Raw genomic sequence first — 180,998 nt, 5'->3', positions numbered from 1 at the left:
GCGCCACGCCAATATCGTGGCCTGTGCGCTGGCCAACAAGCTGGCGCGGGTCGTGTGGGCGATTCTCGCCAAAGGCGGCGAGTATCGCCCCAGCCCCACGCCTTGAATTGAAACAAAACCGCCGGGAAGACCCCGGCGGTGAATGAAAGCCTGCTTTTGCGACGACAGACACTGATGACGACAACCGGCCCACGGCCTGACGGACAACCTGGTACAAAAGACAGTCTTCGAGACTGAGCCATTTTTTAGGACCATCAGGAGCGGCTCACATCATGGATCGGGCATAGCTGCCCATCAGGAATCCGGATAGATTAGAGCAAGCCTTCCCTGTCATTGTTCATCACGATTCTGTCCTTGCAAAGTTCAGGCTGACCATAGATTTTTGAACCTACCCCTTTTACAGCGCGGCGAGCAGCTTGCCGTGCACACCGCCAAAGCCGCCGTTGCTCATCACCAGCACATGGTCGCCGGCTCGCGCGTCGCGCGCGACGGCCGCGACCAGCGCGTCAAGCTCGCCGTGGCACTCGGCGCGCTCGCCCAAGGGCGCGAGCGCGGCGGCGGCGTCCCAGCCCAGGCCGCCGTCGAAGCAGTACACATGGTCGGCGTCCGTAAGCGATGCGGCGAGCGCGTCCTTCATGGTACCGAGCTTCATGGTGTTCGAGCGCGGCTCGAGCACGGCGAGGATGCGCGCGTCGCCCACGCGCGCGCGCAAGCCGGCGACGGTGGTCGCGATCGCCGTCGGGTGGTGCGCGAAGTCGTCGTACACGGTCACCCCGTTTGCCACGCCCTTCACTTCCATGCGCCGCTTGACGTTGGCGAAGCGGGACAGCGCGTCGATGGCGATGGCCGGCGCGACGCCGACGTGGCGCGCGGCAGCGATCGCCGCCAGGGCGTTCAGCCGGTTGTGTTCACCCAACAGGTCCCAGCACACCCGGCCCTGCTTTTCATTATCCAGCCACACGTCGAAGTGGCCGGCCGCGTCCGCCTCGCCGGCACGCCAGCCGGCGTCGACGCCGCCAAAACCCTCAACCGGCGTCCAGCAGCCGCGTGCGAGCACGCGGTCGAGCGCTGCCTCGCGCGCGTTGGCGACGACCAGACCCGTGCCGGGTACGGTGCGCACCAGGTGGTGGAACTGGGTCTCGATCGCGGCCAGGTCGGCGAAGATGTCGGCATGGTCGAATTCGAGGTTGTTCAGCACGCAGGTGCGCGGCCGGTAGTGGACGAACTTCGAGCGCTTGTCGAAGAAGGCGGTGTCGTACTCGTCCGCCTCGATCACGAAGAAGGGGCTCTGGCTTGCCGCGTCCTGCGCGGGCGCACCGGGCAGGCGCGCCGACACCCCGAAGTTCTCGGGGATGCCGCCGATCAGAAAGCCCGGCGCGAGGCCGGCGTCCTCGAGCACCCAGGCCAGCATCGAGCTGGTGGTAGTCTTGCCGTGGGTACCGGCCACCGCCAGCACCCAGCGACCCTGCAGCACATGCTCGGACAGCCACTGCGGGCCGGACACGTAAGGCAGTCCGCGGTCGAGGATTTCCTCCATCAGCGGGTTGCCGCGCGAGACGACGTTGCCGATCACGTAGAGGTCGGGCGAGAGCGTGACTTGCGCGGCGTCGAAGCCCTGGATCAGCTCGATGCCCATCGCTTCGAGCTGGGTGCTCATCGGCGGGTAGACGTTGGCGTCGCAACCGGTCACCCGGTGCCCCGCCTCTTTGGCGATCGCGGCGATGCCGCCCATGAAAGTGCCGCAGATGCCGAGGATGTGGATATGCATGGATAGTCTTGCGGAAGTTCGATAAGACAAAGGCCCGCCGGCAGGCGGGCCTTGGATGACAGCCTTACAGGCCGTACGGGTGTTGCAGGACGATGGTTTCCTCGCGGTCCGGGCCGGTCGACACGATGGCCACCGGCGCGCCGCACACTTCGGCGATGCGGTTGAGGTAGGCCTTGGCGTTGGCCGGCAGCGCGTCCCAGGTCTTGGTGCCGAAGGTCGATTCGGTCCAGCCCGGCATCGTCTCGTACACCGGCACGCACTTCTCGACCGCGTCGGAGCCGAACGGCAGGATGTCGACCTGCTCGCCGTCGAGCATGTAGCCGACGCACAGCTTGATCTCTTCGAGGCCGTCCATCACGTCGAGCTTGGTCACGCACAGGCCGGACACGCCGTTGATCTGGATCGAGCGCTTGAGCGCGGCGGCGTCGAACCAGCCGCAGCGGCGCGGACGGCCGGTCACCGAGCCGAACTCGTTGCCGCGCTTGGCGAGGAATTCGCCGATCTCGTTTTCCTGCTCGGTCGGGAACGGGCCGGAACCGACGCGGGTGGTGTAACCCTTCACGATGCCCAGCACGTAGTTGAGCATCTGCGGCGCGACACCCGCGCCCGGCGACGCAGCACCGGCGACGCAGTTGGACGAGGTGACGAAGGGGTAGGTGCCGTGGTCGATGTCGAGCAGGGTGCCCTGCGCGCCTTCGAACAGAAGCGGCACGCCGGCCTTGTCCATGTCGTACAGCGTGCGCGACACGTCGGCCACCATCGGGCGGATGCGCTCGGCGAGCTTGACGACCTGCGCGAGGATCTCGTCGTAGCTGACCGGGTCGGCCTTGTGCAGCTGGGTGAGCTGGAAGTTGTAGTAGTCGACGTTCTCGCGCAACTTGGCCGCGAAGCGTTCCATGTCGAACAGGTCGATCACCTTCAGCGCGCGGCGGGCAACCTTGTCCTCGTAGGCCGGGCCGATGCCGCGGCCGGTGGTGCCGATCTTGCCGGCGCCCTTGGACAGTTCGCGCGCCTGGTCGAGCGCCACGTGGTAGGGCAGGATCAGCGGGCAGCCTTCGGCGATCTTCAGGCGGCGTTCAACGTCGACACCGGCGGCGATCAGCTCGTCGATTTCCTTGAGCAGCGCCTCGGGCGACAGCACCACGCCGTTGCCGATGAAGCATTCGACGCCTTCGCGCAGGATGCCGGACGGGATCAGGCGCAGGATGGTCTTCTTGCCGCCGACCACCAGGGTGTGGCCTGCGTTGTGGCCGCCCTGGAAGCGCACGACCGCGCGCGCGTGGTCGGTCAGCCAGTCGACGATCTTGCCCTTGCCTTCGTCACCCCACTGGGTGCCGATCACGACTACATTCTTGGACATGAGAGGGACCTCTTTTCTCGGTCTAAATCCGGATTCATTGAAACGGGACGACCCGCCACGCGCCGGCCTCGGCGACCAGTTCACGGTCGCAGCCAAGCGCCTCGGCGGATTCGCCCAGGTAATCGAGCACGACGACTTCGCCATGCCCACGCAAACGTTCGATCTCGCCCTTCGCGTCCGGCAGCAGGCGCTGCGCGACGCGGATGCCGCGGGTGGCCTCGCGCTCGGGCAGGATGCGGATCAGGTCGCGCAAGTCGAGGCTGAAGCCGGTCGCCGGCCGGGCACGCCCGAAGCGGCGGCCGACATTGTCGTAGCGGCCGCCGCGGGCGATCGCGTCCGACCAGCCCGGTGCGTACGCGGTGAACACCAGCCCGGTGTGGTAGAACCCGCTGCGCAACTCGGCAAGATCGAAGCATAGCTCGACCTCGCCGCCCACAGCGCGGGCGATCGCGCCCAGCTGCATCAGCGCAAGCTCGATCTCCGGCAGCGACGGCAGGCGGGTGCGCGCGGCCTCGAGCACGCGTGCCGGGCCGTACAACTCGGGCAGCGCGGCAAACGCCGAACGGTAAGGCTCGGCGACGTCCGTGCACAGCGCACGGATGCCCGACGCGTCCTTCGCCTGCAAGGCGTCAAACAGCGCCTGTGCAAGCGGTGCATCGAGACCGGCCGCCTGCACGAGGCCGCGGAAGATCCCGATATGGCCGACGTCCAGCCGCAGGCCCTCGACGCCTGCGCCGCGAAGCGAGGCGAGCATCAGGCCGATGATCTCGAGGTCGGCCTCGATGCCGGCGTAGCCGTACAGCTCGGCGCCGACCTGCAAGGGTTCGCGCGAACTCATCAGCCCGGCCGGGCGCGCGTGCACCACGCTGCCGGCGTAGCACAGGCGGGTGACGCCGGTACGCTCAGCGAGCAGGTGCGCGTCGATGCGCGCGACCTGCGGCGTGATGTCGGCACGCAAACCGAGCTGGCGGCCGGACAGGTGATCGTCCAGCTTGAACGTCTTGAGCGCGAGCGCGCTGTCGTCGGCCGAGACCAAAGCCTCGACGTACTCGATCAGCGGCGGCGACACCAGCTCGTAGCCGGCGGTGCGGAAACGCTCGAGCATCGCAGCCTTGGCGCTTTCCACCTGGCGCGCGGTCGCCGGCAGGATGTCGGCGATGTGTTCGGGTAACAACCAGTTACGCATAGGGTTCACTACACAATAAAAGGCGGGACGCGCATCCCGCCTTGGCTTCGTCAAACCGGCCGCTTGCGCGGCCGGTGCCGTTTCTCCTCTTGCGACTACTTGTTGCCGCCTGCCCCCTGCGGGTTCTTGAAGTACTTGAAGAACGCCGAATCGGGTTGCAGGACGAGCACGTCGCTCTTGTTCTTGAACGAGTCCTTGTACGCCTGCATGCTGCGCCAGAACGAATAGAACTCGGGGTTGCGGCCGAACGCCTCGGCGTACACCGCCGCGGCCTTCGCGTCGCCCTCGCCCTTGATGCGCTGCGCTTCCTTGTACGCCTGCGACAGGATCACTTCCTTCTGGCGGTCGGCGTCGGCGCGGATGCGCTCGGACTCGGCGGCGCCTTCGCTGCGCAACTGGTTGGCGACGGTAGCGCGCTCCGAGCGCATGCGCTCGTAGACCGAAGTGCTGATTTTATCCGGAAAATCGACACGCTTTAAGCGCACGTCGACAATTTCGACGCCCATCTTGCGCGCCTCAGCGTCGGCGCGCTTCTGCACGATAGCCATCACCTGCTCGCGCTTGCCCGAAATCACGTCGGCGACGTCCTTCTGGCCGAACTCGGCGCGCAGGCCGTCGTTGATGATCTGCTTGAGGCGCGACACTGCAGCCATCTCGTTGCCGCCGACGCTCTTGTAGAACTGCTCGACGTTGACGATGCGCCACTTCACGTAGCTGTCGACCAGCACGTTCTTCTTCTCGCGGGTGTTGAAGAGCTCCGGCGCCTCGGCGTCGATGGTCTGCACGCGCCGGTCGTAGTAACGGACGTTCTGCAGGAACGGCACCTTGAACTGGATGCCAGGCTTGGTGATCACGCGGACCACTTCACCAAACTGGAAGACCATCGCGTACTGGCGCTGGTCGACGGTGAACATCGACATCGACAGCAAGAGCAGGGCGACGACCATGGCGACCAGGGTCGGGATCAGCTTGTCCATGGTTTACTCCTGGTTGTTGTTGTCGGAACGGCCGTTGCGGCCGGAAACGTCGCGACCGCCGCGCACCGGAGCGGCAGGCGCAGCCTCGGCTTCCGGCTGCACACGGGCACTCTGCGCGGGAGCGGCAGCCGGCGCGGCAGCCGGCGACGCCTGCTGCATCAGCTTGTCCAGCGGCAGGTAGAGCAGGTTGCTGCCGGCCTTCTGGTCGACCATCACCTTGGACGAGCTGTCCATCACCTGCTGCATCATGTCGTAGTACATGCGCTCGCGGGTGACCTTGGGCGCCTTCTGGTATTCGGTGAGCACCGACTTGAAGCGCGCGGCTTCACCCTCGGCGTTGTCGACCACACGCTGGCGGTAACCCTCGGCCTCTTCGGTCAGGCGCGCGGCCAGACCCTGCGCCTTCGGGATCACCCCGTTGGCGTAGGCACGGCCCTCGTTGCGCAGCTTTTCCTTGTCCTGGCCGGCCTTCACCGCGTCGTCGAACGCGGCGCTGACCGCCTCGGGCGGCTGCACGTCGTTGATGTTGACCTTGGCGATGCGAATGCCGAGCTTGTAGCGGTCGACGATCTGCTGGATCAGCGACTGGGTCTCGGCGGCGATCTGCGCGCGGCCTTCGTTGAGCACGAAGTCGACCTTGTTGCGGCCGACCACTTCGCGGATCGCGGTCTCGGTCGCCTGCTTGACGATGTCCTTGGCGTCGCGGTCGCTCGCCGCGTTGACGAACAGGAAGTCCTTGGCGTCCTTGATGTCGTACTGCACCGACAGCTGCACGTCGATGATGTTCTGGTCGTCAGTCAGCATCAGCGACTCTTCGAGCACGCGGTTCTTCGCGTTGCCGCGGTAGCCGACTTCGATGCTGCGTACTTCGGTCAGGTTGACGATCTCGACCTTCTCGAACGGGTACGGCAGGTGCCAGCCCAGGCCCGGGCCGGTGGTGCGGTCGTAGCTGCCAAGGCGCAGCACCACGCCCTCTTCGCGGGCGTCGACCACGTAAAAACCGCTGGCCAGCCACAGCGCGGCCAGCACACCGACGATGGCGACGGCGCCGCCACGGAACGCGCGCGGTCCCGGAAAGGCCGAGCCGCCGGACTCGGGCGGCGTGCCCTGCGGCGGTTTGGCGCCGAGCAATCGGGAGAGCCGCTGGTTCAGTCGGCGGAAAACTTCGTCAAGATCCGGCGGGCCATCGTTGCCCCCACGGCCCCGGTTCGGGTCAAATTGAGTCATCGGGCTCTGTTTCTTCTCTAGAAATTTCGGACGGCGGCGTGGCCGCAACCAATGTGGCAATCGCTTCGCGCAGGAGTTCCAGCCCCTCGCCCTTGAGGGCGGAGATTCTGACCGATACCGGCCGGTCGCTATCATCGTACTCGATTGCCGGCGCCAAGCCACGCAAATCCGTCTTGTTCCATACGATCAGCTGCGGGATGCCGTCCGCGCCGATCTCGGCGAGCACGCCATTGACCGCCTCGATCTGCTGCTCGCGCATGTCGCTGGCCGAATCGACCACGTGCAGCAGCAGGTCGGCCTGTACCGTTTCTTCCAGCGTCGCGCGGAACGCGGCGACCAGGGTGTGCGGCAGGTCGCGGATGAAGCCCACGGTGTCCGACAGCACAATCGAACACTCGGTGTTCAGGTAGAGCTTGCGGCTGGTGGTATCCAGCGTCGCGAACAGCTGGTTCGCCGCGTAAGCGCCGGCCTTGGTCATCGCGTTAAAGAGCGTCGACTTGCCGGCGTTGGTGTAGCCGACGATGGACACCGAAGCGAGGCCGGCACGCACGCGGCCGCGCCTTTGCGTGGTGCGCTGCTTCTGCACCTGCGCGAGGCGGCTCTTCAGCAATTTCACGCGGTTGCCGAGCAGCCGGCGGTCGGTCTCCAGCTGCGTCTCGCCCGGGCCGCGCAGGCCGATGCCGCCCTTCTGCCGCTCAAGGTGGGTCCAGCCGCGCACCAGGCGCGTCGCCAGGTGCGAGAGCTGCGCGAGCTCGACCTGCAGCTTGCCCTCGTGGCTGCGCGCACGCTGCGCGAAGATGTCGAGGATCAGGCTGGAGCGGTCGATCACCCGGCACTGGATCGCGCGCTCGAGGTTGCGCTCCTGCGCGGGCGAGAGCTGGTGGTTGAAGATCACCACGTCGGCGCCGGCGCCACGCACCATCGCCGCGAGTTCCTCGACCTTGCCCTTGCCAGCGAACAGCGCAGGGTCCGGCCGGCTGCGCTTGCCGCCCAGCACCCCCAGCACGGTCACGCCCGCGCTGGTGACAAGGTCGGTGCATTCCTGCACGCCTTCCTGATAGTCGGCTTCGCCAAAGTCCAGGCACACCAGGATGGCCCGGTTGCCCTGATCGGGACGGTCAAACACGCATCAAAATCCGTCAGACAAAAAAAGAGAGAGGCTGGTGGCCCCGCACGGGGTCGCCAGCCTGCGGATGCCCGGCGTTACGCTCAGGCGTCGGACTGCGCCTCGCCCTTGGCCGGCGCCTCGTGCGGGATGCTGACCGCGCGGGCCGGCACCACGGTCGAGATCGCGTGCTTGTACACCATCTGGGTCACGGTGTTCTTCAGCAGCACCACGTACTGGTCGAAGGATTCGATCTGGCCCTGCAGCTTGATGCCGTTCACCAGATAGATCGAGACCGGAACATGTTCCTTGCGCAGGATGTTCAGGAACGGGTCTTGTAGCATTTGCCCTTTGGCGCTCATGTTTTTCTTCTCCAAACTTCGTTAAGTGTCGCCACTCGAGGTGGACGTTCCGGTGCCAAAATACTTTTTAGCAGAAAAAATACCGTCGTACTATCTTTTGCCCTTGCCGCGCGGCGCCGGCTTGCCGCGCCCGCCCGCAGCGGGTTTCCCGCCGGTGGACGGCTTGGCCGCCGGTTTGACCGGCTTGGGGGTCACGCGGCCATCGGCGACGGCGCGCGCCTTTTCCTTGGCCTCGATGCGCGCCTTGAGCTGCGCCTTGCTGGCCGCCCGGTGCTTGAGCAGACCTGGTTTCGCGCCCTTCTCTTCGGTCTCGAAGGGGTTGGTGCTGGACTTGTATTGTACCCTGAGCGGCGTGCCCTGCAGCTGGAAAGCCTTGCGGAACAGGCCTTCGAGGTAGCGGGTGTAGCTATCCGGCACATTTTCCAGCGAATTGCCGTGGATCACGATGATCGGTGGGTTCATGCCGCCCTGGTGCGCGTAACGCAACTTGGGGCGGGTCAGGCCGACGCGCGGCGGCGCCTGGCGTTCGGTCGCCAGTTGCAGGATGCGGGTCAGCTTGGGCGTGGAGAGCTTGATCATCGCCGCGTGGTACGCCGCGTCGATCGACTTGAACAGCTCGCCGACCCCCTTGCCCTCGAGCGCGGAGATGTAGTGGAAGCGCGCGAAGTCGAGAAAGCCCAGCTTGCGCGCGACGTCGCGGTGGATGCGCTCGCGCTGCTCGCCGTCGAGGTGGTCCCACTTGTTGACGGCGACCACCAGCGCGCGGCCAGCCTCCAGCGCGAAGCCGGCGATGGTCGCGTCCTGCTCGGAGATATCCTGCTGCGCGTCGAGTACCAGCACGGCGACGTTGGCGTCCTCGATCGCCTGCATGGTCTTGATCACCGAGAACTTCTCGACCGTCTCGTTGACCTTGCCGCGGCGGCGCACGCCGGCGGTATCGATGATGGTGTACGCCTTCTCGTCGCGCTCGAAGTCGATGTAGATGCTGTCGCGGGTGGTGCCGGCCTGGTCGAAGGCAATCACGCGCTCCTCGCCGAGAATGGCGTTGACCAGCGTCGACTTGCCGACGTTGGGGCGGCCGATCACCGCGAATTTCGGGTGGCGCTTGCTCTCCTCGTCGACCTCGTCCGGGAACGGCTCGAGGATGGTCTCGATCAGCTCGCGCACGCCGTCGCCGTGCGAGGCGGACACCGGCCACGGCTCGCCCAGCGCGAGTTCGTGGAACTCGGCGGCAGCCATCCCCGGGCTCATGCCCTCGGCCTTGTTGACCGCGAGGTAGACCGGCTGGCGGCTCTGGCGCAGGCGGTTGGCGATCAGCTTGTCCTGCGGCGTGACGCCGTTGCGTCCGTCGACCAGAAAGACGATCGCGTCGGCCTCGTCGACGGCCTGCAGGGTCTGGCGCGCCATTTCCCACAGGATGCCGTCGTCGACCACCGGCTCGAAACCGCCGGTGTCGATCACCAGATAGGGCTTGCTGCCGACCCGGCCGTGACCGTAGTGACGGTCGCGCGTCAGGCCCGGCTGGTCGGCGACCAGTGCGTCGCGCGAGCGCGTCAGGCGGTTGAACAGGGTCGACTTGCCCACGTTGGGGCGGCCTACCAGAGCGATTGTCGGTTTCATGTTGCCTTAAATCTTCAGTTCAGCGCAGAGAGCTTGCCGTTGCGGCCCTGCACGAAGGCAGCGTCGCCCAGCACCAGCGGCTGGCTGAGGGTTCCTTCGGCCCCGGTGCGCGCGCGGCCGACGATACGGCCGTCTTCGGGTGCCAACAGATGGGCAACCCCTTCGGCGTCGAGCACCAGGATGTCTTTGCCGAGGCGGACCGGTCCGGTCACGCCGCGGTACTTCAGTGCGTCGTTCTTCCACAGGTTGCGGCCGGTCTCGGCGTCGAACGCCCACACCGCACCGTCGTCGGCGGTCACGAACACCTTGTTGCCGTCCAGGGCGAGGCCGCGGCTGCTGCCGACCTCGCGCGCCCAGATCAGGTTGCCGCCGCGCGCGTCGAAACAGGCGACGCGGCCCTGATAGGCGACCGCGCACACGCGGCGGCCGTCGAACTGGGGCTGGCTGACCACGTCGGTCACCCGCTCGAGCTCACTCGCGCCGCGCGGCGTGGCGACCGTCGCCTGCCACAGCGGCACGCCGCTCTTCAGGTTGTAGACGGCGAGCTTGCCGCCGGCCTCCCCGCTGATCAGCACGTCGTCGCCGACCGCCAGCATCACCGGCGTGGTCGGCTGCACCATCAGCGACGGCGGCGCCTGCCACTGCGTCCACAGCGAACGGCCGTCTTCGGCTGCGTAGGCGGTGATCCGCCCGTCGCCGCTGCGCACGACGACCATGTCGCCGGACGCCAGCGGCGGCTCGGCCATCAGGCTGGTCAGCCGCTGGCGCCAGCGCACCCTGCCTGCCGGGTCGACAGCCAGCACTTCGCCAGCCGCGTTACCCGCGTAGTAGCCACGCGTGTCGGCGCCAACGCCGGCGACGAGGCTTTCGCCCTTCAGGCGAAGGCCCTGCAGACGCTTGCCGCTGGCCGCGTCGTAAACCTCGATGGTGTCGCCGTTGCCGGCGACCGCGAGCTTGCCGTCGAGAAAGGCCGGACGGAACAGGCCCTGCCCGGCGGACTCGACGCCCTGCTGCCAGCGCACGTTCAGCGCACGGCTCGCGTCGACGCGTTCAAGCGGCGTCGGTTGGTTGGCGCTCGAACCTTCAAACCAGCTGGCGCAGCCGGTGACGAGGGTGGCGATGGCCGCGGCAATCAGCGTCTGGCGTTTCATGGGTCAGCTCCCGATAGCGTCGATCTTGGCCTGCACGAAGTCGCGCATCGGCTCTTCCGGCGCCAGCTTGGCGAGCGCCGACTTGTAAGCGGCGGCGGCGCCCTTGGCGTCGCCCTTGGCGAACAGGATGTCGCCCTTCATGTCGAGGAAGAAGCCGTCGAAGGCGGCCGGGTGTTCGGCCGACACCTCCTTCAGCGCACCGTCGTACTGCTTCTGGTCGAGCAGCACGGCCGCCTGGCGCAGACGGGCGACGGCGACCACATCGGCTTCTTTCGCGTTGGCGATCACCCAGGCGAGTTCTTCGCCGGCGAGTTTGTAGTCGTTCTTGTCGAAGGCGACGCGGGCGGTCATCAGCGCGGCGCGCGGCGCGTAGCTGGTCGACGCGTAGTCGCGGCGCAGTTCGGCGCTGATCGCCTTGATCTGTTTGAGATCGCCGCCCGGCAGCGCCGTTTCCAGCTTGGCGAACACCGCCGACGCCTTCTCGGCCTGCTCGGCACGATACAAGTGCCAGCCCTTCATGCCCAGGTAGCCGAGGCAGGCAATCACGACCAGCGCCGCGATCCAGCGCCCCCAGCCGCGCCAGAAGCCCTTGAGTTCTTCGATCTGTTCCTGTTCCTGCAAGTCGAACGCCATGCGTCCCCCTCCTTAGTTTTTCAGGCGCTGGACGGCTGCGGACGCCTCATCCAGCGTGACGGTTGCCTGTGCCTCGTCGGCGCGCAGCGGCTTGACCACCACGGCACCGGCCTGCATCTCGTTCTCGCCGACGATCAGCGCGCACAAGGCGCCGGAGGCGTCGGCCTTCTTCATCTGCGACTTGAAGCTGCCCTCGCCCAGGTGCTGGGTCACCGACAGCCCGGCCGCGCGCAGCCGGCTCGCCAGGCGCATCGCGTACAGCGACGCGCCCTCGCCCTGCTGGACGATGTAGACGTCGCAACCCGGCGCCGCGGGCAGCAGGTCCTTCGCCTCGAGCAACAACAGCACGCGCTCCATGCCCATGCCGAAGCCGATGCCCGGCGCGCTCTTGCCGCCCAACTGCTCGATCAGCCCGTCGTAACGGCCGCCCGCGCATACCGTGCCCTGCGCGCCCAGCTCGGTGGTCACCCACTCGAACACCGAGTGGTTGTAGTAGTCGAGGCCGCGCACCAGACGCGGGTTTTCGACGAATTCGACGCCGAGCGCGGCGATCATCGCCTTCCAGCCCTCGTAGTGCGCACGCGATTCGTCGCCCAGGTAGTCGATCAGGCGGGGCGCCCGGTTCGCCATTTCCTGCAGCGCAGGGTTCTTGGTGTCGAGCACGCGCAGCGGATTGCTATACAGGCGGCGGCGGCCGTCCTCGTCGAGGATGTCGACATGCTGCTCAAGGTAGGCGATCAGCGCCTCGCGGTGCGCGGCGCGCTCGGCCGGGTTGCCCAGCGTGTTGATTTCCAGCTTCACGCTGTCGGCGAGGCCCAACCGGCGCCACAAATCTGCCGTCATCACGATGATCTCGGCGTCGATGTCCGGCCCGGCAAAGCCGAGCGCCTCGATGCCGATCTGGTGGAACTGGCGGTAGCGGCCCTTCTGCGGACGCTCGTGGCGGAACATCGCGCCCTGGTACCACAGCTTCTGCGTCGCGTTGTACAACAGGTTGTGCTCGACGACCGCGCGCAGGGTGCCGGCGGTGCCTTCCGGGCGCAGCGTCAGGCTGTCGCCGTTCAGCGAGTCGGTGAAGGTGTACATCTCCTTCTCGACGATGTCGGTCACCTCGCCGATCGAGCGCACGAACAGCGGGGTCGGCTCGACAACAGGCGTACGGATGTTGCGGTAGCCGTAATCGGCCAGCAGGCGCTGCATGACGCCCTCGAAGTACGCCCACTGGTGCGACGCCTGCGGCAGCACGTCGTTCATGCCGCGGATCGCCTGGATTTTCTGAGACATGGTGCTTTCTTCTTCTGATACGTGTGTGCGCGAACCTGACGGATCAGGCCGTGCGGATGGGAATCACCCTGGGCGCGGCCTCGCGCCGCTTGGCGCCACCCTCGCTGTAACGGCTGGTGACGTAGTCGTCGACCAGCGCCTTGAATTCCTCGGCGATGCGCTCGCCCTTGAGCGTCACCGCGCGTTCGCCGTCGACATACACCGGCGCGACCGGCACCTCACCGGTGCCCGGCAGCGAAATGCCGATGTCGGCCAGCTTGCTCTCGCCGGGCCCGTTGACCACGCAGCCCATCACCGCGACCTGCATGGACTCGACGCCGGGGTACTTGAGGCGCCACACCGGCATCTGCTCGCGCAGATAGGTCTGGATGCTGTCGGCCAGCTCCTGGAAGAAGGTGCTGGTGGTGCGCCCGCAACCCGGACACGCGGTCACCAGCGGGGTAAAGCTTCTGAGCCCCATCGTCTGCAACAGTTCCTGGCCGACGATCACTTCGCGGGTGCGCGACTCGCCCGGTTGCGGCGTCAGCGAGATGCGCACGGTGTCGCCGATGCCCTCCTGCAGCAATACCGCGAGCGCAGCGCTCGAGGCGACGATGCCCTTCGAGCCCATGCCGGCCTCGGTCAGGCCAAGGTGCAGCGGGTAGTCGCAACGGCCGGCCAGGTCGCGGTAGACCGCGATCAGGTCCTGCACATGGCTGACCTTGCACGAGAGGATGATCTGGTCGGGCGACAGGCCAAGCTCGACCGCCTTGGCCGCGCTCTCCAGCGCGGAGACCACCAGCGCCTCGCGCATCACCGCGTCGGCCGGCCACGGCGCCGCACGCCGCGCGTTCTCGTCCATCAGCCGGTTGGCGAGCGTCTGGTCGAGGCTGCCCCAGTTCACGCCGATGCGCACGGCCTTGCCCAGCTCAGCTGCGGTGCGCACCATGAAGGCGAACTTCTCGTCACCGCGCGCGCCCTTGCCGACGTTGCCCGGGTTGATCCGGTACTTGGCCAGCGCGCGCGCGCAGTCCGGGTAGTCTTTCAGCAGTCGGTCGCCGTTGAAGTGGAAGTCGCCGACCAGCGGCACGTCGCAGCCCATGTCGTCGAGCCGCTTTCGGATCTCGGCGACCGCAGCGGCGGCTTCGGGGCTGTTGACGGTGATGCGCACCACTTCAGATCCGGCGCGGGAAAGCTCGAACACCTGCGCCGCGGTCGCTGCCGCGTCGGCGGTGTCGGTGTTGGTCATCGACTGCACGAGCACCGGCCAGTCGGAGCCGACCATCACGTGGCCGATACGGATCTGGCGGGTCTGCCGGCGGGGAATCGGGGAAATCGACATCGCCACCTCAGTCCAGGTTGAGCGTCGCGGTCGAGCCGCGGATCTTGCCGCTCAAGTCGACCGGCTGGCCGTTATGGAAGACCTGCACCTTGGACGCATTGCCGATGCGCACGCGGTAGGGCGGCGTGCCGCTGACCGACTTTTGCTCGCCCGCCTTGAGCGTGCCGAACACCAGCTTCTGACCCTTGGCGTCGGTCACCGAAACCCATGCGTCCTCGCTGGCGGCCAGACGCAGCGCACCGGCCACGGCCGCAGCGGGCGCGCTGGCGGCCGCCGGCGCCGCGGCCGGCATGGCCGCCTGCGTGTCGGCGCTGTCGGCCGGCGGTTGCGTAGCCTCGCCTTGCGCGCCCGACGACGCCTGCGCCGCGATGGCGTCCTGCGCCGGTGCGGAGGCCATCGCTTCGTCCGGCGACTCGACGATGCCGGACGGCGCGGAGGCGACCATCGGCGCAAGCGTCTCGTCCGCCGCGTCGTCGCCACCGGCGCCCGCGAACCACCACGCGCTGCCGGCCAGCACGCCGACCAGCAAGGCACCGCCGATCCAGCGGCCCGCGCCGGAGCGCGACACGTTTTCCCGGCTTGAATCGGCCTCGCGCACGATCGCGTTCTCGGCCGGTTGCGGCGGGAAGGCCTGGTCAAGCGCATGCATCAGCGGTGCGGGATCGATCTCGAGGAAGCGCGCGTAGTTGCGAACGAAGCCGCGCACGAAGGTCGCGCCGGGCAAGGCGGCGAAATCGTCGCGCTCGATCGCTTCGAGCTGGCGCACCGAGAGTTTCAGACGCTCGGCGACATCACCGAGCCCCAGTTGCCGCGCCTCGCGCGCCGCACGCAATTGCGCGCCGACGCCCGGGCCTCCCCCTTTTTCGACTGCGTCCATCTGACTAGCTTCCACTCAGGTATTGTTGGGTCTCGACCGAATCCGGATACGTCGCCAAGAGGCGCTCACCCAGCCTGCGCACGGCGGCCGTGTCGCCCTGTAGCTTGGCCAGGCGCACCCCCAGCCATAAATCGGCAGCGTCCTCGCGGGGCAACTGCGCCGAGAGCCGCTGGTAATAAAAGGCCGCCAGCTTGCCGTTGCCGCGGGTAATCTGCAGCTCGGTCATCGCACGCAGAGCGGCCGCGTCCTTGCCGTCGGCGCGCAGCACCTCGAGCAAATCGCGGTTGGCGCCATCGTAGTCGCCGGCCTTGCCGCGGCACAGGCCGCGGTTGAGCGTCGCCGTCATCGGCTTGTCGTACAGCGGGTCGGACAGCGCGCGCGAGAAGTACTCGAGCGACGCGGCTGCCTGGCCGCGGCTGCACAGGAACCAGCCGTAGTTGTTGTTCACTTCGGGGTTGCTGCGGTCGACCGATAGCGCGCGGCGGAAGGCCGATTCGGCGTCCTTGTCCATGCCCAGTTGCATCAGCACCAGCGCGCGCACCATATGCCCGCTCTGGTAGCCGCTGTCGGCGTCGACCGACGCGTTGGCCGCGTCGAGCGCCGCGCGCATATTGCCGTAGCGCATGTACTCGATCGCCAGTTGCGCCTGCGTCTGCGCGAATTCGCGCGACGACGCGGCCCATGCCGGCAGCGCCAGCATGCCCAGCAGCAGCGTAACGATCAGGCCGCGCGCACGCGCGAGTCTCATTCCTTGCCTTCCTCGACGATTTGCATCCACTTGGCCTGGCGACGCGTCTTGTCCTGCACCTGACCGGCCAGCTGCCCGCACGCGGCGTCGATGTCGTCGCCACGGGTCTTGCGCACCGTCACCACGAAGCCGGCTTCCTGCAGAAGTTCGCGGAAGGTGCGGATCGCGTTGTTGCTCGACCGCGCGTAGCCCGAATGGGGGAAGGGATTGAACGGGATCAGGTTGAACTTGCACGGCACGTCACGTACCAGTTCGATCAACTGCCTTGCATGTTCCGGTCTGTCATTGACGCCGTCAAGCATCACGTACTCGAAGGTCACGAAGTCGCGCGGCGCCTTCTCGAGGTAGCGGCGGCACGCGGCCATCAGTTCTGCGAGCGGGTATTTCTTGTTGATCGGCACGATCACGTCGCGGATCGCGTCGTTCGGCGCGTGCAGCGAAACGGCCAGCGCGACCGGGCAATCCTCGCGCAGCCTGTCCATCTGCGGCACGAGGCCGGAGGTGGAGACCGTCACCCGGCGTCGGCTCAGGCCGTAGCCGTGGTCGTCGAGCATGATGGACAGCGCCGAAACCACGTTGTCGTAGTTGGCCAGCGGCTCGCCCATTCCCATCATCACCACGTTGGAGATCACGCGCTCGTTCTTCGGCGTCACGCCGAGCGCCTTGTTCGCCCACCACAGCTGGCCGATGATCTCGGCGGTGCTGAGGTTGCGGTTGAAGCCCTGGCGGCCGGTCGAGCAGAAGGTGCACTCGAGCGCGCAGCCGACCTGGGAAGACACGCACAAGGTGCCGCGGTCGTCTTCGGGAATGAAGACGGTCTCGACCCCGTTGCCGGTGCCGACGTCGAGCAGCCACTTGCGGGTACCATCCCCGGATGCCTGCCCCGTCATCAACTCGGGCACGCGCACCTCGGCCGTCTCGATGAGCTTGGCGCGCAGGCTCTTGGCGAGGTCGGTCATCGCGTCGAAGTCGTTTTCACCCATCTGGTGCATCCAGCGCATCACTTGCTTGGCACGAAACGGCTTTTCGCCCATCTCGGCAAAGTGCTGGGTCAGTGCAGGCAGGTTGAAGTCGAGCAGGTTGGTTTTCATCGGGAGCATCTCGCAAAAACGGCAGCTGCCCGCACGGGAGCAGCCGCCGTCCGTTACATCATTCGCTTAGCGCGGGCAGATTTCGGTCGCCGCGAAGAAGTAGGCGATTTCGATCGCTGCGTTCTCCAGGCTGTCCGAACCGTGCACGGCGTTGGCGTCGATCGACTCGGCGAAGTCGGCGCGGATGGTGCCGGCGTCGGCTTTCTTCGGGTCGGTCGCGCCCATCAGTTCGCGGTTCTTCAGGACGGCGTTTTCGCCTTCCAGAGCCTGGATCATCACCGGGCCGGAGGTCATGAACGCGACCAGGTCGCCGAAGAACGGACGGTCCTTGTGCACGGCGTAGAAGCCTTCGGCTTCGGCGCGCGACAGGTGCTTCATCTTGGCGGCGATGACTTTCAGGCCGTTCGACTCGAAGCGGTCGTAGATCTTGCCGATCACGTTTTTAGCGACTGCATCGGGCTTGACGATGGACAGAGTACGTTCGATTGCCATATAAATCTCCTAATTACGAATACAGATGCTTAATAGCTGTTGGCCAGCCGGCACCGGTTGCACAGAAAGCGTCTTTCCGAAGAACCCGGTATTTTACCAGCCTTCTCAAGCCTTTGCTGTAGAGATTGACAAGGACACGATGACGAGCCAGCCCGACAAGCCGCAAGCCCCCACCCCGCAACCCGGCGGCGAACGCAGCATGAAAAAGCGCATCGCGATCGCCGCCGCGCTGGCGCTGGCCGCACTGGCCAGCATCCCGTTGCTCGAACGTAAGCCCGCCGCCCCCGGCGAAGAACAGGCTGCCAGCGGCCGCCTGAGCGGCCCGCTGCCGGTCGCCTCCGAGCCGCTGCCGGCTCCCGCGCTCAGCGCGTCCGCCCCGCTCGTTGCCAGCACTCCCTCGCCCGGCCTGCCGGTCGGCCCGGCCACCGAGTCAACCCCCGGCCTTGCATCGACGCCGACGCTGATGGTCGAGGCCGTCGTGCCGCAGGCCAAGGCGGTGACAAGCCGCTCCGCCGAAACGCAGGCACCGGCCACCACACAACGCACGGCCGCCGCCAGCGCCGCGCCGCAAGCGGCCAAGACGGCTGCCACGCCGCGCGCCGACACCACAGCTCAGGGCCAGGTCACCCCGCCCGCTGCCAGCCGCCCGCAGGGCAGCTCCTTCGGCTACAGCGTGCAGCTTGGCCTGTTCTCCAATATCGGCAACGCCGAGAAGCTGGTCGAAGAGCTCAAAGCCAAGGGCATCGCTGCCAAGAGCGAGACGCGCATCCAGTTGGGGCCGTTCACGACCCGCGCCGAGGCCGAAGACGCGATGGCGCGCCTCAAAGCGCTCGGCTACACCCCGCTGTTGATCCCGCTCGGCCAGTAAGCCTCCCCGAGTTCAGGTCTCGACCACGCCGGCGAGCGTCGGCTCGACCACCTGGTGCGCCAATGCAAGATAGGTCTGCGACTGCATCTCGGTGAGGCGGCTCGCCGTACGGAAGAACTCGCCCGATTGCACGCCCTCGGTGTAGATCTGTTCGGCCGGCACCGCGCTGCTGGCAACCAGCTTGACGCGGTGGTCGTACAACACGTCGACCAGCCAGGTGAAACGGCGCGCCTCGGACGACTGCGCGGCGGTCAGCCTGGGGATATCCGACAGGAACAGCGTGTGGTAGGCCTGCGCGAGTTCGAGGTAGTCGGTCTGCGCGCGCGGCCCGCCGCACAGCGTCGCGAAATCGAACCACACCACCCCCGGCGCGCGGCGCACCGTACGCACGCGCCGCCCCAGGATCTCGATCTGCCGACCGGTCTCACCCGCCGTACCGGCGATCCGCTCGAACATCTCGGCCAGGTGCGCGTCGGTCGCCGCGTCGTGCGGTACCACGAACAGCGGCTCGCGGGTCAGCTCGCGCAGGCGGTAGTCGTTGCCGCCGTCGACGTTGAGCACCTCGAGCTGCCGCTTGATGAGTTCTATGGTCGGCAGGAAGTTCTGCCGCTGCAGCCCATTGGGGTACAGCCCGTCCGGCTGGTAATTCGAAGTCATCACGAACACCACCCCGCGCGCGAACAGGGCGTCGAGCAGCCGCCCCAGCATCATCGCGTCGGCGATATCGCTGACGTGGAACTCGTCGAAGCACAACAGCCGCGTCGAACGGGCGATACGGTCAGCCAGCGCGAGCAGCGGATCCTTTTCGCCGGCGAGCTTCTTCAGTTCGCGGTGCACGTCGGCCATGAAGTGGTGGAAATGCACGCGCTTCTTGCGCCGGTACGGCACGCACTCGTAGAACGCGTCCATCAGGAAGCTCTTGCCACGGCCGACCCCACCCCACATATAGAGTCCACGCGGCACCTCAGGCTTGAACAGCGAGCGGCCGAGGAAACGGTTGCGCCGCGACTTGAAGTCGACCAGCTGCTGCCAGAGCGCGTCGAGCCGCGCAATCGCCGCGGCCTGCGCCGCGTCGCGCACGAAGCCCTTGTGCGCAAGCGCGGCCTCGTACCAGGCAAGCGGCCGCTCGTTGCCGGCTGCGGGGGAAAACTGGTGCTGGGACATGGGCACTCCTCAGGCGAACAGGCCGGTCGACAGGTAGCGGTCGCCGCGGTCACAGACGATGGACACGATCACCGCGTTCTCGAGCGTCTCGTTCAGCCTGAGCGCGACCGCGAGCGCGCCGCCGGACGAAGGCCCGGCAAGGATACCCTCCTCGCGCGCGAGGCGCCGCGCCATCGCCTCGGCGTCGGCCTGCGACACCAGCTCGAGGCGGTCGATCTTGCCGTAGTCGCAGATCGCCGGCAGGTAGGCGTCCTCCCACTTGCGAATGCCCGGGATCTGGCTGCCGGCTTGCGGCTGCACGCCGACAATCTGAACGGCCGGGTTTTGCGCCTTGAGGTAGGCACCGACCCCCATCACCGTGCCGGTGGTCCCCATGCTGGAGACAAAATGGGTGACGGCACCCCCGGTACCGGCCCAGATCTCGGGACCGGTACCCTCGAAGTGCGCGAGCGGGTTGTCCGGGTTGGCAAACTGGTCGAGGATGCGGCCAACGCCTGCCGCCTGCAAACGTCTCGCCTCGTCAATAGCGCCGGGCATCGACGCGTCCTTGGGCGTCAACACCACCTCGGCGCCGTACGCGCGCATGGTCTGCACTCGCTCGGCGCTCGAGTTCTCCGGCATCACCAGCACCAGCCGGTAGCCCATCATCGTCGCGGCCATCGCAAGGCCGATGCCGGTGTTGCCGCTGGTCGGCTCGATCAGCGTGTCGCCCGGACGGATGTCGCCGCGCGCCTCGGCATGGCGGATCATCGACAGGGCGGGACGATCCTTGACCGAGCCGCCGGGGTTGCTGCCTTCAAGCTTGACCAGCACGACGTTGCTGGTCTCACCCGGCAGCCGTTTGAGGCGCACCAGCGGCGTGTTGCCGACATAGTCTTCGAGGTAATGGTAGGAGGGCACGGGAGAAGCCTTGCTGTCGCGAAGCGGCCATTATACCGGCGTCAAATCGCGCGCGCAGGGCTTGCCCACGCGATACCGCCTGGGCGGCTTACGCGCGCCGGATCAATTTCGTTCAATACGCCATCGGGCAGCGACGCCAGCATGGAGACCCCACCCCAATCTGGAGTCCACCATGAGTCTTGCACTGGTTTTGCCGATGTCCGCCTTCGCCCTGGCCGCCTCGATTTCCCTGGGCCCGGTCAATATGGTCTGCCTGGGCAGCGGCGCCCGCTACGGCGTGCGCGCGAGCCTGGCCTTTGTCAGCGGCGCGACCGCCGGCTTCATCCTGCTGTTTATCGCAGCGGACTCGGTCTGGCCGCCATGCTGCACACGCTGCCCGCGCTCGCCGGCGCCCTCAAATGGGGAGGTATCGCCTTCTTGCTGTACCTGAGCGCTAGGCTGGCGCTCGATGACGGCACAGTCTCGGTCGAAGCGGCCGCCTCGCCTCCCGGCTTCGTGGCAGGCGCGCTGATGCAGTGGCTGAACCCGAAGGCGTGGCTGGCCGCCCTCTCCGGCATCAGCGCGTACACCTCGGCAGCCAGCCACGGCGAGCTGACGCTGTTTACTGCGCTGTACGCGCCGATCTGCTGGCTGTCGCTGGCCTGCTGGTGCTACGGCGGCGCCTTCCTTGGCCGCCAGTTCGGACGCGCGGCCAACCTGCGCCGGCTGAACCGGACGCTCGCCGCCCTGCTCGCCAGCAGTTGCGCCTTCCTGCTATTCGCGTGACGCACGCCGGTACTGGCGGGGCGTACTCGCCAGCAGCCGCTTGAACACGCGCTGGAAGTGCGCTTGGTCGGCAAAGCCGCTCGCCAGCGCGGCCTCTGCGATCGTCTGCCCCTGTCGCAGCGCACGCTGGGCGTACTGCACGCGACGGTTCAGCAAATACGCATGCGGGGGCAGGCCGAAGTGCCGCTTGAAGCTGCGCACCAGGTGCTCAGGGCTGACCCGGGCGCGGCGGCTCAATTGCGACAACGGATGCGCACTGGTGCACTCTGCGTCGAGGTAGCCGGCCACCTCGCCCAGCGCGGCGGGCACGCATACGAGGTCTTCTGCCTCGGCCAGTAAGGGCAACAGCCTGGTGAGAAAGCCCTGCAGCGCCGCGCCCTTGGCGTCGCTCCCCAGCGACGCCATCGAGCAGGGATTCGACCAGAGAGACAAACTCGGCAAACACTTCGGCGTGGCTCAGCGTATCCGGCTTGAGCGCCCGCCACTGCGGTGCCGGCGTGAGGCCCAGCGCGTGGCGCTGGCCAGCCAGCCACGCCGCATCGACGTAAAGCATCAGGTAGGACCACGGCTCGCCGTCAATCGGGTTACACGCGTGCACCTCATCCGGGTTGATCTGCACCAGCTCACCTGCCGCCACCCGGTACGCGCGCTCGCCGCACAGGAAAGTGCTTTGGCCGCCGGTGATGGCTCCCATCGACCATTCGCGATGGCTGTGCGGCGCGTAACAGACGGTGCGGCCATCGTCGACCTTGCGCACTTCAACATGCGGCAAGGCGGCATCCCGCCAGAAAATGGGTGCAGCCATGCCAGGCCCTCCATCACGAATCATCCAGCCGGCCGCCCCTTGCCGCCAAGCCCAGAGGACACTGTAATGCCTCGCCGCGGCCAAAGCAGCACGGACAAGCGCGCCTCGTGGCGGCAGCACGACAACCCGCACGCAAAAAAAACCCGCCGGCAGCGGCGGGTTCGGGGGACGGCGCGGATGGCGCTCAGCGGCTCATCAGCCAGTCGACGTAGCGCGAGACGCCCTCTTCGACCGTCGACATCGGCGCGGTGTAGCCGGCTTCGCGCAGGCGGGTGATGTCGGCCTGCGTGAAGCTCTGGTACTTGCCCTTGAGCGCGTCCGGGAAGTCGATGTACTCGAGGATGCCCTGCCCGACCAGCTCGGCGAGCGACAGCGCGTCCTTGCCCTCGTGACGGCGGCAGGCGTTGACGGTGGCGACCGCGACGTCGTTGAACGGCTGCGCGCGGCCCGAGCCCAGGTTGAAGATGCCGCTCTTGTCCGGGTTGTCGAGAAAATGCAGGTTGACCGCGACCACATCGTCGACCGACACGAAGTCGCGGCTTTGCATGCCGTTCTCCCAACCGTCGTAGCCGCCGAACAGCTTGACCTTGCCGGTCTCGCGGTACTGGTTGAAGTTGTGGAAGGCAACCGACGCCATCCGCCCCTTGTGCTGCTCGCGCGGGCCGTACACGTTGAAGTAACGGAAACCCGCCACCTGCGCGGTCAGCCCCTCGGCCATGCGCTGGCGCAGCACCTGGTCGAACAGGAACTTGGAGTAGCCGTAGACGTTGAGCGGGCCTTCACAGGCGCGCTCCTCGCGGAACACCGTGCCCTTGCCGTAGGTCGCGGCGCTCGACGCGTACAGGAAGGGGATCTCCTCGGACTGGCAGAACTCGAACAACTCCTGCGTGTAGTGGTAGTTGTTCTCCATCATGTACTTGCCGTCGTGGTTCATGGTGTCCGAACACGCGCCCTGGTGCAGCACGGCGTCGATCTCGCCGTCAAAGGCACCGTCGCCGATCAGCGAGATGAAGTCGCGCTTGTCGAGGTAGTCCTCGATCTCGCAGTCGACCAGGTTCAGGAACTTCTCGCCCTTCTCCAGGTTGTCGACGGCGAGGACGTCGGTGCGTCCGCGCGCGTTGAGCGCCTTGACGAGGTTGGAGCCGATAAAGCCGGCAGCGCCGGTGACGACGATGGTCATCTCTGTCTTCCTTGTCGCGCCTTACAGCGCAAAGAGTTCATCCTGGCGGCACACCGCGGTGCCGAGCTTGGCCACGACGATGCCGGCGGCCGCGTTGGCGAGCGTCATCGCCTGCGCCAGCGGCAGCGACGCCGCCAGCGAAAGGCCCAGCGTCGCGATCACCGTGTCGCCGGCGCCGGACACATCGTAGACTTCGCGCGCGAGCGTCGCCTGGTTGAGCGCGCCCGCGTCGGTAAACAGCGTCATCCCCTCTTCCGAACGGGTGACCAGCAGCGCGTCGAGCGCGAGCTTGCTGCGCAAGGCCTCGGCCTTGGCGCTCAGCTCGGCCTCGTCGGCCCAGCGCCCGGCCACCTGGCGGAACTCGCTGCGGTTGGGGGTGAGCAGCGTCGCGCCGGCGTACCTGGCGTAGTCGTCGCCCTTGGGGTCGACCAAGACCGGTTTGCCGGCGGCGCGGGCAAGGGTAACCATCGCCGCGACGTGGGCGAGGCCGCCCTTGCCGTAGTCGGACAGGATCACCGCGTCGTGCGCAGGCAAGAGCGCGGAAAATTCGTCCAGCTTGTCGGCCAGGATCTCGCGGCTGGGGGTGTCCTCGAAGTCGAGGCGGATCAGCTGCTGCTGGCGGGCGACCACCCTCAACTTGATGGTCGTCGCGATCGACGCGTCACGCTTGAGCGAGGTGGCCACACCCGCGTCGGCCATCAGTCGCTCGAGCGCGCCGGCCGCCTCGTCGTCACCGACCACCGACAACAAGGTCGCCTGGCCACCCAGGCTCGCGATATTGCGCGCGACGTTGGCCGCGCCGCCGGCGCGCTCTTCCATCTTCTCGATGCGCGCGACCGGCACCGGTGCCTCCGGCGAGATGCGCGTCGCATCACCAAACCAGTAGCGGTCGAGCATCACGTCGCCGACCACCAGCACGCGCGCACCGGCCAGACGCTTGGCAAGCGGTGCCGCTTCCAGCCCCATCGATTCGAGCAGCGCCATATCAGCCGACCTTCAAAGCGGACAGTTCGGCGTTGATCGCCGTGAGCACGGCGAGCGGGTCGGCCGCGCGGGTGATCGGACGGCCGATCACCAGGTAGTCGGCGCCCGCTTCGACAGCGGCGCTCGGCGTCATCACCCGGCGCTGGTCGTCGGCCACCGCGTCGGCCAGACGAATGCCCGGCGTCACCAGCTTGAAACCCTCGCCCAGCGCAGCACGCAATCGCGTGGCCTCCTGCGCCGACGACACCACGCCATCCAGGCCGCTGTCGCGGGCGAGCGTCGCCAGGCGCAGCACCTGCTCGTCCGGCGGGACGGTCACGCCGATTTCGGCAAGATCCGCCGCTTCCATGCTGGTGAGCACGGTCACGCCGATCAACAGCGGGCGCTGGCTGTAGGGCGCGACCGCCTCGGCCGCCGCAGCCATCATGCGCCGGCCGCCGGAAGCGTGGACGTCGACCATCCACACGCCCAGCTCGGCTGCCATCTTGCAGGCGTGGGCGACGGTGTTCGGGATATCGTGGAACTTCAGGTCGAGGAAGACCTGGAAGCCGCGCGCGACCAGCGCCTCGACCAGGCTGCGGCCAGAGGCGGTAAAGAGTTCCTTGCCGACCTTGACCCGACATTGGGCAGGGTCCAGGCGGGCGGTAAAGGCAAGCGCGGCGTCCGCGCGCTCGAAATCGAGCGCGACGATCACCGGCGAAGTGGGCACGCCTGCGGGCGCGCCGATCAGTGGATTCATCATCAATCTTCCTGGTAGGACTTGGGCCCGGGTCAGCCTTCGCTGCGGTTGGGCGTGAAACTCTCCCACTCGCCGCACGCCGGGCAATGCCAGAAGAACGCGCGCGAGCGGAAATTGCAGCGGCGGCAGCGGTGCTGGGTCAGCCGCTGCGCGTACTTGAGCACCAGCGAGCGCACCAGTTCGGCGTCGGAACGGCCTTCCGGCGTGACGAGTTCGCCGATCTGCGCCTCGATCAGGCGGTAGGCGCCGGCGAGGCTGGGCCGCGCGTGCACCGAGTCGCGGGTGACGGAGAGCGCGCGTGCGCTGCCCTCGTAAGTGGCGACCTTCTCGTAGAGGATCTCGGACAGTTCGAGCTGCGGGAAAGCCTGGCTGTAGCCGCGCAAGAGGGCGATCCCCTCGGCGGGCTTGCCGAGCTTCTCGTACGCGTCGAACAGGCGTTCGGCCGCCATCGACAGGTACTCGTAATTCTGCTTCTCGATCTGCTGCCATGCGGCAATGGCGGCGGGGTAGTTCTCGGCGGCAAACTCGATGTCGCCGGCGATCAGGCTCGCGCGCACGCATTTCCGGTTGGCGGCAAACGCTTCGGCGACGTATTCGCGCGCCTTGCCTAGCTCGCTGCGGTAGAGCTCGGCCTGCGCAAGCTCGCAGTAGAACTGCGCGACCTCGTGCTGGAACGAATGCGCGTCGCCGCGCAACTCGCGCGCGGTGCCGATCGCTTTGAGCCAGTCGCGGTCCTGCTGGTAGATGTCGAGCAGTTGGCGGCGCGCCTTGCGCCCCATATTGCCGGCCAACAGCCCGAGCAGGATCTCCTCGGCGCGGTCGACCAGCCCCGCCCGGTAAAAGTCCTGCGCGAGCTCGAAGCTCACCTGCTCGCGGCCTTCCGGCGCAAGGTCGGGCGACTCGAGCATGCCCTGGTGCAGGCGGATCGCGCGGTCGTTCTCGCCGCGCTTGCGGTAGAGCTTGCCCAGCGTCAGCGCAAGTTCGCTTGCCTGCGGCTGCTGGCGGGCCACTTCGGACAGCGACTGCGCGGCGACGTCGGTCTTGTCGTCGACCAGCGCGTCCAGCCCCTTGAAGATACCCGCCGGCAGCGCCTTGGCCTGCTTGAGGACGGTACCCATGTCGACGCGCGCAGCCAGCCAGCCCAGCGCGAAGAACGCCGGGAACAACAACAACCACCAAAGATCGAGTTCCAAGAAAAACCCCGGTCAGTCAAAAAGACGCCTCAGTCCGCCAGCGCGTCGCTGGGGTCGGCGTCGACGCGCCCGGCAGGCCGGGTACGCAGCTCTTTTTTCAGCTGCGACAGCTCGCGGCGGACGCGCAGATAGTAGGAAAAGGTCGAAAGCAGGCCGATGGCCGCGCCGGCGACGAAGAAGATCAGCAGGAACAGGATCAGCGGCGCCTGGAACGCGTGTCCGAAGAACAGCTTGAACTCCACAATGGCGCTGTTCTGCACGGTGACGGCAACCAGCACCAGCAGCAGGACGACTTCGAGCAGACGGACGATATAGCGCATGGTGCCCTCTCGCGACGGTTCAAGGCCCGAAGTTTAAACGAAACGGCGGCGAGCGCCCACGGCGGGCAACAAAAAACGCTGCCCGGATGGACAGCGTCTTGTTTGATAAGCGACCGAACGGCTCAGTCCCCACTGGGGACAAGGTCGACCCGCTCGCGCAATTCCTTGCCTGCCTTGAAATGAGGCACGTATTTCTCAGGAACGGCGACGCTGGTGCCCGACTTCGGGTTGCGGCCGATCCGCGGCGGACGGTAGTTCAAATCGAAACTGCCGAAACCGCGGATTTCGATCCGCTGTCCCTGTGCCAGGCTGCCGGCCATCGCATCCAGAATGGTTTTGACGGCCAGCTCAGCGTCTTTGGCGACCAACTGAGGATAACGTTCGGACAGCTTCGCAATCAGCTCAGACTTGGTCATGGCGCAACTTATTCGTTGTTGCCGCCCGACAGCTTCGCCTTGAGCAGCGCGCCCAGGCTGGTGGTGCCGGCGCTGACGTTGGCGTCGGAAGCGGTGCTCAGGCTGCGCATTGCTGCGGTTTCCTCAGCGGCGTCCTTGGCCTTGATCGACAGGCTGATCGAACGGGACTTGCGGTCCACGCCGATGATCAGCGCTTCGACTTCGTCACCTTCCTTCATCACGGTGCGCATGTCTTCGACACGGTCACGCGAAACTTCGGAAGCGCGCAGGTAGCCTTCGACTTCGTTGTCCAGGGCAATCACGGCACCCTTGGCGTCGATGGTCTTGACGGTACCCTTGACCAGGGCGCCCTTGTCGTTCATCGCGACGAAGTTGTTGAACGGATCGCCTTCCAGCTGCTTGATGCCCAGCGAGATGCGTTCCTTCTCGACGTCGATCGACAGGACAACTGCCTCGACCTCGTCACCCTTCTTGAACTTGCGCACAGCTTCTTCGCTGGCTTCGGTCCAGGACAGGTCGGACAGGTGAACCAGACCGTCGATGCCGCCCGGCAGGCCGACAAACACGCCGAAGTCGGTGATCGACTTGATGGCGCCGCTGATCTTGTCGCCCTTCTTGTAGTTCTGCTCGAACTCTTCCCACGGGTTGGCCATGCACTGCTTCATGCCCAGCGAGATGCGGCGGCGGTCTTCGTCGATCTCGAGGATCATGACTTCGACTTCGTCGCCCACCTGAACCACCTTGGACGGGTGAACGTTCTTGTTGGTCCAGTCCATCTCGGACACGTGTACCAAGCCTTCGATACCCTGTTCGATCTCGACGAACGCGCCGTAGTCGGTCAGGTTGGTCACCTTGCCGAACAGGCGGGTACCGGACGGGTAGCGACGCGACAGGCCGACCCACGGATCTTCGCCCAGCTGCTTGAGGCCCAGCGAGACGCGGTTCTTTTCCTGGTCGAACTTGAGGACCTTGGCTTCGACTTCGTCGCCAACGGCCAGCACCTCGGACGGGTGCTTGACGCGGCGCCATGCCAGGTCGGTGATGTGCAGCAGGCCGTCGATGCCGCCCAGGTCAACGAACGCACCGTAGTCGGTGATGTTCTTGACGATGCCCTTGACCACGACGCCTTCGCGCAGGGTTTCCAGCAGCGCCTTGCGCTCTTCGCCCAGGGTCTCTTCCAGCACGGCGCGGCGCGAAACAACGACGTTGTTGCGCTTGCGGTCGAGCTTGATGACCTTGAATTCGACTTGCTTGCCTTCGTACGGGGTGGTGTCCTTGACCGGACGCACGTCGACGAGGGAACCCGGCAGGAAGGCGCGGATGCCGTTGACCATCACGGTCAGACCACCCTTCACCTTGCCGCTGATCACGCCGGACAGGATCTTGCCGGCTTCCAGGGCTTCTTCCAGCTCGATCCAGGCGGCCAGGCGCTTGGCCTTCTCGCGGGACAGCTTGGTTTCGCCGAAACCGTTTTCGATAGCGTCGATCGCGACGGTCACGAAGTCACCGATCTTGACTTCGACTTCGCCGTTATCGTTCTTGAATTCTTCGACCGGAACCAGGGACTCGGACTTGAGGCCGGCGTTCACGGTTACAAAGTTGGAATCAATGCCGACGACTTCAGCAGTGATCACTTCGCCAACGCGCATTTCCTGGAGCGCCAGGGATTCTTCGAACAGTTGGGCAAAGTTCATTTCGAGGGTAGTCATGTAAGAATACTCACACGTGCATGCCTTGCGGCATGCGGGGTTAGGGTTGATCAAAAACGCCCGGCAGCGCCGGACGGGTCCTGCAAAAAATCAATGGCCGGAGGCCGAGGCTTCCCGGTACCACGCGAGCACGGATTCGACCGCCTGTTCGACAGTCATGTCGCTGGTATCGAGGAGTCGGGCATCCGGCTCCTGCCGCAGGGGCGCCACGGTGCGGGCCGCGTCACGCGCGTCACGCTCGTGGATGTCCTGCAGAATCCGCGGGAGGTTAGCAGAATCTCCCTTGCTTATCAACTGTTTATAGCGGCGGTCGGCACGCACGTCGGCGCCCGCGGTCAGGAACACCTTGAGCGTCGCGTCGGGGAAAACCACCGAACCCATGTCACGTCCGTCTGTGACAAGACCCGGCGCCTGACGGTACGCGCGCTGGCGCTCGAGCAGCGCGGCGCGCACCGCCGGCAAGGCGGCGATCGCCGAGGCGCCCATGCCGATCTCTTCGCTGCGGATCTCGGCTTCGACGAACTCGCCCGCCAGGAACACCGCGTCGTCGCGGAACTCGGCCGGCAGCGCGCGCGCGAGCGCGGCGACGGCTTCCTCGTCGTTCCAGCTGACGCTGCTGCGTTTCGCGTGCAGCGCGGTCAGCCGGTAGAGCGCGCCCGAGTCGAGGTAGGCAAAGCCCAGCAGCCGGGCGACGCGGGCAGCGACGGTGCCCTTGCCGGAGGCAGAAGGGCCGTCGATGGTGATGACAGCAATCGTCATGTCGTTTAATTTCTTTCCTGCGGCCGCGCGCGTGCAACGCCCGGCCAGACTTAACCGAAAGCGCGGATTCTAGCCCAGCGCCGACCCGTAAAGCCACATTTTCCAGATAGCTCAGGCAGTTAAGGTGCCGGGCTGCCCCAACGACCAAGGCCAACCATGGAACAACTCGCCCTGCCCCCCTCCACCCGCGCCAGCGGCTGCCTCCCCCTGCCCGGCTCGAAAAGCATCTCCAACCGCACCTTGCTGCTCGCGGCATTGTCAGCCGGCGACACCCGCGTCTGCGGCCTGTTGGACGCCGACGACGTCAGCCGCATGCTCGAGGCACTCAAGACGCTCGGGGTAGGCGTGCGCCGCGAGGGCGACAGCCGCGACTTCGTGGTGAGCGGGTCGGGCGGGCGCTTTCCCGCGCGCGAAGCCGACCTGTTCCTCGGTAACGCCGGCACCGCCTTCCGCCCGCTGACCGCTGCGCTCGCGCTGATGGACGGCCACTACCGCCTGTCCGGCGTGCCGCGCATGCACGAACGTCCGATCGGCGACCTGGTTGACGCGCTCGCCGGTGCCGGCGCGGCGATCCGCTACGAGGGCGTGCCCGGCTACCCGCCCTTGTCGATCGCGCCGGCCACCGTCAAGACCGGGGCGGTGATCCCGATCCGCGGCAACGTCTCCAGCCAGTTCCTGACCGCCTTGCTGATGGCGCTGCCCCTGACCGGGCAGGCGGCGACCGTCGAGGTGGTCGGCGAGCTGATCTCCAAGCCGTATATCGAGATCACGCTCAAGCTGATGGCGCGCTTTGGCGTGACCGTCAGCCGCGACGGCTGGCAGCGCTTCCATATCGCCGCCGGCCAAATCTACAAGAGCCCCGGCGTGATCCACGTCGAGGGCGACGCCTCCAGCGCGTCGTACTTCCTCGCCGCCGGCGCCATTGCCGGCGGGCCGGTGCGCGTGGAAGGAGTCGGCCAGGGCAGCATCCAGGGCGACGTGCGCTTTGCCGAAGTGCTCGAGGCAATGGGTGCGACCATCCGCATGGGCGAGAACTGGATCGAGGCCGAGGCGAACGGGCCGCTGACCGCCATCGACGTCGACCTCAACCATATCCCGGACGCGGCGATGACCATCGCGCTGGCGGCGCTGGCCGCCAAAGGCACGACCACCCTCCGCAATATCGAGAGCTGGCGCGTCAAGGAGACCGACCGCTTAAGCGCGATGGCGACCGAGCTGCGCAAGGTCGGCGCAACGGTCGAGGAAGGCCGGGACTATATCCGCGTCACCCCGCCCGCGACGCTGACGCCGAACGCCGTGATCGACACCTACGACGACCATCGCATGGCGATGTGCTTCTCGCTGGTCTCGCTGCTGGGCACGCCCATCGTCATCAACGACCCCGCCTGCGTCGGCAAGACCTTCCCCGGCTACTTCGACGCGCTTGCCAAGCTTACCCAGAAGGCGGGCACGCCCGCGCGATGAGCGACTTCTTCGGCAAGCGGCGCGCCCTGATGCGCGAGGCGGGCGACCCGATCCCGGCGCACCCTCTGCACGACCCAGCGGCACTCGCGCAATGGGAGGCCATGCTCGCCGAGGAGCTTGGCGAGTTTTCCCGAGCGCTCGCCGCGTACCGCGGGGTCGATACCCGCGACGCCGACGCGCTCTTGCAGGCGCAAGCCGGGCTGTGCGCGGAAGGCGTCGACGTGCTCAACGTCGTCTCCGGCCTGCTGATCGCGCAGGGGCTGCCGCTGGAGGCGATGTTCGACGCGATCCACGCGGCCAACCTCGCCAAGTGCGCAGCAGGACGCAACGCGCAGGGCAAGCTCGTCAAACCGGCACACTGGCAGGAGGCCGACAAGGCCGGCGTGATCCGTGCCAGCCTCGCAAAAAGCTGAAACGAAACGGTGGGCGGGCTGCTTTACTGGTAAGGCTAATTGGATAAAACAGGAAAGCACGCCATGCTCTTCAATAGCCGCCGCAGCTACGGGACCGTCGCCCGCGCCTTTCACTGGCTGACTTTCGCCGCCCTCTTGGTCGTCCTCGCGATGACGCAGGTGCGCGAACTCTTCGACAAGCAATCCGAGGCGCGCGTCGAGATCTGGCAGTGGCACATCAGCTTCGGCATTCTGGTCTTCCTGCTGACCGTGCCGCGGCTCGTGTGGCGGCTAGGCAGCCGCCTACCCGAAACCAGCCCGCCGCCCAAGAAGCTCGACATGCTGCTCGCGCACGTCACCCACTGGACGCTGTACGCGCTGTTGCTGATCACACCGCTGTTCGGGCTGTGGTCGCTGCAGGCGGGCGACGCGACCGTGCACTTCTTCGGCCTGTCGCTGCCGCAACTCTTTGGCGTCGACGACGCGCTGTCGCACAAGCTGAAGGAAATTCACGGCACGCTGGGTGGCACCGTGTTCTGGCTGGCCGTGCTGCATATCGCCGCTGCGCTGTGGCACCACTGGCGGTTGCACGACGACACGCTGACCCGCATGGCCGGGCGCGAACGGCCCGACTGACTACTGGCCGCGCAAGAAACGCTGGTACCAGCGGTTGCGCGCGTCGCGCGCCCGCTCGAAGGTGTGCTGCATCGCCTCGCCGTCGGCCTCGGCCAACTGGCTGCGCAAGCGGTTGAGCCCAGCCATGTAGTCGTCGAGTTCACCGAGCAGGGCGTCGCGGTTGGCCAGCGCGATGTCGCGCCACATCTCCGGGTGCGAGCCCGCGATGCGGGTGAAGTCGCGAAAGCCGGTCGCCGCGAAGTCGAAGCGGCGCTCGGCGTCCGCCCGCGCAACAATCCTCTCCACATACGCGAACGCCAACAGGTGCGGCAAGTGGCTCACGCTGGCGAACACGCTGTCGTGCTCGTGCGCGGCCATCTCGTGTACGTCGGCGCCGCAGGCCTGCCACAGCGCGCGCACCGTAGCCACCGCGTCGTCGTCGGATTCCGGCAAGGGGGTGAGCACCACGCGCCGCCCTTCGTACAGGCCGAACTGCGCGGCGGCGGCGCCGGAGAGGTCGGAACCGGCGATCGGGTGCGCCGGCACGCAACGCGCCAGATGCTCAGGCAGGTGCTCGCGCATCAACAGCGCGACGTCGCCCTTGGTGCTGCCCGCGTCGGTGACGATGGTATGTGCGGGAAGCTTAGGCGCCATCGCGCCGAACAAGGCACCCATCTGCCCGACCGGCGTTGCAAGCAGCACCATATCCGCCCGCGCACAGGCGGCCCCCAGCTCGGTGCTGACCTCGTCGACCACCCCCAGTTCGAGCGCGCGCTGCATGTTGGCGAGCGAGCGGCCGACACCGATCACGTGGCGCACGCGGCCGGCGCGCCGCAACGCCAGCGCAAACGATCCGCCGATCAGCCCGACGCCGACCACCACCAGCGTGTCGATGCTTGCCTGCACTGCCACCCTCCCCTTACCCTGAACCCGGCCCATCCGGCCGGCACGAGGCAACATGATAAGCGAATTACTGGAGCAAGACAGCAAGGCGAGCCTGTACGTGTACTACCGGCCGCCGGTGCCATCGACCGCGCTGGCGCACGAGGTGCGCGCGCTGCAGGCTGTGCTCGCCAAGCAACACAGCGTGCGCGTGCAATTGCTCGCGAGGCACGATGCCAAGGGCGAAACCTGGATGGAAGTCTACGAGGGACTCTCCGACCCGCGCGCGTTCGACGCTGCGCTGGCCGAGGCATTGGAGGAAGCCAAGCTTGCCGGGCGGCTGGGCGCGCGCCACCACGAGTGGTTCGCGCCCTACCCCGGCTCAGGCTGAGGCAAGCGCCGCCTGCGCACGGCGGGCCAACGGGAAGGCCTGCCAGCACCGCTCGTCGAGGCGGACGACCGGCCACACGCCGGCCAGCGAGTTGACGAGCCATACCTCGTCCGCGGCCAGCACATCGTCGGGACTCAGCCGCACCTCCTCCAGCACGAGGCCCTGCGTCGGTAGCCAGTCGGCGAGCCACGCGCGCAGCGCGCCGCTGACCCCGCATGCATCGAGCACGGGCGTCAGCACCCGCCCCCCCGACACCAGCACCAGGTTCATCATCGTCCCCTCGACCACCCAGCCTTCGCTGTCGAGCAGCAACCCCTCGCGGATGTCGGGGTCGGACCACTCCGAGCGTGCGAACACGTTCTCCAGCCGGTTCAGGTGCTTGGCGCCGGCCAAGCGTGGCTGGCGCGCGAGCCTGAGCGCACACCAGCGCGCGCGCACCCCGTCGGCGGCGAGTTCCGCCGGGTAGCCAGCCCACGGCGACGCGGTGACGACCAGCGTCGGCGTGACATCCAGAGCCATCGCGTAGCCGCGCGCGCCTACGCCGCGGGTCAGCGTGAGCTTGGCCACCGCGCGCGGCAAGCCCTCCGCCGCGTGCGCAAGTTCGGCCAGCATCAGGCCTTCGTCCGGCAATGGCAGCGCAAGCTGTGCACAGTCGGCCGCGAAGCGCTGCCAGTGCCAGCGCCACAAGCGCGGCACGCCGTCCAGAAGCTCGACGGTACGGAAGATGCCGTCGCCGTAGGCAAGGCCGCGGTCGGCGACGGCTATCGTGTCGGCCGCGCGGCCGTTGACACGCACCGCCATCAGGCGAGCGCCACACCCAGCGCGCGCAGCAGGCCGCGCGCCTTGTGGCGGGTCTCCTCCAGTTCGCGCGCCGGGTCGGAGTCGGCGACGATGCCGCCGCCCGCCCGGAAGCGCAGCGTCTGCCCCTGCTGCATGATGGTGCGGATCAGAATGTTGAAGTCCATGGTGCCGTCCCGGTTTATGTAGCCGAGGCTGCCGGTGTACGCACGCCGCGCGTCACGCTCGAGCTCGCGGATGATCTGCATGGTACGCACCTTGGGGCAGCCGGTGATGGTGCCGCCGGGGAACAGCGCGCGCAGCACGTCGGCCGGGTGGACGCCCGCGCGCAGCCGTCCGCGCACGGTCGACTCGATATGGTGGACGTAGGCGTAGCTCGCCACCGCCATCAGTTCGCTCACCTCGACCGTCCCCGGCTCGCAGACGCGGCCCAGGTCGTTGCGTTCGAGGTCGACCAGCATCACGTGCTCGGCGCGCTCCTTGGTGCTCGCGATCAGCCGCGCCTTCAGCGCGGCGTCCTCCGCCGCGTCGGCGGCGCGCGGGTGGGTGCCGGCGATCGGGCGGGTGTTGATCCAGCCGTCGCGTACTTCTACTAGGCGCTCGGGCGACGAGCTGACGATCTGCGCGTCGCCCAGGTCCATCAGCGCCGAAAAAGGCGCCGGGTTGGCGCGGCGCAGCGCGGCAAACACGTCGGACGGGCGTACGTCGCCCGCCAGTTCCGCCCGCCAGCCGCGCGAGATATTGACCTGGAACACGTCGCCTTCACGGATGTAGTCCTTGATACGCACCACCGCGTCGGTGTAACGGCTCGGCTCGTCTTCGAGTAGGGCCTGAAGCGTCACCGGCCGCGCGTCGAACGCGCCGCCCGTAGCCAGCAACTCGGCGAGCGCGTCCAGTTGCGCGTCGGTCTCGGCGAACAGCCACGCCTCGCCGCTGGCGCGGTTTACCTCGATGGCCGCCGGCACCCGCATAAGCGCCCCCAGCGGGAAGTCGTCGGGCAGCGCCGGCGCGACCTTGGGCTCGAACTCGGTCAGCAGCTCATAACCCAGGTAGGCGACCCAGCCGCCGCCGAACGGCAGGCCAGCCTCCGGTGCCGGCCCCGTGCACGAAAGCGCGCGCAGGTCGCTGACGAAGGCAGCACCATCGGGCGCACCGTAGACTCGGCGCTCTTCAGGCAGGGCGAACAGGAGGTCCCAACCCGCATCGGCGGATGACTGCAACAAGGCGGGAAAACGGGCGGGGTCGGACGCCTGCAGCGCGATCAGGTCGGGCGCGGCAGGCAGCAGGTGGACGGGCATGGCGGCATGGAACCGGACAAAAGAAAACCGCCGCGAGTGTATCGCAGCGGTTTGTGTCGTCAAGCCTCGCCGGTTCAGATCTTGCGGAACACCAGCGTACCGTTGGTGCCGCCGAAGCCGAAGGAGTTGGAGATCGCGACGTCGATCTTCATCTCGCGCGCGGTGTTGGCGACGTAGTCGAGGTCGCAACCGCCTTCGATGTCCTGCTCGAACAGGTTGATGGTCGGCGGCGATACCTGGTGGTGAATCGCCAGCACCGAATACAGCGCCTCGACGCCGCCGGCGCCGCCCAGCAGGTGGCCGGTCATCGACTTGGTCGAGTTGACCACCAGTTTCCTGGCGTGCTCGCCGAAGGCGATCTTCAGCGCGTTGGTCTCGTTGGCGTCGCCCAGCGGGGTCGACGTGCCGTGCGCGTTGACGTAGTCCACTTCGTCCGCGTTGATGCGCGCGTCGCGCAGCGCGTTGGCCACGCCGCGGGCCGGGCCCTCGGCGTTTGGCGCGGTGATGTGGTGCGCGTCCGAGCTCATGCCGAAACCGGCGAGTTCCGCGTAGATGGTCGCGCCGCGCTTGACGGCGTGTTCGTATTCCTCGAGCACCAGCACGCCGGCGCCCTCGCCCATCACGAAGCCGTCGCGGCCCTTGTCCCACGGCCGCGAGGCGGTCGCCGGGTCGTCGTTGCGGGTCGATAGCGCCTTCATCGCGGCGAAGCCGCCGATGCCCAGTCGGGCGATCGCGCATTCGGCGCCGCCGGCAACCATCACGTCGGCGTCACCGTACTGGATCACCCGCGCGGCGTCGCCGATGCAGTGCGCGCCGGTGGTGCACGCGGAGACGATGCCGTAGCTCGGCCCCTGGTAACCCTTCATGATCGACACGTGGCCGGCGATCATGTTGATCAGCGAACCCGGGATGAAGAACGGGCCGATCTTGCGCGGGCCGCCTTCCTGCAGCGCGACGCCGGTGTCCTCGATCAGCGGCAGGCCGCCGATGCCGGAACCGATGTTGACGCCGACCCGCGTCTTGTCGAGGCCGGCGACGTCGTCAAGTCCCGCGTCGGCGATCGCCTGCAAGGCGGCGACGACGCCGTAGTGGATGAAGCTGTCCATCCGGCGCGCTTCCTTGGCCGGGATGAACTGCGTCACGTCGAAATCGCGGACTTCGCCGGCGATCTGGCAGGCGAGGTCGGACGCGTCGAAACGGGTGATGCGGGAGATGCCGCTCTTGCCGGCCAGGAGATTGGCCCAGCCGCTGGCGACATCGTTGCCGACCGGGGCGACATGCCCGAGGCCGGTGACTACGACTCTGCGTTTTGACACAGGTGTCTCCATGATTCTGAAGGAAGGGCCGCTCAGCGCGCGGCCGTGTTGCCGCCCGGCGGTCAAACACGCGTTTGGACGGCAGAAACTGAAAGACCTCTGCGACACGGACAAGCCGCACCGGCAGAGGCCTCGGTAATCCGGGAAGCGGGGATTACTTGTTCAGGTGGGCGTTGACGTAGTCGATCGCCTGCTGAACGGTGGTGATCTTCTCGGCATCTTCGTCCGGAATCTCGCACTCGAATTCTTCTTCGAGGGCCATCACCAGTTCCACGGTGTCAAGGGAGTCAGCGCCCAGGTCGTCGACGAAGGAAGACTCGGTCTTCACTTCGGCTTCGTTCACGCCCAGTTGCTCAGCGACGATCTTCTTGACGCGCGCTTCGATATTTTCCATTTGTAACCCTTCGCCTTTCTGTTTCGGGATAACCAAACCCGAGCATTCTACAAAAAAAAATTAGAGTAGCCCAACTAAAAATTTTGCCGGCCGTGACAACGGCATTAGGGCATGAGCATACCACCGTTGACGTTCAGGGTCTGGCCGGTAATATACGCCGCCTTGTCGGACGCCAGGAAGGCGACCGCGTCGGCGATATCCTGCGCCGCGCCCAGGCGGCCCAGCGCGATCTGGCCGACCAGCGCGTCGCGCTGCGCCTCGGGCAGCGCACGCGTCATGTCGGTGTCGATAAAGCCCGGCGCCACGCAGTTGACGGTGATGCCGCGGCTGCCGACCTCGCGCGCCATTGACTTGGTAAAGCCGATGATGCCCGCCTTGGCGGCCGCGTAGTTGGCCTGGCCCGCGTTCCCCATCACGCCGACCACCGACGCGATGTTGACGATGCGGCCGGCGCGCGCCTTCATCATGCCGCGCAGCACCGCCTTGGACGCCTTGAACACCGACCTGAGGTTGGTGTCCATGATCGCGTCCCAGTCCTCGTCCTTCATCCGCATCAACAGGCCGTCGCGGGTGATGCCCGCGTTGTTGACGAGGATGGCGACCGGGCCGTGCTGCTTCTCGATCGCTTCGATCAGGTTCTCGATCGCGTTGTCGGCGGTGACGTTCAGCTCCATGCCGAAGCCGCCCAGCGGCGCCAGGCGCTCGCTGATCGCGACCGCGCCAGCTTCGCTGGTCGCGGTGCCGATCACCGTCGCGCCCTCGCGCGCCAGCGTGTCGGCGATGGCGGCGCCGATGCCGCGCGAAGCGCCGGTCACCAGCGCAATCTTGCCTTGCAAGCTCATGTCTCTCTCCTGTCGAATCAGACGAGTTCGGCGCGCGCGGCTTCCAGCGCGGCACGGTCGGTCAGCGCGAGGCAGCGCACCGACGCGTCGATGCGCTTGCCAAGACCCGCGAGCACCTTGCCCGGGCCGCACTCGGCCATCAGCGGCAGGCCGTCGGCGGCGAGCTTCTGCACCGTCTCGGTCCAGCGCACCGGGCTGAAGAGCTGGCGGGTCAGCGCGTCGCGGATCGCGGCCGGATCGCTGTACGCGGCGACGTCGGCGTTGTGCAGCACCGGGATGGCCGGCGGGTTGATATGCACGGCGTCCAGCGCGGCGGCGAGCTTGTCAGCGGCCGGGCGCATCAGTGCGCAGTGCGAAGGCACCGACACCGGCAGCGGCAGCGCGCGCTTGGCGCCCCTGTCCTTGCACAGCGCCATCGCGCGTTCGACCGCGGCCTTGTTGCCGGCGATCACCACCTGGCCCGGCGAATTGAAGTTGACCGGCTCGACCACCTCGCCGGCGGCCGCCTCCATGCACGCGGCGCGGATGTCCTCGTCGGACAGGCCGAGGATCGCGGCCATCGCGCCGACACCGGCCGGCACCGCGTCCTGCATCGCCTCGGCACGCACGCGCACCAGGCGGACCGCCTCGGCGAACGGCAAGGCCCCCGCGCACACCAGCGCGGTGTACTCGCCCAGGCTATGGCCGGCGACCGCGGCCGGCTGCACGCCGCCCAGTTCCTGCCACGCAAGATAGGTGGCGACGCCGGCGGCCAGCATGATCGGCTGGGTGTTGACGGTCGCGTTGATCGCGTCGGCGGATTCCGCGTCAAGCATCGCCCACAGGTCGGTGCCCAGCGCCTCGGATGCCTCGTCGAAGGTGTGGCGGACGACCGGCAGGCCGTCGAAACCGTTCATCATGCCCAGGCTCTGCGAGCCCTGGCCGGGAAACACGAATGCAAAAGCCACAGCTATACCCCCTTGATAAAGTCTGTCGCAGGCTTCAGAAAGTCAGCAGCACGGCGCCCCACGCGAAACCGCCGCCGATGCCCTCGAGCATCACGGTCTGGCCGCGCTGGATGCGCCCGTCGCGCACCGCGGTGTCGAGCGCGAGCGGGATTGACGCGGCCGAGGTGTTGCCCTGCTCGGGCAGGGTAACGATCACCCTTTCCATCGGCAGCTTCAGGTGCTTGGCGGTCGACTCGATGATGCGCAGGTTGGCCTGGTGCGGCACCAGCCAGTCGACCTCGCCCTTGTCGACGCCGGCTTCGGCCAGCGTCTGGGTGGCGATGTCGGCCAGCGCCTTCACGGCGAACTTGAACACGGCCGGGCCGTCCATGAACAGGTAGGGAATGCCCTGGATCTTGCCGCCGGAAATCTGCGCCGGCGTGTTCAGGATGTCCTTGTAGCGGCCGTCGGCGGCGAGCTTGGCGTGGCGGATGCCCGGGGTGTCGGACGCGCCGAGCACCACCGCGCCGGCGCCGTCGCCGAACAGCACGCAGGTGCGCCGGTCGTCCCAGTCGAGGATGCGGGTGAGCACCTCGGCACCGACGATCAACGCCTTCTTCGCCATGCCGCTGCGGATATACGCGTCGGCGGTGACGAGGCCGTACATGAAGCCCGCGCACACCGCCTGCACGTCGAACGCCGGGCAGCCGTGCACGCCGAGCTTCTCCTGCAGCAGGCAGGCGGTGCTTGGGAACACCATGTCAGGTGTGGTGGTAGCGACGATGATCAGATCGATCTCGCCGGCTTCGACCCCGGCGTTGTCAAGCGCGGCGCGGGCCGCTTCGAGCGCGAGGTCGCTGGTTTTCTGGTCGGGTGCGGCGACGCGACGCTCGCGGATACCGGTGCGGGAGACGATCCATTCGTCGGACGTCTCCACCTGTTCCGCCAGCATCGCATTGGTCAGCACCTTGGACGGCAGGTAGCTGCCGGTGCCGAGAATGCGGGAAAAAGTCATAGGGTTTCGGGCGTCGTGCTCGGTTCGACCGCGGCGCGCTGTATTTTTTCTAGTTGCAGCGCGACCTGGTCGGCGATGTGACCAATCACGTTGGAGTCGACTTCCTCGCAAGCCTGCTCCAGCGCGAAACGGAATCCCAGCGCGTCGGTGCCGCCGTGGCTCTTGACGACGATGCCGCGCAGCCCCAACAGGCTCGCGCCGTTATAGCGGCGGGTGTCGACCCGCGCCTTGAAGTGCCTGAGCACCGGCAGCGCGGCGAGCGCACAGAGGCGGGTCCACCAGGTACGGGTGAACTCCTCGCGCAGGAATACGGAAACCATGTGCGCCAGCCCCTCGGAAGTCTTGAGCGCCACGTTTCCGGTAAAGCCGTCGCAGACGACGACATCGACGGTACCCCGGTAGATGTCGTCACCTTCGATATTGCCGTAGAAGTTGAGCGCCGAGCCGCGCAGCAGCTCGCCTGCCTGCTTGACGGTCTCGTTGCCCTTGATGTCTTCGCTGCCGATATTGAGCAGGCCGACGGTCGGGCGTTCGCGCCGCGTCAGGCTGCCGACCAGCTCGGCACCCATGATGCCGAACTGCAACAGCTGCTCGGGGGTGCAGTCGACGTTGGCGCCCAGGTCGAGCACGCAGCTCGTCCCCTTCACGGTCGGCATCAGCTTGGCGATCGCGGGCCGGTCGATACCGGGCAGCGTCTTGAGGACGAAACGGGCGGTGGCCATCAGGGCGCCGGTGTTGCCGGCGGAGACGCAGGCTTGCGCCCGGCCTTCCTTGACCTGGTTGATCGCCACCCGCATCGACGAATCCTTCTTATTCTTGAGGGCCAGCTGCGGCGGCTCGTCCATGCCGACCACCTGGGTCGCATGTACAAGCTCGATGCGCGCGCGCGCGTCGGCACTCAAGGCGGACAGCCTGGCTTCGATGGCCGGCAGGTCCCCTACGAGGATCAGTCTGTGTTCGGGATGGTCTTGAAGAAACCGGATGGACGCGGGGATGGTGACGTCGAGACCGACATCGCCACCCATCGCGTCCACCGCTACGGTGATACTCATCAGCGTCTTCGGTAGTTGGCTACCTTGTTGGTATGGCAGGAAGGGAAAGCTTGGCGGACGATTACTCGCCCTTGGCCTTCACAACCTGACGGCCGCGGTAGAAGCCGTTCGGGCTGATGTGGTGACGCAGATGACGCTCGCCGGTGGTCGGCTCGACAGCCAGTGCCGGAGCGGTCAGGAAGTCGTGTGCGCGGTGCATGCCACGCTTGGACGGGGATTTTTTGTTCTGCTGAACGGCCATGATTGACTCCTAAAAAATTCAACTAATCGGGCTTGCGCTGCTTAAGTTGGGCGAGCACGGCAAACGGGTTGGGTTTGTCCGACTTGACCTTCTCCAGCAGTTCGCCGCCGCAGGCATCGTGCCTGGGCGACAAAGGCAGGCCCATGATGATCTCGTCTTCGACCATCGCCATCACGTCGAGCATCTCTTCGGCCATCACGGCGTCGAGTGTCTCGTCGGTTTCGCACGCCGCGGCCAGCTTCTCCTCGTTCCAGAAGAAAGTCAGCACGGCGTCGCTCTCAACCTGCAGCGGCATCGGCTCGAGGCAACGCTGGCAGACGACGTTGACCGTCGTCTCCACCGTCAGCCTCAGCGACGGGCGGCGCAGGCTGTCGACGAAACCCTCGGCCGAGAAACTGACCTCGCCGGAAGCGTCGGCCAGGTTCTCCAGCACGCGTCCGTCAAGCTCGGCGATCGGGCGGCGACCGTTTAACGTCCGGCCTTCGCGGCAGAACGCATTCGGATCGATCAAAATAGGGTTGGACATAAACGCAGGATGATATAATCGCGGCCCCGGATTTGTCAAAGCAATCAAGCGATAACATGCAGCCTGCCATCGTCCTCGCCTCGACCTCGCGCTTTCGCCGCGAAATCGTCGAACGGCTCGGCCTGAACCTGATTTGCGCGGCGCCCGTCTGCGACGAGACGCCGCTGGAAAACGAGCACGCCGCCGACACCGCGCGCCGCCTCGCGCGCACCAAGGCCGAATCGCTCGGCGCCAGCCACCCCGACGCACTGATCATCGGCGGCGACCAGGTCGCGCTCTTGGACGGCCGGCAGCTTGGCAAACCCAAGGACTTCGAGGACGCGGTCGCCATGCTGCGCGCGACCGCCGGGCGCACGCTGGAATTTCACACCGCGATCGCGCTCTACAACCCGCGAAGCGCGCGCGTACAGGAACACACCGACCTCACCCGCGTCACCATGCGCGATCTTGGCGAGGCGGCGATCCGCAACTACCTCAAACGCGAACCGGACGCGCTTTACTGCGCGGGCGCGGCGATGAGCGAAGGCCTGGGCGGCGCCCTGATCGCGCGCATCGAGTCGACCGACCCCAACGCGCTGATCGGCGTGCCGCTCTTTGCGCTCACCGACATGTTGATGAACGAAGGCGTGGAGATCCTGTGATGGCCGGCACCCTCTATCTGATCCCGACCCCGCTGGGCGACGAAAACACCGCGTGGCTGCCCGAGCCTGAGCGCGCGCGCGTCACCCACCTCACCCATTTCGTCGTCGAGGCGGAGAAGACCGCGCGCCGCCACCTGAAGGCGCTGGGCGTGACCACGCCGATCCGCGAGCTTACCCTTGCCACGCTCAACGAGCACACCGCGCCCGGCGAAGTCGCCGCGCTGCTCGAGCCACTATTGGCCGGCCACGACGTCGGTCTGGTGTCTGAAGCCGGCACGCCGGCGGTGGCCGACCCCGGCGCCGCGCTGGTCGCGCTCGCGCACGCGCGCGGCGTGCGCGTCGAGCCGCTGATCGGCCCCTCGTCCATCCTGCTCGCGCTAATGGCGTCCGGCGCCAACGGCCAGCGCTTCGCGTTCGCGGGCTACCTGCCGGTCGACACGACCGAGCGCGGCGCGGCAATCCGCGCGCTCGAGGCGCGCTCGCGCCAGTTCGACGAGACGCAGGTGTTCATCGAGACGCCGTACCGCAACAACGCGCTACTCGAACAACTGCGCCAGACGCTGTCTCCCGCCACCCGCCTCGCCGTCGCCTGCGACCTCACCCTGCCGACGCAGACCATCGTCAGCCACCCCGTCAAGAATTGGCCGGCCGAAGCGCCCAACCTGCACAAGCGCCCGGCGATCTTCGTCGTCTACGCCGGCGGCTGACCTTGCCGCGCGCGCGGCTGCGGGCGCATAGTGGGGCGCCCGCAACCCGTGCCCCACTCCGATGCGCCCGCCCATCATCGTTTCGCTGCTCGACACCGACCTCTACAAGTTCACCATGCTGCAGGCGGTGCTGCACCACTTCCCCGCCGCGCACGGCGAGTACGCGCTGATCTGCCGCAAGGCGCCCACCCGGCCGCTCGCGCGCCTGCGCGACGCGCTCGAGGCCGAACTCGACGCGCTGTGCCGGCTGCGCTTTAGCGCGGACGAGCTCGCCTACCTGCGTTCGCTGCGCTACATCAAGCCCGACTTCGTCGACTATCTCGAACTTTTCCACCTGCAGCGCCGCTTCGTGCGGGTCTCGACCGATGGCGACACGCTGAAGTTGGAGATCGCCGGGCCGATGATCCAGGCGATGTTCTTCGAGATCTTCGTGCTCGCCATCGTGAATGAGCTGTATTTCCGCGAGGACGATGGCCCGGAGGTACGCGCCGAGGGGCGGCGCAGGCTTTCTCACAAGGTCTCGCAGCTGCGCGCCTTTATCGACGGGGGCGGCGTCGAAGACGGCTACCCCTTGCTGCTGTCCGACTTCGGCACCCGCCGCCGCTTCGCGCGCGACTGGCAGCACGAGGTGGTGGCCACGCTCGCACACCAACTGCCCGAGGCGTTTCGCGGCACCAGCAACGTCGCGCTCGCCCGCGAACTCGGGCTGACGCCGATCGGTACCATGGCGCACGAATTCATGCAGGCCTTCCAGGCGCTGGGCGTGCGCCTGCGCGACTTCCAGAAGGCGGCGCTGGAGACCTGGGTGCAGGAATACCGGGGGGACTTGGGCATCGCGCTGACCGACGTGGTCGGCATGGACGCCTTTCTTACCGACTTCGACCTCTACTTCGCCAAGCTGTTCGACGGCCTGCGCCACGACAGCGGCGACCCGTTTGCCTGGGGCGAGAAGGCGATCGCGCATTACCAATCGCTGAAAATAGACCCGCGCGGCAAGATGCTGGTCTTCAGCGACGCGCTCGACACCGGCAAGGTGCTCGCGCTGTACCGCTACTTCGCCGGCCGCGCGCAGACGAGCTTCGGCGTCGGCACCCACCTGAGCAACGACCTGGGGCTGACGCCGCTCTCCATCGTGCTCAAGCTCACTCGTTGCAACGGCCAACCGGTCGCCAAGCTCTCCGACAGCCCGGGCAAGACCCTGCCGGTCGACCCGACCTTCCTCGCCTACCTGCGTCAGGTGTTTGCCGTCCCCGCCTGATCCGCCAACAGTGCCGTTAGCCTGTCGCGCTGCGCGGCGTCCGGCGCGGATGCCAACGCAAGCGTCAGCCGCCCCAGCGTGCGGTAGGCCACCGCGTCCTCCCCCGCGAGCACCGCCAGATGCCGCGCGACGGTGCCATCATCCCCGCGCGCGATCGGCCCGGTCAGCGCCGCCACAGGCCCCAGCGCTCGCGCGTTGTCCAGCGTCTGCTGCATCAGCGAGCCGACCAGCCGCGCGGCGGCACCTGCGTCGACGCCGCCCTCTGCAGCGACACGGGTCGCCAGGTCCAGCAGCGAGACCAGATAATTGGACGCGACCGACAGCGCCGCGTGGTACGCCGCCTTGCCGCCGGGCGCGAGCGCGAACGGCTCGCCGCCGACCGCGCGCGCAAAGGCGTAAAGCGGCGCTTGCGCCGCCGCATCGCCCTCGAACGCGCACAGCGTACCGGCGAAGCGCTCTCGCGCGCGTGCCGGGTCGGCAAAGGAAAACGCCGGGTGCAGGCTCGCACAGTGCACGCCCTGCGCCGCCAATGGTGCGAGCAGGCTCGCCTCGCCCGCGCCGCTGGCGTGAAAGGCGACTGCCCCCGCCGGCAGCACGCCGGCCGCCGCCAGTTGCGCAGCCACCGGCGCGATCGCGGCGTCGGGCACCGCGATCAGCGTCAGCGCGGCCGGCGGCAGCGCGGCAAGCTCGCACAGCGGCACGCCGTCGCCGATCAGCGCGACGGCGGCTTCGGCGTGCGCCCGCTCGCGGCACAGCACCGCGCCGACGCGGTAGCGGCCCGAGGCATGCGCGAGCGCGCCGAGCGTCGTGCCCAGCCGGCCGCCGCCGACGATATTCAGGGTTGCTTTCATCGTTGTCTTTCCGGACGTTGACGCCCCCAAGTAAGGACATCATCATTGTCTGGCCACCTCAGGAGAGACGCCATGACTAAATGGATCATCGCCACCGCGCTCGGCCTTGCGCTGCTATACCTGATCGCGCTCTACAACGGCCTGGTGCGCCTGCGCCACGAGGTCAAAAAGAGCTGGGCGAACATCGACGTGCTGCTCAAACAGCGCCACGACGAACTGCCCAAGCTGGTCGCCGTCTGCCAGCAGTACGCGCGCTTCGAGCAGGACACGCTGACCCGGGTGATGGAAGCCAGGAGCGCGGTCCGCGATGCGCGCGCCAAGAACGACGTCCCCCGCATCGGCGCGCTCGAGGAGCAGCTACGCGGCCTGCTCGCACAAGTCTGGGCAGTCGCCGAAGCCTACCCCGAACTCTCCGCCGACGCGCGCTTCGGCGAACTCTCGGCGCGCATCAGCCGCCTGGAGGACGCGATCGCCGACAGGCGCGAACTCTACAACGAGGCGGTCAACAACCTCAACGTGCGCATCGAGACCTTCCCCGACACCCTCATCGCGCAGGCGTTGGGCTTCACCCCCGCGCCGCCGCTGACCTTCGCCGCGCGCGAGAAGGCCGATGTCGATATTGCCGCCCTTTTCCAGCGTTAAGCTGCCCGGCGGCCACGACGCGCTCGCGCACCGTTATGCGAGCCTCGCCGCCTACCCCGTGCTGCTGTACGGTGCGTGGCGGCTGCCCTTCCTGCCACCCGCCCTGTGGCAAGCCGCCTGTGCGCTGTTCGCCCTCTTTTATTGGCAATGGGCGTACCGCCGCTACCGCGCCGTCGCCGATACGCCAACCGCGCGCGCCGCGAGCGTGGCGCTCGGCTACTGCGAACTCTACGGCACCGCGCGCGCCCACCCGCGCGCGCCGCTGACCTCGGCCATCAGCGGCCGCCCCTGCCTGTGGTTCGGCTACCGGCGCGTCTGGCAAGGGCCGGGCCGGCGCCCGCTGACCGGCCACGCAGACCAAGGCACCACTTCGGCCGAGAGTTTTTTGCTCGTCGGCGAGGACGGCGGCGAGGTGGTGATCGAGCCCGAGCGCGCCGAGGTTCGCGCGCGCCACCGGCGAAGCTGGGTGGAAGACGGCTGGCGCATCGACGAGACCTGGATCGCCGACGGCGACCCGCTCTACGCACTGGGCGAAGTGTCGGCCATCGGCGGCGCGCCGACCCGCGCCGAGCGCGACGCCGACTTCAAGGCCGCGCTGGAGGCGCTCAAGCGCGACCCGGCAGCACTCGCGCGTTTCGACGCCGACGGCAACCGCGAGCTGGACCTTACCGAATGGGACGCCGCGCGCGACGCGGTCGCCCGCGACGTCGACCGCCAGCACCGCGAACTCGCGGCAATCCCGGTCAGCCTGCACCTGGCCGCCCCCGCCGACGGCCGGCCGTTCATCGTCGCCGCACTCAGCCCGCAAGACGCCGCACGCGGCTACCGCCGCCTCGCCTGGCTGCACGCGAGCCTGGGCCTCGCCACGCTGGCGGCGCTGCCGCTGCTCGCCGGCGCTTCCTTATAACGGTTTACGCCGGCCACAGCAGCGCCTGGCCTTTGCATGCGGCGCGCCAATCGCCGATGATGACAAAAAATTCTACAGACGGAGAAAACCATGAAGATTGAAACGATTGCCGTCCACGGCGGCTACAGCCCGGACCCGACCACCAAGGCCGTCGCCGTGCCGCTGTACCAGACCGTCAGCTACGCGTTCGACGACACCCAGCACGGCGCCGACCTGTTCGACCTCAAGGTGCAGGGCAATATCTACACCCGCATCATGAACCCGACCACCGACGTGCTGGAAAAGCGCGTCGCCGCGCTGGAAGGCGGCATCGGCGCGCTGGCGGTCGCCTCGGGCATGGCGGCGATCAGCTACGCGATCCAGACCATCGCCGAGGCTGGCGACAACATCATCGCCACCAGCACGCTGTACGGCGGCACCTACAACCTGTTCGCGCACACCTTCCCGCAACTGGGCATCGAGGTGCGCTTCGTCGACTACCGCGACCCGGCCGCGATCGGCGCACTGGTCGACGCGCGCACCAAGGCGGTGTTCTGCGAATCCATCGGCAACCCGCTGGGCAACGTGGTCGACTTCGCCGCGTTTGCAGGTGAAGCACACCGGCACGGCCTGCCGCTGATCGTCGACAACACCGTGCCCTCTCCATATCTGTGCCGCCCGTTCGAGCACGGCGCCGACATCGTCGTGCACTCGCTCACCAAATACCTGGGCGGGCACGGCACCAGCATTGGCGGCATCATCGTCGACTCCGGCAAGTTCCCGTGGGGCGAGCATGCCGAGCGCTTCGTGCGCCTGAACACGCCGGACGTCAGCTACCACGGCGTCAACTACGTCGAGGCGCTGGGCGCCGCCGCCTATATCGCCCGCGCGCGCGTGGTGCCGCTCAGGAACATGGGCGCGGCGATCTCGCCGTTCAACGCGCGCGAGATCCTCACCGGCATCGAGACGCTGGCGCTGCGCATGGACCGCATCTGCGACAACGCAGGCAAAGTTGCCCGCCACCTCGCCAGCCACCCCAAGGTCGACTGGGTCGAGTACGCGGCGCTGGAAGGCAACCCGTCGAAGGCGCTCATCGACCGCTATATGGGCGGACGCGCGTCGGGCATCCTGTCGTTCGGTGTGAAGGGCGGCGTCGAGGCCGGCGCGCGCTTTATCGACGCACTGAACCTGGTCACCCGCCTCGTCAACATCGGCGACGCCAAGAGCCTGGCCTGCCACCCAGCGAGCACCACCCACCGCCAGCTCTCCGAACAGGAACAGCGCAAGGCCGGTGTACGCCCCGAGATGGTGCGCCTGTCGATCGGCATCGAGCATATCGACGACATCCTCACCGACATCGAGCAGGCGCTCGCCGCAGCCTAAGCGTCCGTCCTGCCCCGCCCGCCACCGGCCGCCTGTGCGGCCGGTTTTTTTGCGCTTGCCGCAGCCGCCCACAAGTAGACAGCGATTGATCAACATCAAAAACAAATCCCGGTCGTTTTACATTGACAGCACATGCTCCTAGAATACTTGGCAACGGATACGTACTGCGTGCGTCCTTCCGTTGTTTCGAGGTTAGGTTTTTGCGGCCCGTCCCGTCAGGACGGGCTCTTTTTTGCCCGAAAATCGGCATTTAACTGCCCAGTCAGCCAGCCAACTGGCAAACAAGCCGCAAAAAACAACAGCCCGGCACGGTTTTTCGCCCCGCCACCACAAATCCCGCACACGCAGCGCAAACCACTGATTTACCGGTGAATTTAATGGTTTACTTATCTTGACGCACGCATAAACGGCGAGCAGGCGCGCTCAATGTGTAGGAAAAAAGCAACAGTATGCTTTCGATGTGTTGCATCACGCACAACTTCGCGTTTAGCATTCGCTCACAAACTTTTCTTCACACACCAAGGAAGAGCATCATGAAAAAGACCCTGATCGCTGCGCTGATCGCCGGTATCCCGGCTGTTGCAGCTGCTGACGTGACCATCTACGGCGCCATCAAAGGCGGCGTTGAATCGATCGACACCGCTGGCCAACGTGCGACCAACATCGAAGACGTGGGCTCCCGCATCGGTTTCAAGGGTGCTGAAGACCTGGGCAACGGCCTGAAGGCAATCTGGCAGGTTGAGACCGGCGTTGCCATCGACAACAGCGCCAACAGCGGCAACTGGGCTTCCCGCCAGTCCTTCGTCGGCGTCACCTCCGAGTTCGGCACCCTGCGTCTGGGTAACCTGTCCAACTTCGGCGACTCCGACATGGGCACCGTTGACCCGTACGAGTACAACAGCGACGCGCTGGGTCTGGGCATCTACACCCGCGGCAACACCCGCGTGAAGAACGCTGTCCGCTACGACAGCCCGGAATACGCAGGCTTCAAGGCCGCCTTCCTGTACGGCACCGAAGAAGACAAGCGCGAAAAGACCGATTTCGTTGTTGATCCGGATACCGGCATCGCCAAAGAAGGTCAGAACAAAGACCGCGAAACCTACAACCTGGGTCTGGGCTACAACTACGGCCCGATGTTCGCCAAGTACGCGTACACCTACCGTACCAAGCTGAACAGCTCGGTTGAAGGTAAGTTCGAAGACGGCAAACAGCACCAACTGGAAGTGGGCTACGAAGCCAACAACCTGTTCGTGGCAGCCGGCTACCGCCTGAACAAGGGTGACTTCGACCAGACCTTCGCAGCAAGCTTCGTCGACGCAGCTGACCTGACTGCCAAGACCGGCGAATTCGAATCCAGCGAGTACGCGCTGACCGCGACCTACACTATCGGCAACTTCATGCCGAAGGTTTCCTTCGTGCAAGGTACCGACGTCAAGGTAGGCGGCAGCAAGCTGAGCGACAGCGGCTACCAGCAGTTCGTGGTCGGCACCGACTACGCGCTGTCCAAGCGCACCGTCCTGAGCGCCCAGTACGGCCACATCAAGCTGGACGACAACCTGGCCAAGGCATTCGGCGACGACAAGATCGACGCTTTCGGTGCCTACGTGGTCCACAAGTTCTAAGCCTCGCGCTTCTGAACGAAAAAACCGGCGCCTCGCGCCGGTTTTTTCATGCCTGCCAAAACCGCAGGCAAAAAAACGCCCCGGCCTGTAGCCGGGGCGGTCAACACCCGTGTCGTACCTGCAAGCTTCCCTGCAGCGTGGCCCCCCGTCGCGTCCCGAACGCTGAGGGTACCAGATCTGTCCGACGCGAAGCTTGACGAGCGCCCTTGCAAAGCCCCTCGGTGTCTTCCTCGCGCGGCCCGAATCAAACAGACGTTTGAATGTTAGGCGCGGCGCACGCCCACGGCAAGCAAACCATGCATTTTGCAAGAGAAGGTGACGGTTTTACGCCACACCCGCGCACGGTGTTAAAATTGCCGCTCGCCGTACTTGCCGGACAATCCGACATTCTCCCGCCATGACTTTCAAAGCCAACGACTCGCTGACCGAACAGATCGCCGCCCACCTGGGCGAACACATCATCCGCGGCACGCTCGCACCGAACGCCCGCATCCAGGAATTGCGTATCGCCGCCGAACTGTCGGTGAGCCGCAGCTCGGTGCGCGAGGCGCTGCTAATTCTCGAGCGCCGCCAGCTGATCCGCATCTATCCGCGCCGCGGCGCGGTGGTCGAGAGCATGAACGCCGACGACGTGCGCGCCTTCCTCGAGCTGTGGTTTTTGCTGCTGGAGCAGGCGATGAAGAGCGTAGCCGCGCGCTGGCAGCACGACGATCTGGCGCCGCTGTTCGAATGCGAGGCGCAACTGGCGATCGACCGCCGGCAGGACGATATCGCCGCCTTCTACGCGACCAGCTTCGAGTTTCTCGGCGCACTGTACGCACGCTGCGGCAACCGCTACCTGCAGGCGACGCTGGAAGAGATGCAGCCGCTGACCCGCCGCTGCCTGTACGCGATCTTCCGCGCCGGCCAGCCGCAGCTCGCGCGCGCGCAAGCCTTCATCGCCGACGCGGTCTCTGCCATCGTCGCCCGCGACGGCGAACGCATCGGCGCACTCAGCCGCGCGCTGCACGACACCTACAGCCAGGTGATCGTCGAGGCGACCCGCGCACTGTCGGCAGCCGAGAAGGTTTAAGCGCCGGCCAAGAAAAAACGGCCGGGAAAGCCGTGCACCTACGGTACGCGTGGCCTTCCCGGCCGTTGCGTGCTTGACGCCTAGCACCGGCGCGTGAGCGTGCGGTAGCACCACGTTAGGCCGTCGTCGCGACGGTGCGCCTCGCGCGCGGTCTCCTGCCAGGTGCCGTCGTCCCACGCCGGGAAATGCGCGTCGCCGGCAACCTCAAGGTCGATCTCGGTCAGCTCCAGCCGGTCGGCAAGCGGCAGGGCCTGCGCGAACAGCTCGCCCCCGCCGATCACGCAGACCTCGTCCACATCCCCCACCAGCGCGAGCGCGTCTGCCAGCGAATGCACGGCCTCGGCGCCGTCCGCCTGCCACGCAGGGTTGCGGGTGACGACGATATTGCGCCGGCCCGGCAGCGGGCGGCCGATCGAATCCCAGGTCTTGCGCCCCATGATGATGGGCTTGCCCAGCGTCACCGCCTTGAAGTGCTTGAGGTCTTCCGGCAAATGCCACGGCAGCGCGTTGTCCTTGCCGATCACCCGCCCCCTGGCCATCGCCACCACCAGCGTCAGCACCGGCTTCATACCGCCACCTGCGCCTTGATATGCGGGTGCGCCTGGTAGCCTTCCAGCGTGAAGTCCTCGAACTTGAAGCCGAAGATGTCGGTGACCGCCGGGTTGAGTTTCATCGTCGGTAGCGGGTACGGCTCGCGCGCGAGCTGCTCGCGCGCCTGCTCCAGATGGTTGCTGTAAAGATGCGCGTCGCCCAGCGTGTGCACGAAGTCGCCCGCCTTCAAGCCGCACACCTGCGCGACCATCATGGTAAGCAAGGCGTAGCTGGCGATATTGAACGGTACGCCCAGGAAGATGTCGGCCGAGCGCTGGTAGAGCTGGCAAGAGAGGCGCCCGTTCGATACGTAGAACTGGAACAGGCTGTGGCACGGCGGCAAGGCCATCTCGTCGACCAAGGCCGGGTTCCACGCCGAGACGATCAGCCGGCGCGAGTCCGGCGTGCGCTTGATCATCTCGATCACGTTGGCGATCTGGTCGACCTTGCCGCCGTTTGGCGCCGGCCACGAGCGCCACTGGTAGCCGTACACCGGGCCCAGGTCGCCGTTTTCGTCCGCCCATTCGTCCCAGATGCGCACGCCGTTTTCCTTCAGGTAACGGATATTGGTGTCGCCGGACAGGAACCACAACAGTTCGTGGATGATGGACTTGAGGTGCAGCTTCTTGGTGGTCACCAGCGGGAAGCCGTCCTCGAGGTTGAAGCGCATCTGGTAGCCGAACACCGAGCGGGTGCCGGTACCGGTGCGGTCGGTCTTGATATCGCCGTGCTCGAGCACGTGGCGCATCAGGTCGAGGTATTGTTTCATCTTCTTGCAGCCAAGTTTAATCGCGCAAGTGTAACGCAGCACAGGCAAACGCCCAATCGCCGGGCGTTGGCCCCGTCGCCGGCACGCTCCGCCCAGCGGCCTGTTTTTCAACAAAAAAGCCTCAAAACACCTCTGCTTTGATACCGGGTTCTTGCGCCTAACTGGTAAGATGGCGGGTTAATCGACCACCCTGAAACCGCGCGCCCATGGCTGAAGATTCCGACCTCGAACGCACAGAGCCCGCCTCCGAGCGGCGACTGTCGCAGGCGCGCGAGGAAGGCAACGTCCCCCGCTCTCGGGAGCTGGCGACCTTCGCGGTGACCATGACCGGCGTCGGCCTGCTGATCGCGCTGGGGCCGGGCTTCTACCGCGACGTCTCGGCGATCAGCAAGCGGCTGCTCGGCTTCGATGCGCAGTCGCTGAAGACGCCCGAACTCGCCGTCGAGGCGTTTCGCGCGGCGGCGCTCGACACCCTGTGGATGCTGCTGCCTTTCTTGGGCGCGCTCGCCGTCGTCGCGCTGTTCACGCCCTTGCTGATCGGCGGCTGGAACCTGTCGGCCAAGGCGATCGAGCCCAAGTTCTCCAAGCTCAACCCGGCCTCCGGCCTCAAGCGCATGGTGTCGGTGCAGGCGCTGGCCGAGGGCGGCAAGGCGGTGATGAAGAGCGCGCTGATCGGCGGCGTCGCCACCTGGGTGATCTGGAGCGAACGCGCCGAGCTGACCTCGCTCGCGACGATGCCGCTGGAACTAGGGCTCGCGCGGATGATGGAGCTGGTCGGCCACACCCTGCTGATCGTCGCCGGCGCCCTGCTCTTTTTGGTCGCGGTCGACGTGCCGCTGCAGCTGTGGCAGTACCACAAGAAGCTGAGGATGACCAAGGAAGAGGTCAAGCAGGAGCACAAGGAGCAGCAGGGCTCGCCCGAGGTGAAAGGCCGCATCCGCCAGCTGCAGCGCGAGGCCGCGCGCAAGCGGATGATGCAGGAGGTGCCGCACGCCAACGTGATCGTCACCAACCCGACCCACTACGCGGTCGCGCTCAAGTACAGCGACGGCATGCGCGCGCCGCAGGTAGTCGCCAAGGGCACGCTCAAGCTTGCCGAAAGGATCCTCGAGGCCGGCCGCGAACACAAGGTCGCCAGCATGCGCGCGCCGGCCTTCGCGCGCGCCTTGTATTTCCACGCGGAACTGGGCGAAGACATCCCGCCCAAGCTGTTTGACGCGGCAGCGCAGGTGCTCGCCTACATCTACCAGCTGCGCGTGTACGAACAGAACGGCGGCCTCGCCCCGGTCTACCCGGACGCGCTCGAGGTGCCGCCCGAGCTCGACCCGCAATCGAAGAAGACGGCCGCCGGCCGCAACCAATGAAACACTGAATGAAGCAGATCCTAGGCATCCTCAAGACGCTCAACCTGTCCGGACTGGCCGGGCCGGTGCTCATCATCCTGATCCTCGCGATGATGGTGCTGCCGCTGCCGCCGCTGGTGCTCGACGCGTTCTTCACCTTCAACATCGCGATGTCGATCATCGTGCTCTTGGTCGGCATCAACACCCGCCATCCGCTGGAATTCTCGGCGTTCCCGGCGGTGCTGCTGGTCACGACGCTGTTGCGCCTGTCGCTGAACGTCGCCTCCAGCCGGGTGATCCTGATGGAAGGCCACACCGGTCCGGACGCGGCGGGCAAGGTGATCGAATCGTTCGCGCACTTTTTGATCGGCGAGAACGTCGCCATCGGCATCATCGTGTTCATCATCCTCACCATCATCAACTTCATGGTGATCACCAAGGGTGCCGGCCGCATCGCCGAGGTGTCGGCCCGCTTCACGCTGGACGCGATGCCCGGCAAGCAGATGGCGATCGACGCCGACCTCAACGCCGGCCTGATCGGCGAGGACGAGGCGCGCAAGCGCCGCCAGATGATCACCGAGGAAGCCAACTTCTTCGGCGCGATGGACGGTGCATCCAAGTTCGTGCGCGGCGACGCGATGGCCGGCATCATGATCATCGTGATCAACATCGTCGGCGGCCTGATCGTCGGCATGGCACAACACGACCTGCCGGCGGGCGAGGCCGCCAGGACCTACACCCTGTTGACCATCGGCGACGGCCTGGTCGCGCAGATCCCGGCGCTGATCATCTCGACCGCCGCCGGCATCGTGGTTGCCCGCGTCGGCACCGACAAGGACCTGTCCGAGCAGTTCCTGGGCCAGCTGTTCGCCAACCCGCAGGTGCTCTACATCACCGCCGCGGTGATCGGGCTGATCGGGCTGATCCCCAACATGCCGCATATCGCCTTCCTGACCATCGCCGCGTCGCTCGCCGCGCTCGCCTGGTGGCAGGAGAAGCGCGGCCGCGAAACGGCGCAGGCCGAACTGGCGGGCGCAGGCGCCGGCGTGCTGCCGGGCGCACCCATGCCCGAGCAGCCGGCGGCCGAGGTGAGCTGGAACGACGTGCAGTCGGTCGACATGCTGGGGCTGGAGGTCGGCTACCGGCTGATCCCGCTGGTCGACCGCGACCAGGACGGCGAGCTGCTCAGGCGCATCCGCGGCATCCGCAAGAAGATCGCGCAGGAAGTTGGCTTCCTGGTACCACCGGTGCATATCCGCGACAACCTGGAGATCCGCCCCAACGCCTACCGCATCCTGCTCAAGGGCGTCGAGATCGGCAACGGCGACGCGTACGCCGGGCAGTTCCTGGCGATCAACCCCGGCCAGGTCGACGGCGAGGTGCCGGGCACGCCGACCACCGACCCGACCTTCGGCCTGCCGGCACTGTGGATCGCCGCCGACCGCCGCGAAGAGGCGCAGAGCCTGGGCTACACGGTGGTCGACGCGAGCACCGTGGTCGCCACCCATATCTCCAACCTGCTGCAGACGCACGCGGCCGAGCTGCTCGGCCGCGAGGAAGTGCAGGCGCTGATCGAACACCAGGCGAAGGAGTCGCCCAAGCTGATCGAGGACCTGGTGCCCAAGGTGGTGCCGGTGGGCACCTTGCAGAAGGTGCTGCAGCAACTCTTGGTCGACGGCGTCGGCATCCGCGACTTCCGCACCATCCTCGAGACGCTGGCCGACCATGTGCCGGTCACCCAGGACATCGACGAGCTGACCTCGGCGGTGCGCACCGCGCTGTCGCGCGCCATCGTCCAGCAGCTCTTCCCGGGCGAGAACGAACTACCGCTGATGACGCTCGACCCGCAGCTCGAGGGCATCCTGATGCAGGCGGTGCAGTCCAAGGCGGGCGGCGGCCTCGAACCCGGCCTCGCCGAGAACCTGCTGGCCAACGCGGTGCGCGAGACCGAGGCCGTCGAGGCGCAGGGCATCAACCCGGTGCTGCTGACGCCGCCCGCGCTGCGCGCGCTGATCGCGCGCTTCATGCGCCGAGCGCTGCCCCAGCTTCGAGTCATTTCGCACAACGAAATCCCCGACAGCAAAACCATCCGTATAATTGCCGTGATCGGCGGCGGCAAGGGATAAGGACGAACTGACAGATGGTGGTGAGAAAGTTTTACGGCAAAACCACGCGCGACGCGCTGCGCCAGGTCCGCGAGGAGCTGGGCGCCGACGCGCTGATCCTGTCCAACCGCCCGACCGCGGGCGGCGGGGTGGAGATCATGGCCGTCGCCGACGCCGACGTGGCCGCGCTGTCCGATACGCTCGCCCCCACCTCCAGCCGCCACCGCCCGCGCAACGTGCCGGCCACGCCGAGCACGCCGCCGGGCGCAGGCGGCGCCACCGCGCGCGCGCTGGCGCGCAGCTACGCGATGCCGGTCGAGCCGTTACAGGAGCCGCCGCCGGCGCCCCCCCTCCCCCGCGTGATGCCCGCCGCGGCCGCTCCGGCCACGCCGGCGCCGTTCGAGCCGCTGGCGCGGCCTGAACCTGCGTTCGCCGCAGTGCCCGAAGCCGCGCCCCCGACGGCCCCGGCCCCCAAACCGGCAGCACAGGCGGCCGCCGCGCCGCGCGCGCCGGCGAGCGTCGAGGTCGACGGCGCGGTCGCCGAGGACATCCGCCATATCGGCGAAGAAATCCGCGCGCTCAAGCACCTGCTGCAAAACCAGCTGGCGACCTTCGCGTGGGCGGAAATGGAAGGGCAGACGCCCAACCGCGCCGAGCTGTTCCGCACCCTGTTGGGCGCGGGGTTCAGCCCGGCGCTGATCCGCCAGCTCACGCAGAAGCTGCCGGCACACTACGACAGCGAGACGGCGCTCAAATGGGCGGCGTCCGCGCTCAGGCACAACCTCAAGTGCATGGACCCGGCCGACGACCTGGTCGCCAAGGGTGGCATCTTCGCGCTGGTCGGCCCAACCGGCGTCGGCAAGACCACTACCGTCGCCAAGCTCGCCGCGCGCGCGACGCTGCGCTACGGCGCGCAGCAGGTCGCGCTGATCACCACCGACAGCTACCGGATCGGCGCGCAGGACCAGTTGCGCATCTACGGCAAGATCCTCGGCGTGCCGGTGTTCTCGGTGCAGAACGAGGGCGATTTGCAGCTGACGCTGGCCGACCTCGCCGACCGCCGCGTGGTGCTGATCGACACCGTCGGCATGAGCCAGCGCGACCAGCGCGTGCTCGCGCAGACCCGCATGTTCGCCGCCAGCAACCGGCCGGTGCACCGCCTGCTGCTGCTCGCCGCCAATGCCGACGGGCGCACGCTGGAAGACGTGGTGCGCCACTTCAAGAGCAATGATCTCGCCGGCTGCGTACTCTCCAAGATGGACGAGTCGGTGCAACTGGGGGCCGGCCTCGACGTGATCATCCGCAACCGGCTGACCCTGCAGTACGTGACCAACGGCCAGCGCGTGCCGGAAGACCTGCACGTGGCGAGCGCCGACGTGCTGGTCGAGCGCGCGCTCGCCTCGGCCAGCGTGGCCACCCCGTTCCGGCCAACCGCCGAAGAGGCCGCGATCGCAGGCGCGAGCTACGGCCAGGGGTAACGCGGATGACCGACCAGGCCGCCAGCCTGCGCCAGCTCGCCCGCCCCGACACGGGCGTGCTGCCGCCGATGTTCGCACTGACAGGCGCCCGCCGCAGCGGCGTCTCCTCGCTGTGCGCGGGCCTGGCTGCCGCCGCCGCGCTTGCCGGGCAACGCCCGCTCTTGCTCGACCACCAGAACGGGCAGACCCTGTCGCGGCTGGCCGGGGTGCCGGCGTCGGCGACGCTGGGCGGCCTGCGCGTGAGCCGTGGCGGGCTGACCGACCTGATGGTCGCCTCGCGCCACGACGTGACGCTGGTCAACCTCGCCGCGTCGCCAGACGAGCGCTCGCGTCTGTCCGAAAGGATCTGGCAGCGGCTGGGCAGCGAATTCTCGGCGCTGGAAAAGGACTGCGGCGTCACGCTGATCGACGCGCCGGACCCGGCGCTCGACCCGGTGCCGCTCTTGATCGCCGACAACCTGGTGCTGGTGATCACCCCGCAGCCGGAAGCGATCATGCGCGGCTACGCGTGCATGAAACGGCTGGCGACTGACTTTGGCCGGCGCCGCTTCAACGTGCTGGTCAACCGCGTCGCGAGCCAGGACGAGGCGCACGCGGCGTTCGGCCGCCTCTCCTCGGTCGCAGGCGACTACCTCGGGGTGTCGATGCGCTGGGTCGGCTTCGTGCCGGAGGACGCCGCGGTACGCAAGAGCGAGGCGCTGCGCCGGCCGGTCGTCGAGGCCTTTCCCGCCAGCGAGGCGGCACAGGCCTTCGCCCAGCTCGCGGCGATGCTGCCCTTGTGGCACGCGCCGGACAGCGGGCACACGCGGACAAGTTATCTGGAACAATTGCACGAGACGGGCAAGGCACTCGCCGTCCCGACGGAACGATAAGATGGTGTCGGCTTCGAACATTCACCGCGCGTACGCGCAGGCAGCCCGCGGGGACAAGCCGGACGTCACGCAGTACGCGCACCTGGTGCGCCGCATCGCCGGCATGCTGGCGGCGCGGCTGCCCGCGTCGGTCGACATCGACGATTTGATCCAGGTCGGCATGATCGGCCTGATCGAGGCGGCCCAGCAGTACGACCCGACGCAGGGCGCGCAATTCGAGACTTTCGCCGGCACCCGCGTCAAGGGCGCGATGCTCGACGAATTGCGCCGCATCGACTGGATGCCGCGCCAGCTGCGCCGCAACTCGCGCTTGATCGAGGACGCGATCGTGCGCGCGACGCGGGAACTTGCCCGCGAGCCGACCGAGGCAGAAATCGCCGAAGAGCTGGGCGTCTCCCTCGCCGACTACCAGGCGATGCTGACCGACTGCAGGGGCGTGCGCCTCGTCTACTTCGAGGACTTCCACGACCAGGAGGGCGAGTCGCTCGAAGACGCGGTCGCGGCGGTCCCTGACCGGGACACGCCCGACCCGCACGCGACGCTCGCCGATACGCGCTTCAGGCAGGCGCTGGTGCACGCGATCGGCGAGTTGCCGGAGCGCGAGGCGCTGATGATGAGCCTCTACTACGAGCAGGAACTCAACCTCAAGGAAATCGGCGCGGTGCTCGGCGTATCCGAGTCGCGCGTCAGCCAGCTGCACTCGCAGGCGGTCGGCCGCCTGCGAGGCCGCCTGCGCAGCTGGCTGTAGACAAGGGATACACGTGGACAAACTGAGCATCATCGCGATCATCGGCGGCCTGACCGCCATCCTGGCCGGGCAGGCGCTGGAGGGAGGGCATCTGGCCTCGCTGTTGCAGCTGACCGCATTCCTGATCGTGATCGGCGGCACCGCCAGCGCGGTGATGCTGCAAAGCACGCCGCGCCAGTTCGTCGGCGGGCTGCGCCTGCTGAAATGGGTGTTCAACCCGCCCGAATTCGGCCACGAGAAGATGATCGCCGAGGTGGTGCGCTGGAGCCAGCACGCGCGCAAGGGCGGCCTGCTCGCGCTCGAACCCTTCGTCGCCCAGCAGCACGACCCGTTCGCGCGCAAGGCGCTGCAGATGCTGATCGACGGCGCGCCGCCGGAGACGCTGCGCTCGGTGCTCGAAGTCGAGGTCGACATGGCCGAGCACGCCCGGCGCCAATGCGCGCGCATCTGGGAGTCGGCCGGCGGCTACGCGCCGACCCTCGGCATCCTGGGCGCGGTGCTCGGCCTGATCCACGTGATGGAGAACCTGTCCGACCCGAGCAAGCTCGGTTCGGGCATCGCGGTCGCCTTTGTCGCGACCATCTACGGCGTCGGCTCGGCCAACCTGTTTTTCCTGCCGGTCGCCGGCAAGCTCAAGCATCTGATCGCCGCCGAGGTCGCCCTCAAGGAACTGGTGATCGAGGGTGTCAGCGCGATCGCCGGCGGCGAGAACCCGCGCATCGTCGAGGCCCGCCTGCGCGGCTTCCTCGCCATCCACTAGCCTTCCTGCAGCGTCACCCCGTCCGGCAGCTTGCGCAAGGCACTGCGCAGCAGCCGGTACACGCCCATCTCGAAGTCGGCGCCGCCCGCCAGACGCCCGTCCCCCGCGTGGCTGCCCAGATAGCACCAGCGCTCGAACACATGCACGCGCTGCTCACCGCTGATCGGGTGCCGCTCCACCAGCGACACCGGCCCGGCGTAGGGCCAGCGCTCGACCCCGACGCCGGATAGTGCCGCATGCAGGCGCGCGTTGTGCGCGGCCATGCTCTCCTCGCCGACGCAGGCGCCCAGGCACGGCCGGTGGCGCCGCTTGCCGCAGCCCTTGTCCGCGGCTCGCGCGCCCCTGGCCGGCAGCAGCAGGGTCGGGCATAGCCGCTCCTTGGCGATCAGCTGCGCAAGGGCGTGCTGCGCCTCGCGCGCGCCGCGGAACACGCCGAAGGCGTTGTCCGGCAAGGCGCCGGCACAAGGCACGACCCGCACCCGCCACCGGCCATCCTCGCCATCCGTGTCGAGCGCGAGCGTGCACGGCGTCTCCTCGAGGCGGGACGCCGGGTTGTAGCGAGGGCGGTAGCGCGCGAGCCACAGCTTTTCCATCAGCTGCGCGCCGAATTCGCCGACGCTTTCCTCGAAACGCACGTCGCCCAGCTTCTCGCCGATGCGCGGTTGCGCGCGGGTGGTCCCCGCCTGCTCGAAATGCGCGAAGACCCGCCGCCGCAGGTTGTCGGTGCGGGCAACGTAAAGCGGCTCGCCCGAGCTGGACATCAACAGGTATACCCCGGGCAGGTCGGGCAGCGCGTCGGCGGTGGCCTCGGCCAGGCCCGCAGGTGCGCCAGGCTCGGCGATCAGCGCGCGGGAGGCCTCGTCGAAGGCGTCGCCGTGCTCGGCGTGCGCCGAGCAGAGGAAACGGTACACAGCCTCGGCGTCGGCCAGCGCGCGGTGGCGTTCGGCCATCGCGATGCCGTGCCGCGCGACGATCGCGTCGAGGTTGTGCTTGTAGTGTTCGGGGTAGAGCTTGCGCGAGAGCTGGACGGTGCACAGGGTATCCGCGCGCAGCGGCAGCCCCGCGCGGCGCAGCGCGTTCTTCAGCACGCAGTAGTCGAAACGCGCGTTGTGCGCGATGAGCAGCCGGCCGGCGAGCATCCGCTTGATCTCTGCCGCGATCGCCTCGAAAGGCGGCGCGTCGGCGACCATCTCGTCGCGGATGCCGGTCAACTCGGCGATCGCCGGCGGGATCGGCCGCCCCGGGTTGACCAGCGTCTGGTAGCGTTCGACACGGTCGCCGTCGACCAGCACGACGCCGACCTCGGTGATCCTGTCGTGCACGAGGTGTCCGCCGGTCGTCTCCAGGTCGACGATGGCCAGCGCTTGTCCTGACAGCATGGATTACGGCCCAAATCAGATGAAAAAGGCGCGTCCACCGGCAGGTGAACGCGCAACAAACGCAGGCATTCTATAACGAAAACCAAAAAATCGCAGGAAGGGGGGTTGACGCCCCTACTCGGCTTGCGTATAGTTCGCAGCTCTCGACGGGCAGCAAGCCTGAAGGGATAAAGCAGCAAAAACCGCACCCGTAGCTCAGTTGGATAGAGTATTTGGCTACGAACCAAAGGGTCGGGCGTTCGAATCGCTCCGGGTGCACCAGTTTGAAGTCCCTATAGTTTAGCGGTTAGAACACTGCCCTTTCACGGCGGCGGCCGGGGTTCGATTCCCCGTGGGGACGCCAGGTTACAAGTAGTAGAAGTTTTGCACCCGTAGCTCAGTTGGATAGAGTATCTGGCTACGAACCAGAGGGTCGGGCGTTCGAATCGCTCCGGGTGCACCAGTTTGAAGTCCCTATAGTTTAGCGGTTAGAACACTGCCCTTTCACGGCGGCGGCCGGGGTTCGATTCCCCGTGGGGACGCCAGGATACAGCCACTTCATGCGAAGTGGCTTTTCTGTTTTCAGCCCCTTTACCCGCGCACGGGCTTGTAGCACCATCGCGCATCCTCTCCGTATACCGTATCCAGATGACCACGCCCTCCCCGCTGTGGCCTGAATTTATCAAGGCCGTCCGTCACGAAGTCATTCCCGCGCTCGGCTGCACCGAGCCGATCTCGCTGGCACTCGCCTCGGCGATCGCCCGCCGCGAACTGGGCCGCGCACCCGAGCGCATCGAAGGCCGCGTCTCGGCCAACCTGATGAAGAACGGCATGGGCGTCACCGTGCCGGGCACCGGCATGCAGGGCCTGCCGGTTGCCGCGGCGGCCGGCGCGATCGCCGGCGACGCCGAAGCCGGCCTCGAGGTGCTGAAGAACCTGAAGAGCGCCGACGTCGCCGCCGCGCGCGCGATGCTTGACGCGGGGCGGGTGAGCGTCGGCATCGCCGACGTGCCGAACGTGCTCTACAGCGAGGCGACGCTGCACGCGGGGGGTGATCAGGTGACCGTCGCCATCGCCGACGCGCACACCCGCGTCGTGCGCATCGAGAAGAACGGCGAAGTGCTGTTCGCGGCAGACGAGGACACCCGAGAGGCGAGCGCGCCGTACAGCCTTGACAGCGCCGACATGCTCGCGGTGTACGAATTCGCGACCGGCGCGCCTGCCGAACAGCTCTCGTTCATCCTCGAGGCGGCACGGCTCAACGGCGCGCTGTCGGTCGAGGGGATGAGCGGCGACTACGGGCTGCACATCGGCGCGACCATCCAGCGCCAGATCGCGCAGGGTCTGCTCTCGCGCGGCCTGCTCACCGAAATCCTGATGCGCACCAGCGCGGCGTCCGACGCGCGCATGGGCGGCGCGACGCTGCCGGCGATGAGCAACTCCGGCTCTGGCAACCAGGGCATCGCGGCGACGCTGCCGGTGATGGTGGTCGCCGAGCATGTCGGCGCCAACGACGAGAAGCTCGCGCGTGCGCTGATGCTCTCCCACCTGACCGCGATCTACATCCACGACAAGCTGCCGCCGCTCTCCGCGCTGTGCGCGGTGACCACCGCGTCGATGGGCGCCGCCGCCGGCATGGCATGGCTGCTCGGCGGCCGTTTCGAGCAGGTCGGCATGGCCGTGTGCAGCATGATCGGCGACGTCGCCGGCATGATCTGCGACGGCGCGTCCAACAGTTGCGCGATGAAGGTGTCGACCTCGGCGTCGTCCGCCTACAAGGCGGTACTGATGGCGCTGGACGACAGCCGGGTGACCGGCCACGAAGGCATCGTCGCCCACGACGTCGACGAGTCGATCGCCAACCTGTGCGCGCTGGCGCGCGGGTCGATGCGCGAGACCGACCGCCAGATCATCGAGATCATGGTCGAGAAGAGCCGCCGCTAAGCCACCGTCAGGCAAACGAAAGGCCGGCCCGCTTGCGCGGGGCCGGCCTTTTTCACGCAGCGAGGCGACGCAGCTCAGACGCGGTAGCTGGCACCCGTCATCACCTTGGACGACAGTTTCATCAGTGCACGCACCGGCAGCGGTAGGCGCGCGGCGCCCATCTCGTGCGCCATGTCGGCGTGCTTCAGTTCGTCGTCGCGCATCTGCTCGACGATCGCCCGGCTTCTGGCATCCTGCTCCGGCAGGCTCGTCAGGTGACTATCCAGGTGCGCACCGACCTGGTGCTCGGTCTCCTCCAGGAAGCCGAGGTTCCACTTGTCACCGAGCAAACCTGCCCCCACGCCGATCGCCAGCGAGCCCGCGTACCACAGCGGGTTGAACACGCTGGGGCGGCCGCCCAGTTCGCGGATGCGCGCCTCGGTCCACGCCAGGTGCTCGACCTCCTCCTGCGCCGCGCCCTTCAGCGCCTCGCGCGCCTCCACGGTCCTCGCGGTCAGCGCCTGCCCCTGGTAGAGCGCCTGTGCGCACACCTCGCCGCAGTGGTTGACCCGCATCAGGCCGAGCGCGTGGCGGCGCTCGGCGTCGCTCATCTCGCACTCCTCGATATGCGCGTCCGGGTGCGGCCGACCACTCATGGCCGGTGCGGCCAGCGTGCGCAGGCCCTTGTCGAACTCGATGATCAGCTTGTCGAGCATCCTGAAACCCTGTTGCATTATCGTAACGACATGATTATACCCCGACCTACCCTGCGCCAGAGGCTGCGCTATAATCGCTCACCTGATTTTTACCCGTGCCTGACCCATAAAAAGGACCACACAATGAACATCAATGCGATTTCCGCCGGCAAGGACATGCCGAACGACTTCAACGTCGTGATCGAGATCTCGGCCAACGGCGCGCCGATCAAGTACGAACTGGACAAGGACTCCGGCGCGATCTTCGTCGACCGCTTCATGGGCACCTCGATGTTCTACCCGGCCAACTACGGCTTCGTGCCGCAGACCCTGTCGCTGGACGGAGACCCGGTGGACGTGCTGGTGGTTACCCCGTTCCCGCTGCCGCCGGGCGTCGTCGTGCGTTGCCGCGCGCTGGGCATGATCAAGATGGAAGACGAGTCGGGCATCGACGCCAAGCTGGTCGCCGTGCCGGTCGAGAAGCTGTGCACCATGTACAGCGCGATCCAGAAGCTGGAAGACCTGCCGGAACTGCTGCGCAACCAGATGGTGCACTTCTTCGAACACTACAAGGACCTGGAAAAGGGCAAGTGGGTCAAGGTGCAGGGCTGGGGCACGCTGGAAGACGCCAAGGCCGAACTGGTCGACGGCATCGAGCGCCACAAGCAGCAGGGCTGATCCCGCTGCCGCGTCAGGAAGGCCGCCCGCTGTGGCGGCCTTTTTGTTGGGCGCGGGCGGCTTTCCCCTAGTGCGCCCGTGCGCCGCACATGAAACAATCGGCTAGGCACGAGGCACGCAACAGACGGGATACAGGTGGACATCGAGGCATACGGTACGGGCGCAACCCTGACGGCAGTCTGCACAAGACTGGCGGCGGCGGGGCACGCGCTGACGCGCCGCGACGGCCCAGACGCACTCGTCTGCGGGCGCTGGCAGCTCGACCTGTCCGCGCCCACGCCGCAAGCCGCGCAGGCGCTCGCCGCCTTTCACGGCGGCCGCTACGCAGACCTCGCCGCACACTGGCTGCCCGCAGGCGAACGGCTGGGCTTTGCCGTCTACGCCGGCGGTGCAGCAGACGAGGCCTGCGCCGTCGCCGACGCGCTCGCGCCCCTGCCCGGTGCCTGGCTTGACTGCGGCCCGGCAGGCAGCGCGACCTTCAGCTGGCAGTGCGTGGAGGCGCTGCGTTACGCGCAACACCTGGGCTTGCTGCACGAAGCGCTACCCGACACAACCGAATGGCTGCGCCGTCAGCAGCAACTGCTGGCTCGGCTGGACGAGCTGGCCGGCCGCTACCTCGCCTGCCACCCGGCGCTGACCACCACCACACCCGCCTTCCCCCCCGCCGGCCACCCGCATTTCGCGCAGGCGCTGGCACGATGGCTCAACCATGTGCTCGCGCTGCGCAGCGCCTGGCAGCACCTGCTCGAACAGCCTGCCCCATGAGAAAAGGCGCCCCGCGGGGCGCCTTGCGTGCAGTTCAGAGCTGTGATCAGGCAGCCGGCGACGCTTTCTTGGCGGTACGGCTCACAGCGGCGCCGGTGTTCTTGGCGGCGTTGGTCGCGGCGTTGACGCTCGCCTCGGCGAACTCGGAGCCCATTTTCTTGGCGGTCTTGGAGACGTTGTCGATCGCGGCGTTGGTGGTCGACAGCAGGGTCTTCAACGCGTTGACCGCGACGTCGGAGCCGGCCGGCGCGTTCTTGCCCAGCTTGTCCAGCGACGCCATCACCGTCTTGTTCGACTCGGCCATCTGCTCTTCAAAGAAGGACACCAGTTCGTTCTGGGTTTCGACGCACGCGTCGTACAGGCTGCGCGCGGCGGCCAAGCCCTGATCGATCGACGGCTGCGCCTGGGCGGCCTGGAATTCGGCCAGCGCCTTCGGGTCCTTGATCTCGGACAGGGACTTCACGGCCTGCGCGTTGTCGGCGAGCAGCTTGCGCGACAGTTCCAGCTGCAGGTTGGTCATGCGCTCGGCGCCGGCCAGCACGATGGTCGACAGGCGCAGCGCCTTGTCGAGGTTGGCCTGGCCGAGTGCGGCAAAATCTTGCTGTTGGGTGAACATCGGAGACTCCTTTTTCGAAAACTGCGCGATACGTACGGATATGTGGGCGTGTCGGCAGCCAACGCTTCTTTGCTGCACTGCACAAACCAAATGTTAGTGAGACGTTCCCCTAGCGTCAACCCGTTAATGTATAAGCATAAAGATTCATCGTGCCGCGCGGCATTTACGCCACAGTCGACTATTGCCAACAGTGCCAGATGCGGTAGGGCTGGCCGTTCCTGCATTGAAAGCCACCCGGCAAACAATTACACTCGGTCAATTGAATTACGCTATACGGCGGCCCCCCGAATGAACCCTGCGGCGTCCCCTTTTGAAATCAAATCGGCCAGCCTCGACCTGCTGGCGCTGATGCTGCACAACAGCGATCTTGACGCCTTCGAACGCGCGCTGGGCGAACGCTTCGGCAACCGTTTCGCCGACGGCGACGAAGCCTTCGTCCTCGACCTGAACGGCCTGCCCGACCCCGCCGCACTCGACCTTGACGCCCTGCTCGCCAAGAGCCGCGCGCGCGGCGTGCGCGTCGTCGCCCTGCGCCACGACAACGGCGCGTACGGCGAACTTGCGCGCGCGCACGGGCTCGGTTTCGCCGGCGCCGGCAGCGCCACGACACGCGCAGCCGTACAGGCGCCGCCCGCCGAGCTGGCCGCGCCCGCCCTGCCGGCGGCACCCAGCGTCGGCATGGTCATCGACAAGCCGGTGCGCGCCGGCCAGCAGATCTACGCCAGGGGCACCGACCTTGTCGTGCTGGCCATGGTCAGCGCAGGCGCCGAGGTGATCGCCGACGGCAATATCCACGTTTACGCGCCGCTGCGCGGCCGCGCGCTGGCCGGCGCGCGCGGCAACCAGGATGCACGCATCTTCGTGCAGGCGATGGAGGCCGAGCTGGTCTCGATCGCCGGCGTCTACCGCACCATCGAACAGTCGTTGCCCGCGGCGATCCAGGGGCAGCGCGCGCAGGTTTATCTCGAAAACGACAAGCTGGTCATCGCCGCGCTAGGCGGCTGACCGCGAACCTCCTACAGGAATACGAACGTGGCAAAGATTATCGTGGTGACCTCGGGCAAAGGCGGTGTCGGCAAGACCACCACCAGCGCCAGTTTCGCTTCCGGCCTCGCACTGCGCGGCCACAAGACCGCCGTGATCGACTTCGACGTCGGCCTGCGCAACCTTGACCTGATCATGGGCTGCGAGCGCCGGGTCGTGTACGACCTGATCAACGTCGTCAACAACGAGGCGACGCTGAACCAGGCGCTGATCAAGGACAAGCACTGCGATAACCTGTACGTGCTGCCGGCGTCGCAGACCCGCGACAAGGACGCGCTGTCCGAAGACGGCGTCGAGCGCGTGCTGAACGAACTGGACGGCATGGGCTTCGAGTACATCGTGTGCGACTCGCCGGCCGGCATCGAGCGCGGCGCGCTGATGGCGCTCTACTTCGCCGACGAGGCGCTGATCGTCACCAACCCGGAAGTCTCCTCGGTGCGCGACTCCGACCGCATCCTCGGCATCCTGTCGTCCAAGTCGCGCCGAGCCATCGAGGGCAAGGAGCCGGTCAAGGAGCACCTCCTGATCACCCGCTACTCGCCTGCCCGCGTCGACAAGGGCGAGATGCTGTCGGTCGACGACGTCAAGGAGATCCTGCGCGTCAAGCTGATCGGCGTGGTTCCGGAATCGCAGGCGATCCTGCAGGCGTCCAACTCCGGCACGCCGGCGATCCACATGAAGGGCTCCGACGCGGCCGAGGCGTACGAGGACATCGTCGCCCGCTTCCTCGGCGAAGACAAACCGATGCGTTTCCTGGAGGCTCCCAAGGTCAGCCTGCTCAAACGCCTGTTCGGGAGCTGAACATGTCCCTGATCGATATGATTTTCGGCAAGCGCCAGAAGTCGGCGTCCATCGCCCGCGAACGCCTGCAGATCATCCTCGCCCACGAGCGCGGCGGCCGTAACGGCACGCCCGACTACCTACCCGCGCTGCAGCGCGAGCTGATGGAAGTCATCTCCAAATACGTCGCCGTCAACCAGGACGACATCAAGGTCCAGCTCGAGCGCCAGGACAACTTCGAGGTCCTCGAAGTGAACATCGTGCTGCCCGAGCAGAACCGCTAGCCCCAGGCGCCGGCCCCATGGCCGGCGGCCGACCTTCCGGCCCGCCACGGGCCGGCTACGCATCATGACGCTGACCGAACTTCGCTATATCGTGGCCGTCGCGCGCGAGCGCCATTTCGGCCGAGCCGCCCAGTCCTGCTTCGTCAGCCAGCCCACGCTGTCGATCGCAATCAAGAAACTCGAAGACGAGCTCTCCGTCACCCTGTTCGAGCGCGGCGGCCCCGAGGTCGCCGTCACCGAGATCGGCGAGCGCATCGTCGACCAGGCGCGTCGCGTGCTCGAGGAGGTCGACACCATCAAGCACCTGGCCGGCGAGCACCAGAACGAGCTGTCCGGGCCTTTGCGCCTCGGGGTCATCTTCACGATCAGCCCCTACCTCTTGCCGCGGCTGATCCCGGCGCTGCGCATCCTCGCGCCCGACATGCCGCTGATCCTCGAAGAGAACTACACCGCGCGGCTGTCCGAGATGCTCAAGCGCGGCGAGGTCGACGCCATCATCGTTGCCGACCCGTTCGACGAGCCCGGCACGCAGGCGTGGCCGCTGTACGACGAACCCTTCGTGGTCGCCACCCCCAAGGGGCACCTCTGGGAGAAGCGCGACAGCATCGACTCGGACGCGCTGTCGCACGAAAGCGTGCTGCTGCTCACCCAGGGCAACTGCTTCCGCGACCAGGTACTGCAAAGCTGCAGCGAACTGGCGGCCCGCCAGGGACAGGGCAACGGCCTCGCCGGCATGCTGCAGGGCAGCTCGCTCAACACGATCCGTCACATGGTCGCCAGCGGCATGGGCGTCACCGTGTTGCCGGCCACCTCGGTCTCCCCCGCCGACGAGGGCCTGCTCTCCATCATCCCCTTCACGCCGCCTGCGCCGACCCGCCGCGTGCTCTTGGTCGCACGGCGCCAGTTCTTCCGCAAGAAGGCGATCGCGGTGCTGCAACAGGCGGTATTCCGCTGCGGCCTGCCCGGCGTGACCATGCTGGAAGCCAGCCCCTAGCGCGGTACGGCGCCGGTAAAATTCACTTAACATGAATGTTCTATGCTAATCGGGTGACAACAACAATCACCACGAGGATAGAACATGGATCGCAGGGGTTTTCTAAGGCTGGGCGGCTTTGTCGGCGTATCGACCGCCTCCATGATGTTGGGCGGCTGCCTGGGAGGCGGCGGCACGGCGGATGACGGCAAGCCGGTCGATTTTGCGCAGGGCGTCGCCTCAGGCGACCCGCGGCCGGACAGCGTGATGCTGTGGACACGCGCCAGCCGGCGCGACGGGCTGCCGGCGAAGCTGACCCTGCAGTTCTCCGACCGCGAGGACTTTTCCAGGCTGCTGGTTTCCACCCCCATCGACGCGCTGCCGCAGTGGGACTACACCGTGCGCCACAAGGTGCAGGGCCTCGCGCCGGCCACCACCTACTTCTACCGCTTCGTCGCGGGCAACCGCACCAGCCCGACCGGGCGGACCCGCACCGCGCCGGCGGCAGACGCCTCCCCCGCCCAGCTTAAGTTTGCCTTCCTGTCCTGCCAGGACTGGAGTGTCAACCACTGGGCCGCCTTCGAAGAGCTGGCCAAGGAAGAGCTCGACTTTATCGTCCATCTGGGCGACTACATCTACGAGACGGTCGGCGCCGGCTTTCAAACGGGCAAGGTCGAAGCCGCGCACGGCAAGATCACGCTGCCGGACGGCACGCAGCGCGAGGACGGCGCCCGCTACGCGACCACGCTCGCCGACTACCGCACCCTCTACCAGACCTACCGCTCGGATCCGCGCATCCAGGCCCTGCACGCCCGCTGCCCGATGATCGCGGTGTGGGACGACCACGAGTTCTCTGACGACTGCTGGCAGGACAGCCAGACCTACGCACTGGCCGACGAGGGCCGCCGCCAGACGCAAAGGCGGCGCAACGCGAATCAGGCCTGGTTCGAATACATGCCGGCCGACGTCAACTTCGACGCGGCCAGCCCCGCCTTCGACAATATCCGCATCTACCGCGACTTCCGCTTCGGCAAGCTGGCAAGCCTGGTGATGACCGACCAGCGCCTGTACCGCGCCGACCACGTGATCCCCGAGGCGGCCGCCAAGGGCGAGGTCGGCTCGCGCTATTTCGTCCCGCAGACGGTGCTTGCCGGCGCCGAGGCGCTGAAGATGCAGGAAGCTGCAAGGCAAGGGCTGAACCCGCTGACACCGGTCTCCGTGCTCGGCAACGCCCAGCGCGCGTGGTGGCAGGACAGGATGAAGGCGGCGGACACCACCTGGAAGCTGTGGGGCAACGAAGTGTCGCTGCTGAGGATGCAGGTCGACGGCGTCGCCGTGGTGACCGGCCTCGCCTTGCAGGCCTTCGCCGCCAACCCGCAGGTGCCCGACGCGCTCAAAAGCCAGGCCGCGCTGACCGCGCTACAAACGGCACTCTACGCCGACCTCAAGACAGCCGGCCCCAAGGGCACACTGGCACTTACTAAGGTCGATGCCGCCCTGCAAGGGTTCGGCATCACCGACGCCGCCACCCGTGCCCAGTTGACCGGAAGCCTGCAGGCCGGCGTCACGCCGTACCAGGCGTTCCTGCAGACCTTCCTGCTCAACGCCGACCAGTGGGATGGCTACAACGCCGAGCGCAAGGCGCTGCTCGCCCATTTGCAGGCGAACAACATCGGCAACGTGGTCGCGCTGACCGGCGACATCCACGCCTTCTTCGCGGGGCCGGTCATGGCCGACTACGACGCGGCGAACCCGGCGCCGGTGATGGTCGACCTGGTCACCGCCGGCGTGTCCAGCAACTCGCTGTTCAGCTACTTCAAGGCGGTCGTCGATGAAGACCCGCAGTTCGCCTCGCTCAAGCCACTGATCTACCAGACCGACAGCAGCGGGCAGACGCTCAACACCTTCAACGGCACGCTCAGGCAGTTCAACCCCTGGCTGCGCCACGCGGACACCGACGCGCAGGGCTACGCGCTGGTCACCCTCGACTCGGCCAAACTCAGCTGCGAGTTCCGCAAGGTCAAGCCGCTATCGGGTGGGGTCGCCCCGGCGCAACCGGCCACCGCCAGCCGCAAGACGGTGACCGTGCGCGCCGGCAGCAGCGAGGTGGCCGTCGGCGGCTAAGGCAAGGCTCCCGCCCGCGCGGGTTCGCGGCAGTCTAGCCGCGGACCAGCGCGGCGAGCCGCGCGATGCCCTCTTCGATTCGTTCGGGTGCGGTGTGGCTGAAGTTCAGGCGCAAGTGGCCGATGCCGTCTTCCGGGTTCGGGTAGAACGGCTCACCCGGCATGAAGGCGACGTTGTGCTCGAGCGCCCGCGGCAACAGCTTGCGGGTGTCCTGCGGCGTCTTCAGCGTCAGCCAGAAAAAGAGGCCGCCCTTGGGCAGCTGCCAGTCGGCCAGGTCGGCAAAGTGGCGCGCGAGCGCGTCCTGCATCGCGTCGCGGCCGGCACGGTAGGTCGCGCGCAGCTTGTCGATATGCGCGGCGTAACCCGGATCGTTCAGCGCGCGCGCGACGTACCACTGGCCGATGCGGTTGGTATGCAGGTCGGCCGCCTGCTTGAGCTTGACGAGGTAAGGGTAGAGGTCGGGCGACGCGATCAGGTAGCCTTCGCGCAAGCCGGGCACCAGCGTCTTCGAGAACGAGCCGGCGTAGATGAACGACACCTTCTTCAGGTGGGACACCAAAGGCGCCGGCGCTTCGCCGTCGTAGGAGAGCGCACGGTAGGGGTCGTCCTCGAACACCGGCACGCCGGCGGTGTCGAGCACCTCGGCCAGGCGCTTGCGGTTGGCCTCGTCGTAGCAGGCGCCGGACGGGTTCTGGAAACTGGGGATCAGGTAGCTGAACGCCGGGCGCACACGGTCGATCGCCGCGCCGAACTCACCCGCGTCCAGCGAGCCGTCGGCGTGCTGCGGCACCGCATGGATCTCGGCGCCAAACAGCTTGAGCACCTGCAGCGCGGCAAGGTAGGTCGGCCCCTCGGTCAGCACCGGCGTACCCGGGTCGACGAACAGCTTGGCGGCCAGGTCGAGCGCCTGCTGCGAGCCGGAGAGCACCAGCACCTGGTCGGCGCTGCACGCGATCCCCATCCGGTTTGCCTCGCGCGCGATCGCCTCGCGCAGTTCGGGTTCGCCCTCGGTGGTGCCGTACTGCGCGAGCGACTGCGGCACACTGCCCAGGTCGAGCTCGGGCAGGCACTGCGACGCCGGCAGGCCGCCGGCAAAGGAGATGACTTCGGGACGCTGGGCGGCGGCGAGGATCTCGCGGATCAGCGAACCGGACAGGCGTTGGATGCGCTCGGAAAACATGCGGGCCTCTTGCTGGTTGCGGTCATTAATGTCAATATTTTTGACCAATTTACCGAGCCAGCAAGACAACGTCAATATGGAAAACCCCGACCCGCTGTCCGCGCTGCGCCCCGCGATGGCAGGCTTCTTCCACGCCTACCAGGCCTTCACCGCCGGCGCCGACCGCATGCTCGCCGAACGCGGGCTCGCCCGCGTGCACCACCGCATCCTGTTCTTCGTCGCCTACCAGCCGGGCTTAAGCGTCGGCGCCCTGCTCGCCCTGCTCGGCGTCAGCAAGCAGGCGCTCAACCTGCCGCTGCGCCAGCTCACCCAGGCCGGGCTTGTCGAGGCGACGCCGGCCACGCACGACAGGAGGGTGAAGTCGCTGCAGCTGACCGACGCAGGTCGCGCGCTGGAGGCCGCGCTGTGCGCCGAGCAGCAGCGCCTGCTGGGCGCGGCCGCCGCCAGCATGGGCGAGGACGACGCCCGGCGCTGGCAGGCGTTCAACCGCGCGCTCGCCGGCGCACGCGAAAACTGACTCAGTCCAGCCGCTCGTAGCGCACGGCGAGCACCTCGATCTCCTCGTCGCCGTCCGGCCCGCGAAAATACACGGTGTCGCCCTCGCGGGCCTTGATCAGCGTGCGCGCGATCGGCGAGATCCAGCTGATCCGCCCGCGAGTCAGGTCGATCTCGTCGACGCCGACGATGGACAGGGTCTGCTCGGCGCCGTCGCCGCGCAGGATCTCGACGGTCGCCGAGAAGAAGATCTGGTCGGTCGCCTCGCGCAATTCGGGGTCAACCACCTCGGCCGCTTCCAAGCGCCGGGTCAGGAAGCGGATGCGGCGGTCGATCTCGCGCAGGCGGCGCTTGCCGTACAGGTAGTCGCCGTTCTCCGAACGGTCACCGTTGCTGGCCGCCCAGTTCACCACCTGCACCACCTCCGGCCGCTCGCGGTTCACCAGCTGGTAGAGCTCGTCCTTCAGCCGCTGCCAGCCCTGCGGCGTGATGTAGTTCTTGCCGGAAGACGGCAAGCGCTGCTCGGCGGGCAGGTCATCTTCCTGCTCGTCGTCCTGCTCGCGGGTAAATGCCTTGTTCATGCACTGCTCCCGTAAAAAAGCCCGCCGGCGGATGCCGGCGGGCCGTATGGCAATTCAGGTTCAGCCGCGGCGGACCTGGCCGGTCGAAGTCAGACCCGCCCACTTCATCACGGCGGCCACTTCGGCCTCGTTCAGTTCGTAGAACTGGCCGCGCTTGAGGCGGCCGGGCAGGCCGATATTGCCGAAGCGGATGCGGATCAGGCGGCTGACGGTCAGCCCGAAGTGCTCGAACATGCGGCGCACTTCGCGGTTACGGCCTTCCTTGATCACCACGTTGACCCACTTGTTGGCCTTGTCGTCGTCGACGCCGCCGCTCTGGTAGACGCGCAGGAACTGCGCCGGACCGTCCTCGAGTTGAACCCCGGCGACCATCTCCTTCATGATCTCCGGTGTCAGCTCGCCCAGCACGCGCACCGAGTACTCGCGCTCCATCTCGAAGCTCGGGTGCATCATGCGGTTGGCCAGCTCGCCGCTGGTGGTCATCAGCAAGAGGCCCGAGGTGTTGATGTCCAGACGGCCGATCGCCACCCAGCGGCTGCTCTTGGCCTGCGGCAGACGGTCAAATACCGTCACGCGGCCTTCCGGGTCGGCGCGCGAAACGATCTCGCCTTCCTGCTTGTGGTACATGATGATACGCGGCAGGCGGTCGGCCCACTTGAGCTTGACCGGGTGCCCCTTGACCATCACGCGGTCCTGCGGGCCGACGCGGTCGCCCAGTTCGGCGACCTTGCCGTTGACGGTGATCAGGCCGGCCTCGATCAGTTCTTCGACTTCGCGGCGGCTGCCGGCGCCCGACGCTGCCAGCGCCTTTTGCAGGCGGACCGGTTCGAGCTGGTCGAGGTCGACGCGGGTCTCGCGCAGGCGCTGCGACTTGTCGAGGATCTTGCTGCTGGGCGCGCGCACCTGCAGCTTCTTGGCCTTGATGACCTTGGGCGAGCCGCCCTGGCGGCGCTCGTCGCGGTTGGCGTAGGTCTTGCCCTCGCCGAAGCGCGGCTGCTCGCCACGGCCGCCTTCGCTACGGCCGTACGGCTTGTTCTCGCCGAAACGCGGCTTGTCGCTACGAGCACCTTCGCTGCGGCCGTAGGGTTTGTTCTCGCCGAAGCGGCGGTTGTCGTCACGTCCGCCTTCGCTGCGGCCGTACGGCTTGTTCTCGCCAAAGCGCGGCTTGTCGCTACGAGCGCCTTCGCTGCGGCCGTAGGGCTTGTTCTCGCCGAAACGCGGCTTGTCGTCACGTCCGCCTTCGCTGCGGCCGTACGGCTTGTTCTCGCCGAAACGCGGCTTGTCGCTACGAGCACCTTCGCTGCGGCCGTAGGGTTTGTTCTCGCCGAAACGGCGGTTGTCGTCACGTCCGCCTTCGCTGCGGCCGTACGGCTTGTTCTCGCCGAAACGCGGCTTGTCGCTACGAGCACCTTCGCTGCGGCCGTAGGGCTTGTTCTCGCCGAAACGGCGGTTGTCGTCACGTCCGCCTTCGCTGCGGCCGTACGGCTTGTTCTCGCCAAAGCGCGGCTTGTCGCTACGAGCGCCTTCGCTGCGGCCGTAGGGTTTGTTCTCGCCGAAACGGCGGTTGTCGTCACGGCCATGCGGCTTGTTGCCGGCGAAGCGGCGGTCGCCGTCGCCCGCTGGGTTACGGGGCTGGATGAAATCGCCCTTGTGGTTCTGCGAGGCCGTCTGGCGGCCACGGCTTTGCGCCAGCGGCTGGCGCGAATGGTTGCGTTGTCCTTTAGACATGCTTTTTCCTAATCAGTCAGGTTTTCCGCCTCATCAGCGAGGGGGAGCGCACCGGTGTCGCCATCTTCGGCGATCACCAGGCTGCCCAGCTCGGCCAGCGGCGGCAGGTCGCGCAACGACTGGAAGCCCAGATCGTCGAGAAACTTGCGCGTCGTGGCGTAAAGACCGGGCCTTCCGGGCACGTCCTTGTGCCCGATCACTTCGATCCAGCCCCGCTCGAGCAGGGTCTGCATCACGCCGGTCGATACCGAAACCCCGCGGATCGCTTCGATGTCGCCGCGGGTCACCGGTTGTTTGTAGGCGATGATCGCCAGCGTTTCCATCACCGCGCGCGAGTAGCGCGGCGGCTTCTCCGGGTTGAGCCGGGCAAGGTAAGGCGTGAATTCGGCACGCGCGCGAAAGCGCCAGCCGGAAGACAGCCGCACCAGCTCGACGCCGCGTCCGCGCCATGCCCCTTGCAGCTCGTCCAGCATCTCGTTGATCTGGGCCGCCCCCACCTCGTCGCCGAACAGGCGCTTGAGCGCGCCGACCGACAGCGGCTCGTGCGCGGTCAGCAAGGCTGTCTCGAGCACGGTCTGCAGGTAGTCGAGGTCGAGGACGGTGGACATCGGGTCGGGGAGAAGCGCGGGAAGCAGCGGATTTTACACGTCTTTTTACCGGAAGTCGCGCCGATTATACGGGGATGCCCCTATGTAAACCGGCCCGCACGCGCTCCTTGCGCGGCAGGCGCCGTCGGCTAAGGTGAACGCATTGCCGCGCGCGCTTCAAGCTGGGATACGACCATGCGCCTTCACCCCGTCCTGACTGGCTCCCTGCTGCTGGCCGCGCACGCTTACGCGCAGGAAGCATCCCCGTTTGCCCCGCCCAGTGCCGAGCACTTCATGAGCTCGGCCGTGATCGCCGACGGCGACAACCCGCTGACCGACCCGGCACGTGCGCTCGCATTGTCGGCCCCCGCCTCCGGCAGCACCCCCGTGCTCGCGGCGCCACTGGCGAGCCTGCAGGCGGACAAGCTTCAGGGCGACGAGACAGAACGGCAGTGGTTCGCGCTGGAAGACGGCAGGGTGCGCCCGCGCCTCAACCTCTATCAAGACAAGTCGACCCGCTTGTCGCTGAGCATGAACACCAAGGGCGGCGAGGTCGGCGTCAGGCTGCGCCTGCGCCACCGCTGGTAGGCAACAGGGCGATGCGCACGTAGATCGTCGCGTAGGGCGCGTCTTGGGTGATCTTGACCATCCCCTCCTTGGCGAGCTCCAGAAGCGCGATGAAGTTGACGACCAGGTAGGCGACGCCCTCGAGCGGGTCGAACAGCGTCTCGAACGCGACGAAGTCGCGCCCTTCGAGCTGGCGCAAAAGGTAGGACATCTGCGCGCGCACCGACAGCTCTTCCCGCTCGACCTGGTGGTGGCGCTGGTTGCGCGCCCGCGAGAGGATGGCCAGCCACGCCTGGCGCAAGTCGGCCGCGACGACCTCGGGCAAGCGTTCCTCGGCGCCCTGCTCGATCAGCACCGCCAGCCACGCGAAGTCGCGGTCGGCCTGCGGCAGCTTGTCCAGCGCCAGCGCGGCGAGCTTCATCTGCTCGTACTCGATGAGACGGCGCGCGAGCTCGGCGCGCGGGTCTTCCGGCTCGCCGTCCTCGCCCTCAACCTGGCGCGGCAGCAGCAGGCGCGACTTGATCTCGATCAGCAAGGCCGCCATCAGCAGGTATTCGGCCGCCAGTTCGAGCCGCTCGCGCCGCATGCTGTCGATGTACCCCATGTACTGCGCGGTGATCTCGGCCATCGGGATGTTCAGCACGTCGAGGTTCTGCCGGCGGATCAGGTAGAGCAGCAAGTCGAGCGGCCCCTCGAAGCTCTCGAGAATCACCCTCAGCGCGTCCGGCGGGATGAACAGGTCCTGCGGCGCCTCCAGGAGCGGCTGGCCGAACACGTGCGCCAGCGGCACGCCGCCGGGCAAGGTGTCGGGTTCGAGGGTGAAGTCGGGTTCGGCCATCGCTTTCATTCACAAACAAAACCCCGCCGTGCGGCGGGGCGTGGGTACGGAGACGGGGACGCGGCTCAATAGCCGAGGCCCATCGCCTCGCGCACGTCCTTCATGGTGTCGTTCGCGATCTTGCGCGCGCGCTCGCAGCCGTCGGCGACGATCGCCTTGACCAGGGTCGGGTCGTCCAGGTACTTCTGCGCGCGCTCGAACATCGGCTGCTGTTCGCGCAGCACGCCGTCGATCACCGGCTGCTTGCAGTCGAGGCAGCCGATGCCGGCGCTGGTGCAACCCTTGACCACCCACTCGCGGGTCGGCTCGTCCGAGTACACCTGGTGCAGCTGCCATACCGGGCACTTGGCCGGGTCGCCCGCGTCGGTACGGCGCACGCGCGCAGGATCGGTCGGCATCGCGCGCACCTTCTTGGCCACCGACTCCGGCGCCTCCCTGAGCGCGATGGTGTTGCCGTAGGACTTGGACATCTTGTTGCCGTCGAGCCCGGGCATGCGGCTCGCAGCGGTCAAGAGCGCGTCCGGCTCGGGCAGGATCACCCGGCCCTTGTTCTCGAGGAAGGCGAACAGGCGCTCGCGGTCGCCGATCGACAGGTTCTGCGCGTCCTGCAGCAGGGCATGCGCCGCCTCGACCGCCGCCTCGTCGCCCTCCTGCTGGAAGCGCGTCTTCAGCTCGGTGTAGAGCTTGCCCTTCTTGCCGCCGAGCTTCTTCACCGCGGCGAGCGCCTTCTCCTCGAAGCCGGGCTCACGGCCGTACAGGTGGTTGAAGCGGCGCGCCATCTCGCGGGTCAGCTCGATATGCGGCACCTGGTCCTCGCCGACCGGCACCTGGTTGGCCTTGTAGACGAGGATGTCGGCCGCCTGCAACAGCGGGTAGCCGAGGAAGCCGTAGGTGGTCAAATCCTTGTGGCTGAGCTTCTCGATCTGGTCCTTGTAGGTCGGCACCCGCTCGAGCCAGCCCAGCGGGCAGACCATCGACAGCGCAAGGTGCAGCTCGGCGTGCTCGGGTACCTTGGACTGGATGAAGATGGTCGCCTGCGCCGGGTCGACGCCGGCAGCCAGCCAGTCGATCACCATGTCCCACAGACTCTGCTCGATCACCGCGACGTCGTCGTAGTTGGTGGTCAGCGCGTGCCAGTCGGCGACCATGAACAAGCACTCGTGCTCGCTCTGCAACTGGACCCAGTTCTTGATCACGCCATGGTAGTGGCCGAGGTGAAGCTTTCCGGTCGGGCGCATGCCCGAAAGGATGCGGTCTGCAAACATGATTTTCCCAGCTAGTGAAATTACAGAATCAGTCGAAGCAAATCATACACGATATTCATGAAGGGCCTGAGGATGGGGCTGAGCAGGCCGGTGAACACCAGCGCGAGCAGGATCCACATCCCGTAGGGTTCGATGCGCGAGTACTTGTACGCCATGCCGGGCGGCAGGAAGCTCTCGACGATGCGCCCGCCGTCCAGCGGCAGCAGCGGCATCAGGTTGAGCACCATCAGCACCACGTTGATGTTGATGCCGGCCTGGCTCATCAGCAGCAGCGGCTCGCTGTACGCGGTGTCGGTACTGATCGCCAGCTTGAAGAGCAGCACCCACAGCACCGCCTGCGCGAAGTTGGACAGAGGCCCTGCCGCGGCCACCCAGCGCATGCCGCGCCTGACCGGCTTGAGGTTGCCGAAGTTGACCGGCACCGGCTTGGCCCAGCCGAAGATGAAGCCGCCCAAGATCATGCCGAGCAAGGGCAGCGCGATCGTACCCAAGGGGTCGATGTGCTTGATCGGGTTGAGCGTCATCCGCCCCAGCATGTAGGCGGTGGCATCACCAAAGCGCTTGGCGACGTAGGCGTGCGCGGCCTCGTGCAGCGTGATCGCCAGGATCACCGGCAGCGCGTAGATCGCGATCTTCTGGATCAGTTCGTCCATTCCTTACCCCTTGTTTCGAGTGTCTCGAGATGGGCGGTGGTCCGCCCTTGTGTTCAGTCGCGCGCGAAGCCGAACAGCACCGGGTCGCCCTTGCCGGCGCGCACCAGCGAGATGCCGTCGGTCATGTCGATCACCGTGGTCGGCTCGGTGCCGCACCAGCCGCCGTCGATCACCAGGTCGACCGCGTTCTCCAGCCGTTCGCGGATCTCGTACGGGTCGTACAAGGGCTCGTCGTCGCCCGGCAGCATCAGCGTGCACGACAGGATGGGCTCGTGCAGTTCCTCGAGCAGCGCGAGCGCGACCTTGTGGTCGGGCACGCGCAGGCCGATGGTCGAACGCTTCGGGTGCAGCAGCCGGCGCGGCACCTCGCGCGTCGCCTCCAGGATGAAGGTGTAGCTGCCCGGCGTCGCGCTCTTGAGCTGGCGGTACTGCGCGTTGTCGACCCGCGCGTAGTTGGCGAGTTCGGACAGGTCGGCACACACCAGCGTCAGGTGGTGCTTGAGGTCGATGCGGCGGATCTCGAGGATGCGCTCCATCGCCTTCTTATTGCCCAGCTGGCAGCCCAGCGCGTAGCAGGAGTCGGTCGGGTAGACGACCACGCCGCCGCCCTGGATGATCTTGACCGCCTCGCGGATCAGCCTCGCCTGCGGGTTGTCCGGGTGAATCACGAAAAACTGTGCCATATCAAGCTCCTTGCGCCGCCGTAAGCCAGCCGCGCGCGAGCCAGAGCGGGCGGGCCAGCGGCGGCAAGTCGGCGGTCAGGCCAACGTCGCGTCCGCCCTCGCCCGGCGCGTGAAAATCGCTGCCGCTACTCGCGTAGAGGCCGAAGCGGTCGGCCAGCAGCGCGTATTTGTGCATGTCGTCGAGGCTGTGGCTGCCGCTGCCGACCTCGATCGCCTCGCCGCCGGCCTCGATGAAGTCACCCACCAGCCGCTCGGTCAGCGTGCGGCCGAAATCGTAACGCCCCGGGTGTGCGATCACCGCGGTGCCGCCGGCGGCGCGGATCCAGCCGACCGCGTCGGCCAGAGTCGCCCACTCGTGCGGCACGTAGCCGGTCTTGCCCTCCGCCAGATACTTCCGGAATACGGTACGCACATCTTTTATATAGCCGGCATTGACCATATAGCGGGCGAAATGGGTGCGGCCGACCATCTCCGGGTTGTCCGCCAGCGCGAGCGCCCCCTCGAACGCGCCTTCGATGCCGGCGCGCGCCAGCTCGTCGCCCATCGCGCGCGCGCGGTCGATACGCCCGTCGCGCACCGACTTGAGCCCGGCGAGCAGCAGCGGATGGTCCGGGTCTACCCCCAACCCGACGATATGCACGGTGCGCCGCGACCAGGTCACCGATACCTCGACGCCGCCGACCAGCGCGACGCCCGCCTCGCGTGCGGCACGGGCCGCCTCGGCAAAGCCGGCCGTGGTGTCGTGGTCGGTCAGCGCGAGCAGTCGCGCGCCGCGCGCGGCAGCGCGCGCGATGACCTCGGCTGGTGGCAAGGCACCGTCCGACGCGGTCGAGTGAAAGTGCAGGTCGATTTCAGCCACCTAGCAGCTCCTGTTCAGCCTGCCATAGCGCCAGCGCCCGCCGGTACTCGGCAAGCTCGCCCTGGTAGACGTCCCACACGCAAGGCTCGCAGCCGCTACCGCAGCACGCGCCCTCCGCCGGCGGCTCGGGCGCGACGGGCGGCTCGGCGGCGGCCAAGGGCGACCAGGGCTCAGTCATCGGCGGCGACCACGCGGATCTCGAAGCCCTCACCGCTGACGGTCTGCCCCGGGCGGATCTTGCAGGTCTTGCGCAGCTCGACTGCGCCGTCGACGCAAACCAGCCCCTCGGCGACCATCTGCTTGCCCATGCCGCCCGAGTCGGCGACGCCGGCGACCTTCAACAGGTCGCACAGCGCGATGAATTCGCGCTCGATGGCTACGGTTTCGTTCATTCTTCACATCCTTGCTGGACGGCCGTGTGTACAGGCTGTGGAAAACAGCGGCAAGTACTTCACGGCACACAGGTTTTGTTCGTTGCCCGTTTTTTAGGCAGGCCTCACCCGCTTATCCCCACACCGGCTGGACAGCGCTGTGCACCACCTGTGCACAAGCGACGCAAGCCGCTGTTCCGGCGAAGCTTTCAGCCAGCTGCACAAGAAACAGGCAACAGCGGTGCCAGCGCATCCCACGCGCACGCGACGCGCGCCTCGCCGTCTCCCACTACCTCGGCCACCGGACAGCCCTCCATCGCGGCGAGCGCCTGCCGGTAGCGCCCGAACAGCGCGTCCCGCGCGTAGGGGTGCGAGCGCAGCGGGTCGTGTTGCCACGGAATGTCGGGCCTCGCAAGCAGGGTCAGCGCGTAGCCGCGATGGTCGAGCTCGGCCAACGGCGCGGGCACCTGGCCGAAACCGACCTCGGCCCAGATCCGGCAAGTGAGCGCCGTGCTGTCGCACAACACCACGTCGCCCGACGCCGCCGCCTCGCGCGCCATCTGCCCTTCGGCGATCGCCATCACATCGGCCAGGGTCGGCCGGTAGGCGCGCTGCGCGTAATACTCGCGCGCGTACTCGTCGACCAGCGCAACCTGCAGCCCGATTCCACGCAGGCGCACGGCCAGCGCCGCGGCCAGCGTGCTCTTGCCGCAAGACTCCGGGCCGACGATGGCGATCTTCAGGGGATAGACAGCAGACATCGTGCGGCGGGCACAAACGGTAATCGCCCATTATATACGGCAGCCGGCGTGTTTCTCACAAACGCCGGGGAGATCGTTGTTGAGAGGCTGTGGACAAGAACGACAAGCCACTGAAATCAAAAAGCAAAAACCGGCCGCCCAAAAAACAGGCAGCCGGTAATTTTGCCCACAACGGGACTGGACAGCGGTGTGGGCACGCTGTGGACAGGCGCGCCAAGCACCTGTTCCGGCAGGGAAAAGCCGGAACTGCCCGTTAATTAGGCAACGGTAAGCTCGCCGGCGATATTGGCGGTCAGGTAGGCGCGCGCCTCTGTCGCATCCAGGCCCAGCGCACCCAGCAAGGTCAGCTTGGCCAACGCCGCCTCCGGCGTCATGTCGGCACCGGGCAAGGCGCCGGCCCGCGCCAGTGGCTGGCTGGCCGCGTACGCGCCGACCTCGACCGCGCCGCGCACGACCTGGGTCAGGTTGAGCACCGGCACCCCGCGCGCGGTCGCGGCGGCGACACCATCGAGCAAGGCCGGGTCGGCCGGCGCGTTGCCGTTGCCGTAGGAGAGCAGGACGGCGGCGTCGACGTCATCTTCGTGCAGCATGCGCCCGAACAGCGCGGCCGACGCACCGGGCATCAGCAGCATCGGCAGCACTCGCCGCGCGGGGTCGGGCAAGGCCGGCGCGAACGGTTGTGTCGCCCGGCGCCAGTGTTCGCGCCGCCAGTCGACATTGATGCCGAAACGCGCCAGGTGCGGCGCGTTCGGGCTGTCGAAACCGGCGAACGACGCCGCGTCGACCTTGCGTGCGCGGCAGCCGCGCAGCAGCAGGCGGTCAAACGCGAGTGCGACCTCGTGCAGGTCGCCCTGGCACGCCGCCTCGAACGCGTCGGCCAGGTTGCTCCAGCCGTCGCTGCGCGGATGGACCAGCGGTAGTTGCGAGCCGGTGACCACCACCGGCTTGGCGAGGCCCCGCAGCGCGAAGGCGAGCATGCTCGCGGTGTACGCCATGGTGTCGGTACCGTGGATCACCACGAAGCCGTCGAAATGTTCGTATTCGGCGGCGATGTCTGCGCACAGCGTGCGCATGTCGGCAAGCGTGATCGCCGACGAGTCGATCAGCGGCGCGTACTCGCGCAGTTCGAAGTCGAGAGCCGGGCCGCGGAAGCGCTCGAGCAGGCGGGGCAGCAACCCGGGCACCGGCGCGAGGCCATCCGGGGTCTCGTCCATGCCGATGGTGCCACCGGTGTACAGCACGAGCAGACGTTTTTGCATGCTTGTTGTCTCCAGGAATTCACGCCGTCGATGTTAAGACAAAAGGGACGCCCCATGCGGGACGCCCCTTGTCCTTGCGTGCCAAAGCGTAGGCCTTGGCCGCCAGCCTTACAGGTTGTTGTAGACGAGGATCACGCCGACCAGCGCCGGGGCGACGAAGCAGCTGATCGCCTTCATCGCCGGCATCCACACGATGCGCTCGCCACGGTCGCCGCCCAGTTGCGCGTGGATCTCCGGCCAGATCTTCCAGCCGGCCAGGATCGCCAGCAGCACACCGCCCAGCGGCATCAGGATGTTGGACGTCGTGTAGTCGAGCAGGTCGAACACGCCCTTGCCGAACAGGGTGTAGCCGCTCCACTCGCCCAGCGACAAGGACGCTGGCACGCCGAGCACGAACATCAGCGACGCCATCGACAGCGCGGCCGGCACCCGCTTCATGTGGAATTCGTCGATCATGAAGCTGGTCACCACCTCCATCAGCGAGACGGCCGAGGTCAGCGCGGCGACCATCAAGAGGATGAAGAACACCACCGCGAACAGCTGGCCGCCGACCATCTTGGCAAACACCGCCGGCATGGTGATGAAGGTCAGGCCCGGGCCGGCGGCCGGGTCGAAGCCGAAGGCGAACACCGCCGGCAGCACCATCAGGCCCGCCAGGATGCACACGCCGGTGGTCAGCGACACCACCCACAGCGCCGAAGAAGGAATGGAGGTGTCCTTGCTGACGTAGGAGCCGTAGGCGACCATCGCGCCCATGCCCAGCGACAGCGAGAAGAAGGCCAGCCCCAGCGCGTCGATCACCGTCTTGCCGGTCACCTTGGAAAAATCGGGGTTCAGGAAGTAGGCAACACCGTCGAGCGCGCCGGGCAGGAACAGGCCGCGCACGATCAGCACCAGCATCATCACGAACAGCGCCGGCATCAGGAACTTGGACAGGTTCTCGATACCCTTTTGCACGCCGCCCAACACCACGCCCACGGTCAGCGCCATGAAGAGCGCGTGGTAGACCAGGGGCTGCACCGGGTCGGACACGAAGCTGCCGAACACGCTGCCCAGGTGCTTGGCGTCCGCCGAGATCACCTCGCCGGTCACCGACTTGATGATGTAGGCGATCGTCCAGCCGCCGACCACGCTATAGAAGGACATGATCAGGAAACCGACCAGTACGCCCATATAGCCGACCCATACCCATCTCTTGCCACCCATCTTGCGGTAGGCGCCGACCGCCCCGCTCTGAGCGGCACGTCCCAGCGCCATTTCGGCCATCATCATCGCGATGCCGAGGGTGAACACGAAGCCAATAAAGATCAGCAAAAATGCGCCGCCGCCGTTTTGCGACGCGACGTAGGGAAACTTCCAGATGGCGCCAAGGCCGACGGCCGAGCCGGCGGCGGCGAGAATGAACCCGAGACGGGAACCCCATTGAGATCTTGCCATGTTGTTATCCTGATTCCATTGATGCGACAGCACGCGGCAACACGCCGCGCAGGCCGAAACACGCGGCCTACAGCAGAAAGTGCCCACCAACAGACGGATCACGCCTCAAAACGGGTCACTACTTGAAATGGTCGCCAAGCGGCGTCCGGATCGGAAAGACCGGCGGCAGGTTGGAGCCGGTCTCGGCGCACGGCCGAGGGGTGGTGGCCGGCGCTGCCGATTGCATACAATATGCTTTAACAACAAATTATCCATTCACCCGGGCATCGTCAATAGTATTTGGCACAAATAATCCATTATGAGTGGTTAATTGCTTGCAAATGCCATCGTCAGCAACTTGTGTATTATTTAATGCCAATTGAGACGCCGATCGAGGCAACTTACCCATCCGGTTGCCATCAGGCGGTAGCTTGCATATAATGGCCAGCTCTCACCGCGGGTGTAGCTCAATGGTAGAGCAGAAGCTTCCCAAGCTTACGACGAGGGTTCGATTCCCTTCACCCGCTCCAGCACCTTCGCACCATTCCTGACCGACTCAGCATGAAGTTGAATTCTGGCCGGTTCTGGCTCAAGACCTCCGTATTTACCCTGCTCGGCGCCGCCACCCTGCTGCTCGCCCTGGCCGCGCTCTATTTCGTGCGCTTCGACGCGGCCGCAGTCAGGCACGCCGTCGAACACTCTTTCGCCGCGCGCGGCCTGCGCGCACAAGTCTCCGGCAGCATCCGCCCGCAGCTGTGGGGGCGTCCCGGTGTCGAAATCAGCGACCTGCGCGTCTACACCCCAGGGGCCGCCACCCCGGCGCTGACGCTCGCATCGCTCAGGGCCGACCTTGCCTGGCTGCCGCTCTTGGCCGGCGAACACGAACTCACCCGCCTTGCGCTGACCGGTTTGAATACCCGCCTCGAGCGTGACGCCGACGGCCGGCTCAACCTGGAGGGGCTGCTGCAGCCGCAAGCAGACTCGCCGCTAAAAAACGGCCTGGACAGCGTTTCGATACAGGATGCCAGCATCAGCTACCGCGACGCCGGCGACGCCCGGGCCTACACCCTCGACAACGCGGAACTCTCGCTGAGCGACATGCGCGGGGACGCCAAGCTGCAACTGGGCGGGCGCCTCAACGACGGCAAGCGCACCCTCACCCTCAGGCTGGACGTCCCTTACCGGCTGGACGGCCGGCACCTGCGCGTCAGGGCCCTGTCGCTGGACGCGCAATTCGCCAACCGGCGACAGGATGCCGGCCTGCTGACCGTGCGCGGCGACCTAGACGTCGACCTCGAACAGGGCGTCGTCAGCGCCGACAGGGTGCGCCTGGGCTACCAGCTCAAGCAACCCAAGCTTCAGGTGGACGCGAGCATCCCGCACGCGACGCTGAGCCTCGCCCAGATGACGGTACCGACCCTCGCCGTTGAAGGGTCGCTGCAACTGGCGCAGGCCGAACACCGCTTCAAGGGCAGCCTCGAAGCCCTCAAGCTGACCGAAGCCGGCCTATACGCCGACCATAGCCGCGTGGAACTCGTCACCCGCCGTGGCGAACACACCGTCACCGCGACGGTCAGCGCCCCCGTGCAGCTGGTTGCGCTGGAGCGTCTGCAGATGGCGCCGCTAATGCTGGAGACCCGGCTGACGACACCGGTTCTGCCGCGCGGCCAACTGGCTGCCCGCCTGCAAGGCGCGCTCGACGGCTCGGTCAGCGAAGGGCGCTTCAACCTGCGCGCGGCCGGCCGCCTGGACGGCACGCCGCTGACGCTGACGGTCGAGCAGACCGGCCTGTTCCCGCCGCAGCACAAGGCGACGCTGGCGCTCGACAAGCTCGACCTCAACCGCTACCTGCCCGAGCCCAAGCCCGAGCAGGCGGTTGCCCTCCTGCAGGACAAGACCCCGCTCAAGCTCGACTGGATGGACTTCCTGCACCTGCGCAGCAAGGTCGACATCGGCGAACTCAACATGGGGCGCTTCCGGGTGCGCGACGTGCACGCCGACGTCAGCGCCGATGGCAAACGCTTCGCCGTCGACAACCTGTCCGCCCGCATCTACCAAGGCTCGCTCAGCGGCAGCGCCGAGCTGGTCCGCGACAAGGTCGTGCGGCTGACGGTGCGCCAGAAGCTCGACGGCATGCATATCCGCCCGCTTCTGACCGACCTCTTCAGCTTCAGCCGCGTCGACGGCCAAGGCAGCGCCGAAGTCGATATCGTCGCGCGCGGCAACTCGCTGGCCGCCCTGCGCGAGTCGCTGACCGGGCATAGCCGCGTCCGCCTCTCGCAAGGCGCGCTGACCGGCATCGACCTGGTCGCCGCCCTGAAGAACCTGCCGGCCGAGCTGAAGGACTGGGGGCAGACCCCGTTCGAGGGAAACAGCCAGCAAAAGACGACCTTCCAGTCGCTGTCGGCCAGCTTCGACCTCGAAGAAGGGGTCGCGCGCAACCAGGACCTCAGGCTGCACTCGCAACTGGTGAACGTCGCCGGCAGCGGCAAGGTCGACCTCAAGGAGAGCATCATCGACTACGCGCTGAACGTGAAGGCGAACCCGCGCTCCTTCGAGCGCCTCTCCAAGGTCAACGTCCCGCTGAAGATCACCGGGCAGATCAACGCGCCGACCTACGCGCTCGACTTCAACGAGATGGTCAAGGGCAAGACGACGCCGGGCGAGAAGCAGCAGGCACTCAAGCAGGAACTGACCCGGCAGATCACCACCATCCTGCCCTGAACCGGCTCAGTCGCCCTGCAGCAGGCGCTGCTCGGCCAGCGCCAGCTGCTCGTTCCGGCCGAGCAGCACGATCACGTCGTTTTCCTCGAGCACGAAGTCCTCGCTAAGGTCGTGCCGCTTGAACTGCCGCCGGCGTACGGTCTTGACCTCGACCCCCAGCCCGGCCAGCCCGGTTTCGCCGATGCGCTTGCCCACCGCGTACGCGTCCGCCGTCAGACGCACGCTCTCCAGCCGCATGCCCTCCTCGCCGGCGGGCTCGTCGCCCAGGCCGCGGAAGAAACCGCGGAACAGGCTGTAGCGCGCCTCGCGCGCGGTGCGGATGCGGCGCAGCACGCGGCTCATCGGCAGGCCCATCACCATCAGCGCCTGCGAAGCCAGCATCAGGCTGCCCTCCATCACCTCGGACACCACCTCGTCGGCGCCCGCCTCGCGCAGGCGCTCGATATCGCTGTCGTCCGAGGTACGCACGATCACCGGCAGGTTGGGCTTGAGCTGCTGCACGGTCTCGATGATGCGCTCGGCAACGTGGGTGTCGGCGAAGGTGATCACCACCACCCGCGCGCGCTGGATGCCCGCCGCGTTCAGCACTTCCTTCTTCGACGCGTCACCGAACACCACCGGGTCGCCGGCCTCGCTCGCCTCGCGCACCCGCTCGGGGTCGAGGTCGAGCGCGAAGAACGGCACCTCCTCGGCGTCAAACAGGCGGGCAAGCGCTTGGCCGCTGCGCCCGTAGCCGCACACCAGCACATGCTCGGACTTGCTCATGCTCTGCACCAAAATCTGGTGCAGGTCGAGCGACGCCATCATCCAGTCGTTGCGGATCAGGCGACGGGTGATCGCGTCGGCGTACTGGATCAGGAAGGGCGCGAGCAGCATGGACAGGATGATCGCCGCCAGCGCCGCCTGCACCGACGCGAGCGGCACCAGCGCGAGGTTGGCGGCCAGCGTCAACAGCACGAAGCCGAATTCGCCACCCTGCGCCAGCGCGAGCGCCCCCTTGAGCGAGTCGCCCGGGCGGTGGCCGAACGCGCGCGCGATGCCGAACACCACCGCAAGCTTCAGGGGCACCAGCAAGGCGAGCATCGCCAGCACGTCGCCCCAGCGTTCGGTGAGCACGCTGATCTCGAGCTTCATGCCGACGGTGACGAAGAAGAAGCCGAGCAGGATGTCGCGGAACGGGCGGATATCCTCCTCGACCTGGAAGCGGTACTCGGTCTCGGAGATCAGCATGCCGGCGACAAACGCGCCCAGCGCCAGCGACAGGCCGGAGAGCTCGGTGAGCCAGGCGATGCCCAGCGTCACCAGCAGCACGTTGATCATGAAAAGCTCGCTCGAGCGCTGGCGTGCGACCAGGTGGAACCACGGGCGCACCAGGCGCTGGCCGACGAAGAAGAGCACCGCCATCACCACGACGACCTTGACGCCGGCGAGCGCAAGGTCGGTCACCAGCGACGCCGAGTCGCCGGCGAACGCCGGCAACAGGATCAACAGCGGCACCACGGCCAGGTCCTGGAACAGCAGCACGCCGATCGCCAGCTGGCCGTGCGGCTTGGCCAGTTCCAGACGCTCGGTCAACAGCTTGCTGACGATCGCGGTCGACGAGAGCGCCAGCGCGCCGCCGATCGCGAAGCCGGCCAGCGCGTTGCCGGACAACGCCCATACGCCGGCCATGATCAGCAGCAAGGTGAGCGCGACCTGCGCGAAGCCGACGCCGAACACCAGGCTGCGCATCGCCCTCAGTTTGGGCAGGGAGAATTCGAGGCCGATCGAGAACATCATGAACACGATGCCGATCTCGCCGAGGAAATGCGTCTGTTCGCCTTCGGGAACCAGCGAGAGCACGCTGGGGCCGGCGATGAAGCCGACCACCAGGTAGCCCAGCATCGGCGGCACGCGCAAGGTGCGGCACAGGGTGACGGAGAGGACGGCGCACAACAGGACGAGGACGATAGGAGCCAGCGAATGCACGGTTGTCGGAATTCCCACGTTGTAGGTCGATAAGGCGGCAGCCGGCGTCACGCGTGCGACGGACAGCCGCCCACCGCGTTCACCGCATGCTAGAGAGCAGGATTTTAACTGATATACTCGCCCTCCATGGAACAACAGATCGCCCAACACCGGCTGGACCTCGCACGCGAAGTGCTGAAGGTCGAAGCCGACGCCATCGGACGCCTCGCCTCCCGCCTGGGTTCGGCCTTCGTCGCCGCCATCGATACCCTTCTTGCATGCCGCGGCCGCGTCGTGGTCACCGGCATCGGCAAGAGCGGCCATATCGCGCGCAAGATCGCCGCGACCATGGCCAGCACCGGCACGCCCGCCTTCTTCGTCCACCCCGCCGAAGCCGCCCACGGCGACCTGGGCATGATCGCCGAGAGCGACGTGCTGATCGCGCTGTCGAATTCCGGCGAGAGCGACGAGGTGATCGCGCTGCTGCCCGCGCTCAAGCGCAAGGGCATCCGCCTGATCGCGATGACCGGCCGCGTGGACTCGACGCTCGCGCGCGAGGCCGACATCCACCTGGACGCCAGCGTCGAGCGCGAGGCCTGCCCGCTGGGCCTGGCCCCGACGGCGAGCACCACCACCGCGCTGGCGCTAGGCGACGCGCTGGCGGTCACCCTGCTCGACGCGCGCGGCTTCGGCAAGGAAGACTTCGCGCTGTCCCACCCCGGCGGCAGCCTCGGCCGCCGCCTCTTGGTGCACGTGCGCGACGTGATGCACACCGGCGAGGCGCTGCCGCAGGTCGCCTGCGGCACCCCGCTCAAGGGCGCGCTGCTCGAGATTTCGCAAAAGGGCTTGGGCATGACCGCGGTGGTCGGAGCCGACGGCCGCCTGGCCGGCCTCTATACCGACGGCGACCTTCGGCGCACGCTGGACGGCACCGACTCGCTCGCCGGCATGCTGATCGACGACGTGATGACCCGCGCGCCGCGCACCATCGGCCCCGACAAACTGGCGGCCGAAGCGGTCCAGCTGATGCAAAGGCACAAGATCAACGGCCTGATCGTCGTGGACGCGGACGGCCGCCCACAAGGCGCGCTCAATATGCACGACCTGATGCGCGCAGGCGTGGTGTAAGGGAGGCGACAATGCAGACCATCCACGAACTGGCCCGCCAGGTCCGCATGCTGGTGATGGACGTCGACGGCGTGCTCACCGACGGCAAGCTCTACTACAACGCGCACGGCGAGGAAACCAAGGCGTTCTACGTGCAGGACGGCCTCGGCCTCAAGCTGCTGCAGGGCACTGGCGTCAGGCTCGCGATCATTTCCGGCCGCGCCGACCGCTGCGTCGAACACCGTGCCCGCGCGCTGGGCATCGACTACTACTTCGCCGGGATCAAGGACAAGGCTGACGCGCTCGCCGCGCTCGCCGAGCAAAGCGGCATCGCGCCCTCGGCGTGCGCCTTCGTCGGCGACGACCTGATCGACCTGCCCGCGCTCAGGCGGGTCGGCCTGCCGATCGCGGTGCCGGCGGCAAGCCCGCTCGTCCAGCAGCATGTGCGCTACGTCACCGGTGCGCCCGGCGGCGCCGGCGCCCTGCGCGAAGTGTGCGAGCTGATCATGCAGGCGCAGGGCAGCTGGGACGCGGCGATCGGGAAGTACCTCGCATGAAGCGCTTTCCCCGCCTGTTCCCGCTATTGCTGGTACTGCTGCTCTCGCTGCTGACCATCGTGCTCGACCGCGTCACCCGCGAGAAGAACACCGCGACCGAAGTCGACGCGAGCCAGCCCGAGTACACGGTGGAGAACTTCACCGCGACCCGCTTCAACGAAGCGGGCCTGCTGCAGGACAGGCTGACCGCGAAGAAGATGTGGCAATACCCGAAGTCGAAGGAGATCGACTTTGACGCGCCCAGGCTCACCAGCTACAAGAACGGGCAGGTCAACTACACCGTCGACGGCGAGGTCGGCCGCTACAACAGCGCCAGCCGGAAGGTCTGGTTCGACCGCCGCGTCGAAATGAACGACCCGGGCCGCGCGGGTGCGCAGCCCGTCCGGCTGGAGACCCGGGCAATGACCGTCGACCTGGCCACCTCGGTCGCGCGCGGGCCGGCACCGGTCACCGTCTGGCAGGGCGACTCCGTGCTGCGCGCCACCGGCTTTGTGTACGAACAGCCCAAGGGCGTCGTCTCCCTGCTGTCGAACGTCAGGATCCACTATGTGCAACCTTAAATCTTTCGCCGCCACCGCCCTGCTCGTCGCGCTCGCGGGCGCCGTCCACGCCGAGAAGGCGGACAGCACGAAGCCGATCGAGCTGTCCGCCGACCGCGGCACGCTCGACCAGAACAGCGGCGTCACCACCTGGGACGGCAACGTCGTCGTCAACCAGGGCACCTTGCAGCTGAAGGCCGACCATGTGGTCGTCACCCGCAACGCGGCCGGCGAGCAGACACTTCTCGCGACCGGCAAGCCGGCGACCTTCCGCCAGAAGGTCGAGGGCAAGAACGAATACATCAAGGGCCGCGGCAACCGCATCGACTACGACAGCAAGACCGGCGTCGCCGTGCTCACCGGCAACGCCTTCGTCGAGCGCGGCCAGGACTCGGTCGCCGGCGCGGTGATCACCTACAACACCGAGACCGAGCTCTACCAGGTCTCCGGCGGCAACCCCAAGGTCACCGGCGGCGCCGGCGGCCGGGTAACGGTCATCCTGCAGCCCAAGACCGAGGACAAGAAATGAGCGACAGCCGCCTGACCGTCCGCAACCTGAAGAAGACCTTCAAGAAGCGCACCGTCGTCAAGGACGTGTCGCTAGAGATCGCCAGCGGCGAGGTGATCGGCCTGCTCGGCCCCAACGGCGCGGGCAAGACCACCAGCTTCTACATGATCGTCGGGCTGATCGCCGCCGAGGCCGGCCGCATCGAGCTGGACGGCACCGAGATCACCCACCTGCCCATCCACAAGCGCGCGCGCATGGGGCTGGGCTACCTGCCGCAGGAAGCGTCGATCTTCCGCAAGATGACGGTCGCCGAGAACATCCGTGCCGTGCTCGAGATCTCCGGCCTCAAGGGTGAGGAGATGGAGGGCGAACTCGCGCTCCTGATGGACGACCTCAATATCGCGCACCTGGCGGACACCAACGCGATGGCGCTCTCCGGCGGCGAGCGGCGCCGTGCCGAGATCGCGCGCGCGCTGGCCAGCCGGCCGCGCTTCGTGCTGCTCGACGAGCCGTTTGCCGGCGTCGACCCGATCGCGGTGATCGACATCCAGAAGATCATCGCCTTCCTCAAGGAACGCGGCATCGGCGTGCTGATCACCGACCACAACGTGCGCGAGACGCTGCGCATCTGCGACCGCGCCTACATCATCAGCGACGGCAAGGTGCTCGCGTCCGGCCTGCCGGACGAGCTGGTCGGCAACGAGCAGGTCCGCCGCGTCTATCTGGGCGAACACTTCCACCTCTAAAGAGCAGGGCCGCGATGAAACAGTCCCTGCAACTGAAGGTCAGCCAGCAGCTGACGCTGACCCCGCAACTACAGCAGTCGATCAAGCTCTTGCAGATGTCTACGCTCGAGCTGGGCACCGAAATCGAGCGCTACCTCGCCGAAAACCCGCTGCTCGAGCGGCAGGACGACGCCGAGCCCTTCGAGGCGCCGCAGGAAGCCGCCGCGCGCGAAGAGGAAGGTGCCTCCCGCGCCGACGAGGGCGAGCGTGCGCAAGAGGCCGCCGAGAGCTGGGGCAGCGGCAGCGCGCGCGCCGACGGCGACGAATTCGACCCGCTGCTCAATATCGCCGAGAAGCCGTCGCTGCGCGCCCACCTTGCCGCGCAACTGGGCGAGCTCTCGCTGAGCGCGCGCGAGCGCGCGCTGCTGATCGTGCTGATCGAGGAGACCGACGACGACGGCTACCTGGCGGACGACAACGAGGCGATCGCCGCCTCCCTGCCCGCCGAACTCGAGGTCGACGCCGACGAGATCGGCTACCTGCGCCGCCTGCTGCAGCAGCTGGAACCGGCCGGCATCGGCTGCCGCTCGCTGGAAGACTTCCTGCAACTGCAGCTGTCGGCGCTGCCCGCATCCCCCGCCGCCTCGCTCGCCGCGCGCATCGTCGGCGGCCACCTCGCCCTCCTGGGCAACCGCGACTACGGCAAGCTCAAGCGGCTGCTTGCCGTGGACGAGGCGCAGATCCGCGACGCGCAGGCGCTGATCGGCCGGCTGCGCCCGCGCCCGGCCGGCGGCTTCGACGACGACGATACCCGCTATGTCGCGCCCGACGTGCTGGTGAGCAAGGTGCGCGGCCGCTGGCTCGCGCGGCTGAACGCACAAGTGCAGCCTAAACTGCGCGTAAACAGCGTGTACGCGAATCTCTTGCAGCAACAAAGGGATAGCGCGGGCGCGCTCGGCGGCCAATTGCAGGAGGCGCGCTGGCTGGTCAAAAACCTCCAGCAGAGGTTTGACACCATCCTGAAAGTGTCAGAAGCTATCGTCGACAGGCAACAAAAGTTCTTTGAACACGGTGAAGTAGCGATGCGGCCCCTGATCCTCAGGGATATCGCCGACGAGCTCGGACTGCACGAGTCGACCATCTCGCGGGTGACCACGCAGAAGTACCTCTTGTGCAGCCGCGGGCTGTTCGAGCTGAAGTACTTCTTCGGCAGCTCGCTGGAAACCGGCGACGGCGGCGAATGCTCGGCCACCTCGATCAAGGCGCACATGAAACGCCTGATCGACGGTGAAGACCCGAAGAAACCGCTGTCCGACAGCGCGCTGGCCGAGGCGCTTTCCGGGCTCGGCATCCAGGTCGCACGCCGCACCGTCGCCAAGTACCGCGAAGCGATGCAGGTCGCTCCGGCCAGCCAGCGCAAGACGCTGTAGCCGGATTGCCATACGGAATTTTTACCGGTCGGGCCCGCGCCCGGCCAACCACAGAAGGAGTTGGGTTATGAACCTCAAGATCACCGGTCTCCACCTCGAAGTCACCCCTGCCCTGCGCGACTACGTCGAAGAAAAACTCGGCCGCGTGGTACGCCATGTGGACAACGTGATTGACACTTCTGTCACCCTGTCCGTCGACAAGCTGGTCCAGAAAGCCGAAGTCAACGTACACCTCGCCGGCAAGGACATCCACGTCGAAGCGACCGCCTCCGACATGTACGCCGCGATCGACGCGCTGATCGACAAGCTCGACCGCCAGGTGCTCAAGCACAAGGAAAAGCTGTCCGAACACCGCGCCGCAGCGCCGCAGCCGGCCGCCGAAGAATAAGCGCCTGCCGCGCCAAGACAACGGGAACCCGCGGGTTCCCGTTTTTCATGCACGCGAATGGACTATTGATAAAGACGGTGCCAGCGTAGAATACGCGTGCACAACAACCAGCCCGAATACCTATGTCCCTGATCGGCAAGATTCTGACCCGTGAGCATGTACTGGTCGACCTCGACGTTGCCAGCAAGAAACGGATCTTCGAGCAGGTCGGCCTGATCGCCGAGAACACCTGCAACGTCGCCCGCAGCGAAGTTTTCGACAGCCTGTTCGCCCGCGAGAAACTGGGCTCGACCGGGCTCGGTCAGGGCGTCGCCATCCCGCACGGGCGCGCGCGCGGGCTGAAGGAGGCGATGGGCGTCTTCATCCGCCTCAAGCAAGCCATCCCGTTCGACGCGCCCGACGGCAAGCCGGTGCGCCTCTTGTTCGCGCTGCTGGTGCCCGAGCAGGCGACCGACCTGCACCTGCAGGTACTCTCCGAGCTTGCACAGCTCTTCTCCAGCCGCGCGCTACGCGACGCGCTGGAAACGGCCGCCGACGCCGACGAGATCTACCGGCTCTTGACCGAGCGGTGCGAGCATGCCTAGCGTCAGCGTCCGCAAGCTCTACCAGGACAACCAGCAGAAACTCAGCCTGACCTGGGTCGCCGGCCGCGGCGGCTCGGACAACCTGATCGGCAACGACGACCAGCGCCCGACGCTGTCGCTGGTCGGTCACCTGAACTTCATCCACCCCAACCGCGTGCAGGTGCTGGGTCTCGCCGAGGTCGACTACCTGAACCGGCTCGAGCGCTCGGCCGCGCGCACCGCGCTCGACCAGCTCTTTCACAAGACGATGTCGGTGGTCATCGTTGCCAACGGCCAGGCCGTGCCGGCGCTGCTGCGCGACTACTGCCACACGCACAACGTCCCGCTGATGACCACGCCGCTGGAGAGCCCGTACCTGATGGACGTGCTGCGCATCTACCTTGCGCGCGCGCTCGCGGTGTCGACAGTGCTGCACGGCGTGTTCCTCGACGTGCTCGAGATCGGCGTGCTGATCATGGGCGACTCGGCGATGGGCAAGAGCGAACTCGCGCTCGAACTGATCTCGCGCGGGCACGGCCTCGTCGCCGACGACGCGGTCGAGCTCTACCGCATCGGTCCGGACACGCTGGAAGGGCGTTGCCCGCCGCTGTTGCGCGACTTCCTCGAGGTGCGGGGCCTGGGCATCCTCAACGTGCGCACGGTGTTCGGCGAAACCGCGGTGCGCCCGAAGAAGGTGCTCAAGCTGATCATTCATCTCATCAAGGCAAACGACCAGGCGATGCAGGCGCTCGACCGGCTGAACATCCAGTCCGAGACGCAGGACATCCTCGGCGTCACCGTGCGCAAGGTCATCCTGCCGGTCGCCGCCGGCCGCAACCTGGCGGTACTGGTCGAGGCCGCGGTGCGCAACTACATCCTGCAACTGCGCGGCATCGACAGCACGCGCGAGTTCGTCGAACGGCACACCAACTTCCTGCGGGAACAGGAAAATGCAGCTGATCTTGATTAGCGGGCTATCCGGCTCGGGCAAGTCGGTCGCGCTCAGGAGCCTGGAAGACGCCGGCTTCTTCTGCGTCGACAACCTGCCGGCGACCATGCTCGCTGACGCGCTGACCATCTACCAGGCCGACGGCTACCAGAAGGTCGCCATCAGCGTCGACACCCGCAGCCGCGCGACGCTGGATCGGCTGCCCGCCGAGATCGGCCGCCTGCGCTCGGCCGGGCTCGACGTGCGGCTGTTCTTCTTCGAGGCCAAGCAGGAAACACTGGTCAAACGTTTCTCGGAGACCCGCCGCGCGCACCCGCTCTCCGGGCTGGGCCTGACGCTGGCCGAATGCATCGAGCTCGAACGCGAGCTGTTGGCCGCCATCGGAGAGCTGGGGCTGCGCATCGACACCTCCGACATGGCCGCGAGCAACCTCAGGCAATGGGTACGCCAGCTCGCTGGCTGCGACGGCGGACAGCTGACGCTGATGTTCGAGTCGTTCGGCTTCAAGCACGGCGTGCCGCTGGACGCCGACTTCGTGTTCGACGTGCGCTGCCTGCCCAACCCGCACTACGTGGCGGAACTGAGGCCGCTGACCGGCCGCGACCAGCCGGTGATCGACTTCTTCGCGCATGAAGCGCAGGTCGCCGCCATGATCGCCGACATCCGCGCCTTTATCGAAAAGTGGCTGCCCGAATTCGTCCGCGAGAACCGCAGCTACCTGAGCGTCGCCATCGGCTGCACCGGCGGCCAGCACCGTTCGGTCTACATCGCGGAGCATCTCGCACGCGACTTCGGGGCCGAGCAGCAGGTGCTGCTGCGCCACCGCCAGTTGCAAAGGACGACATGCGACTGATCCGGCCGGGGGATGTCGCCGTCTTCACGCTGGCCGCACTGACGTGCGGCCTTGTCGTGTGGGCATGCTGGACGCAATCGCCGGCGCGCACGCTGTCGATCCGCCAGGGCGGCGCGCTGTGGCGCGAAGTCAGCCTGCTGCACAACGCTCGCTACCATGTCGCAGGCCCGCTGGGCGACACCGTGGTGCGCGTCGAGGACGGCCGTGCCCGCATCGAATCCGACCCCAGCCCGCGCCAGTACTGCGTGGGCCAGGGCTGGCTCGAGCACGCCGGGCAAAGCGCCATCTGCCTGCCCAACGCGACCAGCATCACGCTGGAGGGCGCGCGCGCGTATGACAGCCTCAGCTTCTGAACGGCTGACGCTGGTGGCCCGCCCGCTGGACAGGCAGGTCGCGTCGCTGTCCGCCCTCGCCATCGTGCTCGCGCTCGTCGACGCCGCACTGCCCACCCCGCTGCCCGGTGTCAAACCCGGGCTCGCCAATATCGTCACCCTGCTCGCACTGTACCGGCTGGGCTTTGCCGCCGCAGTCTGGGTCAGCCTGCTCAGGGTGCTCGGCGCCGCCTTGCTGATGGGCAGCATGCTGACGCCGGGCTTCTTCCTGAGCCTCGCCGGCGCGCTCTCGAGCCTCATGCTCCTCGCACCGGCGAGCCGCCTGTCGCGCCGGCTGTTCGGCCCCGTCAGCCTCAGCCTGATCGCCGCCTACGGCCATATCGGCGGCCAGTTGCTGCTCGCCCGGCTGTGGCTGATCCCGTCCGATGGCATACTCTACTTCGTGCCGGCGTTCGCGCTCGCCGCGCTCATCACCGGCACCGTCAACGGACTCTTGGCCGCCCGCCTGCTGCGGCGCTGGCCGTCCTCCAAGCACTGAGGTTTTGTCATGCCCACCCCACACACCGTCACTGTCGCGCTGACCGGCGCCTCCGGCCTGCCGTACGGCCTCGCGCTGATCCGCGCGCTCGTCGCCGCGCGCGTGCGCGTCTGGGTACTTGCCTCGCAGGCCGCTCAGGTGGTCGCGCGCGAGGAGACCGACTTCGCGCTGCCCGCCGCGCCCGACGCGCTGACCCGATACCTCACAGAGATGAGCGGCGCCGAAGAAGGCCAGCTGCGCGCGTTCGGGCGCGAGGCCTGGCACGCACCGGTCGCCTCCGGCTCCAACCCGGCCGACGCGATGGTGGTCTGCCCGTGCTCGATGGGGACGCTCGCCGCGATCGCGCAGGGCATGAGCGACAACCTGATCGAACGCGCCGCCGACGTCGCGATCAAGGAGCAGAAGAAGCTGGTGCTGGTGCCGCGCGAGACGCCGCTCTCGGCCATTCATCTCGAGAACATGCTCAAGCTTGCCCGGCTGGGCGTGGTGATCCTGCCGCCCGCGCCCGGTTTTTACACGCGTCCGCAAAGCGTCGACGACATGGTCGACTTCGTCGTCGCGCGCATCCTCGACCAGATCGGCGTGCCGAACACGCTGGTGCCGCGCTGGGGCGAGACGCGATGAACCCGGCGATCCAGTCCCTCGCCGCGCAGCGGGCGCTGGAAGCGGCCGCCGCCGCCCAGGGCATGGGCCTGATGCGCCGCGCCGCGTGCGCGGCGGCCGACAAGGTGCGCGCCCTGCTCCCTGAGCCTGCGCCCGTCACCGTGCTCGCCGGCCCCGGCAACAACGGCGGCGACGCGCTGCACCTGGCGTGCGAGCTTGTCCGTGCGGGCTACCCGGTCACCGTGGTCAGCCCTGCGCCGCAACAGGGCGACGAGGCCGTCGCCGCGCGCGCGCGCTGGGACGAGATCTCCGGCCACACCGACCGCGAACTTCCTGCCGCCGCCGGCGCGCTGGTCGTCGACGGGCTGTTCGGCATCGGCCTTGCGCGCGCGCCATCAGCGCCGTGGGACGCGCTGATCCGCGCGGTCAACGCAAGTGACGTGCCGGTGCTCGCGCTCGACGCCCCGAGCGGGCTGGATGCGACGCGCGGTACCGCGCCGGGCGAGGCGATCCGCGCCAGGCATACGCTCACCTTCCTGTGTCTCAAGGCAGGCCTTCTCACCGGCGACGGGCCGGGGCTCACCGGCGCACTGGAGGTCGCGCCGCTCGATGTGCCGCCGGCGATGTGGCCCGAGGCCGAGGGCGAACTCAACCGCCCGCTGCTCGCGCCGCTCGCGCGCAAGGCCAACAGCCACAAGGGCAGCTATGGTACCGTCTGCGTGGTCGGCGGCTCGCCGGGCATGCTGGGCGCGGCGCTGCTCGCCGGACGTGCCGCGTTGTCGTTGGGCGCAGGCAAGGTGCATCTGGCCACGCTGGACGCCCGCCTCGCCGTCGATCCTTGCCACCCCGAGCTGATGATCGCACCGCATACGCCAACGCTGCCCACCCACGAGGTGTGCGCCATCGGGCCGGGGCTGGGCCAGAGCGGAGACGCGCGCGCCGCGCTCGCCGCGGCGCTCGCGGGTGACGTGTCGCTCGTCGTCGACGCCGACGCGCTGAACCTGGTCGCCGCCGACCCCGTGCTTGCTGAACGGCTGGCCAGACGGCAGGCGCCGGCGGTGCTGACCCCGCACCCGGCCGAGGCCGCCCGCCTGCTGGGCCTCTCCACCGCCGAGGTGCAGGCCGACCGCGTCGGCGCCGCGCGCGCGCTTGCCCGCCGTTTCGGGCAGACCGTGGTGCTCAAGGGCGCCGGCACGCTGATCGCGCGCGCCGACGGCTTTTACCGCGTCAACGCCAGCGGCAATGCCGCGCTTGCCGCCGCCGGCCAAGGCGACGTACTGTCGGGCGCGATCGCCGCGCTGATCGCGCAGCACCTGCCGCCGTTTGACGCCGCCTGCCTCGGGGTTTACCTGCACGGACTGACCGGCGACCTGTACCGCGCCCGCCAGGGCTACATGCTGGGACTCGCCGCCTCGCAAAGCGCCGCGGATCTTACCGACATCGCCAACGCCCTGCTCCTGATCCACGAAAGGAATACCGTTTGACCCGCCAGACCCGTGCCACCTTGCTGGGGCTTTGCGCCGTCCTCGCCTGGTCGACCGTCGCCTCCGCCTTCAAGCTGAGCCTCGAACATCTGAGCCCGGCGCAACTCGTGCTGTACGCCAGCGCGGCCAGCCTTGCCTCGCTGATGGCCATTCTCGCCTGGCAGAAAAGGCTGGGGGAATTCCTGCCGGCCTTGCGCCTGCAGTGGCGCCGCTCGCTATTGCTAGGTGCGGTCAACCCCTTCGCCTACTACCTGATCCTGTTCCAGGCGTACGCGCTGTTGCCCGCGCAGGAGGCGCAGGCGATCAACTACACCTGGGCGCTGACGATGACGCTGTTGTCGGTACCGCTGTTGGGGCAAACGCTGAGACGGCAGGACCTGGCCGCCGCGCTGACCTGCTATCTGGGCGTGCTGGTGATCGGCACGCGGGGCGAGTTGCTGTCGCTGTCGTTCTCCAACGCGGAGGGAGTGCTATGGGCGCTGGCGTCGACGCTGTTGTGGGCGAGCTACTGGATTTTCAGCACGCGCGACGCGCGCGAACCGGTGCTGGGGCTCGCGCTGAACTTCACGCTCGCGCTGCCGCTCGCGCTGCTGTGGTGCGCGCTGCAAGGCGAGCTGACCCCGATCGCCTGGCAGGGGCTCGCCGGCGCGGCCTACGTCGGCGCGGTCGAGATGGGTTTCACCTTCGTGCTGTGGCTCAGCGCGATGAAGCTGACCGCCAGCACCGCGCGCATCGCCAACCTGATCTTCCTGTCGCCCATCGTGTCGCTGTGGCTGATCCACCTGATCGTCGGCGAACCCATCCTCGCCTCGACGCTGGCCGGCCTCGCGCTGATCCTGGGCGGCCTCCTGCTGCAGAAACTCTTTCCCGGCCGCGCCTGAACGGGCGCCGCAAGGCTACTGTGGCCCCCCACAGGGGGCCAGCGTAGCGGGCATTCAGAAGCTGGTCTTCTCCTGCTCGGCGGCGGCCAGGTCGGCGGCCATCTTCTCGCGCAGCGCGCGGAAGAAGTCGTGCAGGCGGGCGACGGCCGGCGAGAGCTGGCCGAGCAACTCTTCCCTTTGCGCATCGCTGACGGTGGTGCGCAGCGCCGGGTCGGCCTCGCGCTCCATCGCCAGCGTCATGATCGGCGCGAGTGCGGCGCCCGCGTCCGCGTTATCGAAGGCCAGTTGCCAGTCGGCCGGCTGCAAGGCCATCCCCCGCTCGAAACCTTCGGCCCAGTCGTTGCCGGACACGCGTCCCGCGTCATCCGCGTCCAGCCACGGGTAGTAATCCTCGCCGGCGAGCAGGGTCGCCGAAACTTCGTGCCAGTGCCCGTTGACGAGGCGCATGAATTCGTCAAATGCCTTGGGGCCGGGGAAGGCCGTGTCGTCGTCCCAGGCTCGCCCCAGGATCTGCGGCAGGCACTCGGCCGCGCGGATCACCTCGGGGCCGGCCACCAGCGCGGCAAAAAAGCCGTCCAGCGTCTCCAGCTTCATCGCCCCCTGCCCGGCCAGGCCCGAAAGCGTCTGGCCCAACTTTTGGTAATCGGCGTCGCTCATCGCGGTTTCGTTCATCGCACACTCCATCGGTCGGTATCCCGCGCATTATCCGGCAGCCGACTCGGTACGCCCAGCGCCATGCACAAAAACCACTATCATTGACATGGGCATAACTATAAAATCCTAGCCATAAACAATAGCACTCAATGACCCAGCGCTAGCCATGAAACCCCGCCTCACGCCTACCGGCCAGGAAGTCAGCTTCCCCGCCGACGAATTGATCGTCAGCAAGACCGACCTCTCCGGCCGCATCACCTACGTCAACCGCGTGTTCATGCGGGTCTGCAATTACCCTGAAGAAGCGTTGCTCGGCGTACAGCACAATATCGTCCGCCACCCGGACATGCCGCGCGGCGCGTTCCGGCTGATGTGGGACGCACTGAAGGGCGGCCGCGAGTTCTTCGGCATCGTCAAGAACATGACCGCCGACGGACACCACTACTGGGTGTTCGCCAACGTCACCATCGACCGCAGGCAAGGCCAGCCGGTCGGCTATTTCTCGGTGCGGCGGCAGGCGCCGGCGCAGGCGATTACGGTTGTCGAGCCACTCTACCGGCAAATGCTGGATATCGAGCGCGCCACATCCGCCGCCGACGCGCCCGCCGCGTCGCTTGCCTGGCTCGAAGGGCAGCTTGCCGGGCTTGGCGTCAACTACGAGACCTTTGTGCTCGACCTCTACAACCGCCATAACCACGCACAGGGAAGCTACCGATGAGCCGCCCGCAGACCGAACAATTGCTGCGCTCGACCAGCCAGGTAAGCCGGCGCACCCCCTTTCTCGAGCACAAGTTCTCGGCGGCCTGCGTGGTCTTCGTGACGATGGTGCTGGTACTGGCCGTACACAGCATCATTCAGCGCGGCGTCGGCATTGCCAACATCCTGGTGCCACTGCTGGCGGTCGTCTTCGCCGTGTATGCCTGGCGCCAGCAGCAACGCCCGCTCGCGGTGCTCGCCGAGATCGACCGCGTCCTGCAAAAGGCCGCTCACGGCGAAACCCACGTCCGCATCACGAATACCAAGGGCCTCGGCGAAATCGGCAAGGTCGCGTGGAGCCTGAACGAGTTGCTCGACGTGCTCGAAGCGCACTCGAAGGAGATCGCCACCTGTTTCGAACGGGCAAGCCAGGGCGACTACAGCCGGCGCGCGCTCACCGACGGCATGCCCGGCGAATTCGCGCTGTCGATGCACAGCGTCAACGTCGCGATGAAGGCGATGCAGGAAGCGGCCGAATTCGACGCGAAGAACCGCCTGTCCAGCCAGTTGCACACGCTCAACACCGGCAACCTGTTGCGCAACCTCAAGGGCAACCAGCAGGACCTGTTGCGCGCCAGCGCCGAGATGAACAGCGTACTGTCGGTCGCAGAAGGCAACCGCGACGGTGCGCAGGCAAGCCGGCAAGCCGTCGAGGATCTGGACGGCGAGTTCGACGAGATCAACCGCCGGATGCAGCAGCTCTCGCAAAGCGCGCGCGAACTGGGCGACGCCAGCGGCAGCATCGTCGGCGCGGTGCGCCTGATCACCGAAATCACCGAACAGACCAACCTGCTCGCGCTGAACGCCGCGATCGAGGCGGCGCGCGCCGGCGAAGTCGGCCGCGGCTTCGCGGTGGTGGCCGACGAAGTGCGCAAGCTGGCCGACCGCACACACAGCGCGACCCGCGAGATCGGTTCCATCGTCGAGCGCCTGAGCCAGCGTGTCGAGGCGATGGTCGAACAGACGCAGGCGACGGTCAGCCAGAGCGCGTCGGCCAGCCAGCGGGTCGCCGGTTTCAGGGCCGAATTCGACGAGGTGGCCGCAGCCGCGCAATCGACCATCGACAGCCTGTCGCGCGCGAAAGACACCGCGTTCTCGTCGCTGGTCAAGCTCGACCATATCATCTACATGCAGAACAGCTATATCGGACTCGAGCAGGGCGGCACCGGCGCCCAGGCGGACGAGACCGACGTCCCGCACGACGAATGCAGGCTCGGGCGCTGGTACCACGGAGGGGAAGGACGTGCCCGCTACGCGCAGCGGCCGGGCTTCGCCGAACTGGAGAAACCGCATGCCCGGGTCCACGACCATGTGCGCGCGGCGATGCGGGCGGTCAAGGGAGACTGGCTGCGCGACAGGACGGTGCTGGAGGAGGTGGTCGGCCATATGCGCGAGGCCGAGCACGCGAGCGCCGACGTGACCGCGGCGATCGGCCGCGTCTTCGAGCCGGTGCCCGCCTCCGGCCAGCCGGGCCGCGCAACCGTCTGAGCGGCTACTCGTGCGAAAGCACTTCGGCACCGACCCCGTGCCTGCGCAGCACCCTGCGCAGCAGGTCGAGGGATTCTAGCTGGATCTGCCTGACCCGTTCGCGGGTCAGGCCCAGTTCGCCGGCCAAGTCTTCCAGCGTACGGACCTCGCGGTCGTTCAGGCCGTAGCGGTGCTCGATGATCAGCCGCTGCTTGGGCGAAAGCTCTGAGAGCCAGCCCTCCAGGTGGATCTCCATCCGCTTCAGGTGCAGCGCCGTCTCGGGCATCACCTGCCGCTCGTCGGCGATCGCGTCGCCGACCGTCAACATAGGGTCTTCCGCCAGCGGCGCGTCGAGTGACGCCGCCCGCTCGTTCAACTGCAAGAGTTCGCGCACCTCGGCGACCGGCGCCCCCGCTTCTGCGGCGATCTCGTCGGCCGTAGGCTCGCAGCCATGCAGTGCCTCGAGCCGGCGGCGGATCCGCAGGTAGACGTTCAGCTGCTTGATCACATGCACCGGCAGGCGGATAGTGCGCGACTGGTTCATGATCGCGCGCTCGATGTTCTGGCGGATCCACCAGGTCGCGTAGGTCGAGAAACGGAAGCCGCGGCCGGGGTCGAACTTGTCGAGCGCGTGCATCAAGCCCAGGTTGCCCTCCTCGATCAGGTCGAGCATGGGCAGGCCGCGGTTGACGTAGCGCTTGGCGATATTGACGACCAGCCTCAGGTTGCGCGACACCATTTCCTGGCGGGCGTCGAAGTCGCCGGCCACCGCACGCTCCGCCAGCGCCCGCTCCTCGGCCGGCTTGAGCAGGCTCTGCCGGCCGATGTCGTTGAGATAGACCTGGGTGATGTCGGTCGACTCTTCCGGTGGCTCGACCGTTTCTGCCGCGGCGGCCTCGGTTCCCTCCTCCTCGCGCAGCGCCTCGGCCGCCTCGAACTCGTAGCCGTCGTCAGACTGGGCGTCTGCTGTCAGGTCGGAAAGACTCATTCTTCCTCCTTGCGAAAGCGGCTGGCCTGCCTGGGCAAGCGGGTGGCATGTCTTCAATTGATAGGAGAAAACCTCCGGATATTCAAAAAAATTAATGACGTGCATATATCTGGCGACCGGTAGGCGGAAAAAAACCCGGCTCGGGAAGCCGGGTTTGCGCAAGGAACGCGGGCTTTACGGCACAGGGGCCAGCACCCGGCTCCCCGAGCACAGCAGCCGGGCGCAGTCCTCGGCCGGCAGCGGTTTCGAGCAGAAATAGCCCTGGACCGTGTCGCAGCCTTCGGCAGCCAGCAGCGCCCATTGCGCGCGCGTCTCCACGCCCTCGGCGACGACCCGCATATTGAGGCTGGCCGCCATGCTGATGACGGTGCGGGTAATCGCCGCGTCGTCGGCGTCGTGCGGCAAGTCCTTGATGAAGGATCGGTCGATCTTCAGCGTGCCGGCCTTCAGCCGCTTGAGGTAGGCCAAACTGGAGTAACCGGTACCGAAGTCGTCGATCGACAGGCTCACGCCCAGCGCATGGATCGCCTCGAGCAGCGCCGTCGTCTGCGGCACGTCTTCCATGATCAGGCTCTCGGTCACCTCGAGGTCCAGCCACTCGGCGTCCAGTCGGTAACGCTCCAGCACTTCGGCGATGGAGTCGACCAGATCGGGCTGCCTGAACTGCAGCGCGGACAGGTTGACGCCGACCCGCACCAACGGCAGCCCCTCATCGCGCCAGCGCGCCAGTTGCGCGCACGCCTCGTCCAGCACCCAGCCGCCGATCCCGACGATCAGCCCGCTGTCCTCGGCGACGTCGATGAACTGCAGCGGGCCGAGCAGGCCGCGTTCCGGGTGCTGCCAGCGCACGAGGGCCTCGACGCCGACGATGCGCCCGCTCTTCATGTCGACCTGCGGCTGGTAGTGCAGCACGAACTCGCCGGATGCGAGCGCATGCCGCAACTGCGCCTCCACCTGCAGCCTCTCGCGTGCACGCGCGTTCAGGTCGGCAGTGTAGAAACGGACCTGACCGCGGCCGCTGCCCTTGGCGTGGTACATGGCCGCATCGGCGTTGCGCACCAGCGTGTCAAAATCCTGTCCGTCCTGCGGGTACAGGCTGATGCCGATACTGGCCGACGCCTGCACCGGATGGCCGTCGATCTCGACCGGGGACGCCAGCGCCTGCTGGATCCGGCAGGCGGCGCCCAGCGCGTCGTCGGCAGAGGCGAGCCTAGGCAGCAGCACGATGAATTCGTCGCCGCCCTGCCGCCCGACAATCTGGCCGGCGTCGAGCACGGCGGCCAGACGGTCGGCGGCGACACGAAGCAGCATGTCGCCAGCCTGATGCCCCAGCGACTCGTTGACCGTCTTGAAGCGGTCCAGGTCGAGCAGCAGCAGCGCCGCGCAACCCGCGCCCTCCTGCTGGATGACGAGCGAAGAGCGCTCCTGCAACTGGGTACGGTTGGGCAGGCCGGTCAGCGCGTCGAAATGCGCGAGGTAATCGATGCGCTCGTCGGCGGCGCGCCGCTCGCTCTCGTCGCTGCAGACGGCGACAAAATGGCTGAGCTCGCCGCCCTCGTCGTGCACGGCGTTGATCACCAGCCATTGCGGATAGATCTCTCCGCTACGCCGGCGGTTGCTCAGTTCGCCCTGCCACTGGCCTTCGCTCAGCAATTGCTGCCACATCTGCCGGTAGAAGGCGGCGTCCTGCAAGCCGGATGAGAACATCGCCGGCGTGCGGCCGACCATTTCCTGCTCGCTGTAGCCGCTGATGCGGGTGAGCGCCCGGTTGGCGCTGCGGATCACCCCGGCAGCGTCGGTAATCAGGATGCCTTCGGCGGTATTGTCGAACACCTTGCCCGCCAGTTGCAGGCGGGCCTTCGCTTCGCGCTGGCTGGAGATGTCGCGCACCATCCGCCACACGCCTGTCGTCCCGCTGCTGTCGTCCCTGGTCGCGACCGCCTTCACGCTGACCGGGAAGTGCCGGCCCAGGCGGTCGACGTACTCGGTCTCGTATTCGTCGCAGTAACCGCGCGTCCACACTTCTTCGTGCAGTCGCCGCTCCTCATCCGTCCTCGCGCCCTCGGCCAGCAGCGGCCAGAACCCGAGCCGGCGCAACTGCTCGGCCGAATAGCCGGTCATCGCGAGGAACGCCGGGTTCGCGTCGATCACCTGGGCGTTCGCGTCGCAGATCAGGATGCCGTCGAGGCTGGAATGGAATAACTCGCGGTATTTGCCCTCGGAGCGGCGCAAGGCCTCCTCGACCTCGCGCCGGTGGCGGATATCCTCCTGCAGGGCGCGGGTCTTGTCGCCCAGTTCGGCCAGAAGCCTGCGCAACTCGCTGCGTGCCCATTCCAGGTGGCGGCCGACCGCACCCAGTTCGTCCGGCCTGCGCCACTCGAAGGCCTGCTCCAGACGCAGCGCGGCCAGTTCGCCTGCCTGCGCCGAGAGCTGCTGCATCGGCCGCAGGAAGCGCGAGTTAAGGATGGCCATGATCAGCACGATGGAAAGTACGAGCTGCGCAAGCACGATCAGCAGCAGCGACACCAGCTGCCGCTCCAGCGTCTCGTCCAGGTGGCGGGTGTCAAAGGCGATGCGTACCACGCCGATGGTCTCGCCGCGGTGCACGACGGGCCGCTCGAATACCGCGCCCGGGTGCGCCTGCGGGGTTTCACGCTGAGAGGACAGGAAAGGGGCACCGCTGAGCGTGTCGTAGACCTGCACCGACAGCACCCGCTTGTCGTCCATCACCGACTCGAGCAAGGGGGAGCCCGACTGGCGGTTCAGGTTCCACAGCGGCTCCTGCATGCCAAACGACACGATTTCCAGCATGCGCTGCTGCTCGTGGCCGAAGCGCTCGACCAACTGGTCGCGCTGCACGCGGTAGCCGAACACGCTGGCGAGCAGCGCGGGGATCAGCAGGCCGACGACGACAGCCAGCAAAAACAGCTGGCGCAGGCTCAACCGCGACAGGATGGAATTCTCGGTGGACGGCACGGGAAGTGGCAAACGTTCAAGCCTCAACGGGTCATCAATGCGCGCGCGGCGCACGCGGCACCGCCGACGGGGAATCCGGCGCCTCGGGTTGCCGAAGCGCGCCCCCCCTCCTACAATCGCCCCAACTTTGCAAATTAGGTGAACATCATGGCTGACCACGGCTTCGACCTGCTGATCTCGGCCCGCTGGATGATCCCCGTCGAGAACGACGGAGAGATTCTGGAGGATTATTCCGTCGCCATCAATAACGGTGAAATTATTTCCTTATTAAATCCCACCGAGTCAGCCGCGGTAAACGCTGAAAAAAGGGTCCGCCTGGACCACCATGTGCTGATGCCGGGCCTCGTCAACCTGCACGGCCACAGCGCGATGACCCTGCTGCGCGGCCTCGCCGACGACAAGGCGCTGATGGACTGGCTGCAGAACCATATCTGGCCGGCCGAGGCCGCGCATGTCGCCGACGATTTCGTGTTCGACGGTGCGCTGCTCGCCATGGCGGAAATGATCCGTGGCGGCACGACCACCATCAACGACATGTACTTCTACCACGGCGCCATGGCACGCGCGGGCCTCGCCTCGGGCATGCGTACCTTCGTCGGTGCGACCGTCCTCGAGTTCCCGACCAACTACGCGCAGAACGCCGACGAGTACCTGAGCCGCGCACTGGAAGAGCGGCGCGAATTCCTCGGCGAGGAGCTGGTGACCTTCACGCTGGCGCCGCACGCCCCGTACACGGTGTCCGACGACACCTTCCGCAAGGTGGTGACGCTGGCCGAAGAGCAGGACATGCTGATCCACTGCCATATCCACGAGACGGCCGGCGAAGTCGAAGACGCCCGGCGCGAGCAGCACCAGCGCCCGCTCGCCCGCCTCAAGGCGCTCGGCCTGCTGTCGCCGCGCCTGATCGCCGCGCACATGGTGCACCTGGATAAGGACGAGATCGAACTGGCCGCCCGCCACGGGGTGTCGGTCGCGCACAACCCGACCTCGAACATGAAGCTCGCCTCCGGCATCGCGCCGGTACCGGCCCTGCTGGCCGCCGGCGTCAACGTCGGCATCGGCACCGACGGCGCCGCGTCGAACAACAAGCTTGACATGCTCGCCGAACTGCGCCAGGCCGCGCTGCTGGCCAAGGTCGGCACGCTGGACCCGACCGCGGTGCCGGCGGCGACCGCGCTGAAGATGGCGACGCTGGGCGGCGCGCGCGCGCTGGGCATCGGCGACAAGGTCGGCAGCATCCGCGCGGGCAAGGATGCCGACCTGATCGCGATCGACCTCGAAGCAGTCGAAACCTCGCCGGCATTCGACCCGATCTCGCACGTGGTCTACGCGGCCGGCCGCGAACAGGTCAGCCATGTCTGGGTCAAGGGACGACCGTTGATGCGGGCACGCACCCTCACCACGCTGGATACCGGTGCGCTGCTCGAAAATGCGGCGCGCTGGCGCGAACGGATACTTGGCAAGGGGAAAACGGCATGACCGACAACGTCGACGCGCAGGAACTGGAGAAATTCAGCCAGCTCGCGCACAAATGGTGGGACAAGGACAGCGAATTCAAGCCGCTGCACGCGATCAACCCGGCCAGGCTCGCCTTCGTCGAGCGGCTGTGCGGCGGCCTTGCCGGCAAGCAGGTGCTTGACGTCGGCTGCGGCGGCGGCATCCTTGCCGAGAGCATGGCATCCGCCGGTGCTACCGTCACCGGCATTGACCTGGCCAAGAAGTCGCTGAAGGTCGCCCAGTTGCACAGCCTGGACAGCGGCGTCGCCGTCGACTACCGCTGCATCTCGGCCGAGGCACTCGCGGCGGAGGCGCCCGCCTCGTTCGACGTGGTCACCTGCATGGAAATGCTCGAACACGTCCCGAGCCCGCACAGCATCGTGCAAAGCTGCGCGGCGCTGGTCAAACCGGGTGGCCTGGTGGTGTTCTCGACGCTCAACCGCAACCTCAAGTCCTACCTGCTCGCCGTGGTCGGTGCCGAATATGTGCTGGGACTGCTCGGGCGCGGCACGCACGACTACGCGCGCTTTTTGAAGCCGTCCGAACTGTCGCGCATGGCGCGCGACTGCCGCTTGCAGACCCTTGACGTGAGGGGGATGCAATACAACCCGCTCACCGGCGCCTGCACGCTGTCGGATGACACCGACGTCAACTACCTGATCGCCTGCCGCCGCGCCGGGTGAACGGCGCCCCGCCAGACGAAAAAAGACCGCGCAAGGCGCGGTCTTTTTCATGGCAAGCACAGCCGGTCAAGCCAGGGGCGCCGCGATCGGCACCTCGTACACCGGGTTGGCGGTGTCCGCGCCCTTGCGCGCGATGCGCGCGAGCTCCTGGTGCAGGATGGACTGCAGCCACTGCTCGCGCAGCGGCATCGGGTCGATACCGCCGGCGCTGTTGGCAAGCGCACCGTACAGCGACATGCCGTGGTAGGTGGTCGCCATCGTCAGCGTCATCGCGACGAATTCGCTGTTGCCCGCGTAAGCCGGGAAGTAGGTCCCCAGCAAGGCGATGAAGCGGTCGCGCTGGTGCAAGGCGTCCTCAGCGAGCAAGTTCGCGAGCTCGGGCTGGGTACGCGCGGCCATCATCAGCTCCATCAGCACCACGTAGTAGCGCTCGGCGACCATCGCCCGCAGCATGCACAACAGCTTGTCTTCGTCGGACGTCTGTGCGGGCAGCGCGGCGAGGTCGGCGGCGGCACGGTCGAACAACAGGTCGACCGTGCGGCTGTGCACCAGCTTCATCAGCTCGTTCTTGGTCGCGAAATGGCGGAACAGCGCGCCCTGCGACATTTCTGCACGCTGGCAGATGATCTGCACGCTGGCGCCCTGGTAGCCCAGTTCGTTGATGCAGTCGATAGCCGACGCGACGAGCTTGCCGATGGTGCCCTCGCGGCGCATTTGTTGGGTTCTTCTGGTTTGGGTCATGGTCTTCACTCTGCGTGAGCGGGATCGCGGCGGCGATCATAGCAGAAAATTCCATTTAGGTATCAACAGGCAACGAGCACATGCTCTCGCTATCGACCACCCGGGCGTTTTCCGCGTACGCGATGCACACCACAAAAAAACAAACATCAATAAAAACATCAGGTTAGCAATTCAGGCGATGCTTTCCACCCCCTGCCGCCTGTTGCAAAAAGGCAAAGGCATTCTCTCTAATATGCACCAGACTGCCTGTCGTCAAGCTCGCCGGCCAGCGCTACCGCATGCGGTGCCAGCCGCATGCGCCAAGAGTACGCGGCACAAAAAAAACCCGCAAGCATTAGCTTGCGGGTACTCGCTACAAATTAAATGCATGCCGCTTAGGCGTAACTATCCGTCGACGGGCAACTGCACACCAGATTGCGGTCGCCGTACACGTCGTCGATGCGGTTGACCGCCGGCCAGAACTTGTTGTCCAGCACGTAGGCCAGCGGGAAGAATGCCTGTTCGCGGCTGTACGGGCGCTGCCAGTCGGCGGCGATATCGGCCTTGCCGTGCGGCGCGTTGACCAGCGGGTTGTTGTCCGCCGGCCATACGCCGTCCTCCACTGCCTGCACCTCGGCGCGGATGGCGATCATCGCGTCGATGAAGCGGTCGAGCTCGGCCCTGTTCTCGCTCTCGGTCGGCTCGATCATCAGCGTGCCCGCCACCGGGAAGCTCATCGTCGGCGCGTGGAAGCCGTAGTCCATCAGGCGCTTGGCGATGTCGACCTCGGTCACGCCGGAGGCCGCCTTCAGGGGGCGCAGGTCGATGATGCACTCGTGCGCGACGCGGCCGTTCTTGCCGGTGTAGAGCACCGGGTAATGCGCCGAGAGGCGGTCGGCGACGTAGTTCGCGTTCAGGAGCGCGTGTTCGGTCGCCAGGCGCAGGCCGTGGCCGCCCATCATCGTGATGTACATCCACGAGATCGGCAGGATGGACGCCGAGCCGAACGGAGCGGCCGACACCGCGCCCTGCCCCGGCACCGCGCCGGGCACGGCGCTGACCACATGGTCCGCCATGAAGGGGGCCAGGTGCGTCTTCATGCCGATCGGCCCCATGCCCGGGCCGCCGCCGCCGTGCGGGATGCAGAAGGTCTTGTGCAGGTTCATGTGCAGCACGTCGGCGCCGATGTCGGCCGGGCGCATCAGGCCGACCTGTGCGTTCATGTTCGCGCCGTCCATATAGACCTGGCCGCCGAAGCCGTGGATAAGCGCGCAGATGTCGATGATCGCCTCTTCGTACACGCCGTGGGTCGACGGATAGGTGATCATCAGCGCGCCCAGCTTGTCGGCGTGCTGCTCAGCCTTCGCGCGCAGGTCGGACAGGTCGACGTTGCCCAGCTCGTCACACTTCACCACCACCACCTGCATGCCGAGCATCTGCGCGGTCGCCGGGTTGGTGCCGTGGGCAGACTGCGGGATCAGGCACACGTCGCGGTGCGCGTCGCCCCGGCTCGCGTGGTAGCGGCGGATCGCCAACAGGCCCGCGTATTCGCCGGACGCGCCGGAGTTCGGCTGCATCGAGATCGCGTCAAAGCCGGTGATCGCCTTGAGCTGGTCAGCCAGGCCCTCGATCATCTCGAGGTAGCCCGCCGCCTGCTCGCGCGGGCAGAACGGGTGCAGTTCGGCAAACTCGGGCCAGGTGACCGGGATCATCTCGGCGACCGCGTTCAGCTTCATCGTGCAGCTGCCCAGCGAGATCATCGAGTGGTTGAGCGCGAGGTCGCGGTTTTCCAGGCGCTTCAGGTAGCGCAGCATGCCGTGCTCGGTGTGGTACTGCTTGAACACCGGATGCGCAAGGATGGCCGACTCGCGCGTGAGAGCCGCCGGCAGCGCGTCGGCCGCCTCGGCGTCGAGCACGGCAAGGTCGGGGCGTACGCCGGTGAAGCACTCGATCAGGAAGGCGAGGTCATCCGCGCTCGCCTGCTCGTGGAAGGCGACCGCGAGCGCGTCCTGCCCGATGCGGCGCAGGTTGTAGCCCGCGGCCAGCGCCCGCGCGTAGACGGCGTCGGCATGGCCGTCCATCGCAACGTGGACGGTATCGAAGAAACGCTCGTGCACGAGCTTGCCGCCCGCGGCCTTCACCGCGTGGGCGAACATCGCCGCCAGCCGGTGGATACGGCGGGCGATGCGCGCGAGGCCTGCCGGTCCGTGGTAGACGGCGTACATGCCGGCGATGTTGGCCAGCAGCACTTGCGAGGTGCAGATATTCGAGTTCGCCTTCTCGCGGCGGATATGCTGCTCGCGGGTCTGCAGCGCCATGCGCAGCGCGGTCTTGCCGCGCGCGTCGACCGACACGCCGATGATGCGGCCCGGCGCCGCGCGCTTCATGTTCTCGCGGAACGCGAAATAGGCCGCGTGCGGGCCGCCGAAGCCCATCGGCACGCCAAAGCGCTGGGTCGAACCCACCGCGACGTCGGCGCCCAGCTCGCCCGGCGACTTGAGCAACACCAGCGCCATGATGTCGGCGGCCACCGCAACCACCGCGCCCTTGGCCTTGGCCGCGGCGATCGGCGAAGCCAGATCGATCAGGTCGCCCTCTTCACCCGGGTACTGGAACAGTGCGCCGAAGTGTTCGGCCACACCCGCCGCCTCCGGCTGGCCGACCACCAGCTCGAAGCCAAAGTACTCGGCACGGGTGCGCATCACGTCCAGCGTCTGCGGCAGCACGCGGCAGTCGACGAAGAAGGTGTTCGACTTGGACTTCGACACCCGGCGCGCCATCGCCATCGCCTCGGCGGCGGCGGTCGCCTCGTCGAGCAGGGACGCGTTGGCCATCGGCAGCCCGGTCAGGTCGATCACCATCTGCTGGTAATTGAGCAGCGCCTCGAGGCGGCCCTGCGCGATCTCCGCCTGATACGGCGTGTACGCGGTGTACCAGCCCGGATTTTCCAGCACGTTGCGCAGGATCACGTTGGGCAGCAGGGTCGGATGGTAGCCCAGTCCGATAAAGGACTTGGCGACGGTATTCTTGGTGGCCACCTTCTTGAGGGCGGTCAGCGCCTCGACTTCGCTTACCGCGCCGGGCAGCGCGAGCGGGCCGTTCAGGCGGATCGCGGCGGGGACGGTCTGGCTGATCAGTTCATCGAGGCTCGCAACGCCCAGTTGCGCACACATGGCGGCGCGGTCGGCGTCGTCCGGCCCGATATGGCGGCCGATGAATTCTTCGTGGTTATAGAGTTGTTCGAGCGACATCTGGCGTGGCTCCGGCAAGAATCGGATGGGACGGCAAAAAAATGCCCCGGCCCAAAGGCCGGGGCTTGCGCGGATCAGGCGCCGATCTCGGCGGCGTAGGCCGCGGCGTCGAGCAGGCTGTCCAGGTCGGCAGCGTTGGCCGGGCGGATGCGGAAGAACCAGCCTTCGCCGTACGGCTCGCTGTTGGCAAGTTCCGGCGTGCCTTCCAGCGCCTCGTTCACCGCCAGCACTTCGCCCGCGATCGGCGCGTACACGTCGGAAGCGGCCTTGACCGACTCGACCACGCCGGCCTGCTCTTCGGCCGCCAGTTGCGCGCCGACTTTCGGCAGTTCGACAAACACGATGTCGCCCAGCAGTTCCTGCGCGTGCTCGGTGATGCCGACCGTCACGCTACCGTCGGCTTCCAGGCGCAGCCACTCGTGGCTGGTGACATACTTCAGTTCGGCGGGGATATTGCTCATTTCATTTCTCCATGTAGACAGATTGAAGCCGCGGGTCTCAGGCCCGTGCCCTTACTCGAATACTTTCTTGCCGCCGCGCACGAACGGCAGCTTGACGACGCGCACCGGAGTCAGCGTGCCGCGCAGGTCGACCGTGGCGCTCTCGCCGGTCGCAAAGGGCACGCGTGCGATCGCGATCGAATGGCCGAGGGTCGGCGAGAAGGTCCCGCTGGTAATCACGCCTTCGCCGACACCCTCGACGACGACGCGCTGGCCTTCGCGCAGCACGCCGCGCCCCTCGAGCACCAGCCCGACCTGCCGCATGGCGACGCCGGCAGCGAGCTTGGCTTCCAGCGCCTGGCGGCCGATAAAGTCGCGCCCGTCCTTCATCGCCAGCGTCCAGCCCATGCCGGCTTCGAGCGGGCTGACCGTCTCGTCCATGTCGTGGCCGTACAGATTCATGCCGGCTTCGAGGCGCAGCGTGTCGCGCGCGCCCAGGCCGATCGGCTCGACGCCCAGCGCCAACAGTTCACGGAAGAAGGCTGCGGCATCGCCTGCCGGCAGCATGATCTCGACGCCGTCTTCGCCGGTGTAACCGGTACGCGCGACGAACCACGCGTCGAACGGCAGCCCCTGGAACACCTTGAGCGAACGGATGGCGTCGGCCCACTGCGGACGCGCGGCGCACACCCGCTCGACGGCGGCCGGCCCCTGCACGGCGAGCATCGCCAGGTCCTTGCGCGGGGTCAGCGTCACGGCAAAGCCTTCGGCCTGCCTAGTCATCCATGCGAGATCCTTGTCGGTGGTGCCGGCGTTGACGACCATGCGGTAGCCGTCGTCCGCCAGGTAGACGATCAGGTCGTCGACCACGCCGCCATCCTCGTTGAGCATGCCGGAGTACAGCGCCTTGCCGGTGAAACCGAGCTTGGCGACGTCGTTAGCGATCAGCTTCTGCAGCCAGGCCTTGGCGTCGGCACCGGTGATGTCGACCACGGTCATGTGCGAGACGTCGAACACGCCGGCGCCGGTACGCACGGTGTTGTGTTCCTTCAGCTGGGAGCCGTAATGGATGGGCATCTCCCAACCGGCGAAATCGACCATCTTCGCGCCGGCGGCCAGATGTTCTTCGTAGAGGGGGGTACGGCGGGCTGCACTCATGAGGCGTCCTTGCAAAGGGGAAATAGCGTCCATAGACACCCCTCTGTCCGGTCACCTGAGATTTTCCGGCGAAGCGTGTCTCGCCGTTAGCCCCTTCGGTGGGTGCCGCGTACGGGCACCGCTCTCCAGAGTTGGCGGGCCGTTGCCGGCCCGATGATGCAGTCCTTTTGCCTGAGCGATTGTGCGGGTGCGCTTGCGCCTTCGGCGGCGGCGCCTGGCGCCGCTCTCTCCTGCATGATGCGCGGATTATCGTTGCAGATCGGGTAAAAAGGCAAGGACGCCCGCGCAGGCATCGTGATCCCCGCGCGGGCGTCCCGTCAAAGGCTCAGTACCACTCGATGCCGTTGACCTCGGTGGTCACCACCGTGCCGGCCTCGCCCTTGACGATCTTCTCGATGTCCTCGAGCGCGCCGATCACCGCGCGCTTGCCGGTCATGCGGGCGAACTCGCACGCGGCCTCGACTTTCGGCCCCATCGAGCCGGCCGCAAAACCGAGCTTGTCCATCTCGTCCGGGTGTGCGCGCTTGATCGCCTTGGCGTCCGGCGTGCCCCAGCCGACGAACACGGTCGGCACGTCGGTCGCGATCACGAAGTAGTCGGCGTCGATCTCGCGGGCGAGCAGGCAGGAGGCGAGGTCCTTGTCGATCACCGCCTCGACGCCGACCAGCGTCTTGCCGCTCTCGTCGTACATGGTCGGGATGCCGCCGCCGCCGGCGGCGATCACCACCACGCCCTTCTCGATCAGCCACTTGATCGGGCGCATCTCGAAGATGCGCTTCGGCTTCGGGCTGGGCACCACGCGGCGGTAGTACTCGCCGTCGGCCTTGACCGTCCACCCCATCTGCTTGGCCATGCCCTCGGCTTCTTCCTTCGAGTACACCGGGCCGACGAACTTGGTCGGGTTGGCAAAGGCCGGGTCTTTCGGATCGACCTCGGTCTGGGTCAGGATGGTCGCGATCGGCACCTCGAACGGCAGTTCGTTGCCGAGCTCCTGCTCGACCATATAGCCGATCATGCCCTCGGTCTGCGCGCCGAGCACGTCGAGCGGATAAGGCGTCACCGACTTGTCGACGTGGCGCGCGTACGCGTCGTTCTGCAGCCCAAGCAGGCCGACTTGCGGGCCGTTGCCGTGGCACATCACCAGGTTGTGCCCGAGGCGGGTCACCGCGGCCAGTTGCTTGGCGGCGATCTTCACGTTGTTGCGCTGGTTTTCCGCGGTCATGGCCTCGCCACGACGTTGCAGGGCGTTGCCGCCCAAAGCGACGACTACTCGCATGATGCTTCCTTTCCTTGCGCCGCCGGTGACGGCGCCCATGGAACAAAGCCGGCCCGTCCACGGGCCGGCTCCACACCTATACACAGGATTAAACGGACGCCCGCTCAGTCGCCGATCGTCGCCACCATGATGGCCTTGATCGTATGCATGCGGTTTTCCGCCTGCTCGAAAGCGATACACGCCGAGCCTTCGAACACCTCGTCGCTGACCTCGATGCCGTCGGCGAACTGCGGGTACTGCGCGGCGATCTGCTTGCCGACCTTGGTCTTCGAGTTGTGGAACGCCGGCAGGCAGTGCATGAACTTCACGTTCGGGTTGCCGGACGCGGCCATCAGTTTGGCGTCTACGCGGAACGGGGTCAGCAACTTGATGCGCTCGCCCCAGCTTTCGATCGGCTCGCCCATCGACACCCACACGTCGGTGTGGATGAAGTCGACCCCCTTGACCGCGACTGCCGGATCTTCGGTCACCGTCAGGCGTGCACCGGTGCTCTTGCAGATTTCCTGGCAATGCTTGACCAGTTCGGGGTCCGGCGACAAGCCGGCCGGCCCGCCGATGCGTACGTCCATCCCCAACAGGCAGCCGATCACCATCAGCGAGTGGCCCATATTGTTGCGGGCATCACCGACGTAGGCGTAGGCGATCTGGCTCATCGGCTTGTCGCAGTTCTCGGTCATGGTCAACACGTCGCACAGCATCTGCGTCGGGTGCCAGGCGTCGGTCAGACCGTTGTAGACCGGCACGCTCGAGTACTTGGCCAGTTCCTCGACGTCCTCCTGCGCGAAGCCGCGGAACTCGATGCCGTCGTAGAAGCGGCTGAGCACGCGCGCGGTGTCGGCGATGCTCTCCTTGTGGCCCAGCTGCGAGCTGGACGGGTCGATATAGGTGACGTGCGCGCCCTGGTCGTGCGCGGCGACCTCGAACGAGCAGCGGGTACGCGTCGAGGTCTTCTCGAAGATCAGCGCGATGTTCTTGCCCTTCATCCGCTGCACCTCGTTGCCGCCGTATTTGGCGCGCTTGAGGTCACGCGACAGGTCGAGCAGGTAACGCAGTTCGCGCGGGGTGAAATCGAGTTCTTTCAGGAAGTGACGACCTTTGAGATTGAAAGCCATGTTGTTTGCTCCATCGGTAAGGGTACAACCACATGTCCTGCCCGCGGCTGCGGGCAGGACTTCCATGCAGGGGAAAGGACAGGAAATTACGGATTGATCGGGTCGCGGATGATCGGGCAGGTCATACAGTGGCCGCCGCCGCGGCCGCGGCCAAGCTCACCGGCCGGGATCTCGATGACGTCGACACCGGCGTCGCGCATCAGCTTGTTGGTGTAGGTATTGCGGTCGTAGGCGACCACCACGCTGCGGTCGAGCGCGACGACGTTGTTGCCGTCGTCCCACTGTTCGCGCTCGCGCTGGAACGCGTCGCCGCCGGTTTCGAGCACGCGCAGCTTGGGCAGGCCCAGCGCGTGCGCGACGACCTGCAGGAAGGGCTGGTCGTGGCGTTCGAAGCGCAGCTTGCCGTCGTCGCCCTTGGTGATCGTCGTGCACACGATCTCGTCGACTACGTCGGGGAAGACGGAGACGAAGTCGTAGTCGAGGAAGGAGAATACGGTGTCGAGGTGCATCGCGCCGCGGCTCTTCGCCATCTGGCAGGCGATGACGCTGGTCGGGCCGTCAGGCTCGTTCAGCGCGTGCAGGGCCACCTGCACCACCGATTGCGGTGTGGTGCGCTCGCCCATGCCGATCAGCACGGCGCCGTTGCCGATCGGCATCACGTCGCCGCCTTCCAGCGTCGCCGGGCCGTGATCGACGTCGCTGTTGCCCCACCACGAGCGCACCTTGCCGGCAAAGAACGGGTGGTAGTTGTAGATGGCCTCCATCAGCAGGGTTTCCTGCCGACGCGCCGGCCAGTACATCGGGTTGTAGGTGACACCGCCGTAGATCCAGCACGACGGGTCGCGCTGGAACAGGATGTTCGGCACCGGCAGGGTCACGAAGTCGGAAGTGTCGAGGTAGCCGCCGAACAGGCCCTTGGCGTCGAACGGCAGTTCGAACTTGGCGATCCCGCCCAACAGGTGCTCGGCCAGTTGCTTGGACGGCATCTCGTCGAGCCATGCGCGCAGGTCGGTGAGCATGCCGACGCCGACCGTGTTCGGGCGGATCTTGCGGTCAAGGATCCACTCGCGGCCCAGCTTGTCGTCCAGCACCGTCGCCAGCAGATCATGGACCTCGAGCACTTCGACGCCACGGCCGCGCATCTGCGCGGTGAAATAGTCGTGATCCTGCTGGGCACGCTCGACCCAGATCACGTCGTCAAACAACAGGTCGTGGCAGTTGCCGGGAGTGAGACGCTTGTGGGGCAAGCCGGGGCGGCAAACCATTACGGTCCGCAGTTTGCCGCACTCGGAGTGAACACCGAATTGGGTCATGATCTTCCCTTTCATCAATATGGGTGGAGACCGGAAAGATCGACCGTCTTTGCCGGCTACCGCCTTGGTTATAGCAAAGCGGTTGCCGTTGCCAGTTGAATTTACTGAGCCGTTTCGGTGCGCTCCTTCAGCTGCCAGATGTAGACCGGCAGGCCCAGCAACAACAGCACCATGCCCCACATCACGACTTCGGCGCCGGCGCCGTAGATCGCCCACAGCGAGTACACGAAGCCGACCGTCACCATCGCAATCGGCGCGACCCAGTCCTTGCGGGTGAACTCGCTTCTTCGCTGCAGCATCACCGCGAGCAGCGCCATCGCGCAGAACGCGTAGGGCAGCACCGTGGTTGCCGACGCGAGCAGGATGATGAATTCGAAGATCTTCACGCCGCCTTCGCCGCCTGCGTACTTGAACACCAGCAGGATGGTCACCAGCAGGCTGGAGAGGATCAGCGCGAAGCTGGGCACCCCCTTCTTGTTGTGCTGGGCAAAGCGGCGCGGGAACAGCCCGTCGCCCGCCGCGGCGGCCGGGATATGGCCCTGCATCAGGCACCAGCCGTTTAGCGCGCCGAACGAGGCGACCATCGCCCCCAGACCGACCGCGTAGTACGCCCACTCACCCCACATCATGCGCGCGGCGTCGGCGAACGGCGCCGGCGAAGCGGCAAGTTCCGCGGCCGGCATCAGGCCGAGCAGCGAGATGGTCGAGAGCACGTAAAGCGCCGACGCGATCAGCGTGCCGGCGACCGTCGCGCGGGCGATCGTCTTCTCCGGGTTGATCACGTCGCCAGCCGGCACCGACGCCGACTCGAGGCCGAGGAAGGCCCACAGCGTCAACGCCATGGTCGCCGCGACCGAGTCCATCACAGGACGGTTCTCGGGGTTGAACACGAGGTTGTCCGGGTTGACGTGGAAGAAGCCGATGAAGGTGACCGCCGCCAGCGGCAGCAGCTTGATGATGGTGGTGACCACAGCGACCACGCCGGTGCTCTTGGCGCCGGAATTGTTGATCGTCGTCACCAGCCACACCAGGGAGATCGCCACTGCGCCGGCAAACAGGTTGTTGCCGCCCAGCGCCGGCAGGAACACCTCCATGTAGCTGGCGAACGCGACGGCGAGCGCGGCGTTGCCGCACCACAGCGCGATCCAGTAGCCCCAGGCGATCCAGAAGCCGGCAAAGTCACCGAAACCCGCGTGGATATACGCGTAAGGACCGCCCTCCTTCGGGATCATCCTGGAGAGGCGGGCAAAGATCAGCGCCAGCGCGATCGCACCGATCGACGTCAGCACCCAGCCGATCAGCGAGAGCCCGCCGTAAGGGGCGAGCGAAGCCGGCAGCAGGAAGACGCCGGAGCCAATCATGTTGCCGACGACCAGCGCCGTGCACATCCATACGCCGAGGGCGCGCTTGGGTGGGTTATTGGCCATCGGGTACGCTCCCTGTGCGAGTCGGATGAAAGAATGCAGCCATCAAGATCCCCTAAAGGAATAGTAATCGGGTTGTCAGGGCACCGCGCCGATGTTGACCGGGCCGGCGGGCACCCCGGACAGCAACCAGTGCTCGTGCGCCCAGCGCCAGAGCTCGGTCAAGGGCAGCCGCGGCGGCGGGGGGAACCCCAGCCGGGACAGCGCGAGCGAAAGCTCGGCGGCTGCGCCGTCCGGGTCCAGCTCGGGCGCGAGCGTCTGTTTGGAGAGTTTTTCGCCTTGCACGTTGACCAGCACCGGCAAGTGGCAATACGCCGGGACGTCCAGGCCAAGCCTTTCGATCAGCTTGAGCTGGCGCGGCGTAGACACCAGAAGGTCCGCGCCGCGAACGACGTCGGTGACGCCCTGCGCCGCGTCGTCGACGACGACCGCCAGCTGGTACGCCCACACGCCGTCGGCACGCAGCAACACAAAGTCACCGACGTCCCGCTGCAGGTCCTGGCCGTATTCGCCTTGCAGGCGGTCGAGAAAACCGGTGTAGCCATCGCCGACACGCAAGCGCCAGGCACGGGCGCTCGCCCCGGCGGGCAGGCCCTGCGCGCAGGTGCCGGGATAGACGTAGCCGTCGACGCCTCGGCGCGCGTGTGCGGCAATCTGCGCGCGCGTACACGCGCAAGGGTAGGCATCGCCGCGAACCAGCAGCGCGTCCAGCGCGTCGCGGTACAGATCGAGGCGCCGGCTCTGGTAGACGACTTCGCCGTCCCACTCGAAGCCGTACGCCTCCAATGTATGCAGGATCGCGTCGACCGCGCCCGGCACCATGCGCGGCGTATCGAGGTCCTCGATCCGCAGCAGCCACTGGCCGCCATGCGCACGCGCGTCCAGATAGCTGCCCAGTGCCGTCATCAGCGAGCCGGCGTGCAAACGCCCGGTCGGGCTGGGTGCGAAACGGCCGCGGTATGGCGTGCCGGCCGCCCCTGGCGGGTGGCTATCCGTGCTTCGGTTCAAGGCGCTGGCTCCGGACAAAAGGGCACGTTTTAACCGATTGCCCCACCGGCGTAAACCGTGCGCCGTCGATTTACCCCATCGTCAAGTCGTAGCGAGCACCGGCAAGGCCATCACGAACGCGGCGCCACCTAGCTTCATGCTGAGCCCCACCCGGATCTCGCCGCCCGCGCGCTCGGCCTGCTTCTTGGCGATGGCAAGGCCCAGCCCCGTCCCGCCGACCCGACCTGAAAAGAAAGGCTCGAAGATGCGCGCCTGTAGCGCCGGGTCAACCCCCGGCCCGTCGTCCTCGACCGAGAACTCGAGGCATCCCCCCTCCTCCGCCACCTCCAGCGTCACCTGCCCGCCGCGCGGGGCAAACGAGAGCGCATTCTCGGCCAGGGCCACCCAGGCCGAGAGCAGCGCCTTGCGCTCCCCGCGCACGGACAGCCCGGCACTCAGGGACATGCTGGTCGACAGCGCGATCCCCGCTCGCTCACATTGCGGCTGGATCATCGCGACCAGCTCCTCGAACAACGGCAGCACGGCCACCACGCCCCCCTCGTCCTCGCTGCGCACGAAGCCGAGCATGTTCTGCACCAGGCTCTCCAGCGCCCGCACCCGGTCGACGACCTTGCCGGCAAAGCGGGCGCGCTCGGCCGGCGGCAAGTCGTCCCTTTGCAGGTTGGCTGCGTAGAGCAGCGCGGTCGACAAGGGTGTGCGCAACTGGTGCGCGAGCGACGCGGCCATCTGCCCCATCGACGCGAGCCTTTGCTGCTGGGCGAGTTGCTCGTGCAGCCGGTTCAGCGGCGTGACGTCGTGCAACAGCACCAGCACCGCACCGTCGTCGCGCAAGGGGCAAGTCTGCATCTGCAAAAAGCGGGTCTGCCCGTCATCCGCAGGCAGGCGCAGCAACGGCGCGTCATCGCCAGGCATAAAGGCCAAGATCTCCTGCGGCCAACGCTTGCCCGGCTCGAGCGCCGGCAACAGGGCCTGCGCGGCGGGGTTGGCCGAAACGACACACCCTGCACGGTCAAGCTCAAGCACGCCGGCGGGCAACGCCTCCAGCAACAAGGAGAGGCGGGCGGCCAGCGCTTCGTTGCGAGTAGCCTCGGCACGCAAGGCCTCGTTGGCGGCGGCAAGCTTCCCCCCCAGCACAGCCACCTGCTCTTCGAGTTGCTGGTAGGCGCCGATCAGGCGGGAAGAGAGCTCGTTGAACTGCTCGAAAGCCTGTTCGAGCCGGACGGAGTCCGACTGGGTTGTAATTTTTGGCATCAAAATCAACCGACTGGTTTGTAAATTACAGTTAATCCGTATGATAATGTCTCAACTATTGATAGATAGTCGCCCAAGTCAAGACCGGTAGCTTGTCCGCATTGCTTTTCGCGGTCTGGCCAGGTGACTTTCCGGACCCGAATGACGGAGGTTGTTGTGTCTGAGCTGCTCAAGAAAATCGACGCCCGCACCAAGCTGGCAGGCACCAACAAGCTGGAAATCCTGCTGTTCTCGCTGGGTATCGACCAGCGCACCGGCCGCAAGGAAACCTTCGGCATCAACGTCTTCAAGGTCCGCGAAGTGATGCGCACCCCGGAAATCACGACCGCACCCGAAATGCCGGCGTCTGTCGAGGGCATGGTCAGCCTGCGCGGCACGCTGGTACCGGTGATCGATCTCGCCAAGTACACCGGCGTCGTCAACGACAAGAAGCCCGAAATCATGATCGTGACCGAATACAACGGCCACACTCAGGGTTTCCTGGTCGAGGCAGTCGACACCATCCTGCGCCTTGACTGGACGGCGATGCGCGTACCGCCGGACATGATCACCAACCGCATGGGGGGGCTGGTTACCGCCGTCACCGAACTGGACACCGGCACGCTGGTGATGATGATGGACGTCGAGAAAGTGCTGGCCGAGACCGCGATGTCGGAAGACAACGACGCCCACCACTTCATGAACATCGAGCCGCTCAAGGAAGAGCGCATGGTCTTCTTCGCCGACGACTCCGCCGTCGCCCGCCGCCAGATCGAACGCACGCTGGGCGCGATGAATGTCCGCTACGCGATGGCGCCGAACGGCATGCAAGCCTGGGACGAATTGCAGAAGATCGCGACCCAGGCCGAGCTGGCCGGCCAGAAGGTCGCAAACCTCCTGCATCTCGTGCTGACCGACGTCGAAATGCCGGCGATGGACGGCTACATGCTGACCCGGATGATCAAGTCCGACCCGCGCTTTGCCGGCATTCCGGTCCTGATGCACTCGTCGCTGTCCGGCAACTCGAACCAGAAGCTGGGCGAGTCGGTCGGCGTGGACGCCTACGTCTCGAAGTTCGAGCCGCAGAAGCTGTCGATGAAGATCCGGGAAATGCTCAAGCTCTGAGCGCGCCGTCACCAGACTCGTATTGAAGGAATATATCGTGCCACTGTCCGCATCCGATGCATCCTTGCTCGCCACGGTCGACGCCCGCACCAAGCTGGCCGGCTCGAACAAGATGGAGATCCTGCTGTTCTCGCTGGGCTCGCGCGAAACTTTCGGGATCAACGTGTTCAAGGTGAGGGAGGTCTCGCAGACCCCGCACATCACGCGCACCCCCAATATGCCGCAAGGCGTCGAAGGCGTGATCTCGCTGCGCGGCAACATCATCCCGGTGATCTCGCTCGCCCGCTTCGTCGGCGACAGTGACCCCAAGCGCAGCTTCGATACGATGATCGTCACCGAGTTCAACCGCAGCACGCAGGCGTTCCTGGTCGACTCGGTCGACCGCATCATCCGCGTCGACTGGGACAAGGTGCGCGCGCCCGAGAACATGTTCAGCGCCAACAGCCAGACGCTGATCACCGCCGTCACCGAGCTGGAGGACGGCAAGCTCGTCTCCATCCTCGACGTCGAACAGATCCTGGCCAGCACGCTGGGCGAGACGCGGGTGCCGGACGTGCCGCAGGCGCAACTGAGCAATGAGCAGTTCGTCTTCTTCGTCGACGACTCGATGGTCGCGCGCCGCGAGATCACCAGCGTGCTCGACAAGATGCGCGCCAAGTACCATCAGGCGACCAACGGCCGCGAGGCCTGGGATCGGCTGCAAACCTTCGCGTCGCGCCGTTTCGGCGAAGACGAATCGCTCGCCGACACGCTCAAGCTGATCCTGGTCGACGCCGAAATGCCGGAAATGGACGGCTACGTGCTGACCCGCCTGATCAAGGGCGACCGCCGCTTCAACGGCATCCCCGTCGTCATGCACTCTTCGCTGTCGTCCAACGCGAACCGTGCGATGGGTGCAAGCGTGGGGGTGGACGCCTACGTCGCCAAGTTCGACCCCAAGATCCTGGCCGACACCCTGCTTCCCTATCTGCAGGCTTCGTAGAATAATCGCCGCATCGACACCATAGGATTTGGCATAAGACATGGCAGACAAGAACACGCGCTTCCTCGTCGTGGACGACTTTTCCACGATGCGCCGCATCGTCCGCAACCTGCTCAAAGAACTCGGCTTCACCAACGTGGACGAGGCCGAAGACGGACAGGTCGCCTTGCACAAGCTGAAGAACCAGCCGTTCGACTTCATCGTCTCGGACTGGAACATGCCCAATATGACGGGCATCGAACTCTTGAAGGCCGTGCGCGCCGACCCGCAGCTGCGCCACCTGCCCTTCCTGATGATTACTGCCGAAGCCAAGCGCGAGAACATCATCGCCGCGGCGACCGCCGGCGCCAGCGGCTACATCGTCAAGCCGTTCACCGCGGCGACCCTGGAAGAGAAACTCAACAAGATTTTCCAGGTGCTGGGCAAGTAAGCCCTTCGTTTTCACGAGGAGACAGTTAAAGTGTCGGATAATTTCCTGGATAGTGGGGACTCGCCGGAGCTTGAGGCGCTGTTCGACAGCATCGCGCTGCAAAATCCCAGCTGGAGTCCCGAGGAAGCCGCGGCGGCCGAGTCGGCCGTTGCCAGTGTCGCCGCCACCCTGTCCGGCCAGATGGAGCTTTACGCGCAAATCGGCCAGATCACCCGCAAGATGCACGACACTTTACGCGAACTGGGCTTCGACAAGTCGCTGAGCAAGGTCGCCGAGGCCATCCCGGACGCCAAGGGCCGCCTGAACTACATCGCCGACCTGACCGAAAGCGCCGCCGAGCGCGTACTCAACGCGACCGACATTGCCCGTCCGATCCAGGACCAGCTCGAGCGCGACGCCTCCGCGCTGTCCGTACGCTGGAACAAGCTGTACGCGAACGAGCTTTCGGTCGAAGAGTTCAAGCAACTGGCCGACGCGACGCGTCGCTATCTTGCCGAGGTGCCCCGACACACCGGCCAGACCAACACCCAACTGCTCGACATCGTAATGGCGCAGGACTTCCAGGACCTGACCGGCCAAGTGATCAAGAAGGTCATGGAAATGGTCGCGATCCTCGAGAACGAATTGCTGTCCGTGCTGATCGCGCACTCGCCCGTGGAAAAAAAGGCCGACCTCGAGACCTCGCTGCTCAACGGTCCGGTCGTCAACCCGGCAGGCCGGGCCGACGTCGTCACCAACCAGCAGCAAGTTGACGACCTGCTCGAGAGCCTCGGCTTTTGAGCACGCATCACCCTGAATAACGCCGAACTGGAACAGAAGCCATGAGCGAATTTGCCGGAATGGAAGAACTGCTGCAGGATTTCCTGCTCGAGTCGTCCGAACTGCTCTCCGACGTCGACAACAAGCTCGTCGAACTGGAGAAGCGCCCCAACGACAAGGCGCTCCTGAACGACATTTTCCGTGGCTTCCATACCATCAAGGGTGGCGCCGGCTTCTTGAACGCCGCGCCGATGGTCACCCTGTGCCACCGTACCGAAAACCTGTTCGACATGCTCCGCAACGGCGAGCTTCAGCTCAGCCCGGGCCTGATGGACGCCATCCTCGACGCCACCGGCGAAGTGCGCGAAATGTTCGGCCGCATGGGTCAGGGCCTGATGCCAGCCAGTGCACCGCAAGCGCTGCTCTCCGCCCTCGACAACGCGCTGGCAGGAGGCGCAGCGGCTGCACCGGCTGTGAACCCTGCGCCGGCAGCCCCCGTCGCCGCACCGGCCGCGCAGCCGGCGGTGTCCCAGGGCCCTGACTGGCAACAGCTGCACAGCGCGGTCACCGGGCAGACGCTACCCGCAGCCCAGCCCCAGATGGCGCCTGCCGTGCAGCCTGCCGAGACTGCCGCACAGCCGGCGGTCGTGGCGGCTGCCGCCGCAGCGGTCCAGCCTGCCGCAACACAACGCCCCTCGCCCGCCAAGCAGGCGGTCGCCAGCGCACCGGCACAGGCCGAGAACACGATCCGCATCGACACGCACCGGCTTGACCAGGTCCTCAACCTGTCCGGCGAGATCGGCCTGACCAAGAACCGGCTGACCACGCTCAGGACCGAGATCCTGCAGGGCAACGCCGAAGCGCATACGCTGCGCTCGCTGGACGAGGCGATCAGCCAGCTCGACCTCTTGGTCGGCGACCTGCAGAACGCGGTGATGAAGACCCGCATGCAGCCGATCGGCCGCCTGTTCCAGAAATACCCGCGCCTGGCGCGCGACCTTGCCCGCCAGTTGGGCAAGGAAGTCGAACTGGTGATCACCGGCGAGGAAACCGAACTCGACAAGACGATGATCGAGGACCTGAACGACCCGCTGGTTCACCTGGTCCGCAACGCGGTCGACCACGGTGTCGAGTCGACCGAGGAGCGGATTGCCGCCGGCAAGGAAGCGCAGTCGCAGGTACACCTGTCGGCAGAACAGGTCGGCGACCACATCGTGATCTCGATCACCGACGATGGCCGCGGCATGAATGCCGAGGCGCTGCGCCGCAAGGCCATCGAGAAGGGCCTGATCGACGCCGAAACCGCCAACTCGCTCGACGAGAAGCAGTCGCTGCAGCTGATCTTCCTGCCCGGCTTCTCGACCAAGGACCAGATCTCCAGCGTGTCCGGCCGCGGCGTCGGCATGGACGTGGTCCGCACCAACATCCAGAAGCTGAACGGCCGCATCGACATCAACTCGATCCCGGGTCAGGGCACCCGCATCAGCATCTCGCTGCCGCTGACGCTGGCGATCCTGCCGGTACTGGTGGTGCGCGTGTGCAACCAGCCGTTCGCCGTCCCGCTGGCCATGGTCCGCGAGATCATCCCGATCGAACAGGCTTCGATGCAGGAAGTCTCCGGCAAGCCGACCATCGTCGTGCGCGACGAGATCCTGCCCCTGAAGACACTGTCCGGCCTGCTGGGCTGGGAGCCGACACAGAAGCCGGCGTTCGGCGTGCTGATGCAGTCGGCCGAAAAGTCGTTCATCCTGGCCGTCGACTCCTTCGTCGGCCGTGACGACGTGGTGATCAAGCCGCTGGAAAACATCCGCCCGCGCGGCGTGGCCGGCGCGACGCTGTCCGGCGACGGCGCGGTGGTGCTGGTGCTCGACATGGAAGACCTGCTCAAGCCGCAGGAAGCCAGCGCTCAAGCCTCGCGCAACCTCGAACTGCTCGCCCTGTAAGCACAACCTTGAAGCCAGCCCAACACTACCTCGCCCGCCAGCCGATCACCGACGACAGGCAACAGCTCGTCGGTTACGAGCTGTTGTTCCGCAACAGCCAGGACAGCCTGCACAACGCGCTGGGCGGCACGCTCGAAGCGGATACGGCCCTGCTGACCAACCTGCTGGGCAGCGTCCAGCAGACTTCAGGCCTGCTCGAGGACAAGCTGGTCTACCTCAATATCGGCGAGGCGATGCTGATGAGCGAGATGGTCGAGCTGCTGCCGGCCAACCGCGTCCGGCTGGAGCTCTCCGCCCGCCTCGCGCCCACGCGCGAGCTGCTAGGCAGGATGCACGCACTGCGCCAGCTGGGCTACACCTTCTCGCTAGACCATTTCGAGCTGTCGCCCGCCATCGAGCCTTTCCTCGACCAGGTCAGCGCCGTCAAGCTCGACGTGCAGCGACTGGCACCGGCCACACTGTCCGCGGCGGCAGACAAGCTGCGCCACTACCCGCTGCTGCGCATCGCCGAACGCGTCGAGGCGCCATCCCAGCACCGGCTGTGCCTGGAACTCGGACTTGAAGCCTTCCAGGGCTACCATTTCGCCCGTCCAGAAACACTGGCCGGACAAAGCCTGCCGCCCGGGCTGATCAACATTCTGCGCCTGCTCAGCCTGGTCCGCGCGGACGCCCCGCTGGACGACATCGAGACGGTCCTCAAGACCGACCTGCCGCTGGCCGTCAAGCTGCTGCGTTTCGTCAACTCGGCCGCGGCAGGGCAACCCGTCCGCATCCAGTCGTTCAGCCACGCGGTGACCGTGCTCGGCTACCGCCGCCTCTACCGCTGGCTGACCCTGCTGCTGATCACCAGCGAAACCGCCGCACGGCCGCACTCGGTCCTGCTGCGCACCGCCACCGTCCGCGCGCGCACGCTTGAGAACCTGGCGCACCGGCTGGGCCTTGCCCAGGAGCAGCGCGACATCCTGTTCATCTGCGGCCTGTTCTCGCTACTCGACACCATTCTCGACGTGCCGATGCAGACCATCCTGCAGCAGGTCGCCCTTCCCTTCGAAGTGGTGGCGACACTGGAGCGGCGAGCTGGCCGCGCGACCGACCTGCTGGCCCTCGTCTGCAGCCTGGAGTACGCGGACGGCGCCAGCGCCACCGCCCATCTGGCCCAGTTGCAGGGTCTGGACGCACAGGCAGTGAACGACTGCCAGTGCGAAGCCATCGGCTGGGTCGAGACACTAGGGTTATAATCGGCTCTTTGCCGCCCGTGCCTTGCCCCACATGAACCTGCTTGCCATCGACACCACGACCGACTTCCTGTCGCTTGCCCTGAACTGCGGGGATACCGTCGTCGAACACCACGAGCGTGTCGGCCAGAAGCACGCCGAACTGCTGTTGCCGACCGTCGCCGCCCAGCTGCAACAAGCCGGTTGCGGGCTGTCGGCGATCGGCGGCATCGCCTTTTCCTGCGGGCCGGGCTCGTTCACCGGCGTGCGCATTGCCTGCTCCGCCGCCCAGGGGCTGGGCTACGCGCTCTCCGTCCCGCTCTACCCGATCCCGACACTGGACACCCTGGCGTGGCAGTGCCGCGGCAGCCGCACCCTCGCCTGCCTCGACGCGCGCATGAACCAGGTCTACTACGCCTACTACGACGAACAGGCACGCCCGCTGACCGCCATCCGCGTCGCTGACCCGCAGGCGATCGAACGCTTGCCCGGCAACTGGCTGGGTGCCGGCGACGGCTTTGCCCGCTACCCGGACGCGCTGCACGCCGCGCTCGGCACGCAGCTTGCCGCGATCGACGACACCGTGCAGCCGCACGCACGCGCCCTGCTCGAGATGGCAAGCTCGGGCACCTACCCCGCGGTCGACGCCCGCGACGCCGAAATCCTCTATGTGCGCAACAAGGTCGCGCTGACCGTCAGCGAGCAGCAGGCGCGCCGCGCATGAACATCCGCGACGCCCGGCCCGAAGACTGCCCACAGCTCGCCCGCCTGGAAGCCGAAGTCACGTCGCACCCGTGGAGCGCCGCGCAGTACGCGGGTTCGCTCTCGGCCGGCCACCGTTTCTGGATCGGCGAAGAACAGGGTGAAATTGTCGCGTGGGCGGTCACCTTGAGCGTGCTGGACGAAGCAGAGCTCCTGAATATCGCTACCGCCGCCAACCGGCAGGGCCGCGGGCTTGCCCGCGCCCTGCTTGACGCGCTGTGCACCGGTCTGGCCGCGCAAGGTTGCCATCTATTGAGGCTGGAGGTGCGCGACAGCAACAGCCGCGCCCGCCGGCTGTACACGGGCGCGGGGTTTACCGAAAGCGGCGTACGCAAGCACTACTACCGCAGCGCCGGCGGCCGCGAACACGCGGTCCTGATGGAGAAGCCCCTATGAGCCGGCGCCTGACCCTCGTCGACGCGATGGGCCTGGGCCCGGCCTGGTACCCGCGCGGCACCTACCCGCAGGCAGAGGCAGAAGCGCCCCTCGCCACAGCTGCCGCGCAGCCCGTCTATGGCGAGAGCGCAACGCTACTCCCCCCGCAAGAGAACAAGCCGGCTGTGCCAACGCCGGCCCCCCCCGCGCAGAGCGAACCGGCAGCAGTTGCCCCGGGCGTTGCTGCACAACCCACCCCGCAACTGGGCTGGGCCGCGCTCGCGCAGACGGTCGCCGCCTGCCAGGCCTGCCCGCTGGCGGCGACCAGAAGGCAGACGGTGTTCGGCCGCGGCAACCCCGAGGCGCGCTGGATGCTGGTCGGCGAGGCCCCCGGAGAGCAGGAGGACCGTCAGGGTGAGCCCTTCGTCGGCCGCGCCGGACAACTGCTCGACAATATGCTCGCCGCGCTGGGGCTGGACCGCGAGCGCGACGTCTACATCGCCAACGTGATCAAGTGCCGCCCGCCCGGCAACCGCAACCCGGAGCCGGCCGAGATCGCCACCTGCCGCGGCTATCTTGACGCGCAGATCGCGCACGTGAAGCCCGACATCATCCTTGCGCTCGGCCGCTTCGCCGCGCAGACGCTACTGGGCAGCAATGAGACGATCGGCCGCCTGCGCGGCAGGGAACACCGGCTCGGCGACATTCCGCTGGTTGCCACCTTCCACCCGGCCTACCTGCTGCGCAGCCCGTCCGAGAAGGCCCGCGCCTGGCAGGACCTGCTACTCGCCTGCCGCCTGCTCGGCTGAGTCCCCGGAACGCAGACAACAAAAAACCCTTCGCGTATCCGCGAAGGGTTTTTATCCAGCCAAGGGAAAACAGCTTACTTGAGCTTGGTTTCCTTGTACGCCACATGCTTGCGAGCGACGGGATCGTACTTCTTGATCTCCATCTTTTCGGGCATGGTGCGCTTGTTCTTGGTCGTGGTGTAGAAGTGGCCGGTGCCAGCGGTCGATTCGAGTTTGATCTTGTCGCGCATGATATTCCTTCGCTAGTGTCGGCTTGATCAGATTTCGCCGCGAGCACGCAGGTCGGCGAGGACGGACTCGATGCCGTTCTTGTCGATGGTGCGCAGGGCTGCGTTGGAGACGCGCAGGCGCACCCAACGGTTCTCGCTCTCTACCCAGAACTTGCGGTATTGCAGGTTCGGCAGGAAACGGCGTTTCGTTTTGTTGTTGGCGTGGGAAACATTGTTCCCGGTCATCGGACGCTTGCCGGTGACTTTGCATACACGCGCCATGGTTAATCACTCCCAAAACCGGTAAAAACCGGCTTTATATCACAAAAACAGGCAGATAAACAAGCCATCAGGCGCGCACGGAAACAAAGGCCCCGGCACGCGCAAACCGGTGTGCATTGTAACGGATTTGCCGGCATGCGCCAGCGTTTTTTCCGTAAAAAACAGGTGCTTCGACAGCAGAGCCGCCGCCGGCACGGCCGGGCACAGGCTGCGCCGTCGGCTTCATTTGTCCGGGAAATCGGGTTAGAATCCCGGATTCCCACAGAGTCGCACTCCCATGACCAAGTACATCTTCGTGACCGGTGGCGTCGTATCCTCCCTGGGCAAGGGCATTGCCGCCGCGTCCATCGCCGCTATCCTCGAATCCCGCGGGCTGAAAGTCACCATGCTGAAGCTCGATCCGTACATCAACGTCGACCCGGGCACCATGAGCCCGTTCCAGCACGGCGAAGTCTTCGTAACCGAAGACGGCGCCGAGACCGACCTTGACCTCGGCCACTACGAGCGCTTCATCCGCGCGAAGATGAAGAAGAGCAACAACTTCACCACCGGCCAGGTCTACGAATCGGTGATCGCCAAGGAGCGCCGCGGCGACTACCTGGGCGGCACCGTGCAGGTGATCCCGCACATCACCGACGAGATCAAGCTCAAGGTGCGTGAAGGCGCCGGCGACGTCGACGTCGCCATCGTCGAGATCGGCGGCACCGTCGGCGATATCGAATCGCTGCCCTTCCTGGAAGCGATCCGCCAGATGCGCTCCAACCTCGGCCGCAAGAACACGCTGTACGTGCACCTCTCCTACGTGCCGTTCATCGCCACCGCCGGCGAGATCAAGACCAAGCCGACCCAGCACTCGGTAAAAGAATTGCGCGAGATCGGCATCCAGCCGGACATCCTCTTGTGCCGGATGGACCGCGAACTGCCGGAAGACGAGAAGCGCAAGATCGCCCTCTTCTGCAACGTCGAAGAGAACGCGGTGATCGGCTGCTACGACGCCGACTCCATCTACAAGGTGCCGGGCATGCTGCACGCGCAGGGCATCGACGACATCATCTGCGAACACCTGCAGCTCGACCTGCCCAAGGCCGACCTCGCCGCGTGGAACGCCATCATCGACTCGATCGAGCACCCCGAGCACGAGATCAAGATCGCGATGGTCGGCAAGTACGTCGACCTGACCGAGTCGTACAAGTCGCTGTCCGAGGCGCTCAAGCACGCCGGCATCCACAACCGCACCAAGGTCGACATCGTCTACGTCGACTCTGAAGAGATCGAGCGCGAAGGCGCCGGCTCGCTCGCCGGCATGGACGCGATCCTGGTGCCGGGCGGCTTCGGCAAGCGCGGCGTCGAGGGCAAGATCAAGGCGGTCAAGTTCGCCCGCGAGAACAACATTCCTTACCTGGGCATTTGCCTTGGCATGCAGATCGCGCTGATCGAATACGCGCGTGACGTCGCCGGCATGGCCGGCGCCAACTCGACCGAGTTCGACGGCAACACCGAATACCCGGTGGTCGCGCTGATCGACGAGTGGGTGAACCACGACGGCAAGGTCGAGACCCGCGACGAGAACTCCAACCTGGGCGGCACCATGCGCCTGGGCGGCCAGGCGTGCGAACTCGCACCGGGCTCGCTGGCGGCACGCGTGTACGGCGCCGAGACCATCACCGAGCGCCACCGCCACCGCTACGAAGTCAACAACCACTACGTGCCGCGCCTGCAGGACGCCGGCCTCGTGATCTCGGGCCGCTCGGCCGGCCACGAGAAGCTGGTCGAGACCATCGAGCTGCCGGAACACCGCTGGTTCTTCGCCTGCCAGTTCCACCCGGAATTCACCTCCACCCCGCGCGACGGCCACCCGCTGTTCTCTGCTTACGTGAAAGCCGCGCTCGCCTACCAGGCCGACCGCAAGGCCTGAGGGTGACCCGCCGGGCGGCACGCCGCCCGGCTGCACAGGAGACAACAGATGAAACTCACCGGATTTGACGTCGGCCTCGACAAGCCGCTGTTCCTGATCGCCGGTCCCTGCGTGATCGAAAGCCTGCAGATGGCGCTCGACACCGCAGGCGCGCTCAAGGAGATCACCGACGAGCTCGGCATCCCGTTCATCTACAAGTCGAGCTTCGACAAGGCCAACCGTTCGTCGGGCAAGTCGTTCCGCGGCTTCGGCATGGAAGAAGGCCTGAAGATCCTCGCCGAGGTGCGCAGCCAGATCGGCGTGCCAGTGCTCACCGACGTGCACACCGAAGAGCAAGTGCCGCATGTGGCCGCCGTCGTCGATGTGCTGCAGACCCCGGCCTTCCTCGCCCGCCAGACCGACTTCATCCGCGCCGTCGCCGTGTGCGGCAAACCGGTCAACATCAAGAAGGGCCAGTTCATGGCGCCGGGCGACATGAAGAACGTGATCGACAAGGCGCGCGACGCGGCCATCGAAGCCGGGCTAGACCCGGACCGCTTCATGGCGTGCGAGCGCGGCGCCTCGTTCGGCTACAACAATCTGGTGTCCGACATGCGCTCGCTGGCGATCATGCGCGAGACAGGCTGCCCGGTCGTCTACGACGCGACCCACTCGGTGCAGTTGCCCGGCGGCCAGGGCACCGCGTCCGGCGGCCAGCGCGAATTCGTGCCGGTGCTCGCCCGAGCGGCAGTCGCGGCCGGCGTCGCCGGCATCTTCATGGAAACGCACCCGAACCCGTGCGAGGCGCTGTCCGACGGCCCGAACGCGTGGCCGTTGGGGCGCATGAAGGAACTGCTCGCGACACTGTCGGAGATCGACCGGCTGGTCAAGTCGGCACCGCTGGCCGAGTCCACGCTCTGACACGCAAACTGATTGACGGCCAGGCCCATCGCCTGGCCGAAGCTTTGCACACCAACCAAGCTTGAAATAGGGGAAAACAATGAGTTCGATCATCGACGTCGTCGCCCGCGAAATCCTGGATTCGCGCGGCAACCCGACCGTTGAATGCGATGTGCTGCTCGAGTCGGGCGTGATGGGCCGCGCGGCAGTGCCGTCCGGCGCGTCGACCGGCGAAAAGGAAGCGCTCGAGCTGCGCGACGGCGACAAGTCGCGCTACCTGGGCAAGGGCGTGCTCAAGGCCGTCGAGCATATCAACACCGAAGTGTGCGAAGCGATCATCGGCCTGGACGCCGCTGACCAGGCGTTCATCGACAAGACGCTGATCGAACTGGACGGCACCGACAACAAGGGCCGCCTGGGCGCCAACGCGCTGCTGGCCGTGTCGATGGCTGTCGCCCGCGCTGCCGCCGAAGACTCCGGCCTGCCGCTGTACCGCTACCTGGGCGGCGCCGGCCCGATGGCGCTGCCGGTACCGATGATGAACGTGATCAACGGCGGCGCGCACGCCAACAACACGCTCGACATCCAGGAATTCATGATCATGCCGGTCGGCGCACCGACCTTCCGCGAGGCGCTGCGCTGCGGCGCCGAGATCTTCCACGCGCTGAAGAAGATCTGCGACGGCAAGGGCTACGCGACCACCGTCGGCGACGAAGGCGGCTTCGCGCCGAACCTGGAAAGCCACGAAGACGCGATCCGCCTGATCCTCGAGGCGATCGACGCCGCCGGCTACGTCGCAGGCCAGGACGTGCTGCTCGCGCTCGACTGCGCGTCCAGCGAGTTCTACCGCGACGGCAAGTACCACCTGACCGCGGAAAAGCTGTCGCTCACCTCGGCCGAGTTCGCCGACTACCTGGCGACGCTGGTCGACAAGTACCCGATCATCTCGATCGAGGACGGCATGAGCGAGCACGACTGGGACGGCTGGAAGATCCTGACCGAACGCCTGGGCGAACGCGTGCAGCTGGTTGGCGACGATGTCTTCGTCACCAACCCGGCTATCCTCGCCGAAGGCATCAAGGGTGGCGTCGCCAACGCGCTGCTGGTCAAGGTCAACCAGATCGGCACCCTGTCCGAGACGCTGAAGGCGGTCGACCTGGCCAAGCGCTCGCGCTACACCAGCGTGATGAGCCACCGCTCGGGCGAGACCGAGGACAGCACCATCGCCGACCTCGCCGTCGCGACCAACTGCATGCAGATCAAGACCGGTTCGCTGTCCCGCTCCGACCGCATGGCCAAGTACAACCAGCTCCTGCGCATCGAGGAAGAGCTGGGTGACGCCGCCTGGTACCCGGGCCGTGCCGCGTTCTACCACCTGAAGTAAGCTGCCATGCGAGCGCTGACCCTGGTGCTGGTTGCCCTGATCCTTGCCCTGCAATGGCCGCTCTGGTTCGGCAAGGGCAGCTGGCTCAGGGTCTGGCAGCTCGACAAGCAGGTGACGGAACAGCAGGCGGTCAACCTCAAGTTGGCCGCCCGCAACGCCGCCCTCGACGCTGAAGTGCGCGACCTCAAGCAGGGCACCGCGGCGATCGAGGAGCGCGCAAGAAATGAACTTGGCATGATTCGTGGCGGTGAGGTATTTTTCCAGCTGCTGGAACACGCCGCCACGCCGGGCAAGCCCTGAGCCTGAGCGCCCGCACTCCGGCCTGCCCTCTCCTTCCATCCGAGCCTGGCGATGCCACCGAACAATCCGACCGACCTTGCCCGAGAAACGCTGAAACAACTGAGCCTGCGCCAGTTGCTGCCCACGCCGGAAAACTACAGCCGCATTTACGCGCAAGTGGCCGGGCCTGAGGGGGACCGCCCGGAAAAACCCCACCGCCTGGCCGAATTGATCGGGCAGGCCTACGGCACGCTGACCCCGCAGACACAAAGCTACCGGATCAACCTCGCCCGCTTGCTGCGCGCGCTGGAAGAGGAAAACTGGGAGCAGGTACCGCAACAGCTGATCGACCTCGCCGTGCTGCACTATCGCGAGCGCACGCTGACCGACAGCTGGGGCAACCTGATCCTCGGGCTGCTGAAACTGTGGGACCTGCGCCTGCCCGAACTCTCGCAGGCGTACAAGCAAGCCGCGCTCGAGCGTCTGATGATCACCTTCGGCCACCAGCCCGAGCTCCTCAACGAGAAGCTCTCCCGCCTGATTGCCGACTGGGGCCGCGGCGTGCGTGACGACAGCGTCGACGAAACGCTGCCCGCCGCGCTGCCCGCCGCAACCGGCAACGGCAGCCATGCCCGGTGGTGCACCCTGCTCTCGCTGGTCCTGCACCACGGCATCGAGCCCCGTCTGCTGCACGCGCCGGCGCTGGTCGAGCCCTACCAGGCCTTGCTCGCGAACCTGTCGCAACTGGCCGACGACGCCGAGGCCGTCTCCGGCTGGCACGACGCCTTGCGCGCCTTCCTGATCCAGCTCGAGCTGCACCGCCAGCAGGACGAACGCGTCGCCAGCGGCCTGACCAACCTGCTGCAGCTGCTGCTGCAGAACATCGCCGAGCTCAACCGCTCGGACGCCTACCTGCTCGGGCAGATCGAGAGCCTGCAGGCCATCCTCGCCTCGCCCGAACTGTCGATGCAGCAGGTTTACCAGCTGGAAGTCAGCCTCAAGGAGGTCATCCGCAAACAGGGCGAACTCAAGAGCTCGCTTGACGAAGCCGCCAGCTCGCTCAGGGGCCTGCTCGACACCTTCCTCGCGCAGCTGGCGAAGATGAGCGACGACACCGAGCAGTTCCACCACAAGGTTTCCGAATACCAGGATGCGTTGCGCCAGAGCGACGCGCCGACCGAGATCCGCCGCATTGCCGGCGCCCTGCTGGGCGACACCGAGACCATGCAGCAATTGCTCAGCCACTCGCGCGAGGGGCTGCGCCTGGCGCAGGACAAGGTCGAGGCCGCCCAGCAGCGCATCTCGGAGCTCGAGCGCGCGCTGGAGAATGCCAGCGCCAAGGTGCAGGAAGACCAGCTGACCGGCACCTACAACCGGCGCGGGCTGGACGAGCACTTCGCCCGCGAGCTCGGCCGCGCCGAGCGCACCGGCTCGCCGCTGTCGGTCGCGCTGATCGATGTCGACAACTTCAAGCAGCTGAACGACCGCTTCGGCCACCTGGCCGGCGACCGCGCGCTGCGTTTCCTGGCAGACGCGATCCGCCACAACCTGCGGCCTTCGGACATCTGCGCGCGCTTCGGCGGCGAGGAGTTCGTGGTCCTGCTGCCGGACACGCCGATAGCCGAAGCCCAAAGCGTGATGCACAGGCTGCAGCGCGAGCTGACCCGCACCTTCTTCCTGACCAACAACGAGCGTCTGGTGATCACCTTCAGCGCCGGTGTCGCACTGTGGCACCTCGGCGAGAAGGAAGCCGACGTGATCGACCGCGCCGACCGCGCGATGTACCAGGCCAAGCTCGCCGGCAAGAACCGGACCTGCTCGGCCGAACCGGACGCGCAGTTAACCTGCTGAACCCAGGGGGCGGCTTAGCCGCCCTTTTTCATGGCCTTGCCGGCTTCGGCACGCTGGCGGCGCACCGCCTTCGGGTCGGCGATCAACGGGCGGTAGATCTCGACGCGGTCTTTCTCGCGCAGCACCGTCTCGGCACGCACCGCCTTGCCGAAGATGCCGAGCTTGAGCGCGTCGACGTCGGCGAGCTCTTCCGGAAACTCGGCTTGCAGGCCCGAGCGCAGCACCGCGTCGCGGGCGGTCGTCCCCGCGGGCACCTTAAGGCGGACCAGCTTCTGCCGCTCTGGCCGCGCGAACACCACCTCGACTTCGATCTGCTGCTCAGTCATCACCGTATTTCCTGTCGGCTTCGCGGATAAAGGCGTCGACCAGCGAGCCCGAGATATGCCCGAACACCGGGCCGATCACCTTCTCCAGGAGGTGGCTGGAGAACTCGTAGCTGAGCCTGAACTCGACCCGGCAGCCGAAGTCGCCCAGCGGCGTGAACTGCCAGCCGCCCTCGAGCGAACGGAACGGGCCGTCGACCAGCTGCATCGAGATCGACTCGGGCGGACGGTTGACGTTGCGCGTGGTGAAGTGCTGGCGCACCTTCAGGTAGTCGATATGCAGGCTGGCGACCAGCGCCTGGTCGCCCTGCTCGACCACCTCGGCGTGGCTGCACCACGGCAAAAAACGGGGGTAATGGGCAAAATCGGATACCAGCGCGTACATCTGCTCGGGCGTGTGCGCGACCAGGACTTTCTTCTCGACGACCTGCATGCCAACGGAGGGAAAAGGCGAAAGCGCCACGATACACGAAGCGCCGGCCCGGCGACAAGGCGGCGCGGGGCGCACGCTTTGGCAGGCGCCGCCCTTCTGTTAGAATGGCGGATTACTTGAGGCGGACAAGCATGAGCATCATCCAGAATCGGAAAGCCTTCCACGATTACTTCATCGAGGAGCAGGTCGAGGCCGGGCTGGTGCTGGAAGGCTGGGAAGTCAAGGCCATCCGCGCCGGCCGCGTGCAGCTGAAGGAAAGCTATGTCGTATGGCAAAGGGGCGCCTTCTGGCTGATCGGCTGCCACATCACCGCGCTGCAATCCGCGTCGACGCATGTGCGGCCGGATCCGGTACGCTCCCGCAAGCTGCTGTTGTCGCAGGCCGAGATCAACCGCTTCATCGGCAAGGTCGAACGCGCAGGCTACACCATGGTCGCGCTCGACCTGCACTACACCAAGGGCCGCATCAAGGTTCAGGTCGGCCTCGCCAAGGGCAAGAAGCAGCACGACAAGCGCGAGAGCGAGAAAGAGCGCGAGTGGCAGCGCGAGAAGCAGCGCATCATGAAGGACAACCGCTAAATGCGGCCCGGCGCGACCTTCCCGCTGCTCTTGATCGTGCTGGGCACGCTGTGGTTCCTGCACTCGACTGCCCTGTTGCCCGACACCACCACCCTGCTCGCGCTGATGCTCGCCGGCGCCGGCGTCGCGCTGATCGCCATCGACGGCGTCAACAAGTCGACGCTGGTCGCCTCCCCGCTGATGGTCTACGCCGGTGCCGCCGTCTGGCTATACCGGCACTGGGGGTTGCAGCTCTCGCACCTGCTGTCGCTGGGCATGGTGCTGGCCGGCTTGCTGATGCTCATCGCCCGCAGCGACCGTATTCCCGACAAAGGCCGAGGCGCGGACGCCCACGAGCGCTGAGCCTCCCATCTACCAAGGACTGACATGGACAAGATCCTCATTCTCGACTTCGGCTCCCAAGTCTCCCAGCTGATCGCCCGCCGCGTGCGCGAAGCGCACGTCTACTGCGAACTGCATCCGTACGACATGCCGATCGACGAGATCCGCGCCTTCGCGCCGAAGGCGATCATCCTCTCCGGCGGCCCGAACTCGGTCTACGAATCCGACTACCAGGCCGACCCGGCCATCTTCGAGATGGGCATCCCCGTCCTCGGCATCTGCTACGGCATGCAGTGGATGGCGCAGACCTTGGGCGGCAAGGTCGAGCCGGGCGTCACCCGCGAATTCGGCTACGCCGAGATCAAGGCGCGCCACCACTCGAAGATCTTCGAAGGCCTGCAGGATCGCGTCGACGACGCCGGCAACGGTTACCTCGACGTGTGGATGAGCCACGGCGACAAGGTATCGCTGCTGCCGCAAGGCTTCCACATGATCGCCGAGACCCCGGCCTGCCCGATCGCGGCGATGGCCGACGAGGACCGCGGCTTCTACGGCGTGCAGTTCCACCCGGAAGTGACCCACACCAAGCGCGGCACCGAGATGATCCAGCGCTTCGTGCTGATGGTCGCCGGTGCCAAGCCGTCGTGGACCATGCCCAACTACATCGACGAGGCGGTGCAGAAGATCCGCGAACAGGTCGGTGACGAGGAAGTGATCCTCGGCCTGTCCGGCGGCGTCGACTCGTCGGTGGCAGCCGCGCTGATCCACCGCGCCATCGGCGACCAGCTCACCTGCGTGTTCGTCGACCACGGCCTGCTGCGCCTGAACGAAGGCAAGATGGTGATGGAGATGTTCGCGCAGAACCTCGGCGTGAAGGTCATCCACGTCGACGCGACCGAACAGTTCATGGGCAAGCTCGCCGGCGAATCCGACCCGGAGAAGAAGCGCAAGATCATCGGCGCCGAGTTCGTCGAAGTGTTCCAGCGCGAGTCGGGCAAGCTCGTCAACGCCAAGTGGCTGGCGCAGGGCACCATCTACCCGGACGTGATCGAGTCGGCCGGCGCCAAGACCAAGAAGGCGCACAGCATCAAGAGCCACCACAACGTCGGCGGCCTGCCGGAAGACATGCACCTCAAGCTGCTGGAGCCGCTGCGCGACCTGTTCAAGGACGAAGTGCGCCAGTTGGGCGTCGCCCTCGGCCTGCCGCACGACATGGTGTACCGCCACCCGTTCCCGGGCCCGGGCCTGGGCGTGCGCATCCTCGGCGAAGTGAAGATGGAATACGCCGACCTGCTGCGCCGCGCCGACGCGATCTTCATCGAAGAGCTGCGTAACACCGTCGACGAGAAGACCGGCAAGAACTGGTACGAGCTGACCAGCCAGGCCTTCGCCGTGTTCCTGCCGGTCAAATCGGTCGGCGTGATGGGCGACGGCCGCACCTACGACTACGTCGTCGCGCTGCGCGCGGTGGTCACCAGCGACTTCATGACCGCGCACTGGGCCGAACTGCCGTATAGCCTGCTCGGCCGCGTCTCCAACCGCATCATCAACGAAGTGCGCGGCATCAACCGCGTCTGCTACGACGTCTCCGGCAAGCCGCCGGCAACGATCGAGTGGGAGTGATGCCCTCGGAGGCGGCGTAAGCTTACTGAGCCGCCCGTATATGTCCAAAGCCCGCGCCTGGCGCGGGCTTTTTCGCGCCCAAGCTGCCGCAAATCAAAACAACGGGAACATTTTGGCGGTAAAAGGGACACATAGGCATTAGCATGGAAGTTGTGCTGCGCAGCGCGCAGCTTCCGTCCTGCGTTTCCCAACCGCCGTTCCAGGAGAGATTGATGACTGATACCGCAGCCCAGACCGAAAAAGCAAAACTGCTCGACGACGTGCGCAGCGTCCTCAACAACACCGAAGAACTGCTCGCCTCCGCCGGCGACAACGGCAGCGAGAAGGCGCGCGAACTGCACCAGAAGCTGCAGACCAACCTGAAGCTGGCCAAGGCCCGCCTGCTCGACGCCGAAAAGGCCGCGCTCGGCCGTGCCAAGGAAGCGGCCAAGGCGACCGACCACTACGTCCACGAAAATCCGTGGAAAGCGATCGGCATCGCCTCCGCCATCGCCTTCCTGCTCGGCCTCTTGGTCTCGCGCCGCTAAGCGATGGCGTCTAGTCCCGTCCGTCCCGGCACGCTGCGCTCGCTGTTCGAGGGCGTGGTCGCGCTGCTGTTCACCCGCGCCGAACTGCTGCATATCGAGCTGGAGGAACAGCAGGAGAGGCTGGTCGGCAACGTCATCCTGGTTGCCAGCGCGCTGATCCTGCTATTCGCGGCGATCATCGCGCTGTTGCTGTTCGTGCTTCTGGTGCTGCCGCCGCAGCACCGCGCGCTGGCGATGGGGCTGTTCGCCGCGTCCTTCCTGGCTACCTCCGGCATCCTGCTCGTCATCCTCAAGCGCAGGATCGAGACCGCGCCCAAGCCGCTGGCGCTGACGCTGGGCGAGCTTAAAAAGGACTGGCAGGCGGTCTCCGGCAAGGACGTCTCATGAACCGGCACGAACGGGAACTGAAGAAGCAGCTGCTGCTGATCAAGGGCGAGGCGCTGCGTACCCGCGTCGAGCTCGAGGTCACCGAGTGGAAGAACCCGCTGCAACTGGCCCGCTCGGCGCTCGCCACCGCCGCGCAGAGCCGCTACGGCATGAAGGCCGGCGTCGCCGCCGCCGCGCTGTTCTTTCCGCGGCTCGCGCAAAAGGGCCTGTTCCGCAAGGGGCTTGGCGTCGCGCTGGCGGTGCTCGCCTTGCGCCGCTGGCTCAAACGCTGACGCGAGCTGAGACCCTGCAACAGGCTGCCGTATAATGGCAGCCTGTTTTCATGGGTGCCCGCCTTGACGCCGCTGACCACGCCTCCGCTGCCGCCGACCACCATCGCGGCCCTCCACCGCCTCGGCCTCGCAAGCCAGGAGGCGCTCTCCGCCTTCGGCCCCGCGCGCGCCTGCCTGCTGCTGCGCGCCGCGGGCCAGCCGGCCGGCCGCCGCTTGTTGTACGCGCTGGGCGCCGCCGCGCGCGGCGTGCACTGGCAGGCATTGAGCGACGACGAGCGTAGCGCCCTAGACGCGGCGCTCACCGCCGCCTTGCCGGTGCGCGTGCCGCCCGCTGCCGACGAGGCCCGGCAACATATGGCCGACGCGCGGGCGTTGGCCGCCGAGGCGGCCGCCAGCGGCGAGGTGCCGGTCGGCGCGCTGGTGGTCAAGGACGGGCGGGTGATCGGCCGCGGGCGCAACGCGCCGATCGGCCTGAGCGACCCGTGCGCGCACGCCGAGGTCCTCGCGCTGCGCGAGGCGGCAGCCACGCTCGGCAACTACCGGCTCGACGGCTGCGACCTCTACGTCACGCTCGAGCCCTGCCCGATGTGCGCGGGCGCCATCCTGCACGCGCGCGTCGCGCGCGTGATCTACGGTGCGGCCGACGCCAAGACCGGCGCTGCCGGCAGCGTGACCGACCTCTTCTCGCTCAAGGCGCTCAACGCGCACACCGCGGTGTTTTCCGGCGTCGACGCTGACGCCTGTGCGTCGCAACTCTCCGCCTTCTTCGCCGGCCTGAGGCGCACTGGATGAGACGCCTCCTGCTCTTCGCTTGCGCACTGCTTGCCGCGTGCGCCCAACCGCCCAAACCCGCAGCGCTCGCGCCAGCTGTGCCCGTTGCGCAAGTCGCACCGCTACAAGCACGCCCTTCCCCCGGCCAGCCATGGATCCGCGTCGGCGTCAAAAGCCAGCAGTTGACGCTGGTCGGCGCCGACGGGCAAGACAGGGCGAGCTACACGGTGTCGACCGCCAGCCGCGGCGTCGGCGAGCAGAACGGCAGCCTGCAGACGCCGCGCGGCTGGCACCGCGTGTGCGACAAGATCGGCGACGGCGTGGCACCCGACACCATCATCTACCGGCGCGAGATCACGCCCTGGCGCTACACGCCGGCGCTGCACGCCGAGTATCCGGATAAGGACTGGATCCTGACCCGCATCCTGTGGCTGTGCGGGCTCGAGCCCGGCCGCAACGCCGGCGGCGACGTCGACAGCTACGCGCGCGCGATCTACATCCACGGCGCCGGCGGCCATGTGCGCTGGGGCACGCCGACCTCGCGCGGCTGCGTGCGCATGAAGAGCGCCGACGTGATCGAACTGTTTGACACCGTACCGCTGGGCACCGAAGTGCTGATCGACGAGAACGCCTGACATGACGCTGAATCTGACCACGCCCGGCCTGCTGTTCCCGGCCATCTCGCTGTTGCTGCTCGCGTACACCAACCGTTTCCTCGGCCTCGCCGCGACCATCCGCAACCTGTACAACGACTACCGGCGCACGCCGGACCCGCAGATCGCACAGCAGATCAGCAGCCTGCGCCGCCGCGTGCAGCTGATCCAGCAGATGCAGGTCGCCGGCGTCGGCAGCCTGTTCCTGTGCGTGCTCGCGATGCTGAAGATCTACCTGGGCCTGCAGACGCTCGCCTACTACAGCTTCGGCGCCAGCCTCGCGCTGATGATGCTCTCGCTCGCGCTCTCGCTGATCGAGCTCAAGCTCTCGTCCGACGCGCTGAACATCCTGCTGGCTGACCTGGAAGCACCGCCGCGCCGGGGCCAGGCGCAAAAAAACGCTCCCTAGTCAGGGAGCGTTGGCCGGACAGGGCCGCTTAGCCGCGTTCGACGCGGTTGCGGTTGTCGTAGTAGTCCTTGTTGGCAAGATAGTGCTGGTAGCGCGCTTCCTTCTTCGCCACACGTTCGGCCTCTTCCGCCGCCTTGCGCTTGGCCTCTTCGGCCTGGCGCGCCTTCTTCGCCGCCTTGGCCGCTTCGACCGCGGCCTTTTCGGCCGCGTCCAGCGCCTCCATCTCGGCCTGGCTCTTGGCCGGGTGGGTCTTCTCGAACCAGGCGACCGACTCGACGTGCGCGGTGTGCGGGAACATGTTGAGGATGCCGGCCGCCTTCAGCGTGTAGCCTTTCAGGTTGACCAGCACGTTGGCGTCGCGCGCCAGCGTCGCCGGGTTGCACGACACGTAGACGATGCGCTTGGGCGCGGTCTCTTCGGTCAGCGACTTGCAAAGCTCGATCGCGCCGTCGCGCGGCGGGTCGATCAGCATCTTGTCGAAGCGGCCGAGCGCGGCAAAGCTCTCGGCGGTGACGTCGAACAGGTTGGCCATCTCGTAGCTGACCTTGTCCTGCAGGCCGTTGTGCGTCGCGTTTTCCACCGCGCGGCGCACCAGCGCCTCGCTGCCTTCCATGCCGTGCACGGTCGCGCCGGAACGGGCGATCGGCAGCGTGAAGTTGCCGATGCCGCAGAACATGTCGGCGATGCGCTCGCCCGGCTGCGCGTCGAGCAGGCGCAGCGCACGGCTGACCATCACGCTGTTGAGGTCAGGGTTGACCTGGGTGAACTCGGTCGGGTAGTACGGCATCTCGATGCCAAAGTCGGGCAGCCGGTAGCTCAGCCGCGGCGCGTCCAGCGGGTAGAACGGGTAGCAGGTATCCGGTCCCTTGGGCTGCAGCCACATCTGCAAGGGACGCGCCTTGCCGTACTTGTCGGCGAACACGCGGATCCGCGCTTCGTCTTCCTTGCTGATCGCGTCCATATTGCGCAACACCAGCACGTCGACGTCGGCGCCGCCGGCGTACTCGACCTGCGGGATGCGGTCGTTGATCGACAGGCTTGCGATCAGCTCGCGCAGCGGGACGATCAGCGCGGAGATATGCGGGGGCAGCACGTGGCATTCGGCCATCTCGGCGATATAGGTCGAGCGCTTCTCGCGGAAGCCCAGCAACGCACCGCCCTTCTTCGGCACCATGCGCGCCGACAAGCGGGCGCGGTGGCGGTAGCCCCAGCTCTGGCCGGCGATCGGCGTCATCACGCGCTCGGGGGTGACCTTGCCGATGCGCGCGAGGTTGTCCTCGAGCACGCGCTGCTTGATCGCGACCTGCGCGGAGAATTCGACATGCTGCATCGAGCAGCCGCCGCACACGCCAAAGTGCGGGCAGCGCGGTGTCGCGCGCATGAAGCTTTCCTTCACCACGCGCACGACTTCGGCGTTCTCGTAATTCTTCTTGCTGCGCCAGGCGCGGTACTCGACGGTCTCGTAGGGCAAGGCACCGTCGATGAACAGGGTCTTGCCGTCCACGCGCGCGACGCCATGGCCTTCATGGTCGAGCGATTCCACGTAGGCAAGCAGGGTGTTCTCTGACATTTTTTCCAGACGAATCAAAGCGAAAGCGCGGATTTTCTCACAAAACCACGCTCCGCCCCAAGCCGCCTGCGCAGCACGGGCAGACCGCCCTGACGTGTGGCCCTCCGTCACATCTGACATTGGCATCGCCCGCCGGCGCATATATACCAAGAGAGAATCTGAATTGTGCGGCCCGCCCGCCGCCGGAGTCCCTATGCTCACCCGCCTTGCCCTGCCCTTGCTGTGCTGCTGCACCTCTCTTGCCCTGGCGTCCCCCGTGCGGGTCGGCCTCGTCCTCGGCGGCGGCGGCGCCCGTGGTGCCGCGCATATCGGCGTGCTCGAAGTACTCGAACAGCAGCGCGTCCCGATCGCCTGCGTGGCTGGCACCAGCATGGGCGCGCTGGTGGCCGGCGCTTACGCCGCCGGCCTCAGCCCGGCGCAGATGCGCGCCAAGATGGACGCGGCCGACTGGGCAAGCATGTTCCAGGACAGCCCGACCTACGACGAGATGGGCTACCGCAACAAGCGCATCTCCCAGCGCTACCTGCCCGGGCTGGAAACCGGCCTGAAAGCGGACGGGCTGCAATACCAGAGCGGCGCCGTTACCGGGCAGCGCATCAAGCTGTTCTTCAACGAACTGGTCGGCGCCGAAAACGGCGAGCCGCAGATCGAGTCGCTCGCCATGCCGCTGGCCATCATCGCGACCGACATCGGCAGCGGCGAACGGGTGGTACTCAAGCAAGGCAGCCTGACCCGGGCGATGCGCGCGAGCATGTCGGTACCCGGGCTGATGTCGCCGCTAAACGAAGGGGGCCGCCGTCTGGTCGACGGCGGACTGGTCGACAACGTGCCGATCGACGTGGTTCGCGAACTGTGCCAGCCCGACCTCGTCATCGCGGTCAACGTCGGCTCGCCGCTGCTCAAGCCCGAGGAGGTCACCTCGCTGCTCAGCGTCTCGGCACAGATGATCAACATCCTGACCGAGCAAAACGTCAGCCGTTCGCTCGCCAGCCTGACCCCGCGAGACGTCTACATCAAGCCCGACCTCGAAGGGCTGAGCGCGGCGGACTTCCCGCGCCACAGCGAGATCACCGAACGCGGCCGTGAAGCTGCGCTCGCCGCGCTGCCCAGGCTCACCGCGCTGGGCGCGCCGCCTGAGCGCTACCAGGCCTGGCAACAGGCGCGCAGCCAGGCGAGCAAGCGCCAGCCGCTCCCGGTCGACCGCGTCGAGGTGGCCCAACTTGCGCATGTCAACCCGGCCGCGGTCACCCGCCACCTAGAACAGGAAACGGACGCGCCTTTGGCCAAGACCACCGGGCGCGACCTGCTGCGCGTCTTTGGCGACGGCTACTACGAGAGCGTCGACTACGCGCTGCTTGGCGAACGCGACAAACATATCCTGCGCGTCACCCCGCTGGAAAAAAGCTGGGGACCGGACTACCTGCGCTTCGGCATCAACCTGGAAAGCAACCTCGACGCGCGTGCGAGCTACGCGCTCAGGGCCGCACTGCACAAGACCTGGCTCAACGCACTGGGCGGCGAGATGCTCGTCGGTGCGCAGGTCGGTTCGGAAACCGGCGTCAGCGCAGAGTTCTACCAACCGCTGGATACGGCCCAGAACATTTTTGCCGAAACGCACGCAAGCTTCCTTAGCCGCAACCGCTACTTCTACCAGGACGACCAGAAGCTCGCCGAATACCTGACCCGCACCGGCCTCGTCTCGGCCGGCTTCGGCCTGCGCGTAGGCCTGCTCGGTCAGGCCAAGCTGGGCTGGCAGGAGAAGTGGCGGAGCGCCGAACTTGAAACCGGCCGTCCGGAGCTGCCAGAGAACAGCCGACACTACGGCGGCTGGTTTGCCTCGCTGGACCTCGACCAGATCAACCGGCTGTACCTGCCGACCAACGGCTGGGCAGCGCGCGCCCACTACTTCGACAGCGACAAGGAGGGCTTCGGCCAGCTTTTGGCCAGCGTATCGGCAAGCCGCACGCTAGGCCCGGTCATCGGCCATGCCCGACTGAGTGCGAGCCAGACCCTGCGCGGCCGTACCCCCTTTTACGAGGCGCCGGCGCTGGGCGGCTTCCTGAACCTGACCGGCTTCGCGCCACAGCAACTGGTCGGTGAAGACATGCGCTTCGCTCAGTTGCGCCTCGAGCGCATCGTCGGCCGGCTCCCGCTGGGCTTGCGCGGCGACATGCGGGTGGGGCTTGCACTGGAAGGCGCCACCTTCGGCCAACGCTACAGCGAAACAGCCCTGGAGGGCTGGCAGCGCTCGGCCGCGCTCTACCTGGGCGGCGAAACGCCGCTGGGCGCGGCCTACCTGGGCTACGGCTACGGTGGCGGCGGGCGCAATGCCGTCTACCTTTTTTTGGGGACGCCCTAGCCTACGGCCGGCCTTGCGGCGGCAAGGCTGCTAGAATCGTTGCACCTGCTGACCCGTTTTTTTGATCGCCCGACCATGTTTCCTGCGCGACTGTTCGCCATTTGCCTTGTCTTCACCAGCCTTGGCGCCTACGCCACACCCATGCCGCCGGACGTCGCCATCTCGCCCACCGGCATGCACATCGTGATCAACCTGCCGCAGACCCGGCTGTTCGTTTACGAAGACGGCGTGCTCAGCGGGGACTTTCCGGTCGCCGTCGGCAAGATGCTGACCCGCACCCCGGTCGGCGAGTACACGGTCACCGGCATCTACCGCAACCCGGCCTGGCATGTACCCAAGTCGATCCAGGAAGAGCAGCGCCGCGCCGGCAAGCCGGTGCAGACCGTCGTGCCGCCGGGGCCGGACAACCCGCTGGGGCCGGTCTTCATCCGTTTCGGCGAGGCTAGGCTCGGCCTCGGCATCCACGGCACCAACGCGCCCTCCAGCGTGCCGGGCTTTCGCAGCCACGGTTGCGTGCGCATGAAAAGCGACCAGGTCCTGCCGCTGTCGTACCGCGTGCCGCTGGGCACGCCGGTGACGGTCACCTACCAGACGGTACTGCTGGGTGAGGACGCGAAGGGAGAGCTGTGGCTGAGCGCGCTGCGCGACCGCTACCAGCACAAGGACGACGCGCTGCCCAAGCTCGCCGACACCCTGCTCTCCTGGCAGCAGGAGAAGCAGACACCGCTGTTCGGCAAGCGGGTCGACTCCGCGCTGAAGGCGCGCAGCGGCAAACCGGTCTGCCTGAGCTGCCAAGCCCCTGCCGACGCACGGCCGGCCGGAACGCTCACCGCCGTGCAGTGGCTACGGAACGCCGCGCCTGCCGCACAGGAATTCACAGCCGAGCCTGCCGAGCCGGTGATGGAACCGCAGTCCGAGGCGCCGCTGAACACGGCGGTGCCATCGCCGGAAGCCCCACACTCGGCCACCCGCGCCGCCACCCGCCAACCGGCCTGAGCTCAGGGCACAGCCTGCCGCGCCAGCTCGGCGAAGCGATTTAGCGCACGCTCGTAGGCGTCACTCCACGGATAGCAGCAGGACAGGCGCACGCAGTGGCTGTAACGGCCGCGCGCCGAATAGAGCGCGCCCGGCGCTACCGTGATTCCTTCCGCCAGCCCCTGCCGGAACAGCGCCAGCGTGTCGATGCCTTTGGGCAGCTCGACCCATAGCAGGCAGCCGCCGGATGGCGAGCTCGCCCGCGTCCCTTCCGGGAAGCGCGCCGCCACCTCGCCGCGCAATCTCGTCATCTGCCCCATGAACTGGCGGCGGATAAAGCGCAGGTGCGGCTCGTAGCTGCCGCCTTCCAGGTAGCTCGCCAGCGTCTCCTCGAGCAGACCGGGCTGGCCGAGCGAACCGGCGATCTTCAGCTGCAACACCCGGTGCAGGAAGCGCCCCGGCGCGATCCAGCCTATCCGGAACCCCGGCGCCAGCGTCTTGCTGAAGCTCGAACACAACAGCACCCAGCCGTCCTCGTCGAATGCGCGCACCGCCTCGGGCAGCGACACGCCGTCGTAGTAAAGTTCGGCGTGCGGCGCGTCCTCGATCACCGCCACTTTGTACTCCGACGCGAGACGGGCGAGCCTCTGCCGCGCCTCCAGCGGCATGGTCGCACCCAGCGGGTTTTGTACCACCGGCTGCACGACGATGGCGGCAAGCCGCTGCTCGGACAGCAGGAGCTCGATCGCGTCGACCGACACCCCGTTGCTCGGGTGCGTCGGCACCTCGATCACGGTCAGCCCCAGGCTTTGCGCGAGCGGGATCAGCGCGAAGTAAGTCGGCGACTCGAGCGCGACGGTGTCGCCCGGCTTGCATACCGCGCGCAGCGCCAGTTGCAGCGCCTCGGAGCAGCCGTTGGTGACGATGATGTCCCCGGGCGCCATCACGCAGCCGCGGCTAAGTCCGCGCTGGGCGATTTGCCGGCGCAGGCGTTCGGAGCCCGGCGGGAACGGGTAGTCGGTGGTCAGCTCGGGATGGCGGCGCAACAACTGCCCCATGATCGCCTTCAGGCGGGTCGTCGGGTAGAAGTCGCTGCCGCGCGGACTCGCCAGCGACAGGTCGATCACGTCCGGACGCGACTGCGCGGCCATCACCTGCTCGAGCTGGTCCGTCGCCGCGTCTTCCATGTTCAGCGCCTCGCTGCGCCGCCCCATCCTCGGCAGCGGCAGCGCCGCCTTGGCGCGCACGTAGAACCCCGACTGCGGCCTCGCCTCGATCAGCCCGCGCTCTTCTAGCGTGCGGTAGGTCGCCAGCACCGTCGACGGGCTGACCTTGTGCAGCGCGCACGCCTTGCGCACCGACGGCAGCCGCTCCCCCGGCCGCACGGTGCCTGCGCCGATCAGCTCGGTCCACTCGCGCACCAGTTGCATGTACAGCGTCTCTTCGCTCATCCCCCCTCCTTACGCGGGCGGTACAGTTTTCCCGCGCAGTCACCGGTACAGTTCTAACAATACAAAACTGTTACGGTCTCAATTCTAATTTTCTGAGTCTGTAATTATCAATCGCCGAAGACTAATATTTCGGCCAATCCGAACACCCCGACACCGAGCCCATCATGAACTTCGTCGCGCTGGTCAGCTACCTCACCATCATGGCCATCACCCCCGGCCCGAACAATCTGGCGCTGGCCTCCAGCGGCGTGAACTTCGGCCTCAAGCGCACCCTGCCCGCGCTGATGGGCATGGCGCTCGGCCTGTCGGTACAGGTCGCGCTGCTCGCCGTCGCGCTGGGCAGCATGATGGCGCTGATGCAGAGCCTCAAGCTCTACCTGGCCATCGCCGGTTGCGCCTACCTGCTCTACCTGTCGTGGCATATGGCGCACGCGGGCGAACCGGGCGAGGACGGCAAGCAACCCCGCGCCAAACCGATGGGTTTTGCCGGCGGCGTGCTCTTCAACTGGCTGAACCCCAAGGTGTGGCTGATGGGCTTCAACGTCGCCGTCGTCTTCCTGCCCGAACACATGCACCCGCTGGCCGCCGGCGCGCTCTTTTTCGTGATCACCTTCGCGATCACCCTGCCGTGCATCGCCATCTGGGCCTGGGGCGGCGAGTTCATCCGCCGCTACCTGGGCACGCCGCGCCGGCTGCACGTCTTCAACTGCAGCATGGCGCTGATGCTGGCCGCCACCGCGACCTGGCTTCTGGTGGAAATGCTGCCAGCCGAGGCAGGCAGCATCGCCGCCATGGTCTGAGCCCCCAAACGATTTCATCCCCTTGCCTGCCGGCCAAGCAGGTTTGTGCCCGCAAACGCCACGCGTTTGCGGGCTTTTTTATGGCAGGCGTAAAATGGAGGACTTTACCGCCTCTCCAGAAACCGACCATGATCCGTACCCGCTTTGCCCCGAGCCCGACCGGCTACCTGCATATCGGCGGTGTCCGCACCGCGCTGTTCTCGTGGGCCTTCGCCCGCAAGAACAAGGGCAGCTTCGTGCTGCGCATCGAAGACACCGACCTCGAGCGTTCGACCCCCGAGTCGGTCAAGGCCATCCTCGACGGCATGCACTGGGTCGGCCTCGACTACGACGAGGGCCCGTTCTACCAGACGCAGCGCTTCGACCGTTACAAGGAAGCGATCCAGCAGCTGCTCGACTCGGGCCACGCCTACTACTGCTACATGAGCCGCGAGGAGCTGGACGCGCTGCGCGAAGCACAGGAAGCACGTGGCGAGAAGCCCCGTTACGACCGCCGCTGGCGCCCGGAAGCCGGCAAGACCCTGCCCCCGCCACCTGCCGACGTACAGCCGGTGGTGCGCTTCAGGACGCCGCTGGACGGTATCACCGGCTGGGACGACGCGGTCAAGGGCCGCATCGAGTTTGCCAACGCCGAACTGGATGACCTGATCATCGCCCGCGCCGACGGCAGCCCGACCTACAACTTCTGCGTGGTGATCGACGACTGGGACATGAACATCACCCACGTGATCCGCGGTGACGACCATGTGAACAACACCCCGCGCCAGATCAACATCCTCAAGGCGCTGGGCGCGCCGCTGCCGGCGTACGGCCATCTGCCGATGATCCTCAACGAGAACGGCCAGAAGATGTCCAAGCGCCGCGACGCGGTCAGCGTGGTCGACTACGCCGATCGCGGCATCCTGCCCGAGGCGCTGCTCAACTACCTGGCCCGCCTGGGCTGGGGCCACGGCGACGACGAGTTCTTCTCGATGGAGCAGTTCGTCGAATGGTTCACGCTGGAGGCGGTCAGCCCGTCCGCCAGCCGCTTCAACCACGAGAAGTTCCTGTGGCTGAACGCGCAGCACATCAAGGCTGCCGACAACGCCCGTCTGGCCGGCCTTATCGCGCCGCGCCTGGCCGCCTCCGGCCTCGACACCGCGAACGGCCCGGCACTGGAAGACGTGATCGCGCTGGTGAAGGACCGCGCGCAGGACCTGAACGTACTGGCCGACGAGTGCCACTACTTCTACCAGAAGCTCGCTGCCCCCCAGGCCGATATCGACAAGCATCTGGCCGGCGACGCGCTCGCACGCATGGCGCGCTTTGCCGGGCGCCTCGAGGCGCTGCCCGAGTGGAACGCCGAGTCCATCCACGGCCTGTTCAAGCCATTCTGCGCCGACGAAGGCATCAAGATGGGCCAGCTGGGCATGCCGCTGCGCGTGATCGTCTGCGGCACCACGCAGACGCCGTCGGTCGATGCGGTCCTCGCGCTGATCGGCCGCGAAGAGGTGCTGCGCCGCCTGCGCGGCTAAGCAAACCGCATCCGGACCCGCCGCCGCTTGTGGCGGCGGGTTTCATGCAGGTGCGCGCCCGTTCGGACCGCCGAATTGTGCTTGCTGCACAATGGTTTGACAGCAACCCGCCCCTGCAATACAATCCGGAACTTTCAAGAATTTACGATGGAAGAGCTCCATGAAGACCTTTTCTGCCAAGCCGCATGAAGTAAAGCGCGAGTGGTACGTGGTCGACGCCTCCGACAAGGTGCTGGGTCGTGTAGCGGCTGCAATCGCTCACCGTCTGCGCGGCAAGCACAAGCCGGAATACACCCCGCACGTTGACACCGGCGACTACATCGTCGTCGTCAACGTCGACAAGCTGCGCGTCACCGGTTCCAAGTCCCTGGACAAGAAATACTACCGTCACACCGGCTACCCGGGCGGCATCCGTGAACGCAACTTCACCGAACTGCAGCAGCAGTTCCCCGAGCGCGTTCTGGAAAAAGCCGTCAAAGGCATGCTGCCGAAGGGCCCGCTGGGCTACGCCATGATCAAGAAGCTCAAGGTGTACGCTGGCAACGAGCACCCGCACGCCGCACAGCTGCCCAAGGCGCTGGAAATCTGATTTTTGAGGCAACAAGATGAACGGTAAATACTACTACGGCACCGGCCGTCGCAAGAGCTCGGTCGCTCGCGTGTTCCTGCAGAAAGGCACCGGTCAGATCATCGTCAACGGCAAGCCGGTCGACGAATACTTTGCCCGCGAAACCGGCCGCATGGTGATCCGTCAGCCGCTGGCTCTGACCGAGAACCTCGAGTCGTTCGACATCAAGGTGAACGTTGTTGGTGGCGGCGAAACCGGCCAGGCCGGCGCGATCCGTCACGGCATCACTCGCGCCCTGATCGACTTCGACGCTGCACTGAAGCCGGCTCTGTCGAGCGCAGGCTTCGTGACCCGCGACGCTCGTGAAGTCGAGCGTAAGAAAGTCGGTCTGCGCAAGGCACGTCGTGCCAAGCAGTTCTCCAAGCGCTAATCCTTCTGCGCTTACCGGAAAAGCCACCCACGCGGTGGCTTTTTTGTTGCCTGCCCCTCTCACGCCTAGGCGCACCATCGCAACAAAAAGACCCGCGGCACGCCGCGGGTCTCGCACGCAGGCAAGCTTGCCGGCACTACAGCGTCAGATGGCCCGTCGCCAGCTGATAGAACGCGTAGAGGCCGAGCACCAGCACGATCGCCGCGATGACCGCCTCGGCGGTATTGAACGGTTTCTCGTTCTGTTCGCGGCGCGCCCAGATGTAGAACAGCAGGCCCGGCGCGTAGAGCACCATGGACAGGAACAAATACTTCGGCCCCGCCGCGTAGATCAGCCAAACGCCGTAGATCGACGACACCACCGCGATCAGCAGGTCGCGCCCCTTGGCCGCTGCGTCGCTGGCGTAAGCGTCGCCGCGCACGGTGATCATCCATGCGTAGAGCGAGCACAAGAGGTAGGGGATCAGGATCATCGACGTCGCCAGCGACAGCAGTGCCAGATACCCCGCCGAGCTGAATAGCGTCCAGATCAGGAACAGCTGGATCAGGCCGTTGGTCACCAGCAGCGCGTAGGTCGGCGCGCCCTTTTCGTTCACGTGCGCGAAGATCTTCGGCATCGTGCCGTCCTTGCCGGCAAGGAAGACGATTTCGGCGGCTAGCAGGGTCCACGCCAGCAGCGCACCGGCCACCGAGATGATCAGGCCGATGTTCATCAGTGCGAAGCCCCACTCGCCGACCACCGCGCGCAATACGCTGGCGGTCGACGGGTTCTGCAGCTTGGCCAGCTCTTCCTGCGGCAGGATGCCCAGCGACAGCACGGACACGGCCACCAGCAAGGCGATGGTGAACAGGAAGCCGATCACCGTCGCCTTGCCGACGTCGGCCATGCTCTGCGCGCGCTCGGAGAAGACCGACGCACCCTCGATGCCGATGAACACCCACACCGTCACCAGCATGGTGCTCTTGACCTGGTCGAGCACCGAACCCAGCGCTGGCGTTCCCCAGAAGTCACCGGAGAAGGTCTTGACCTGGAAGCCGTAGATCACCACCAGCAAGAAGATCGCCAGCGGCACCAGCTTGGCGATGGTGGTCAGCGTGTTGATGAAGGCCGCTCCCTGCACCCCCTGGAAAATCAGCCAGGTCAGCGCCCACAGCAGGATGGACGCGCAGACGATCGCGGCCGTCGTATTGCCCTCGCCGAAGAAGCTCAACGTCTCGAACGAGCCGAACGCCGAGAACATCACCACGAAGTAAGAGACATTGCCGATCCAGGCCGAGATCCAGTAGCCCCACGCGGAGTTGAAGCCGATATACGGCCCGAAGCCTGCACGTGCGTAACCGTACACCCCCCCCTTGACGTCCGGCCTGCGCCCGGCCAGGTTCTGGAACACGAAGGCCAGCGTCAGCATGCCGATGAAGGTGATCACCCAACCGATGATGATGGCGCCGGCACCGGCCCCGGCGGCCATGTTCTGCGGCAGCGAGAAGATGCCGCCGCCGATCATCGAGCCGACCACGAGCGCAGTCAACGCGCCCAGTTTGAGTTTGTTGCTTTGCCCAGCGCTAGCGTCTGACATGAGCCCTCCCCATATTTGAAACGAGATTGTTGGATTGAACCGGCACGCTTCGCCGGCTTGCCGCGACGATATTCAAAATGCGAATCGCGGCCGCTGCCTCTCCGGCTTAGTCCAGCAATCCCGCTTTTGCAAAGGCAGGCCTTGCCGCGCTGCAATGAAAAAGGCCTCCGCATCATGCGGAGGCCTTTTCATCTGCTGCATCTCGCGCCGCACGCCGGCGGCGCGGGACGTCAGTCGCTTAGTACCACTCGATACCTTCTTTTTCGGTCGAGATCACGGTACCGGCTTCGCCAGCAACGATCTTGGCGATGTCTTCCAGCGCGCCGATCACGGCCTTCTTGCCGGTCAGGCGGGCGAATTCGCAAGCCGCTTCCACTTTCGGGCCCATGGAGCCGGCAGCGAAGCCCAGCTTGTCCATTTCGTCCGGGTGAGCGTGACGGATCGCCTTGGCTTCCGGGGTACCCCAGCCAACGAACACGGTCTTCACGTCGGTCGCGATCACGAAGTAGTCGGCGTCGATTTCACGCGCCAGCAGGCTGGACGCCAGGTCCTTGTCGATCACCGCTTCCACGCCGACCAGCTTGTCGCCGTCGTACATGGTCGGGATGCCGCCGCCGCCGGCAGCGATCACCACCGCGCCTTTTTCGATCATCCACTTGATCGGGCGCATTTCGAAGATGCGCTTCGGCTTCGGGCTCGGCACCACGCGGCGGTAGTATTCGCCGTCAGCCTTCACCGTCCAGCCCTTGTCAGCGGCCAGCTTTTCGGCTTCTTCCTTGGTGTACACCGGGCCGACAAACTTGGTCGGGTTGGCGAACGCCGGGTCTTTCGGGTCGACTTCGGTCTGGGTCAGGATAGTCGCGAACGGCACTTCGAACGGCAGTTCGTTGCCCATTTCCTGCTCGACCATGTAGCCGATCATGCCTTCGGTCTGCGCGCCGAGCACGTCCAGCGGGTACGGGGTCACCGAACCGTCAACGTGGCGAGCGTAGGCGTCGTTCTGCAGACCCAGCAGGCCAACCTGCGGACCGTTACCGTGGCACATCACCAGGTTGTGGCCCAGCTTGGTCACTTCGGCCAGCTGCTTGGCGGCGATCTTGACGTTGTTACGCTGGTTTTCAGCAGTCATCGCTTCGCCGCGACGCTGCAGGGCGTTACCACCCAGAGCTACTACTACGCGCATTTCGAGTCCTTTCACCGGGCGTTTCGCCCAATGGTTATATTAGGTATTGCTAATGCAATTGAAGCACAGGCAGACGGTCTGCGCAAGCGCAACGCCGCCATCCTTCAATGGCCATACAAAAGACGGCCAGGACTTCTGACGAAACCCTGGCCGGTCGGCAGGCGAAAGCCCGCCGCCATCAGCAGGCGAAGGCGATGCCTTCGCCGCCCACCTTACTGGTCGCCCAGGGTGGCGACCATGATGGCCTTGATGGTGTGCATGCGGTTTTCCGCCTGCTCGAATGCCACGTTAGCAGCGCTTTCGAACACTTCTTCGGTCACTTCGATACCGTTGGCGAACTGCGGGTACTGCTTGGCGATGTCGGCGCCAACAGCGGTTTCGCTGTTGTGGAAAGCCGGCAGGCAGTGCATGAACTTGGCTTGTGCGCCAGCAGCAGCCATCAGTGCCTTGTTGACCTGGAACGGCGACAGCAGGGAGATACGCTCGTCCCAAACTTCTTTCGGTTCGCCCATCGACACCCACACGTCGGTGTGGATGAAGTCAACGCCCTTGACCGCGACAGCTGCGTCGTCGGTCAGGGTCAGGCGAGCGCCGGTCTCTTCGGCGATCTTGCGGCATTCTTCAACCAGCCACTCTTCCGGCCACAGGTTCTTCGGGCCGCCGATGCGAACGTCCATACCCAGTTTGCAGCCAACAACCATCAGGGAGTTACCCATGTTGTTGCGAGCGTCGCCCACGTAAGCGTAAGCGATCTGGGACAGCGGCTTCTCGCTGTTCTCGATCATGGTCAGCACGTCGGCCAGCATCTGGGTCGGGTGCCATTCGTCGGTCAGGCCGTTGTACACCGGCACGCCAGCGTAGTCTGCCAGTTCCTGAACCACGTCCTGCTTGAAGCCGCGGTATTCGATCGCGTCGTACATGCGACCCAGCACGCGGGCGGTGTCTTTCATCGATTCCTTGTGACCGATCTGCGAGCCGGACGGGCCGAGGTAGGTCACGTGGGCGCCCTGGTCGTAGGCTGCCACTTCGAACGCGCAACGGGTACGGGTCGAGGTCTTTTCGAAGATCAGGGCGATGTTCTTGCCCTTCAGGCGCTGCTGTTCGCAACCGGCGTACTTGGCACGCTTCAGGTCACGGGACAGGTCGAGCAGGTAGCGGATTTCACGCGGGGTGAAGTCCAGCAGACGCAGGTAGTGGCGGTTGCGCAGATTGAAAGCCATTTTATTACCCCTTATCAGGTAGTTTGTTGCACGCGGGTCAAGCCCGCACACGTACAGCATTCAGACGAGGGACGGCGGCGTTGCCGTCGCCCCTGTCGATCGATTCAGTTCAGAATTAGATCTTCACTTCGTCGCGGATGATCGGGCAGGTCATGCAGTGACCACCGCCACGGCCACGGCCGAGTTCGGATGCCGGGATCTCGATCACTTCAACACCAGCATCGCGCATCAGCTTGTTGGTGTAGGTGTTGCGGTCGTAAGCCACGACCACGCGACGGTCCAGGGCCACGACGTTGTTGCCGTCGTCCCACTGCTCGCGTTCGCGCTGGAATGCGTCGCCGCCGGTCTTGATGACCTGGATGTCCTTGAGGCCCAGGGCTTCGCGGACCACTTCGGTCAGGTGCACGCCGTCGTGGCGCTCGAAGCGGACTTCACCTTCTTTGTCGCCAGCGTAAATGCTGGTGCAGACGATTTCGTCGACGACGTCCGGGAAGGACGACAGCAGGTCGATATCGAGGAAGGAGAACACGGTGTCCAGGTGCATCGCAGCGCGCGACTTCGGCATCTGGCAAGCGATGACGCGGGTAGCGCCGCCTTCTTTGCCCAGCACGGCCTTAGCGGTCTGTACCACAGCCTGCGGGCTGGTGCGCTCGCCCATACCGATCAGGACAACGCCGTTGCCGATCGGCATCACGTCGCCACCTTCCAGGGTTGCCGGACCGTGGTCCTTGTCGCAGTCGCCCCACCATACGTTCACTTTGCCCGCGAAGTACGGGTGGAACTGGTAGATCGATTGCAGGATCAGGGTTTCCTGGCGGCGAGCCGGCCAGTACATCGGGTTCAGGGTCACGCCTTCGTAGATCCAGCAGGACGGGTCGCGCTGGAACAGGCTGTTCGGGATCGGGGGCAGCACGAAGTCGGAGCTGTCCAGGTAGCCGCCGAACAGGCCTTTCGCGTCGAACGGCAGTTCGAACTTGGCGATACCGCCGATCAGGTGGTCAGCCAGTTGGGTGGACGGCATTTCGTCCAGCCAAGCGCGCAGGTCGCCCAGCATGCCGATACCGACGTTGTCGGCCTTGACTTTGCGGTCCAGGATCCAGTTACGGCCAGCTTTGTCGTCCAGCACCTTGGCCAGCGCTTCGTGCGCTTCGATCACGTGGATGTTGCGGGCACGCATCTGCTCAACCATGTAGTCATGGTCTTTCTGAGCGCGCTCGACCCAGATCACGTCGTCGAACAGCAGGCCATGGCAGTTATCCGGGGTCAGACGCTTGTGCGCGAGGCCCGGACGGCAAACCATTACGCTGTGCAGCTTACCGCACTCGGAATGAACACCAAACTTGGTCATATTGAACTCCTAGAGGATTCAAGTAGTTTTGCAGCCGCCGCCCGGCGGCTGCGTGGAAATATTGCTGTTACAGGCTCAGCGTGCCGACGGACAGGCCGTAAGCCGCGTAGATGCCCAGTACCACGATCACTGCGGCGATGATGGCTTCCGCGCCGGTGAACGGCTTCTCGCCACGCTCTTTACGAGCCCACACGTAGAACAGCAGGCCCGGTGCGTACAGCACCATCGACAGCAGCAGGTACTGCAGGCCAGCCGCGTAAACCAGCCATACGCCGTAGATCGATGCGATCACGCCGACAGCCACGTCCTTGGCGGTGGATTCGCCAGCCTGGTAGCCTTCGCGCTTCTGGGCGACCATCAGCGAGTACAGCGCGCAGAACAGGTACGGCAGCAGGATCATCGAGGTCGCCAGGTATACCAGGCTCAGGTATACGGAACCGTTGAAGTAGGTGATGACCAGGAACAGCTGGATCAGGCCGTTGGTCAGCCACAGCGAAGCTGCCGGGGAACCGTTGGCGTTCAGCTGGCCGAACACTTTCGGCATCATGCCGTCCTGGGCAGCCAGGTACGGGGTTTCGCCGGACAGCAGGGTCCATGCCAGCAGTGCGCCACCGACCGAGATCACCAGACCGGCGTTCATCAGGTTGGCACCCCAGGAGCCGACAGCGGCTTCCAGCACGTAAGCGGTGGACGGGTTCTTCAGCGCGGCCAGTTCAGGCTGGGACAGCACGCCCAGCGACAGGACGGATACGGCGATCAGGAGGGCGATGGTCAGCAGGAAGCCGATCACGGTTGCCTTGCCCACGTCAGCCATGTTCTGCGCACGGCCGGAGAACATCGAAGCGCCTTCGATGCCGATGAACACCCACACGGTCACCAGCATGGTGCTCTTGACCTGGTCAACCACGGAACCCAGTTCGGCAGTGCCCCAGAAGTCGATGTTGAAGGTGTCGATCTTGAACGCGAACACCAGGATCACGATGAACAGCGCCAGCGGAACCAGCTTGGCGATGGTGGTGATGGTGTTGATCATCGCCGCGCCGTGCACGCCGCGCAGCACCAGGAAGTGCAGCACCCACAGCAGGATCGAAGCGGTGATGATGGCAGCGCCGGTGTTGCCTTCGCCGAAGGCCGGAATCCAGAAGGACAGCGCGGAGAACATCACCACGAAGTAGGCGACGTTACCGATCCACGCCGAGATCCAGTAACCCCAGGCCGAGTTGAAGCCAATGTAGTTACCGAAAGCAGCACGGGCGTAGCCGTACACACCACCGGTCACTTCCGGCTTGCGGTTGGCCAGCTGCTGGAACGCGAATGCCAGGCAGATCATACCGATGAAGGTGATCACCCAGCCGATGAGGATGGCGCCGGCACCGGCACCTGCAGCCATGTTCTGCGGCAGCGAGAAGATACCGCCGCCAATCATGGAACCGACCACCAGTGCGGTCAGCGCGCCAAGTTTGAGCTTGGAGCTGTCATTATCGGACATTTCTGTTCTCCGTGATTTGTGATGAATAAAGCAACTAAAACTTTTGTTATATTATTAAATTCTGATTGCCCGAATCATAACCCTGCCCGTTACGAGCGTCTACTCTCGAGGTCGAAGTTGTTTGACTTAGATCATCTTTCGGCGCGCTAGGCAGCGGGAGAAGGGATCCGCGCCGGGCATGCACGCGGCAGCACTTCTTTCACCAGCGATATCAATATAAACCAGCGCTGACCGAATATTTTCCATTTAAAAACAAACGTCTACTTGCCTAAATCCCGTGTCGCATCCAGGCAAAAGTCCGGGCCCATGCACCGCCCCTTCTTCCACGACAGGCCGCTTGCGCATCTGTGTACGGACGGCACGCCGCGAACTGGGCACTGTCGTAGCCGAAGGGTTGCCGCACGCCGCACCCGCATATGACAAAGGCCGCCTTGCGGCGGCCTTGCCGGGCGACAGGCGCCGCTCAGACGGTGAGCGGCGTGGCGTCCTTGGACAGGAAAAATGCATCCGAGAAGAAAGCGTCGGCAGGCAGCTTGCGCGTGCCGGTAAAGCTCGCGTGCGCGGCCTCGACCATCACCGGCGCGCCGCAGGCGTAGACCTCGTAGCCGGAGAGGTCGTCAAAGTCGTCGAGCACGGCCTGGTGGACAAAACCGGTCCGGCCGATCCAGCGGTCTTCGGCCAGCGGCTCGGACAGCACCGGGATGAAGGTGAAGTCAGGCCGGCTCGCCTGCCAGCTGGCCGCGACCTCCGCCATATAAAGGTCCGCCAGCGTGCGCGCACCCCAGTAGAGAATCATCGGGCGGTTAGCGCCATGATGGAACGCGTGCTCGACCATGGCTTTGATCGGTGCGAAACCGGTACCGGAAGCCAATAGAATCAGCGGCTTATCCGATTCGTCCCGCAGAAAGAACGAACCGAGCGGCCCCTTGAATCGCAGGATCTCCTTTTCCTGCATGCGGCCGAACACATATTCGGAGAACGAGCCGCCCGGCTGGTGACGGATATGCAGTTCGATAAAGCCCTCTTCATGCGGCGGGTTGGCGATCGAGAAACTGCGCGCCTTGCCGTCGCGCATCAGGATGTCGATATACTGGCCGGCCTTGAACTGCAGCCGCTCGGACACCGGCAGTTTCAGGCGCAGGATCGCGACGTCGTGTACCCGGTCTATCTTTTCGACCCGGCACGGCAGCGTCTTGACCTGGATATCGCCGGCGCCGGCCACCTCGCGCACTTCGATCGTCACGTCGCCGCAGGCGCGCGCACAGCAGAACAGCGCCATGCCCTGCGCACGCTCGGCGGCAGGCAGTGCCCGCTCCTGGAACCCGTCCTGCTCGACGTCGCCCTCGACTACCCTGCCCTTGCACGCGCCGCAGGCACCGTCGCGGCAGCCGTAGGGCAAGGCGATGTTTTCGCGCAAAGCGGCTTCCAGGATGGTCTCGTGCGACCCGACATTGAACGTCTTGCCCGATGGCAGTACCTTCACCCGACTCATAATGTAATCCCCGACTTGGTAATGGATCCCGATGCGCAGACTTCTGATCGTGGGCTTTGGCGATATCGCGGCACGCGCCAGCCGCCAGCTGACCCGCCGCTATCAGGTAAGCGCGCTGGTGCGGACGGAGGCATCGGCCTCGCGTGCCCGCGCGCTCGGCGTGCGGCCGCTATGTGCGGACCTGGACGACCAGTGCAGCCTCGAGCGCCTGGTTGGCGCCGTCGACGCCGTGCTGTATTGCGCGCCGCCGCCGGGCACGGGGCAAACCGACCCGAGGGTGCGGCGCCTGCTTGCCGCGCTGGGAAAGGCCAACAGCATACCACGCCGGCTGGTCTATATCAGTACCAGCGCCGTCTACGGCAACGCGCCGCACGGGCTGACCGACGAGACGCGACCGCCCTGCCCTGCCCATGCGCGCGCGCGCCGGCGGTTGGACGCGGAACGGACGCTGCGCGCCTACGCATGCTGCCACGGCGCGTCGCTGGCCATCCTGCGCGCGCCCGGCATCTACGCGGCCGACCGCCTGCCCATCCAGCGCCTGCGCGATGGCCTGCCCGTCGTCCGGGCAGAGGAAGACGGCTGGAGCAACCGCATCCACGCCGACGACCTGGCCGCGCTGTGCGTGGCCGCACTGGAGCGGCAAGGCGGCATCCGTGTCTACAACGCGAGCGACGACAGCGCGCTGAAGCATGGGGAATGGCTGGGCCTAGTCGCCGATGCAATCGGCCTACCGCCGCCGCCGGCGCTGCCGCGCGACGAGGCCGCCGCTCTGCTCGGCGCGCAGCGTTTCTCGTTCATGGCCGACTCGCGCAGGCTCTGCAACCGCCGCATCAAGCAGGAACTGGCCGTGCGCCTGGCGTGGCCGGATGGCCGCACCTTCCTCGCCAGCGTCGGACGGATTCGGTAACATCGCAGGCTTTGCCTGAATGGGGGTGAGCAAACCATGGACAACCCGGCTTACAAGCGCCACATCCGCAGCTTCGTGCTGCGCCAGGGCCACCTGACCGCCGCGCAGCAGCGCGCGATGGACGAAGGCATGCCGCGCTGGGGGATCGAGTACCGGGCCGCGCCGCTCGACCTGGACGCGGCGTTCGGCCGCACTGCGCCGAAGATCCTCGAAATCGGCTTCGGCATGGGCACCGCGACCGCGCAGATCGCCGCCGAGAACCCGGCGCAAGACTACCTGGGCATCGAGGTGCACTCGCCCGGCGTCGGCAACCTGCTCAAGCTGATCGCCGAACAGGAAATCGGCAACATCCGCGTGATCCGCCACGACGCGGTCGAAGTGCTCGACGAGATGATCGCCGACGCGTCGCTCGACGGCGTGCACATCTTCTTCCCCGACCCGTGGCACAAGAAGCGCCACCACAAGCGCCGCCTGATCCAGCCGCCGCTGGTGGACAAGCTGGTTTCCAAGCTCAAGCCCGGCGGCTACCTGCACGCGGCGACCGACTGGGAAGAATACGCTGTACAGATCATGGAAGTGTTTGCCGGCAACCCGCGGCTAGAAAACAGCTGCGAGGGTTACGCGCCGCGCCCGGACTACCGCCCGCTGACCAAGTTCGAGGCGCGCGGCATCCGTCTCGGCCACGGCGTGTGGGACATCATCTTCCGCCGCAAGGCCGGCTGAATCAGGGCTTGGGCCTGAGCAGGGCCTCGATGTCCGGCACCATCTCGGCCGGCTCGAGCGCCGGCTCGCAGCGCATTACCACCCGCCCCTCAACGTCGAGCAGGAACTTGGTGAAGTTCCACTTGATCGGGTGCGGGTGCGCCGAATCGGCCTGGGTCAGCCAGCGCCACAGCGGGTGGGCAGCCGCCCCGTTCACGTCGACCTTGGCGAACAGCGGGAAGGACACGCCGAAGCGGTTGGCACAGAAGGTGGCGATCACCGCGTCGGCGTCCGGCTCCTGGCCGCCGAACTGGTTGCAGGGAAACGCCAGCACCTCGAAGCCCTGCGGCCCGTACTGGCGGTACAGGTCCTCGAGCGCCGCGTACTGGCGGGTGTAGCCACACTCGCTGGCGGTATTGACGACCAGCACGACCTTGCCGACGAACTGCGACAGGTCAAGCGGCCGCCCGTCGATCAGGCGGGCGCTGAAGTCGGCCAGTGTATGCATCCTGCGTTCTCCTTCGCGTATAATCGGCCCCCCATCTGCGCGGAGCCGACGATGTTCAACCCCAGCCGACAGGATGCACGGCGCTTCTTCTTCGACACCTGGGCCAAGCACGGCCGGGGGGCCGAGCTGAGCGACCTTGAAAAGATCGCCCTCACCCTCCTGCTCGCCCACCCCGAATACCATCACATCGTAGACAATCCGCAGGACTACCTCGACAGCGATTGGACACCGGAAATGGGGCAGAGCAATCCCTTCCTGCACCTGGGGCTGCACCTGGCGATCGAGGAGCAGCGTTCGATCGACCAGCCGTTCGGCATCCGCTCGCTGTACGCGCAGCTTGCGCTGCGCCACGGCGACGAGCACCGCGCGCAGCACGAGATCATGGAGTGCCTGGCCGAGATGATCTGGCACGCCCAGCGCTACGGCGGCGGCCCCGACGTCAACCGCTACATCACCGGCATCCGCAAGCGGCTGGGCATGGGCGAAGAGGACGAACGCCGGCTCAATCCCGGCGAAACCGGCTAGCCCTACACCGCCCGGTTGCGCGCCTCGCCCGCAACGAAGGCGGCGATGTTGTCGACCAGCTGCCCGGCCAGCGCGCTCATCGCCTCGCGGCTGCTCCAGGCCACATGCGGGGTGACGATCAGGTTGGGCAGCCTCGCCTTGAGCAAGGGGCTGCCATTCACCGGCGGCTCCTCGGCCAGCACGTCAAAGCCCGCACCGCCAAGTTGCCCGTACTTGAGCGCGGCGACCAGCGCGAACTCGTCGACCAGCCCCCCGCGCGCGGTATTGACCAGCACGGCGCCCGGCTTCATCGCCTTGAGCTCCTGCTCGCCTATCATGCCGCGCGTCGCGTCGTTCAGCGGGCAATGCAGGGAGAGCACGTCACAGCGAGACAGTGCGTCGTCAAAGCCCAGATAACCGTCACGCACGCCCTCCGCGCCGCGCCGCTCGACAAACATCACCTGCATGCCGAACGCGCGCGCGCGCACTGCCAGCGCCTCCCCGATCCCGCCGCGGCCGAAGATGCCAAGCAAACGCCCCTTGAGGTCGCGGATCGGCGCGCCGAACAGGCAAAAGTTGGGCGAACTGGCCCACAGGCCGGCGGCGACGTCGCGCTGGTAGGCCGGCAGGTTGCGCATCAGCGCGAGCATCAGCATGAACGCGTGCTCGGCGACCGCCTCGTCGCCGTAGTGGCGGATATTGGCCACCGCGACGCCGCGTGCGCGGCAGGCTGCAAGGTCGATATGGTTGACCCCGGTCGCGGCTACCGCGATCAGCCGCAACTCGGGCAAGGCGGCCAGCTCGGCCTCGCCGATAGCCACCTTGTTGGTGATGATGACCTGCGCGCCGGCGGCGCGCGCGACGATCTCGTCGCGGCTAGTCGCGGGGTATTCGGTATAGCGATGGGGAAACGGGAAGGACGGCACCGGGACAGCCAGGCTGTCCCGGTCGAGAAACACGATCTTGGTCTGCATCAGGCCCTTGTCTAGCGCTCGTAAGTGATCATGGCGCGGTAGGCATGCCAGGTTGACAGGCCGATCAGCGGCACCACAAGCAGCAGGCCGACGAAGTAGCTGGCGAAACCGACCGCAGTCAGCGCGACGATGATAGCCGCCCAGCACAACATCGTCATCAGGTTCTTGTAGACCGCCTGTACGCTGAACACCATCGCCGAGATCGCGTCGATCTCCTTGTCCAGCATCATCGGGATCGACACCGCGCTCACCGCGAACACCAGCAGCGCGAACAAGAGGCCGACGCCGAAGTAGGCGATCAGGAAGGCCAGGTGCTCGGGCGAGAACGCCTCGCTGACCAGTATCGACAGGGTCGGCGCGCTGGTCTCGTAAAAGAGCGCGAAGATCAGCAAGGAGACACGGAACCAGCCGAACACCAACACCGCGAGCAAGGCGGCATACAGCGTGAAGCTCGGGATGTTGGCGCGCCAGGCGACCAGGCTTTGCGCGAGGTTGACCCGGTTGCCGTGGAAGATCTCGATCTGCCGCGCGATGTCGTAGAGGCCGATCGCGAGGAAAGGCCCGACCAACAGGAACAGCGCCATCAGCGTGATCACCACCTGCGGCGCTTCTTCGAAGTAGAACACCAGAAAGAAGCCCATCAGAACGAAGGCTGCGCCGTAAAACCCGGCGTCGGCGGGCGCCTTCTTGAGGTCGCGCCAGCCGGCCTTGAGCCAGTTGAGCGTGTCGGCGGGAGAAACATGGCGCACGACGGGATGGTCGTGGCTGGGCAGATGCACGGTATCCATAAAGATATCCCCTTGGTTCAAGTTCAGGTCGGCCCCCTTCTTCCCTTTATATTCGAGCCCGCCGGAAATGCTGTTGTTTTTAGAGTCCATGCTCGATTGCGGGAGGTGCGCGCCAAGCTGCGCTACAATGCGCCGGTCAACAGACTAGGACATGCACCATGAGCGAACTGATCATCGAAGACATCGAGGTAGGCACCGGCGCCGAGGCGACCAGCGGCCAGGAAGTCACCGTCCATTACAGCGGCTACCTGACCGACGGCAGCAAGTTCGACTCCAGCCGCGACCGCTACCAGCCGTTCAGCTTCCCGCTGGGCGCGGGCCATGTGATCAAGGGCTGGGACCTGGGCGTCGCCGGCATGAAGGTCGGCGGCAAGCGCAAGCTGACCATCCCGCCGCACCTCGGCTACGGCGCGCGCGGCGCCGGCGGCGTGATCCCGCCGAACGCGACCCTGGTGTTCGACGTCGAACTGCTGTCGGTCGGCTAAGCCGGCAGGCACCATGAGAAAGGCCATCCGCGCGCGGATGGCCTTTTTTGTGTCTTGTGTTGTCTCTTTCGGCGCTCAGCCGGCTTTTCTTGCGCGACGCCGGCGTCGCCACCAGATGAGCCCCAGCACGGCGCCGAGCACCCCCAGCACGGCGAAGATGCCGTACTGGCCGCGGTGCACCCATACCATCAGCTGGTCGATATTGGATGCGCCGAAATAGCCGAGGTAGACCCACACCGGCACCGAGATCAGCGCGGCAAAGCCGTCGAGCAGCAGGAAGCGCCAGTACGGGATCTGGCGGGTCATGCCCGCGGTCAGGAAGATCGGCGAGCGCAGGCCGGGCAGGAAGCGCGCGACGAACAACACCCAGTTGCCGTATTTGGCGAACTTCTCCTGCACCGCCTCGAAGCGTTCGCGGGTCAGCACCCGCGACACCAGCCGGAACCTGAGCACGCGGTCACCGAATACCCGGCCCAGGGTGAACATGGTGCCGTCGCCGATCAGCACGCCGGCCATGCCGACCGCGAACATGATGTGCACGTCGGTGTAGCCAAGGCCCGAGATGATGCCGCCGGCGACCAGCGTCACGTCCTCGGGAATGGGCAGGCCGAAGCCGCACAGCAACAGCACCAGAAAGACCGCCAGGTAACCGTAGCTGGCAAACAGGTCGAGCAGGAAGTGCAGGATATCCATCGGAAAAGGCGCTCGCGCGGCAAGGAGGCGGAACCGGGAGCCGGTACGCGGTCGCGTTGCCCCCGTCTATGAATCGGCGCTTATAATACCACAGCCCTTACACACCGAATCCTTCCCATGACACGCCCTATCCGGCTCGACATCGATCTGTCGGCCATCCGTCACAACTATCTCGTCTCCCGCGCGCAAACCAGCGCTGGCCGTACCTACGCGGTGATCAAGGCCGATGCCTACGGCCACGGCAGCCTGGAAGTCGCCCGTGCGCTCGCCGATGTCGCCGACGGCTTCGCGCTGCTCAACATCGAGGACGCCATCCGCCTGCGCCGCGCGGGCATCAGGCACCCGATGACCATGCTCGAAGGCGCGTTCGACCTCGAGGAAACCGTGCTGATGGCCGAGCACGGCATCGCCGGCGCCGTGCACAGCCCGCAGCAGATCGACTGGCTTGCCCGCCTGGACAGCGAGCGCCCCGTCGAGGCGTGGCTCAAGGTCAACAGCGGGATGAACCGGCTGGGCTTCCAGCCCGGCGAATTCGACGGCGCGCTCGCGCGGCTGCAGGCCCTGCCTTCGGTCAGGGTGAGCACGGTGATGACCCACTTCGCGACCGCCGACGACGAACGCGGCGTCGGCCAGCAATGGGCGCGCTTCCAGCCGCTGGCCGAACGCAGTGGCCTGGCCGTCAGCGCGGCCAACTCGGCGGCGACCTTCCGCCATCCGCACACCCACGGCGACGCGGTGCGTCCCGGCATCACGCTGTACGGCTGCTCGCCGTTCGCCGAAGTTGAAGGCGAGGTGCTCGGCCTGCGCCCGGGGATGACGCTGTCGGCCGACGTGATCGCGACGCAGACGCTGGCCGCAGGGGAGACCGTCGGCTACGGCGCGACCTTCACCGCCTCCCAGGCCATGCGCATCGGGGTGGTCGCCTGCGGCTACGCCGACGGCTACCCGCGCATCGTCCCCTCCGGCACGCCGGTGCTGGTCGACGGCCAGGCTTCCGGCACCGTCGGCCGCGTCTCGATGGACATGCTGGTGGTCGACCTGACCGCCCTGCCCTCGGCCGGCGTCGGTAGCCAAGTCACGCTGTGGGGCGCAGGCCTGCCGATCGAACGCATCGCCGCCGCCGCCGGCACCATCGGCTACGAGCTGATGTGCGCCGTCGCGCCGCGAGTGCCGCGCCACCACCACGACGCGCGCGGCTGAACCCCGCCCGCCTGAAGCGAAAAAAGCCCCGCGTTCGCACGCGGGGCTTTGTCTTGCCTCGTACTGCATTCAGCTCGCCGGAGATGCCTGCCAGCCGCCGCCGACCGCCTTGAAGAGGTCGATCGACGCCTGCAGCTGCGACAGCCGGGCGTCGACCAGTTGCAGTTCGGCCTGGTAGAAGCCGCGCTCGGCGTCGAGCACCTCGAGGTAGCTCGAATAGCCGTTGTCGTAGCGCAGGCGCGCCAGGCGCAGCGCTTCCTGCAGCGCCTTGTACTGCGTGAGCTGCGCCGCTTGGCGGGCCGCCGAGGTACCGGTCAGGCTCAGCGCGTTCAGCGTCTCGCCGAACGCGTTCTGGATCGCCAGCTCGTAGCCGGCCAGCGCCAGCTTCTGGCGGGCATTGGCCGCGTCGACGCCGTAACCGGTCTTGCCCCAGTCGAAGATCGGCATCGCGAGATTGGCGGCGAAGTTCCAGGTCCGGTTCGGGCCGTTGAACAGCGTGTCGAGCGCCAGGCTCTGCGAGCCGAGCGCGCCGGTCAGCCCGATGCTCGGGAAGTAGGCCGCGCGCGCGACGCCGATATTGGCGTTGGCAGCCTTGAGCTGCTGCTCGGCCGCGCGCAGGTCCGGACGACGGGTCAACAGGTCGGACGGCAAGCCGGTCGGGACTGCCGGCGGCAGCGCCAGATTCTCCAGCGCCTTGCCGCGTACCACCTTGGCGTCGACCAGCGCGCGCGGCGAGCGGCCGAGCAGCACGCCCAGCGCGTTCTCGGTCTGCCGCACCGACTGCTCGAGCAGCGGCACCTGCGCGCGGGCGCTGGCCGCCTCGGCTTCCGCCTGGCGGTAGTCGAGCTCGGAAGTCACCCCGCCCTGGAAACGGCGCTGGTTCAGGCGCAGCGATTCCTCGCGCGACACCAGCGTCTGCCGGGTGATTTCCAGCTGGGCGTCGAACGCCCTGAGCTGGAAATAGGTCTGCGCGACGGTCGCCGAGATCGACAGCCGGGCGGCTTCCTCGGCGTACTGGCTGGACAGGTAACCCGCGTACGCCGCCTCGTTGGCGCGGCGCAGCTTGCCCCACAGGTCCAGCTCCCAGCTCAAGAGGCCGTTCGCGCTGCGCACGTCGGTGACCGCCGGCGCGCCCGGGGTGCGCAGCTCGGTCGCCGAGCGCCCCTTCTGGTAGCCGGCCGTCGCGCTTAGCTGCGGCAGCAGGTTGCTGCGGGCGATCCCCGCCTGCGCGCGCGCCTCATCGACCTTGGCCGCGGCGGAGGCCAGGTTGCGGTTGTTCGCCAGCGCCTCGTCGACCAGCTGGTCGAGCACCGGGTCGCCGTACGCGCGCCACCAGGTCGGCGACACCTCCGGCGTGGTCGCCGCCACCGCGCCGGCCTGCCAGCCTTGCGGCAGCTCGACGGCGGGGCGCTGGTAGTCGGGGCCGACCGCACACGCGCTCAGCGCGAGGGCGACGGCGATCGGCAGGCACTTCTTAAGCATGGCCGGCCTCCTTGTCTTCAGCTTCGGCTGCCGGCGCTGCCGGCTTGCCGCGGTTGGAAATCTTCATGATCAGCATGAAGAAGAGCGGGATGAAGAACACCGCGATGAAGGTCGCGGCCAGCATGCCGCCGATCACGCCGGTACCGATCGCGTGACGGCTGGCGGAGCCTGCACCGCTGGAGATCGCCAGCGGGACCACGCCGAGGATGAACGCCAGCGACGTCATCACGATCGGACGGAAACGCAGCTTGGCCGCCTCCAGCGAGGCGTCGAACAGGTTCATGCCCTCCTCGTACTTCATCACCGCGAATTCGACGATCAGGATCGCGTTCTTCGCGGCCAGGCCAATCAGCGCGACCAGCGCCACCTGGAAGTAGATGTCGTTCTGCAGGCCGCGCAGCCAGGTCGCCATGATCGCGCCGAACAGCGCGAACGGCACCGCGGTCAGCACCGCCAGCGGCAGCGTCCAGCGTTCGTACTGGGCGGCCAGGATCAGGAACACCATGATCATGCCGAAGCCGAACACCATGAACGAGGATCCGCTGGTCGACTGCTCCTGGTACGCGCTACCGCTCCACGACAGCGTGTAGTCGGACGGCAGCACTTCCTTCGCGACTTCCTGCATCGCCTTGAGCGACTCGCCCGAGCTGTAGCCCGGTGCCGGGCCGCCGACCACCTTGGCCGACGGGAAGGCGTTGAAGCGCTCCAGCGTCTGCGGGCCGGTGGTCATCTCGACGGTCACCAGCGAGGTGATCGGGATCATGTTGCCGCTGGCCGAGCGCACGTAGACGTTGCGCAGGTCGTCGATCTTCGAGCGGAAGTCCGCCTCCGACTGCAGCTGCACCTTGTAGATGCGGCCGAACTTGTTGAAGTCGTTGACGTACAGCGAGCCGAAGGTGCTCTGCATGGTGTCGAACACCTGGTTGATCTGCACGCCGTAGGCGACCGTCTTCTCGCGGTCGAGCTTGACGTTGATCTGCGGCACGTCCGCCGAGAAGGTGGTCGAGACGCCGGCCAGCTCGGGCCGCTTGGCCGCCGCGGCCACCAGCTTCTTCACCTGCACGCCGATTTCTTCCGGCGACGCGCCGCTGCGGTTCTGGATGAAGGCCTCGAAGCCGCCGGTCGACGACATGCCCGAGATCGGCGGCGGGTTGAAGCCCAGCACGACGCCTTCGCTGATGCTGCCGCCGATGCGGAAGATGTCCTTCACCACCGCGAAGGCAGACTGGTCCTCGCCCTTGCGCTCGCTCCACGGCTTGAGCGTCACGAAGCTCACGCCGGCGTTGGTCTTGTTGCCGCCGGAGAGGATGTCGAAGCCGGCGAAGTTCATCACCACCGCGACCGCCGGGTTCTTCTGCAGCTCGGCACCGAACTTGTCCATCGCCTCGGCGGTGCGCGACAGCGACGCGCCGTCCGGCAGGATCGCCGCGCCGATCACGTAGCCCTGGTCCTCTTCGGGGGCCAGCGAACCTGGCACCATGCGGAACAGGCCGGCGGTGATCGCCAGCATCGCGCCGAACACCACGAACGCGAGCAGCACCCGCTTGAGCAGGAAGCGCACGCCCTCGGTGTAGCGGTGGGTGACCTTGTCGAAGAACTCGTTGAACTTGACGAAGAAGCCGGCCGGTTTCTGGTGGCCTTCCTTCAAGAGCAGCGCGCACAAGGCCGGGGTCAGCGTCAGCGCGACGATGCCGGAAATGGTCACCGACACGGCGATGGTGATCGCGAACTGCTTGTACATCTGGCCGGCGATACCGCCGAGGAACGCCACCGGCAGGAACACCGACACCAGCACCAGCACGATCGCGACCACCGGGCCTGCGACCTCTTCCATCGCCTTGATCGACGCCTCGCGCGGCGGCAGTTTCTCCTCGCTCATGATGCGCTCGACGTTCTCGAGCACGACGATCGCGTCGTCGACCACGATACCGATGGCCAGCACCATGCCGAACAGCGTCAGCGTGTTGATCGAGAAGCCCAGCGCGTACATGCCGGCGAAGGTACCGATGATGGACACTGGCACCGCCAGACACGGGATCAGCGTCGCGCGCCAGTTCTGCAAGAACAGGTAGACCACCGCGAACACCAGCACCATCGCCTCGAGGAAGGTCTTGTAGACCTCGTCGATCGACACCTTCACGAAGTCGGTGGTGTCGTACGGGATCGAGTAGCTGAGGCCGGACGGGAAGCTCTCGCCGAGCTTCGCCATGGTCGACTTCACCTGGTCGGCGACCGCCAGCTGGTTGGCGCCCGGCGACAGGTAGATGCCGATCGGCACCGTCGGCACGCCGTTGTAGGTGCCCTTGAAGTCGTAGTTGAGCGCGCCCAGCTCGACACGGGCGACGTCCTTCAGGCGCAGGTTCGAGCCGTCCGGGTTGGAACGGATGATGATGTTCTCGAATTCCTTGACGTCGGTCAGACGGCCCTGGGTGGTCACCGTGTAGGTGAACTCGCTGGCCTTGGGCATCGGCTCGGCGCCGACCTTGCCCGCCGCGTACTGCGCGTTCTGCTGGTTGATCGCGGCGGACACGTCCGACGGCGTCAGCTTGAGCTTGGCCAGCTGGTCGGGCTTGAGCCACACCCGCATCGAGTAGTCCTGCGACGCGAAGTTGACCACGTTGCCGACACCCGGAATGCGCTTGAGCTCGTCGACGATATTGAGCGTCGCGTAGTTACTGGTGTACAGCGTGTCGAAGCGGCGGTCCGGCGAGTACAGCGCGATCACCTGCAGCATCGCGGTCGACTGCTTGGTCACCGTCACGCCCTGGCGGCGCACTTCCTGCGGCAGCTGGGTCAGCGCCGACTGCACGCGGTTGTTGACGTTGATGGTCGCCTGGTCGGGGTCGGTACCGATCTTGAAGCTGACATTCAGCGTGAGCCGGCCGTTGCTCGAGCTCGACGACTGCATGTAGATCATGTCCTCGACGCCGTTGACCGACTGCTCGAGCGGCGAGGCGACGGTGTCGGCGATCACCTGGGCGGACGCGCCCGGGTAGTTCGCCTCGACCTGCACCACCGGCGGGACGATGTCGGGGTACTGCTCGACCGGCAGCGCGCGGATCGCGGCCAGACCCGCCAGCATGATGACCAGCGAGATCACCGTGGCGAAGATCGGGCGCCGGATAAAGAAGGCTGAAAACATCGGCTACGTCCTCCCTCAGCCCTGCGCGGCCGGCTGCGACGCCGACGGCTTGGCCGCGGCCGCTTTCGGTGCGAGCGGCACGCCCGGGCGCAGCTTGAGGATGTTGTCGACGATCACGCGATCCCCGGCGGCAAGGCCGGCGCCGATCACGAAGTCCTTGTCCAGCGTGTCGATCACCTCGACCGGGCGCGGCTCGGCCTTGCCGTCCTTATTGACGGTCCACACCATCTTGCCCTGCTGGGTGGTCAGCACCGCCACCTGCGGCACGGTGATCGCGTTGACGCGCTCGGCGCCCTTGAGGATCACGCGCACGAACTGGCCGGGTAGCAGCATCGCCTGCGGGTTGGCGAACTGCGCGCGGTTGCTGATGGTGCCGGTGTCCGGGTTCACCACGTTGTCCGAGAAGTTGATCTTGCCGACCTGGCTGAACATCGAGCCGTCGGCCATCTTCACTTCGACCTGGTAGCCGTTGTTGGCCGGGATGCGGATGCGGCCGGCGTCAATGTCCTTGCGCAGCTTCTGCGCCTCGTTGTCCGAGAACGAGAAGTTCACGTAGATCGGGTCGAGCTGGGAGATGCGGGTCAGCATGCTGTTGGGCGACACCAGCGAGCCTTCGGACACGATGTCGAGGCTGGTCAGCCCGGAGATCGGCGCCGACACCTTGGTGTAGCCCAGGTTGATCTGCGCCTGCTTGAGCTGCGCGCGCGCGGCTTCCACCGCGGCCTTGGCCGCTTCGTACGCGCCCAGCGCGTTGTCGCGGTCCTGCTGGCTGACTGCGTTTTCCTTGAACAACGGCAGCACGCGGTCGTAGGTGCGCTTGGCCTGGTTGAAGTCGGCCTCGCGTACCGCCAGCGTCGCCTTGGCCTGGTCGACCGCCGCGACGTAGGTCGCCGGCTCGATCTCGAACAGCGTCTCGCCCTGCTTGACGCGGCGCCCCTCGACGAAGTTGCGGTGCAGCAGGATGCCCTCGACGCGCGAGCGCACCTGCACTTCGCGGAAGCCGGCCGCCTGGCCTGCGTACTCGAAAGTCATCGGCACGTCGTGCGGCTGGATCGCCACCACCGACACCGGCATCGCCTGCATGGCCTGCTGCCCGGCACCGCCCTCCTTGCCGCCGCACGCGGACAGGCTCGCAGCCAGCGCGGTCAGCAGCAGCCACTTGCCATGTGTATTCATCGTGTTCTTTAACAAAGACATCTGGTCACCCTCGATTTGGCCGCGCCAGTACGCGCCCCTGATCTGACATGGTCGTATAACAAACCGCTAATTTTACATACATACACGCATGGATGTAAAATGAAATCCTAATTACTAATTTAATACAGGTTCCATTCAGTCGCCTTTTACATGGAATCAATACGGACAGAGCATGGCCAGAAAGACCAAGGAAGAAGCGGAACAAACCCGGCAAAGCATCCTGGATGCCGCCACCGGGGTGTTCTGGGCGAAGGGGGTCAACCGCGCCACCCTGTCGGATATCGCCAGCGCGGCCGGCGTCACCCGTGGCGCCATCTACTGGCACTTCGCTGGCAAGGACGAGATCTTCAACGCGATGTGCAACCGGATCGCGCCCCAATTCGAGCCAAGCTACCAGCGCATGCTCGAAAGCGCCAAACTCAATGCCGCGGCCAGCCTGTGGCGGCACTGCCTGGAGAGCTTCTCGATCATCACCCGTCACGACGACGTGGCGAAGGTGCTCGGCATCATCTACCTGCGCTGCGAATACGTCGACGAGACGGGTTCGCTGCAGGCAGACAGCCGCAGCTGGATCTCCGAGCAGCACCAGCGCACGCTGGCCATGCTCGAATGCGCGGCGACGCAGGGGCAGCTACAGGCAGGCGTGACCGCCCAGCAAGCCGCGCTGAGCCTGCAGGCGCTGCGCCGCGGCCTCGTGCAATTGTGGCTGGCCGCCCCCGACATCGTGCCGCTGGACGCCCAGGCCGCCACCTTGCTCTCTCCGCTCTTTTGCGGCATCTTCCGCGACCGCAGCTGGATTGCGGAGGCGCATGCGGGCGGCGGTTTAACGCTATAATGCCGCTTTTGCCCGGTCAGCGGCCGCATGCCTCCCGCCATTGTCATTTCATCGGTCAGCAAGCAGTACGGTTCTTTCACCGCACTCGATGACGTCAGCTTCCAGGTTGAGCAGGGCGAGTTCTTCGCCCTGCTCGGGCCGAACGGCGCGGGCAAGACCACGCTGATCTCGAGCATGGCCGGCCTTACCCGCCAGAGCGCCGGCAGCATCCGCATCCTCGGCCACGATACCGTCAGCGACGCCTACCAGGCGCGCATGAAGCTCGGCGTCGTCCCGCAGGAACTGGTGTTCGACCCTTTCCTGAGCGTGCGCGAGACGCTACGCTTCCAGTCAGGCTACTTCGGCATCGCCCGCAACGACGACTGGATCGACGAGTTGCTCGCCAAGCTCGGCCTCGCCGACAAGGCGGGCAGCAACCTGCGCGCGCTCTCCGGCGGCATGAAGCGGCGGGTGATGGTCGCGCAGGCGCTGGTGCACAAGCCGCCGGTCATCGTGCTGGACGAGCCGACTGCCGGCGTCGACGTCGAACTGCGGCAGAGCCTGTGGGCCTTCGTGCGCGAACTGAACGCGGCGGGCCACACCATCGTGCTGACCACGCATTACCTGGAAGAGGCCGAAGCGCTGTGCAGCCGCATCGCGATGCTGAAGAAAGGGCGGCTGATCGCGCTGGAGGACAAGGCCAAACTGCTCGCGCACAGCAACAAGCGCGACATCTCGCTCAAGCTGTCCGCGCCGCTGCCGGCGTCCCTGCAAGCGCTGCATGTACGCGACGAGGGCGAACGGGTGGTGCTCAGGCTGCCCGATATCGCGGCAATCGAATCCCTGCTCGCCACCTTGCGCACCGCCGGCGTCGAGGTGCGCGAAATGACGGTGATCGAGACCGACCTGGAGAGCGTATTCATGCGCATGATGCAAGGAGGGGCGGCCTGATGCAGGGATTCCTCACGCTGTTGCGCAAGGAGGTGCTGCGCTTCTGGAAGGTCGCCTTCCAGACGGTGGCCGCGCCTGTACTGACCGCGCTGATGTACCAGCTGATCTTCTCGCACGTGATGGCGCGCCACGCCGACGTCTACCCCGGCGTCAGCTACACCGCCTTCCTGATCCCCGGCCTCGCCATGATGTCAATGACGCAGAACGCGTTCGCCAATGCGTCGTCCAGCCTGATCCAGTCGAAGATCACCGGCAATATCGTGTTCCTGCTGCTCTCGCCGCTGGGCCCGCTGCAGCTGTTTGCCGCTTATCTTGCCGCCGCCGTGGTGCGCGGCTTGGTGGTCGGCGCAGGCGTCATCGCGGTGACCATAGGCTTCGGCCTGCCGCTGCCGGTTTCGCTGCCGTGGATTTTCGCCTTTGCTTTGCTCGGCTGCGGCGTGCTCGGCACGCTCGGGCTGATCGCCGGCATCTGGGCGGAGAAGTTCGACCAGCTGGCGGCGTTCCAGAACTTCATCATCCTGCCGCTGACCTTCCTGTCCGGCGTGTTCTATTCGATCGACAGCCTGCCGCCGGTATGGCGCGCGCTGTCGCACCTGAACCCGGTGTTCTACATGATCGACGGGTTCCGCTACGGCTTTTTCGGCCACGCCGACGTCAGCCCCTGGCTTGCGCTGTCGGTGGTGGCCGCCAGTTTCATCATTCTGTCCGCCCTGGCCTTGTGGTTGATCAAAGTCGGCTACAAGCTTCGCCACTAGGATGTTTCCCCAAGGTGTTTCAAAAATGGTCTCCCCCGACTACATCAAACAATTGATCAGCGCGTCGCTCGAGTGCAACGTCCTCCAGGTCGAAGGCGACGACGGTACCCACTTCAGCGCGCTGATCGTCAGTCCCGCCTTCTCCGGACGCGGCCGCGTGCAGCAGCACCAGCTCGTGTACAAGGCGCTGGGCGAGCGCATGCGCGACGAGATCCACGCGCTGTCGATGAAAACCTACAGCCCCGAAGAGTGGGCTGCCCAACAAGGCTGAACAAATGGAAAAACTGATCATCCGCGGCAATGGCCCGCTCAACGGTGAAATTCCCGTCTCCGGCGCCAAGAACGCGGCACTGCCCATCCTGTGCGCGAGCCTGCTGACGGGCGACACCATGCGCTACACCAACGTGCCGATGCTGCGCGACATCGCGACCACCCAGAAGCTGCTGCAGGGCATGGGCGTGCGCGTGATGACCGACAATGTGCACGAGTTCGAGATCACCGCCAACCAGATCGACACTCTGGTCGCGCCGTACGAGCTGGTGAAGACCATGCGCGCGTCGATCCTGGTGCTGGGCCCGACGCTGGCCCGCTTCGGCGAAGCTTCGGTCAGCCTGCCCGGCGGCTGCGCGATCGGCTCGCGTCCGGTCGACCAGCACATCAAGGGCCTGGTCGCGATGGGCGCCGAAGTCAGCATCGAACACGGCTACGTGAAGGCACGCGCCAAGCGCCTGCGCGGCGCCCGCATCGTGATGGACATGGTCACCGTCACCGGCACCGAAAACCTGCTGATGGCCGCCGTGCTGGCCGACGGCACCAGCGTGCTGGAAAACGCCGCGCGCGAGCCTGAGGTCACCGACCTTGCGCTGTGCCTGAACAAGATGGGCGCCAAGATCTCCGGCATCGGCACCGACCGTCTGGTGGTCGAGGGCGTCGAGGCGCTGCACGGTTGCGAACACGCGATCATGCCGGACCGCATCGAGGCGGGCACCTTCCTCGTCGCCGGCGCGATGACGCAGGGCCATATCGTGCTGCGCGGCGCGGCGCCCAAGAGCATGGAAGCGGTGCTCGACAAGCTGGTAGAGGCCGGTGCCGTGATCGAATGCGGCGACGACTGGATCTCGCTCGACATGAAGCGCCGCCCGAAGTCGGTCAATATCCGCACCCTGCCCTACCCGGCGTTCCCGACCGACATGCAGGCACAGTTCATGGCGCTCAACGCGATCGCCGACGGTGCCGCCGTGGTGACCGAGACCATCTTCGAGAACCGCTTCATGCACGTGCCGGAACTGAACCGCATGGGCGCGCATATCGAGACCGAAGGCAACACCGCGGTGATCCGCGGCGTCGAGCGCCTGTCCGGCGCGACCGTGATGGCGACCGACCTGCGCGCGTCCGCCAGCCTGGTGATCGCCGGCCTGGTCGCCGACGGCGAAACCACCGTCGAGCGCATCTATCACCTCGACCGCGGCTACGAGCATATCGAGAAGAAGCTGGGCGCGGTCGGCGCGCATATCGAACGCCTCAGCTGAACCTGTTGAAAATTTTCAACATACAGACCGCCACCGGCCACCGGATGGCGGTTTTTTCTTGCCTGCCACTCCCGCCCCCTCCGCCTCGCCTTTACACTGCTTCGCGAGACCCGTCGAAACGGGCAGATATCAAATGAAGTCAAGCAAGGGGGAGTCATCATGTTCAATACCATCCGCAGCCGTCTGCTGGTGTGGGTCGGCGCGCTGATCGTCGCCGGCTTTGCCACACTGATCGGCCTGAGCAGCTACGAACGCTGGCGGGAGGCACGGCAGAACGTAGCGGATTCGGCGAAGCTGCTCGCCGAGCGCGAGGCGATGGCGCTGCAGCAGCGGCTACAACCGGCGTACACCGTGAGCACCACCCTCGCGCAAGGCGCGGCAGCGGCCCAGGCCACACCAGGCACCGACGTTCGCGCACTGCTGTCCGACGCGACCCGCCGCGCGCTCGACGCGCAGCAGGACGCGGTCGGCGTTTTCATCGTCGCCGAGCCTGACGGGCTGGACGGGCGCGATGCCGAACTGGCGGGTAGCGAACAAGGACAGGCTGGCGGCCAGTTCGGCGTCTACTGGTACCGCGACAAAGGGCAGCCAGCCGTCGAGTGGGGCGTAGGGGAAAGCTACAAGGACGGCTATTACACTGCCCCCAAGGCCAGCGGCAAGAGCCAGATGAGCGAGCCTTACATCGACCCCGACGCCAAGGTGCTGATGGCCACGGTCTCCTCTCCCATCTTCGTGGCCGGCCGCTTCGCGGGTGTTTCCGGCGTTGATATCGCGCTGGACACCCTGCAGGCGATTGCAGGCCAGGTCAGGCCGCATGGAGACGGCTACATGACCATCTACTCGAACGGCGGCCTGCAACTGACCGGCGCCGACGCTGGGCAAAGGGGCAAGGCAGACCCGACGCTGCCGGCCGCAGCACGGGACGCCATCGCCGCCGGCAAGCCCTGGCATTACGAAGACGACGCCGGCTTCATGCACGACATTTATCCCGTCAGCGTCGGCGAGACCGGCAAGCAGTGGGCTGTTCGCGTGTCTACCCCGCTCGACGCGGCAACCGCGCCGGCGCGCGCGGCACTGGCACGCGACCTGGCGACCGGCGCCGCACTGACCGTACTGCTGCTACTGGTCTACGCCTGGCTGCTGAACCGCCAGCTCACGCCGCTGGCCGCGCTCAACCAAACCCTTGCCAATCTGGCCGGCGGCCAGGGAGACCTCACCTTCCGCCTGCCGGTCAGGGGGCGGGATGAAGTCGCGCAGGCGAGCGCATCGCTCAACGCTTTTCTCGGTGGCCTGCAGCAGATGATGCTGGACGTGCGGGACAACGGACTGACGCTGAGCCGCGACAGCGGCGCACTGAGCGAGCGGGTCGGCGAGCTTGCGCGCAGCGGCAGCGAACAGAGCCGTGCGGCGACCGCTACCGCCAGCAGCATCGAACAGCTCTCGTCTAGCATCGCGCAGATCGCCGATGCCTCCGGCACTGCCCGTACTCAGGTTCACGCAGCGGGCGAACTGGCCAAGCGGGCCGCCCGCGAAGTCGCGGTCACCCATGCCGGCATCGGCAACATCGCGCACAGCGTCGGCGAAGTCGCTGCAGTCATCCGTTCACTGGAGGCACAGTCGACCCGCATCGGCGGCATCGTCGAGACCATCCACGAGATCGCCGACCAGACCAACCTGCTCGCGCTGAACGCGGCGATCGAAGCCGCGCGGGCGGGCGAACAGGGCCGGGGCTTCGCCGTCGTCGCCGACGAGGTCCGCAAACTGGCCGAGCGCTCGGCGTCCGCCACCGTCGAGATCCGCTCGACGATCGCCGCCATGCAGCAGGAGACCGGCAAGGCGGCACAGAACATGGACGACGCGCTCGCACTTGTCGAGGAAGGCCGCACGCAGTCCGACCGGTCGGCCGGCTCGCTGCGCGACATCGAAAACAACACCCGGGAAATCCGCGGCATGATGGACGATATCGCGGCCGCCACGGCCGAACAGACCAGCGCCAGCCTGGACATCACCCGTCACGTCGAGCAGATCCACGGCATGCTGCAGCAAAGCGACCAAGCACTGGCGGCCTCCCGCACAGCCACCTCGTCGCTGGCCTCTCTCGCCGGCGAACTCGACGGCCGGATCAAGCGCTTCCGGCTCTAGGGCGGATGGCGACCTACTGGCCGGACGCCTGCGGGAGTGTGGCGTCCGGCACTTCTGCGCGTTCGGTGTATTCCTCGATCGACTGGCTGAGCAGCTCGGGAGTCAGGTAGCGGCCGTTGGAGACGGCGTGGCGCAGGCGGAGCGTGACGAAAGCCAGCAACTCCGGAGTAAGTTCGACAGTGGACATATTGCTTCCTAAATAATATTTTCCTAATATTATTACCTAGCTTACAGCACGTCCAGTTTGCTTGTATTATCATTGCAAAATTCAATGTCATTTAATTGATATTTGCATGAATCGCAAGCGGAGCTTACCAATCAGTCCACCCTACCCGCACGAAATCGGTTCACTATCCAATCCAGTACTACCGACTACGACCATCTGGAACCCTTGTGCCCGCCGCCTCCCCCTCCATCCGTTGCGATTTCTGCGCCAGGCAGGCGACCGTGCTGCTGCGCTACCGCTCACGCCTTGTCCGGCACGACATCCACTGCTGCGGCCATCCGCTATGCGAGGAATTCGCCGCCATCGCGTTGCAGCGGCTCGACCAGTTGACGCCGCCGGCCGAGCTCGCCGAGCGGACAATCGAGCGCCTGAAGCCTGAAGCCTGAAGCGGCATTGGCCCCAAATGCACGAAGGCCACCCCGCATGGGGTGGCCTTCGATATTTGGTGGGCCCTCCGGGGCTCGAACCCGGGACCAAAGGATTATGAGTCCTCTGCTCTAACCGACTGAGCTAAAGGCCCGTAGCCGCGCATTGTAACAGAATATCGTGTCGCAATGCGCGGTCAAGCCGCTTACTGCCCGTTCGGCTCGCTGTCGAGGAAGCTCTTCAGCCGCTCGGAACGCGTCGGGTGACGCAGCTTGCGCAGCGCCTTCGCCTCGATCTGGCGGATGCGCTCGCGGGTGACGTCGAACTGCTTGCCGACCTCTTCCAGCGTGTGGTCGGTATTCATGTCGATGCCGAAACGCATGCGCAGCACCTTCGCTTCGCGCGGGGTCAGCGACTCGAGCACTTCCTTGGTCGCCTCGCGCAGGCTCGAGTACATCGCCGCGTCGGACGGGGTGATGGTCACCGCGTCCTCGATGAAGTCGCCCAGGTGCGAATCGTCGTCGTCGCCGATCGGCGTTTCCATCGAGATCGGCTCCTTGGAGATCTTCATGATCTTGCGGATCTTCTCCTCGGGCATGTCCATCTTTTCGGCCAGCTCCGCCGGGTCCGGCTCGCGGCCGGTTTCCTGCAGGATCTGCCGGCTGATGCGGTTCATCTTGTTGATGGTCTCGATCATGTGCACCGGGATGCGGAT

General features: G+C 66.5%; 182 protein-coding genes, 6 tRNA genes, 3 pseudogenes and 2 riboswitches (1 of these 193 running past the window's edge). Of the genes and pseudogenes, 96 read left to right on the top strand and 95 right to left on the bottom strand.

The genetic code is table 11. The features are described 5' to 3' along the window. Positions 1-397: 397 nt before the first annotated feature. From mpl to ndk, 16 genes and pseudogenes are all read right to left on the bottom strand, one after another. A complete protein-coding gene (gene mpl / locus GZH52_RS05285; protein ID WP_163315434.1) occupies positions 398-1,768 on the bottom strand; it encodes a UDP-N-acetylmuramate:L-alanyl-gamma-D-glutamyl-meso-diaminopimelate ligase in 1,371 nt (456 codons plus the stop codon). A gap of 64 nt (positions 1,769-1,832) precedes the next feature. Beyond that, positions 1,833-3,128 (bottom strand): adenylosuccinate synthase, encoded by a 1,296-nt coding sequence (locus tag GZH52_RS05280; RefSeq protein WP_163315433.1) that lies wholly within the window; start codon positions 3,126-3,128, stop codon positions 1,833-1,835. Positions 3,129-3,162: 34 nt separating this feature from the next. Then, entirely contained in the window at positions 3,163-4,314 is a 1,152-nt protein-coding gene (locus GZH52_RS05275) for an ATP phosphoribosyltransferase regulatory subunit (protein WP_163315432.1), read from the bottom strand. Positions 4,315-4,409: 95 nt separating this feature from the next. After that, positions 4,410-5,291: a protease modulator HflC gene (gene hflC / locus GZH52_RS05270; RefSeq protein ID WP_136553260.1), complete on the bottom strand. Its 882-nt coding sequence runs from the start codon at positions 5,289-5,291 to the stop codon at positions 4,410-4,412. Positions 5,292-5,294: 3 nt separating this feature from the next. Beyond that, on the bottom strand, positions 5,295-6,518 hold the full coding sequence (gene hflK, locus GZH52_RS05265) for an FtsH protease activity modulator HflK (RefSeq protein ID WP_163315431.1): 1,224 nt from the start codon (positions 6,516-6,518) through the stop codon (positions 5,295-5,297). Then, the gene (hflX, locus tag GZH52_RS05260) at positions 6,505-7,644 is read right to left on the bottom strand and encodes a ribosome rescue GTPase HflX (protein WP_163315430.1); all 1,140 of its coding nucleotides are present in this window, start codon (positions 7,642-7,644) and stop codon (positions 6,505-6,507) included. Before hflX ends, hflK begins: the two co-directional genes overlap by 14 nt. Before the next feature lie 83 nt (positions 7,645-7,727). Then, positions 7,728-7,985 carry an RNA chaperone Hfq gene (hfq, locus tag GZH52_RS05255; RefSeq protein WP_136553253.1) on the bottom strand — a complete coding sequence of 86 codons (258 nt, stop codon included), beginning with the start codon at positions 7,983-7,985 and terminating at the stop codon, positions 7,728-7,730. Between the two features lie 222 nt (positions 7,986-8,207). Further along, a pseudogene (der, locus tag GZH52_RS05250) lies at positions 8,208-9,605 on the bottom strand (ribosome biogenesis GTPase Der); the annotation flags it as partial. 14 nt (positions 9,606-9,619) lie between these two features. After that, a complete protein-coding gene (gene bamB / locus GZH52_RS05245; protein ID WP_163315428.1) occupies positions 9,620-10,756 on the bottom strand; it encodes an outer membrane protein assembly factor BamB in 1,137 nt (378 codons plus the stop codon). Positions 10,757-10,759: 3 nt separating this feature from the next. After that, positions 10,760-11,389, bottom strand: coding sequence for a YfgM family protein (locus tag GZH52_RS05240; RefSeq protein WP_163315427.1), 630 nt, complete (start codon positions 11,387-11,389; stop codon positions 10,760-10,762). Positions 11,390-11,401: 12 nt separating this feature from the next. After that, positions 11,402-12,673 carry a histidine--tRNA ligase gene (hisS, locus tag GZH52_RS05235; protein WP_163315426.1) on the bottom strand — a complete coding sequence of 424 codons (1,272 nt, stop codon included), beginning with the start codon at positions 12,671-12,673 and terminating at the stop codon, positions 11,402-11,404. A gap of 43 nt (positions 12,674-12,716) precedes the next feature. After that, positions 12,717-13,994: a flavodoxin-dependent (E)-4-hydroxy-3-methylbut-2-enyl-diphosphate synthase gene (gene ispG, locus GZH52_RS05230; RefSeq protein WP_163315425.1), complete on the bottom strand. Its 1,278-nt coding sequence runs from the start codon at positions 13,992-13,994 to the stop codon at positions 12,717-12,719. A 7-nt stretch (positions 13,995-14,001) separates the two neighbouring features. Beyond that, positions 14,002-14,871: a RodZ domain-containing protein gene (locus GZH52_RS05225; RefSeq protein ID WP_163315424.1), complete on the bottom strand. Its 870-nt coding sequence runs from the start codon at positions 14,869-14,871 to the stop codon at positions 14,002-14,004. 4 nt (positions 14,872-14,875) lie between these two features. Beyond that, on the bottom strand, positions 14,876-15,619 hold the full coding sequence (pilW, locus tag GZH52_RS05220; RefSeq protein WP_163315423.1) for a type IV pilus biogenesis/stability protein PilW: 744 nt from the start codon (positions 15,617-15,619) through the stop codon (positions 14,876-14,878). Then, positions 15,616-16,710, bottom strand: coding sequence for a dual-specificity RNA methyltransferase RlmN (gene rlmN, locus GZH52_RS05215; protein WP_163315422.1), 1,095 nt, complete (start codon positions 16,708-16,710; stop codon positions 15,616-15,618). Before rlmN ends, pilW begins: the two co-directional genes overlap by 4 nt. A 66-nt stretch (positions 16,711-16,776) precedes the next feature. After that, entirely contained in the window at positions 16,777-17,202 is a 426-nt protein-coding gene (ndk, locus tag GZH52_RS05210) for a nucleoside-diphosphate kinase (protein WP_136553234.1), read from the bottom strand. A 139-nt stretch (positions 17,203-17,341) separates the two neighbouring features. On the opposite strand from ndk, the gene GZH52_RS05205 reads away from it, so the two are divergent. Next, positions 17,342-18,070 (top strand): SPOR domain-containing protein, encoded by a 729-nt coding sequence (locus tag GZH52_RS05205; protein ID WP_163315421.1) that lies wholly within the window; start codon positions 17,342-17,344, stop codon positions 18,068-18,070. 12 nt (positions 18,071-18,082) lie between these two features. Here the strand turns inward: GZH52_RS05205 and zapE are convergent, their stop codons facing one another. Together zapE and cysM are read right to left on the bottom strand one after the other, a co-directional pair. Beyond that, complete coding sequence (gene zapE / locus GZH52_RS05200; RefSeq protein ID WP_163315420.1) at positions 18,083-19,234, bottom strand: cell division protein ZapE; 1,152 nt, start codon at positions 19,232-19,234, stop codon at positions 18,083-18,085. A gap of 9 nt (positions 19,235-19,243) precedes the next feature. Further along, positions 19,244-20,134: a cysteine synthase CysM gene (gene cysM / locus GZH52_RS05195; RefSeq protein ID WP_163315419.1), complete on the bottom strand. Its 891-nt coding sequence runs from the start codon at positions 20,132-20,134 to the stop codon at positions 19,244-19,246. Positions 20,135-20,494: 360 nt separating this feature from the next. Here cysM and GZH52_RS05190 point away from each other — a divergent pair, with 360 nt between their 5' ends. Next, positions 20,495-20,899 carry a LysE family translocator gene (locus tag GZH52_RS05190; protein WP_239058017.1) on the top strand — a complete coding sequence of 135 codons (405 nt, stop codon included), beginning with the start codon at positions 20,495-20,497 and terminating at the stop codon, positions 20,897-20,899. Here the strand turns inward: GZH52_RS05190 and GZH52_RS16775 are convergent. From GZH52_RS16775 to cmk, 10 genes and pseudogenes are all read right to left on the bottom strand, one after another. Further along, positions 20,888-21,304, bottom strand: coding sequence for a helix-turn-helix transcriptional regulator (locus tag GZH52_RS16775; RefSeq protein WP_163315418.1), 417 nt, complete (start codon positions 21,302-21,304; stop codon positions 20,888-20,890). The two genes, GZH52_RS05190 and GZH52_RS16775, sit on opposite strands and share 12 nt — an antisense overlap. A 49-nt stretch (positions 21,305-21,353) precedes the next feature. Continuing rightward, positions 21,354-21,593, bottom strand: a pseudogene (locus tag GZH52_RS17105) (AraC family ligand binding domain-containing protein); the annotation flags it as partial. 295 nt (positions 21,594-21,888) lie between these two features. Next, entirely contained in the window at positions 21,889-22,884 is a 996-nt protein-coding gene (gene rfaD / locus GZH52_RS05175; protein WP_163315416.1) for an ADP-glyceromanno-heptose 6-epimerase, read from the bottom strand. Between the two features lie 21 nt (positions 22,885-22,905). Beyond that, entirely contained in the window at positions 22,906-23,868 is a 963-nt protein-coding gene (gene rfaE1 / locus GZH52_RS05170; protein ID WP_163315415.1) for a D-glycero-beta-D-manno-heptose-7-phosphate kinase, read from the bottom strand. Position 23,869: 1 nt separating this feature from the next. Beyond that, a complete protein-coding gene (pyrF, locus tag GZH52_RS05165) occupies positions 23,870-24,607 on the bottom strand; it encodes an orotidine-5'-phosphate decarboxylase (RefSeq protein ID WP_163315448.1) in 738 nt (245 codons plus the stop codon). 32 nt (positions 24,608-24,639) lie between these two features. Beyond that, complete coding sequence (gene lapB, locus GZH52_RS05160) at positions 24,640-25,800, bottom strand: lipopolysaccharide assembly protein LapB (protein WP_163315414.1); 1,161 nt, start codon at positions 25,798-25,800, stop codon at positions 24,640-24,642. Positions 25,801-25,829: 29 nt separating this feature from the next. After that, positions 25,830-26,120 (bottom strand): LapA family protein, encoded by a 291-nt coding sequence (locus GZH52_RS05155; RefSeq protein ID WP_163315413.1) that lies wholly within the window; start codon positions 26,118-26,120, stop codon positions 25,830-25,832. 122 nt (positions 26,121-26,242) lie between these two features. Next, positions 26,243-26,536 carry an integration host factor subunit beta gene (locus GZH52_RS05150; RefSeq protein WP_136553218.1) on the bottom strand — a complete coding sequence of 98 codons (294 nt, stop codon included), beginning with the start codon at positions 26,534-26,536 and terminating at the stop codon, positions 26,243-26,245. Between the two features lie 8 nt (positions 26,537-26,544). Beyond that, on the bottom strand, positions 26,545-28,245 hold the full coding sequence (gene rpsA / locus GZH52_RS05145; RefSeq protein WP_163315412.1) for a 30S ribosomal protein S1: 1,701 nt from the start codon (positions 28,243-28,245) through the stop codon (positions 26,545-26,547). A gap of 90 nt (positions 28,246-28,335) precedes the next feature. Then, entirely contained in the window at positions 28,336-29,004 is a 669-nt protein-coding gene (gene cmk / locus GZH52_RS05140; RefSeq protein WP_163315411.1) for a (d)CMP kinase, read from the bottom strand. Positions 29,005-29,160: 156 nt separating this feature from the next. Here cmk and aroA point away from each other — a divergent pair, with 156 nt between their 5' ends. From aroA to GZH52_RS05125, 3 genes are all read left to right on the top strand, one after another. Continuing rightward, positions 29,161-30,468: a 3-phosphoshikimate 1-carboxyvinyltransferase gene (gene aroA / locus GZH52_RS05135; protein ID WP_163315410.1), complete on the top strand. Its 1,308-nt coding sequence runs from the start codon at positions 29,161-29,163 to the stop codon at positions 30,466-30,468. Continuing rightward, positions 30,465-30,881, top strand: coding sequence for a nucleoside triphosphate pyrophosphohydrolase family protein (locus GZH52_RS05130; RefSeq protein ID WP_163315409.1), 417 nt, complete (start codon positions 30,465-30,467; stop codon positions 30,879-30,881). The genes aroA and GZH52_RS05130 overlap by 4 nt, the downstream gene beginning before the upstream one ends. 63 nt (positions 30,882-30,944) lie before the next feature. Continuing rightward, positions 30,945-31,496: a cytochrome b gene (locus tag GZH52_RS05125; RefSeq protein WP_163315408.1), complete on the top strand. Its 552-nt coding sequence runs from the start codon at positions 30,945-30,947 to the stop codon at positions 31,494-31,496. Here GZH52_RS05125 and GZH52_RS05120 read toward each other — a convergent pair whose 3' ends face one another. Further along, positions 31,497-32,381: a prephenate dehydrogenase/arogenate dehydrogenase family protein gene (locus tag GZH52_RS05120; protein ID WP_163315407.1), complete on the bottom strand. Its 885-nt coding sequence runs from the start codon at positions 32,379-32,381 to the stop codon at positions 31,497-31,499. Positions 32,382-32,433: 52 nt separating this feature from the next. On the opposite strand from GZH52_RS05120, the gene GZH52_RS05115 reads away from it, so the two are divergent. Then, a complete protein-coding gene (locus GZH52_RS05115) occupies positions 32,434-32,748 on the top strand; it encodes a DUF4936 family protein (protein WP_163315406.1) in 315 nt (104 codons plus the stop codon). On the opposite strand, the gene pabC is transcribed toward GZH52_RS05115, so the two are convergent. The 10 genes from pabC to GZH52_RS05065 form a co-directional block, all read right to left on the bottom strand. Then, complete coding sequence (pabC, locus tag GZH52_RS05110; RefSeq protein WP_163315405.1) at positions 32,740-33,549, bottom strand: aminodeoxychorismate lyase; 810 nt, start codon at positions 33,547-33,549, stop codon at positions 32,740-32,742. The two genes, GZH52_RS05115 and pabC, sit on opposite strands and share 9 nt — an antisense overlap. Next, on the bottom strand, positions 33,549-34,844 hold the full coding sequence (locus GZH52_RS05105) for an aminodeoxychorismate synthase component I (RefSeq protein ID WP_163315404.1): 1,296 nt from the start codon (positions 34,842-34,844) through the stop codon (positions 33,549-33,551). The genes pabC and GZH52_RS05105 overlap by 1 nt, the downstream gene beginning before the upstream one ends. Positions 34,845-34,918: 74 nt before the next feature. Continuing rightward, positions 34,919-36,160, bottom strand: coding sequence for a beta-ketoacyl-ACP synthase II (gene fabF / locus GZH52_RS05100; RefSeq protein ID WP_163315403.1), 1,242 nt, complete (start codon positions 36,158-36,160; stop codon positions 34,919-34,921). A 154-nt stretch (positions 36,161-36,314) separates the two neighbouring features. Beyond that, entirely contained in the window at positions 36,315-36,554 is a 240-nt protein-coding gene (gene acpP, locus GZH52_RS05095; protein WP_136553194.1) for an acyl carrier protein, read from the bottom strand. A 104-nt stretch (positions 36,555-36,658) separates the two neighbouring features. Beyond that, complete coding sequence (fabG, locus tag GZH52_RS05090; RefSeq protein ID WP_163315402.1) at positions 36,659-37,396, bottom strand: 3-oxoacyl-ACP reductase FabG; 738 nt, start codon at positions 37,394-37,396, stop codon at positions 36,659-36,661. Positions 37,397-37,413: 17 nt separating this feature from the next. Continuing rightward, positions 37,414-38,343 (bottom strand): ACP S-malonyltransferase, encoded by a 930-nt coding sequence (fabD, locus tag GZH52_RS05085; protein WP_163315401.1) that lies wholly within the window; start codon positions 38,341-38,343, stop codon positions 37,414-37,416. A gap of 34 nt (positions 38,344-38,377) precedes the next feature. Beyond that, a complete protein-coding gene (locus GZH52_RS05080; protein ID WP_163315400.1) occupies positions 38,378-39,337 on the bottom strand; it encodes a beta-ketoacyl-ACP synthase III in 960 nt (319 codons plus the stop codon). Beyond that, the gene (gene plsX, locus GZH52_RS05075; RefSeq protein ID WP_163315399.1) at positions 39,334-40,389 is read right to left on the bottom strand and encodes a phosphate acyltransferase PlsX; all 1,056 of its coding nucleotides are present in this window, start codon (positions 40,387-40,389) and stop codon (positions 39,334-39,336) included. Before plsX ends, GZH52_RS05080 begins: the two co-directional genes overlap by 4 nt. A 61-nt stretch (positions 40,390-40,450) precedes the next feature. Then, positions 40,451-40,630 (bottom strand): 50S ribosomal protein L32, encoded by a 180-nt coding sequence (gene rpmF / locus GZH52_RS05070; RefSeq protein ID WP_136553184.1) that lies wholly within the window; start codon positions 40,628-40,630, stop codon positions 40,451-40,453. A gap of 22 nt (positions 40,631-40,652) precedes the next feature. After that, the gene (locus GZH52_RS05065; protein ID WP_163315398.1) at positions 40,653-41,156 is read right to left on the bottom strand and encodes a YceD family protein; all 504 of its coding nucleotides are present in this window, start codon (positions 41,154-41,156) and stop codon (positions 40,653-40,655) included. 56 nt (positions 41,157-41,212) lie between these two features. Here GZH52_RS05065 and GZH52_RS05060 point away from each other — a divergent pair, with 56 nt between their 5' ends. The 3 genes from GZH52_RS05060 (at position 41,213) to pncB (ending at position 43,762) form a co-directional block, all read left to right on the top strand. Next, positions 41,213-41,797, top strand: a complete 585-nt coding sequence (locus tag GZH52_RS05060) for a Maf family protein (RefSeq protein WP_163315397.1) — start codon at positions 41,213-41,215, stop codon at positions 41,795-41,797. Beyond that, on the top strand, positions 41,797-42,504 hold the full coding sequence (locus GZH52_RS05055; RefSeq protein ID WP_163315396.1) for an SAM-dependent methyltransferase: 708 nt from the start codon (positions 41,797-41,799) through the stop codon (positions 42,502-42,504). The genes GZH52_RS05060 and GZH52_RS05055 overlap by 1 nt, the downstream gene beginning before the upstream one ends. A 61-nt stretch (positions 42,505-42,565) precedes the next feature. Further along, a complete protein-coding gene (gene pncB, locus GZH52_RS05050) occupies positions 42,566-43,762 on the top strand; it encodes a nicotinate phosphoribosyltransferase (protein ID WP_163315395.1) in 1,197 nt (398 codons plus the stop codon). Here pncB and GZH52_RS05045 read toward each other — a convergent pair. Continuing rightward, positions 43,738-44,613: a Rossmann-like and DUF2520 domain-containing protein gene (locus tag GZH52_RS05045; RefSeq protein WP_163315394.1), complete on the bottom strand. Its 876-nt coding sequence runs from the start codon at positions 44,611-44,613 to the stop codon at positions 43,738-43,740. The genes pncB and GZH52_RS05045 overlap by 25 nt on opposite strands. A 72-nt stretch (positions 44,614-44,685) precedes the next feature. Here GZH52_RS05045 and GZH52_RS05040 point away from each other — a divergent pair, with 72 nt between their 5' ends. The 5 genes from GZH52_RS05040 to GZH52_RS05020 all read left to right on the top strand — a co-directional run bounded on the left by GZH52_RS05040 (position 44,686) and on the right by GZH52_RS05020 (position 50,218). After that, positions 44,686-45,255, top strand: coding sequence for a LemA family protein (locus GZH52_RS05040; protein ID WP_163315393.1), 570 nt, complete (start codon positions 44,686-44,688; stop codon positions 45,253-45,255). After that, entirely contained in the window at positions 45,224-46,162 is a 939-nt protein-coding gene (locus GZH52_RS05035) for a hypothetical protein (RefSeq protein ID WP_239058016.1), read from the top strand. Before GZH52_RS05040 ends, GZH52_RS05035 begins: the two co-directional genes overlap by 32 nt. A 90-nt stretch (positions 46,163-46,252) precedes the next feature. Then, positions 46,253-47,524, top strand: a complete 1,272-nt coding sequence (locus tag GZH52_RS05030; protein WP_163315392.1) for an O-acetylhomoserine aminocarboxypropyltransferase/cysteine synthase family protein — start codon at positions 46,253-46,255, stop codon at positions 47,522-47,524. A gap of 533 nt (positions 47,525-48,057) precedes the next feature. Further along, positions 48,058-49,146 carry a porin gene (locus GZH52_RS05025; protein ID WP_163315391.1) on the top strand — a complete coding sequence of 363 codons (1,089 nt, stop codon included), beginning with the start codon at positions 48,058-48,060 and terminating at the stop codon, positions 49,144-49,146. 397 nt (positions 49,147-49,543) lie between these two features. Next, positions 49,544-50,218, top strand: coding sequence for a GntR family transcriptional regulator (locus GZH52_RS05020; RefSeq protein WP_163315390.1), 675 nt, complete (start codon positions 49,544-49,546; stop codon positions 50,216-50,218). Between the two features lie 80 nt (positions 50,219-50,298). On the opposite strand, the gene folA is transcribed toward GZH52_RS05020, so the two are convergent. After that, the gene (gene folA / locus GZH52_RS05015; RefSeq protein WP_163315389.1) at positions 50,299-50,787 is read right to left on the bottom strand and encodes a type 3 dihydrofolate reductase; all 489 of its coding nucleotides are present in this window, start codon (positions 50,785-50,787) and stop codon (positions 50,299-50,301) included. Beyond that, positions 50,784-51,578, bottom strand: coding sequence for a thymidylate synthase (locus tag GZH52_RS05010; protein ID WP_163315388.1), 795 nt, complete (start codon positions 51,576-51,578; stop codon positions 50,784-50,786). Before GZH52_RS05010 ends, folA begins: the two co-directional genes overlap by 4 nt. Positions 51,579-51,784: 206 nt before the next feature. Here GZH52_RS05010 and flhB point away from each other — a divergent pair, with 206 nt between their 5' ends. Genes flhB through GZH52_RS04980 form a run of 6 tightly spaced genes read left to right on the top strand, consistent with a single transcriptional unit; the run spans position 51,785 to position 58,884 of the window. Next, positions 51,785-52,942 (top strand): flagellar biosynthesis protein FlhB, encoded by a 1,158-nt coding sequence (flhB, locus tag GZH52_RS05005; protein ID WP_163315387.1) that lies wholly within the window; start codon positions 51,785-51,787, stop codon positions 52,940-52,942. Positions 52,943-52,950: 8 nt separating this feature from the next. Continuing rightward, positions 52,951-55,047 (top strand): flagellar biosynthesis protein FlhA, encoded by a 2,097-nt coding sequence (gene flhA, locus GZH52_RS05000; RefSeq protein WP_163315386.1) that lies wholly within the window; start codon positions 52,951-52,953, stop codon positions 55,045-55,047. A 14-nt stretch (positions 55,048-55,061) separates the two neighbouring features. After that, on the top strand, positions 55,062-56,504 hold the full coding sequence (gene flhF, locus GZH52_RS04995; RefSeq protein ID WP_163315385.1) for a flagellar biosynthesis GTPase FlhF: 1,443 nt from the start codon (positions 55,062-55,064) through the stop codon (positions 56,502-56,504). Between the two features lie 5 nt (positions 56,505-56,509). Next, positions 56,510-57,376 (top strand): MinD/ParA family ATP-binding protein, encoded by an 867-nt coding sequence (locus tag GZH52_RS04990; RefSeq protein WP_163315384.1) that lies wholly within the window; start codon positions 56,510-56,512, stop codon positions 57,374-57,376. 1 nt (position 57,377) lies between these two features. Continuing rightward, a complete protein-coding gene (locus GZH52_RS04985; RefSeq protein WP_163315383.1) occupies positions 57,378-58,124 on the top strand; it encodes an RNA polymerase sigma factor FliA in 747 nt (248 codons plus the stop codon). A 13-nt stretch (positions 58,125-58,137) separates the two neighbouring features. Beyond that, the gene (locus GZH52_RS04980) at positions 58,138-58,884 is read left to right on the top strand and encodes a flagellar motor protein (RefSeq protein WP_163315382.1); all 747 of its coding nucleotides are present in this window, start codon (positions 58,138-58,140) and stop codon (positions 58,882-58,884) included. On the opposite strand, the gene GZH52_RS04975 is transcribed toward GZH52_RS04980, so the two are convergent. Continuing rightward, a complete protein-coding gene (locus GZH52_RS04975) occupies positions 58,881-60,263 on the bottom strand; it encodes an exonuclease domain-containing protein (RefSeq protein ID WP_163315381.1) in 1,383 nt (460 codons plus the stop codon). The genes GZH52_RS04980 and GZH52_RS04975 overlap by 4 nt on opposite strands. A 184-nt stretch (positions 60,264-60,447) precedes the next feature. Here GZH52_RS04975 and GZH52_RS04970 point away from each other — a divergent pair. The 5 genes from GZH52_RS04970 (at position 60,448) to GZH52_RS04950 (ending at position 62,186) form a co-directional block, all read left to right on the top strand. After that, positions 60,448-60,524, top strand: a tRNA-Arg gene (locus tag GZH52_RS04970). A gap of 7 nt (positions 60,525-60,531) precedes the next feature. Continuing rightward, a tRNA-Glu gene (locus tag GZH52_RS04965) sits at positions 60,532-60,606 on the top strand. Positions 60,607-60,628: 22 nt separating this feature from the next. Beyond that, positions 60,629-60,705 (top strand) — tRNA-Arg (locus GZH52_RS04960). A gap of 7 nt (positions 60,706-60,712) precedes the next feature. Beyond that, positions 60,713-60,787: transfer RNA gene (locus GZH52_RS04955), tRNA-Glu, on the top strand. Between the two features lie 103 nt (positions 60,788-60,890). Further along, a complete protein-coding gene (locus tag GZH52_RS04950; RefSeq protein WP_163315380.1) occupies positions 60,891-62,186 on the top strand; it encodes an L-cysteine desulfidase family protein in 1,296 nt (431 codons plus the stop codon). Between the two features lie 74 nt (positions 62,187-62,260). Here GZH52_RS04950 and coq7 read toward each other — a convergent pair whose 3' ends face one another. Beyond that, the gene (gene coq7 / locus GZH52_RS04945) at positions 62,261-62,881 is read right to left on the bottom strand and encodes a 2-polyprenyl-3-methyl-6-methoxy-1,4-benzoquinone monooxygenase (RefSeq protein WP_163315379.1); all 621 of its coding nucleotides are present in this window, start codon (positions 62,879-62,881) and stop codon (positions 62,261-62,263) included. A 123-nt stretch (positions 62,882-63,004) separates the two neighbouring features. Between coq7 and ppa the strand changes: the two genes are divergently transcribed. Beyond that, on the top strand, positions 63,005-63,538 hold the full coding sequence (ppa, locus tag GZH52_RS04940; RefSeq protein WP_136555621.1) for an inorganic diphosphatase: 534 nt from the start codon (positions 63,005-63,007) through the stop codon (positions 63,536-63,538). Between the two features lie 135 nt (positions 63,539-63,673). Next, on the top strand, positions 63,674-64,303 hold the full coding sequence (locus tag GZH52_RS04935; protein ID WP_163315378.1) for a hypothetical protein: 630 nt from the start codon (positions 63,674-63,676) through the stop codon (positions 64,301-64,303). A 46-nt stretch (positions 64,304-64,349) separates the two neighbouring features. On the opposite strand, the gene GZH52_RS04930 is transcribed toward GZH52_RS04935, so the two are convergent. Beyond that, positions 64,350-64,919 (bottom strand): phasin family protein, encoded by a 570-nt coding sequence (locus GZH52_RS04930; protein WP_163315377.1) that lies wholly within the window; start codon positions 64,917-64,919, stop codon positions 64,350-64,352. A gap of 288 nt (positions 64,920-65,207) precedes the next feature. On the opposite strand from GZH52_RS04930, the gene minC reads away from it, so the two are divergent. The 5 genes from minC (at position 65,208) to GZH52_RS04905 (ending at position 70,124) form a co-directional block, all read left to right on the top strand. Continuing rightward, a complete protein-coding gene (minC, locus tag GZH52_RS04925; protein WP_163315376.1) occupies positions 65,208-65,924 on the top strand; it encodes a septum site-determining protein MinC in 717 nt (238 codons plus the stop codon). Between the two features lie 27 nt (positions 65,925-65,951). Next, positions 65,952-66,764: a septum site-determining protein MinD gene (gene minD / locus GZH52_RS04920; RefSeq protein ID WP_163315375.1), complete on the top strand. Its 813-nt coding sequence runs from the start codon at positions 65,952-65,954 to the stop codon at positions 66,762-66,764. A gap of 2 nt (positions 66,765-66,766) precedes the next feature. Continuing rightward, on the top strand, positions 66,767-67,027 hold the full coding sequence (gene minE, locus GZH52_RS04915; RefSeq protein WP_136555612.1) for a cell division topological specificity factor MinE: 261 nt from the start codon (positions 66,767-66,769) through the stop codon (positions 67,025-67,027). A gap of 64 nt (positions 67,028-67,091) precedes the next feature. After that, positions 67,092-68,021, top strand: coding sequence for a LysR substrate-binding domain-containing protein (locus GZH52_RS04910; RefSeq protein ID WP_163315374.1), 930 nt, complete (start codon positions 67,092-67,094; stop codon positions 68,019-68,021). Between the two features lie 84 nt (positions 68,022-68,105). Beyond that, complete coding sequence (locus GZH52_RS04905) at positions 68,106-70,124, top strand: alkaline phosphatase D family protein (RefSeq protein ID WP_163315373.1); 2,019 nt, start codon at positions 68,106-68,108, stop codon at positions 70,122-70,124. Between the two features lie 34 nt (positions 70,125-70,158). Here the strand turns inward: GZH52_RS04905 and GZH52_RS04900 are convergent, their stop codons facing one another. After that, positions 70,159-71,304 (bottom strand): aminotransferase-like domain-containing protein, encoded by a 1,146-nt coding sequence (locus GZH52_RS04900; protein ID WP_163315372.1) that lies wholly within the window; start codon positions 71,302-71,304, stop codon positions 70,159-70,161. A gap of 28 nt (positions 71,305-71,332) precedes the next feature. On the opposite strand from GZH52_RS04900, the gene GZH52_RS04895 reads away from it, so the two are divergent. Further along, on the top strand, positions 71,333-71,821 hold the full coding sequence (locus GZH52_RS04895; protein ID WP_239058015.1) for a MarR family winged helix-turn-helix transcriptional regulator: 489 nt from the start codon (positions 71,333-71,335) through the stop codon (positions 71,819-71,821). Position 71,822: 1 nt separating this feature from the next. On the opposite strand, the gene greB is transcribed toward GZH52_RS04895, so the two are convergent. From greB to scpB, 3 genes and pseudogenes are all read right to left on the bottom strand, one after another. Further along, positions 71,823-72,380, bottom strand: a complete 558-nt coding sequence (gene greB, locus GZH52_RS04890) for a transcription elongation factor GreB (RefSeq protein ID WP_163315371.1) — start codon at positions 72,378-72,380, stop codon at positions 71,823-71,825. 60 nt (positions 72,381-72,440) lie between these two features. Next, positions 72,441-73,301: pseudogene (locus tag GZH52_RS16770) on the bottom strand (pseudouridine synthase); the annotation flags it as partial. Between the two features lie 815 nt (positions 73,302-74,116). Continuing rightward, positions 74,117-74,716, bottom strand: coding sequence for an SMC-Scp complex subunit ScpB (scpB, locus tag GZH52_RS04880; RefSeq protein WP_163315369.1), 600 nt, complete (start codon positions 74,714-74,716; stop codon positions 74,117-74,119). Positions 74,717-74,890: 174 nt separating this feature from the next. On the opposite strand from scpB, the gene GZH52_RS04875 reads away from it, so the two are divergent. Further along, positions 74,891-75,283, top strand: a complete 393-nt coding sequence (locus tag GZH52_RS04875) for a hypothetical protein (RefSeq protein WP_163315368.1) — start codon at positions 74,891-74,893, stop codon at positions 75,281-75,283. Here GZH52_RS04875 and GZH52_RS04870 read toward each other — a convergent pair. From GZH52_RS04870 to GZH52_RS04825, 10 genes are all read right to left on the bottom strand, one after another. Continuing rightward, positions 75,255-76,100: a segregation and condensation protein A gene (locus tag GZH52_RS04870; RefSeq protein WP_203525620.1), complete on the bottom strand. Its 846-nt coding sequence runs from the start codon at positions 76,098-76,100 to the stop codon at positions 75,255-75,257. The genes GZH52_RS04875 and GZH52_RS04870 overlap by 29 nt on opposite strands. A gap of 65 nt (positions 76,101-76,165) precedes the next feature. Further along, positions 76,166-77,365 (bottom strand): tryptophan--tRNA ligase, encoded by a 1,200-nt coding sequence (locus tag GZH52_RS04865; protein WP_163315366.1) that lies wholly within the window; start codon positions 77,363-77,365, stop codon positions 76,166-76,168. 20 nt (positions 77,366-77,385) lie between these two features. After that, positions 77,386-78,018: a site-2 protease family protein gene (locus tag GZH52_RS04860; RefSeq protein WP_163315365.1), complete on the bottom strand. Its 633-nt coding sequence runs from the start codon at positions 78,016-78,018 to the stop codon at positions 77,386-77,388. Between the two features lie 53 nt (positions 78,019-78,071). After that, complete coding sequence (locus GZH52_RS04855) at positions 78,072-78,701, bottom strand: L-threonylcarbamoyladenylate synthase (protein ID WP_163315364.1); 630 nt, start codon at positions 78,699-78,701, stop codon at positions 78,072-78,074. A gap of 1 nt (position 78,702) precedes the next feature. Next, on the bottom strand, positions 78,703-79,560 hold the full coding sequence (locus GZH52_RS04850) for a 3',5'-nucleoside bisphosphate phosphatase (protein WP_163315363.1): 858 nt from the start codon (positions 79,558-79,560) through the stop codon (positions 78,703-78,705). Beyond that, positions 79,553-79,738 (bottom strand): oxidoreductase-like domain-containing protein, encoded by a 186-nt coding sequence (locus GZH52_RS04845; protein WP_163315362.1) that lies wholly within the window; start codon positions 79,736-79,738, stop codon positions 79,553-79,555. The genes GZH52_RS04850 and GZH52_RS04845 overlap by 8 nt, the downstream gene beginning before the upstream one ends. Beyond that, positions 79,731-79,952, bottom strand: a complete 222-nt coding sequence (locus GZH52_RS04840) for an RNA-binding S4 domain-containing protein (protein WP_163315361.1) — start codon at positions 79,950-79,952, stop codon at positions 79,731-79,733. Before GZH52_RS04840 ends, GZH52_RS04845 begins: the two co-directional genes overlap by 8 nt. A gap of 188 nt (positions 79,953-80,140) precedes the next feature. Further along, positions 80,141-80,692 (bottom strand): AAA family ATPase, encoded by a 552-nt coding sequence (locus GZH52_RS04835; RefSeq protein ID WP_163315360.1) that lies wholly within the window; start codon positions 80,690-80,692, stop codon positions 80,141-80,143. Positions 80,693-80,949: 257 nt separating this feature from the next. Further along, positions 80,950-81,951 (bottom strand): asparaginase, encoded by a 1,002-nt coding sequence (locus tag GZH52_RS04830; RefSeq protein WP_163315359.1) that lies wholly within the window; start codon positions 81,949-81,951, stop codon positions 80,950-80,952. Between the two features lie 108 nt (positions 81,952-82,059). Beyond that, on the bottom strand, positions 82,060-83,388 hold the full coding sequence (locus GZH52_RS04825) for a sodium-dependent transporter (protein WP_163315358.1): 1,329 nt from the start codon (positions 83,386-83,388) through the stop codon (positions 82,060-82,062). Positions 83,389-83,823: 435 nt separating this feature from the next. Here GZH52_RS04825 and GZH52_RS04820 point away from each other — a divergent pair. Then, positions 83,824-83,897: transfer RNA gene (locus tag GZH52_RS04820), tRNA-Gly, on the top strand. 31 nt (positions 83,898-83,928) lie between these two features. Then, positions 83,929-86,091, top strand: a complete 2,163-nt coding sequence (locus tag GZH52_RS04815) for an AsmA family protein (protein WP_163315357.1) — start codon at positions 83,929-83,931, stop codon at positions 86,089-86,091. Between the two features lie 6 nt (positions 86,092-86,097). On the opposite strand, the gene GZH52_RS04810 is transcribed toward GZH52_RS04815, so the two are convergent. Then, entirely contained in the window at positions 86,098-88,077 is a 1,980-nt protein-coding gene (locus GZH52_RS04810) for a monovalent cation:proton antiporter family protein (RefSeq protein ID WP_432417427.1), read from the bottom strand. 108 nt (positions 88,078-88,185) lie between these two features. Here GZH52_RS04810 and GZH52_RS04805 point away from each other — a divergent pair, with 108 nt between their 5' ends. From GZH52_RS04805 to GZH52_RS04735, 15 genes are all read left to right on the top strand, one after another. Beyond that, a complete protein-coding gene (locus GZH52_RS04805) occupies positions 88,186-89,166 on the top strand; it encodes a KpsF/GutQ family sugar-phosphate isomerase (protein ID WP_163315356.1) in 981 nt (326 codons plus the stop codon). Positions 89,167-89,177: 11 nt separating this feature from the next. Further along, positions 89,178-89,702 (top strand): KdsC family phosphatase, encoded by a 525-nt coding sequence (locus GZH52_RS04800; protein WP_163315355.1) that lies wholly within the window; start codon positions 89,178-89,180, stop codon positions 89,700-89,702. Continuing rightward, on the top strand, positions 89,699-90,262 hold the full coding sequence (gene lptC, locus GZH52_RS04795) for an LPS export ABC transporter periplasmic protein LptC (RefSeq protein WP_163315354.1): 564 nt from the start codon (positions 89,699-89,701) through the stop codon (positions 90,260-90,262). Before GZH52_RS04800 ends, lptC begins: the two co-directional genes overlap by 4 nt. Continuing rightward, positions 90,249-90,770, top strand: coding sequence for a lipopolysaccharide transport periplasmic protein LptA (lptA, locus tag GZH52_RS04790; protein WP_163315353.1), 522 nt, complete (start codon positions 90,249-90,251; stop codon positions 90,768-90,770). Before lptC ends, lptA begins: the two co-directional genes overlap by 14 nt. Further along, a complete protein-coding gene (gene lptB, locus GZH52_RS04785) occupies positions 90,767-91,495 on the top strand; it encodes an LPS export ABC transporter ATP-binding protein (protein ID WP_163315352.1) in 729 nt (242 codons plus the stop codon). Before lptA ends, lptB begins: the two co-directional genes overlap by 4 nt. A gap of 14 nt (positions 91,496-91,509) precedes the next feature. Beyond that, positions 91,510-92,904 carry an RNA polymerase factor sigma-54 gene (locus tag GZH52_RS04780; RefSeq protein ID WP_163315351.1) on the top strand — a complete coding sequence of 465 codons (1,395 nt, stop codon included), beginning with the start codon at positions 91,510-91,512 and terminating at the stop codon, positions 92,902-92,904. Positions 92,905-92,971: 67 nt separating this feature from the next. Next, a complete protein-coding gene (gene hpf, locus GZH52_RS04775; protein ID WP_163315350.1) occupies positions 92,972-93,292 on the top strand; it encodes a ribosome hibernation-promoting factor, HPF/YfiA family in 321 nt (106 codons plus the stop codon). Positions 93,293-93,414: 122 nt separating this feature from the next. After that, positions 93,415-93,876 (top strand): PTS IIA-like nitrogen regulatory protein PtsN, encoded by a 462-nt coding sequence (ptsN, locus tag GZH52_RS04770; protein ID WP_163315349.1) that lies wholly within the window; start codon positions 93,415-93,417, stop codon positions 93,874-93,876. After that, entirely contained in the window at positions 93,869-94,825 is a 957-nt protein-coding gene (hprK, locus tag GZH52_RS04765; RefSeq protein WP_163315348.1) for an HPr(Ser) kinase/phosphatase, read from the top strand. Before ptsN ends, hprK begins: the two co-directional genes overlap by 8 nt. After that, the gene (gene rapZ / locus GZH52_RS04760; protein WP_163315347.1) at positions 94,806-95,657 is read left to right on the top strand and encodes an RNase adapter RapZ; all 852 of its coding nucleotides are present in this window, start codon (positions 94,806-94,808) and stop codon (positions 95,655-95,657) included. Before hprK ends, rapZ begins: the two co-directional genes overlap by 20 nt. Beyond that, positions 95,648-96,010 (top strand): NusG domain II-containing protein, encoded by a 363-nt coding sequence (locus GZH52_RS04755; RefSeq protein ID WP_163315346.1) that lies wholly within the window; start codon positions 95,648-95,650, stop codon positions 96,008-96,010. Before rapZ ends, GZH52_RS04755 begins: the two co-directional genes overlap by 10 nt. Next, positions 95,991-96,527: a Gx transporter family protein gene (locus tag GZH52_RS04750; protein ID WP_163315345.1), complete on the top strand. Its 537-nt coding sequence runs from the start codon at positions 95,991-95,993 to the stop codon at positions 96,525-96,527. The genes GZH52_RS04755 and GZH52_RS04750 overlap by 20 nt, the downstream gene beginning before the upstream one ends. Positions 96,528-96,536: 9 nt before the next feature. After that, a complete protein-coding gene (locus GZH52_RS04745; protein ID WP_163315344.1) occupies positions 96,537-97,151 on the top strand; it encodes a flavin prenyltransferase UbiX in 615 nt (204 codons plus the stop codon). Beyond that, positions 97,148-98,614 carry an NAD(P)H-hydrate dehydratase gene (locus GZH52_RS04740; RefSeq protein WP_163315343.1) on the top strand — a complete coding sequence of 489 codons (1,467 nt, stop codon included), beginning with the start codon at positions 97,148-97,150 and terminating at the stop codon, positions 98,612-98,614. The genes GZH52_RS04745 and GZH52_RS04740 overlap by 4 nt, the downstream gene beginning before the upstream one ends. Beyond that, positions 98,611-99,495, top strand: coding sequence for a DMT family transporter (locus GZH52_RS04735; RefSeq protein ID WP_163315342.1), 885 nt, complete (start codon positions 98,611-98,613; stop codon positions 99,493-99,495). The genes GZH52_RS04740 and GZH52_RS04735 overlap by 4 nt, the downstream gene beginning before the upstream one ends. 54 nt (positions 99,496-99,549) lie before the next feature. Here GZH52_RS04735 and GZH52_RS04730 read toward each other — a convergent pair whose 3' ends face one another. Continuing rightward, the gene (locus GZH52_RS04730; protein WP_163315341.1) at positions 99,550-100,167 is read right to left on the bottom strand and encodes a UPF0149 family protein; all 618 of its coding nucleotides are present in this window, start codon (positions 100,165-100,167) and stop codon (positions 99,550-99,552) included. Between the two features lie 148 nt (positions 100,168-100,315). Here GZH52_RS04730 and GZH52_RS04725 point away from each other — a divergent pair, with 148 nt between their 5' ends. Both GZH52_RS04725 and GZH52_RS04720 read left to right on the top strand, forming a co-directional pair. Continuing rightward, positions 100,316-100,867, top strand: a complete 552-nt coding sequence (locus GZH52_RS04725; RefSeq protein WP_163315340.1) for a PAS domain-containing protein — start codon at positions 100,316-100,318, stop codon at positions 100,865-100,867. Then, a complete protein-coding gene (locus tag GZH52_RS04720) occupies positions 100,864-102,393 on the top strand; it encodes a methyl-accepting chemotaxis protein (protein ID WP_163315339.1) in 1,530 nt (509 codons plus the stop codon). Before GZH52_RS04725 ends, GZH52_RS04720 begins: the two co-directional genes overlap by 4 nt. A gap of 4 nt (positions 102,394-102,397) precedes the next feature. Here the strand turns inward: GZH52_RS04720 and rpoS are convergent, their stop codons facing one another. After that, positions 102,398-103,360 carry an RNA polymerase sigma factor RpoS gene (gene rpoS / locus GZH52_RS04715; RefSeq protein ID WP_163315338.1) on the bottom strand — a complete coding sequence of 321 codons (963 nt, stop codon included), beginning with the start codon at positions 103,358-103,360 and terminating at the stop codon, positions 102,398-102,400. Positions 103,361-103,534: 174 nt separating this feature from the next. Continuing rightward, a complete protein-coding gene (locus tag GZH52_RS04710; protein WP_163315337.1) occupies positions 103,535-106,348 on the bottom strand; it encodes an EAL domain-containing protein in 2,814 nt (937 codons plus the stop codon). Between the two features lie 135 nt (positions 106,349-106,483). Here GZH52_RS04710 and GZH52_RS04705 point away from each other — a divergent pair, with 135 nt between their 5' ends. After that, complete coding sequence (locus GZH52_RS04705) at positions 106,484-107,815, top strand: TRZ/ATZ family hydrolase (protein WP_163315336.1); 1,332 nt, start codon at positions 106,484-106,486, stop codon at positions 107,813-107,815. Next, positions 107,812-108,516, top strand: a complete 705-nt coding sequence (gene ubiG / locus GZH52_RS04700) for a bifunctional 2-polyprenyl-6-hydroxyphenol methylase/3-demethylubiquinol 3-O-methyltransferase UbiG (RefSeq protein ID WP_163315335.1) — start codon at positions 107,812-107,814, stop codon at positions 108,514-108,516. Before GZH52_RS04705 ends, ubiG begins: the two co-directional genes overlap by 4 nt. 66 nt (positions 108,517-108,582) lie before the next feature. Here ubiG and GZH52_RS04695 read toward each other — a convergent pair whose 3' ends face one another. From GZH52_RS04695 to GZH52_RS04650, 10 genes are all read right to left on the bottom strand, one after another. Further along, on the bottom strand, positions 108,583-109,230 hold the full coding sequence (locus GZH52_RS04695; RefSeq protein ID WP_203525618.1) for a TetR/AcrR family transcriptional regulator: 648 nt from the start codon (positions 109,228-109,230) through the stop codon (positions 108,583-108,585). 401 nt (positions 109,231-109,631) lie between these two features. Then, positions 109,632-112,487 (bottom strand): aminomethyl-transferring glycine dehydrogenase, encoded by a 2,856-nt coding sequence (gene gcvP, locus GZH52_RS04690; protein ID WP_163315333.1) that lies wholly within the window; start codon positions 112,485-112,487, stop codon positions 109,632-109,634. Positions 112,488-112,561: 74 nt separating this feature from the next. Continuing rightward, the gene (gcvH, locus tag GZH52_RS04685; protein ID WP_163315332.1) at positions 112,562-112,948 is read right to left on the bottom strand and encodes a glycine cleavage system protein GcvH; all 387 of its coding nucleotides are present in this window, start codon (positions 112,946-112,948) and stop codon (positions 112,562-112,564) included. Positions 112,949-112,999: 51 nt separating this feature from the next. After that, the gene (gene gcvT, locus GZH52_RS04680; protein ID WP_163315331.1) at positions 113,000-114,085 is read right to left on the bottom strand and encodes a glycine cleavage system aminomethyltransferase GcvT; all 1,086 of its coding nucleotides are present in this window, start codon (positions 114,083-114,085) and stop codon (positions 113,000-113,002) included. Positions 114,086-114,118: 33 nt separating this feature from the next. After that, positions 114,119-114,224: riboswitch (glycine riboswitch) on the bottom strand. Positions 114,225-114,234: 10 nt separating this feature from the next. Next, a riboswitch (glycine riboswitch) is annotated at positions 114,235-114,328 on the bottom strand. 82 nt (positions 114,329-114,410) lie between these two features. Beyond that, positions 114,411-115,361: a carbamate kinase gene (arcC, locus tag GZH52_RS04675; RefSeq protein WP_136551889.1), complete on the bottom strand. Its 951-nt coding sequence runs from the start codon at positions 115,359-115,361 to the stop codon at positions 114,411-114,413. A gap of 104 nt (positions 115,362-115,465) precedes the next feature. Continuing rightward, positions 115,466-116,473, bottom strand: a complete 1,008-nt coding sequence (locus tag GZH52_RS04670; RefSeq protein ID WP_163315330.1) for an ornithine carbamoyltransferase — start codon at positions 116,471-116,473, stop codon at positions 115,466-115,468. Between the two features lie 86 nt (positions 116,474-116,559). Beyond that, on the bottom strand, positions 116,560-117,786 hold the full coding sequence (locus tag GZH52_RS04665; protein WP_163315329.1) for an arginine deiminase: 1,227 nt from the start codon (positions 117,784-117,786) through the stop codon (positions 116,560-116,562). A gap of 101 nt (positions 117,787-117,887) precedes the next feature. Further along, on the bottom strand, positions 117,888-119,213 hold the full coding sequence (locus GZH52_RS04660) for an amino acid permease (RefSeq protein WP_163315328.1): 1,326 nt from the start codon (positions 119,211-119,213) through the stop codon (positions 117,888-117,890). Positions 119,214-119,288: 75 nt separating this feature from the next. Then, entirely contained in the window at positions 119,289-120,218 is a 930-nt protein-coding gene (gene gluQRS / locus GZH52_RS04655) for a tRNA glutamyl-Q(34) synthetase GluQRS (protein WP_163315327.1), read from the bottom strand. Between the two features lie 81 nt (positions 120,219-120,299). After that, the gene (locus tag GZH52_RS04650; protein ID WP_163315326.1) at positions 120,300-121,469 is read right to left on the bottom strand and encodes a sensor histidine kinase; all 1,170 of its coding nucleotides are present in this window, start codon (positions 121,467-121,469) and stop codon (positions 120,300-120,302) included. Positions 121,470-121,625: 156 nt separating this feature from the next. Between GZH52_RS04650 and GZH52_RS04645 the strand changes: the two genes are divergently transcribed. The 9 genes from GZH52_RS04645 to GZH52_RS04605 are packed head-to-tail and all read left to right on the top strand — an operon-like array spanning position 121,626 to position 129,847. After that, positions 121,626-122,573, top strand: a complete 948-nt coding sequence (locus tag GZH52_RS04645; RefSeq protein ID WP_163315325.1) for a chemotaxis protein CheW — start codon at positions 121,626-121,628, stop codon at positions 122,571-122,573. Positions 122,574-122,616: 43 nt separating this feature from the next. After that, positions 122,617-123,555 carry a chemotaxis protein gene (locus GZH52_RS04640; protein WP_163315444.1) on the top strand — a complete coding sequence of 313 codons (939 nt, stop codon included), beginning with the start codon at positions 122,617-122,619 and terminating at the stop codon, positions 123,553-123,555. 40 nt (positions 123,556-123,595) lie between these two features. Next, entirely contained in the window at positions 123,596-123,985 is a 390-nt protein-coding gene (gene cheY, locus GZH52_RS04635; RefSeq protein ID WP_163315324.1) for a chemotaxis response regulator CheY, read from the top strand. Between the two features lie 30 nt (positions 123,986-124,015). Continuing rightward, on the top strand, positions 124,016-124,765 hold the full coding sequence (gene cheZ / locus GZH52_RS04630; RefSeq protein ID WP_163315323.1) for a protein phosphatase CheZ: 750 nt from the start codon (positions 124,016-124,018) through the stop codon (positions 124,763-124,765). Between the two features lie 41 nt (positions 124,766-124,806). After that, positions 124,807-126,687, top strand: coding sequence for a chemotaxis protein CheA (locus GZH52_RS04625; RefSeq protein WP_163315322.1), 1,881 nt, complete (start codon positions 124,807-124,809; stop codon positions 126,685-126,687). A gap of 8 nt (positions 126,688-126,695) precedes the next feature. Then, a complete protein-coding gene (locus tag GZH52_RS04620; RefSeq protein ID WP_163315321.1) occupies positions 126,696-127,925 on the top strand; it encodes an EAL and HDOD domain-containing protein in 1,230 nt (409 codons plus the stop codon). A gap of 31 nt (positions 127,926-127,956) precedes the next feature. Beyond that, the gene (gene tsaB, locus GZH52_RS04615; protein WP_163315320.1) at positions 127,957-128,625 is read left to right on the top strand and encodes a tRNA (adenosine(37)-N6)-threonylcarbamoyltransferase complex dimerization subunit type 1 TsaB; all 669 of its coding nucleotides are present in this window, start codon (positions 127,957-127,959) and stop codon (positions 128,623-128,625) included. Then, on the top strand, positions 128,622-129,059 hold the full coding sequence (gene rimI, locus GZH52_RS04610) for a ribosomal protein S18-alanine N-acetyltransferase (RefSeq protein ID WP_163315319.1): 438 nt from the start codon (positions 128,622-128,624) through the stop codon (positions 129,057-129,059). Before tsaB ends, rimI begins: the two co-directional genes overlap by 4 nt. Then, positions 129,056-129,847, top strand: coding sequence for a uracil-DNA glycosylase (locus GZH52_RS04605; protein ID WP_163315318.1), 792 nt, complete (start codon positions 129,056-129,058; stop codon positions 129,845-129,847). Before rimI ends, GZH52_RS04605 begins: the two co-directional genes overlap by 4 nt. A 74-nt stretch (positions 129,848-129,921) precedes the next feature. On the opposite strand, the gene rpmG is transcribed toward GZH52_RS04605, so the two are convergent. Continuing rightward, positions 129,922-130,077, bottom strand: a complete 156-nt coding sequence (gene rpmG / locus GZH52_RS04600) for a 50S ribosomal protein L33 (RefSeq protein WP_115433592.1) — start codon at positions 130,075-130,077, stop codon at positions 129,922-129,924. A 27-nt stretch (positions 130,078-130,104) separates the two neighbouring features. Beyond that, positions 130,105-130,338 (bottom strand): 50S ribosomal protein L28, encoded by a 234-nt coding sequence (gene rpmB, locus GZH52_RS04595; protein ID WP_124734789.1) that lies wholly within the window; start codon positions 130,336-130,338, stop codon positions 130,105-130,107. Between the two features lie 277 nt (positions 130,339-130,615). Here rpmB and pyrG point away from each other — a divergent pair, with 277 nt between their 5' ends. From pyrG to GZH52_RS04570, 5 genes are all read left to right on the top strand, one after another. Further along, entirely contained in the window at positions 130,616-132,253 is a 1,638-nt protein-coding gene (gene pyrG, locus GZH52_RS04590; RefSeq protein ID WP_163315317.1) for a CTP synthase, read from the top strand. Positions 132,254-132,301: 48 nt separating this feature from the next. After that, positions 132,302-133,153: a 3-deoxy-8-phosphooctulonate synthase gene (kdsA, locus tag GZH52_RS04585; protein WP_163315316.1), complete on the top strand. Its 852-nt coding sequence runs from the start codon at positions 132,302-132,304 to the stop codon at positions 133,151-133,153. A gap of 79 nt (positions 133,154-133,232) precedes the next feature. Continuing rightward, positions 133,233-134,516, top strand: a complete 1,284-nt coding sequence (gene eno / locus GZH52_RS04580) for a phosphopyruvate hydratase (protein WP_163315315.1) — start codon at positions 133,233-133,235, stop codon at positions 134,514-134,516. Positions 134,517-134,522: 6 nt separating this feature from the next. Next, positions 134,523-134,816: a cell division protein FtsB gene (gene ftsB, locus GZH52_RS04575; RefSeq protein ID WP_163315314.1), complete on the top strand. Its 294-nt coding sequence runs from the start codon at positions 134,523-134,525 to the stop codon at positions 134,814-134,816. Positions 134,817-134,867: 51 nt separating this feature from the next. Further along, positions 134,868-136,646, top strand: coding sequence for a GGDEF domain-containing protein (locus GZH52_RS04570; protein WP_163315313.1), 1,779 nt, complete (start codon positions 134,868-134,870; stop codon positions 136,644-136,646). A 14-nt stretch (positions 136,647-136,660) separates the two neighbouring features. Here the strand turns inward: GZH52_RS04570 and GZH52_RS04565 are convergent, their stop codons facing one another. Both GZH52_RS04565 and GZH52_RS04560 read right to left on the bottom strand, forming a co-directional pair. After that, on the bottom strand, positions 136,661-136,972 hold the full coding sequence (locus tag GZH52_RS04565) for an RnfH family protein (RefSeq protein WP_163315312.1): 312 nt from the start codon (positions 136,970-136,972) through the stop codon (positions 136,661-136,663). Then, entirely contained in the window at positions 136,965-137,402 is a 438-nt protein-coding gene (locus tag GZH52_RS04560; protein WP_163315311.1) for a type II toxin-antitoxin system RatA family toxin, read from the bottom strand. The genes GZH52_RS04565 and GZH52_RS04560 overlap by 8 nt, the downstream gene beginning before the upstream one ends. Positions 137,403-137,533: 131 nt before the next feature. On the opposite strand from GZH52_RS04560, the gene smpB reads away from it, so the two are divergent. The 9 genes from smpB to GZH52_RS04515 all read left to right on the top strand — a co-directional run bounded on the left by smpB (position 137,534) and on the right by GZH52_RS04515 (position 142,943). Beyond that, entirely contained in the window at positions 137,534-137,980 is a 447-nt protein-coding gene (gene smpB, locus GZH52_RS04555) for an SsrA-binding protein SmpB (RefSeq protein WP_136551910.1), read from the top strand. Further along, complete coding sequence (locus GZH52_RS04550) at positions 137,981-138,322, top strand: hypothetical protein (protein WP_163315310.1); 342 nt, start codon at positions 137,981-137,983, stop codon at positions 138,320-138,322. Between the two features lie 24 nt (positions 138,323-138,346). Continuing rightward, positions 138,347-139,924: a glutamine-hydrolyzing GMP synthase gene (gene guaA, locus GZH52_RS04545; protein WP_163315309.1), complete on the top strand. Its 1,578-nt coding sequence runs from the start codon at positions 138,347-138,349 to the stop codon at positions 139,922-139,924. A gap of 212 nt (positions 139,925-140,136) precedes the next feature. Continuing rightward, entirely contained in the window at positions 140,137-140,451 is a 315-nt protein-coding gene (locus GZH52_RS04540; protein WP_136551913.1) for an ElaB/YgaM/YqjD family protein, read from the top strand. Between the two features lie 3 nt (positions 140,452-140,454). Next, the gene (locus GZH52_RS04535) at positions 140,455-140,838 is read left to right on the top strand and encodes a phage holin family protein (RefSeq protein ID WP_163315308.1); all 384 of its coding nucleotides are present in this window, start codon (positions 140,455-140,457) and stop codon (positions 140,836-140,838) included. Further along, positions 140,835-141,110, top strand: a complete 276-nt coding sequence (locus GZH52_RS04530) for a hypothetical protein (protein WP_163315307.1) — start codon at positions 140,835-140,837, stop codon at positions 141,108-141,110. The genes GZH52_RS04535 and GZH52_RS04530 overlap by 4 nt, the downstream gene beginning before the upstream one ends. A 54-nt stretch (positions 141,111-141,164) precedes the next feature. After that, positions 141,165-141,902, top strand: coding sequence for a tRNA adenosine(34) deaminase TadA (gene tadA / locus GZH52_RS04525; RefSeq protein WP_432417426.1), 738 nt, complete (start codon positions 141,165-141,167; stop codon positions 141,900-141,902). Beyond that, entirely contained in the window at positions 141,899-142,516 is a 618-nt protein-coding gene (locus GZH52_RS04520) for a L,D-transpeptidase family protein (protein WP_163315305.1), read from the top strand. The genes tadA and GZH52_RS04520 overlap by 4 nt, the downstream gene beginning before the upstream one ends. A gap of 1 nt (position 142,517) precedes the next feature. Next, the gene (locus GZH52_RS04515) at positions 142,518-142,943 is read left to right on the top strand and encodes a DUF2721 domain-containing protein (RefSeq protein WP_163315304.1); all 426 of its coding nucleotides are present in this window, start codon (positions 142,518-142,520) and stop codon (positions 142,941-142,943) included. Positions 142,944-142,971: 28 nt separating this feature from the next. Here GZH52_RS04515 and rlmD read toward each other — a convergent pair whose 3' ends face one another. Beyond that, positions 142,972-144,513: a 23S rRNA (uracil(1939)-C(5))-methyltransferase RlmD gene (rlmD, locus tag GZH52_RS04510; protein ID WP_163315303.1), complete on the bottom strand. Its 1,542-nt coding sequence runs from the start codon at positions 144,511-144,513 to the stop codon at positions 142,972-142,974. A 193-nt stretch (positions 144,514-144,706) separates the two neighbouring features. Between rlmD and GZH52_RS04505 the strand changes: the two genes are divergently transcribed. Then, on the top strand, positions 144,707-146,872 hold the full coding sequence (locus tag GZH52_RS04505) for a patatin-like phospholipase family protein (protein ID WP_163315302.1): 2,166 nt from the start codon (positions 144,707-144,709) through the stop codon (positions 146,870-146,872). 75 nt (positions 146,873-146,947) lie between these two features. Beyond that, complete coding sequence (locus tag GZH52_RS04500) at positions 146,948-147,868, top strand: L,D-transpeptidase (protein ID WP_163315301.1); 921 nt, start codon at positions 146,948-146,950, stop codon at positions 147,866-147,868. A 2-nt stretch (positions 147,869-147,870) separates the two neighbouring features. Here GZH52_RS04500 and GZH52_RS04495 read toward each other — a convergent pair whose 3' ends face one another. Next, a complete protein-coding gene (locus tag GZH52_RS04495) occupies positions 147,871-149,298 on the bottom strand; it encodes an aminotransferase-like domain-containing protein (protein ID WP_163315300.1) in 1,428 nt (475 codons plus the stop codon). 164 nt (positions 149,299-149,462) lie between these two features. Here GZH52_RS04495 and GZH52_RS04490 point away from each other — a divergent pair, with 164 nt between their 5' ends. From GZH52_RS04490 to rpsI, 4 genes are all read left to right on the top strand, one after another. Beyond that, positions 149,463-150,098, top strand: coding sequence for a LysE family translocator (locus GZH52_RS04490; protein ID WP_163315299.1), 636 nt, complete (start codon positions 149,463-149,465; stop codon positions 150,096-150,098). Between the two features lie 128 nt (positions 150,099-150,226). Next, on the top strand, positions 150,227-151,612 hold the full coding sequence (gene gltX, locus GZH52_RS04485) for a glutamate--tRNA ligase (RefSeq protein WP_163315298.1): 1,386 nt from the start codon (positions 150,227-150,229) through the stop codon (positions 151,610-151,612). A 160-nt stretch (positions 151,613-151,772) separates the two neighbouring features. Further along, on the top strand, positions 151,773-152,201 hold the full coding sequence (gene rplM / locus GZH52_RS04480) for a 50S ribosomal protein L13 (protein WP_136551925.1): 429 nt from the start codon (positions 151,773-151,775) through the stop codon (positions 152,199-152,201). Positions 152,202-152,217: 16 nt separating this feature from the next. After that, positions 152,218-152,610: a 30S ribosomal protein S9 gene (gene rpsI, locus GZH52_RS04475; protein ID WP_163315297.1), complete on the top strand. Its 393-nt coding sequence runs from the start codon at positions 152,218-152,220 to the stop codon at positions 152,608-152,610. Positions 152,611-152,746: 136 nt separating this feature from the next. Here rpsI and arcD (GZH52_RS04470) read toward each other — a convergent pair whose 3' ends face one another. The 6 genes from arcD (GZH52_RS04470) to GZH52_RS04445 form a co-directional block, all read right to left on the bottom strand. Then, positions 152,747-154,186: an arginine-ornithine antiporter gene (gene arcD, locus GZH52_RS04470; RefSeq protein ID WP_163315296.1), complete on the bottom strand. Its 1,440-nt coding sequence runs from the start codon at positions 154,184-154,186 to the stop codon at positions 152,747-152,749. 238 nt (positions 154,187-154,424) lie between these two features. Continuing rightward, complete coding sequence (gene arcC, locus GZH52_RS04465; RefSeq protein WP_163315295.1) at positions 154,425-155,369, bottom strand: carbamate kinase; 945 nt, start codon at positions 155,367-155,369, stop codon at positions 154,425-154,427. A gap of 212 nt (positions 155,370-155,581) precedes the next feature. Next, positions 155,582-156,589 carry an ornithine carbamoyltransferase gene (locus GZH52_RS04460; RefSeq protein ID WP_163315294.1) on the bottom strand — a complete coding sequence of 336 codons (1,008 nt, stop codon included), beginning with the start codon at positions 156,587-156,589 and terminating at the stop codon, positions 155,582-155,584. Positions 156,590-156,704: 115 nt separating this feature from the next. Beyond that, positions 156,705-157,937, bottom strand: a complete 1,233-nt coding sequence (locus GZH52_RS04455) for an arginine deiminase (protein ID WP_163315293.1) — start codon at positions 157,935-157,937, stop codon at positions 156,705-156,707. A gap of 67 nt (positions 157,938-158,004) precedes the next feature. Beyond that, entirely contained in the window at positions 158,005-159,426 is a 1,422-nt protein-coding gene (gene arcD / locus GZH52_RS04450) for an arginine-ornithine antiporter (RefSeq protein ID WP_163315292.1), read from the bottom strand. Between the two features lie 463 nt (positions 159,427-159,889). Continuing rightward, positions 159,890-160,918: a CDP-6-deoxy-delta-3,4-glucoseen reductase gene (locus GZH52_RS04445; RefSeq protein ID WP_203525616.1), complete on the bottom strand. Its 1,029-nt coding sequence runs from the start codon at positions 160,916-160,918 to the stop codon at positions 159,890-159,892. 31 nt (positions 160,919-160,949) lie between these two features. On the opposite strand from GZH52_RS04445, the gene GZH52_RS04440 reads away from it, so the two are divergent. After that, complete coding sequence (locus tag GZH52_RS04440; protein WP_163315291.1) at positions 160,950-161,825, top strand: NAD(P)H-binding protein; 876 nt, start codon at positions 160,950-160,952, stop codon at positions 161,823-161,825. A gap of 36 nt (positions 161,826-161,861) precedes the next feature. Next, positions 161,862-162,548, top strand: coding sequence for a tRNA (guanosine(46)-N7)-methyltransferase TrmB (gene trmB / locus GZH52_RS04435; protein ID WP_163315290.1), 687 nt, complete (start codon positions 161,862-161,864; stop codon positions 162,546-162,548). A gap of 1 nt (position 162,549) precedes the next feature. Here trmB and GZH52_RS04430 read toward each other — a convergent pair whose 3' ends face one another. Continuing rightward, positions 162,550-163,035, bottom strand: a complete 486-nt coding sequence (locus tag GZH52_RS04430; RefSeq protein ID WP_163315289.1) for a glutathione peroxidase — start codon at positions 163,033-163,035, stop codon at positions 162,550-162,552. A gap of 51 nt (positions 163,036-163,086) precedes the next feature. Between GZH52_RS04430 and GZH52_RS04425 the strand changes: the two genes are divergently transcribed. Next, entirely contained in the window at positions 163,087-163,560 is a 474-nt protein-coding gene (locus tag GZH52_RS04425; protein WP_163315288.1) for a DUF1841 family protein, read from the top strand. Between the two features lie 2 nt (positions 163,561-163,562). Here the strand turns inward: GZH52_RS04425 and GZH52_RS04420 are convergent, their stop codons facing one another. Continuing rightward, a complete protein-coding gene (locus GZH52_RS04420) occupies positions 163,563-164,516 on the bottom strand; it encodes a D-2-hydroxyacid dehydrogenase (protein ID WP_432417428.1) in 954 nt (317 codons plus the stop codon). Positions 164,517-164,524: 8 nt separating this feature from the next. Continuing rightward, positions 164,525-165,301, bottom strand: a complete 777-nt coding sequence (locus tag GZH52_RS04415; RefSeq protein ID WP_163315286.1) for a DUF2189 domain-containing protein — start codon at positions 165,299-165,301, stop codon at positions 164,525-164,527. A 158-nt stretch (positions 165,302-165,459) separates the two neighbouring features. Here GZH52_RS04415 and GZH52_RS04410 point away from each other — a divergent pair, with 158 nt between their 5' ends. Continuing rightward, the gene (locus tag GZH52_RS04410; protein WP_163315285.1) at positions 165,460-165,786 is read left to right on the top strand and encodes an FKBP-type peptidyl-prolyl cis-trans isomerase; all 327 of its coding nucleotides are present in this window, start codon (positions 165,460-165,462) and stop codon (positions 165,784-165,786) included. 75 nt (positions 165,787-165,861) lie between these two features. On the opposite strand, the gene GZH52_RS04405 is transcribed toward GZH52_RS04410, so the two are convergent. Continuing rightward, the gene (locus GZH52_RS04405) at positions 165,862-166,479 is read right to left on the bottom strand and encodes a DedA family protein (RefSeq protein ID WP_163315284.1); all 618 of its coding nucleotides are present in this window, start codon (positions 166,477-166,479) and stop codon (positions 165,862-165,864) included. 117 nt (positions 166,480-166,596) lie between these two features. On the opposite strand from GZH52_RS04405, the gene alr reads away from it, so the two are divergent. Next, positions 166,597-167,679, top strand: a complete 1,083-nt coding sequence (gene alr / locus GZH52_RS04400) for an alanine racemase (RefSeq protein ID WP_163315283.1) — start codon at positions 166,597-166,599, stop codon at positions 167,677-167,679. Between the two features lie 69 nt (positions 167,680-167,748). On the opposite strand, the gene GZH52_RS04395 is transcribed toward alr, so the two are convergent. From GZH52_RS04395 to GZH52_RS04385, 3 genes are read right to left on the bottom strand one after another with little or no spacing between them, the layout of a single operon-like run. Further along, positions 167,749-169,161 carry an efflux transporter outer membrane subunit gene (locus GZH52_RS04395; RefSeq protein WP_163315282.1) on the bottom strand — a complete coding sequence of 471 codons (1,413 nt, stop codon included), beginning with the start codon at positions 169,159-169,161 and terminating at the stop codon, positions 167,749-167,751. Further along, the gene (locus GZH52_RS04390; RefSeq protein ID WP_163315281.1) at positions 169,154-172,303 is read right to left on the bottom strand and encodes an efflux RND transporter permease subunit; all 3,150 of its coding nucleotides are present in this window, start codon (positions 172,301-172,303) and stop codon (positions 169,154-169,156) included. Before GZH52_RS04390 ends, GZH52_RS04395 begins: the two co-directional genes overlap by 8 nt. Positions 172,304-172,318: 15 nt before the next feature. Further along, the gene (locus GZH52_RS04385; RefSeq protein WP_163315280.1) at positions 172,319-173,479 is read right to left on the bottom strand and encodes an efflux RND transporter periplasmic adaptor subunit; all 1,161 of its coding nucleotides are present in this window, start codon (positions 173,477-173,479) and stop codon (positions 172,319-172,321) included. A gap of 193 nt (positions 173,480-173,672) precedes the next feature. On the opposite strand from GZH52_RS04385, the gene GZH52_RS04380 reads away from it, so the two are divergent. The 6 genes from GZH52_RS04380 to GZH52_RS04355 all read left to right on the top strand — a co-directional run bounded on the left by GZH52_RS04380 (position 173,673) and on the right by GZH52_RS04355 (position 179,691). Further along, positions 173,673-174,335: a TetR family transcriptional regulator gene (locus GZH52_RS04380; RefSeq protein WP_163315279.1), complete on the top strand. Its 663-nt coding sequence runs from the start codon at positions 173,673-173,675 to the stop codon at positions 174,333-174,335. Between the two features lie 27 nt (positions 174,336-174,362). Next, on the top strand, positions 174,363-175,265 hold the full coding sequence (locus GZH52_RS04375; RefSeq protein WP_163315278.1) for an ABC transporter ATP-binding protein: 903 nt from the start codon (positions 174,363-174,365) through the stop codon (positions 175,263-175,265). After that, the gene (locus tag GZH52_RS04370) at positions 175,265-176,020 is read left to right on the top strand and encodes an ABC transporter permease (protein WP_163315277.1); all 756 of its coding nucleotides are present in this window, start codon (positions 175,265-175,267) and stop codon (positions 176,018-176,020) included. The genes GZH52_RS04375 and GZH52_RS04370 overlap by 1 nt, the downstream gene beginning before the upstream one ends. Before the next feature lie 25 nt (positions 176,021-176,045). Continuing rightward, complete coding sequence (locus GZH52_RS04365) at positions 176,046-176,291, top strand: BolA family protein (RefSeq protein ID WP_163315276.1); 246 nt, start codon at positions 176,046-176,048, stop codon at positions 176,289-176,291. Positions 176,292-176,295: 4 nt separating this feature from the next. Continuing rightward, the gene (murA, locus tag GZH52_RS04360) at positions 176,296-177,549 is read left to right on the top strand and encodes a UDP-N-acetylglucosamine 1-carboxyvinyltransferase (protein ID WP_163315275.1); all 1,254 of its coding nucleotides are present in this window, start codon (positions 176,296-176,298) and stop codon (positions 177,547-177,549) included. Positions 177,550-177,708: 159 nt separating this feature from the next. Next, a complete protein-coding gene (locus GZH52_RS04355; protein WP_163315274.1) occupies positions 177,709-179,691 on the top strand; it encodes a methyl-accepting chemotaxis protein in 1,983 nt (660 codons plus the stop codon). Positions 179,692-179,704: 13 nt separating this feature from the next. Here GZH52_RS04355 and GZH52_RS04350 read toward each other — a convergent pair whose 3' ends face one another. Continuing rightward, complete coding sequence (locus tag GZH52_RS04350; protein ID WP_163315273.1) at positions 179,705-179,878, bottom strand: hypothetical protein; 174 nt, start codon at positions 179,876-179,878, stop codon at positions 179,705-179,707. A 260-nt stretch (positions 179,879-180,138) separates the two neighbouring features. On the opposite strand from GZH52_RS04350, the gene GZH52_RS04345 reads away from it, so the two are divergent. Then, complete coding sequence (locus GZH52_RS04345; protein WP_203525615.1) at positions 180,139-180,303, top strand: hypothetical protein; 165 nt, start codon at positions 180,139-180,141, stop codon at positions 180,301-180,303. 57 nt (positions 180,304-180,360) lie between these two features. On the opposite strand, the gene GZH52_RS04340 is transcribed toward GZH52_RS04345, so the two are convergent. Together GZH52_RS04340 and rpoD are read right to left on the bottom strand one after the other, a co-directional pair. Beyond that, positions 180,361-180,437 (bottom strand) — tRNA-Ile (locus GZH52_RS04340). Positions 180,438-180,488: 51 nt separating this feature from the next. After that, on the bottom strand, positions 180,489-180,998 hold the final stretch of the coding sequence (rpoD, locus tag GZH52_RS04335) for an RNA polymerase sigma factor RpoD (RefSeq protein ID WP_163315271.1). The gene runs 1,428 nt beyond the window's last position; the window shows 510 of its 1,938 coding nt (coding positions 1,429-1,938); the start codon falls outside the window, past its right edge; the stop codon is at positions 180,489-180,491.

The organism is Crenobacter caeni (genome assembly GCF_010435965.1).
Taxonomy (GTDB): Bacteria; Pseudomonadota; Gammaproteobacteria; order Burkholderiales; family Chromobacteriaceae; genus Craterilacuibacter; species Craterilacuibacter caeni.
This window is presented reverse-complemented; position numbering and strand designations above follow the sequence as displayed.

Bases quoted from the DNA above. Each gene is read 5' to 3' on its own strand.
- mpl (WP_163315434.1), bottom strand. From the start codon at position 1,768: ATGCATATCCACATCCTCGGCATCTGCGGCACTTTCATGGGCGGCATC.
- GZH52_RS05280 (WP_163315433.1), bottom strand. From the start codon at position 3,128: ATGTCCAAGAATGTAGTCGTGATCGGCACCCAGTGGGGTGACGAAGGC.
- GZH52_RS05275 (WP_163315432.1), bottom strand. From the start codon at position 4,314: ATGCGTAACTGGTTGTTACCCGAACACATCGCCGACATCCTGCCGGCG.
- hflC (WP_136553260.1), bottom strand. From the start codon at position 5,291: ATGGACAAGCTGATCCCGACCCTGGTCGCCATGGTCGTCGCCCTGCTC.
- hflK (WP_163315431.1), bottom strand. From the start codon at position 6,518: ATGACTCAATTTGACCCGAACCGGGGCCGTGGGGGCAACGATGGCCCG.
- hfq (WP_136553253.1), bottom strand. From the start codon at position 7,985: ATGAGCGCCAAAGGGCAAATGCTACAAGACCCGTTCCTGAACATCCTG.
- bamB (WP_163315428.1), bottom strand. From the start codon at position 10,756: ATGAAACGCCAGACGCTGATTGCCGCGGCCATCGCCACCCTCGTCACC.
- GZH52_RS05240 (WP_163315427.1), bottom strand. From the start codon at position 11,389: ATGGCGTTCGACTTGCAGGAACAGGAACAGATCGAAGAACTCAAGGGC.
- hisS (WP_163315426.1), bottom strand. From the start codon at position 12,673: ATGTCTCAGAAAATCCAGGCGATCCGCGGCATGAACGACGTGCTGCCG.
- ispG (WP_163315425.1), bottom strand. From the start codon at position 13,994: ATGTCGATTTCCCCGATTCCCCGCCGGCAGACCCGCCAGATCCGTATC.
- GZH52_RS05225 (WP_163315424.1), bottom strand. From the start codon at position 14,871: ATGGACGCAGTCGAAAAAGGGGGAGGCCCGGGCGTCGGCGCGCAATTG.
- pilW (WP_163315423.1), bottom strand. From the start codon at position 15,619: ATGAGACTCGCGCGTGCGCGCGGCCTGATCGTTACGCTGCTGCTGGGC.
- rlmN (WP_163315422.1), bottom strand. From the start codon at position 16,710: ATGAAAACCAACCTGCTCGACTTCAACCTGCCTGCACTGACCCAGCAC.
- ndk (WP_136553234.1), bottom strand. From the start codon at position 17,202: ATGGCAATCGAACGTACTCTGTCCATCGTCAAGCCCGATGCAGTCGCT.
- GZH52_RS05205 (WP_163315421.1), top strand. From the start codon at position 17,342: ATGACGAGCCAGCCCGACAAGCCGCAAGCCCCCACCCCGCAACCCGGC.
- zapE (WP_163315420.1), bottom strand. From the start codon at position 19,234: ATGTCCCAGCACCAGTTTTCCCCCGCAGCCGGCAACGAGCGGCCGCTT.
- GZH52_RS05190 (WP_239058017.1), top strand. From the start codon at position 20,495: ATGCTGCACACGCTGCCCGCGCTCGCCGGCGCCCTCAAATGGGGAGGT.
- GZH52_RS16775 (WP_163315418.1), bottom strand. From the start codon at position 21,304: ATGGCGTCGCTGGGGAGCGACGCCAAGGGCGCGGCGCTGCAGGGCTTT.
- rfaD (WP_163315416.1), bottom strand. From the start codon at position 22,884: ATGACCATCGTCGTCACCGGCGCTGCCGGCTTTATCGGCTCCAACCTC.
- rfaE1 (WP_163315415.1), bottom strand. From the start codon at position 23,868: ATGGCGCTGCTCGAATCGATGGGGCTGGAAGCGGCACCGCTTGCCAAG.
- pyrF (WP_163315448.1), bottom strand. From the start codon at position 24,607: ATGAATCCACTGATCGGCGCGCCCGCAGGCGTGCCCACTTCGCCGGTG.
- GZH52_RS05155 (WP_163315413.1), bottom strand. From the start codon at position 26,120: ATGCGCTATATCGTCCGTCTGCTCGAAGTCGTCCTGCTGCTGGTGCTG.
- GZH52_RS05150 (WP_136553218.1), bottom strand. From the start codon at position 26,536: ATGACCAAGTCTGAGCTGATTGCGAAGCTGTCCGAACGTTATCCTCAG.
- rpsA (WP_163315412.1), bottom strand. From the start codon at position 28,245: ATGACTACCCTCGAAATGAACTTTGCCCAACTGTTCGAAGAATCCCTG.
- cmk (WP_163315411.1), bottom strand. From the start codon at position 29,004: ATGACGATTGCTGTCATCACCATCGACGGCCCTTCTGCCTCCGGCAAG.
- aroA (WP_163315410.1), top strand. From the start codon at position 29,161: ATGGAACAACTCGCCCTGCCCCCCTCCACCCGCGCCAGCGGCTGCCTC.
- GZH52_RS05130 (WP_163315409.1), top strand. From the start codon at position 30,465: ATGAGCGACTTCTTCGGCAAGCGGCGCGCCCTGATGCGCGAGGCGGGC.
- GZH52_RS05125 (WP_163315408.1), top strand. From the start codon at position 30,945: ATGCTCTTCAATAGCCGCCGCAGCTACGGGACCGTCGCCCGCGCCTTT.
- GZH52_RS05115 (WP_163315406.1), top strand. From the start codon at position 32,434: ATGATAAGCGAATTACTGGAGCAAGACAGCAAGGCGAGCCTGTACGTG.
- pabC (WP_163315405.1), bottom strand. From the start codon at position 33,549: ATGGCGGTGCGTGTCAACGGCCGCGCGGCCGACACGATAGCCGTCGCC.
- GZH52_RS05105 (WP_163315404.1), bottom strand. From the start codon at position 34,844: ATGCCCGTCCACCTGCTGCCTGCCGCGCCCGACCTGATCGCGCTGCAG.
- acpP (WP_136553194.1), bottom strand. From the start codon at position 36,554: ATGGAAAATATCGAAGCGCGCGTCAAGAAGATCGTCGCTGAGCAACTG.
- fabG (WP_163315402.1), bottom strand. From the start codon at position 37,396: ATGAGCTTGCAAGGCAAGATTGCGCTGGTGACCGGCGCTTCGCGCGGC.
- GZH52_RS05080 (WP_163315400.1), bottom strand. From the start codon at position 39,337: ATGACTTTTTCCCGCATTCTCGGCACCGGCAGCTACCTGCCGTCCAAG.
- plsX (WP_163315399.1), bottom strand. From the start codon at position 40,389: ATGAGTATCACCGTAGCGGTGGACGCGATGGGTGGCGATGTCGGTCTC.
- rpmF (WP_136553184.1), bottom strand. From the start codon at position 40,630: ATGGCCGTTCAGCAGAACAAAAAATCCCCGTCCAAGCGTGGCATGCAC.
- GZH52_RS05065 (WP_163315398.1), bottom strand. From the start codon at position 41,156: ATGTCCAACCCTATTTTGATCGATCCGAATGCGTTCTGCCGCGAAGGC.
- GZH52_RS05060 (WP_163315397.1), top strand. From the start codon at position 41,213: ATGCAGCCTGCCATCGTCCTCGCCTCGACCTCGCGCTTTCGCCGCGAA.
- GZH52_RS05055 (WP_163315396.1), top strand. From the start codon at position 41,797: ATGGCCGGCACCCTCTATCTGATCCCGACCCCGCTGGGCGACGAAAAC.
- pncB (WP_163315395.1), top strand. From the start codon at position 42,566: ATGCGCCCGCCCATCATCGTTTCGCTGCTCGACACCGACCTCTACAAG.
- GZH52_RS05045 (WP_163315394.1), bottom strand. From the start codon at position 44,613: ATGAAAGCAACCCTGAATATCGTCGGCGGCGGCCGGCTGGGCACGACG.
- GZH52_RS05040 (WP_163315393.1), top strand. From the start codon at position 44,686: ATGACTAAATGGATCATCGCCACCGCGCTCGGCCTTGCGCTGCTATAC.
- GZH52_RS05035 (WP_239058016.1), top strand. From the start codon at position 45,224: ATGTCGATATTGCCGCCCTTTTCCAGCGTTAAGCTGCCCGGCGGCCAC.
- GZH52_RS05030 (WP_163315392.1), top strand. From the start codon at position 46,253: ATGAAGATTGAAACGATTGCCGTCCACGGCGGCTACAGCCCGGACCCG.
- GZH52_RS05025 (WP_163315391.1), top strand. From the start codon at position 48,058: ATGAAAAAGACCCTGATCGCTGCGCTGATCGCCGGTATCCCGGCTGTT.
- GZH52_RS05020 (WP_163315390.1), top strand. From the start codon at position 49,544: ATGACTTTCAAAGCCAACGACTCGCTGACCGAACAGATCGCCGCCCAC.
- folA (WP_163315389.1), bottom strand. From the start codon at position 50,787: ATGAAGCCGGTGCTGACGCTGGTGGTGGCGATGGCCAGGGGGCGGGTG.
- GZH52_RS05010 (WP_163315388.1), bottom strand. From the start codon at position 51,578: ATGAAACAATACCTCGACCTGATGCGCCACGTGCTCGAGCACGGCGAT.
- flhB (WP_163315387.1), top strand. From the start codon at position 51,785: ATGGCTGAAGATTCCGACCTCGAACGCACAGAGCCCGCCTCCGAGCGG.
- flhA (WP_163315386.1), top strand. From the start codon at position 52,951: ATGAAGCAGATCCTAGGCATCCTCAAGACGCTCAACCTGTCCGGACTG.
- flhF (WP_163315385.1), top strand. From the start codon at position 55,062: ATGGTGGTGAGAAAGTTTTACGGCAAAACCACGCGCGACGCGCTGCGC.
- GZH52_RS04990 (WP_163315384.1), top strand. From the start codon at position 56,510: ATGACCGACCAGGCCGCCAGCCTGCGCCAGCTCGCCCGCCCCGACACG.
- GZH52_RS04985 (WP_163315383.1), top strand. From the start codon at position 57,378: ATGGTGTCGGCTTCGAACATTCACCGCGCGTACGCGCAGGCAGCCCGC.
- GZH52_RS04975 (WP_163315381.1), bottom strand. From the start codon at position 60,263: ATGCTGTCAGGACAAGCGCTGGCCATCGTCGACCTGGAGACGACCGGC.
- GZH52_RS04950 (WP_163315380.1), top strand. From the start codon at position 60,891: ATGACCACGCCCTCCCCGCTGTGGCCTGAATTTATCAAGGCCGTCCGT.
- coq7 (WP_163315379.1), bottom strand. From the start codon at position 62,881: ATGCTCGACAAGCTGATCATCGAGTTCGACAAGGGCCTGCGCACGCTG.
- ppa (WP_136555621.1), top strand. From the start codon at position 63,005: ATGAACATCAATGCGATTTCCGCCGGCAAGGACATGCCGAACGACTTC.
- GZH52_RS04930 (WP_163315377.1), bottom strand. From the start codon at position 64,919: ATGTTCACCCAACAGCAAGATTTTGCCGCACTCGGCCAGGCCAACCTC.
- minC (WP_163315376.1), top strand. From the start codon at position 65,208: ATGAACCCTGCGGCGTCCCCTTTTGAAATCAAATCGGCCAGCCTCGAC.
- minE (WP_136555612.1), top strand. From the start codon at position 66,767: ATGTCCCTGATCGATATGATTTTCGGCAAGCGCCAGAAGTCGGCGTCC.
- GZH52_RS04910 (WP_163315374.1), top strand. From the start codon at position 67,092: ATGACGCTGACCGAACTTCGCTATATCGTGGCCGTCGCGCGCGAGCGC.
- GZH52_RS04905 (WP_163315373.1), top strand. From the start codon at position 68,106: ATGGATCGCAGGGGTTTTCTAAGGCTGGGCGGCTTTGTCGGCGTATCG.
- GZH52_RS04900 (WP_163315372.1), bottom strand. From the start codon at position 71,304: ATGTTTTCCGAGCGCATCCAACGCCTGTCCGGTTCGCTGATCCGCGAG.
- GZH52_RS04895 (WP_239058015.1), top strand. From the start codon at position 71,333: ATGTCAATATTTTTGACCAATTTACCGAGCCAGCAAGACAACGTCAAT.
- greB (WP_163315371.1), bottom strand. From the start codon at position 72,380: ATGAACAAGGCATTTACCCGCGAGCAGGACGACGAGCAGGAAGATGAC.
- scpB (WP_163315369.1), bottom strand. From the start codon at position 74,716: ATGTCCACCGTCCTCGACCTCGACTACCTGCAGACCGTGCTCGAGACA.
- GZH52_RS04875 (WP_163315368.1), top strand. From the start codon at position 74,891: ATGCGCCTTCACCCCGTCCTGACTGGCTCCCTGCTGCTGGCCGCGCAC.
- GZH52_RS04870 (WP_203525620.1), bottom strand. From the start codon at position 76,100: ATGGCCGAACCCGACTTCACCCTCGAACCCGACACCTTGCCCGGCGGC.
- GZH52_RS04865 (WP_163315366.1), bottom strand. From the start codon at position 77,365: ATGTTTGCAGACCGCATCCTTTCGGGCATGCGCCCGACCGGAAAGCTT.
- GZH52_RS04860 (WP_163315365.1), bottom strand. From the start codon at position 78,018: ATGGACGAACTGATCCAGAAGATCGCGATCTACGCGCTGCCGGTGATC.
- GZH52_RS04855 (WP_163315364.1), bottom strand. From the start codon at position 78,701: ATGGCACAGTTTTTCGTGATTCACCCGGACAACCCGCAGGCGAGGCTG.
- GZH52_RS04845 (WP_163315362.1), bottom strand. From the start codon at position 79,738: ATGACTGAGCCCTGGTCGCCCTTGGCCGCCGCCGAGCCGCCCGTCGCG.
- GZH52_RS04840 (WP_163315361.1), bottom strand. From the start codon at position 79,952: ATGAACGAAACCGTAGCCATCGAGCGCGAATTCATCGCGCTGTGCGAC.
- GZH52_RS04835 (WP_163315360.1), bottom strand. From the start codon at position 80,692: ATGTCTGCTGTCTATCCCCTGAAGATCGCCATCGTCGGCCCGGAGTCT.
- GZH52_RS04830 (WP_163315359.1), bottom strand. From the start codon at position 81,951: ATGCAAAAACGTCTGCTCGTGCTGTACACCGGTGGCACCATCGGCATG.
- GZH52_RS04825 (WP_163315358.1), bottom strand. From the start codon at position 83,388: ATGGCAAGATCTCAATGGGGTTCCCGTCTCGGGTTCATTCTCGCCGCC.
- GZH52_RS04815 (WP_163315357.1), top strand. From the start codon at position 83,929: ATGAAGTTGAATTCTGGCCGGTTCTGGCTCAAGACCTCCGTATTTACC.
- GZH52_RS04805 (WP_163315356.1), top strand. From the start codon at position 88,186: ATGGAACAACAGATCGCCCAACACCGGCTGGACCTCGCACGCGAAGTG.
- GZH52_RS04800 (WP_163315355.1), top strand. From the start codon at position 89,178: ATGCAGACCATCCACGAACTGGCCCGCCAGGTCCGCATGCTGGTGATG.
- lptC (WP_163315354.1), top strand. From the start codon at position 89,699: ATGAAGCGCTTTCCCCGCCTGTTCCCGCTATTGCTGGTACTGCTGCTC.
- lptA (WP_163315353.1), top strand. From the start codon at position 90,249: ATGTGCAACCTTAAATCTTTCGCCGCCACCGCCCTGCTCGTCGCGCTC.
- lptB (WP_163315352.1), top strand. From the start codon at position 90,767: ATGAGCGACAGCCGCCTGACCGTCCGCAACCTGAAGAAGACCTTCAAG.
- GZH52_RS04780 (WP_163315351.1), top strand. From the start codon at position 91,510: ATGAAACAGTCCCTGCAACTGAAGGTCAGCCAGCAGCTGACGCTGACC.
- hpf (WP_163315350.1), top strand. From the start codon at position 92,972: ATGAACCTCAAGATCACCGGTCTCCACCTCGAAGTCACCCCTGCCCTG.
- ptsN (WP_163315349.1), top strand. From the start codon at position 93,415: ATGTCCCTGATCGGCAAGATTCTGACCCGTGAGCATGTACTGGTCGAC.
- hprK (WP_163315348.1), top strand. From the start codon at position 93,869: ATGCCTAGCGTCAGCGTCCGCAAGCTCTACCAGGACAACCAGCAGAAA.
- rapZ (WP_163315347.1), top strand. From the start codon at position 94,806: ATGCAGCTGATCTTGATTAGCGGGCTATCCGGCTCGGGCAAGTCGGTC.
- GZH52_RS04755 (WP_163315346.1), top strand. From the start codon at position 95,648: ATGCGACTGATCCGGCCGGGGGATGTCGCCGTCTTCACGCTGGCCGCA.
- GZH52_RS04750 (WP_163315345.1), top strand. From the start codon at position 95,991: ATGACAGCCTCAGCTTCTGAACGGCTGACGCTGGTGGCCCGCCCGCTG.
- GZH52_RS04745 (WP_163315344.1), top strand. From the start codon at position 96,537: ATGCCCACCCCACACACCGTCACTGTCGCGCTGACCGGCGCCTCCGGC.
- GZH52_RS04740 (WP_163315343.1), top strand. From the start codon at position 97,148: ATGAACCCGGCGATCCAGTCCCTCGCCGCGCAGCGGGCGCTGGAAGCG.
- GZH52_RS04730 (WP_163315341.1), bottom strand. From the start codon at position 100,167: ATGAACGAAACCGCGATGAGCGACGCCGATTACCAAAAGTTGGGCCAG.
- GZH52_RS04725 (WP_163315340.1), top strand. From the start codon at position 100,316: ATGAAACCCCGCCTCACGCCTACCGGCCAGGAAGTCAGCTTCCCCGCC.
- GZH52_RS04720 (WP_163315339.1), top strand. From the start codon at position 100,864: ATGAGCCGCCCGCAGACCGAACAATTGCTGCGCTCGACCAGCCAGGTA.
- rpoS (WP_163315338.1), bottom strand. From the start codon at position 103,360: ATGAGTCTTTCCGACCTGACAGCAGACGCCCAGTCTGACGACGGCTAC.
- GZH52_RS04705 (WP_163315336.1), top strand. From the start codon at position 106,484: ATGGCTGACCACGGCTTCGACCTGCTGATCTCGGCCCGCTGGATGATC.
- ubiG (WP_163315335.1), top strand. From the start codon at position 107,812: ATGACCGACAACGTCGACGCGCAGGAACTGGAGAAATTCAGCCAGCTC.
- GZH52_RS04695 (WP_203525618.1), bottom strand. From the start codon at position 109,230: ATGCGCCGCGAGGGCACCATCGGCAAGCTCGTCGCGTCGGCTATCGAC.
- gcvP (WP_163315333.1), bottom strand. From the start codon at position 112,487: ATGTCGCTCGAACAACTCTATAACCACGAAGAATTCATCGGCCGCCAT.
- gcvH (WP_163315332.1), bottom strand. From the start codon at position 112,948: ATGAGCAATATCCCCGCCGAACTGAAGTATGTCACCAGCCACGAGTGG.
- gcvT (WP_163315331.1), bottom strand. From the start codon at position 114,085: ATGAGTGCAGCCCGCCGTACCCCCCTCTACGAAGAACATCTGGCCGCC.
- arcC (WP_136551889.1), bottom strand. From the start codon at position 115,361: ATGCGAGTAGTCGTCGCTTTGGGCGGCAACGCCCTGCAACGTCGTGGC.
- GZH52_RS04670 (WP_163315330.1), bottom strand. From the start codon at position 116,473: ATGGCTTTCAATCTCAAAGGTCGTCACTTCCTGAAAGAACTCGATTTC.
- GZH52_RS04665 (WP_163315329.1), bottom strand. From the start codon at position 117,786: ATGACCCAATTCGGTGTTCACTCCGAGTGCGGCAAACTGCGGACCGTA.
- GZH52_RS04660 (WP_163315328.1), bottom strand. From the start codon at position 119,213: ATGGCCAATAACCCACCCAAGCGCGCCCTCGGCGTATGGATGTGCACG.
- GZH52_RS04650 (WP_163315326.1), bottom strand. From the start codon at position 121,469: ATGCCAAAAATTACAACCCAGTCGGACTCCGTCCGGCTCGAACAGGCT.
- cheY (WP_163315324.1), top strand. From the start codon at position 123,596: ATGGCAGACAAGAACACGCGCTTCCTCGTCGTGGACGACTTTTCCACG.
- GZH52_RS04625 (WP_163315322.1), top strand. From the start codon at position 124,807: ATGAGCGAATTTGCCGGAATGGAAGAACTGCTGCAGGATTTCCTGCTC.
- tsaB (WP_163315320.1), top strand. From the start codon at position 127,957: ATGAACCTGCTTGCCATCGACACCACGACCGACTTCCTGTCGCTTGCC.
- rimI (WP_163315319.1), top strand. From the start codon at position 128,622: ATGAACATCCGCGACGCCCGGCCCGAAGACTGCCCACAGCTCGCCCGC.
- GZH52_RS04605 (WP_163315318.1), top strand. From the start codon at position 129,056: ATGAGCCGGCGCCTGACCCTCGTCGACGCGATGGGCCTGGGCCCGGCC.
- rpmG (WP_115433592.1), bottom strand. From the start codon at position 130,077: ATGCGCGACAAGATCAAACTCGAATCGACCGCTGGCACCGGCCACTTC.
- rpmB (WP_124734789.1), bottom strand. From the start codon at position 130,338: ATGGCGCGTGTATGCAAAGTCACCGGCAAGCGTCCGATGACCGGGAAC.
- pyrG (WP_163315317.1), top strand. From the start codon at position 130,616: ATGACCAAGTACATCTTCGTGACCGGTGGCGTCGTATCCTCCCTGGGC.
- kdsA (WP_163315316.1), top strand. From the start codon at position 132,302: ATGAAACTCACCGGATTTGACGTCGGCCTCGACAAGCCGCTGTTCCTG.
- eno (WP_163315315.1), top strand. From the start codon at position 133,233: ATGAGTTCGATCATCGACGTCGTCGCCCGCGAAATCCTGGATTCGCGC.
- ftsB (WP_163315314.1), top strand. From the start codon at position 134,523: ATGCGAGCGCTGACCCTGGTGCTGGTTGCCCTGATCCTTGCCCTGCAA.
- GZH52_RS04570 (WP_163315313.1), top strand. From the start codon at position 134,868: ATGCCACCGAACAATCCGACCGACCTTGCCCGAGAAACGCTGAAACAA.
- GZH52_RS04565 (WP_163315312.1), bottom strand. From the start codon at position 136,972: ATGACTGAGCAGCAGATCGAAGTCGAGGTGGTGTTCGCGCGGCCAGAG.
- GZH52_RS04560 (WP_163315311.1), bottom strand. From the start codon at position 137,402: ATGCAGGTCGTCGAGAAGAAAGTCCTGGTCGCGCACACGCCCGAGCAG.
- smpB (WP_136551910.1), top strand. From the start codon at position 137,534: ATGAGCATCATCCAGAATCGGAAAGCCTTCCACGATTACTTCATCGAG.
- GZH52_RS04550 (WP_163315310.1), top strand. From the start codon at position 137,981: ATGCGGCCCGGCGCGACCTTCCCGCTGCTCTTGATCGTGCTGGGCACG.
- guaA (WP_163315309.1), top strand. From the start codon at position 138,347: ATGGACAAGATCCTCATTCTCGACTTCGGCTCCCAAGTCTCCCAGCTG.
- GZH52_RS04540 (WP_136551913.1), top strand. From the start codon at position 140,137: ATGACTGATACCGCAGCCCAGACCGAAAAAGCAAAACTGCTCGACGAC.
- GZH52_RS04535 (WP_163315308.1), top strand. From the start codon at position 140,455: ATGGCGTCTAGTCCCGTCCGTCCCGGCACGCTGCGCTCGCTGTTCGAG.
- GZH52_RS04530 (WP_163315307.1), top strand. From the start codon at position 140,835: ATGAACCGGCACGAACGGGAACTGAAGAAGCAGCTGCTGCTGATCAAG.
- GZH52_RS04520 (WP_163315305.1), top strand. From the start codon at position 141,899: ATGAGACGCCTCCTGCTCTTCGCTTGCGCACTGCTTGCCGCGTGCGCC.
- GZH52_RS04515 (WP_163315304.1), top strand. From the start codon at position 142,518: ATGACGCTGAATCTGACCACGCCCGGCCTGCTGTTCCCGGCCATCTCG.
- rlmD (WP_163315303.1), bottom strand. From the start codon at position 144,513: ATGTCAGAGAACACCCTGCTTGCCTACGTGGAATCGCTCGACCATGAA.
- GZH52_RS04505 (WP_163315302.1), top strand. From the start codon at position 144,707: ATGCTCACCCGCCTTGCCCTGCCCTTGCTGTGCTGCTGCACCTCTCTT.
- GZH52_RS04500 (WP_163315301.1), top strand. From the start codon at position 146,948: ATGTTTCCTGCGCGACTGTTCGCCATTTGCCTTGTCTTCACCAGCCTT.
- GZH52_RS04495 (WP_163315300.1), bottom strand. From the start codon at position 149,298: ATGAGCGAAGAGACGCTGTACATGCAACTGGTGCGCGAGTGGACCGAG.
- GZH52_RS04490 (WP_163315299.1), top strand. From the start codon at position 149,463: ATGAACTTCGTCGCGCTGGTCAGCTACCTCACCATCATGGCCATCACC.
- gltX (WP_163315298.1), top strand. From the start codon at position 150,227: ATGATCCGTACCCGCTTTGCCCCGAGCCCGACCGGCTACCTGCATATC.
- rplM (WP_136551925.1), top strand. From the start codon at position 151,773: ATGAAGACCTTTTCTGCCAAGCCGCATGAAGTAAAGCGCGAGTGGTAC.
- rpsI (WP_163315297.1), top strand. From the start codon at position 152,218: ATGAACGGTAAATACTACTACGGCACCGGCCGTCGCAAGAGCTCGGTC.
- arcD (WP_163315296.1), bottom strand. From the start codon at position 154,186: ATGTCAGACGCTAGCGCTGGGCAAAGCAACAAACTCAAACTGGGCGCG.
- arcC (WP_163315295.1), bottom strand. From the start codon at position 155,369: ATGCGCGTAGTAGTAGCTCTGGGTGGTAACGCCCTGCAGCGTCGCGGC.
- GZH52_RS04460 (WP_163315294.1), bottom strand. From the start codon at position 156,589: ATGGCTTTCAATCTGCGCAACCGCCACTACCTGCGTCTGCTGGACTTC.
- GZH52_RS04455 (WP_163315293.1), bottom strand. From the start codon at position 157,937: ATGACCAAGTTTGGTGTTCATTCCGAGTGCGGTAAGCTGCACAGCGTA.
- arcD (WP_163315292.1), bottom strand. From the start codon at position 159,426: ATGTCCGATAATGACAGCTCCAAGCTCAAACTTGGCGCGCTGACCGCA.
- GZH52_RS04445 (WP_203525616.1), bottom strand. From the start codon at position 160,918: ATGAGTCGGGTGAAGGTACTGCCATCGGGCAAGACGTTCAATGTCGGG.
- GZH52_RS04440 (WP_163315291.1), top strand. From the start codon at position 160,950: ATGCGCAGACTTCTGATCGTGGGCTTTGGCGATATCGCGGCACGCGCC.
- trmB (WP_163315290.1), top strand. From the start codon at position 161,862: ATGGACAACCCGGCTTACAAGCGCCACATCCGCAGCTTCGTGCTGCGC.
- GZH52_RS04430 (WP_163315289.1), bottom strand. From the start codon at position 163,035: ATGCATACACTGGCCGACTTCAGCGCCCGCCTGATCGACGGGCGGCCG.
- GZH52_RS04425 (WP_163315288.1), top strand. From the start codon at position 163,087: ATGTTCAACCCCAGCCGACAGGATGCACGGCGCTTCTTCTTCGACACC.
- GZH52_RS04415 (WP_163315286.1), bottom strand. From the start codon at position 165,301: ATGGATACCGTGCATCTGCCCAGCCACGACCATCCCGTCGTGCGCCAT.
- GZH52_RS04410 (WP_163315285.1), top strand. From the start codon at position 165,460: ATGAGCGAACTGATCATCGAAGACATCGAGGTAGGCACCGGCGCCGAG.
- GZH52_RS04405 (WP_163315284.1), bottom strand. From the start codon at position 166,479: ATGGATATCCTGCACTTCCTGCTCGACCTGTTTGCCAGCTACGGTTAC.
- alr (WP_163315283.1), top strand. From the start codon at position 166,597: ATGACACGCCCTATCCGGCTCGACATCGATCTGTCGGCCATCCGTCAC.
- GZH52_RS04395 (WP_163315282.1), bottom strand. From the start codon at position 169,161: ATGCTTAAGAAGTGCCTGCCGATCGCCGTCGCCCTCGCGCTGAGCGCG.
- GZH52_RS04390 (WP_163315281.1), bottom strand. From the start codon at position 172,303: ATGTTTTCAGCCTTCTTTATCCGGCGCCCGATCTTCGCCACGGTGATC.
- GZH52_RS04385 (WP_163315280.1), bottom strand. From the start codon at position 173,479: ATGAATACACATGGCAAGTGGCTGCTGCTGACCGCGCTGGCTGCGAGC.
- GZH52_RS04380 (WP_163315279.1), top strand. From the start codon at position 173,673: ATGGCCAGAAAGACCAAGGAAGAAGCGGAACAAACCCGGCAAAGCATC.
- GZH52_RS04375 (WP_163315278.1), top strand. From the start codon at position 174,363: ATGCCTCCCGCCATTGTCATTTCATCGGTCAGCAAGCAGTACGGTTCT.
- GZH52_RS04370 (WP_163315277.1), top strand. From the start codon at position 175,265: ATGCAGGGATTCCTCACGCTGTTGCGCAAGGAGGTGCTGCGCTTCTGG.
- GZH52_RS04365 (WP_163315276.1), top strand. From the start codon at position 176,046: ATGGTCTCCCCCGACTACATCAAACAATTGATCAGCGCGTCGCTCGAG.
- murA (WP_163315275.1), top strand. From the start codon at position 176,296: ATGGAAAAACTGATCATCCGCGGCAATGGCCCGCTCAACGGTGAAATT.
- GZH52_RS04355 (WP_163315274.1), top strand. From the start codon at position 177,709: ATGTTCAATACCATCCGCAGCCGTCTGCTGGTGTGGGTCGGCGCGCTG.
- GZH52_RS04350 (WP_163315273.1), bottom strand. From the start codon at position 179,878: ATGTCCACTGTCGAACTTACTCCGGAGTTGCTGGCTTTCGTCACGCTC.